The organism is Sediminibacterium sp. GW821-FHT12F12 (genome assembly GCF_058806635.1).
In genome coordinates, this window is sequence record NZ_JBXAPW010000002.1 from 1 (window position 1) to 230,686 (window position 230,686).

Here is a 230,686-nt window from a genome sequence, read left to right on the forward strand (position 1 = left end):
CAGTTGCAGGATACAGAAAACCCGCCGGGGCAACGCAGCATACTGTACTCGCAGCACCGTTACCTGCTGGCCAATTTTCCGCTGAACAAGCGGTATGGCTTAGATACGGTGTTGCGTTACCCCCTGCAGCCGGTATTTGATCGTGAACGGGGTGCTGCCAGGCTGGTATTTCCGGGTTTGCAGCCCGGCATACACCTGCATTTTCCCTGGTTACTGCCTTATTACAGGCTATTCGTAAAATTGTTTATGATCAGCGATCTGAGGCATGATGGCAGAAACTACGTATACCCGGATTGGGGTAACAGGCCCGCTGCCCCGCTGTATTCATCGAGCTGGTTACCGGTTACGGTTGCCCTGCCGGGAGAGGAACTTTTTCTGTCCTTACAGGTGATCAGGAACAACAGTATAAGCCCTGCGGCTATTGTACTGGCTGAACAGCATAGCCTGGTAATGGCTGCCGGCATACAGATGGGTAAACCGGGGCCCAACGATACGATTGAGGAAGTAAAATACTGCGGTGCGGGAAAAATGCTGGCCGCAGGTTAAGAAAACGCTGGAAATGTCTTTGAATAAAGAAATTAAAAATAACGGGTTGTGCTCCTAAAAATCAAACCCCATGTAATTCGAAAACCCATGTCGCTCGTGGCCGCTGCTTAAAAAGCTGTTGCGTCGTTTTAACTGCCTGTGTAACTGGCATCGCTGTTTTATTTTTTGGGAATGATACAGGTAGCTTCTATCTCTACCAATAAATCATCTCTGAATAATTTGCTGATTTTAACAAGAGTGCTGACAGGTGGATTTTTTGTATTAATAAATTTATCCCGTACATCTCTTATCGGTTGGATCTCTGTACCATCCACCAGGTAATAACCTAGTTTTACAATATTGTGCATAGTTCCGCCATTCTCAATAATAGCATTTTTTATGTTGGTAAAAACCTGTTCCGTCTGCCTGGTTATATCTCCCTTCCCAACCAGGTTGCCTTGCGCATCCAACGATACCTGCCCCGACAGGATCAGCATCTTACTGTTACCCAGGTCTATCACAGCCACATGAGAATATCCTTTGGGTGTACTGAGCGTTTGGGGGTTGTTGAATATAACAGGTGATTGATTTGATTGAGCCACACCCGATATACAAGCGAACAGGAATGAAATAAATAAAACTCGTTTCATTGTATGATTTTAGGATTCGTTGTTAGTTTTTTGAAAGTTTAAAACCTGTTTTCCTTCTTTCCAGATTTGCTCTCCCAATGCTTTTAATTTGACGAGGTCTTCGTCAATCACTTTGGCAAATATATTACAACAGTCAAGCCCTTTACCCTCGCCGTAATAAATACCCAGGCAACCCGCTGTTTTGGCTCTGCTGGCTTTGGATGGCCCTAATACCACTTCTCCCGTTTCAGTAAATACAGAAGCGTTCTCCTGGATAATATCAACATCGGGCATATCATCTATCCAGACCTCCTGGCCCGATACGCGTGCATGAAGAAAGATTCTCGCAAACGGTAGCATCGCATCAAATGCCTTTACCGTTACCGGAGCATCATTATAATAGTACCGGAACCTGATAACTCCATGGTCTTTAGTAATAACCTGGAAACCTTTCATAAGCTATAGATAAAGCAGGGATTTTATACCTGCCAATGTAAAATTACTTGTAAAAAATTTTAACCGGAGGGTGTGGATTTGTTCATCGGCAGGTATTCATGATCAATTTCTGGCTGACCGTATTATTTGCCTGTATTCGGCCACCCTTAATTTACTTCTTCGAACCATGTACGATAGCGGGCCATGCAACCGAACTGTGAGGATAAGCTGACTGAATGACCTTGCAAAAAAAGTGTTTGAGTTAATTCTTTTCCACTTATACTTACGGTTGTTTAATGTATTGTTTATAAATTCATCGTAACAGACGTTGCACGATAAATGCCGTTCTTCAATATCACATTTTCCTCGACCATCAAAATGTAAAATAATGTCAAGTTTCTCTACCCTGGGGTCGCGAACAAGAAAAGTTATTGTAGAATCGGTTTCTTCTGTAGTGGTTTGAAGTTGTTGCGCACCTGCATATTTTGCAAATGTATTTTTGGCAACTGCTCTGGTCAGGTTAACATAGTTTTGTGCCAAAACACAGTTGGTTAACCCAACTGCCAGGAAAAAGATGGCCATCTTGTGCATGATCTCTGTTTTAAGACAGTACGATTGGGTTTTCTCTATCCTTTCACGAATATCTAAAGATATACATCTTTTAAGTTTTTTGCAATATCCCGTGTACTTGATCCGGGTTCCTGTAAATTCATTACTGTCCCTATGCGGTACAATACCAAATTAAATAACCGGGGCACGAGTTACAGGCCATTTTTTCCATATTGCGTTGGGCATATGGCAAATGTTATGTTACCGGTAACTTTTTTTCAGCCATAACAATGCGTCAATAATCAGCCTGTTTTGGATTTGATTGCTGAACGAAAAAGACAATTCCCTGTTGGTGCCGTTTTCATACTCTATGTCATTATGGCCCATATTGAAGTATATCATTTTGTATTGTACGTTAGTCCACGCCACAGGATAATAGCCGCTATGCCATATTTCATGGGGCTTGGGACCTGTACCAACAGGGAAACTTTGCGGATCAATGGACAACAGTATTTTTATATCCGGATTTTTTTGCAGATCATTTTTCCACCGATACCATTCATTGGGGGCAGAAATAAATTTTTTAGGCAGGTGTTTTGTTACAGGATGTTTACCATCCGCAACCTTCAGTAAAGCGGCAGTTGGGCGCCAGGTATTGCTCATATACTCGCCCGATCCTAAAAATTCATTGTGATACCAATCCCAATTTTGCGGATAAGCTGAAGGTGTTAATGCGAAAGCTGAAAAATGAAATCCCATCCATGCACCGCCAGATTGCATAAACCGCTGGAAAGCCCTTCGCTGAAAAGCGGAATCGGGCCGGCTATCCAAAAATATTACTACCTGGTACCGGGATAAAAATGAATCATTAAGATTATCCCAGTTTTTGGTAGAATCGTAATGGAACTGATGAACAGAACTCATTCCGGAAAACCACCTGTTGGCTTCATGAACAAAACTGATATGCGCCAGGTCGTTTTTAGCAGTATAAAAGGCAACAACATTAAAACTCCCGGAATTATGTTGCGCTTTGCATATAAAAATAAAGCAACACATTAGTACAACCACTAAACCGGTTCTAACTAGGATAAACATGATAATATATGATTAGACTTACAATTATCGTTGGATTGTTACCGCATGGGTTTTCCACTCACCATCTGATTTCTCTATTACCAACATGCCTTCCCCATCATTTGCCAACTCACCGATTAAAGTTCCTTTTGCAGACCAAACAGAACTATATCCCCCACAATCATAACCACCGGTGGTGCCGCCATAATTGGCCATTACGGTAAGCATCCCATATTGACGGGCATAGTTTTGAAGCAGTGTTCTGTCGTGTGCAAGTCCTTTTTTGGATACCATTACAGCCGCAAGGTAAATATTTGATCCCTGTTCAAAAGCCTGTTTGGGCAGATCGGGATTGGAGATATCGGCACAAATGGCCATACTGAGTTTTTCGTCGCCCAGGGTAAACTGTAAATCGCTGGTTCCGGCAATAAAGTATTTGTCTTCGCCGGGATAAAGATTTTGTTTAGCGTAGTGTTTTGTTGTACCATCTGGCGAAACCAGCACAGAGCCTATCTGAACACCTTGAGCAGTACGAAGTGGCATACCTGCAATAATGATGAGTTGGTTTTCTTTGGCGCAGTTTTTCAGATCATCCCATAATCTATGATCCATTTCAACTGCCAGGCTTTGTGCCAGTTCCGGTTCATAGCCGGTTAAAGAGAGTTCCGGAAACACCACCAGATCCGCTTTTTCATCCGCAGCCAGCCCACAGAAAAAAAGATGTCTCGCCAGGTTATGCGGCAGATTACCTTTTTCAACCACGATCTGTGCTATCGCTACTTTCATGGAACTAAAGTACAAAAATCGAAAACCCGGCTATTACCGCTTATGTATCTGAATAGGTTCTAGGTTCTTTGTTGTTTTACTTCCTTCGACATTCGACATTCCCTGTTCGATATTCGCCTGTTCCTTGTTCATCTGTTCCTCTGTTCTTCTGTTCATCTGTTCATCTGTTCATCTGTTCCTCTATTCCCTCCCCGTCTTCTCATTGATGTTGCAACACATCATTATACTGCCAAAGCACATTAATGATCTTCCATTCTCCGTTCAGTTTTACAATGTGCATATAATCTATCCAGTCATCTGCCATTAATTTAACGGAGGCTGTTATCGCAGATACATCCAGCAGTTTCACTTCTTTACGCGGATTTTTTGGAAACTTATCTCCTTTACTGTTATAGGTTTCTGCAAGAATTACCATGTTCTCGGTAAAATATTCAGATACATACTCTTTGCCGGTGGCTTTATTCCGGAACACAGACCGCTTCACCAAGCGGGGATGTAATGCCCCTTCCATCAGTTTGGGATTGGGTGTATGCTGCGATTCGATATACGCCAACGCCACCCGTTTAATAGCCATGGTATCTTCTGCTGTTTGTGCCTGTAGCTGTGAAAGGCCAAAACATACACAAAAGCCTATCAGTATTGATTTTTTCATGCAGAATAAGAAATTTTTTATGTTAATGAATGACAATTTTATTGCATCACTAATGTTTTTGTTGTCCAGGTTTGCCCGGATTTTTCTACGAATAATATTCCCTCCCTATCATGCGCCAACTCTCCTATCAGTTCGCCGTTCGCTGACCAGACGGAGCTATACCCCCCACAGTCATAACCACCCGTTACGCCTCCATAATTGGCCATGATGGTGAGCATGCCGTACTGTTCTGCATAATTTTGCAACAGGGTTCTATCGTGTGTAAGTCCGTTTTTAGATACCATTACCGGTGCCAGGTAAATGGTAGCATTTTGCGCATGTGCCCTTGCCGGCAGTCTGGGGTCTGAGATATCCGCGCAGATGGCCATACTGATCTTTTCTCCCTTCAGGGTAAACTGATAGTCGTTAACACCCGGCACAAAAAACCTGTCTTCTCCGGTGTACAGGTTTTGTTTGGCATACCCCTGCAGCGTACCATCGGGCCACACCTGCACAGCGCCGATCTGGATGCCATTTGCTGTTTTAAGTGGTAAACCAACGCTGATCACCAGCTGGTTTTCGCGGGCACTGTGTTTCAACTCCTCCCACAAAGGATCGGCCAGATCTACCGCCAGCGCCTGGGCCAGTTCCGGTTCATAGCCGGTTAAAGAAAGTTCGGGAAAGACAACCAGATCCGCTTTCTCATCCGCAGCCAGTTGACAGCAATAAAGATGTTTTGCCAGGTTATGCGGCAGGTTCCCCTTTTCTACCACGATCTGTGCTATCGCTACTTTCATGAATCTAAAGTACAAAAAACGAAAACCCGGGTATTACCGTTTATGTATCTAAATAGGTTCTAGGTTCTGGTTCTAGGTTCTGTGTTCTTTGTTGTTTTACTTCCTTCAACATTCGACATTTCCCGCCCAGGCGGGATTCGGTGTTCGATATTCGATATTTCCCACCCCTGCGGGATTCGATATGCAACATCTTTATTCCTGAGACATTGTCAGATCCTGATACTAAGGGTAGCAGTCATATTCCTGCCTTCTGATGGCCATATACCCGGACCCGGGTAAAACATAGGGCGTTTGGTAAAATAAGAAAGGTTGGTAAGATTATTGATTGTCATCTTCAGACCCAGTGATCCGGAAAAACGGAATCCTGCACTCAGATCCCAGATTGCATAAGCTGGCACCAAACCTACGGCACCAGTGGCTGCCGGTGGTTCTGTTGTATTCAGCGCATCGGCATAGGTAGCAGCGGTATAACTGTACAGCAGCGCTACGCTGAATTTACGATAGTGCAGTGTGGCTCCATTTCGGCTCGTGAGTGCCGGTGCAGTTTCCACTTTGTTTCCTGCTATGTTAACATTGACATTTCCTTGCTTTACCATGGCTTCTGTGTAACGGGCATCTAACCAGGAAGTGGATGTAAAAACCGTCAGGTTTGTTCTTCTACCGAGTAACCAGTTACCCTGAATAAAAATTTCAGCTCCTTTACTGGTAGAGTTACCAATATTGGTGCGGTAGAGGTACAGTGTTCCGGTATTATCGGTTTGTGCCAATGTGCCAAAACGATTTTTATCACGTAGCAGAAACGCGGTAATATCCCATTTCAGGAAACGCCAGTTACCCCTTACACCCATTTCTGCATTATAACCGGAGGCATCGCGGATATTGGGATCTACTTTATCATACAAAGAGGCCGGTATCAGGTCTTTAAAAATCATGGGGCGGTAAGCCTGCGACCACCCACCATAGAATTGCAGGTTTTCCGAAAGTTTGTACACTGTAGTAATTGCATACAGGGGAAATTGATGGTGGATAGATACAGGTATCTGATGATCGGGGTAATAGTTAATGATTCCGCTGAGATCAGTATGCCCGCTTTCTATACGTGCACCCATGGTAACAGCCAGTTCGCTCGTAAGCTGCCATTTGTTTTCTGCGAACAGGGCAATATTTTTTGTTTTAAAATGCAGATCCCTGCCCCATCCGGGTGTAACCAATGTCAGGTCAAAATCATTGCCTGTACTGCCAACCCCCAATTGTGTTCTGTGCAGGTCATTATTCATGTACTGTACTCCTGCTACTAAAATGCTGGTCTGTTTTCCTGTTCGGTACTGATGCAATAAACGCAGCTCTGTGGTATAACTGTTAAAGCGGTCTATATCAACCTGCCGGTTATTGTACTGTAAAGTAGTGAGATTAAGTGTATCCTGTATATTGGTGGGTTTATCAAACATGACACTGTTGCGTTTGCCCAAAACTGCAGAGAAACTCCATCGCAGTTGTGTTTGCCGGTTTAGTTGCCAGTCTGCGGTAAGGGAGGGCACATGTATATCCGGATTAAAATAATTCCGGGTTCTGCTTGCCTGGCGGGGGTTTGTTTGAAATTGCTTGTCTGTTAATGCACCCGACATCCGGTATACATATCCCGACCTTGACCATTCTGCCCGCAGGCTAAAACGATGCGAAGCCTGGTAGGTGAGTACCATTGATTCTGCACCTGCATCGGTATGTTCATTTGCCCGGTAGCCATTTCTTGTTTTCCTGTTTACATATCCATAGTAAGAAAATTTACCTGCGCGTCCACCAGCAGCCACATATTGGTTTAACAGGCCATAGGATCCCACAGTTGTGATGGTTTCTACGCCGATTGTTCTGGCGGAGTCGCCTGTTTTGCTGATATAGTTCAGCATTCCGCCAAACTGCGCCCCGTATTGCAGGGAGCCTGTTCCTCTTACCAATTCAATTCTTTCAATACTTTCCAGTGGCATATTAAAATGACTGGCCGGGTACCCATACATATCTGAATTAGTAATGATCCCGTCTTTCCTGATATTGAATTCCCATCCGCGGTGTGGATCCAGTCCACGCAATGCTATATTGATCTGGTTGCCTGCTCCATCCATATCATACACAAATACGCCCGGTATTTTGGCAAATACCTGGCGGCCTACTTTATTGGTCATATCCGCATCTGCATGTATCAGGTTTAGTTTTTCTGTTTTTTTGCCCGCATAGAGATAGGTTCCCTGTACATCCGGCAGATAAGATTTCTGTGCAGAAGAAACATAGGCATTTACTACCACACTATCCAGCATGGAAACCGGGATGGTATCTTGTGCATTTTTTACCTGTGCAAAAACGATAGGAAAACAGGCCCATTGCAGCCCGATAAACAATACATATTTTTTCATACTCATTTGAATTAAAAAATAAGTTCCCCGGTAAACACCAGGGAACGTTTCAATAAACTGCCATTTATTGATCCTCTAACGAGATCTATATTTTTATTCTGCACCATCTGCTTTGGCTTTGGCAATCGCATAGGCGCCTACTTTCTGTCCGGTCAGTAAGCCTACTTCACAATCGCTCCTGTAGTGGATGCCCCCATACATTCTTGATACAGAAGCTTCTCTCGCCATTTCATTATACTGGTTCAATTTTTCTGGCAGGAGATGGCCAAGTATGGTTGCTGCGGCCCCGCTAAACGTGGAATGCCCGGAAATGTATGCCGGGAAATTAGGGATGCCCGTCAGCGTTTTGATGGCCGGATTCAGTTGTGTAGGCCGGGCATTGTAATAATAGTACTTGGTATCCCAGCATACAATGGCTGCATCCATCATCGCCATATTCAGCAGCGCCAGGTTCCTGGCCCATCTTACTTCACTCAGATTTTTTGTAATAAAGTCTTCCGCGGCAATCGCATTCCAGTGTCCGGGTGGTGTATACGTACCTACCCCATCCGCCCAAACATGCACAATACGGATACGCTCGCGTGTGGGATGATCAATCAGGTCTTTAATCTCTGCTGTTTCTTTTTTCATCTGATCACCGGTTGTGGCGGGTGGTGGTCCGGGACGTAATGCTACCGTGGTATTTACATCAAACAGAAAGGGCGTAACTTTTCCAAACAAGGGTAACATGGGTGGTCTTTTAGGGGCATCCAGACTAATCCAGGGTACTTCGCCACGGGCAGTAGTCGTAGTTTCCAATGCGGCCCAATCTGTAGGTGTACCAATAGCGGCACCTGCTTTATCGGTTCTGGCACGGGCCGTAAATTTCTGTGCTACTAATCTGCCCAATGCCTCACCTGCTTCAATATCACTGCGGGTGGCGGTTCCGGCGGCAATAGCGGCCAGTTCATGCTCTTCCAGTTTCTGCTGTATGGCAGCAATCTCACCCGGAAATAACAGCTTCATCATTTCTGCGGTTACTCCCGCCAGTACAGCAGCTTCTGAAGGATAGGATGGCAGGTCTGTCTGAGACCATTTTGCGGTTACCGCCGCATCTGTTTTATAGGGTGCAGCGCGGTTATACTGTTTCTTGTAATACCAGGCAGCTACCAATGCATCGTATTGCGCCGCACTGATATAGGCATAGGCCCGTGCCGCATAGGGCGGATTGGCAAAAGGAAACAAGGGATACGCGAAAGGATTGGCCGCACTGGGAGCAGGATAAGTACCATCGGCATTCTGGTAAGGGGGTAGGTTGTATTTGGCTACCAGCTCGCGCATGATCTCGTTCCAGCGAAGTACACCACCGGCTCCCCAGTAGGCTATTTTCTTTTCCTGTTCTGCAGAGAGATTTTTCTGCAATGCTTTGATCTCGTTTAACTCTGCCACATAAGCCGGCGTAGTAATAGCTGCAGGTGCCGCTACAGCAAATTCAGTTGGTGCAGTTAACAAAATGGGCTTCCAGTTGCCAGCATTGATATCTGTTTGTGCTGGTGCCAGTACCGCAATTTCATCTGTGCGGCCTGTAGCCATTTTTTTGCAGGAAACCTGCAGGCTAACCAATAGTATGGCACTGAAAAGTATCGTTAATAAGGTTATCTTTTTCATATCAATTTTGTTTTGAGGGTGAAGTGGTTTCCTTGGTTTTCTTTACTTTCTTCGAAAAATCGAGAATGTAAAAAATGCCCCCGTTAATACTGCTGGCCTGGCCCATGTTACGGCCGGCCAGGGTAATACTTCCTCCCCCGATCAATGAAAGGCCCTGCACTTTTTTTACTTCGTATTTGATATTCACCCCTGCGGTGGTGGCATTCATTTTATTGCTGGGAAAAGGCATATTGTTGCGCGTTATATCAAAACCGCCCAGTGTAGTAGACTGGTTAAGAATCAGCTCTGCTATCAACTTACTGCTGCGCCAGCCGGTTCTTAACTGGTAATTACTCATATCCGGCATCGATACTTCGTTGGTATTGTGCAACTCGGTTGTGTAATAAGAACTCCGGTCGATGGTGATATTATTCCTCACCACATACGTACCCGATGCCGTAGCAAAGAAGTTTCCGATCTGGTAATCCAGCATCGCGCGTAAGGAGAGGTTGGTGCTGTGCAGACCGATAGACAGGGGCAGGAAATCGGGCGTATAATTACTGGTGGGAAATGAAATGCCACCCAATCCATACACCGAGATCGTTCCCTTACCCCATTTGGTTTCAACGGGCATCCATTTAGCCCATAAAGAAAGATCCTGCAGGCCTTTTAACCCATGCAGGGTTCCGGCAGAAGCGTTGGTTTGTACATAAGGAAGACCGAATAACAGGTTCAGTTTATCTGATACACCATAGTTGCCCATTACCGCATACATATTGGCGGATACGGTTCCCAGGTTTTCATTGTTTCTTTTCAGGGTTCCTTCCCAGTAGTTGGTCCATTGACTGTGGCTGTACATCAACCCTGTACAGAAATTATTTTTCGACATCATGATGGCATCCATATCTGTTTGCGCAGACAGCTGCGAGCAAAACAATACGATACCTATAAAGAGCAGGCTGATATATCGATACCAGCCCTTTATTGTTTTTTTCATAAGAGCAGATTTAAGGGTATGGCACAACAGCGCATGGCTTTACCATACACCCATTGTACAAAATGTTTTAGTGGTTACTTAGAACCGTAGTGAGAGACCCAGGTTAAGTGCATAATCTGCAAAAGCAGCATCGCCCTTGGTATACTTTCCGGTATTGGCTGTGGTAATCTTATCAGCCATGCTCTGTGTACGGTTACGTGTAACAGCAATCGGTACAAAAGCGTATACATTGAATTTTTTGAAAGCATACGTAACACCGGGTTCCACCGAAATGATATAGCCGGGCCGTCTGAAACCCAGGCTACCACCGATCAGATCGTGCACAGGAATACACTCATTGCGTAAACCCAATGAAAAAGTATACCGGTTCACTACCATGTTGGCACCCCCACGCAGCATATACTGGTCGGGCACACTCATTACATCACTTCCGTTGGCGATAGCGGTGGCCGATGGCGTTCCGCCCCGGGCAGTAGAAACCCCGTTCTGCTCTCTCGGATTCATGAGATAATAGAAATTACCATATAAACTGATGGCATGGGTAAGACTGTAATAAGCATTGATCTCAGTGGTGATTCCGGTTCCGCCATCACCCAGCTGTATTGACTGGTCTACCGGACCTATCTGTGTTACCCCTGCCACTGCCGTATAAAAACGATCGGTGTAGCGGTATTCGCCGGTAGGTAATTTCAGACCCAGTCCGAGCTGTACATTACCCTTTGCATGTTTCATCGGGTTCAGCAGCCAGTAAGAAGCGGATACACGGATATCTCCCAAACCGAAAGAAGCAGTAGTATGTCTTTCTTTACCTCCGTGTTCATACAAAGAAGAACGGGTATTGGAAATAATGGGCACATCGGCCGAAACAGACCAGCGGCTATTGAGAATACGGGTAACTGCTACATCCATGGTATAGGCATGGTTGATTACCTGTGTACCGGCTTCTACCCGGTGTTTCTGTTCTACATCGCCCACAAAATGTTTATAGGAATTGAAATAGCGGTTATTGATATTGAGTAACCATTTTTTCTGGGAAGAATCGGCTCCGTTACCATGGTCCATGGTACCTAAGCCACCCACACTTCTGATAGCAACACAACCCTGGGCATTGGTCCGCGACGAAAGTGCAAGCAATAGTATAATTACAATGAAATATGATTTCATACAGTCTTTTTAAGCGATGAGTAATGGTTGTGAAAAAGAATTACTTCTTTTTCATCTTCAAACGGCTGGCCACCAGCTGGCCAACTTTGGCTCCTATATCGGTACTGATGATACAGGAATTGTGAAAATGCAAACCACCATAAAAGCGCGCCCAGTTATTTTCGAGAGCAGCATCACGGAAAGATTTGAAGGACCGGTTTTTGATACCGAATTCCAGTTCCGTAGAGTCTGTATAGGCAAAATTGTCGCCAAAAACACTGGTCAGTGCTTCAGCGGCAGCAGAAGAAATGGTTGAGTGCCCGCAGGTATATTCCGGGAACGCAGGGGTTTGCAGGTAAGGGCGCCAGTTGGGATCAAAATATTTATTGATCACCGTTTCGGGTCTTACCGTATTATACTTGTATTTCACATACCAGCATTGGATGAACGAATCAAACAAAGCAATACTGGTTTTAGCGAATGCATACACGGTTTCGGCGTAGCTGTATTTAGCCTGCTTGGCGGCTATTCCTATCACACTCATCCAGTGGCCGGATGGTGAGAATTTTTTGCTACCATACATCACGTGACCGGTAACATTCATTTTAAAAGGATTATCATCCCAGAATTCAGCAATATGTTTCTGTTCATCAGTCAGACTGTCAACCGCATTTTTTATGGCCATCACTTCCTGGTAATATTTGCTGTTTTTATCAGTGATATTATAATCCGGTGGCGGTGGTGGTGCAAAAATGGAGGCACTATCGAGTACCATGGTACGGATCTCCATCCAATGCGGTTCAGCTGCGGATGCGTATAAAGGTGGTGTAGGTACCCAGCGGCCCGGTTCATCTTTTACCGTATATTTTTCGGCCCCACGGGTTTGCAGGTAATTATCGCCCTTACTCCAGCGGATGATAGAAGCCGACACACTATCTGCCAATAGCTGTGATGCTTTTTCTACATCACCGGGCAGGCCCTTATTGCGGGCCAGTTGTAAGATGCTGTCTTTATAAGTTTGCAAACTTCCTTCCGGGAAAGTAACCGATTCGCCCACTTTCATATAGGCAAGTAAAGCAGCCAGTTCTATATCTGCTTTGGGATCTGCGGAAGGAAATGATACCTGGGTTAAACCTTTTACCTGGCCCGCCAATGACTGATATTCATCAGGATGGGCAAATGCCATTACTTCATAGGCAGCAACAGCTGCATATACATAATTACGTGCTGCCACCATGGGCGGGAAATTGTTTCCCATTACTACGGTGTTCAACTCATGAACTGTCTGACTGAATAATTCCGGATTGTGCAGGTAGGTTTTGTATTCATCGCTCTGGCGACATGCATACAGGCCTAACACAACACAAAGACCCATGATGAGTCTTTTCATATGCTAATTAGTTAAGGAAGATAAAATGAGATAATGCTTAATGAACCAACCTTACGCTTGTGGTGGCTTATCCAGACGGCTGAGGTACACAGACTTCAGATCGGCAAAAACCGTCGAGTTCCAGGTTCCAGACAGATCGGCGTTCCTAAACTGCCAAGAAAAGAATCCGTGATCATTCGTGAAATCCTGTACTGAGAATTTCGCCGCATGATGCTGGTGTGAAGGGGCCTTCTTGGATGTATTGTTGGTTACAAAATCGTTGGCTAAACTGGCGAACTGGTCGCGCGCATTTTTGATCCCTGTTTTTACCATATTGGGGATACAGAACAATTCCAGTGAATCCTGGTAAAAACGACGTTTTACATAGGTATACGTAACACCTTTGATCTCTACACTACCTTGTACTCTTTCAAATTTTTCGGAGCTGCTACCGTAGGGCAGACTGGCGGGTACTTTAATGTGTAAGAGATCGGCTTCGTTATACTGGTCAAGATCCAGTGCGGCCTGTAATTGCAGGTCGGCACGGTCTTCGAAATAATTGGTCAATAGCCGGTACCCTCCCCAGTTAAAGAGCAGGATCCCCAATAGTAGTATGGACGCAATCTTTTTCAAGCCGTGTGAAAATAACACATTATTTTTTAACCGAAAATATTTTCTTTTCCACGCCAACCCCTGTGATAGTAAGGCTCTTCCACTGTTTGGGCAAGGTAGATTTTACCTGGGTAATGCCCTGCGGGGTGATCTCTAATCCGCCAAAACCCATTAACACGCTCTGTATCAATCCTCCTGCACCGGTGGCAAAATAGGGATTCGTGCCTCCCTTGCCTTCTGCAATTACCCGGAAAGGCGGGTTCAGGTTGGGCAGGTAACCATCCTTGAAAAAATGCAGGGCTTTTTCTCCATCGCCCAAACGGGCATATAATAATGAAAAAATGGCCTGTGTCATAGAAGGTGTACCCTCGTTAGGTACCCGGGTTTCATAATATTCGAGGTCCTTGCGGATCTGTTGGGGATCGCTTACTTCTTTGAGGGGGTAAGACAGCAGGTTAACATCCGCCTGTTTAATACCCTCGCCGTTATAGGTGGCATGTTCTCTCGTTACTCCATTCTCCATTTTCAGGATGGGGATATTGTTGGCCACCTGCATCCAGTCGGGGTCGGCCGTTAGCCCCAGCAGTTTCGCCGCAGCCGTGGCATTTTGTAAAACAGCTTTGGCAGAAGCGTTGGTCCAGGCGTTGTTATCTACATTCTCGGCCCACTCATCGGCAGCTACTACATTTTTGATCTCATATTTTCCAGGGCCATTCCGCTCTACCCTACTACTCCAGAAATCGGCAGTTTCTTTCAGGATGGGCCAGCCTTTTTCTTTCAGCCATTCTTTATCCTGTGTAACACAGTAGTAGTTCCAGGCAGCAATACCCACACAGGCGGTGATATGATGCTCGAACGGCCCACTCAATGCCCATACCGGTGTTTCTTCTACACCCGTTGCGGCACTCTCCCAGGGAAACATGGCACCTTTGTATCCATGATTGAATGCATTTCTTTTGGCTGCCGCGAGGCGGTTAAACCGGTATTCTACCAGGCTTTTTGCCATTTCGGGATGTAACACCAGGATAGATGGATACATCCACAATTCGGTATCCCAGAACACATGGCCGTTATACCCGAGGCCGCTTAAACCCATGGGCGAGGGACTCATATCCGTTCCTTCGCGAACAAAAGAGTAGAGATGATAGAGCATGCTGTGAATATCCTGTTGCGACTGGTCATCGCCCTCTACGGTAATATCGCTCTCCCATAATTTATCCCAGGCTTTGTTATGAAAGTTGATCAGCCTTTCCCTGCCTTCCAGTTTCGCAAAAATAGTCATGCGTTCCGCTTCGTTCAGCGGATCATCGTGGTGTGCGGATGTAATAGAAGATCCTGCAATTGAGTATCGATAGGATTCTCCGGCTTTGATCTTACGGGTAAATTTCATCAGGTGCATATTGTTGTCCCACATTTCATGGATCACGCGTGGTTCCTGTCCGTGCGGCTCACTAAAGAGAAATGTATTGGAGGCACTCATCAGTAATTTACCGGTAGGACTTTTGGCGGAAGATGTCAGCAGACTGATCACCACATGTGGCCTGTCTATCTCGTTATAATAATTCTGTACGTCTTTCAACGCATCCGGTGCTTCCATAACACTGCCGCTGTTGATGGTAATATCTTTTTTAGCCGTGATGTTTACATCCATCAATACGGTGAAGGGAAGTTGGCGGAGAGAGTAGTACGTATAAGAAACTGTGGCTTTATCACCATAATCGAAAGAAGTCGTAAAACTGGCGTGTTTCATATCCAGTTCCTGCTTCATATTAGCAACATCGGCGCTGCCAATTCTTCTGCCATCAATATCGAGCTGCATATTCAGCAGGTTAAAACTGCGGAGAAAATTACTAACCCTTCCACGGCCGTAGAGGTCGTATGCGCCGGCCAATACCACATCTTTGATCTTAAAGGGCTCGGGCGAAGAAACGATACCGATCATTCCGTTTGCCACCGTGATGCCGTAGTAAGCTGAGGGATTGATCTGATCGGCAGTTATTTTCCAGGCATCTATTTTCTGTGCAGTGGCAGACAGGCTGATGATGGTGAGTAAGAGAAATGTCAGCTTTTTCATATCGAAGGATTTGTAGTAAAAATAAAGTTTATCCAAAAGTGTAACCCATGTTCTCTTCCGTATTGAATGAGGTATGCGCAGTTCTTTTATTACTTTTTGCGAAACAGGTATAACTTGTCATTGTTCATACCTACCAGCACATAACTACCGCCATTGGCCGCATTCACCACAACCGTTGCCCTGGCTTCGCCATTGATGAATAGACCGCTCTGTTTGGGTTTTATGTACGTAAACTGATGTTGTCCATTATTCAGTAGCGTGGTTCCATAACTGGCATCAAAACGGCCTGTCTGTGGTTTGAGTCCATAGAAATTACCTGCCAGGAACAGATCTTTTTTTCCATCGCCATTCAGATCTGTAACCGTGATGCCGAATACAGGCGATAATTGTGCCATTACGGGTAAAACCTGCATGGTGAATGTTCCTGCACCCGCATTCAGAAAAATAGCAGATTGCGACTGCTCTGCCGTTAGTACCGTAGCATGTGTAAGCTGTTCCTTACTCAGGATCTCTTCTATCGGTTTACCTGCATAGGCTTCGTAGCGTAGAAATTTCTTTTTCAATACCGGCAACTGCGATTCCAGTTCATCTTTCAGGTAATAGGGATAGGCTTTGCCATCGGGCTTATAATAAACGGGGATACATTCTGTTTGCCCGTTTTTATCAAAATCATCTACAAATAATTTAGCGGGATGTTGCGGGTCGGCTTTGATATTACTGTTCATGCCCATATTACCCGCCACAATATCCTGCGTGCCATTACCGTCTATATCTGCCACCGTTATACAATTCCACCAACCGGAAGAATGGGGGATGGTTGTTTTCTTTTTGAGTTGTTTATTCTCATAGGCATAGATGGTGAGTGGCATCCACTCGCCGGCCAGTATCAATTCTTTTTTCCCCTTGCCACTGAGATCTGCCCAAACAGCATCGGTTACCATACCTGCCTGCTGCAGTTCAGGTGCCATGGTTGCAGTAACATCGGTATAATTTCCGTTACCCTCGTTATGCAGCAATACACTCGCAGGTGATACGCCATAACTACCCGGTATACTTCTCGCACCTATGAACAGATCAGGTTTTCCATCTGCATCAAAATCGCCCACGCTTACACAGGATGCATTCATCGAAACAGCCGGCCATCCTTTGGCAGAAGAACTGAACTCACCTTTGCCGTTATTGAGGTACAAACGGGTATAGAGATATGGAGATCCAAGCTTGGCTTCGTTTCCGCCGGATGCGGCTACCAGGTCGGCGTCGCCATCTCCATCTGCATCAAAGAAAACGGCAGCCGTTGTTTCGTAATAACTATCGGCCGTGAATATTTTCTGTGTGCGGTTTTCAAACTTTCCGTCTTTGCGCTGGATAAACAGTTTATCCGCATCGCCCGCGGCCGAACCTGCAAAAAAATCTTCCAGTCCATCGCCATTCACATCTGCCACTGCTATACCCGGCCCTTCTGTTGACAGTAATTTTGGGATCAGTCTCTCCACATCAAAATCCACAAAATCGTTTTCCTTGTGCAAAGTGTTTCCCAACAGGTTGGTAGCCGAAATATTTTCGTAAAGTGCCGGTACTATGTTGGGCGATGGTGTTGATAGCAGGGCTTTTTGCTGATCGAGTACCAGCAGGGTATCTATGGTTGGCTCTCTGATCACCTGTATTTTGCGGTTGGGCCAGCTAACCAGCAGGCTATCGATTTTTGTAAACTTACCGAGACCAAATAACAATACCGGTTCTACACCGCTTTGAAAACCGCGGGTGGGTTGCTGCTCCAGCACCTGTTCCTGCCCACCGGCAAAAACAGTTACTCTTGCGCCATACCCCAATGTATTGGGTGCCGTACCGTTTAATTTGATTTTGAGGTAATGATTTTTTTGTTGATCGCCAGCATGGTTCCGGTAAACAGTTGCTTCATCATTGTGGTTATTGATCACGAGGTCCAAATCGCCATCTCCATCCAGATCGGCATAAGCGGCGCCGCTGCTGAAAGTTGGCTTCGTAAAACCCAACTGGGCCGATGCATCTTTGAACTGCAGGTTCTGCTGGTTCAGAAAAGCGAAATTGGGAATGGGAACCGAAGGCATCCTGTTCAGCAGGTCCAGAAAATCAAATCCACCCTGGCGGATGCGGTTCAGGTTTTCCTGGCTGTTAAAATAAGCGAGGAAATCCTGGTTGGTCAGGTCTCTGCGGATACCGTTGCAAACAAAAATATCTTTCCATCCATCATTGTCGAAATCAAAACTGAGGGTTCCCCAACTCCATCCTGTTGCATCTACCCCTGCCAGTTGTGCTATTTCACTGAAGGTTCCATCCTGGTTATTCAGTTGCAGGGTATTGGCAGTGAACTGGTGATGGAGATCCAGTTTATTCCTCGCATTCTGCACATCGTAGCCATCGAATTTAATAGTGGTCTTTAACCGGAAATCATTTTCGGGCAACATTTCTGCGGTAAACAGATCCAGGTAACCATCGTTGTTGATATCGGCCATATCGGTACCCATGGCGCCATTGCTCATATGCCCCATGGCTTTCGTACTCTCCTCTTTAAAAGTACCGTTCCGCTGGTTGATATAGAGATAATCATGCTCAAAAAAATCATTGGCCACATACAGGTCTTCCCAGCCATCATTGTTCAGATCACCAACGGTAACACCCAGTCCGAAGGCGATCTCTGAACCATATATCCCGGCCTGCTCACTAACATCGGTAAATTTGCCGCTATCATTTCTGTATAAATGATCTCCATCAACCGCATCGCGGATATATCGGATATCACTTTTGTATCCAAAGTTGTCAATCGATTTGGGGCTGTTATTCAGCACAAAACAATCCAGATCGCCATCATGATCATAATCAAAAAAGATAGCCTGGGTAGAAGCGCCTTTGTCATCCAGCCCGTAGGCTTTGGCTTCTTCTGTAAAGGTTCCGTTTTTCTGGTTGATGTATAATTCATTGGAACGGTCATCTCCCTGCAGGATACCGGCATTACATACATAAATATCCAGCCAGCCATCTGCATTGATATCTACCATGGATACACCGGTATGCCATTTGTGCTGACTGGTGATTTTCGCTTTAGCCGTAATATCCTCGAAAGAAAAGTTTCCTTTATTCAGGTATAAAGTATTCGCGCCCTGGTTGGAGGTGAAAAAAACATCGGGTTTCCCGTCGTTATTGATATCACCAATAGCTACCCCGCCCCCATTGTAAAAATTATGGTAGTTCAGGATATTCATTTCCTTGGTATCATTTACCATATTGGCAAAAGAAATCCCGGTTTGTGAAGCCGGCAGTAATTCAAACAGGCTGTTTTTGGCCGATGCCTGCTCTGAACGGGAGCAGGAAGCCAGCATACAGAGACAAACCCCGGTACAGATGAATACAGCAAAGGAACGATCGAACATAGGCTTTTGCATCATTAACAATCAGCTGAAATAACACAGCAAATTAGCCCTTTTATGATCGCAGTCAAAAAGAGAATATGACCGGCGGTATTGTTTAATTTTAGGAAATCGTTAATAGCAGGAAAGCTTACCAATCGGCGGTTTCTGGCGCAGATTCCCTTATTTTGCAGTGCTATAAATTATACTGCTGTATATGAAGAAACTGTTGCTTATTCTCTTAGTGGTTCTGGCCCTTTTTACTTCATCCCTTTACCTGTTTATTCCCGGCAAAATCATCATAGACTGTTCCGTAGCTGTTAAAACAACGGATGTGGGTACCGAGCGCTTTCTGATAGACGAGACCAAATGGCCGCTCTGGTGGAACTATGGCACAAACGGAGACCGCCAGGCTGGACCTGTTTTTACCCATAACGGCTATTCCTTTGAGCCAACGGGCCAATTTTATAAATCAGTGGATATTGTTATCAGTAAAGAAAAGCGGCGTCTGCTTTCCAAACTGATGATCATTTCCCTGGCGGTAGATTCTACCAGCCTGCAATGGAAAGCTGAATTCATCACCAGCCGAAACCCTTTTATCCGTATAACTGATTACCTGGAAGCCAAACAGATCAAAAAGGACATGAATGAGATCCTGGGTCGTATGAAAGATTTTCTGTCTGAACCCTATAATATTTACGGCATCCATATTGAGCGTAACCGTTTAAGGGATACCCTCTATGTCAGTTCCAAACAGATGCTGCCTGCAAACCCATCGGTAAAAGAAATTTATCAACTGATCGATAAGATCAAGACCTATATCAAACAGAATGGAACTGAACCCAGCGGAAGCCCCATCTATAATGCTACCCGTATGGACGAAGGCCGTTACCAGTTAATGGCGGCTGTACCTGTAAACAAACACCTTCCCGAAACCGCCGTCTTCTCTATGAAATATATGGTGAAAGGTAGTTTTATGATTACTGAAGTGGCGGGTGGAGACAGCACTATCAACCAGGCCTCTAAAAATATGCAGCAATATTTCCAGGACTACCGGAAAACATCCATGGCCATGAATTTTACCATGCTCGTTACCGACCGGATCCTGCAGCCTGATAGCAGTAAGTGGGTTACGAAATTGTGTATGCCGGTGTACTAGTGAATGGGCAATGGTGAATCGTCAGTCGTGAATCGTGAGTGGTGAGGGGTGAGTAGTGAGTAGTGAGTGATGGTTATTTTGATATGTAAGTTTCCAATATCGGTAACTTGCACAACGCAGACTACTTTTGACTTTTGACTTTTGACTTTTGACGACTGACGACTGACGATTGACGATTGACGCCCCTTCATTTTTCATCCGCAAACGCGATCACTACCGCAGCATCATTATTCCTGGCCACCACAAACGCCTCTTTCCCGTTGATCCGGATCTTTTTGATATGTCTTGCCTCTCCCTTTATCTGTAAGCCATTGATATTTTCGGCAGTGAAGTTTCCTTTGCCCTTATTTAACAGGATAGTGCCGAAATCGGCATCGTATCTGCCCATCTGGATATTGTTCTTGTAATAATTGCCAACGAGCAGAATATCCGGCAGGTTATCCTTATTGGCATCGATCACTACCGCATCGCGTAAGGAGCTCAGCTGTGCCTGCCAGGGTAAAGCCTGCGCCGTGAATTTCATTTTGCCATTGTTGATGAGTAGGGCATTGGAAAAATAATCGGCCTGTAATATTTCGGATGCGCTTAGCTTTTCTTTGGTGAAGATCTTTTCCAGATCCGCTTTGGCAAAATCTTCGGCGTACAGGAATTTCTTTTTCAGCATGGGAATCTGTTTCTGCAATTCATCCTTATTGGCAAAAGACAGTTCGCGGCCATTCAGAAAATAAGTAAGCACCTGCTCTTTGCGGCCATTGGCATCAAAATCGTTATAGTATAATTTTACCGGTTCTTTCTCCGTGGCCTGCAAACGGCTGTTGAGGCCGAGGTTACCCGCAATGAGATCTATATCACCATCGTTATCAATATCTACGGGCAATACAAAGTTCCACCAGCCTTTTTTTTCTGTGAGGGTTGATTTTGTAAAATTCCCCTTGTTGTTCATGAAAGCATAGATCCCATTCCATTCGGTAGTGATCAGCAGGTCCTGGTCTCCATCTTTATCTATATCAAACCAGCTGGCCTCTGTAATCATTCCCGGTTCCATCAGCTCTTTGGCACGTGTTGCTGTTACATCTGTGAAATGTCCTTTACCATCATTCTGCAATAAATAGGAACGGGGTATTTTGCCATACTCGCCCGGAACGGACCTTGCGGCGATAAACAGATCGGGTGCGCCATCTCCGTTAAAATCGCTGGCACTAACCGATGAGGCGTTCGCAAAAATATTGTCAAAAGCATGTTCCTGTTTACCCAATCCGCCTTTCCCGTTATTGAGGTAGAGCCTTGGCTGCTGATGTGGGTCGGGACCAAAAAATTCGTTACCACCACTCACTACCACCAGGTCTGCAAATCCGTCTTTGTTTACATCTGTCCACAAAGCATCTATATCTTCTGCTGCGCTATCTGCAACCAGGGCAGGTTGTATACTTCTGGTGAAGGTACCCGTTGCTGTTTGCAGAAAGAGGGCATTTTGTTTATCTCTGGCGGCACCGATGAATACATCTTCGCGTCCGTCCCGGTTCAGATCTCCTACGGCCAATGCCGGACCTTCGGTAGAAACCATATGCGGCATCAGTGGTTCGCGGTCAAACTCGGCAAATACATTCTCGTTATGTGTATAAGAAAGCGTTGTGGCTGCCGTAATATCTTTCATGGGCCTGGTTGGCTCAGGCCAATGCCCCCTGATTTTTTGATAATCAAATGCCGGTAATCCTTTCTGATACCGGAAACTTAGTTGGGATTGTTTACTGTTGAGCTGAACGGGTTGAAAGGTATTATCCGGCCAGATCAGAAAAGCAGAATCAATTGTTGTCTGGTCTATCCCGATATGCAGCGGCGTTTCCATACTGGATTGGAAACCGTGTACAGGATATTTCTCATACGTACGGATGCCTCCATTGGCAAACAGTACCAGTTTGGCACCAATGGCTTGTGTGTTTTTTTCAGGGCCCTTCAGCGTAACCGATACAAAGGCTTTCTCTTTTTTATCATTGCTCGTATTCTTATACAACATGGCCGCTTCGTCGATATTGTTGACCACAATATCCAGATCGCCATCATTGTCAAAGTCGGCATATACGGCGCCGTTGGAGAATGTGGGTTTATCGTTGCTGATCTGCTCTCCTATATCACTAAAGCGGAGGTTACCGGTATTCCTGTACAGTTTATTAGGAATCTTGATTTCGGGAAAGGTATTCACCAGCGCCATATCTTTCTCCTCCATTTTATTGCTGGAGATCTTACGCTGGATCTCATCGTTGGATACAAAGTTCACATAGTCCATGTCGTTCATCCTTTTGGGGATGCCGTTGGAAATGAAGAGGTCTTTTAAACCATCATTATCAAAATCCATCCACAAAGCGGCCCAGCTCCAGTCGGTGGCATAAATGCCGGCATACAGCCCTACTTCACTGAACATACCGTTGCGGCGGTTCAGCTGCAGGTTATTACGTGTGTACTGGTGCTGGTAACCGGCATTGATCTTATACTGGAAAATATCATACTCATCTTCTCCCAAGGAACGTTTTAAAATATAGGGATCTGAAGGAAGCATATCCATCGATACTACTTCCGGGTAACCATCGTTGTTTACATCTGCTATATCCACGCCCATCGAATACTGGCTGGTATGCATCATATGTTCCGTGATCTCTTCTTTGAAGGTTCCGTTTTTCTGGTTGATGTAGAAATAATCATTTTCATGAAAATCATTTCCCATATACAGATCGGGGTAACCATCCAGGTTCAGGTCTGCAACGGCGATACCCAGTCCATAACTGATGGCAGAACTATTGATCTGCGAAGCTTTGGTAATATCGGTAAAGATCATTCCATCATTACGAAAAAGCCTGTCGCCGGAAAGCGGATGATAGGTGCCGATAAAATCTTTTCTTGGCGAGAAGGACCCATTGCGATGCACGGAATGATTGAGCAGAAAACAATCCAGGTCTCCATCCAGGTCGTAATCTACAAATACGGCCTGTGTGGTAAAGCCGGAGAAATCAAGGCCATAACTTTTGGCTTCATCTTTGAAGGTAGGGATCCCATTTTTCCCGATGCCCTGGTTTACGAGCAACTGGTTGCGGCCATGCAGGGTTTCAAATTCGCCTACACGACAAACATAAATATCCAATAATCCATCATGATTGATATCTACTACAGATACACCGGTTGACCAGGCCCCATCCTGCGGAATAGTTGCGTCTGCGGTAACATCTGTAAATTGCAACCCCTTTTTATTCAGGTATAATTTATTATCGCCCTGGTTGGCGCTCAGGAAGAGATCTATCCATCCATCATTGTTAAAATCACCGGCAGCAGCACCTGCTCCGTTATAGAAATACATGTATTTGAACATGTTGAACTCCTGCGTAGGTTTCAGTTTATTGGCAAATAACAAACCTGTTTTACTGCTGTCCAGAATCTCAAACATAGGTGGTAACTGAACCTTCTGCTCTCGGCAGGAAGCCAGCACCACTAAAACCAATAACAGGGATTGTTTAACCCGATCCATCATACACATTTATTTCTTTGTTTTGGGTAAGACAGTGGCAGCATTTATTGATACAGCCGGTTTAAATAATACCGGGCTCATATTATTACGCAGGAATAAGAGTTGTTTACCAGCAGCCGTTCTGATCTCTTTGATATCGCGTACCTGTCCGTTCACTTCCACACCAGACTCCTGTGCATCGAGCAAACGGAAATTGCCCGCACCCAGGTTCATCATCACGGCACCGCGCCCGGCATCTAATCTTTCAAACTGCGGTAACAGGCCATATTCATTTCCACCCAAGACCAGGTCGGGCTGGCCATTGTTATCGAGGTCAGTGATCTGCACGGCATTCACAGAAGATAACTGCACCATAGCAGGCATTTTCTGAATCCTGAATTTTCCATCTCCTTCATTGATCGCTATTATCGAAGCACAGTAATTGAATTCTTTGATTTTGCAGGTTTTGATGATCTCGGCCGGGAAGAGTTCCTGTATGGGTTTATTGGCATAGTCGCGGTGTTTCAGGTTCTTTTTCTTGAGTGAGGGAACCTGGTCTTCCATTTCATGTTTCATAAATACCGGCATATCTTTTCCGTTGATCACACTCGTAAGTACCCGGTCTCTCGCCTGGTTCTGGTCAAAATCATTCAGCCATAATTTAACCGGGTGTTCCTTATCGGGATGGAGATAAAAATTCTCACCGATATTGCCTATTACCAGATCATTTTTGCCATCTCCATTCAGATCAGCCACCGAAACGGTTTGCCACCAGCCCAGCAGTTCCTGCAGATTGGTTTTGATCTCTTCAAAATGATCTTTGTTGAAACGGAAGATCCGGGTAGCCATCCATTCACCCGTAATGATGAGTTCTTTTTTGGCATCACCGGTGAGGTCTGCCCAAACAGCACCGGTAACCATTCCGATATTGGCAATATCCGGATTTTTTGCTGGCGCTATATCTGTAAAGTGCCCCTTACCATCATTTATAAAAAGATAACTGGAAGGATCTACTCCGTAATTGCGCGGATTGCTGCGGCCACCTACAAACAGATCGGGAAATCCATCCTGGTTAAAATCTTCCGCAATCGCTACACCGATATTCATCCCTGTATTGGGGAAGGCGGTTACATCAATACTGAAATTTCCTTTTCCGTCGTTCTTGTATAAACGCAACTGCATCTGCCTGCTATCGGGTTTATTGTTATTGCCACCCGGACAAACCAGCAGGTCGGCATCATTGTCTTTGTCTGCGTCAAAAAAATGCACGGCCACATCTTCAAAATCCTTGAACTGTTCAAAAACCGGCTGTAACGATTTTACAAAACCGCCATTTTTATTCTGGATGTATAGTTTACCCCAGTGTCCGGCTGTTCCACCGATATACAGATCTTCCAACCCATCTCCATTCACATCTGCCGTAGCCGCTTTCGGTCCTTCGCGCGAGATCATTTTAGGAAGGTTGCGCTCGTAATAAAAATCAATATTGTCGTCTTCTATATGTTGTTCAAATGCGGTACTGACAGAATCCAGCATCGCTTTTATCACAGGTTTCTGCGGCGCACGCGGCTGTGATTTCATGGCTGTCTGTTTCAGCAGATGTAATGTATCAACAGCCGGTTTATCCAAGCGTGAAACAGTCAGATCTGGCCAGGTAATGATCATCGAATCAATCAGGGCGTTGGTTCCCAGTCCGATCACCAGTTTATAATCCATGGATGATTGAAAACCTCTGCTGGGAACCTGTTCGCGGGTAATGATCTCATTACCCCTATACAGATCTATTTTGGTTCCGATCGCAAAGGTATTTTTTTCCTTACCCTGTAATTGTACACTGATATAATGGTGCTTGTTGATCTGCCGGCTGTTATTCCGGTACACAAAAGAGGGCTGATTTTCATTGTTAACTACCAGGTCAAGATCACCATCATTATCCAGGTCGCCATAAGCGGCGCCGTTGGAGAATGTAGGTTTTTCAAAACCCCATGCCAGCGCCATATCCTTGAAACGTAGATCTTTCTGGTTATGATACGCTTTGTTCACCAGCGGATTCTGCGGAATATGTTTCAGCACTTCGTCCACATCCTGTTTCTGTCCGGTGAGCACCATTTTCTGGATAACATCATTGGCAAAGAATTCAATAAAGTCAAGATCGGTTACATCCCGGTTCACGCCATTACAGACATAGATATCATTGTATCCATCATTATCCATATCAAACATCAATGCACCCCAGCTCCAGTCTGAAGCAGAAACACCGCTGTAATTACCCGACTCAATAAACTTTCCTTTTTTGTTATTGATCTGCAGACAGTTTTTTACATACTGGTAATAAAAGCCTGTTTTGAGTTTGGTATTAAAGAGATCGATATTATCGAATGCCCCGGTGGTTTTCAGGCGATAGTCATCATCGGGTAACATGTCTGTGTTAAAGATATCGGGCAAACCATCGTTATTGATATCTGCGAGGTCAGAACCCATCGAAGAAAAACTGGTATGATCAAAACGTTCTTCAAACTCATCCTTAAAGCTGCCGTTACGCTGGTTCACATACAGGTAATCGCGTTCATAAGAATCGTTCGAAACATAAATATCAGGATATCCATCGTTGTTAATATCTCCTACCGATACGCCTAAGCCAAAACTGATCAGGCTGCTGTGAATACCCGATACGCTGGTTACGTCTGTAAAGTGGTTATTATCGTTTCTGTACAGATGGTTACCACCTCCTTTTAAGAATTCGGCCACGTTCCATTTGTTATCGGGCAGGTCGCGGTTATTGTTATAACCCAGCTGGTTTACCGGTATCGGACTATTATCGATCATAAAACAATCCAGGTCACCATCCAGATCATAGTCGAAGAAAGATACCTGTGTAGAATATCCTTTGTGATTCAATCCATAGGCAGCAGCTGACTCGGTAAAGGTAAGATCGTGGTTATTGATGTATAATTTGTTCAAACGATGTCCGGTAGACATATGCCCCGAATTACATACATATATATCCAGCCAGCCATCGTTGTTGATATCTACAAACACCACACCGGTGCTCCACATACTGTCCTGTTTGAAGCCGGCTTTCTGTGTGATATCTTCGAAATGAAACTCACCTTTATTCAGGTACATTTTGTTCTCCCCCATATTAGATGTGAGGAAAACATCGGCCAGTCCGTCGTTATTGATATCTCCTAATGCAACGCCTCCCCCATTATAAAAATTACGGAAAAGAAAGCTGTTCTCCTTTTTACCATCAGCTACATCATTCCTGAAGTTGATCCCTGTATTATCCATCAATTCAAACAGTGTCTGTTCTTTCTTTTTGGCACAGGAAACCAGTATCAGCGTCAACAAAACAACCGGCAAAAAATGGGTATGCTTCATTAGAAAACAATTGAAAAAATGATTCTCAGATAAATGATAAAAATAAAGAAAAAGCGACTCAAGTTAATCCATAATCTCTTAACAGCAGGTTATAATGGAGCAATGGAAGATCCCTTGCAGACGGTGTTTGGTGTGCACAAGGTATCCAATAGAAAAAGGCCCCATAAGGAGCCTTTTTCTATTATCGTAAACTTATCAGAATTGATTAGTAACCAGGGTTCTGCTTCAGGTTTGGATTGGCAGCCAAGGCTGAATTCGGAATCGGGAAAATCAGGTTCTTCGCGTCATTAACAGTTTTATACTGCCATGGTTTCAGGTATAAACCGAAACGTTGAAGATCTGTTCTTCTTACACTCTCCCAATACAGTTCACGTCCTCTTTCTGCAATCAGGGTAAGTGGATCGTTCACCAGGTTAGGATTGGCCAAAGTCATGGTAGCGAGTGGCGCTGCACCTCTGGCGGCACGCAGTGTATTTACCAGTGTTAAACCGGCAGCAGCATTACCATTACGGATCTGTGCTTCGGCCACCATCAATACCACATCAGCATAACGGAAGATCATCAGGTCATTACCTGCTGGTCCACCATAATAAGCATAGTCAGGTACATATTTCACTACACGGATACCGGTAACTTCCAGGTTAGAACCTGTTTCGATCATGTTAGCTGCGATATCTTTCACGTAAGCCAATGGCGCACCTTTTCTGTCTTTAGAAGCTTCTCCTTTTTCGTTATACTGCTGGTTTACGAGGAAACCAGGATTGATACCGGAAATGGTTTTGGAATTGTTGTAGTTACGTCCACCAATCCTTCCGTCGAACAGTGTATCTGAAGGACCGTAAGCAGTTGGTGCTCCGGTGGTGTTGAAGGAAGCATAGAAATCACCAATGGTAGAGAATCCGTTCCAACCGGCATTAGGGTTGTTGGGAGTATATGAATTGTAGTGTAAGGTCATATTCCAACGGGCCTGTAAACCAGAGTTATTGGCACCAACACCAGAAGTGTTGTCATAACGGAAGATGGCTTCTTTGGAATTGTCGTTGGTAGGACTGAAGTTATCAAAATAGTTGGTAGCAAAACTGTATTTACCACTGTTGATGATAGCATTTCCCAATGTGATCACCTGGGCCAGATCTGCAGCTGCAAAAGTTGGTGCAGCCCTATTGGCCCATACACCTTTCTGCAGGTAACATTTCATCAGCAAGGTTCTGGCAGCATCAGGGTTAGCTTTCGCACTTCCGTTGCTGGCAGGTAAATTAGGCAAAGCAGCATTCAGTTCAGCAATGATAAAATCAGCTGCAGCTGCACCTGATAAAACGGTAGGCGCTAACAGCAGGTTATCACCCGGGTTCCTGATAGGGAACTGTCCGTACAGGTCAAGCAGGTAATACAGAGAAAGTGCTCTGATAAACTTAGCTTCAGCAGCCTGTGCAGCGCTTGGTCCGTAGCCCAATACGTTAGTGGCATCAAAGTTGATCTTGTTCAATGCATTGAATACGCTGGTAATCTGACCATGGTCTGCATTCCAGGTATGGCTGTGCAATACACGCCATACACCGTTATCATCCCAGTCGCCACCACGGGTAGGAACCAGTGATTCATCGGTTGTATTTTCCATCAGGGAGAATACGAGGTCCTGGCTGGTTAATGGACCACCCAGATCGGCATAAGCAGCAGAAAGCAGGAGACTTACGCCCTCACTTCCCAGTGCTGTAGATACCTGGCCACTGGTAAGCGTACTTCCCAGGTTTTCTTCCAGTTTGGTACAGCCGGCCATTGCAAGAACTGCAACGAAAGGAACTGTAATTTTTTTAATCATATTATATGGTTTCATACTTCTCATTTTTGTTGTTGTGTGGGATGATTATAAAGTAAAATTAAATCCGAAAGAAATGGCTCTTGGTGTTGGATAAGGCACATACTCGATAGACCTTGAAGGGTATGAGTTGTTACTCTTGTCGATGTTCACCTCTGGATCAAATCCTGTGAATTTAGTAATCACGAACAGGTTGCTTCCGGTAATGAATGCAGACAGGTTCTTGATGTATTTACCTTTATTACCAAAGTTGTAACGGGCAGTCAGGTTTCTCAGTTTCAGGTAATCACCTTTTTCGAGGAACCTGGTAGAAGCACCTACGCCACTGGCAATACCTTCAGGAGAGTTGTAAGCAGCCCTGTCAATATTTCTACCCTGTGCAATACCGGCGATATTGGTTACAGCTGTAGCGGTATTGTTGTAGATCAGGAATCCGCTGGCACCACCAAAGTTCACCGTAAAGGTCAATTGCTTGATGCGGACACTTGATCCCAGACCAAACAGGTTATGTGGGTTTGGATCGCCTGCCAGACCTGGATTAGCGCCGATCTGCTGGTTACCACTTGCATCATATCCATTGAATTGTTTCAGATAGAATACGTTGATGGGGTTATTGTTGGTGATCACCTGCGCCAGTGTACCGGATACACCCTGACCGCTGATGAAACCAGTCTGAACCTGCAGATCTAAACCAGTGTTAGGATCTTTAAAGTTCTTAACGTTGTTTTTGTTATAAGCATAGTTGAAGTTCACATCCCATGTAAAGTTGGGCTTATCAACCACGGTAGCACCTAATGCCAATTCAAAACCTGAGTTGATGATATTCGCATCTTTCAGATTTACGAAAGAGATAGAAGATGGAGCCGGCTGGATAGCAGTTGTCTGGAACAGGATATCAGAAGTTTTTCTGGTATAGTAATCCATTGAACCGTAAATCTTACCACCCGCCAGTGTAAATTCAGCACCGAAGTTTAAAGATTTGGTTTTTTCCCATTTCAGATCAGGGTTACCGTTTACTACCTGTGGTGCATTGTTATAAGAGTTCAAAGCGAACTGCTCTTTGGATGAACCGGCAGGATATTCCTGGTTACCAGTGATACCATAAGAAGCACGGAATGCCAGGTTAGCAAACACAGAATTGTTTTTCATGAACGCTTCGTTGCTGGCTACCCATTTCAGACCGGCTGAAGGGAAATAACCGTAACGGTTGTTAGCACCAAACTTACTGGAACCATCTGCTCTCATTGTAACAGTTAACAATAACTTGTCCTGATAGTTCAGTGTAGCCCTTCCGAAATATGACTGCAATTCAGCCTGTGGATTGGCATAAGAGAAGAAAGGGTTTTGTGTTTTGGCATTGGCCATGATCTTGGTGTAAGGAATATTGATCCTGGTTGCCTGATTCAGGTTAGTATTAAAACCGCTGGCAGTAACGCCATTTCCGGAGAAATTGGTTTTAAAATATTCGTAACCGGCCAAGGCATCAATAGAGAAACTCTTGCTGATGTCTGTACGGTAGTTCAAAGTATGTGTGATAGTCTGGCTATTCAGTTTTGCGTTGGCAATACCAGCAAAACCCTGTCCGGATACGCCTGGGATACCCTGTAACCATCCTTCAATGTTCATTTCCCTTGTACCGGTACCGCTATTGATACCAAATAACAGTTTGTAATCGAAATGTTCATTGATTTTGTAAGTAGCGGAGATATTACCCAGGATGGTAAATACGCTACTCAGGTCAGAATATGCATCCTGGAAAGCTCTTGGGTTACCGGAACCATTGGTTGGGAAATTAGCCAAACCAGCCGGATCAGATAAAGGTTGTGTGGGGTTCCAGCTAAGTGCTGAAGAAATAATATTACCTGTAGAACCGGCAGTATTAGATACGCTGGTCAGGGTTTCGGCATAGTTACCGGCAATCAGACCGAAATCGAGGGTCAGTCGTTTATCGAGGAACTTGTAGGTACCGCCGATAGTAGCGAGATATTTGTCGAGGGCTGATTTTTTCAAAAAGCCTTTGTTATTGGATGCGAGGATAGAAGCACGTACACGTCCCTGCTCATTTCCACCACTTAAGGCCAATGAGTAATTCTGAGAGAAGGTGCTCTGTGTCAGGTCTTTCATGGCATCAACCGATTGGCCGCCATCGTAAGAAGCCGGCTGGTTGTATTTTTTCAACGCGGCTCTGTATTCAGTTGCATCCAGAATTTCGAATTTCTTCATGAAACCGATGTTAGAACCATAGTTGATACCTACATCTACCTTCATGGCACCGGCAGTTGCTTTTTTGGTAGTGATCACGATCACACCATTAGCACCACGAGAACCGTAGATAGCTGCAGAAGACGCATCTTTTAATACATCGATCTGTGCGATACTGTTTGGATCAATGTACAACAGTGGGTTTGAGTTAGGGTTGCTACCAAAAGCATTACCCAGGTTTGGACGGGCAGTACCACCATCCAAAGGAACTCCGTCTACAACATATAACGGGTTGTTGTTGGAACGGATAGAAGAGGTACCCCTGATCTGGATAGTAGAAGCAGCACCAGGCTGACCATTGATGTTGGTAACTTCCAGACCGGCTACTTTATTCTGCAGCAATTGGTCAGGAGCGTTGATCACACCCTGGTTAAAGTTTTTTGCCTGCACCGATACAACAGAACCGGTCAGGTCTTTTTTCTTGGCAGTACCATAACCGATCACCACAACTTCGTTGAGCTGGTCGTTGGTAGCTGATAAGGTAACATCCACAGAGGTTCTGCTCTGGATATTCACTTCCTGGTTTCCAAAACCGATGGAAGAGATCACCAAAGTGGTGGCTGACGATGGAACTGTAATCTTAAAAGTACCGTCTGTACCTGTTTGGGTACCCGTTTTCGTTCCTTTTACAACTACAGAAGCACCTACCAAAGGAGATCCATCCTTTGCGTCAGTTACTTTACCTGAAATGGTTTTGTTTTGGGCTTGTGCGGAGATGACGAACAAGCAAGCAAATAAACCCATGAGTATGGGTCTGACAAGCTTCGAAAAATTCATAAATGGCAGTTTATTGGTTATTAAGCGTGTACAAAATACACATTTTTATTTCTAAAAAAATTATTTGTTAATTTTTTTTTGATTTTTTCCGGAAACCATTACAACAAACCGGAATAAATCTATTGGCTATGATAGACCGGGGTACCCGTATAAACGATGCATCAATGATAATATTATTCTAGGGGTAACCGGTTCAAAACCAGTCTAAATGTAGGGGGATCAGGGGATTACATCAGCGGAATTGATTTTCTTGCGAACCGCAAACGTTTGCGAAATCCTTTGATGTGGAAATTTTTTTACCTTGTTATCACGCAAGAATTAAAAATGACCAATCCAACCTTAAAAAAAATTGCAGAAACGCTGGGTATCAGTGTGTCTACGGTATCCCGGGCCCTGAAAAAGCACCCGGATATTTCGGCGGCAACCCGACAGAAAGTGATGGATCTGGCCCAAACACTTGATTATGAGCCCAATGCCAGTGCTGTACAGTTGCGTACCCGTAACAGTAAACTATTCGGCATCTTGGTTCCCTCCATCTCCAACTATTTTTACGAATCTTTTATAGCCGCCATTGAAGAAGACGGCCGGAAAAACGGATACTCTATTATTATACTGCAGAGCGGTAACGATCCGGAGATAGAGCAGGAGAACCTGAAACTCTTTCGCCAGAACCGGATCAGCGGACTATTTGCCTGTATTACACCTCAAACCAAAGACCTGGCCGGTTTCGACAAATTGCGGGAACTGGAAACCCAGGTGATTTTCTTCGATAAGATTCCACCGGACCAGCCCATACAGGCGGTATGCCTGGCCGATAGTGCCGCCGGCGAAATGGCCGCTGAAGCCATCCTCCACAAAAAGAAAAAAAAGGTGTTGGCATTGTTTGGCGACCGGCAATTACTCATCACCCAGAAAAGAATGCAGGCCTTTACCCAAACGCTGACAGAAAACAATAATACAATCACCCTGCAAACGGTTCATACCTGCAGCAGCGAAGAAGCCAGGGTTCAGACCAACCGTTTTCTGGCTGATAAAACCAACAGACCGGATACCATTTTCTGTATGAGTGATGAAATTCTGATTGGTGTAATGAAAGCCTTGCAGGAAAATAACCTGAGACCTCCTGCAGCTATTGCCGTGATCGCGATCAGTAACGGTTATATACCCAAACTCTTTTACCCTGAGATCACCTATGTAGAAACCAGCGGTAAACAGCTGGGAGAACTGGCTTTTGCACGTATGCTCCAATGTATGGAGAGACCGCTGCCACCCGAAGAAATCATTCTGGGCTCGAGACTGGTGGAAGGCGGTTCTTTATAGTTAAAGGATCTGTCTGTAAGATCTCTCTATTTTAGGGCTGCCATGTACCGGTAAATCATTTCCGATACCCTTGCCATGGCTTCTGTGGCTTTATCTGCATCTGCCAGTTTTCGTGACAGGATCACCAGTACATATTTCCTTCCATCCGGCAGAAAAATAATACCTGAATCATGATGTACACCTGTGATAGAGCCGGTTTTATGGGCCACTTTGAGATCTTTGGGCAGATAGGCGGGTATGATATCATTGTATCGCTGATCCAGTAAAATGCGGATCATGTCTTCGCAGGCTTTTGGATTTACAATTGTTCCCGCTGCCAAGGCCTGATACAGGATCATCAGATCATAAGCCGTAACGGAATTATTCAATCCCTTTTCAAAAGCTTTCCCATCTTCCACACCCCTTAACACCTGCATATCGTTAGCGCCCAGCTCACGCATGGTCTGTGTTACCTTTTTCCCATCCACGAGTTCAATCACCATATTGGTAGCAAGATTACTGCTGAGAATGATCATCTGATATACGAGATCATAGAGCGTAACTTTGGTTCCTAGCAGTTTGTATAATCCGAACTCACTATCATCTGCAGGATCCAACGTGTACAAAGATCCATCAACAATACTTTTGAATTCATTCTTTACCACCAGCGAATCCGTTAACGAAAGTTTTCCGGCTGCTACCTGTTTAAATACTTCTACCATTACCGGTGTCTTCATGGTACTGGCCGCATGAAAACTGCTGTGGTCGTTCCAGAGAATTTGTTCTTTTGTCTGCAGGTTCATGAAAGCCAGTGCAAACTCGCCGGTTTCAGCGGACAGTCTTGCCTGGATCTTTTTCAGCAATTCATTTCCTTCGGGAGTTGTTTGTGCATGACTATGGCTGATATGCATACAAAAGAGCATTAAACAAACAATGAATAAACGGGTAAACATGGGTTTAGTTTTCTTGCAGTGAAATAAATGCCTGTGGCAGATACCGGATCAAATCGCCGGCCAGCATCGACGTTTCGCCCAGATACTGTTTGGCCAGATCGCCGGCCTGTCCATGCAGGAATACTCCCAACAAACAGGTTTCTTTCTGCGAATACCCCTGTGCCAGCAGGCTGGTAAGCATTCCGGTTAACACATCTCCACTCCCACCCTTGGCCATACCAGGGTTACCGCTGGTATTAAAATAAGTTTCTCCCTCCGGTGTGGTGATGCAGGTATGCGCTCCCTTCAACACCAGGTATACCTTGTATTTTTGAGAGAAAGCCAATTGCTGTTCATGTCTGCTGAAATCATTGGCAGTTTCGCCAACTAATCTTGCAAACTCTTTCAGGTGTGGTGTTAGGATGGCATGGGCAGGAATGGTTTTCTCTCCTTCGTTCTGCCTGCTAATACTATTTAATGCATCTGCATCTATCACAATAGGTCGTTTACAGTTGGTAAGTAAATATCTTACTGCAAGTTGCGTGTCCGGATGTGTTCCCAAACCCGGACCAATACCTACCGCATTAAAAGCATCCGTTTGTATCTCATCTCTAACATACTGTTCTCCGCTATCTACAACTGCCATCGCTTCAGGATGCGTGGTCTGCAATATTTCATACCCGCAAACAGGTGTATGCACCGTTAACAAACCCACGCCACTGCGCAGGCAGGCATCGGTAGCCAGTATCGCCGCTCCCATTTTCCCATAACTACCTGTTACGAGTAATGCGTGGCCAAAACTTCCTTTATGCGAAAATTTTGGACGCGGATGTAACAGGGTTTTAATAAAGTCTTCGGTAATGAAAAAAGTGGAAGAAGGTTCCTCTTCGATAAAGTTTTTGCTAAGGCCGATATCGAGCACGACCCACTCGCCCACATACCCACCATTTTCAGGAAAGAAAAAAGCCAGTTTCGGAAACTGAAAACTGAGTGTATAGTTTGCCCGAATAATAGCTGAAGATAGATCGGAATGTTGATCGGCCAGTAAACCAGAGGGTATGTCGATAGCGATCACTGTTGTTGCCGCTGCATTGATATAGTGGATCAGATCGGCCAGCAGTCCTTCGGCTGCCCGGGATAAACCTGTTCCGAACAAAGCATCAATGAGAATGGTTCCGGCAGGTATTATAGGAAAATCATGCACAGAATGCAGTTGTCTGACCAGAGAAATGTCCTGTTCAGACAATCGCTTTTTATTTGTCAGGAAATCTTCGGTAGCATTTGTTTCAGCACCTGCCATATATGCCTGTACCCGGTAACCTGCTGTTAAGAGTAAGCGGGCAATAGCCAAACCATCACCGCCATTGTTTCCCGTTCCGCAGAAGATGATAAAAGAATCCTGAACAGTATAACGGTCCCTGATCCAGTTATAGCAGGCCGTTGCGGCCCGCTCCATCAGGTCAATAGACAAAACAGGTTGGTGCAGGATCGTATATTGATCTGCCCGTCGGATCTGTTGTACAGAAAATATTTTAGCAGGATGACTCATTACCATACAAAAATGATCGTGTGATCATCTTACAGCAAAAGTACAACTACTAATCAAAGCCCACACCGATCAGGCAAAATACCTGCGCAGGATCCAGGCATTGGTTTCATGCTGCTCCATCAGCCCGGTAAGAAAATCAGCTGTACCTGCATCTTTGAATGAATTACTGCAGTTATCGATTCCCTTTCTGAGCAGTTGTACAATGGTTTCATTGTCTTTCAGCAGCTCTTTCAGCATTTCTTTGGAAGAGGGGTATTTACCCGGCATTTCCTTAATGTTTGAATGTTTGCTGAATTCATTCATGGTGCCGATTGTTTTACTGCCGAGTTTGTTAATACGCTCTGCTACTGCATCAATCGTTGTTTCCAGCTCGCCATACTGGGTTTCAAAGAGTTTATGCAGTTCCATAAAACTGTCACCGGCAACATTCCAGTGAAACTTACGGGTTTTTACATACAACATCATTTCATCAGACAAGACAGTTGATAAGATAGCCACTGAATGTGCCAGGTTTTTTTCCGAGATCCCGATATCAGGTTTCATGATTTTTGATTTGTTTGTGAATGAGATGCAACCTGCTAAAGGTCTTCTCTTTACCAGGCAAACCATTATACGCGGAGGGAGAATTGTTGTATCATTCCCATATTCTCCCTGTTTTGGTTGACGGGTACCTGCAAACAGAGTATCATTGCCTGTGGAACACAACCATTTATCATTTCCTGAATCAGTCTTATGAAAAAAATAATAATCGTTTGCCTTTGCATCAGCTCCCTGGCACTGAGTGGCTGTAGCACTTTACAATCACTTGGTAATTATCTTTCCGAAGCTGATGCGGCCAATGCCATCAGAGAAGCATTGGTTATCGGCACCAATACCGGTACCACCAACTTAAGCCAGAAAGGTTCTTTTGGTAAAGATGTTTTACTGGCTGCCATATTACCCGGCGAAGTACAGAAAATTGTTCAGACACTAGACCGGCTCGGCCTGGCTTCGGAACTGAATCGTTTCACCAATACACTCGATAATGCCGCTACCGATGCGGTCATTAAATCAGGGCCTGTTTTTGTTGGGGGCATTAAACGAATGTCTATCAGGGATGCAATCGGGATTGTAAAAGGAGGAAACACATCAGCTACCGATTATTTACGACGCACCGTTGGTGATAGTTTACGCAGAACCGTTACACCGATTATGCATACTGCCCTGGGTGAATACAAGATTGTGCAGGAATGGGACAGGCTGGTGGCACCTGTGAAAATGGTTTTAGGTAACCGGGCCGGATTAAATATTGACCTCGACAATATACTCACGGTGATGCTCACGAATGAGTTATTTAAAAAAATTGAAGAGCAGGAAATTGCGATCCGTACCAATCCGCAGGCAAGAACCAGCGCCAGTTTACAAAGAGTATTTGGTAAAAACTGGAATATAGTTCCAGCTAGATAAAAGGATCTCGGTAACCGGATTTATTGTCCCCAGATACGATATAGGAGATACACTATTATTGTGCCGGCTGCCAGTAAGATCAGTCCGTTCACCCTTTTTCGTTTGATAAACAGAAGTAGGATGAGTCCGGTAAGCGAGATCAGTACCATGAGCCCCGCAGCAATATCAATAACCCAGGCCCATGTTTTACCGGTATCCCGTCCTTTATGGAGGTCGTTTATAAAACCTACAAATCCCGTTTGTGCAACAGTCAGTTCATATTCGCCGCTACTTCGGTTAATGAAAGCCACGGCTTCATAGCCCGGCCCTTTATAGGCGATACTAATCTGGGTTTCTTCTATCCGCAGATCGTTCACCGCCCCTTTTACCGCATGCTGGTTTCGGAAATATTCCGCGACCAATAATTTTTCTACTTTGTTGGTATCCGGCGACTGTACCCAGGCCACATTCAATTTTCCTTTGACCTGTGTTGTTTTTGTTTCGCCCTGCATGGTATCCGCATGGTTGAGCGTGATACCGGTAACAGAAAAGAACAATACGATGGCAAAACTTACCATCGAGAGATAGATGTGTAACCAACGGGAGATACCCGCCAGTTTTCTTTTAGATGCGGTTGACCGGGGAGTGGTTTTTTCTTGGGTACTACTATCCATGGTTAACTCAATTCACGGTTTTTTTCCTGTATTCCAATGAAGCGCCGGCCACTTCTGCATTACCGGTTAAGGAAACCTGTTGTGCTTTTTTGGCACAATTGATCTCTCCACTCATCAGCTGGTATGTACCATGTTCGCGAACCACTTCTATATTGATGGTGTATTTGCCGGGTTTTACATAATTGCCTTTGTCATCTTTTCCATCCCATTTCAATGCATATTTACCTGCCGAACGGGTAGCGCTGGAGATCGTGCTCATGCTGCCGGCGTCTCCTGTAAAATTAGCTTTGTTGGTACTGAACCAGGCCCGCAGCTCGTGCAGCCAGCGGTCTTTGTTGTACCATACGGCAATTGTTCTTACGGGTTTATTGTCTTCATCCACCACCCATACAGCCGCAAAGGGTCTGCGGGCAAAGCCGGGTAATTGCGCCAGTTCTATGTTAATGACTAATTCAAAATTATCGTCCCACTGGTTAGCGGCTGGCTTAGTACTGATGGGTATCACTTCCGGAACCGTTAAGGCATCCCATCCCTTGCTTTTGATCTGCTGACCCGCTTTCGTAACCAGCAAAAATTCGGTGCCCGGAACGGTAGCAGCGAGTGCAGCACTCTCATCGGGTGTAAGCACATTGAAAGCAGTAGCCAACGCACCTGCATCAGTTGCATTGGGCGAAACAACGGTGGCACTGATCACTTCGCCAACAGGCATACCGGTGCGGGGATCCACAATATGTGAATACCATTGGCCATTGATATACTCGCCCCGGCGGTAATTACCACTGGTGGCAACGGCCCGGTTGTTCACCAATAAAGTCTGTAAAGGAATATCGTTCTCTGCATCGGCTTTGGGATTACTGATGCGTATGGTCTCGGTGAGATCTCCTTCCACCACCATATCACCGCCGATATTTACCAGTACAGCTTCTACCTCTTTCACTCCTTGGGCGGCCTCTGTTGCACGATGGATGATATAACTCTTGGCAAAAGAATTCAGCATCAAAGGTGCGTTACTGGTATGGGTAGCTGTTTGATGGGCTGCATCCAGCTGCCAATGCGAAGTCTGTACCTCTTGTACTGCCTGGCGGATACGCTCATTTGAAGGAAGCGTTTGTTTAGCAGCCGCCTCTTTCCATAGTTTACTGATTACCTGTGCAGACGCATCGAGTGCGCCGCCGGTTTTGGAACGCCATTGGTCAAAGAGACTGAGTACTTCAAACAGTTCCTGCGAAACGGTTACCGGTTTTCCGGAAGTTTGCATCCAGCGGCTGAATTCACTTTGGGCATCATAGCCGCTCAGGATAGCCGACAATCTTGCTATCTCGTGTAAAGCCGCCGCTTCAGCAGCCGCTGCCTGCTTTTCAGATTGCGTTTTTACTTTTATCTGGAGGGAAGTGCCCAATACATTTTCGAAATGAGATGTATACAGCCCTGCTTTATTATCCCATACAGGTGTTGCTTTAGCGGTTATACTGCCAGCAACCATACAGAAGGCGAATACAAGAAATACCATTGTCCGTTTCATGATCTTTCATTTTATATACAAATGGAACTGCCATTTACTGACTGTTAAACCAGCCATGAATTTCCTACTGTTCCGGTTAACTGATTCATATTTTAGGTGATTACAGTATTTTTCCCGGTCATTTATTTGGCAAGGTCCGTTCCGGGCACCAGAAGGCAAGTATTCATCTTTTATTTGTATTTTCATTAACAATAGAATTTACTGCTATGAAAAAAAGAGCTTTCCTGAAAGGACTGGCTTTGGCCGGTGCCAGTGTTCCGTTTTCGGCCAGTGCTTTGGATAAGTGGTTACAGCTGGCTGAGAAAAAAACCAACAGTCAACTGGCTGCCGATGATGATTTCTGGCTGGGCATCCGTGGAAACTACCGGCTGAAACCCGATTATATTAACCTGGAAAATGGCTATTACAATATACTTCCGGGGGAGATCCTTGAAAGTTATATCAATCATATCCGCGAAGTAAATTACCAGGGATCGTATTACATGCGTACGGTTCAGTTTGATAACAAGAAAAAAATGGCCGCTAAAGTAGCCGCCGTAACAGGCTGCAGTACAGAGGAATTGATACTGACGAGAAACACCACAGAATCGCTGGACCTGGTTATCAGTGGTTTTCCCTGGCAGGCCGGCGATGAAGCCATTATGGCCGAGCAGGATTATGGCGCCATGCTGGACATGTTCAAACAGGTAGCCCAGCGCCATGGGGTGGTAAACAAAGTATTGTCACTTCCGCATCACCCGGCTTCTGACGAAGAGATTGTGAACCTGTATGCCAATGCCATCACCCCTAAAACCAAACTGCTCATGATCTGCCATATGGTAAATATTACCGGGCAGATCTTACCCGTTCGGAAGATCTGTGATATGGCACACAGCAAAGGCGTTCAGGTAATGGTAGACGGTGCCCATGCCATTGCCCATATCCGTTTCAATATACCTGACTTGCATTGCGATTATTATGGGGCCAGCTTACATAAATGGCTTTGTGTGCCATTAGGCGTGGGTATACTCTATATCAAGAAAGAGCATATCCCTTCTATCTGGCCGTTGTTGGCCGAGAGTGGCAGAAAACCGGATGATATTGGCAGGTTGAACCACCTGGGCACACACCCGGTGCATACCGACCTCGCTATCAGCGATGCAGTGGATTTTTACCAGAAACTGGGCCCGGAAAGAAAAGAAAGCCGGCTGCGTTACCTGCAGCAATACTGGAGCAGTAAAGTGCGCAACCTGCCTCATATAGTGATGCATACACCGGCAGATCCTGCCCGCTCCTGTGCTATCGCCAATGTGGGTATTAAAGGAATGAAACCCGCTGATATGGCGGTTACGCTCTTACAAAAATATAAAATTTATACCGTGGCAATTGATGGTGCTAATGTACATGGTTGCCGTATCACCCCTAATATATATACTACCACTGCAGAGCTGGATGTGCTGGTAAAAGCTTTAACGGAGATGGGATGAGGGAGTAATGTTCTGGGTTCTATGTTCATCCGTTCCTTGTTCATCTGTTCATCTGTTCGATAACTGTATACCGCTATACCTAGTTGCTGCTGTCGGCAAATGCAGCTTTATTGAATTCGATACGGTAACCGGCGCTTTCTTTTTTTACCAGCTTTCCGCCCCAGTTATTGTTCTTGAACATACCACTCTGCCATTCGATGGTGTTGGTATTTTCGTTAAAAGTGTATCTGCCTGATTCATCGTAATTATCTTCATCGCTATCAAAAGCTACTTTGTACCTGCCATCGGCCAGCAGTATCAGGTGACCAAGATACATACTGGGAATGCCTGAATACAATTCATATCTACCAAGATGCAGGTTGGAAGAAACCGGTTTTGTAACAGGCATTACGGGATTGTTTATAGTTGTGTTTTGTGGTAACCGCAGTTTGCTTTTGTCCAGGACAACAGTAGTAACCATTGATTTCCCGTTGATCGTCCGGTTAACCCTCACTTCGTAAGTATTGGATTTACCTGCCAAGGCCTTGATTACAGACACTTGTTTCCACGTATTGCCGATCAGGGCTTCCACTTTATCGCCAGTTTTGAAAGTCTGAGCAGAAGTAACTGAAGCGAAAAGCAAGAGGCTCCAAAAAGAAAACAAATATTTCTGAATTTTCATATCAAATGTTTTATTCAATGCTGTTACTGAAAAGTAGCCTGGATAGCAACCCGCCGGTTCATGGCCCTTCCCTCTTCTGTTGTATTATCCGCAATCGGTCTTTCCAAACCAAATCCCGCTGTTGTAAACCTATTTGCACTAAATCCTTTCTTCACAAAAAAGTCTTTTACGGTTTTGGCCCTGCGTTGCGACAGGTCTTTGTTATAAGCTGCAGGCGCCCTGTTATCCGTATGTCCTTCAATATATAATGTCAGGTTTGGATACTTAGAAAGATAGGCAGTAACCACATTCAAAGGTTTCAAGGCAGCAGTTGTGAGTTCTGCGCTGGCTGTTTTAAAGAAGATCATTTTGGCCAATGCATCAATTTCCGCCTGAATATCGGGGCAACCAAAATTACTTCGGGGGCCTTTTACATCGGGGCACTTATCTTTTGTATCGGGAATAGTATCCTTATCGCGATCAGTTTCTACAGGAGGTAATGCAGCAACAATAGGTATCAATAACATGGGTTGCAGACTGAGTCTGGTATCGGTTCCTGCATTTTTTACCTGCAATGAATCCTGTATATATCCATTCCTTGTAAAATGTAAAGTATACGCGCGCCCCGGTCTTACAGGAAACCGGTAATTGCCGGTAATATCTGTGATCAAAGAATCTGTTGTGGGCCGTTCATTGTCTGCTGAACGGATAATGACAGTTACACTGTCCAGGCGGCGCTGGGTTGTTTTGCTGAGTACCGTGCCTTCGAGTTGTACCTGAAATAACCGGTTTTCAAATACGTAAATATCATCCGAGCCCAGGCGGTTACTGGTAAAGAATCCTTTGTTATGAACATTATTATAGATGATACCGAAATCGTCGTAGGCAGAATTGACCGGGTAACCCAGATTAACCGGTTCTTTCCAGAAACCTCTTTGTGCATAGGTTTTGTAGATATCCAATCCACCCAGACCCGCCAAACCATCTGTACTGAAGAACAAAGTATCGCCCTGCATGGTAGGGAAAAGTTCATTACCGGCGGTATTAATCTTATTGTCCAGGCCGATTGCTATAGACATATCATACTCATTACCCAGGGGCACATAGTAGATATCGCTGCCGCCTTGTCCGCCGGGTTTATTACTGCAGAAATACAACCGGCTTTCATCATTACTGAGAGCAGGATGAAAAAAATCGAATTCTTTCTGCACAAATGGCATTACCCTGATCTTTCCCCAGGTACCGTTCTCGAGGGTGGCTACGCAAATCTCCAGATTATACCTGCCTTTATCTGATACAAGGTTATTACGTGTGAAATAAACTGTGTTACCTGCTTTGTTAAAACAGAGGGGGCCGTAATTGTATTTGCTATTGAGCTCACTGCTGAATTTATCCAGCCGGTGTATAGTGCCATTATAACCTGTACGGAGGCCGCTTACCACAATAATATCATTATCATTACTGGTTAACGAAGTATAATCGTCATTGGCTTTAATAGAGGCATTGTAGGTTCTGGAAGAGTACCCGCCTACCGTATCAACTACATACAGGTCAGTGGTATCTTTTACCCAATAGATGCTGGCAAAGGGAAGCCCGTCCCAGCCGAATTCTTTTTCTGCAGTTTTGGAAGAGTAACGGTTGGAAACAAAAACCATCCCACGCTGGTAGTATTGCGGACTGAAATCCTGCTGGGTGGTATTCAGTTTTAACAGCCGGATTGTATAATCCAATGAATCCCGGAGAAAAGATGTTGGATCTGCAAAGCCTTTTGTTCTTTCAGTTAACAGGTTGGTATTTCTGGCAGGCAACTCACGCAGTAATTGGCGGTAGATCTTTTCTGCTTCTTTGTATTGTTTTTGATTAGCCAATAACTCCGCTATCCGTTGGCGTGTGGAAAAAAGTGGCGCGAATTTATTTTCAAACGCCCGGTAATAGTACAGTGCAGAATCGTAATTGCGTACATACCAGTAAGATTCGGCTATATGCAGATGAGCAAGCGAATCGTTTTTACCCGGATTTTTCAGGCTGGTTTTGTAAAAAGGAATAGCGTACATGTACCGTTGATCATTAAATTCTTTTTCTGCATTACGAAAATAAATAACGGCTCTTCTGGTACTGGCAGATTGTGCCGTTACTGTTGATTGCAGTGCGGTTAGCAGAACAACGATATATAAAAGCGATTTTTTCATTACTGTTTTTTATCAGAAATACCTTGGTGAAGCAACTTTACCTTTAGTAGAACCAAATTCATACCGCAGCATCAATTCATGTGTACCGGTGTTCAGTGCATTAAGGCTGGAAAAGGTTTTATCATACGCATACCCCAATCGGAGTTGCCTGTTTAACTGCAATTCGGCCATACCCACTACAGCGTCTCCGGTTCGGTAGGAGAACCCTAATGCAATGGTATTCTGGATCCAGAGATTGGTATTCAGATCGTACTCAATGGGGGCACCACTCACTGCTTTTACCAGAACAGAAGGTTTCAACGCCAGATCCTGGTTCAGGCTTACCACAAACCCTGTTGCGAGATATACATGCAGATCGCGACCTGAAACAGAAGCGATTTCTGCAGTGTTATCATAACTGATTTTTGTTTTTAACAAGGCAGGCGTAGATAGTCCTATATAAAATCTATCCGAGTTGTAATAAATTCCCGCTGCTGCAGCCGGCAGAAAACCACTGAGGTTCTGGTTAAAAGCAGGATCATTCGGCTGAAAAGTTCTTACACGACTGAAGTTTGCCTGGTAATTCAGCAAACCGGCCTGCAATCCAAGACTTAAGGTACCGGATTCTGTTAATTGTATCCGAAAAGCATAAGAAACATTAAAACCGGTTGTGCGTTCTATACCCAGCTGGTCATCGTATAGTTGAAAACCCAGTCCGATTTTTTTCTCTTTGATGGGCATGTCAAAACCAACCGAAGTGGTTCTGGGGGCTCCATCAATACCTACCCATTGATTTCTGTATAAAGCAGTAGCGGTTCCTACCCCACGGCTACCGGCATACGCTGGATTAATATTCAGCATATTGAACATGTATTGCGAATACATGGGATGCTGTTGCGCTTTAGCCGTTCCGGAAACTGCCAACAAACAAATCACCCATCCCCATTTTATTTTCGTCAGCCTTTCGCGCATGTGACTCGGTTTCATTTTCATTACTAGGTTAGTTCCCTATCAGGGAGCTTATCGTTTCAATGTGACAAATCCTGCAAATTTTCTTACACTACCTGTTGAACGGTCTGTTGCCAGTACCATATAATAATAAGTGCCATCAGGCAAATCATCTCCCATGATACGGTTAGGCTGGTTACCTTTTCCGTCCCAGGTATTTTTATAGTCTGTGGATTTATAAACCTGGTTACCCCAACGGTTAAAAATATCCAGACTGATCGTGGTGTTAAAAGGTCTTGTAATTACAAACAGGTCGTTGGTTCCATCCTTATTGGGAGAGAACCCGGAAGGAATGAAGATATCGATCAGCGGTATATCAAATTTAGTAGCCATCCTGATCGCCGGGTTGCCGTTAGCAATCGGATCATTCGAACTCACAGAGAAAAGGCCATAAGGTGATCTCGCGGTTAATGTGGCTACGTTATTTAAACTGCCGGCAAATCCATTCGGGAAAAATTTAATAGTTATCTGGACCGAATCCGCTTTTAATCCATCCAGTTTACTTACGTCATTCAGCAAATCAATCTGCGCCTTTCCATCAAACCCACCATTGGCAATCAGTCTGCCACTGGCTTTGATATCTACTATACTGAAAGAAGAACTGGCAGGGAAAACCTTGGACAGGTCGTCTTTGATTTTAACTGTATCCAGCAACTCGCTTCTCAGGTTAGTTGCCACAATATTGAAAGAGAGCAGAAAACTGCCATCTTCCTGTACTACCGGCGCTTTGGAAAGTGTTTTTGTAATATCAGCTACTTTATACGGATTGAGTGCGGCTATGGTATAATTATCAGAAACAGCGGTACAACCGTTGGCATCGGTAATGGTTACTTTATAACTACCAGAATCCGTAACCAGTATATTCCGTGTTACAGCAGCGGTAGACCAGCTATACGCATCAGCAGGTGAAGAAGTAAGTGTAATATTCCCTTTTCCTACCACCTGTGTTCCCGTGCCGGTAATCACGGGTTTGACAGGTAATGCATAGATCTGTACATATACTGCATTACTGTATTTTACCTGACTGCCGGAAATAGTTCCCCTACGCAGGTAAACGCTGCCCGTAACTGTACCGGTGGTATAAATACTATCTTCTGCTCCGGGAATATCAGTAAAGCTCGTATTGTTGGAAGATCTTTGCCACTGGTACTGATAAGGATCCAGACCACCAGTATTCAGGCTGGTCGGAATAATCTCTACCCCGCTCGCAGAACCGCAATACCCTTTGGCCAATACGGTGGTAGCAGGCCCTGTTTTAATACCAATATTGCCAGGCACTAATGTTGGCAATGCCCTATTGATCAGAATTTCGGTGATGATCTTTTCTGTGGGCTGTGCATTTCCATCAGGATCAGGATCTAACCCGTCTGTTGACAGATCAGTAATGGTTGTATTCAACTCATTATTGAAGGCAGTCACCGTTGCCTGCAACTGATAAATGGCATTTAATTGATTAGGTGTGATATTGATGGTGAATTGTACGGTAGCTTCCTGTTTGTAACCCAACACACTGTTAGCAGCCAGCAGATTACTGTCTGTTTGGGCATTAAACCCGGGATTAGGCAATAAGGTTCCTGTAGTTACCACAGGAGAAACAATGGAAAAGACGGCCGGAGAACCAATCATTCGTCCCAGGTTCTGAAATAACTTCAGGTTATTCAGATTCAGATTACCATAGTTCTTTAATTTATACGACAATGTTACATGATAGGTTCCATTGCCTTGTGCCACTGGCGTTCCAGCGGCCAGTGATACACCAATTACCGCACTCGGGAAGAGGTTAATCACTGTAGCAAGCGGTTCTCCCTGTTTGGTTACTTCAGGGTGAGCTGACACATCTGTGTTGTCGTTAGACAAACTGGTAGCCAATGCTGTGCCCTCTGCTGTTTTACCTGTGCCCAATGCAATGGCCTGCATAACAAAAGGCTCGGCATAACCATTGGGTTTTACATGCAGCCACAGAATGATATCAGCGGATGCATTTACCGGTAATGTTGATAATGGACCAAACATATACACACTATGCCCATCATCGATGACCGTAATTTCTTCATTCGTAGCAGAAGCATACTCATTTTCCGGGGTTCGCCAGAATTCCATTCCTGCCGAACCATCCGGACTGGCTATAGTTGCTATCCCTGATATACCAGAAAGATCTGTATCTGCTCTTTGCAGCGGATAAACAATCTTCTTTGTATTGTTGCGTTTTGCAAAAAGATCCTGGCTGTTTACACCATCATAGTTCCTGTTGGGCACAACTGTGGCACCGGATACATGCACACTATCCAGTACATAGGTTACCGGACTGGGGAATACATCACGGAGGTTAAGCCGGGCTTGTGAATTAGTCAGGTCAAGATCACCGATATTTTTGGTATTCACCACAATACGGGTAGCCCAGCTGCTGTCTTTCTCCTGTCTGGCAGGATCAGCCTTCAGGGTAATAATCACTTTGGGGGCAAGAACAATGATAGTAGCAGTATCACGGTTAAAATTATTCACCCGTTTTTCGCCATTGGCATCTGTAATGGATACCAGCGTGTATAAAGTAGTACTGGGGATCAGGGCAACATTTGTTACTGTACCACTCACGTAATTGGTTAATGTATCGTTCTTACTACTTTTAGCAGATTTGTACACAACCGTAAATGGCGATCTTCCCTCCGTCATGGTGAATGTAAGCTTAGGTATTTCCGTAGCAAGGATCGGCCCGTTGCCTTTGATGCCCCCTTGCGGTCCTGTAAAAGTGAGCTTGAGAGTTTTCTGAATAGGTACACCGCCAATGGTACCACAAACATCTACGTTATTGGCATAAGCGGTTAACTTGGAAGAATAGGTCCCGTCATTATTATCAATTACTGTTGTAAAGGTGCCGCCGCTGGGGTTACACACCGATAGCGTTGCAGGTCCACCACTGCATGGAATAGCGACCCCATTGGCATCGAACAATTTGATGGTTACCGCAATGGGGCTGTTATTATTTCCGAGGGCAGTAACAGGTAAACCGGATATATCCACTTTCACAAAATCAATCACGTACACTGTAAAGTTGACTGTATTACCTGCACAGGATCCATTATAAGGTGTAACACTGATGGTTCCACCCAGTGTACCTACTTTAGCTGTAATACTGTTGGTAGTAGAAGTGCCTGTCCAGCCGTTGGGTAAGGTCCATACATAACCGGTAGCACCCGTTGCAGGCGTTACAGAATAGGTTCTCAAACTGTCTTTTGAAGCGGCGCAAACGCCATTGATTCCGCCACTGATTACCGGAGGTGTTAATGGCGTAACTTTTACTGAAGACGTATAGATGGCAGGATTAACCGTAGTACTGGCTGCCCTTCTGAAATAAGTTAGTGTTGATATGGCTCCGGAAGCATACGTAGCAGCGGTAGCTCCAGCGATATCTGTAAAGTTAGTATTATCTGTACTTTTCTGCCACTGATAACTGATGGTACCTGTACCACCACTTGCTGCTATTGTAGACGTAAAAGCAGCAGGTGTTGCACCCGCGCAAATAACCTGATCAGCGGCAATGGAACCAGCTACAAAAGTTCCGGGAGGAACAGTAACGGTAACTGTAACAGTAGCCGTATTAACGCAGCTGGTGATCGTATTTGTTCCTGTAACAGTATAAACGGTGGTAGTTACGGGCGAAGCTGTAACAGTAGCCAGGTTTGTTGAAGACAAGCCTGTTGCAGGAGACCATACATAATTGTTGGCTCCACTGGCTGTAAGTACCTGACTGGTGCCGGTAACAATCGTTGCTGAGGCCGGTGAAACAGACACTGTTGGGAGTGCAGATACGGTTACCGTTGCCACATTACTATACACCACAGCATCAGAAGATGTGCTAACACCCCTTCGGTAATAAGTAGTAACAGTATGTGCCGTACCTGGTGCATAGGTGGCAGTATTGGCACCGGTTATATTGGCAAACCCTGTTGTAGCAGATGTGGTAGATGATTGCCATTGATAAATATAAGTGCCTACACCTCCTGTAGCAGCTGCGGTTGAAGTGAAAGCAGCAGGGATGGTACCGCTACAGATAGCCTGGTCTGCAGCAATGGTTCCCGAACTGAGGGCTGGAACAACTGTAACAGTGATGGTGGCTGTATTTACACAACTGGTAGCGGCATTGGTTCCCGTAACCGTATAGGCAGTGGTAACTGTTGGTGATGCGCTGATAGTACCAATAGTTGTTGCCGAAAGGTTGGTGGAAGGTGTCCATACATAGGTATCAGCTCCGCTGGCTGTCAGCGTCTGACTATTCCCGTTAGAAATAGTAGCACTACTTGGAGAGATTTTAACGTTGGGCAGGCTTACCACTGTTACTGCAAGTACGTTACTATATACAACGGCATCGGTAGCTGTGCTTACAGCCCGTCTGTAATACGTTGTTACTGAAATAGAAGAAGATGGTGTATACGTAGCTGCATTAGCACCTGCTATATCAGTAAAGCCCGATACACTGGATGTAGCTGATGATTGCCATTGATAAATATAGGTGCCGGTACCGCCCGTTGCAGCTGTGGTGGAATTGAGTGCTCCCGGTATACCACTTCCACATATACTGGTAGTAACGGAATTGATAACACCCCCACTCAGAACAGGATTAATAGTAGCCACAGCACTTGCGGTAGCAGAAGTACAACCCGTGGTAATATTTCTTGCAACGGGGTAATAAGTAGTTGTTTGCGAAATACTCGGAGTAGTATAACTATTAGAGCCCGCTAACAATAATATGGTTGCTGTTGCATTGCTGTACCAATCATAGATTACTCCGGCAGGTACGGTACCTGTCAGCGTAACCGATCCCGCCCCTGTTCTGGCTCCGTTAAGCGAAACACCGGTTGCAACGGAGGGTATGGCATTAGAAATAATGGTTACAGTATTGCTGTTAAAAGAAGTTCCTGAAGTAGCCACCCTTCTGTAATAGGTAGTAGTAGCCACAGCACCCGGCGAATACGTTGCTGCTGTTGCTCCGGCTATGTTGGAAAAACCTGCTGTAGCTGATGTGGTAGATGACTGCCACTGATACGTAATGCCTGCTAAACCACTGGCATCATTCACAGAACTAAGTCCGGTAGGCGTAAATGTTCCGCAGCCACTCTGATCTGATCCGATCACCCCGGGATAGAGTGTACCGGATATGGTAGCAGATACAATTGTACGCGAAACAGCCACACAACCGGTATTCACATTTCTGGCTACAGCATAATAAGCTGTTGTGTTATTAAGGGTAGGTGTGGTATATACTGTAGTAAGACTACCCGAAACACCATTGATCAAAGCCGTTCCGCCGGTTGGTTCAGCATACCAATCTACAGTTTCATCGCCCGTAGCTCCATTGGCTGTAGCACTGATGGCCACGTTTGCTGCAACCAGACTTACAGCAGGCGATCCTGTTGGCGAAGCGGGTAAGGGATTGATGGTTACTGTTAACACATTACTGAAGAGGGCAGCATCACCCGAGGTGCTGGCTTTTCTCCTGAAATAAGTGGTGGCAGTGATGGCTGAAGAGGGCGTATAAGTGGCAGAAGTTGCGCCGGAAATATCCGTAAGTGTACCGAAGCCGACTACAGATGACATCTGCCATTGGTAGGCGATGGCAGCTTGTCCACCACTGGCATCTACAGTAGATGTGAAAGTGGATGGAATACCCGTTCCACAAAAACTGGCGTTCCCGGAAATAGTACCTGCCACCAGGGGAACATAAAACGGTACCTGGATGGTTGCCGCAGGTAAAACGGATTCGCTTCCTGAATTATCAATCACCCTGAAACTTAATACCGCCGTTACTGAACCCGCAGCTGGAAATATTTTAACAGCCGTATTAAGTGCTACACTAACACCATTAGTTGGCCAACTGGAGGACGTATAAGAAGTTCCACCAATCTCGATAGTAGAGATATTGGTTGGGAAGGAGGTGTAGTGAATACTAACTATTGTTCCATCTTCATCCGTACCGGTAATCTTGGTAGCATCAATGCTTACCAATGCACCTGGATTGAGTTGGGTGGTAAATGCGTAATTATTGGCTACGGGTAAAAGCCCTATACCAAAATCACTGTTAGCAATAGAGGTACTGCCCGTAGAGAAGGTCTTGATTGAAGGAGATGTTTTTACAAATCCACCAGGTAGTGAAGCTACAGATAAAGTATCCCCAACAACAAGTGCTGACTGAGCACTTAGAATAATCCGCAGATTATTCGTGTTTGCCGGTGCATTAACCAACAGGTATTTACCGGATGCATCTACAGATGTTTGATCAATAATCGTATTCGTACTGTCAACCAGGTAAATATATAATGCGCCATCCGCATTAGTACCCGACTCAGCACCATTCTTAATATTATTAAATGTGCCGGCGGCACTACCATCCGCATCGTCCCAAACATTACCTCCTACCAGTATTGGCAGTGGTGTTACTTTGATGGTAACAAGTGCTTTTGCCGTAAGGCTTGACGACCCTGCACAACCTGGGTGGTTATCTGTAATCTGATACTCATAGCTATCTGTACCGGTAAAATCCTTGTTAGGCACATACCTGATCATGTTATTTGCCAGTAAAGTGATAACACCGTTCGTAGGTTTTTGAAGTCCTGCCGCAGAGATACTAATAGTTAATGGGTCATTATTCGGGTCAGAATCATTCACCATTACATCTGTATTTACTTCCTGATTAATAAGGGTCTTATCTGTATCAGCCACAGCAAAAGGCGTTGCATTTGGGTTAGCAGCCGCGCTTACCGTGATAACAACGGTTGCTGTATTACTCACCAATGAATCAACTGATCCGTCTTTTACGCGATATGTAAACTGGTCTGTACCGGAAAAAGAGGTATTGGGCGTATACACGTATGAGCCAGCTGCATTTAGTGTAACCGTACCATTAGAAGGATTACTTACCAGCGATGGCGTTAATACTGTTCCTTCCGGATCAGTATCATTAGACCTGCTATTAATTGTAACAGGCACACAGCTATAGGTTGTAACTGTATCATTAGCGGCAGTAGGTGATTGATTGGTCATGGTAATTACAACCAAAGCCGTATCGCTTAGTACCGGAACGCAGACATTGTTACTTATATTGGATCGTTGATAAATAAGTGTATCATTACCTACATATTTTTTGGAAGGTGTATAAATGATATTATTCCCATTAACAATGGCCGTTCCGTTCTTAGGCATAGCAGTAATTACCGGCACATCCATAGTGCCCTGGGGATCCGCGTCATTGGCACCTACATTAATCGTCACCTGCGTACCGGATAAAGTTGAAGCATTATCTCTTATAATGGTAGGAGCAACCCTGGAAACATTGATACGGATGGTAGCTGTGGCCGTTTGGCTGTTGGTAGCGTCCGTAATCGTGTAAGTAAGTGTATCAGTACCTAGAAAACTTCCATTGGGTGTGTATACAACATTTCCAGCAGTAATTACAGCTGTTCCATTGGCCGGAGTGGTAACTGCGGTAACCGTTGTATTTCTTGCAGTTAAGGTTCCGTAATAGTTTGCGTCGTTATTTAAAGCGTTTATCGTAACCGAAGCATTGGATTTTGTGCTGGCAGTATCCGCATATGCAAAAGGTTTCCTGTTGGTGGGTATGGCGGCAGAACTATAGGTTACTCCCGGAGTGGATGGATACGAAACTGTAAGAGTAGGTTTGCCGGAACTGCTTTCTCTGGATAGAAATACCAGATCCACGTTACCAATTGTTCTGGTAAAGGGCATCAGCATCATTCCATAGTTATTAGCTGGAGTAGTTATCCAATTCTGTACAATATCAGTTACGCTTGTGGTCACTACTGTTCCAGCAGAAAGTGTACCCGTTAAAATGGAAGTTAACTGTGGGTTTGTGCCAGCACTTATATAGTCTGTTCCCAGACCTCTTGCAATGGGTGCATCCCAGTTAGATACACCATCATACTTGATTCCGGTTACACCCGCTTCTGTCCAAGATTTATTAAGTCTGTATAAAGTTGCGGGAAATGGGTTATTTAATGCTGTCAGACTTGCATTGGCTCCGACAGTTAGTGAAAATGTGGCTGAATTGATGGTCGTAGTTGAATTAATAGAAGAAAGGTCGAACTTAAAGAGGGCTGTTTTACCATTAGTATTAACAATCGGATTAATTATCACACTGGTTAGCGTACCAAAATTAGCAGAGCTGGTGGCAGTTGCCATATAACTGTCTGCAATAGCAGTTACTGTAAGTGAAGTTAATGCCCCGGGCGCTACATCTATACCCGGCTTATAATCACCCCCTGCAGAAACCTGTGTAATTGTATTCTGCGTGATAGTGGCAGTTACTGTTGCCTCAGCGCAATAGTTTACATCATTACAGGCCAGGTATTTAAAGGTATCTGTTCCTTTAGCAATACTGGTATCTTTACTGGAGAGATAAGAAAGGGTACCATCTGTATTTATATAAACATTCCCCTTCGATGGTTTCGAGGAAATAGATCGGACATATAATTTACTGCCATCAGTTGCTGCTGCATTGTTTTTATCATTACCCAACACGTTTACAACAGTAACATTATCACCGGCAACACTTACCGCATCATTCGTAAGAGCAGGTGCCAGACTGGCCGTTCCTATCGTTAACGCGATTGTGCCATTAGTGTTGGCAGAACCGTTGCTGATGGTATAAGTAGCATTATCTGTGCCCTTAAAATTTGCGTTGGATGTATACGTAACGGTTCCGGCTGAAGTAAAAGTGACAGTTCCATTGGCGAAACCTGATACGGCAGTTAAAGTACGGCTTCCAGCGTTAGCATCGATATTGCTATCAAATACATTAAAAGTAGTAGAATTCACAGGACAGTCGCCCGACACTTCTTTATTAATCGTATTAGCCGTTAAGGGAGGGGTACCAGGCAAAATAGTTATGGGTATAGAAGAGATACTCTTTCTGCCACATGCATCTGTGGCTATACAGGAAATCACACCTGTGGTAGCTTTTGTAATAGTATTATCCGGGGTGTAAGAAGTTGTAGCACTATTAGCAGCAGAAAAACTCCCTCCTATTGAAACCAGCCATTGATAGGTAAAAGGACCGCCCGTTCCGGTAGCAGTTCCATCAAACCCTGTATAAGTAGTACCAGCCTTCATTTCAGCAGGCACACCGCTAACGCTGTTGCTTACGCTGGCTTTGGCTTTTTCACGTAAGGAGAAAAAACTAAAATTAAGGAAGATTCTTTGTGCAGCTATGGCATTTGAAGTAGTACCATTGATATTGTGCGATGCCTGATACGCTACATACCCTCTGGTGGCATCATTAAAGGCACGCCCGTAAATATTAGTCACAGCCGGACCTGGTGAGATTCCAGGTATATCCGGATGATTGGGGGCGTAGGTAATTATTTTAGTACTGGCATTCCAGCCACCTCCTGTTTTAGGAAGATATACTGTTTCAGCACCATTTTGCTGCGCATTATCGGTAACACCTATATACTGTGAAACATTATTACTTGGATTAATATGTGCAAAAGGAGGAGTAGCCCGCTGGTGATCATAGTAAGGAAGCAATCCATTGTTAGATAAAAAATTCAACTGTATCCGTGTAGCTACGGAACTAATAGTAGTATCCTTGATAATGTTTTCCAATAAACTAACGGCATTACAACCTGCCCAGATATTTCCTTTATAATCCCTGTTCCAGAAAAAAAGATTCCTATGTACTTCCCAGCTGGGATCAGCATGAGGTAATACGAAAATATCATCACACGCATCCAATTCAGACGGATCTTTAAATGAAAAAGCAGAAGAGGGAATACCCGCTGCGTTTAAAAAGCCCACTGCTATCGATCCGTTTTTACGATCCATCACCCACTTAGGTCCGAAATTATAAGTGATAACATTATTCAAAGTAAAATCTTCCGCTACATAATCTACCAATACCCCTTGTGCCGCCCACGCATTGATCATTCTGGTTACCGATGCACGGAAAAATTCACTGGGGATAATAAATGTTCCTCCACTATAACTTTTACCATTATGTGAAAAATCAATTCCGTCTTTTGCTTTACTCTGACTAATTACCTGGTAAACAGGCACATCCCTATCGGTCAGCATCATATAAACCAGTCCATAAGGTTTGAGAGAATTGGCCACTGTTGGACTGGCAGATCCCATATCAATAATGGCAGAGCCTTTTTTTATGGTCTTGGTTTCAAACTGAGCCAGGGCAGCCTGATGAAGGTACAGGCAAACCAGAAAAGAAACGAAAAGTTTGATTCTATATGGGGTCATACGATTGCGTGCATATTGTTTTTGAAACGATGGTCAAAAAGATGAGCAGGACTGTTTGTCAAACAGCCCTGCTCATCTTCTATATAGATTATTATCCTCTTCCTTTGATCAGCTGTACCACTTTGCGCTGTGTACCCTGTATCATTTCCGCATAATAAGTCCCGCTGCTGTAGTTATGCCCGATCTGTAAGGTGCTGTTAGCTCCCAGTTTCGATCTGGCATCTACTACTCTTCCACTTCCATCCATTACACGGAGGTTAACCGGAGTTGTATACTTACTTTCCAGTTTTAATGTGAAATAAGTAGTACTTGGATTAGGCAGTACGGTTACTTTCAGTTCTTCCTCAGTGGTAGCTGTTTCAATACCGCTTTCTTTGGTAGCGGTAGCCGTATTGGCAACTACCGAGTTCTGAACAGTGGTATTACATGGCGACTGATCTGCGCTTCCTAACCTGTCCTGGCCATTACTGCCGCAAGAGCTACTATACAGATGTGAAGACACCTGGTTAATCGGCACTTCGATGGTTTGTGTTCTACCATATTTACCTGTAGTAGTATGCGTCATATACACTTTACTTCCACCACAACCAGGCACACGGATATCTGTTACACAGATATTGATACTGGCGATAGATTTACAACCATATTTATTGGTTACTGTAACGGTGAAGGTATAGTAGCCGAAAGTAGCTGGCGTAAATACAGGTGCTGCAGCACTGCTACTGCTTAAGCGATTTATATAACTTCCAGTCCACACATAAGTATAAGGCGCTCCGGCTGATGGCAAAGAACCTACCTGCAGTTTAGTGCTTTGTGCGCCATAGCCCAGATACAGATTGGTAGCTACACCACCGGTATAAGTACTGGAAGTTGGTACAGATGTGATACTGGTTGTAAATGGCGTACCAACAGTAATAAGCTGTATAGCTGTTTTGTAATTACCGGCCGCATCAGTTGCTTTCCAGGTACGGGTAATTATGTTACCATTAGTTGCATCAGTGTATGTAATTATTGTTGCACTGCAATTATCGGTAGCAGTAGCTGTACCTGTAGCAGCTGGCAATGTAGAAGCTCCACAGTTTACTGTAATATCCGCAGGATCTGTGATCACCGGTTGTACATTATCTACTATCGAGATAGTTTGTGTACCTGTACTGACATTACCAGTACCATCTGTTGCTTTCCAGGTACGGGTAATCAGATTTCCATTAATTACATCACTGTAAGTTACCGTTACCGTTCCTGAATTATCAGTGGCAGTAGCTTTTCCGGTTGCAGCAGGTAAAGTAGATGCACCGCAAGACACAACAATATTTTCAGGGCAATTTATAACAGGTTTCACATTATCTGTATATCCGGAACATGGTTGTTGATCACAACTGCCTAATCTATCACCTGGATGCAGGCTGAGGTGTGCCGCTACTGCATTGATACTGATAGATAGCGTGATGGTTTTACCTGGATTACCCGGTGGTACATGACAGAGGAATACCTTGTAATTGCCAGATGCATTACCATCATGCTCATCATCATCATCATCATCATCATCTCCATGAGAACAGTTAGATGAACTATGAGAAGTATGACTGCAGGAACCATGATGATGGCCTTCATGTGAACAATCGGAAGCACTATGCGACTGATGGTTACAAACTTTTTGGTTGCTGCCATGATTTCTTTCATGCTCACAATCAGAAGCTCTATGTGCTTTGTGGTTGCATGATGCATGGTTATGCCCTTTGTGTGAACAATCTTTATAAGAATGTGATTTATGATCACAGTCTTTTTGATCATCATCATCCCTGTCATTGGTTCCCCTGTGTGCACAGTTGTATTTACTATGTGATTTATGATCACAGGTATGATTATGTCCCTTATGCGAACAGTTAGATGAACTGTGTGCACTGTGGTTACACATTCTCTGATGATCATCGTCGTCATCGTCATCATGATCATCTCTGTCACCATGGTCATCATCATCATCCGATGACAGGTTTGATCCCGGAACCCTGATATCTGTAACACAGATGGTAATAGAAGCAGTTGTTGCACAACCGGCTGTATTGGTAACAGTAACCACAAATGTGTAACTGCCTCCGTTAGTTGGTGTAAATACAGGGTTAGCCGAAGTGGTACTGCTCAGCAGGTTGACGCTATTTCCACTCCATACGTAAGTGCTGCCTGCCGGTGCTGTTACCTGTAAAACAGTACTTTGTGCACCATATCCCAGGAATAGATTCGTAGGAATACCACCTGTAAATGTATTATTGACAGGAACAGATCTAACGCTGATTACCGGATTTACACAACCTACCGTTACGGTAAACGTACAGGTACTGGTATTTCCTTTTGCATCAACAGCTGTTACTGTTACCGGCGTAGAACCAGTTGGGAAGAAACTTCCCGGAGTTATACTGTAAGAAACAACAGGTGTACCACAGTTATCGCTGGCTGTTGCAGCATAAGTAACATAAGCACCGCCCTGACCACTTACAATTACACTGGCATTAACAGTAATATCAGCTGGGCAACTTACAACGGGAGGCGTCACATCTTTCACAATTACAGTCTGTGATTGTGTGCTCACATTACCATTGCCATCATTGAATGTCCATTCTATAAAGTAAGTTCCCTGTGCTGTATAGTGCAGCGCACTGGCTGTTGTTCCCAGTATAGTTCCACCGCAATTATCCATTGCTACGGGAACCGTTACGGTAGCAGCACATTCACCCGTTACAGTGGGCAACTGTGCTATAACAGGAACAGGAGCCTGCGTGTCCTTACCGGTATAAATAACCCTCGCTATGGTTGTATTACCACTGGCATCGGATATAGTGTAAGCATAAGTAACTGTCCATCCATTTGCATTATCACCGGTAGTACTAGTGTTTGATAAGACAGCTGTAACAGTACCTGAACAGTTATCCGTGAATTGTGAAGCAATAACAGCCGCGTCTGGGGCTCCTGGCACTTCAGCTATGCATTGAAGTCCTGCTGAACCCGGTATTACACCTGTTAATACTGGAGCTATAAGATCCTGCACTATAATCTGTTGTGTGCAGTTAGCTGTGTTACCGGAAGGATCTGTTGCTTTATATGTTCTGGTAATTGTGTATTTATTTAATCCCTGTTGGTTACTGATCACATCACCAGTCCAGCTAACAACCGCTGAACAGTTATCAGATACAACCACTGACCCGGGATTAGGAACAGGAACAGCTGAAGCACAGGTTACAGTAACCGGCGCAGGACAGCTGATCACCGGTGCAATATTGTCCATTACTGTAACAATAGCTACAGCAGTAGAAATATTACCATTTACGTCAGTAACTGTCATAGTTACATTATTGGCTCCAACATTTGCACAGGTAAAGTTAGATTGATCAATAGTGATACTGGCGATTCCATCAGGATCGTAAGAACCATCGTCTACCTGGCCAGGTGTAATGCTTACATTACCTGTGGCATCGAGGTAAACTGTAATGTCTTTCACCAGGATTATACCAGCATCATCCACCGAGTTAACGCTAATGGTTACCGTGGCAGTTGAACAATCGCCGTCTGCATCACATACCTGATAAGTGAACGTATCTGTTCCATGGAAATTCGGAGCAGGTGTATATGTATACGTTCCATCAGTGTTCAGGGTCAGTACACCATGAGTAGTGGTGGTTACCACGCTCCAGGCATTACCGCCATCACCACTTTCAGTATCGTTGCCTCTTACAGATCCGTTCAACACGGCATCTTCATTCACTGTAGCTGCATCATTCACGCCTATTGGCTGGTCGTTCACAGAATTAACAGTGATTGTTACTGTAGCACTTGAACAATCACCATCTGCGTCACATACCTGGTAAGTAAACACATCTGTTCCATGGAAATCCGGAGCAGGTGTATATGTATACGTTCCATCAGTGTTCAGCGTCAGTACACCATGAGTAGTGGTGGTTACCACGCTCCAGGCATTACCGCCATCACCACTTTCAGTATCGTTACCTCTTACAGATCCGTTCAACACGGCATCTTCATTCACTGTAGCTGCATCATTCACGCCTATTGGCTGGTCGTTCACAGAATTAACAGTGATTGTTACTGTAGCACTTGAACAATCGCCGTCTGCGTCACATACCTGATAAGTGAACGTATCTGTTCCATGGAAATCCGGAGCAGGTGTATATGTATACGTTCCATCAGTGTTCAGCGTCAGTACACCATGAGTAGTGGTGGTTACCACAGTCCAGGCATTACCGCCATCACCACTTTCAGTATCGTTACCTCTTACAGATCCGTTCAACACGGCATCTTCATTCACTGTAGCTGCATCATTCACGCCTATTGGCTGGTCGTTCACCGGAGTTACCTGTATTGACAGCGTAGAACTGGCTGTTGCTCCATTGATATCAACAATGCTATAATTAACAACCGGTACTGGTCCATGATAATTTGCTGCCGGTGTAAAGGTGAAGCTACCATCAGTATTAATTACCAGTTCACCTTCCACTAATGTGGCAGTAGATCCGGCAGTATAGGAAACACTGTTTACAGTATACCCAGTCACCGTTACTGCGTTACCATCAGCATCACTGTCGTTAGTCAGTACTGATCCACTTACCGGAGTATCCTCCTGTGTAGTAGCCACATCTGGTTGTGCAACAGGTGGATTATTGAGTACTGTTACAGTAAATGAACATGTTACCTGGTTGCCAGCGGCATCTGTTACAGTGATAGTAACCGGTGTTGTTCCCATCGGGAAGTAGCTACCGGAGGCAACTGATGTAGTTACAGAAGGTGTACCGCAATTATCGGCACTTACTATAGTATATGTTACAATGGCTCCATTCAGACCAGCATTTCCGCTAACGGTAATATCTGAAGGACATTGCACTGTTGGTTTTTCCGTATCGGCTACTACTACATCAAAGCTGCTGGTAGTAGTATGTCCGTGCGCATCTGTTGCTGTGTAATGAACGGTGGTAGTTCCAATAGGGAATACTTCACCAGACTGATGGTCTGCTACCAGCGTTACACCAGGGCAGTTATCAGCCGCTACAGGCTCGGTCCAGTTAACAACTGCACCGCAGGTTCCAGGAGCGTTAGCCACGGTTTGTGTACCTGGCGTTCCATTGATCACAGGAAACTCATCATCAGTGATAGTTACAGTTTGTATGCCACCTGCTGTATGACCGTGCGCATCGGTTACTGTCCACTGAATAGTAGTGATCCCTACAGGGAATGGTGCATTTAATGGCTGCGCATCACTTCTGATACCGGTTACCAGTGTGGTTCCACAGTTATCAGTAGCGGTGGCTGTTCCCAACAAAATACCGGAAGAACCTGAACCACCGCCAGAACCAGATCCGTTAGGAGACTGGCTGTTTCCGCCATTATTATCCGTACCAAATGTATACGAGCACTGTCCGGCGTCAGCAGAATGGGTAATATCAGCAGGGATGGTAATGATTGGATTTTCATTATCCGTTACCGTTACGTTGAATTGTGTAGTAACAATATGACCACTGGCATCGGTAGCTGTATAAGTAACAACAGTAGTTCCTACAGGGAATACAGTACCAGGCTGGTGACTGGACACTAAGGTTACGCCAGGGCAGTTATCTGTTGCTGTTGGTGCAGTCCAGTTAATAACTGCTCCGCACTGACCAGGATCATTTGACTGATTGATATTTGCCGGTGTATTCACAATAACCGGGGTCTCATTATCTACAACTTCAACAGTGAAGCTGCAGGTAACTGTACCACAAATATTAGTGGCACTGATAGTAACGGTGGTTACACCTTTATTAAAGATAGCACCGCTACCGGTTCCTGCTCCGGTGCCCGTTGTGGCACCGCTGAATGTATAACTCAGACTGGCAGCCGGTATACCATTAGCTGAAGCGGTATAGTTTACCACTGCAGTACATAGACCTGCATCAGTGTTTACTGTTTGGTTAGTAGCACACTGCGTGAACACAGGAGTTACACAGTTAACGGTTACATCAAATGAACAACTAACCGTATTACCTGCTGCATCGGTTACTGTATAGGTTTGTGTGGTTGTTCCGATCGGGAATATAGCTCCGCTCGGTAAACCTGCAACTTGTGAAGTGGTTGCACCTGCACAATTATCTGTTCCAACAGGTGCTGCAAATGTTACCACTGCTCCTGAAGGACTGGTTGCAGTTACAGTAATATTAGCAGGACATACAATTGATGGAGGTGTTACATCTAATATAGTCACCGTCTGGTTGGCAGTTGTGCTATTACCATTACCATCATTGAAAGTCCAATGGATCGTATAAGTACCCTGTGTTGTATATGTTAAAGGATCGCTGGTTGTTCCGGTTACTGTTCCGGCACAATTATCTATTGCCACAGGAACTGGTACCGTTGCTGAACACTCTGCAGTGATTGGTGCAAGTACCGGTGCTACAGGTGCTACAATATCCTGGACAGTTACTACTGTTGCAGCGGAACTGGCAGCACAGGCTCCATTAGAAACGGTTACACTATATGCACCGGTTTCGCTCACTACGATAGATTGTGTGGTAGCTCCGTTGCTCCATAAGTAGCTGCTGCCGGCAGAAGCTGTTAAGGTTACAGATCCACCTGGGCAGAAAGTAGTTGGTCCATCCGCACTGATAGTAGCCACAGGAGGCACACAGGTTACTGTTACCGTAAATGAACAACTAACCGTATTACCTGCTGCATCGGTTACTGTATAGGTTTGTGTGGTTGTTCCGATCGGGAATATAGCTCCGCTCGGTAAACCTGCAACTTGTGAAGTGGTTGCACCAGCACAATTATCTGTTCCAACAGGTGCTGCAAATGTTACCACTGCTCCCGAAGGACTGGTTGCTGATACACTGATATTAGCAGGACATACAATTGACGGAGGTGTTACATCTAATATAGTCACCGTCTGATTGGCAGTTGTGCTATTGCCATTACCATCATTGAAAGTCCAATGGATCGTATAAGTGCCCTGTGTTGTATATGTTAAAGGATCGCTGGTTGTTCCGGTTACGGTTCCGGCACAATTATCTATTGCCACAGGAACTGGTACCGTTGCTGAACACTCTGCAGTGATTGGTGCAAGTACCGGTGCTACAGGTGCTACAATATCCTGAACAGTAACAACAGTTGCAGCTGATGTGGCAGAACAATTAGAAGCATTTGTAACGGTTACTGTATAAGAACCGGAACTGCTAACTGTAATGGATTGCGTTGTTGCTCCATTGCTCCATAAATAACTACTGGCTGCAGAGGCTGATAATGTAACTGATCCGCCGGGACAGAAAGTGGTTGGACCGCCAGCTGTAATAGTAGCCAATGGTAAAGAATTCACTATCAAATTCTCCGCACCATTGCTTGAACAGCCATTTACATTGGTAACTACAACAGAATACAATCCAGCATTTGCTGCGGTTAGATTGCTTATGGTATTGATTTGTAAATTAGAAGTAAATCCATTAGGCCCCGTCCAGGCATAACTCTGACCGGCAAGGCTTACGCCAAATGTAAAGCTACCGCCTTCGCACTTCAATGAGCCATTACTGTTGATAGAAATGACTGGCAGCGGATTAACCACAACAGCAGTAGCTGCTGATGTTGCAGCACAGGCTCCGTTAGAAACAGTTACACTATATGAACCTGCAGTTGAAACTGAAATTGTTTGGGTAGTGGCCCCATTACTCCATAGGTAACTGTCACCTGCGGAAGCCGTTAATATTACGGATCCACCAGCACAGAAAGTAGTTGGTCCATCCGCACTGATAGTTACCACAGGAGGCACACAGGTTACTGTTACCGTAAAGGAACAACTAACCGTATTACCTGCTGCATCGGTTACTGTATAGGTTTGTGTGGTTGTTCCTATCGGAAATATAGCTCCGCTCGGTAAACCTGAAACTTGTGAAGTGGTTGCACCAGCACAATTATCTGTTCCAACAGGTGCTGCAAATGTTACCACTGCTCCTGAAGGACTGGTTGCTGATACACTGATATTAGCAGGACATACAATTGATGGGGGCGTTACATCTAAAATAGTCACCGTCTGGTTGGCAGTTGTGCTATTGCCATTACCATCATTAAATGTCCAATGTATGGTATAAGTACCCTGAGTATTGTAGGTTAAAGGATCACTGGTTGTACCAGTGATAGTACCAGCACAATTATCTGTTGTAGTTGCAACAGGAACTGTAGCTGAACACTCAGCTGTAATAGTTGCCAGCGTTGGTGTTACTGGTGCTACATTATCCTGAGCAGTTACAACAGTTGCAGCTGATGTGGCAGAACAATTAGAAGCATTTGTAACGGTTACTGTATAAGAACCAGATGTACTAACTGTTATAGATTGTGTGGTTGCTCCATTGCTCCATAAGTAGCTGCTGCCGGCAGAAGCTGTTAAGGTTACAGATCCACCTGGGCAGAAAGTAGTTGCACTTCCGGCAGTAATAGTAGCTGATGGTAAAGTATTTACCGTAATGGTCATCGTAGCAGTAGTCGCACACTGACCAGCATCCGGTGTAAATGTATAAGTAGTGGTCGCTGTATTATTTAATGCAGGTGACCATGTGCCAACAATACCATTATTTGAAGTAGTAGGCAATGCTGCTAAACTTGCGCCTGAGCAAATCGCAGCTACCTGTGTGAAGGTTGGTGTAACAGGAGAAGTCAGGTTGACTGTTGTTGACCCGCTCATAGTGCTACTACAGTTAGTAACTGTATTGGTTGCAACCACTGTAAATGTACCGGATACCTGTAATGGTCCAAGAACCAGTGGATTACCAGTGCCCATCAGTGTAATACCTGTAGCATTACCATTTTTCCATAGTTCATATCGTACACCTGCCTCAGAACCAGACAAATTAACTACCCAGCCCGGACCAGTTGTGCATATATCACCGCTGCTGGTTACATTGTAGATTACAGGTACAGGATTTACTGTAACGGTAACCGTGGTTTCACTATTACAACCATTGGCACCTGCACCTTTCACCGTATAGGTTCCGGCAGCAGCTAATGTAACATTTGCAATAGATGGGTTCTGTGTATTATTGGCAACAAATCCATTAGGTCCAGTCCAGAAATAATCAACACCTCCATTCGCATTAAGCGTTAAAGTAGCACCTTCGCAAACAGGGCTATTGCTCAAAGCTGTAATAACCGGTAAAGCCTTTACCGCAACTGTGGTAGAGGCACTGGCAGAACAACCCGAAGCATTGGTAACCGTAACCGTATAGGTACCGGCGTTGGCCAGGGTACTGTTTAGAATAACAGGATTCTGTTGATTGGACGTAAAGCCATTAGGGCCAGTCCAGGAATAGCTTGCACCCGGACTTGAGAATAATTCTATTTTATCATTTACACAACCGAAACCTGCATGATTGGCAGTTACAACTGGCAATGAGTTTACGGTAACTGAAACCTGAGAAACACCTCCACAAGTAGTAGTGAAAATAATATTGGCTGTACCCTGCGCCACACCGGTTACAACACCGGACGCATTTACCGAAGCAATCAGAGAGTTGCTACTACTCCAGGTTCCGCTATTCGCATTTGATAAGGTAGTTGTTGAACCGATACATACAGAAGTATTTCCGGTAACTGGAGCGGTTGGAGAATTAAAAACAGCACATGTACCTGCAACTGTACCGTCCGTCCAGTTAGAAGTAAGCCCGTTTAAGGTAAAGTTGTTTAGGGAACCAGTAAGTGTATTAACTCCTGCATCGGTGGCTGTATTAATGCCAGCGTTGTTTGCATTTACATTGCCCTGGTTAAGATGGTATAAAGCAACAAGGCCATTTTGACCGGCTGGATTCAGTTCGCAATTCATGTTGTTCTGAATTTCGGCCTGGCATAAAACACGGTTCCAAACCGATACTTCATCGATGGAGGCATTCAGGTAAGCGTTAGCGCCACCCGTATGTCTTTTTCCAATCAATATCCTTGAATTAGAAGGGAAAGATGTTAATCCGAACGTATTGGTTTGCAGAATAAGTACACCGTTTCTATATAGTCTGTAGTCATTAGCTGAATAGGTAGCCGCTAAATGAATCCAGGTATTGGTATTGGTTTCCAGTACACCAGACCAGGCAGTTCGGCTCCAGCCATCACTTCCAAAACCCCAACCCTGTCCTGATTCATTGTAAACAATAGCATCGAAAACGCTGCCTGTAGCAGTTTCCAAACTAACCACTGCACCACCACCCTGGGATACATTATTTAGTTTAACCCAGGCACTGAAGGTTTTGGTTGTGGTGGCGGTTGTTAAACCAGGCGAAGAAACATAATCATCTACACCATCAAAATTCAGGGCTTTAGCCGGTACAAGCGGTGCAGTAACAGTTACCACTGCAGTTGCAGTTTTACTACAACCATTATTATCCACGCCGGTTACTGTATAAGTAATCGTTGAAGTAGGATTAGCCACTACTACAGATCCTGTGGTAGCAGATAAAGCAGTAGCGGGAGACCAACTATAGGTATTGGCACCACCAGCAGTTAATGTAACATTATTACCCGATGTGATGCTGGTTGTTGACGGGGTAACCGTTACGTTAGGTAAGGCATTTACCTGCACTGTAACGGAAGAAGTATATTGTACCGGATCTGTTGCAGTAGAAGCCCCTCTCCGGTAATAAGTTGTAGTTGTTAATGCACCCGGCGCATAGGTAGCTGAAGTGGCGCCCGGGATATTGGTAAAGTTGCTGTTATCTGTACTGGATTGCCATTGATAAGTAATAGTACCGGTACCACCACTGGCTTCAGAGGCAGAACTAAGAGAACCAGCTACCAAACCACTACAGATCGTTTGAGGGCTACCTATTGTACCTGGTGTTAAAGGAGAAACTCCACTGTTTACAGTTACATCAGCCGTTACAGTTGTTGAACAGCCTGAACCATTGGTTACAATATAACTGATGGTAGCTGTTCCTATAGATATACCGGATACCAGGCCCGTAGAAGCATTTACAGTAGCTATAGCAGTATTATTACTACTCCATATCCCGCCGCCAGTTGTACTGGTGAGTGCAGAAGTAGCGCCAACAGCAAGAGAGGTAGCACCGGAAATAGCAGCTACCACCGGTGTTGCATTAACCGTAATGTTTACACTGGAAAAACTTCCATAATTATCTGTGAGGGTAATTGTAGTAGTTCCTGCTGCAATTGCTGTAACAGTACCTGTATTACTTACTGTAGCAACTCCAGGATTACTACTGTACCATGTATATGTAATCCCAGGTACAGCACAGCCGTTAGAATAAGTACTTGTTTCGCCAGCACAGAAAATCGTTTTACCTCCAGTTACAATCGGGGCTACATAAGTATATTCTATGATTACATAACCGTTTTCTGTACCTACTCCTGGGGTGTTTTCCTGAGTTCCGTCCAAACCTCCATTATATGAACCACCGCCGCCACCGTTTAATCCTGCAGAAACACCGGCAGCACCATTTAGCTCTGCAATGAAATCCCCTTTTACACCACCGCCGCCACCGCCGGAAAAGCCACCACCACCGCCGCCGCCTACGGCAGAGCTTCCACCACCACCAATTCCACCTTGTCCGCCAAATGCATATTCTCCGCTGTTTCCGCCAAACCGAGGTGCTATTCCTCCAGTATTCACTTGATAACCATATAGAATCATCGATGCAGAAACATCATTATCTCCACTCAATAACCAACCCGCACCGCCACCGGCAGCATCTCCACCAGAACCGGCACTTCCCGCTACACCGCCATCTCCACTGGCTGGCCATAGGTCTAAGGGATTATCTGATTGTATCCCATTGTTGGCATAATTCACTAATGCACCAAATACATTCGGGATATTAGCATTTTTCAGACTTTGATCGCCAATAGCGGGTGTACCTGCTCCCCCACCTCCACCAGCTGCCAACAAAGGCAAAGCAGCGGTAAAATTATCTTTCGCAACAAAAGTACCACCACCTCCGCCACCAGCTACTGTTACAGGTGCATAATTAAAATCTGTATTATCATTACCCTTCCCTCCTACTAACACAACAATATTATCACCGGCAGTAACAGCAAACGACCCTTTTACTTTTGCACCCAAACCACCCGCGTTGGTAACAGTTGTACCGCCATCCTCACTATAATTACCTCCGGCTGCACCTACAGCAGTTATCGTTACTTTAGTTACACCTGCAGGTACAGTAAAAGCCGAAAATCCCGGAGTAGTAAAAGAAACAGTATTAACTCCGCAAACCGGATTAAATGGCACTTGAGGTTCTGCTACCTTCTTAAAGCTGGCTTTATTGGCAGCTACAATCCTTCCGGTATTAGAAACCGGTTTTCTGAATGTGGCATCTTTTATAGCCGTAAGAGGCAGATGAGCGATCGGAAGATCTCCGGTTAGAGGCGTTGCCGTGGTAGATATCGCGCTTAATAATACAGCAACAACACTAAGGAAGCAGATCGTTCTGAGTAGAACTTTTCTCATAAGTAGCGGTTTTGGCGTAAAATTTTCTTCAAAAAAAGGCAGCAAGAACACATGAAATCCAATACACACAAGGCTTATAGCAGAAAACCTGTAACAAAATCAATCTGAAACAAATCAGTTTGAGTACAGGCAATAAGCACCCGGAAACACAGTCATATGACCCTCTTTGTACACAGTTTTCGTCGAAAACTGTTAAATACAGTTAACAATGATATAGAATTTGTAGTTATTATTCTACACTTTAATCATTATTTAATCTATGTTTAATGAAACGATTATGTAGTCGACGAACTACAAAAAGCTAATTATAGGCCGATTTTGGCAGTCTGAGAGAAGGAATGTGCAGGAATATTTCCCTATTATATTCATTTACAATCAATATTAAATAAGCAAAAGTTAAAATTTATTAGTAATTATTAATCAATATCTATTTTTCCTATCCCCATCGCCGACCTGTTTTCCTCACCATAAGAAGTTACGGAAATCAACCCCGTAGAAAAGCCATGGTTAAAAGGGCAGGCCTGGAATATGCTTTCTGAACCACATCAAAAACCAGTTCTCCCATTTAACAAAAAATTGCTTTTTGTTTTTGCAACCGCCGGCACGGATTTATCCGCCATTCCAACTGCTTCAGCAGGCCGTTTACATGCTTCGGGGAACGGGTACAGAAACAGCCCTGTTTAACTGTTTGCGAACAGTACCACAGGTATAGTTTCAGTTGACTTGCCTCGCCGATCAGCCTATGTTTGGTGTATCATTTACGTTTCATTTAAAACAACACCATTATGAAAAAACTATCTTTCCTGCTGGGCTTACTGGCACTGACCATAAGCAGTTTTGCAGCAGATGTAAACGAAACTGTTCTGAAAGTATTCAGCAAAACCTACCCCGATGCGCAAAGCATCTCCTGGTCGGTACAAACCAACGGCTACCTTGTGTATTTCACTAAAAAAGACGTGAGTTACCGGGTTATGTACGACCAGGAAGGAAGTGTGACGCTATCATTTAAGTATTATGGAGAAGAGAATCTTTCGCCGCTGGTACTGAACCGGGTGAAGAAAAGTTATCCCGATTATAAGATACACAGCGTAATAGAAAAATCAAGCGACAGCAACGTTGAATACCATGTTATCCTGGAAGGAACCAAAAAGCTGATCACCCTTAAATCCGACCCTACCGGTAATCTGGAAGTGGTGAGCAAATACGACAGGGGAGAATAAGCCATCCTCTAACAATGATAACAGCCGGTTCAACTTTCGTTGCTCCGGCTGTTATATTATATATAACGTATTGTGCTCCTATTAAAAATCACCCTGATAGTCAGGATTTTTGTCGCTCACGGCCGCTGGGCCCCGTCCCTGTTATCCCGCCGGTGGCGGGACTGCTTTTTCTTCTGCTCCCGCTTTGCAGCGGGATGCTACGCATCATTTTGTCTGCCCTCGCCTTCGCTCGGCACCGAACAAAAAGAGGCCCGTCCGCCAAAGGCGGACTGATTAGAAATTTTTCATCCAACACCCTGAAGTAGCAGCTTTTATTTTATTAACCAAACAAATTTTGAATTATCCAATAGCACAAGACGTTATACATAGTCACTTCTTAGATACTACTTCAATAAACCCGCTCTTCTATACCAGCCAATAGTGTCTGCCAATCCCTTCTCCAGATCAAAATCAGGCTGGTAACCCAATTGCTCCAGTTCAGAACAGGCCGCAGCCCAGTTGCTGGCCCTGAATTCTTTTAACCGCTCCCTGTTCAGCAAAGGTACTTTACCACGCAGGTTACCCACCGCTTCCGACATCACTGCTGCCGTAACCGCAATCCAGCCGGGTACTGTAAGTGCAAACGTAGAAACCCCCAGCTGCTGTTTGATGATCCTGTTCATTTCAGCGGTAGAATAATTAGCCAGGTCCGATACCAGGAAATTCTGCTGTACCAGGGGCGATTCTGTTGCGAGAAAAATCGCTTTCACCAGATCCATCACATGCACAAAGCTGAGCAACTGTTCCCGGCTACCTACATATAGTTCGAGCTTTTGCTGCACGGTTTGCAATACAAACAGGAAATCCTTGTCCCTCGGGCCATACACCGCCGTGGGATTGATGATCAGGAATGGAAGATCTGTTTGTTTGTATAACAGATCTTCGGCTTCCCGTTTACTGCGGCCATAGGCTGTTATCGGGTTGGGCGTTGACAGAGCCGTAATAGGGTTTTTGCCTGTACCCGGCCCATACGAAGCCAGGCTACTCACAAAAACAAATTTCTCCTTCAACAGTTTTGCCTGCTGCAGAACGGTTACCAGTCTTTCGGTACTGGCTACATTCACTTCATAATATTCAGAGAGATGTAAAGACTTGGTAATCCCAGCCGCATGCACCACATAATCAAATGCACCATGGGTGTTGGCTGCATCGGTTAATATTTGGGTCATAGATGCTGTATCAGACATGTCCAGCTCCAGAAAATGAATAGCTGGATCAGTCAGGTATTTACGGCTGCTGGATGAACGGATGCCTGCAAATACGCGGTACCCTCTCCGGATGGCTTCTTCTACCAGGAAACTACCAATAAACCCACTGGCACCTGTGATCAGTATATTTTTTTGCATCCGGAAAATTCAGGGATTATAAATGTTTGATGAAAGCACGTCTTCTTTTATGCTGTTCCGCATCAAAATGCTCCCAGATAGATTGCACTTTGGTATTCAGCTCCAGTTCCGGATTGGTTTCTGCGTAACGGATGCCGTTCTTGATATAGGCTTTGTTGAGCTCATGCATCAGCAATGCATTTACCCCCTTACCCTGCAGGTCTTTGCGGATCGCTACCAGGTACAGATCGGCCAGATCATTTTTCTTCAACGCTTTGAGGATATGCACAAACCCGAAAGGCAGCAGGCTGCCCTTCGCTTTCTTCAATGCAGCAGATAAAGACGGCATGGTAACGCCAAAAGCCACCAGTTTACCTTCCTTATCAAGAATCAGCGGCACAAAATCCGGACGGATAAAAGAGAAATACTGTTTGGTATAATACCGGATCTGTTTTTCGGTAAGCGGTACCACCCCATACAACTCAGCATAGGCTTCGTTGATCAGTTCAAAAATAGCTGGGGCGTATGGCAGGATCTCTTTGGCACTTTTGGCTTTCAATACCTGTAATCCCAGGCGCCGCTCTACCACCCCGGCCATCTTCTCCATTTTATCCGATATGGTTTCGGGTACTTTTACCAGGTACTCTATCCAATCCGCATCTTTGGTATAACCCAGCTGCTCCATGAAAACCGGATAATACGGATGGTTATAAATGGTAGCCAATGTACCCAGACGGTCAAACCCTTCTACCAGCATCCCTTCATGGTCCAGGTCGGTGAAACCCATCGGGCCATGCACCGCTTTCATATCTTTTTCCTTAGCCCATTTTTCAACCTCACCTATCAATGCTGCAGCAATAGCAGGATCTTCTTCAAAATCGATCCAGCCAAAACGCATATAGCGGTTCTTCCATTTCTCTATATAAGCATGGTTAATGATACCTGCAATCCTGCCTACAATTTTTCCATCCTTGTATGCCAGCCAGTAACGGGCTTCGCAGTAATCAAAAGCCGGGTTCTTGTCCTTGCGCAGTGTTGCCTTCTCATCAAAATGCAGCGGCGGTACAAAAAAAGGATTGCCTTTGTACAAACGTAGAGGGAATGCAATAAAATCGTTTAACTCTTTTTTAGTAGCTACCTCTTTTACAGTGATTTGCATGAATGTGTTTTAAGCATGATAAAGGGTAAAAATCCCGGCTTCATACTCCACACATCAGGAATGTTTCATTTCAAGTACGTGGAGTTCATTGGCTACTTTCTCGATTTTTTCAAGGGCCTCATCCAGCTGACTGCGGGTATGGGTTGCCATGATCGACAAACGTATCAGTGATGCATCACTTTTTACGGCCGGAGATACCACCGGATTTACAAATATACCTTCTTCGTACAAACGCTGGTTAAAGCGGAAGGTAAGTTCATTATCACGGATATAAACAGGGATGATGGGTGTTTTAGAGGTATTGATATCAAAGCCCAGGTCCTGGAGGGCAGAAGCCATGTAGTTGGTATTGTCCCAGAGCGCTTCCTGCCTTTCCGGTTCTGCCTTGATGATATCAAGGGCTGCCATGGCGGCGGCTACGGCAGAAGGCGGTACACTGGCACTGAAGATCATCGGTCTTGCGTGGTGCTTGAGGTAATTGATCGCTTCTTTGGTAGTAGCGATAAAACCACCCACCGATGCCAGCGATTTACTGAAAGTTCCCATGATCATATCCACATCACTGGTTAAACCAAAATGATTGGCAGTACCTCTTCCCCTGTCGCCGATCACACCAATGGCGTGTGCATCATCTACCATCACCATGGCTTCGTACTGGTTGGCCAGGCGGGTAATTTCGGGCAGGTTACAGATATCTCCTTCCATACTGAAAATACCATCTACCACAATCAGTTTTATTTTCTCAGACTGGATACTTTGCAGTACCCTTTCCAGATCGTTCATATCGTTGTGCGCAAATTTCAGCACACGCGAAAAAGACAAACGGCTGCCTTCAATAATTGAAGCATGATCCAGTTCATCCATGATGATTACACCCGTTCTGCCGGTAAAAGTAGCCACCGCACCCAGATTGGCCTGGAAACCGGTGGTAAACATCAAAGCCGCTTCCTTGCCTACAAAATCAGCCAGTTTTTCTTCCAGTTCTATATGCAGATTAGAGGTTCCGTTCAGAAAACGGGAACCTGAACAACAGCTACCATAAATATCAATCGCTTTTTTAGCCGCTTCTGTTACTTTGGGATGATTGGTTAAACCCATATAACTATTCGAACCAAACATCAAGATCCTTCTTCCGTCAATCACCACTTCTGTATCGTGATTCTCCTCAATAGGTCTGAAATAAGGGTACATTCCCGCTTTTTTCAACTCAGTGGGTATGGTAAAACCCTGTAACTTTTCCTGTAAACTTTGTTGTATCATAGTTCAGTGTCTGGGGGTGTTAGTTTATCCGGTGATCTCATCAGGATCCTACGGATTCCGGTTTATTATGCTGGCCTGTGCTGACTCGGCTGGCCTGTTTTTAGTACCTGCATTTTCAAAAGACTGATGTAAAATGTACATCGCCAGATCGTACAGGATTGCAATATAAAGAGAAAACGTTGTAACACCTTAGCCGAAAGCCATCGGGAATAAATCAGTGATGGCCGGAATCGCCTCCGGAAGCCAGCTGCATTTCTCTCCATAAATCGAAATTTATGGCGCAAATATAATAATAAAGGATAGTTTTGCCCTTATTTATTTACCAGGAACTGCCATTTAGGCACCCGCTAATGGTTTTTCATGATCCAGCTTACCAAAATCTTCCATTTCGAGATGGCCCATGCCATTCATGGGTATGAGGGTCCCTGCAAACATGTACATGGTCATTCTTATGAATTACACCTGGCCATTACAGGTGCCCATACCGGTACCGAATACATACCAGCACCTGGATTTGAAGTGGATTTTAAGGATATCAAACAGTTGGTAGTGTCGGAAGTGATCAACCAGCTGGATCACAAACTGGTTTTATCCCATGATTTTCTGGCAGTGCATCCTTCCTTTGCGGGCCAGGAGAACCTGGTTAGCTGGGAAGTAGAGCCATCGGCTGAAAACCTGTTGATTTTTATCGCCAAAAAACTCAAAAACAGGGTACCCGTCCACAGCTGTTTATCGTATATGAAATTGTACGAGACCAATAATTCTTATGCAGAATGGTTCAATCCTGATCACTTTAAACACAGTTCCAGCCTGTAAAAAGATGGCCAACATATAATCCTATGTTTACAAAAGCAACAGAATACGCCTTAAGAGCCACTATCTACATCGCACAGAAAGGTTCCGAAGTAGCTAAACTGGGCATTGATGAGATCGCAGTTGCTATCGATTCGCCCCGTTCATTTACGGCAAAAATTCTGCAGTTACTGAGCAGAGATAACCATATCATCAGTTCGGTGCGCGGACCCAACGGTGGATTTTACCTAACCGAAAAAGCAAAAAGCCTGCCCATCAGTTGCATCATACAGGCCATGGGTGAAGAAGAAATGCTGGAGAAATGCGTACTCGGACTGAAACAATGTTCCGAAACGCAGCCCTGTCCCATGCACCTGCAGTTCAAACCTATCCGCAAACAGCTCAAAGACATGTTCAGCAATAAAACGATCCGCGAGTTTGCGGCTGAGATAAAAGACGGGGTGATCTTTATTTGCAACAGGTAAGACTATAGGATAGCGAGTGACGGTTTTCCCGATAAGTTGGAGTTCAACATATCAGATAGACGAAAAAGATCTACATCGGGCTGTATTAACCAACAAGATAAGCCAACCCCTCATTTACGGTTTCACAAAGGTCGCTGATTTTTTTACGCTGACACATTGTTTTAAATCCGTCACGGATCACTTTATAGTCATTGTGTATCGGACAGGGATGGGTGGCCGAACATTGGCTCAATCCCAGACCACACTGGTCAAACACTTCTTTTCCATCTATGGCATCAATAATATTGATCACAGGCTGGTTCTTTTGCTTCGCCGTTATATAAAAGCCGCCGGTAGGTCCTTTGGCACTATTGATCACTTTTTCTTTTACCAGCACCTGCAGCATTTTTCCAACGGTATGTTCACTGGCCTCAATGTACGAGGCAATCTCTTTGATGCTGCTCTTTTCATCCCGTTCAAAACGGGATGCGAGATAGATAACCGCTTTAATGGCTGTTTTGCAGGTAAGACTCAGCATTTATTTTTCATTTAAAAATTCTTTTCCTTCCGGTGAGATCATGGCATGGCTCCAGGGCGGATCAAAGGTTAATTCGCAGGTTACCTCATAACCGGGAAAAGCCAGTTTCAGGCGTTCTTTCACAGCGCCAGTGATTGAATCGCCCATGGGACAAAATTGTGTGGTTAATGTCATGCTACAATAGAGCTTACCGGCATGCTCATCAAAATCGAGTTGATAGATGAGGCCCAAATCCACTACATTCAAACCGATCTCCGGGTCCACCACATCTTGCAAGGTTGCCAGCGCAACCGTGCTTTTCAGTGTATTATTGGTGATCACATTCATACAATAGTGGCTTTATGTAACAGTAATTTCATCACGTTCCAGTTATATAAAACGGCTGTGATGAGCAGCAATACGGATCCGGTTTGTAAAATCCCTACCTGCTGCAAAAATAGGCCGACCGTAAATACAACAAACCCGGCAACATAAGACATACCCATCCAGTTAAACACCGTCTGTGTAAAAAGATCCTTCGGGTTAGGTGTTTTCCCTTTGCCGGCCAGATCATGGTACACCCTGTTCCAGACAATAAAAGGCAGGGTTTTAAAGGTCATGCCCAGTATAATGGCCGTTATCCAACCGAAAAATACAATAAACCCGTACGCGATCACCAGCCGGCTGTTAACAGCAGGAGAAAGCATCAACCATATAACAATCAGTATCAGCAACAGGATAGGTAATAGAATTAACAGAACGGATAACAAAGAGAGCTGCATGGGCTCATCCACTTTTTTCCGGATCCGTTCCTGGTAAGCCCTGAAACAGAAATGAGCAAACAGTACAATAGCCGCAGCAATGGCCAGTAATGGCCACACAAATAGCCACCGGCTGTTTGTGTACAGAAAAAGAAAAACAAAAGCCAGTAAGCCCGTATTGATCAGCATAAAGATCCGCCACAATGTTTTGGCATGTGTGTATTTGGAGATCAGGAACATGGGTATCAGGCGTGAGCCTACTCCCGTTACCAGCAGCAGGAACCAGCCCACGATGCCCATATGCGCATGCAACGAGAGATAACTCAGTGAACCGGCCGGTAAAAGAGGTTGAGAAAAATTACATAACAATAACAAGCCAACCACCGCTGTGGCCAATAACCAGAGACTGGCCGTAAAGACTGATAAAGCATGTATGTTTTCTTTTTTGCTCTGCACCATACTGGTGCCGAGGTTGATCAGAAAGGAAATGATAGCGCCTATCAGCAACAATGCCCCTGTTTGTATGAGCCAGCCTACATCAAACACATAAAAACCATATACCAGTAAGGGAATGCCGGTAGCCGCTAACAGAAAAGAAACATAGGCCAGCCAGTTACTGTACAAAGGACCTTCTATCAGAACGGGTACCAGTTGGTGGCTCGCTCCCAATATAATCATGGTACCCCAGCCCAGTGCCATGGTATGCGTGATGGCTAATGTATGGGGATGAAAATAATGACCCTGCAAATCTCCTGTTGACAGAAACAGCAATACGGTAGCTACCAGAAAAGCGATGGCTGCATAAAAATAAAACGGTAACACCACCCGGTAAGAAGTGGTAGTGGCAGTTCCGCTATTGTTATGGTTGGCAAACATGTCAGTCTTTGTATATAAGGAGGTGAACCTCTGTTTCACTGATCTCTTTTACCCGGTAGCTGAGGTTTCTTTCCTGGAGTTCGGGTAGTAAAAATACAGGAATGCGTTTGTGATAAACAAACAGCGCTTTTTCTACCGGCAGGGTTTCCAATGCTTCCAGAATAGTATGCATGGGTAATGGCATTTGAAGTTGCCGTACATCAACCGTAACCAGTTTGCCGGAAAAGCGTTGCAGGATCTCATTCCATCCGGCGCTGGTGGATGGTTTTACTGTTTCTGCAACAAATGCTTGTTGTGTTGCTTTATAAAAATAAGTATTCACCAGTTCGGCATTCACAATTTCAGTAAATGATTCAAATCCTTTCTTGCCGAGTAAATTTTTCAAGGGAGTAGGATCAAAACTGTTAACCAGTTTTAATACCTGCTGCTCTTTCAGCCCACTCACTTTGTCGATGATGATAGTCAATGGGTCCTTTCCACTCTCTAACACCGGCCGCACATCCAGTTCTACCAGACGGGAGGTTTCCAGGTTTTTTAGAAAGTCAGGAATTTCAGTTTCAGGTGCTGCCTCAGCAGCTGTTAACCGGTCTATTGTGAACCCCAGTGGCGCCAATTGTGTGAAAAAGTCCTCTACTGTACAACCACCCAAACCGGATGCCATTGCTATACTCGTTCGGCCAGCCATCACTTTACGCAGAACCGGATTCCGCAGTTTGGTGAATCTGGGTGAAAGTGCAATGATTGCTTCCAGTGCACCTGGATGGGCTTTAATCAGTGCGGCTATTTTGGTATTGGCGTTTATCTGCATATCAGGCAAAGTATTGATCAAAGAGATGAATCTGTGTTTCTATTTCGCGCAGCAGTACAGCCGCATTTTCACCGGAAGCTTTTTTGAATGCATTCACTTTTTGTACCAATGGCAGCAACCATTGATGAAGTGCATCATGTTCAGGACCTTTCATACTACATTCAGCAACCATCTTATCAAGTCCTTTCTGCAAGGCTGCAGCGGTCAGACTGTAATCAACAGGATTTTGCTTTACAGCATCTGCTACAGCCGTCTTTAGCAAAGTAACATTAGCCAGTGTTTTGGCATCTGCCTTCCATTTAACACCTTTATTTAATGACAAACCGGTTACAGCAGTTGCTGGTAAATTCTGTGTGCTATCTATTATAGAAGCCGTACCGGAAGAAACAGTATTTTCGCCGGTATTACAGGCCAGTAAGAGGCTTAGTACCAACAGGAACGGGATTCGTTTCATTGTCATTATTTTTAATTTTGCGTGCGGGTTTGATGATGAGTCGTAAAGACTGATCATACGTTATATATTGCCAGACCCAATTGATCAGTATGAACAAACGGTTTTTGATCCCGATGATAGACATAAGATGCACCAGCATCCATACCAACCAGGCAATAAAACCTTTGAGTTTGATTTTTCCGATTTCCACCAGTGCCAGGTTTCTTCCTACCGTTGCCATACTTCCCTGATCCTGATAGTTAAAAGGGATTATCGTTTTCCCTGTTACTAGATGTTCCAGGTTCTTAGCCAATAGTGCCGCCTGCTGAATGGCTACCGGTGCCACCTGCGGATGGCCCCTGGGTAAATCATCCAGTTGCATCAGGGCTATATCACCCAATGCATATACATCCGTTAATCCATTTACCTGGTTGAAACTATTCACCAACAGTCTGTCATTGGCTGTTACAGCTTCCTTAGGTATACCTGGTATCGGTTTTCCTTTTACACCAGCGGCCCAGATCAGGCAACGACTATGGATGGTGTTACCATTACTCAACGATACCGTTTCTCCATCATAATCCGTTACCGATACGTTTGCCTGCACTTCTACACCCAGGCCTGTAAGATATTCCAGAACCGTATTGCCAGAAACCACACTCATCCCGTTTAATAAGCGGGGTGCCGCTTCCAGCAGGTAGATATGCATATTCCGGAAATTGAGTTCGGGATAATCTTTCGGAAGAATTTTCCATTTCATTTCAGCAATAGCACCTGCCAGTTCAACACCTGTAGGACCTCCTCCCACGATCACTACGTTTAACAATGCCAGCCGCTCTTCCATTACTACAGCACTGAGTGCCTGTTCGTAGTTTTGCAATAATGTGTTCCGTAACAGCAAAGCTTCCGAAACCGATTTCATGGAGTAGGCATGCAATTCCAGGCGTTCATTATTGAAGTAATTTGTAACGGCTCCCTGCGCCATTACCAGGTAATCATAGACAATGTCACCTACTCCCGTATGTACCGTTTTGGTTTCAGCAGAAACCGATAATACATCCGTAACCCTGATGACGATATGTTGCTTTCGTTGAAATATTTTCCGGAGAGGGAAGCTGATACTGCTGGGCTCCAATCCACAACTGGCTACCTGGTACAAAAGCGGCTGAAACTGATGATAATTGTTTTTATCCAGCAATACCACCTGGAAGTTTTTTCCGGAAAGTTTTTTGGCCAATGTTAACCCGGCAAAACCTGCCCCTACGATCACTACTCTTTTCTGCCTGCTATTTGCCTGAGGGATAGCCATTGTTATCAGTTTTAGATCCAGAACACATCATCCCATTTCTCATCTATCTCTTTACTATCGTTACCGATTCTTTTTTCGATAAGGGCCAGTTCATCGGTTCCGATCACTGACTGGAGATGATTAAACAACTCCCGCTCTTCAAAACGGATATGTTTCTCCAACCTGTCTGCCAGTTGCGTAAGCAAACCGGCATCTTCCGTATGTTTCCGGATATCTTTGATCAATTGATAGATGACAGCATGATCCTCTTCGGCCTGTATGCGCAACAGATCATCGGCCCGCAGGCGGGAGAAAAGCAATTTTTCTTCATCTTCAAAATGTTTCAGCAGGTCTTCTGAAAAAAAATACAAAACATATTTGCCGATTCTACCGGCTTCGATTGATTTTGTCAATCCCTGCCTGATTTTCCATACCAGCAACAATCCAAAATGATGGTCTTTGGAAAAGGAAACCATTGCGGGATGACGTTTGATAGGTGTTGTGTCTTTCATCAGTTTAACTGTTTTTCAAGGTCAAGTGCTTTCGGAAAAAGGATATTGTTTTCGAGGTGAATATGCAGGTGCAGGTCTTCTTCAAACTCGTCCAGCATTCTGTAAAGTAAGCTATAACTGGCACAGGCATCTTCCGGCAGGACATAATTATTGGATAATCTACGAATCTCTTCCAGGTTCTCTCCCACCACTTCATGTTCCATCTCCATCATATTGATCGGATTCTGCACCGACCCCAGATGGGCCGCCTGCAATAACTGCGACCTGTTTTTGGCTACAACCAGTTCCTTTACATAAGGGAATAATACTTTTTCTTCTTTTACCAGGTGTGCAGACAATTCTGCATAAATCTCTTCCACCAGCTCATGTATCCGAACCAGCTCGGGATGTTGTTTGCCATGCACTTTCATCACTTTCTCGGCATATGCCCTGATATCGGGTAAGGTTTTACGTACATAGGTATGGTGTGTATTCACAATATAATCCGAGAGAAAATCAAGACTCCAGTCACCATAAGGAACCGGGCGCGAAGAAGGAAGGGTATCTGCCTGCTGCAATTCTTTTTCTACTTTGGTTACATCCAGGCCTTTTTCTGCACAGGCTTCTTTCACCGTCTTTTTTCCACCACAGCAGAAATCCAGTCCATATTTTTTAAATACCTGCGCCTTACGAAGGTCTTTGGCAGCGATCTGTCCGAGTGTTTCATCCTGCTCGCCCGACTGTTTTTTGGATATTCTCACTTTCCACCATTCAGGCCCTTCTTCCAGGTACTCCCAGGTAAAAATATTCCCCCGCTCTCCCAGCAACTGGTAGTATAGAGGCTTGGGGTCATGGTCATTGTGCAGGGTCAGACTTTCGCCTTCTTCCAGTGCATCAAAGCGTACAAAAATGGTAGGATGTTTTTGTTTGGGTTCGAGTAAGGTAACATTCAGAATGTTCTCTGTTATGGTGGTTGGCATAAAGATGATTTTAAAAGTGATTTGATCCTGCAAAGATATAGGGCGATTCTAATAAAAGTAATTAAATACTTTTATTTATATTAAATTTACGCTTCCGTGACAAAGTTTTCTGTTTACCAGCTGTATATCATACACTTAGCACTATTGCAGATTTGTCTATCCGATACATGAACAATTCTATTTACTGATGCTTGTCATTTTTTCCCTTTTCAGAACCAAGTAATTTCGAAGAAAGACCCATTATGAAAAGTCTCGAAAATAAAGTAGCCATCATAACCGGTGCAGGAGCTGGTTTGGGTAAAGCCATTGCGATCCTGTTTGCACAGGCAGGTGCAAAAGTTGTTGCTGCTGATATCAATGAAAAAACACTGGGAGAACTCAGTACTGCTTTAACCGCACAGCAGGCAACCTATACTACTGTGGTAACCGATATGGCCAAAGCCGGGGATGTTGAAACGATGGTTCAGACGGCTGTTTCTACCTACGGCTCCGTAGATATCCTCGTAAACAATGCCGGTGTGATGGATAATTTTGATCTCACAGCCGATGTAACGGATCAGGTTTGGGATCGGGTGATGCGCATCAACCTCGATGGCCCGTTCAAAGCCATGCGGTCAGTACTACAGTTCATGCTCGCCAAAAAATCAGGAGTGATTATTAATATTGCTTCGATAGGTGGTTTGCAGGGAGCCAGAGCGGGTGCCGCCTACACTACCAGTAAACATGCCCTGATCGGATTAACCAAAAACACAGGGTATGTGTATGCGAAATCAGGGATCCGTTGTAATGCCATTGCACCCGGTGCCATGAACACCAGCATTGGTGCTACCATTGATATGAGTCATCTTTCGCCATTGGTAACAGAGCGGATTTTGCCCGGTATGGCGCTGAATCCCAGAGCCGCTGATCCGTTGGAAGTAGCGAAGACCGCTTTGTTTCTTGCATCGGATGAGGCCAGTTTCATTAATGGAGCTGTACTAGTGGCTGATGGTGGATGGACCGCCTACTGATAACAGTATGCCCCACCCCCTACACTAATACAGAATTGCAGAAACTGAATTATATTGCTGCAGAGAATAGTATCCGGCTTCGTGTATCGTATAAACCCATCCATTGTATGAGCAGGTTATACCGATCTTTTTTATTCACAGGACTGTTATTAACAACAGGAACCTTTGTATGGTCACAGGGTATTGAATATCCTACACCGCCACATAACCCCAAACAATTATTTTACCTGCAACGTCCGCCCAATACCAATACGATTATTTATGAACTGAATATGGAAAATGGAGTACTTGATAAAAAACAACCGATTCATGCTTACTGGATCAGTTATGCCAAAAAAGGGCAGACAGAAGAGCTAACGGATATACAGCGGAAATATGCGTATGGGATCAAAACAACAGCACTGGATGATAACAGTTATGAATGCCACCTGGCTGCTTACAGGAAATTGAAATTATATCTGAAAGAAGGAGAAGACAAACAATATCATGTATATACCACAGTGAATGATAAACAGATCATTATTAACCGTATTTTTATTGCTGTTAACGGAGGATCCTTGTTCAAACCACATATAGACTATGTGCAACTGAATGGGATTGATGCCGCTACCGGTGCTGCTACAGAAGAACGGATCAAACTATGACATTTCAGCTGATCCCCGTCTAGAATATACTACATAAAAAACGCCGGTCTGTTAAACCGGCGTTTTTACGATTATAGGTTATTCTTAATAACCCTGGTTCTGAACCAGGTTCTTGTTTACATCAACTTCTCTTCTTGGAATAGGAAGAATCAACTTAGGATCATTCCAGGCAAGTGTGCCAACAGGTGTCTGCAGTCTTTTGGCCTCGATCAGTTTTTGTCCTTCAAAAGCCAGCTCCAGTGCTCTTTCTTTGGTGATATCAGCCAGTGTTGCTACGAGGAGCGAAGGAAGTCCAGCTCTGTTACGGATCCTGTTCAGATCTGCCAAAGGCGTGGCACCAACGATTGTTCCCAGTCGCTGGTTGGCTTCTGCACGGGTCAGGTACATTTCGGCCAGCCTGATAACGGCTACGTCTCCAAAACGATCCAGGTGTTTTTGTGTATAATAGTTACCGCCATTCAATACAAAAAAGCCTTTACGTACATCTCCGTTTTCATACTGAGCAATATGAGCAGCTTTGATCTTACAATCACTTCTTCCGGCTGTACCGGGAATAGTACCGATGGTTCTTCCGAAATAAGTATTCTGCGAGTTGGTACCATCCTGAGAAGTTACTTTCATAGAAAATAAATATTCAGCAGGTGTAGCGCCTCCGTTATTGATGAAAGTGAACCATAATTTGGTAAAATCAGGATTCAGGGTTTTACCACTGCTCGCAATTACCCGGTCAGCTGCATCTCTTGCTGCAGCATAATCCTTCAGCATCAGGTACACGCGGGAAAGCTGAGCCGCAGCGGCCCATTTGGTTGCATAGTTACCGTTGGTGGTTGGCAATAAAGATTCCGCTTTCACCAGATCAGCGATCACTTTATCATATACGGCTTTCACCGTAGCCCTGGCCGGATAATCTGCATCCGTTACGTTACCGGTTGGTGTAAGAATCAAAGGCACGCCGGGATTGGCACTGTAATCACCATCTCCCACCGCTTTTGCATATAACTTAACCAACTCAAAAAACATAGAAGCGCGTAAGAAAAGCGCTTGCCCCTCTACAGAGTTCTTCTTGGCTGTGGAAGAAGTTACTTTGTCTACCGCTGATAATACATTGTTACAACGGTTAATGGTATTATAAGCTGCAATCCAGGTATCGCGGGCAAATGAATTGTCGGCAGTCATCTGGGTTTGATACGCATCCGATAAACCTGCAAAGGTTCCGGTAAAGTTGATATCTGCCGAGTTACCGATCAGATCATTCAGTACCAGGATATCACCGCCATAGGCAGCTGCACTCTGTATACCATCATAACAACCTACCAGTGTAACCTGTACATCGCTTTCATTTAATAAAGCTTTGTCATCTGCAATACTCTGGTAAGGAGAAATATCCAGTTTCTTTTCGCAACCTGCCAGTGTAATAATACTCATCAGCAGAAATGCCTTATAGTAATTACTTATGTTATGGATTAATATTTTCATAATAGTTATTATTGATTAATTAAAAACTTACGTTCACACCCACCAGGAAAGTTCTTGGTTGTGGTGGCGTATAAAAGTCGTTTCCTTTCGCAATGTTTGAGTCAAATGAATCGGCATTAACCTCAGGATCCCAGTAAGGATACTTGGTAATGGTTAAGAGGTTCTGTCCGGAAACATAGATACGCATCCGCTCGATCTTAAACTTGCTCAGTTGTTTGGAACCGAAAGTATAACCAATAGAGGCGCTTCTTAAACGGATATAAGATCCATCCACAATATAACGGCTGCTGGCCTGTGATCCATTCACCCTGTACAAACGTACCTGCGGGATATTGGTTACATCACCTGGTTTCTGCCATCTTCCCAGCTGGTCTGCGGTATTATTATCTTCATACAGCATGCTGGCAGAAGAGTAACGTCCCATACCATAAATATTGTTCTGGTTACCGGAAACACCATTAAAGAATACACTTGCATCAAATCCTTTATAAGAGAATGTATTGGTGAAGCCAAAAATGTATTTTGGATTGGGATCACCTGCTACGATTCTCTGTGCAAGGTTGTAGTTGCTGGTGGTAGCCCTGTCGAGACTGCCATCTGCTTTTTTGGTATTCAGGTAGAACAATGCATTACCATTGGCAGGATCTACGCCGGCAAACTCAGGCGTGAAGAAAACACCCACACCATATCCTTCCTGTACGCGGTTCATGCTGCTCACACCTCCTTCAATGATCTGACCCTGGATATCTTTTACCTTACCGATATTGCGGGCAATGTTAAAAGTGGTGCTCCATTTGAAGGCACCTACCAGGTTTTGTGTGTTAAGTACCAATTCAAAACCTTTGTTCTCCAGTTTACCTACGTTTCTAACCATGCTGGTAAAACCAGTGGTAGCCGGGATATTTACGTTCAGCAACAAACCATCCGTTTGTTTATTGTAATAATCGATTTCACCGGTAATACGGTTTTTCAGGAATCCGAAATCAAGACCGATATCGAACTGTTTAGTGGTTTCCCATTTCAGGTTATCATTTCTCAACTGAGAAGGACGCTGACCGGCAGCACCGGCATAACCTGCATCACCCGAGAATAAACCCAGTTGCGGGAAGTTTCCGATCTCAGCATTACCAACCACTCCATAACTGGCGCGCAGTTTCAGGAAACTAACGGCTTTGCTGTTCTCGAGGAATCTTTCGTTGGTCAGGATCCATCCGGCAGAAGCTGCTGGGAAGAAACCTGATCTGGAGTTTTTACCGAAGCGGGAAGACTGGTCGATACGGCTGCTTAAAGCCAGAATGTATTTTTCGTTGTAGGTATAATTTGCTCTTACAAAATAAGAGAGGAACCTGAAATCTGACTGAGAAGTACTACCGTCTGATTTGGTAGCGGCACTCGCAATTTTCTGGTAAGAGTTGGAGGGGAAGGAAGTACCCTCGATATAGTTATACTTAGCCTGCGATTGCTGGTATTGCATACCCAGCGTGGCAGAAATATTATGTTTCTGCTTGATCACTGTGTTATAACTGAAATATGACTGTGTATTGTAGTTGGTTACAAATGCACCCCTGTTACTACCCAAACCGGAGGAAGCACGTGATTGGTTACGCACGGTTTGCGACTGGAAATAACCTTCTTCATTCTGACTCAGGTAATCTACACCAAATTCAGTCTGGAAGTTCAGGCCTTTCATCAGGTTGGCTTTCAGGTAAGCGTTACCGAAAGTTCTGTACACATCCTGCGCATAAGAAGCATAGTTTACTGTAATAACAGGATTGTAGTAAATCGGAATATTCACATCTCCGGGAGGTGTACCTGCAGGCAGACCTGTATTAGGATCTGTAAAAGGAGTCATCGGCATTAATGCGATCGCCTGTAAAGGATTGGAGAAGGCATTATCATCCGGCAGACGCTGGTTAAAGGTTCTGGATAAACTCAGCGAAACACCCAGATCTAACCAGTCATTCGCTTTCTGGTCAATGTTCAGACGGCCAGTGGTTCTTGAGATCTTATTACCGATCATGGTACCTGTCTGATCTAACTGCTGGAAGGAAGAGAAGAATTTTGTTCTCTCTGATCCGCCTTTGATCTGCAGATCGGCCTGTCTGTAAGGTCCTTTCTGAAATACCTGGTCCTGCCAGTCGTATGTTTTGGTAGGATCTTTACTCCAGCCACCATAGCTGTAGTAATCCATTACGTCATTTTTAACATAAGTGGTCCAGCTACTTGGGTCATTTAAGGGAGTACCATCTAAATCATCACGGTATTTAGCGCCTTCGAGAATCAGCGTAGCATATTCCTGTGAGTTCAGCATTTTAATACGCTTAGAAGCTTCTGAAGAACCAGTCTGGTAGTTAAATGTTACAGAAGTTTTTCCGGCTTTACCTCTTTTGGTAGTAATCAGTACCACCCCATTGGCTGCTCTGGAACCGAAGATGGCACCGGCAGAAGCATCTTTCAATACTTCGATCGACTCAATATCATTCGGGTTCAGATCGGTTAAGGGGTTAGTAGCACCACCATAAGAACTCTGGCTGTTAGCAGTCATTGGAATACCATCCAATACATATAAAGGCTGGCTGTTGGCACTGATAGAAGAGTTACCTCTCACACGTACTGTTACTGCCTGACCTAGTTTTCCGGATTGGCTGTTTACAAACACACCGGCTGCTTTACCCTGCAACGCAGCATCTACACTGGGTGTGGGCAGGTACTCAATATCCTTACCTCTCACGCGGGCAATGTTACCGGTCAATTCTCTCTTGATCTGAGAACCACCAAAACCGGTAACAATTACTTCTGTCAGGTTGGAAACCGCATTGGTAAGCGATACATCCAGGTTACCTGCTCTTACAGCAGCTTCAAAATCGGTGTAGCCTACAAATGAAAAAATCAGTGTTCTAACGCTTGTGGCCAGCTTAATGCTGTACTTACCATCTGCATCCGAAACGGATGCAACAGCAGTGCCTTTCCCTTTTACGGTTACGCCTGCCAACGGAATGCCGGTTGCGGCATCGGTAATTTTACCCGATACGGTTGTTTGTGAATAGCCCACAACAACAATGGCGCACATACATAGTACTGCCAGTAGTTTTTTTCTCATAGCTAGTGTTTTGGTTACTATAACCTTATGGTTATTGATTGTATCTAAATTAGGAAAAAAGCCATACTGTTATCATTTTGTTAAGCGTTTCTTTAATTTTTTCTTAATAATATTCAATAACTGTGCTAATCAGCGAATAATTATATATATTATAATTACATTATACATATTTGCCTGTGAAATGAAAGATCTTGATGATCTACTTATCGGATCTATTTCCAGATCCCCGAAACTGCCCTATCTCACCGGGAAATACCAATCGCTCTCCGCCACAGCACTGCAGGACTGTTACACTGAGCCATAGCTCACTGAAATAGAGCAACAGCTCACTCAAAGTGAAAAACAGCTCACTGAAACAGCGCTATTTCTTCCTTAAACAGAACTATGGCCTCGTATAAACCAGCTGCAGGCCACTTTGCCTGGGCTGGAGTGATGTTTAGATGAAACAAAAGGCCCCTCAGTCAGGATAACAGCGATAAGCGTAACTACTGCGCTTTGGCGGTAAATAGGCTCGCAGAGGCGCGAAGGCGCGGTTGGGTTGGTGGGTGGCAGGTGTTTGGGGGTAACGTTAGAGAGTGGTAATACTAAGCGAAGAGTCCCCTTTCGGGAGATTCTTGGGAGAAGGAAAAAAGGAAGTCACAGGTTCCGGCAGAATAATAGCAACAGCTCTTATAACTGCGCCTTTGCGCCTTGGCATGAAAATTTACTCGCAGAGGCGCGGTTAGGTTTGTGGGGGGCAGGTGTTTGGGGTTAACGTGCGAGAGTGGTAATACTAAGCGAAGAGCCCCCGTTTGGGAGACTCTTCGGAGAAGGAAAACATCTTATTCTTACTTAAAAATCTATCAAAAAAGGCTGTGAATAAGATTTTCAAGAGAGAGTTCATAAAATCAACCTGTAATTAATTCTTGAATTTCTTTAGACACTTTCTCATTAATCATTTTTGGGGTGAACTTCCATTCATAGATGTCAATTGCAACTATTGCCATACATATTAGTATAATCTCTCTAATCAAGAATAAAAGCGGAAATACTATAGCCAAAATCAATAGAATCACTATTAAATCGTATGAGTGTGGCAGAACTCTCGCAAAATGGTAACCTCTCGAATGTAAATAAGACAATACAAATGAAAAAACAAAAAGACCTGTTGAAGTAAGGCAGAACTTAGCAAACATGTTAGAAGTTTGTTTTGTAACCTCTAACAGTTTATACATTGATCCAGAGAATAGAGACGTTACTTTATATTTCTGCAAACAACTTGAAAAACTAGTCGATGCAGCCTATGAACTTAATCAGCATAGATGAACCATATAAACCGATATTAATAATAACTACGATTTTTTAAATCTGTCAATCCATCTTTTATTTTCATAAAGAGTTGATCTATTAATCTTACTGCTTGGGTCACCTCGAAGGTCTTTTAAATAACTTTTAATTGTCTTGTATATCGGTTCTGGCATTTGTTGGCTTATTGTTATTTTTGTAATAATATCTAGAGGGATATCAATCTCAAAAAAAGTATCGTTATTGTCATTTTCAACAATTATACGATACTCTTCCTCGCAGCGATAAGGCCATCTTTTAGTAAATGGAATTTCATCTACACTCATTACTAAGGCTTTATCTTCAATTTCCGATAGCCTCTTGTAAGTAACCTTATTGTGTTTTAAGTTCGGAACTTGATCTATTATTTTAATAAGTTTTTGCGCATCAAACTCAATAACGCATCCACTTGTTCCATTGGAAAATGTTTTCCAATGATGCACTGTTTCATCACCATAAGACAGGCAAACAGCAAATAAATTTTTAATTTTCTTGCGTTTTTTATATTCCAAAATTATTTCAGAATCATTTTTATCGTCCCATAGTTTGGGATCCAATAAGGTCAGCTTCTTTCTTTGCAATAAATCTAGCAAAACAGGCAACGTTGTAAATCTATTTAGCTTCTTCAAGTTCGGTGATTTCATTATTCATTATCTAAGTAATAACTTTTGAAAAAAGTATAGTTCATGATTTAACAGGAAATTCAGGAGCATCTCATATAATTTAATTAAATGATTCTATGCAATAAGTAATTTTTTATTTAAGCTTAGTTGTGATGGATTTAAGCAATGTATCGTCTATTTCTGATTCCGCTGAAATATTCTGTAGAAGTACTTTTACATATTTTTGTCTCTTCAGTTCGTTGAATGATTTATACCTCTTATAACTCATTTCAGTATTTTTAAAATGTTTTGCAATTGTTTCTAGAAAAAAACGTTCGACGTCTAAGTTTAATAGCACATAATTATCTACTTCACCAACAAAGTCTTGAGTTGCTTTTATTAATGAAGCAGTTTCCTTAAAAGTAAAGTCTCCTCCACTTTCCCAAGTGCTTTTAAGCTGAGTTATTTCAAGTCCGGAAAATCTAGCCTTTACATTTTCATTACTAGCAATAAGACAATTCATGCTGGATTCTCTAATTTCATTGTCGATGTCATAGTGAAATGTATAGTTTCTCCAAGTAATCAATACTTCCATTAGCCCTATTAAAATAGGATCAACTTTAATCTCGTCTGCTATTAATATCGTTTTCTGATAAATTGATTGGCCTGCTTTCGAAAACAAACTGGTAAAAGTTTCAGATTCCAATAGTTTCGGCTTTCGGTTCAGTTCTGTTAAATACATTTCTAACGATTCAACAGCCCAACCCAAAAAGGATTTCAACAAAAATACCCTTGTTCTATCTGCAGATTTTTTTGAATCCTTTGGGTTCCATGATGTATGAAACGATTCAGGCTTTTCCCTAATTATGCCTGATTGTATTCCGTCAATACCAACCAAAGCAGTAATTAAAAAATGATTTGCTTGTCCTAATCTCTCTTTAAACTCCTTTTTTGCTGGACTTGCTTTCATTCGTTCAATTTTGTGCATCTGGTAGGAGTCGAACCTACACTCTTCCTTTTAAAGAACCTTTCGGTTTTGAAGGGAAGCGTCCCCTGACTTCAGATACTTGTCCTCAAAAAGAATTAAAAAACTGATTCCTTTCAATACCATGGTAGTCTAAAAAAAGTGAAACCAATCCGCGTAATTCAACATCAATTGAACTTGGTGGAGTATAGGTTTTTGAATAAGCTAATCCATCTAATTGAATCGACTGGCTAAATAATTTATCCCCATTACTTTGTCTCGAAAAAAACTCTGCTAGAATATCTACAGATAAAGATTCATATAATTTTAGAAAACTAGACCTGACATTCATTGATTGCTTTGAAATTTTTATCGCTACATCTAGAGTTCTTTCTATTCCGGCGCGACCGAGATTTCCGAATTTTAAACCTTCGCTTATTCTTACTTTTTTGTCAACATCGTCAAGGGTCAATAAATCTTTTAATAGAAAATCAAGCGATATCAAAATATAAGATATGCAGGAATAGATTAAACGTGTTACTCCCTCCTTTCTAATTGGATTTACAATGCTTTGCTCAAATAATTCTTTAAGATCATTTAATAATCGATTCAAATTACTAAAATCAATTGCTAGCAAATTAATTTTATAATTTTCATATCTTTTAACCCATTGAACAGCAAGCGGATCTGTTTCGCTTGTATATAATAGTTGTACTAATTCTTCATCGGTCAATCTTTCTAGTGTTACTGGAAGATTATTTAAAAAATTTCCATCTAGCACCGTCACGCCATTTTGCTTTCCAAAATTCCTAATACTTTCTCTTTTTTCTGTCGTTGCAACAATACAAGCATTTACTCTCAATGCAGTTAAAAGTCCACGAGTCCAAAAAATACGCTCAATAGCTTGAGGTGTTTTTTTATTTTTAATATCCACAATTATCCTTTCGCGGGTGATATCTGATGTTTTATTATATAACCATAGATCTACATCTGTTATATCAAAAGAATCATAAACAAACTTTATACCTCTGACAACATAAAAACCTTTACTTATAAAATATTGCTTTACTCGTTCTTCCATTATTTCCCCTTTCATATATTATGATTTTATGATCTCAATGTTCTTAATGCTTCAATTATTTGAATCTTACTTTCACGATTTTGCTTCTTCTTTCGAGTTTCCTCTCGCTTTATTTCTGGCCCTTTAAATGTTGTAACAACAGAAGTTGGAAATGTTATTAGATTATTCTCACTCGCACTCTCACCCGTTTCTAAAACATTCAGAGCCAACATCCCAATATCTTTCTTTAAAAGACGCATATAACACATACCCCGCTCCGCAGGTATTATTTTTACGACTCCTTTCATTTCAAGTATTCGATAGTCCTGACCAATTGCAGTTGCGGGTCCTACTGAGTAACCATCAATTAACTTGTTCATTAAAAGTTTTAAAGCTGATATTCTTCCTCTACTATTTTGACTATATATCATGCCATAACTCAATGATGCAACGAATGCTTTTGCTAAATCTAATGCATCATCTTCAAAAGGGTTACCGAATTTTCCAAAGGCGGTAGCTTTTGTGACAAAGACTTTACTTTCAGTATTATTGGCTACTTCATTGCATTCATACATTCCTATACTTTGTAGCTTTTGCATTAATTTTTCACCACATATTCTTGTAGCTTCATCTAACGAAATACACCCTCTGGCATTTAAGTAATTATCTAATTCTGCAACCTTGTTGCTTTCTTCTGATGAAAAAGAACTGAGAACAGCATTTGCTTTCTTTAAATTATCACGCTTAAATAGATTGCCATTAAAATATATTTTTTCATCCGCCTCATTTGCAGATTCGTAATCTATAAAGCCAATTTCTTCAACCTGCAGAAAAAAATCTCCAAGAGATGTATTATCTACTTTATATGTATCTGCAATAAACTCTTTAAGACTATTTCCATCTTTCGGGGCTTGTGATACTGTTTCTGCAATTTCAAGAGAAATTTGTTCAAATTTATTTGTAGTTTGATTGTCAAACATATCGGCTGTATGTTTCAATACTGCTGAAGAAGTCAAACCCAAGACCGATACATTTCCTTTAGAATCATTGTCTACAAGATTGTTGGCTTTCAATCTTTGTATTATTGATGGCAACTCTAACGGGTTAATATTCGCCGCTTTAGCGATGACTTTGACCTTCGCATTTTCAATTGTACTATTATTTTCACTTTCTGCAAGTGCAGATAACAAAATACCGCTTTTTCCGGTTGCATGTATTTCGTCAAATACGCCCGTGTTTTCTACCTTTTGTAGCTTTTTACTATGATGTATTATCCAAGCCCCCTTTGTGTTTTGCTTCATATATTAGAAATCAGTCTTCCAAATTATAAAAAATAATATACTTTACTCGAATATTTCTTTAAAGTGGATATTCGTAGTAATAATAGCCGTCACACAACCATTTTGTATCACTTTGCGTATCGTACTGTATCATTGTTACCCATAATCTGTCCCCTACTTCCCAAATCTGTTACAATTCACAGTAGTAACCGAAATAGTCACAAGTAAATGGCCACTAAAGGCAGGAAAAGGCAAAGAAAGGCAACTATAATTCCTTGATTTATAAGGTAAACTGCACAGAACGTGAATTAATAATGAAGGGCTATCCCGCCATTGGCGGGATGACTCGCTAGCGCTCGTCACTTCCCGATACAAAATATGAAGTAATATTGAATATCAGTTAGTTATATAATTTTGGTAACAAATAGGTAACAAATTTTGCTCAAAACGAATCAAAAAGAGTAAAAAAGAGCAACTGCTTGAACACCTTGTCTCATTATTTAAAAAATTGTAATTTCTCAATTTCATGCCTGTAACAATGTATTAGATAGCTATAATTTTCAAAGTCTTGGAATCACTTCCCACCCTTAGATTTTTCAAGCAAATGTTTTGAGTTCAACTTTGACAGACTATCTTGAATGACTTTTAAACGTTGATTTTCATTATACAGCTCCAGTTTTTCCTTGTCAAAGTGATTGTTTCCTAAATAATAACCCAATGCAAACGTTCCTCCAATGACAGCAATTGCAACTGTAACAAATATACTTAGGTCAATCATTTTCCATAGTCTATGTTTGCCTACTAGTCTTGAAACTTGTCCTTCAAGCTCTTTGACTCTCTCTTTTGGAATTGAATTGGTGTGCTCAATATTCAACTTTGCTTCCTCTATTCTTGTATCTAAATAATTTATCAGTTCTTGTTTGCCATTTTCCCATGCATCTGTATATACTTTTGAACCCATGCCATCAACCCAAAATGAAGGATAAAAATTAATTGTATCAACTTCTGTTTTGTATGTAGGCTTCAGGGGGAACAAATGCTCGACACACATTTTTGATTTCCTTTGCAAATCATCAAGCTCCTTCTTGTCATTGTAGTTTAGTTGTTCAGCACGCTTCTTTAGCTCCAGTATTTTTTCAAAGTACACGCTCATATTTTAATGATATTAAGGTTTTAATTACCTATAAATAAGCTTTAAATGCTTGTGTAAACTTCTCTACTGTACTGACACACCACACATAGTATTCATCCCATTGCTTTCTGTCTTTAGGGTTACCTTTCTTGGTAAGTAATATCCTAGAAGCAGTTGCATCTGGTAGTTCCATCCATTCAAGCTCTGAGCCAATTACAGATTCTATTTGATCTTTGTTCTTGTAGAAAGTATCAAATAAAGCTTTGTCATTTCTTATGTATACTTCACAGCCTACATAGCCTTTCTGTGTATTAATCGTTAAAGCAATGTGACAGCGACTAGTGCCTATTGAAATATTGAACCAATGTTTTGGTTGTGGTGTGTGGTTAAAGCTAACTCTTGTTCCTTTTTCAGATGCATATGACTTAAGCCCTTCCCAAAATTCCATCTGAAGTAACTTAGTTGCGCTCACTGCATCACCTGTTCCTGAACTTTTTACAGTCTTACCCCAATTGTTAGGTTCACAAATAATGTTGAACTTGGGAGCAGGGTCAGAATCACCAATCTTGTACACTTCAATTTGTACTAGGAAGAAAGATATGTTTTCACTGATGTTTCTATTGAACCAGTCAATTGCTTGCCTATGTTCTTCTGTGTAATCAGTTACAACCCAAATAATCACGCTTGCATCATAAGCAGATGCATACGTTAGTATTTGCCCTAAATGCTTGTGGTCAGTGGGCTCTAATTGATTTTCAATAATAACCTTACGCTTGGTATCAATATCATCTGCTACAATATCAACATTATATCTACCTGCAGCTGCTTCAGGTTTTATGTTCTCAAGATTGATTTCAAGCTCATCGCACAATACAGCTATATTCTCTTCCTTTGCTAACCATTGTGTGAAATCTAGAGCTTCATGCCTCCAAACTTCACGTGGATTTACTTTTGTAATTCTAGATAGTTTTATTCCCATGCGATACTTATTTTTTAAAAGCTTTATAGATTGCGTAGATGCCAATAGCAGCAAATAATAACAACAATTGTTCCCACAAGCTACTTCCTTCCATTCTTGCTATTCTGTCATTTTCAATAATGATATAACCTATGTAGGCAATTACTAGTATAGGAAATAGAATTGCACCTAAAGACTTTTCAAACTTTCCTGTTTTTCTAGCTTTTAAGTTATCATCATTACTTTTTACTCTAATTTTTGGGGTTGTGTTTATTGGTTGACCTTTTTCAATGTCAACTTTTTTAGTTGAACTATTCAATTTTTGATCTAAAATGTCTTCTTTATTCTCTTTAATAGAAGATTTGTCTTTGATATTTGTTGCTTGAATTGTATCCAGAGTTATTGGTGTAAATTTTGGTAATTCTATTTTATCTAACTTTAAAATTATGTCTTGTTCTTCTCCAGTGAAGTCATAGTCAATAAAACGTATGATTCTTTGACCTTGATTTTTAGGATAATTTTTAAAAGTTTCTGGGAAGGTACTTGAGTTTAAAGATTCAAGCCCAACAAAATCAAAATCTTTGATATATGGTTTCAATGAATCCTCATACACCATTTTCTTATTTAGCCTTTCTTGATACTTTTTAGGAATTTCTTTTTCTCTAAACTCTTTTACAACAAGCCTTCCAGGTACAATATTATCTTCAACATTTTTAGATATAAGGTCTTGAAGTGACTCCAAACTGTCATTTAAAACTAACTTACGTTGTTTATAAAGAGAATTGAACCTATCCTCATTTGCAACTTCATTGGAAACAAGAGTAACATATCCAAACCCCTTGTAGTCAATATACTCATGAATTAAATCTCCTTTGTGATTTGGTATTATTCTTACTGCTGTGTCCATTAACTATTACTTTAACCCCAACATTATCTCCTTAAAACTCTCAATGCCTGACTGAAGATTCTCAATGATCTCTTCTGCCAACACATCTGGATCAGGTAGGTTGTCCAAATCAGTTAAACTCTTGTCTTTTATCCAAGTGATGTCCAAGCTTGTTTTATCACGCTCAATGATTTCATCATAAGTGAATTTTCTCCATCGTCCTTCAGGATTGGTTTCAGGATGATAGGTCTCTTTTCTCTTGTTGATGTTTTCAGGATTGTAGCAAGAGATAAAGTCTTGTAAATCCTCTAGCTTCAAAGGATTCTTCTTTAATGTAAAATGGATGTTTGTTCTAAAGTCATAAAACCAAACCTCTTTAGTCCATGGCTCCTTTGATGCAGGCTTACTATCATAGAACAATACGTTAGCCTTAACACCTTGCTTGTAAAAGATTCCTGTTGGTAAACGTAATATGGTATGTAGGTTTGAACCTTCAAGCAGTTTCTTTCTTACTGTTTCTCCAACACCGCCTTCAAACAAAACATTGTCTGGCAATACTACAGCCGCTTTACCATCAGTCTTCAGCATCGTTCTGATGTGTTGCATGAAGTTCAGCTGCTTGTTGCTTGTAGTAACGTAGAAGTCTTGTCTGTTGTAAGTTAGCTCTTCTGAATCTTGCTCACCCTCTTCATTGGTAAAGGTCATGCTACTCTTCTTACCAAAAGGTGGATTAGCTAGCACGTAGTCTACTCTATAGCCAGGATCTGAAATCAAGGCATCAGCAGGCGAAATGTGGCTGTCTGAATCAAAGTCACCAATGTTGTGCAAGAACAAATTCATAAGTGCCATTCTCCTTGTACTTGCTACAATTTCATTCCCATAAAATGTTTTCATTTTTAGGAATTGCTTCTGCTCTTTGTCTAGTGAGTAGTTAGCAGGGTTAGCAATGAAATCATAAGCAGCTAAGAAGAAGCCTCCTGTACCACAAGCAGGGTCTGCAATGGTTTTCATGGGTTCAGGGCGAATACACTCTACCATAGCTCTAATTAATGCTCTAGGAGTAAAGTATTGACCTGCGCCACTCTTGGTATCTTCTGCATTCTTCTCTAGAAGCCCCTCGTAGATCTTTCCTTTAATGTCCGCACCCATTGTACTCCATTGCTCTTTGTCAATCATATCAATGAGCTTAAAGAGTTTTGCAGGGTCTTGAATCTTATTCTGACTCTTAGTGAATATCTGACCAAGGAATCCCTTTGAATTCGCTAATTCTCTGAGCGTGTTGGTGTAGTGGATTTCTAGTTCCGCACCTCTTTTGTCTGTTAATGCTTGCCAGTCATAGCCTGCAGGAACGTTTAACGGTCTATTGTATGGAGGCTTACTGAACTCATCTGCCATCTTTAAAAAGAGTAGGTAAGTCAGTTGCTCAAGGTAATCGCCATATCCTACCCCATCATCTCTAAGTACAGTTGAGAAACTCCATACTTTACTTATAATACTTGATGTGTTATTTGCTTCTGTACTCATGTTATGCTTTTACTTTCTTAGTTTTTGTTTTCTTCACTGGTTGTGCTGCTGCACGCTCTGCTTTAATGCGTTCTAATAAAACACTGGTTGGCTCATCATTAGGGTCTTGAGGAACTAACTTGCCTTCAAACGCTTTCTTTAAAATACTTTGTCTAAGCGCTTCTGCTTGTTGCAATCCTTGAACAATTCTTTCTTCTATTTTATCACACACTGAAAGACGTAATTCTATTTCTTGGACTATCTTATTTTGCTCTTCCCATGATAAAGGCATTGGAAATTTTGTGTTTTTTATTATTCCAAGATTCAAATTAGGTTGAACTCCTCCTGCTGCTAACTTTCTTACATCATTATAATTCTTGAGTAAAAAATATTTTAGGTAAGGTTTTATTCTTATGTCATGTCTTTCAAAATAGATAGCTGCAACAGCTTGGTTTGTGCATGCCTCAATCAATAATTCAGAACATTTACCTCTTGTTTTGCCTTCGCCATACATAGCAACAAGTAGAGTTTGTATAGGGTAAACACTTAAATTAGTCTCTTTGATTGCTTTTTCAGTAACAAGGTCAGAGGCTTTTCTTACAAACTCATCATTTAAAGCACCACTTGTCACCCATGGTATTTTACCTCCAGAATAATACTCTTTATTTCCTTTAAGAGGTGTTGCTCCTGTACCAACAGATGCAACCTCATCTATTTTTTTTTCCACCCAACCCTCAGGCAATTCACCTTCTTTAACATCAGGATTGGTGAGTTTCCCTTCAAACGCATATTTCAACACTGCTTGTCTGTAAACTTTCAGTTGTTGCTGTGCTGTTTTCAGCGTTTCAATACCTTTGTCTAACTCACTAAAAAGCTCTTCTATTTTATCAACAATGCGCTTTTGTTCTGAAAATGGAGGGAGTGGAAAATCAATTGAAGTATAATCATCGAATTTTAGATTTCTCAAATTATTACTTCCTCCTTGGTATTTAACTACTTCACCTGTGTGATAAAAGAATTTAAGATAAAACTGAATGTAGTGTGATGAAATGTGTTTTGTGGGTCTTGCTAATCTTAAAAAATTAGTGCAGATTTTTGGTACTTCAGGTTGATGAAAAATTACTTGTTGATCAATTAAAACTGTTCTTCCTACAGGTTGCTCAGGTCCGCCTCCTGAAATTTCTATCAGAATATCTCCTTCTTGTAACTTCCTAGAACGTATATTATTTAGTTTAACACTTCTTAAACTTGCTGTTTTTCCTTTATCTGATTGCCAATTTTTGAATTCAGACCCCCTAATGCACAAAGCATGTCCAAACTCAGGTAAATTTAAATTAGGGTCTTTTCCCCAATCTCCACCAATGACATAATCAAATACATCTATTAGTCTTATAATTTCAAAATGTTTTGCAAAATTTATATTGATGCTCATGCTACTAATGCTTCATTTAATTCTTCAATAATTTTTTCCATCTCTACACCAAATAGCTGATTCAATTTTCCTCTACCACCTAATGAATCAAAAGGCGTATAATCTAAATCATCCACTTCCAAATGCACGCTTGTAGCAATGTGGTCTTTCATTAGATAAAGCCATTCCATTTGTTCTTTGGTAAACTTAATGGTTGCACCTTGTTGTTTCTTCCATACCCAGTCAGCAAAGTTCTTATCTACAGTTTTGTCGAAAGTGGTAAGTGCACTATCTATTCCTGCAACTCTCCTGATCAAAGAAACTAATGCAATTAGTTCATTCTTTGGTTGTCCTGTCACTGTTTCTAACTGTTCATAAGCCTTCCAAATGCGCAATGGTGCAAGTGTAGGTTTGGTTCTTATAATTTGCTCGCTCAACTCTTTCAACATTTTAAAAGTCAGATCTCTTCTTCTAAAAGGTTGATCATAGAAAATCTGTAATGCTGTGATTTCATCTTTGTTTTCTTCAATCCAAAGTTTGAAATCTGCAATGAGTTTTTCTGCTTCTGCTTGCTGATCTTTTACCCAGGCACTATTGACAACCGTGTCTATGTTAAGCGTATCAATTATCTGATCATACTTCTTGCGCACGTCAACAATAAAATCCCTTAAATCAGGATTGTGAAACACGCTAATAGCATGTTCAAGAATAGCCTGATGCTTATGTTTAACTTGATCTTCTAATTCTTTTGGTGCAATTCCAGGTTGTTCAGATCTTATTATCTGCTCAATACTTTCCTTTGTATCAGGATCATGTGCGTAAAGTAGTTGTCTAACTACCTCTGAAATTCCTTTTCCTTGTGCTTTCTCTTCAAAAGTCTGTTTTTCAAATTCATTGATTTGCTTATCCAAGCGCAATAACCTGTTGGCAAGGGTAGACATCATTTCCTCACTTCTGTCACCAACTGCAATGCGCTGGAGGATCTCCTTTAAAGAAACAGATGGTGCTTTCTCAAGAGGTCTACTATCTGTTTTCTGAGACTGTTCAACCCCAATAGCATCAATGATTACAAAATGATCTTTAGCATATTTTGCGGAGGGTGTTCCTTTTGATTTTAATTCTTCTAATGAACAAGTTCTGGTTCCTCTACCTTTCATTTGCTCATAGTAACTTCTACTTTTCACATCACGCATAAATAGCAGCACCTCAAGTGGTCTAATATCTGTACCTGTTGCAATCATGTCAACCGTAACTGCTATACGTGGGTAGTAGTCATTTCTGAATTGAGAGAGAATAGTTTTAGGATCTTCCTTACTCTGATAGGTAATCTTTTTACAGAAGTCACTGCGCTCATCAAACTCTTCTCTAACAATATCAATGATATCTTCTGCATGACTATCTGTCTTTGCAAAAATCAGCATCTTAGGCACTTCAAAGTTTCCATTGGTATCAACTCTGTCTGGAAACATGGTAGGGAGTTGCTGTTTAACCTCTTTGATGATAGTTCTTATAGTGCTTGGATTGACTATATCTTTATCCAGTTGTTTACCTGTATATTCAACATCCTCATCAACTGACTCCCAAAACTTTTTACGCGTCAACCTTTCACGTTTATCTACCATTTCACCCATTTTAATAGCAGCGCCATCCTTGGTGATTTGAGTTTCAATGCTGTAAACATTGTAGGGTACTAATACGCCATCTACAACTGCTTTCTCATAACCGTAATCAGAAACGATGTTCTGGTTGAAGTAACCAAAGGTTCTGTTATCAGGTGTTGCAGTTAACCCAACTTGAAAGGCATCAAAGTAATCTAGCACTTGCTTCCATAAATTGTAGATGCTTCTATGGCATTCATCAATTACGATGTAATCAAAAAACTCAATAGGCAACTTCTCACTGTACACAACAGGTAAAGCTTCTTTTGCATAGGAGCGTTGTTCATTAGGATTCTCTTCTTCAGCACTTTCATCCAGTTCTACACCTTTCAAAATACTATATAACCTTTGAATCGTGCTTATGTATACTTGACTGTCTTCAGGTATGAATGAACTTGTCAACCTGCTCACTCCATATAGTTCAGGGAAAAGTCTATTATCATCTTGAGGTATGTACTTTCTAAATTCTCCTTCTGCCTGCTCACCAAGGTTTTTGGTGTCTACTAGAAATAAAATACGTTCAGCTTTTACATGCTTCAAAAGTCTGTACACAGATGTGATAGCAGTAAATGTTTTACCTGAACCAGTCGCCATTTGTACAAGAGCCTTTGGTCTATTCTTTTTGAAAGAAGTTTCTAAATTGGTGATTGCATCAATTTGACATTCTCTTAAACCAGTAGGATCTAATTCAGGAAAATTGTCTGACATTCTAGCTCTAAGTGATGATTCTTTTCTAATCCACTTAGCCAAAGTTTCAGGTCTATGAAAAGTAAACACTTCTCTGTAACGAGGATTTGGATCTCTTGTATCTGTAAACTTTGTAATTGCACCAGTACTCAGATATAAAAATGGTAATGGTAAATTATCAATCAACTTCAGTTTTGCATTTGCATATTCTTCTACTTGACTTTCATGTACAGAGAATTTTACACCTTCTTCCTCTCTTTTAGCTTCAATAACTCCAACAGGTTTTTGATTGACAAAAAGCACATAGTCTGCAGGTCCAACTTCTGTTGAATATTCTCTTACAGCAACTCCAATACCTTGAGCTAGGTTGAGTCTTTTCTTATCTTGAATGATCCATCCACAAGCATTTAATTGCCTGTCAATATTATCACGCGCTATTTGTTCAGGATTCTGATTGATCATGCGTACTTTGTATTAGAAAGGACAATATTCAAGTTCTCTGCTGCTTTCTTTGCAGTTTTCCTATCAGGTACTGCTTCACGTAATTTATCAGCTAACCAAAGGGAAAGCAATTCAGCGTAATCTGCATCTAGGACTTTTGAAAGCTTCAAAATATGATCCACAGAAATTCGCTTTTCCTCATTTTCTATCTTACTAATAAATGCTGTATCTACATCCAAAGCTGCTGCTAATTGGCGTTGATAAAGACCTTTAGTTTTTCTTAATTCCTTCAATTTAGTTCCTAGCATATTTCAGAAAATGACTTGTCCAATTTGGTCAAAAATATTCTTTTTTATTCAATTGCGCAAGGAATCCCTCCCTTAATTGCCCCCCTAACTAACTCCAACACCTTACCCCCCCCTATGAAAGAATTAAACATTTAAAATTTAAACATCATGGAGTTAAGAAAATCAAACAGATCGCAAGCACGCATCAGAATGGCGTTGCAAGGTCCCTCAGGGTCAGGAAAGACCTACTCAGCTTTGCTACTTGCTTATGGATTGTGCAAAGACTGGAACAAGATTGCAGTAATTGATACTGAAAATCACTCTGCAGATTTGTATTCGCATCTTGGAAATTACAACGTGCTAACATTGAGTGCGCCATTTACACCAGAACGCTACATAGAAGCAATTGATGAGTGCGAACGTGCGGGCATGGATGTGATTATAATTGATTCACTTTCGCATGAATGGGAAGGTGATGGAGGCATCTTGGATATTCACTCACAGATGGTGGGTAATAGCTTCACTAACTGGAGTAAGTTGACACCACGCCACAACGCGCTTGTACAGAAGATCTTGAATTCTGGAAAGCATGTCATTGCAACAGTACGCAGCAAACAAGATTATATACTTTCAGAAAAGAATGGGAAAAATATTCCTGAGAAAGTTGGAATGAAAGGGGTTCAACGTGATGGATTAGAGTATGACTTTACGCTTGTGTTTGAGTTAGACATTAATCATAACGTCAACTGCACAAAAGATAGAACGCAACTATTCAGTAATAAAGTGACATTCAAAATAGATCAATCAATTGGTGATGTAATTGCTAAATGGTGTAAAGAAGGTGAAGGATATTCTCAGGAGGAAATCTATAAAATGATACGTGCCTGTAAATCTCTTGAAGAGCTCAATCATTTGTACAAACACCAGCCATCTGTTAGATCATATTCTACTGAATTAAATCATAGAGCTGCAGTAATTAAAGGACAGATACCTGAATATAAAATTCTTCAAGAACAACTCAATGGTCAACATGAAGAACAACATAACTAACCTTGGAGAAGTGGATGTTATTTACAGATATACAGACACGTTAAATGACAGACCTGTTATCAAATCCGCTGATGAAGCAATTACAATTTTCAAGCAGTTATTCATCTCTGAGAAGTTGGGACTTCAGGAGCAATTCGTTGTAATCTACTTGAATCGGTGCAACAAAGTAATAGGAACTTCAAACCTGTTTGTAGGCGGAGTCTCTGGAACTGTTGTAGACATGAAAATCCTACTAAGTGTAGGAATTAAGCTCATGGCGACAGGTATTCTGGTATCACATAACCATCCTTCAGGAAACTTACAACCATCTGATGCTGATATTAAATTGACAAAAAAAATAGTGCAAGCGTTAGAGTGCTTGGACATGACTCTACTAGATCATCTCATTATTAGTCCAGAGTTTAAGTACTTATCTTTTGCTAATGAGGGCTTATTGAGCTAAAACAATCAAAGGAGTACAGAAACACTGTGCTCCTTTTTCATTTTTAACTATTAAATCATGGAATTACAAATTTATCATCCCACAGAAACTGTTGAAATATTACCTTTTTCAACGTACACAAGTTCACCACTTAGGCTGAACAGGACGCCAATTATTGAAGCCAATACTATAGATGTAAAGCTTCAGCATTTAAAATCAGATTGTACAATACCAGTATTTGCCAAAGACAATGAGAGAACTATTTCTCATCAGGAATTCATTGAATCTGCAATGGAAGCAATTGAGTGTGTATTTGGCAGGAATACCTTCTTACAGCTTGAAATTAGGGTTTCGCACACAATCAAGGGAAGAACACCTGATGCAATTCACAAATCTGCTAATGAGCTTATGGATCATGAAAAAACCATCTATTATGAGCGAATGGCTTTTGCTATAGAGCTTCAGGGTTTTACTAAGGATATTGGAGGGAATGAGCTCTGTCTTACTATAGGTGGAGTTAGAGCTTACAACCAAGAGAACTTATATAATAAGAAGTCACTTGAGCACTTCAAATTCTTCATTGGTTTCAAAAACATGGTGTGTTGCAACATGTGCGTCTCTTCAGATGGCTTTGTTGATGATTTGCGTGTTGGCACTGTAAATGACTTGAAAAACAGAATGATTCAAATCATTAGGAATTACAAAATGGAGGAGCATATTGACGCAATGGATCGCTTAACCCATCTTTCCATTAATGAACAGCAATTTGCTCAAATCCTTGGTAAGTGCAGGTTGTATCAGTTTCTCCCAAAAGAGAAAAAACGCAATATTCCTGCTCTGATATTTAATGACACTCAGGTTAACACGGTTGCTAAAGATTATTTTCTAGATGAGAGTTTTGCAAGAAATGCCAATGGGGAAATTGACCTTTGGAAAATGTACAACCTATTTACAGGCGCTAACAAAAGCAGTTACATTGACTTGTTTCTTCAAAGAGGGTTAAATGCTTTTGAACTAGCTGAAGGTATAGGCGAAGCATTGGTAGATGATCACTCAGATTTTAGATGGTTCATAGAATAAAAAAGGGGGTGAAAAGCCCCCTTTATTTTTCCTTCTGCTTGGCAGAATGGCAATTTGTCAATTTGTCAATTTGCCACGTTAGCACGTACAGCAAGATCTGTCTTTTTATATTTTCCGTGACCATTTTTAATTAATAAGCCAGCACTTACAAGTTGTTCTAAGGCTCTGTCTAAGGTTCTCTCTGAAATTTTCTCCGCTGCTGCAATACTCAAGGCTTCATACCTAGAAAACTCAGTTGGTAGTTTTGATATTAGTAGTGTATTGCTTTTAGCTAGTGGTGTTTTCTTGCCTGTGTTGAATTGCTCAAAAAATTCAATTGAACAGTACAAACTCTGCCATATTAAAATCATTGCTGCCACAAATGCTTCTTTGTCACAATACAGTTTATTGGAAGTGTTGTTGGTTTCAAAAGCTTTTAAAACAGTAATCACCATGGCAAGTTTCACAATCATTAAAGAATGCCGTTTGACCACTGACCCAAGGTATTCACTTTGTAGAGTGGCGTAAATACCAAGCTTTTCCTCGCCAAAACTATTGATTAGATCCCATTGCCATTGAGTAAACTCAACTTCAATTGGTGCTCTATTAAGATATGAAAACAACTGTAAACAACCTCTCCCAATCCTATTAAAAGTGTCTTCTCTATTAGGGCATGTAGGACAAGGAGCTACAGAGTTCCATGTAATTGAATCATCAGTCAATAGAATTGTAAATCTGCTGTACAAACCATTCTCTACATTATCAATAAAGCCTAACATTTGAGATGGAGTACCAGCAATACACAAGGCAACTTTAGGTTCTTCAATGTCATAGTGCTGATTATCACTTTTCAACTGCTGACTAATGGGGTCATGGTGATAGGCAGATCTGAGCATAGCAGATATTCCTGTACCGTACTGACTTCTTGCAGCACCAACAAGTGTGTCAATTTCATCCGTAATAATGAAAGTAGGAAGTCCAACATTGTCTGCAATTTGTTGAATCAATTTTGACTTGGTAATATCTGCAGAAACAATTGGAATACTGTAAGGTGGTCTTTGAGGTTCTGGTATGCCAGCATGTTCTTTAACTGCTTTTAACCAGTGTCTGTGTTCAGCTTTATATTTTTTAAAGGCCTCTTCAGATTGCTGTTTAATTTCCTGATGAATGGGTCTTAGCATTTTTGAAGCATATTTCACAATTCCTTTATTACTACCCGCTGGTCCTACCAAAGCAAAGTATAGCATAGGATAAATTGGCTTATCCGCATAGCGTGTTTGTACATCAGTCATAAGTGAACTCAAAGCAGCCATACTTGAGTATATAAAAGGCATGCGTTCACTGAGGTTATTGAACGTCTCAACACCAGAATTAATTAACTGTGGCATTAGATCAAAGAGTAAAGACTCTAATTGAGTTGGATCCTTTTTAAGAATCTGCTCAAATTCTGCAAATGACTTAGCATTAATCAAGTCAGATACAATTGGATTGGTAAATAATGTTGTTTCCATAATATTTGGTTTTATTATAAATTCCCTTGTGGGAACAGCACATCAAATGATTTACTGTAGAATTGTCAAAAGTGAAAAGTGAAATGAGATTAACGCTGGTTAACTAGATAATTGAGTGCACGTTTCTCAATCTCTTCATGGGTAGATTCTCTGTGTCTAAAAACCCACTCATCAAGGTCTGATTTCTTAAAGAACACCTTGTGACCAGGTTTGTAAAATGGAATCTTGTTGCCAGATGTTAATCTATAGAGATAACTCACTTTGAAGCCCAAGTAAATTGATGCTTCTTCTATTGTCATAAGCTCCTTTTGCGTGGAGGTAACGCTTCTTTCTAAGAGCATTTCAATACGCTCTAATCTTTCTGAAATTTCAACTTCTGCCATATAAAAAACTTATTTGCAGTGTCAAAATTGCAATGTTTTATGGCGGTATAAAAACAAAAAAGTTATGACGCCATAACGCCATAACTTCCTACAGTACAGAATATGTGTTTCGCTTATTGTGACTTATGGCGAATGTTTTCAAATGCAATTAGCACTTTACTGTTCTTGTTTTGATTTTTATTCTTTCTGAGAGATTCCGCATCACAATTACCATTGAATAATTCACATGCATCATTAGCCAAGTACGTCCAATAGTGCTTTTTAGTAGATAACACAGATAGACCTCTTAGTGCGTTGATAAATGTTGTCAATGAAGAGTTTTGTTTGAATTGGATTTTCTCTGTTGGAATTGCTCCCTTACAAACCACTTGAAAATCTTCAAATTTACCTTTCATCTCTCCTGAGTCTATTAGAGCATTATACAGGTCTAATCCAAATTCTCGCATGAACACTTTGTCTACAATAAATTCAGTTTTGTTAAGCTCTGTTGAAAATTCACGCATCAATTCCTTTGATCTATTAGGAAAGTTGCTGATTACTTTTTCTACAGCAGAATTGAAAGCTGTCAATAGAGCAGGAGTAGCAACACCTTCCTTTACAGCGCTCTTCCATACTAAATAATCTTGCGAATTCATTTGTGATTGCATATCACTAAAAGAAATTGAATCCAATAAAACAGATTTCGTATTCCTTTTCTTAAAGATGGTACTTAGTTCACCTGCCATATACGTCATAGTGCTGGATAACTTTTGTACACCATCTTCTTTTAGAATACGTTTTGCTTGTTGTTTAAAGTTGGTAAAGCCACGTTGAAATAAGCAATCAACTACCACTTCAATAGCATCTTCCGTATGCAATCCATTCAATGCGGCTGTCACAAACTTGTTTGATCCTGATGTTTCATCATCAATGAATTGACGTTCTTCTATTTCTAACTTTTCAATGAAAGCTGAGAATTCCTTGAATATTTGCTCTGTATTAATCATGAAGACCTAGTTTAATGATAGTTGATGCCGCCAACTTGTTTTTATCTAAAATCTTAGAATATACTAAGGTGGTTTTTATGTCTTTATGTCCAAGTAGTTTGCTTAACGTGTAGATATCTGTTCCTCCGTCTAATTGCAAAACAGCAAACGTATGTCTTGCACAGTGAAACGTAATTGTTTTAGTAACACCAGCCCTCATCATCCATTGAGCAAGTTTTTGATTGTTCCAACTACTATACTTTAATCCCTTGAATACCAAATCATTTGGCATACCTCTTTCTCCAACCAAATCAACTGCCTCTGAACTTAAAAATTGAGTCTCTGTACCTTTTGTTTTCTGTTGCCGAAACCTGATGTAAAAGCCATTGGATTCATCATGAAATACTTCAGACCATTTCAATTTCATGACATCACTCCAACGAAGACCAGTCAAACATGAAAATAAAAAAGCACTTTTTACAATTGGTATTTCACATTCTGCTTTGGCTACATTCTTCAATTCTTCAGCAGTTAAAAATTGACGTTGCACATCTTCTGACTTGAATCCCACAGTATACATGGCAGGACTTTTTCTGATAATATCTTCTCTTACTGCTTGTTTTAATGCTGCACGTAGTTTGTTGTAATAGGCAACCTTAGAATTTGATGAAAGTGGCTTACCCGTGTTTTGTACAACTTTATCTAGATACAATTTAAAGTCATTCAAAAGTTTCACATCAACTTCTTCAAAAGTGATATCCCGCTGAAGAAACTTCTTCAAATGCTTAATCATGCTATACCAGTTGCCTTCATTGCCCTTAGAAGTGTTACGTTCTTGCGCAACTCTTTCTACAAATGCTAAAAAGCTAGAACGTTGTTTTTGAATTGTTTCAATTCCAAATTTCCCTTGTCGAACTTTCTCATTCTCTACAGCACAGATCATCTCTGCCTCAAGAAGCTTTTCTCTGTTATGCCGCTTTTGTTCATTGGTTAATTTTTGAAATTCAGGGTCAAATAGAATTATACCAAGACTCTTAAACCTGCGTACTCCTTTTTCATAGTAGCTCAGGTTTAGTTCAATTTTTCCTGTCTCTTTACGCTTTTTCTTAATGATGCTTACTTTCATACTATAGGTTATCTAAGGTTTGCTTTGTTATCAATACACGTCTAAGCAGCTTCACCACTTTTATTTGACCACTAGATATAAGACGTTCAATAGTTCTCTTGCTAACACCAAGATAGGAGGCAGCTTCTGTTGTGCTCATGTAAGGTTTATTTGGGATGTCACCCAAATTCAGCTGATCTTGGACAACCTGAATTGGACTCTTCTTGAGTGTTGCAACAGCAATTCTGTTTTCACGTATCTTATTCTTGTAGTCTCTACTATTACAAGTTTTTGAGCAGTAGCGCGTATATAGCGTCCTTGCCTCAAAGGGAGACTTACAATACTCGCACTTCCTTGTAATGGTGATGTTACTACTCATTTGACATACTCAATGGTCGTCAGGAAACGTCCACAGATGTCAGCAAATGACTAGAGATGTCAGGAACCGCCATCAAGTCACCAAATTTGTTACCAAAGAGGGTGTTTTTGTTACCATTAACCAATTATGGTAACAAATATATGCAAAAAAGAATCAAATGGTAACAAATAGAGTCAAAACAATTCTACTTAAAGTGTTGATTTATAGTGTTAAAATCAAGTAAAGTCAAATACGTCACTTTCCGATACAAAACTTCGAAAAAATATAATCCAGTTGATCCTCATTCGTGATCTGGCCGGTAATGGTACCAAGATAATGCAGGCACTGGCGGATATCGATGGCCAGCAGATCGCCGGGCACTTTGTCTTCCAGTCCGCGTTGTACATCGGCCAGGGCCTGTCCCAGTTTCTGCAGGGCTTCATAATGGCGGGCATTGGTTACAATGGTAGACTCTGCATAAATATCTCCATCAATGGCTTTGTGTACCAGCGCTTCTTTTAATTCGCTGATATGCGTTTGCGCTTTGGCCGAGATAAAAACGATATCGGGGAAAGCCGCAAACTGTTCCATCACCTGCTGTTCCCTGCCATCTACTTTATTGCCTACCAGCAGGTACTGGATATTTTCTTTTTCAAAAGCCGTTACTGTTTCCTGCAGGGTAGCAGCGTTGATCTCGTTCACATCAAACAGGTACACCACGATATTGGCGGCACGCATTTTCTCGTAGCTCTTCTCTACGCCAATACTTTCAATTACATCCTGTGTATGCTCGCGTATCCCTGCCGTGTCTATCAAACGGAAAAGAATGCCTTTGATATTGAGTATTTCTTCAATGGTATCCCGCGTGGTACCTGCTATCTCACTTACAATGGCCCGGTTCTCGTTCAACAAGGTATTCAGCAAGGTAGATTTACCGGCATTGGGTTTTCCGATAATAGCTACCTGCACCCCGTTTTTGATCACATTACCGAGCTGAAAAGAACTGATGAGCTGATGGGTAGATACAGCCAGCTGATTAACCAGTTGCTCCAAAGCACTACGGTCGGCAAACTCCACATCTTCCTGCGAAAAATCCAGTTCCAGTTCTATCATGGCCGAAAAACGGATCAGCTGTTCGCGCAACTGCTGCAGGTCGGAAGAAAAACCACCCCGCATAGTATGCAAAGCGGCCCGGCGGCTCGCTTCTGTATTACTAGCAATCAGATCGGCCACGGCTTCGGCCTGGGTAAGATCCAGTTTGCCGTTCAAGAAAGCACGCTGGGTAAATTCGCCCGGTTTGGCCATCCGCACCCCTTTGCCGGTAATGGCCCTGATAATATTTTCCTGTATAAACGGAGAACCATGACAACTGATCTCAATCACATCTTCGCCCGTATACGATCTGGGGCCTCTGAACAACGACAATACCACTTCATCCAGCAATACCCCGTCTTTTTTCAGCAAACCCACCTGAATGGTATGACTGGCCTGCCGGGTCAGGTCTTTGGAGGGGAACAAGGCATTCATCACCGGAAAAGTATCTTTCCCGCTTACCCGTATCACCCCAATAGCGCCAATACCCGGCGGTGTAGCCAGGGCCACGATCGTATCATCCCATCCCCTCAATTGTCCGCTCATAGTATTTGCTTTCAGGGCAAAAATAGAACAATGGGGGGAATCGTGAGGCGTGAATCGTGAGGCGTGAATCGTCAGTAGTGAATGGTCAATTGTCAATGAAATTATATGTTGCCCTATTCGCCATTGCCCATTCACAAAACTCCCTACTCACTACTCACCACTCACAATTTCATTCACTCATTCACTCATCCACTCATTCACTCATTGCTGACCCTGAACGTGATCTTCTGTTTCTGCCGGTAAATCACATTACGTCCATTCTGGATAGCGGGGATCCAGCGGGTACTTTTCTGGATAACGCGGATGGCTTCTGCTTTGGTGCCATAACCGGGATCATTTTCGGCACGCACATCACTGATAATGCCGTCTTTGTTCACAATAAAAGATACGATCACCGAATAATCCGCCGCGGGGGCGCCATTGTCAGCCGCTATGTCTCTGTTCAGGTTTCTTTCCAGGAACCGTCTCCAGCCCTCTATACCACCCGGAAACTGGGCTTCTATCTGTACGGTGGTAAATGGTTCATCAATGTCCTTTTCCTTTTTAGGGGCCTCCACACCAATGCCCGTCTTCTCTACCGGTGGCGCTACTACATCGTCTTCTTTAGCCCCTTCCTGGTTAATGGTTCCGATGCGGGTATTCTCCAGGTCGTCAACAGGTTTTACTTCATCGTCTTCTTTTACCTGGTCGTCTGCCACAATTTTCGGTGGCGTTACTTTGGCCATTTCTACTTTCGGCGGTTCTTGTTTGGGAATGGGTTTGGGTAATTCGGGCTTGGGTTCGTCTTTCTTAAAATTCTCCAGCTCAATAGTAGTTACCAACTCCACCGTTGAAGGCGGTTTCTTTGCATTAGCCAGCAGTGAGCCAACCACAAACAGCAGTGATACAAAAACAGTTCCCGACAAGGCATATAAGATCCGCCTGTCGTAGGTTTTGCGCAATTCATACGCGCCATAACTTTTATTCCTTCCATCAAAGAGGATGTCCAGTAAATCTGCGGAGAGAATCTGTAACTTTTCCATAGTAGTAGGTTTCTACTATGATTCCCGGCCGAACAAAAATCCACATGCGAAAATGGCGAGAAAATTATGAGGGAATTCCATAAAAGATGAGAAAGCTTTTTCAATGCGTAAATGATAGAATATGAAACAGAATCAAAACATTCACTCATTCACTCATTCTATCATTCACTCATTGAAAAAAGCCCCGCAAAACTTGCAGGGCTTTCTCATTTACGTTAACGTGTAACAGCTTATTCTTCTGATACAACGAAAGTGATACTTTGTTTGTGACGGTAGATAACGTTACGTCCGTTCTGCACCGCTGGTTTCCATTTAGGACCTTTGGTGATTACGCGCATTGCTTCGGCTTTGGTGCCGTAACCGGGATCATTCTCCGCAGCTACATCACTGATGCTTCCGTCTTTAGATACGATAAAGGATACGATTACAGTGTATTTTCCCGGAGGGGCACCATTCTCAACAGGCAGATCCCTGTTCAGGTTACGCTCCAGGTATTTGGTCCACTGTGGCAAACCACCGGGGAATTCCGCGGGGATCTGTACAACGGTAAATACTTTATCGTAGTCTTCTTCTACTTTAGGGGCTTCTACCACACCGGTTCCTTTTTCAACAGGAGGGGCTACCACACCTTCATCTTTGGCACCTTCCTGGTTAATGGTACCGATCTTGGTATCTTCCAGTTTTTCCACTTCCTTGATTTCCTCATCAGGCTTCACTTCTTCATCCTTCACAATTTTGGGAGGGGTGAATTTGGTGATCTCCACTTTGGGAGGCTCCTGCTTTGGCGGAGGTGGCGGAGGGGGTGGCTCCGGCTTTTTCTCTTCCTTGTTAACATTCTCCAGCGACATATCGGCAACAATGATCTGGGCTTCTTTTTTCTTGGTTGAATTCGCTATCAGCGATCCTCCCAGTAAAAGCAGACAGATCACTACCATGCCGCCCATAGAGAATTTGATACGCTTGTTATACGTTTTACGGAGTTCATAAGCACCATAGTCCTTATTCCTTCCGTCAAAAAGGATATCAAGAATATCAGCGGATAAAATTTTGTTTATCTCCATGATAAGATTCTTTTGTAATTAGGTTCTGTTGATGAAATTTTCTGATTAATTAGCCGGTGCTGCCGCTGCCATTGCTTCTGATTTCGTCACCAACTGCGACTCAATGTCGGTGATATCAACCAGTGCATACCGCGTACACACATTAATCGTCATTTCATCTAAAATATCCACCACGTTTTTGTAAGTACACTCATCAGAAGGTTTCAGTATCACTACAAAATCCTTGAGGTCTCTTACGCTGTTCTTTTTATTGATCAGCACTTCACGGATATCATGAAAATTAGATGACTTAAAGTTAGATGCAGAATTATCCAGTTCTCCTTCATAGTAGAAGACGTTATTGTCTTTTCCGAGGAGGATGGTAATTACACCCGACTGTTTAGCCTTATTCTGATCTTCCGGTTTATCTGCGTCCTTGGGCAGGATCAGCTTCATCGCTGTAGCCTGGCTCATGGTTGTGGTGAAGATAAAAAAGGTGATGAGCAGGAAGCCCAGGTCCACCATGGGCGTCAGGTCAACCCGGGTCGACAGCTTCTTCCCTTTCTTGACCCCGGGGCCTTTTTTATGGCCACCGCCACTCGAGGTATCCATTTCTGCCATGTCGGTAGAATTTAGTTTTCGTTTGAAATTAATTTACTCTTCTCTCTTCTCTCCCGCCTGGGCTTTTTTCCAGAGTTCGGTTCCTACAGGAACACCTTCCGGACTGGTAACCATCTGGAATTTCAGGAAGTCATTCTTTTTGAAAGCGGTAATCACGCTTTTAAAAGCAGGGAACTTGGCCAGGTTATCTCCTTTCAAGAGAAGGTTAGGCTTTTTACCCTGGTAGGCATCCCGAACCAGTGTCATCCATTCTGTCAGCTCGTTGTTGGCGCTATCCTTTACTGGAATACCCGGCAGCAGGTTACCCTTACGCTGGTCTTCCGGCAGGGCCAGGAAAGATTTGAGGTTGCCGAATGGCGCACCGAAGAAAGGCGACTTTTTGAATGCTTTCACATCCAATCCCATATTCTTGGTGGTATTCAGCGTATTGGCGATGGTTTCCTTTACTTCTTCGTCATCCATTTCCAGAAACACTTTTCCGTCCTTGTCAATAATTACCTGAACAATATCCTTGGTCGGGGCCACTTTGGCAGCCACTGATTTGGGAATCGTAACAGCGATGGCCTCGGAAGGCTTGAACTTCGTTGTTAAGATAAAGAATGACAACAACAGAAAGGCCACGTCACACATCGCCGTCATATCGATGCTGGTACTCTTACGAGGTAATTTGGCTCTACCCATTGTTTATTATTTAATATTTCACATTAATGATTCAAAACTTTGTCAATTCCACAAAAAATCTACCAGATTATTTGTAGTTGGCAGCAAAGCTCTGTGTTAAAGTGAAACCGGATTCGTCAATACCATACGTGATACCGTCGATACGGGTAGTAAACACGTTGTACATGATGATCGCTACTGCGGAAGTACCGATACCCAGGGCTGTGTTAAACAGGGCCTCAGAGATACCTTTTGACAGTTCACGTGCCGCATCACCACCACCTTCATCACCGAGGGCAGAGAATGATTTGATCATACCCATTACCGTACCCAACAGACCCAACAGGGTAGCTACAGATGCGATAGTAGACAAGAACACCAGGTTTTTCTCCAGCATAGGCAGTTCCAAAGCGGTTGCTTCTTCTACTTCCTTCTGGATATTCAATACTTTCTGCTCTGTAGTCAGTTCAGTATTGGTGATCATTTCTTTGTATTTGTGCAGACCAGACTTCATTACATTACCTACAGAACCTTTCTGTTTGTCGCAGGCAGCAATCGCTTTGTCCACTTCTTTGTTAGCAAGGTGGAACTGTACGGTACGAACGAATTCTGCAATACTTCCGGAACCAGCTGCTTTAGAAACAGTCAGGAACCTTTCGATCACGAAAGTCAGTACGGTTAAGAAACAGGCGATCAGGATCGGTACGATGATACCACCCTCATACATCTTAGGCCATGTGCCCTTAGGTCCTTTGTGATTAGGCCAAAAACCACCAGCGGGATCTGGATTTGTAAAGTTACTCGGAGAACCCAACACAAAGCGCCAGATAATGAAACCGATGATCACACATAACAATGGCGCCAGCCATGAAATTGAGTTACTGCTCTTCTTAGTTTGTGCAGAAGATGGGCTTTTTACAGCAGCACCTGCAGTTGGTTTTGTTTCAGCCATGATTCAATTGATTTTTGGTTTTTTAAAAATTACAGTTGATTTAAAAAAAATGTTTCCGCAATTCTACTGAAAATTGTTTTGAATTAACAAAACATTCTTTGAATCAGTATAAAAAGGGAGTACAAATTAGGTATTTTATCGAAAGCCGCAAATAAAGATTTCGTCAATTAAATGCCTTTTCAGGTGGTTTTTCAAGGAGCCGTAAGATACTGCTTAAACTCATTGAAAAACAAGATTTTTACCGACAAAAAACCGGGTTTCACCATTCATATATGAGTGGTTCTAATTTGTACTGGATTTCGCAGAGACTCCTATCTTTAAGGATTATTCTAAAACTATTTCTTACTGCTTATGAAACAACAACTGTTAGTTGTGGCATTGCTGGCCGGAACCCTGGTCACTGCCCAACAGAGAGATTCCGTCTTCAATGGGGGCGGAGCCAGAACCGCGCAGGGCGCAGGTTTCGGTCAGGGTGCCGTTAGACCGGGCCCCCGTCCTTACCGTGATGTGATCACAGATAAAGCTGTGTCTAAAAAAGGCATGTTTACCGTACACAAGGTAGATGACCGCTATTATTTCGAGATCACCAATGCCATGCTGGGCCGCGAGATCCTGGCCGTTACCCGTTATATCAAAGTACCTGCCAATGGAGGCGGACGTGGTGTTTACGGTGGTGAAGTAGCTAACCAGCAATCACTGGTATTTGAAAAAGGGCCCAGCAACAATGTATTCCTCCGTGTTATCACACTGGTTAATGCCGCTGACCCTAAAGACGATATCTACAAAGCTGTCAACAATTCTAACCTGAATGCCATCACAGCGGCATTTCCGATTGCCGCATTCTCCCGAGACAGTGCCGGCGTGGTGATCGAAGTAACTGATTTTTTCAAAGGTGATAACCAGGTGGTAAGCATCAACAGCGGTGTAAAAAGAAGCCTCGGTCTGGCACAACTTGCCGCAGACAGGTCTTTTATCCAGAAAATAGGCGCTTACCCGATCAACATCGAGATCCGCACCACCAAAACCTACACAGCCAACCCGGCCGGTGGTGGCTTTGGTGCCGTTAGTGTTCCCGGTGCTACCAGCGTTCCTGCTGCCAATGCAGCCGGCGCCGTAACCATGGAACTGAACACTTCTATGCTTTTACTGCCCGAAAAACCCATGACACCCCGTATCGCCGATAAACGTGTAGGTTTTTTCACAGATGATTATGTGTTATTCAGCGATGACCAGCAGAAAGTAGCGAACAAAGAATTTGCGGTTCGCTGGAGACTGGAGCCCAAAGACGAAGATGTAGAAAAATGGAAAAGAGGTGAACTGGTAGAACCCAAAAAACCAATTATTTACTACATCGATCCCGCCACCCCCAAACAATGGAGAAAACACCTGATCCTGGGTGTGAACGACTGGCAGAAAGCCTTTGAGAAAGCCGGTTTCAAAAATGCCATCATGGGTAAAGAATGGCCCGAGAACGATACTACCATGAGCATGGAAGATGCCCGTTATTCGGTGATCCGTTACTTCGCTTCCAGCACAGAGAATGCCTACGGACCGAATGTACACGATCCCAGAAGCGGTGAGATCCTCGAAAGCCATATCGGATGGTACCACAACGTAATGAAACTGGTACACGACTGGTACATGGTACAAACCGCTGCGGTAGATCCAAGGGCACGCAGCATGAAATTTGATGATGACCTGATGGGCGATCTGATCCGTTTTGTTTCTTCTCATGAAGTAGGCCATACACTGGGCCTGCGTCATAACATGGGCAGCAGCAGCAAAACACCGGTAGCCAAACTGCGCGATAAAGCATGGGTAGAAGCCAATGGCCATACCGCTTCTATCATGGACTATGCCCGTTTCAACTACGTGGCACAGCCGGAAGATAATATCAGCAAAGCCGGTCTTTATCCACGTATCGGCGAATACGATCAGTGGGCCATGCAGTGGGGTTACGGGTATATTGCCGGTAACAACGAAGAAGAACTGAAGAAGAACAGCAACAAGCTGATCACTGAAACACTGAAAGCCAATCCTCGTACCTGGTTCGGCACCTACGAATCAGGTAACCAGGCCGATCCAAGAAGCCAGAGCGAAGACCTGAGTGATAATGCAGTAGTTGCCAGCGACTATGGTGTTAAAAACCTGCAGCGTATCCTCGTTAAACTGCCTGAGTGGACCAAAGAAGAAGGCGATCTGAATGAGAATATCGAAACCATGTATGGGCAGTTACTCGGCCAGTTCCGCAGGTACGTAGGACATGTATCCCGCAATATCGGCGGTGTATACGAAACCTTCAAAACTGCCGAGCAGGATGAACCCGTATATGAAGTAACGCCTAAATCCATGCAGCGCGATGCATTGGGCTTCCTGAACAGGCAACTGTTCCAGACACCCAAATGGCTGATCGACAAAAAAATCTGGGATAAAATCAACCCTCCCGGAAGTGTTGACCCGATCGCATCTGCACAGGAAGCGGCTTTAGCCGGACTGCTTTCGGGCGACAGGATGAACCGCATGCAGTATTCTGTGGAACGTTTTGGTGCTGATAAGGCCTACAGCGCGCTTGAAATGATCTCTGAACTGCAGAACGACCTGTTCAGCGAACTGAAATCCAATAAAGCCATTGATGGTTACCGCAGAATGCTACAGAAAAGTTATGTAGACAAACTGGATAACCTGCTCAATCCTCCTGCGATCTCTATAACAGCTACCATCACTTTCCCTGGTGGTAGTGGCAGGGTTAATCCGTATGCTACCGGCTTTAACAACCGCAGCGATGTGTACAGCATTGCCAGAGCGCAACTGGTTCAGTTACGTTCACAGGTAGCTGCTGCTGCAGGTACCGCCAGCGACCGGATGAGCAAGATTCATTTACAGGACCTGTCTGAAAAAATCAAAAAAGCACTGGATCCTAAATAAATCCGCTTTTATCAGCTAAAAAAGTCCCGCCGGTTGGCGGGACTTTTTTATGTGCGCTATTCAGCAATACCGATGCTGTACCTTTGTACAAATGTTGTTTTATGAAACGTTATATATGGATCCTGTTTCTCTTAAGCGGAATAGCAGCCCAGGCACAGAAAAAGAATGAACGCTGGGGTTACCTGAGAGACAGTATCACCCGCGAACCCATTGTATTAGCGAGTATTACCAACCTGAATACCCAAACCACCGTAATGACCAGTGCCAGCGGTCGTTTTAAGATCGAATTACAGGAAAACCAGGTGCTCTCTTTTGCGGCAGTAGGATATTATTTTGATACCATTCACTACAACAAACAGTTTCTGTTGCAGGATACCCTGTCTTTATTCCTCTCACCACTGGCCCATAGTCTGGGTAATGTAACTGTAACCGCAAGGGGTTTAAGCCGCTATCAGCTTGACAGTATAGAAAGAAGAAAAGAATTTTTACAGGACATCGTAGACTATACCATTCCAACGGTTTCCAAAGCCAATTCAGGCGCCGGTATTGCATTGAACCTGGATCGTTTTTCCAGGCATGAGAAGAACAAACGAAAGGCTTTTGCCTTTTTTGAATCCAATGAAAAGGAAGCCTATATCAACTACCGGTTCCCTGCCTCCGTAGTTACACAATACAGTGGTTTAAAAGACGCCGAACTACAACAGTTCATGCAGCAATACAGACCTACCAGCGAATGGTTACGCAGAAACAGGTCGGAAGAAGATATCAAGTATTATATCAATGAGAAGCTGAAGTTGTTTTTTAAGCGGGGATGAGGGGGGATGGCAATCATGAGTTGTGAATGGGCAATGGTGAATTGTCAGTGGTGAGTATTGATAATATTGATGATAGATAAGTTCAGAGCGACTACCTACTCACGTCTCACAGTTCACGCGAATCAAATTAGAATTCAGTATCCGTTTAATGAGTGAAAATCACGAAGTCATAAACAATCCTACACCAACTCTCTACTGACTACTCACCGCTCACGTCTCACGATCTGGTGAATTGTCAATTGTGAATGGTGAATGTTAATGACGATAATGATAGTGGTGGAGAAGCTGACCCCCAACTCCCCACTGACTACTCACCACTCACGTCTCACGATGATTACTCGTAACGCAGTGCTACAATCGGATTCAGTTTGGCTGCTTTCATGGCGGGATAGATGCCGGCGGCGAGGCCTACTACGGAGCAGATGACAATGCCGATAATGACCCACATCCAGGGGATCACAAAACCGGTCTTTAATACGATAGAAAAGAGATTCCCTACCAGTACACCGAGGATAATACCGAAGAGTGCCCCCAACAGGCTGATGATCAGACTTTCGAAAAGAAATTGCTGGCGTACATTTTTGCTTTTACCACCAATGGCTTTGATCAGTCCCACTTCTTTGGTTCGCTCATTTACAGCAACCAGCATAATATTCATCAGACCAATGGCCGCACCGATCAGGGTAATCAATCCAATGGCTCCTGCAGAACCGGTGATACTGCTGAGGAATCCGATGAACATTTCGGCAAACTTATCGCTGCGCTCGATCACAAAATTAATATCTTCTGCCGGCTCCAGGCGGCGTACATTACGGAATACGGAAGTTGCTTCATCTGAGGCCACTTCCAGCTCATTCACATTGCCCACCATCACACCTACGAGATAAGAAGGATTGGCATTTTCGAAACGGCGGATATTGGTGTAAGACGTAAGTACCACATCATCCTGGCGCATCATAGCGCTGGAACCTTTGCTTTTTAAAAGACCAATAACCCGGTAAGGCAGGCTGCCTACACGGATGATTTTATCGATGCATTTCTCGGGTCTATCGCCGAATAATTTTGTAGCTACATTGCTTCCCAGCAAACAAACACTTCGACCGCTCTCTACATCGAGGCTGTTCAGATTACGCCCCAACTCAATCGAATAGCCGTTTACCGGAAGATAGTTTTCATCACCACCCATCAGTGTGATCTGCGGATTGGTTTTTTTATCGCCATAATGCACTTCCTGCGCTCCCGGACCCCGACGGTAAATACTTACCTGCGCTCCCGGATAAACAAAGTTCTTTTTGAAATATTCGGCTTCCTCTTTCCGGATAGGTTTATCGAGTTTCGATTTTTTTTCGCGGAGGCCTCTCTTGGTTTTGGTAACACCATTGTTCCTGCCACCGCCCATTCTTACCCTTGAATCTTTGTAACGGATACTGAAGGCATTGGCTCCCATGGAAGAGAAGCTCTCTTTCAGACTCTGGTTCATAGCTTCAATAGCGGTAATGATACCGATCAACGCCATGATCCCGAAGGCAATAATAGCCACGGTAATACCCGTACGCAGTTTATTACTGCGAACAGTGCGCCAGGCCAGTGTAAAGGAATCCAGGGTAGTCATGCAGTTCAGGTTACGTCAACAATACAACCTCATAAAGATAATTGAGATTGGCGAACCGCCCCCTACCCGATGAAGAAATGTGAGGAACGGTTAAAAATAGAACCAGTTAAGCACCAGTGAAGGGAAAATCCCGAAAAGGATCACCAGTACTGCCACCAGGAGCAGCCCCAGTTTGAAACCACCGGTTATCTCTTCTGTTTCCGGTTCGCCGTCTTTAAAGTACATAGACTGGATCACACGGAAATAGTAGTAAGCACTTACCGCGGCAAATAATACCGCTACAATCACCAGCCATAAAGCCCCTCCGGCTTTTACCACCGATGCCAGCATATAGTATTTGGCAAAAAAGCCCGCGGTTAAAGGAATACCTGCCAGCGACAGCAGACAGATAGCCGTGGAGAATGCCAGTACCGGTTGGGTCCGGGCCAGTCCGTTAAAGCCTTCAAACGTATAATCTTTCATTTTGATCAGCACGGCAAAGATCCCGATGGTAGCCAGGCTATAGGCAACGGCATACAGCAGGATTCCTTCTCTCGCAAGATCATTGGCGCTGTACAGAGCAAACAACATGAAACCGGCCTGTGCAATACTGGAATAAGACAGCATCCGTTTTACGCTCTGCTGAAACACAGCGGTGATATTACCCACCAGTAAGGTTGCGATAATCACAAAAGCCAGTAATAATTTCCAGGTAGGGCCTAAGAGTTCAGTATGCTGATCGAACAAGCGGATAAACGCGATAAAACCAGCGGCTTTCACAATGGTGGCCATAAAGGAAGTGAATACGCTGGGGGCTCCATCGTATACATCGGGTGTCCAGAAATGGAAAGGGGCAGCAGAAACCTTAAAACACATCGACACAAATAACAGGATCATACCTGCAATTTCGAGAAAAGAGGTTTTGGGGATCAGTGCGCTGGAAGCAAGTGATTTACTTTCTCCCATAATAAAACTTCCAGTAGCGCCATAGATCAGGGTAATACCCATGAGCATGATACCGGTAGAGAAACAACCCATCAGGAAATATTTGAGGGAGGCTTCATTGCTTTTGAGGTTACGCTTATCGGCACCGGTTAAAATATACAGCGGAATAGTAAGGATTTCAATTCCCAGGAACAGCATTAGCAGGCTGTTGAAGCCGGAAAGAATAGATACACCACACAAAACAAAAAAGATCAACGCATAATATTCTGCCGAATACTGGCTCGTTTTTTCGATGGCTTTCCCACTCAGCAAAACATACACGAGCGTAGCGGCAATGGCAATAGAAGTGAAGTACATCCCGAACTGCTCAAAGTTGAAGAGCTGGAAAGTATCAAAACGGATGACCCAGATCCCATAACTGTTCAGCAGGTTAGCCGTCAGTAATACCAACAGACCTACCACAGCGATAGCCGAATGAACAGCACGGTTCTTGAAAATGATGCCACTGAACATCATCACCACACCCAGTAAAGCAGAAACTATGATTGCATTCATAAAACTTATCTTGAACCCGCAGTATCAGCTGCAGATTGATTTCATTATTAACGATTAGCCAGTATGGCCTGAACAGTATCTTTTGTAAGATCGATCAAAGGCTGCGGGTAAACACCCAGCGCTATAATCATAACAGCCAGTACCACCAGCATCCATTGCACATTACCACTGATCTCAGTTGCGTTTTCTGTAATAACGGTTGTATTACCATACAATACTTTCTGTACCATATTCAACGTGTACACAGCTGCCAGAATGATACTGATACCTGCCACCGCCATGATCCATACATTATGCTGGAACAAGCCGTTGAACATGAGGAACTCTCCGATAAAAGCGTTGGTAAGCGGCAGTGCAATATTGGCAAATGCCATTACCACCAGCAGAATGGCCAGTACCGGTGCTTTTTGTGCCAGTCCACCCAGATCACTGAACTTACGGGTACCGAGCTGTTGTTCAATGGCATCTGCTACGATCCACAAACCGATCACATTGATACCATGGTTGAACATCTGTACCATTACCCCTTCCATGCCCGTTGCATTGTGCGCAAACACAGCGGCACACATGAGTCCGATATGCGCAATTGAGGAGTAAGCGATCAATCGTTTGATATCATCCTGCCTGATAGCGATCAGTGATGCATACAGCATGCCCATCACAGAAAAAATAATAATGAGATGCGCAAACTGCTGGGAAGCGTGCGGAAACACGGGTAATAACCAGCGGATCAACGCAAAGATTCCCATTTTTACCATGATGCCACTCATGATCATCGTAACTGCTGTAGGCGATTGCTCATAGGCATCCGGCTGCCAGGTATGGAAGGGAAATACCGGCATCTTGATCGCGAAAGCGATAAAGAATAACCAGAAGATCACATTCTCCTGCGTGGCTGTTAACTTGATATGATAAAAAGACTGTAAAGCAAACGACTGATCGGCTGATTGGAAATAGAGGTACAGGATACCTGCCAGCATCAATAAAGATCCGATAAACGTATACACAAAGAACTTGAATGTAACCGCGATCCTTTTTTCCCCTCCCCAGAAAGAACAGAGGAAGTAAACAGGGATCAATGCCAGCTCCCAGAAGAAATAAAATACCAATGCATCAGCAGCCAGGAAAACACCGAGTAATCCGGTTTGCGATAACAGCAGCAGGGCATAAAAGCTGGCAGGTTGCTTATACTCATTCTTAGCCGTAGCGATCAGGATGACCGGGAAACTAACCGTGGTCAGCAATACCAGCATCTTACCCATGCCATCGGTAACCAGGCTGAACCGGCTGCCCAGGGCTGGTAACCAGGCTGCATCATAGGAAAGATGCTGCGCAGGCAGGAAAAAAATACCGGCAACCGCAACGGCCAGCGTAACCAAAGAAGACAGCAGTGCCCAGTTTTTGGCAGCGTTCGTTCCTTTCAGAAAGAACGCAAGCAGGCCGGTAATCAATGGGATCAATATGAGTGAAACAGGGATCATATACTTTCTTTATCGCAACAAGCTGTTTAAAATATCTTACTGAAAAAACGGATAATCGTAGCATCATTAAACCAGACGAGGAAGAATACCACCATGGCCAATACCATGATCAGTATATAATTTCCTACCTGACCACTCTGCACCAGGCGCAACTGGCGCGAGCCATAGCCCACCAGTTTACCTACGCCGTTCACCAGACCATCAATTCCGCTTTTTTCAATGATGTTCTTGAAAAAACCGGCCAATACATGTAATGGATTTACCACTACTGCATCATATAATTCATCGATATACCATTTGTTCTCGAGAACTTTACTTATACCCGCAGATTCTTCAGTGGTGGATGCCTTGTATTTTTTATAACTGTTCACGGCAAACAGGATCACGATAATAATGGCTGCCGTAGAAGCACCCATCATCAGGTATTCCTGTGAAGCTTCGAGGTGATGGTGTTCGGCCAGCTTCGCTGATTCGGCAAAGATGGGTGCCAGAAAATGTTCCAGGCTATGCGCATGGGCTGCAAATACTTCAGGTATTCCGATCCATCCGCCTATCACCGACAATACCGCCAGTGTAATCAGCGGGAAGGTCATCTGCCAGGGACTTTCATGCAGATGATGTTCCTGTTCCTGTGTACCCCTGAACTGTCCGAGGAAGGTTAAGGTATACAAGCGGAACATATAGAAAGCAGTTAGTAAAGCACCGCCCACACCTACAAAATAGTACAGCGGATTATGTGCGAACGCTGCAGTCAGAATTTCATCTTTTGAGAAGAAGCCTGAGAAAGGCGGGATGCCGGCAATGGCCAGGCAGCCCAGTAAAAAGGTAATATGCGTGATCGGCAAATGTTTTTTCAAACCGCCCATTTTGCGGATATCCTGCTCATGATGCATGGCATGTATCACAGATCCTGCGGCAAGGAACAAAAGGGCTTTAAAAAAAGCATGTGTCATTACGTGAAATACTGCACCGGTATAAGCACCTACTCCCAATCCAAGGAACATATAACCCAACTGGCTAACGGTGGAATAAGCCAGTACTTTTTTAATGTCGTTTTGTTTTAAAGCAATCGTAGCCGCAAAAATGGCTGTGGCCAGACCAATTACTGCCACTACGGTTTGGGTAGCAGGGGCCATGGTGTATAAGATATTACTCCGGGCAATCATGTAAATACCGGCAGTAACCATGGTAGCGGCATGGATCAGGGCAGATACAGGCGTAGGACCCGCCATCGCATCCGGCAACCAGGTGTACAAAGGAATCTGTGCACTTTTACCCATCGCTCCTACAAATAAGAGCATGGTGATCGCTGTAATATCAAAAGAGCTGAGTTTGGATACGTTGGCAAACACATCGCCGTAAGAAGCCGTACCCAGTTTTACCAGGATCCAGAAAACTGCCAGCAGGAATCCCAGATCACCGATCCGGTTCATCACAAACGCTTTTTTAGCGGCGTAGTTATAATTGTTGTTTTTAAACCAGAAACCAATCAGCAAATAAGAGCAAAGACCTACTCCTTCCCAACCAATGAACATGATCACATAATTGGCGCCGAGCACCAGCAGTAACATGGAGAACACAAACAGGTTCAGGTACGCAAAATAACGGCCGAAATGCTGCGGCTCTTCCTCGTGCATATAAGCAGAAGAATACAGATGTATCAGAAAACCGATACCGGTAATGATCAGCAGGAATAAAGCAGAAAGCTGGTCTACCTGAAAAGCAAAGGGAATGGTAAAACTTTCTACGCTAATGAAGTTGAACAAGGTAACCACGCTTCCGCCATTGGCTTTTACATCAAAAAAGATCAGCAGGCTTACCACAAAGGATGCCAGTATGGATCCGCTGCCAACAATACTGATCAGGGATTTTGACATCGACTTCCTGCCCAGTCCGTTAACCAGGAAACCCAGCAGGGGAAACAATGGTACTAAATAAACAAGTTTGCTCATATACTCAGGCTGAACGTTCCATACTTAGCGCTGCACACAGTAAGCGTTTTGCCTTCTGCATTATGCGTTCTGCGTATTCCGTTCTTTAGTTTTTCAATCTGTTCAAAAAATTAATATCCACCGAATGCGTATTCCGGTACATCATTACAATAATTGCCAGTCCCACACTTACCTCGGCCGCTGCCACTACCATAATAAAGAATACAAATAACTGTCCTTCTATGCCCACTGTTGTATTGGCATCACCCGCTACTGCCGCTGCATGGTGCATTTTGGAAAACGCTACCAGCAACAGGTTCACTGCATTTAACATAAGCTCTACACACATAAATACAATGATGGCATTCCGTCTTGTCAGCACACCAATGATCCCGATGCTGAACAAGGTTAAACAGAGATAGATATAATACTGTATCGGCATTTTTTTCGCTTGATGTACAACGCTTGCGACGTTATACAATGTTTACAATTGATATATACAGCTTCTTCGTCAGGCCTTATGCCTTACGTGTTAGCCTTACTAATTTTTCTTACCTATTACCACCGCCCCTACCATGGCACTCAGGAACAACACACTGGTGATTTCAAAGGGCACCACATAATCGGTGAACAGGGCCTTACCAAGGTTCTTGATCAATCCGATATTTCCGTCAGCCATCATCACTTTACGTCCATTCATCTCAATAGCCTGACGTACCAGCGAGATCAGCATCAGCAACAAGCAACCGCCCGAGATTACACCGGCCAGTTTCATCCAGATATGTTTCTGCGGTTCCGTTTCTGCATTCAGGTTCATCAGCATGATCACAAACAGGAACAATACCATAATGGCTCCCGCATACACAATCAGGTTCACAATAGCGAGGAACTGCGCATTCATTAATACGTAATGTCCGGAGATGGCAAAAAACACAGCAATCAGCCACAGCACACTATGTACCGGGTTCTTGCTCACCAGCACCATAATGGCACTGAATACGGCAAGCGCGCTGAGGAAAAAGAATAATATTTCGGTCGTACTCATATGTTTAATTAACAATTAAAAATTAACAATTAATAATTATTGATGAATTTTCCATCTCTAACTATTCATTATTAATCACTAATTCGATGAAGCTGCTCCCGCTGTTGTGGGTTCGTTCTTACCTCTCGCTTTTTCATATCCAACCGGATCTGTTTTCGGATCCGGGATCAGCAGATCGTTTTTGCCGTAGATAAATCCTTTACGCGTAAAATTGGCCGGCGCAAAAGTTTCACTCAGGTAAATCGCATCCTTCGGACAGGCTTCTTCACATAAACCACAGAAAATACAACGCAGCATATTGATCTCGTAACGGGCTGCGTATTTTTCTTCGCGGTATTTATTCTCTTCGCCGGGTAAACGTTCTGCGCCTTCCATGGTAATGGCTTCTGCCGGACAGGCTACAGCACACAAACCACAGGCAGTACATCTTTCGCGGCCTTCCTCATCACGGTTCAGCACATGCAGTCCACGGAAAACAGGACTGAACGGACGCTTTTGTTCCGGGTAACGTATTGTGGGCTGTTTTTTAAACATATGGCTGAAAGTGATCGCCATTCCCTTAAAAATAGCCGGCAGGTACAACCGCTCCATCAAACTCATGGGCTTGCGGCTTACCTCTTTGGATCTGTTGGTTAATGCTTGCATGTGTATCTTTCTTTTCTACCGGAATGGACCGGCAAAAATATTTTTACGTTTTACGCCTACGGCGATTAGCGAATTAACGGATATCGGATGGCGGATTGATTAACGGATGGTAAATCCGCAAATCCGTCATCCACTAATCCGGAATCATTTCCCCTGCAACCACAATATCACGGCACCTGTGATCAACATGTTGATCAATGCCAATGGTATCATTTTCTTCCAACCCAAATTCATCAGCTGGTCATAACGGAAACGTGGGATGGTCCAGCGGATCCACATGAACAGGAAGATGAATAACACGATCTTGGCCAGTAACGCTACCACACCCAGTATGGCGGCCAGATTCGGTGCCAGCGTACTCTCGTCGAGGAACGGAATATCATATCCGCCAAAGTACAGAGAAGCCATCACCGCACTGCTCATAATCATATTCACATATTCAGAAAACAGGTAAAACCCAAGTTTCATAGATGAGTATTCCTGGTGATAACCAAAGTTCAGTTCATTCTCCGCTTCCGGCAGGTCAAAAGGTGTGCGGTTACACTCTGCCAATGCACAGATAAAAAAGATCAGGAACCCCAGCGGCTGGTAAGCAATATTCCATAACTGGCCGGCATCCATCTGCTGTTCTACAATTGTTTTCAGGCTTAAGGAGCCAGAGAGCATCAGTACCGCAATCAGCGCCAGACCCATCGCCAGCTCATAACTGATAGCCTGCGATGCACCGCGCAAAGCGGCCATCAACGAAAATTTATTATTCGATGCCCAACCACCGATCATGATCCCATACACACCCATACTCACTACACCAAACACATACAGGATCCCGATATTGATATCGGCTATCTGCAGATCGATCTTCCTGTCAAACAGTTCTACATGACCACTCCAGGGAATCACCGCACAGGTCATCAGTGCAGCCGTCATAGCCAGACCCGGTCCGAGTACAAACAAAAATTTATTAGCTGTATTCGGAATGATCTCTTCTTTCATGATCAGTTTCAATCCATCAGCAAAGGGTTGCAATAAGCCAAACGGACCCGCACGGTTCGGGCCGGGCCTGTCCTGCAGTATCGCTGCCACTTTCCGTTCTGCGAATGTGGTATATAAGGCAATGCCCAGACTCGCAAACACGATGATTGCGATCAGGATCAGTTTTTCGATCAGTAATAACCAGTCAATAGCAAGTAGTGTCATGAGATATATAGCTATTAGTCTTTCTTCTTATTAAAATCTGTAGAATGCGCCGGACCATCGATCAAACTCAGTTCAATGTTCGGTTTGTTCACTTCACTCACAGTATGTATATCCATCAATAGTTTTGGTTGTCTGCCGCCATGCACCGCACTGAATGTCTCGTTTGGTTTTGTCATACCCACTTTTCCGGCATAATGCCCTTGTGAGATCACAGAATGGCGGTTGATATTCCTCGGCCCTTCAATCACCCAGTCACTGGTTTTCTTTTTATCAAAGCGGCAGGTATTGCAGATCCACGCAGTTTTACCGTCTTCTGTATTTTCTACTTCACCCCACTCGTCTTTGCGGGCAGTAACACGGAACACTTCATCGCCACGGTTCCATAAAGTTACTTTTCCGGAACAGGTGGGGCAATCACGATGTGCATCCATCGGTTTCAGGAACCAGACACGATTTTTGAAACGGAAAGTTTTATCGGTTAACGCACCTACCGGACATACATCAATCACATTACCAATGAAATCGTTCTGCAGGTTTTTCTCAATAAACGTAGCAATTTCTGCATGATCTCCCCTGTCCAATACACCATGTTCCCTTTTTTTGGTAAGCTGATCAGCAACAAACACACAACGGTAGCAGAGAATGCAACGTGTCATGTGCAGCTGTATATAAGGACCCAGGTCATGTTTCTTGAATACGCGTTTCTGGAACTCGAAGCGGGTTCCTTCTGCGCCATGCTCATAGCTCAGATCCTGCAGGTGACATTCACCGGCCTGGTCGCATATGGGGCAGTCGAGTGGGTGATTGATGAGCAGAAACTCCACCACACCGGCACGGGCGTCCAGTACTTTCGGACTGGTAATATTTTTTACCTCCATCCCGTCCATCACCGTGGTACGGCAGGATGCTACCAGTTTGGGCATGGGGCGGGGATCTTTTTCAGAACCTTTACTCACTTCTACCAGACAGGTACGGCATTTACCACCGCTGCCCTGCAGTTTGCTGTAATAGCACATCGCAGGCGGCGCCACTTCTCCACCAATCTTACGTGCCGCATTCAGGATGGTGGTCCCGGCCGGCACTTCGATGGTGATGTTGTCGATGGTTACTTTAAATAAGGGTTGCTCCGACATAAGTCAAAATTCAAAAGTCAAAATTCAAAAGCCAAAATCACTACCTGGCTTTTACTATTATAGAAGCGATGATTTTTGCTATTTCATCTGCTTCTTTTACCAATTCACGAATCTTCTCTTTATCTACACTCATTGTATCCCTGATAAGACACAACCAGTATTTGGTTTCATTAGCCGACTTTAATGCAATTACGAGGTAGTTCTTCCAATCTTTCGCAGAACTGCCAGCTTTGGCCTCTACAACATTTGCACCGATTGAAGTACCGCTTCTCAATAATTGATCAAATAAAGAGCTATATATTCTATCATACTTACAAACTCCGACAAACGAGATGATTTCTTTCGAAAAAAAAACATCTATGCCGGATATTGTAAGGTTTTACATCCTCATTCAATTCAAAATTGTCAAATTCACTATCCATATTTTTGAATTTTGACTTTTAAATTTTGAATTAATTAGCCAACCGGCACGTGGATCGGGTCCGCATAATGCGCCAATCCATAATTCCTTTTCTGCGCTTCTTCCGGATGTGTAACATGCCACTCAAACTCATCCCTGAAATGCCTGATGGCTGCTGCAACGGGCCAGGCCGCTGCATCGCCCAACGGACAAATCGTATTCCCTTCTATCTTGCGCTGTATATCCCACAACAGATCAATATCACTTGATTTGCCTTGTCCTTTTTCCAGACGCAGTAATAATTTTTCCATCCAGCCGGTTCCTTCGCGGCAGGGAGAACACTGTCCGCAACTTTCATGACGATAGAAACGGGCAAATGTATAGGTATTCTTCACTACACACTGGTCTTCATCCAACACAATAAAACCACCCGATCCCATCATGGTACCGGTAGCAAAACCACCATCACTCAAACTTTCGTAGTTCATGTAACGGGTTTCGCCCTTGGCTGTTTTCAGTAACAGGTTAGCAGGCAAAATAGGTACAGATGAACCACCCGGTATACAGGCTTTCAATCTTTTGCCATTGGCAATACCACCACAATATTCATCGCTGTAAATAAATTCTTCTACAGAGATGGTCATATCAATTTCGTAGACGCCAGGTTTGTTGATATTACCACAGGCAGAGATCAGTTTGGTGCCGGTTGATTTACCTACGCCAATCTTCGCATATTCTTCTCCACCCATATTGATGATGGGAACAACAGCTGCCAGTGTTTCTACATTGTTTACCACTGTGGGCCTCATCCACACACCCTGTATGGCAGGGAAGGGAGGTTTGATACGCGGATTACCGCGCTTCCCTTCGAGTGATTCGATGAGAGCAGTTTCTTCTCCACAGATATAGGCACCCGCACCACGCTGCACATGGATCTCACAGTCAAAACCGGTTCCTAAAATATTTTTTCCTAAAAAGCCGTTGGCTTTGGCTTCGCCGATAGCCTGTTCCAGGATATCAACGATCCAGGCATATTCACCACGGATATAGATATAGGTATCATTACTGCCCAATGCATAAGAAGAAACAATCAACCCTTCGATAAGCAGGTGTGGAATAAATTCCATTAAATACCTGTCTTTAAAAGTACCCGGCTCACTCTCATCGGCATTACATACCAGGTGACGCGGCACGCCTTCGGGTTTGGCAATAAAACTCCACTTCATACCGGCCGGGAAACCGGCACCACCCCTGCCACGCAAACCGCTCTTCTTCACTTCTTCCACAATGGCTTCAGGACCCATGGTCTTGAGTGCTTTCTCTACACTCCGGTACCCTCCTTCGCGGCGGTATACTTCGTAAGAGCGGATGCCCTGCACATGTGCTTTTTCCAGTAATAATTTTACACCCATATTGAAAAGTCAAAAGTCAAAAGTTAAAAGTTAAAAAGCAACTCTTAATTTTACTTTTTAATTTTTACTTTTTAATTAATTATTCTTAGCTGCTGTTTCTCTGCATTCTGCAATGATCGCATCCACTTTTTCTTTTGTTAAATGCTCGCGGTAATGTTTACCCAGTTGCATCATCGGCGCATAACCACAGGCACCGAGGCACTCTACGGTTTTTAAAGTGAACATCCCATCTGCTGTTGTCTCGCCCGGTTTAATACCCAGTTTCTCACCGATATAGGCTACTATATCATCGCTGCCACGCAGCATACAAGGACCCGTTTGGCAAACCTCGAACATATATTTACCCACCGGTTTCAGGTTGTACATGCTGTAGAAAGTAGCTACTTCATATACTTCAATAGGCGTAATGTTCAGCAGTTCGGCCACATAATCCATCGTTTCGCTGCTTAACCAGCCGCCAAAGCTATCCTGTGCCAGATGTAATACCGGCAACAGGGCACTCTTCTGCTTCCCTTCCGGATAACGTGCCACGAGGCGCTGTACTTCGGCCAGTTGTGTTTCATTAAACTTAACCATATACTTCAAAGGCAAAAGTCAAAATTCAAAAGTCAAAACACTGTTTCCGCTTTTAATTTTTACTTTTTAATTTTTAATTATTAATTCCTACGCGTCCATCTCTCCTGCAATCAGGTTCAAACTACTCATCGTCACAATCGCATCACTCAGCATACCCCCGGTTACCAGTTCCGGATAAGCCTGGTAATAAATGAAACAGGGTCTGCGGAAATGCAGGCGGAATGGTGTACGACCGCCATCGCTGATCAGATAAAAACCTAATTCGCCATTACCCCCTTCTACTGCATGGTACACTTCTCCTTTCGGCATTTCTACCTCACCCATGATGATTTTGAAATGCCAGATCAATGCTTCCATACTGGTATACACATCTTCTTTTTTAGGGAGATAATATTCCGGCACATTCGCATGGAACACTTCTGCTTCTGCACCCTTGAACTCCTGTATTTTCTGGTAAGCCTGCTGTATAATGCTTAAGCTCTGCCACATTTCTTCGTTACGCACCAGGAAACGGTCGTAGTTATCGCCTGTTTTACCAACAGGTATGCTGAAATCAAAATCTTCATAACTGCTGTACGGTGCATGCACACGCACATCATAGTCAACCCCAGCTGCCCGCAGATTAGGCCCGGTAAACCCGTAATTCAACGCACGTTCTGCACTGATGGCTCCTGTACCAATGGTACGCTCCATGAATATGCGGTTGCGACTGAACAGGTTTTCGAGTTCTTTTAGCACCGCAGGATATTCCTTTAAGAATTTCTCGAGTTTCGTAAACGCTGTATTTGAGAAATTCCTTTCAAAACCGCCAATACGCCCAATATTAGTAGTAAGGCGGGACCCGCATACTTCTTCATATATCTCATAAATTAATTCACGATACTGCATCACATACAGGAAGCCGGTATAGGCACCGGTATCCACACCTACAATCGAATTACAGATCAGGTGATCCGCAATACGCGCCAGCTCCATGATGATCACCCGGAGATAATCCACCCTTTTTGGTGTTTTCACATCCAGCAGTTTCTCGCAGGTAAGATGCCAGCCCATATTGTTAATGGGACTGCTGCAATAATTTAACCGGTCTGTAAGAGGAGTGATCTGGTACAAAGGCCTGCGCTCGGCAATCTTTTCAAAAGCACGGTGGATATACCCCACGGTAGATTCGGTAGACACGATCCGCTCTCCATCCAGCTCCATAATATTCTGGAACACACCGTGTGTAGCAGGGTGCGTAGGCCCCACATTCAATGTGGTGGTCTGCTTTTCTATCGAGCCTTCCGGCAGTTTGATATGGTGATGATGCTCTGTCATTATATAATCAGCTATATATCTTTAATCAACTTCGTTGTGCCTGTCCCGACTTTGGCGGGGTCACTCACTTGTACGGTAGGTTCGCTTTGCAGCTTTCGTGAGTCGTCAATCGTCAGACGTGAGCGAAAGGAGTACTCACGATTCACGTCTCACCACTCACGATCCCTACCCCCGTCCAAACATTTCATCATCCTTATCCACCCTGGTCTGGTCTTCCAGCGGAAACTCTTTCCGCATAGGGAAGTAATCCATCTCTTCCACGTTCAGGATCCTTTTCAGGTTCGGATGTCCTACAAAATTCACCCCATAGAAATCAAAGGTTTCCCGCTCCATCCAGTTGGCACTGTTAAAGAGTTTGGAAGCCGTGAAAACATCGGGGGTATTGATATCAGTAAATACTTTGAAACGTACACGTACATTCTCAGTCAGGTTATGCAGGTGGTACACCACCGCCAGTTCGCGGCCGGGCTGGTCGGGATAATTCACTGCACAGAGGTCTGTCAGAAAGCGGAAACCCAGCTCTTCATCATCATTCATGAACTGGAGCACTTTCAGGTTATTCTCCTTGGCAGCTTCAAAACTGAGCATGCCATACGACTCTTCGAAATGGAAAACGGTGTCTCCAAATTTCTCCGTTAGTCGTTGTTGAATTCTTTCGTTGGTTAAGGCCATTTCTATCTGATTCAGCTGCAGATTTTGGGCTTGCAGCCATGATTTATTTTTACAGACAACTGCTTTCTATCAACAGTTATCCAGTTTTGTTATTCGATACCATATCCGTTCATCAGCGCCTTATACTGCTCGCTGTTTCTTCTGCGGATACTTTCCTGCCCTACCAGCTCCTGTATTTTCATAAAACCATCCAGGATGGCTTCGGGGCGGGGTGGGCAACCAGGAACATATACATCCACCGGAATAATCTGGTCGATGCCCTGTAACACACTATAGCTGTCAAAAATACCACCACTCGAAGCGCAGGCACCCACGGCAATTACCCAGCGGGGTTCGGCCATTTGCAGGTATACCTGGCGTAATACAGGACCCATTTTTTTGGCAATAGTGCCCATCACCATCAGCAGATCGCACTGGCGGGGGGAGAACCCTACCCTTTCAGAACCAAAACGGGCCAGATCGTAATGAGAGCCCATGGTAGCCATAAATTCGATACCACAGCAGGAAGTAGCAAAAGGCAGGGGCCACATGGAGTTTTTCCGGGCCAATCCTACCACATCGCTCAGCTTGGTGGTAAAAAAACCTTCCCCTGAATAACCCTGGGGTGCTTCTGCCACCGCAACCGCCTCACTGATCAGGGCCTCTTTCGGATGAATATTAAAACGTACCGGACGCATATCAAAAATTATGAATTAGCAATTAACAATTAATAATCAACTCCTATCAATTATAACCTTCCGGCCTTTACTTATGTTCGGGCCATCCAATTTTTAATTTTTAATTGTCAAGTATTAATTACCCTAGTCTTCCCAGGTCAGCGCGCCTTTTTTGATGATATAAATGAATCCTATCATGAAAAAAGCGACAAACATGAGTACAGCACTGAAACCGGCCCATCCCAGTTCGCGGAAATTGACCGCGTAGGGATAGAAAAAGATCACTTCCACATCAAACAGCACAAACAGGATAGCCACCAGGAAATACTTGATAGCCATGGGCTGGCGGGCATTTCCATGGGTTTCGATACCGCTGGCAAAGTTCTCCAGTTTGTCGGCGGTTTTACGCTTGGGCCCCACCCAGGCCGATACACCGATCATCGTGGCCACAAAACCGGCCGCAAAGATCAACTGAACGCCGATAGGGAAATAGTTAGCCGCAGAATTGGATGCACTTGCATCCAGTAACAAAGAAAGCCAGCTCATGTGAAAAAATTAAAGTGGTGCAAAAATACACTTGTGTGGCATATAAAAGAAAAACTCCCCGATTATGGGGAGTTTTTCTTCAATTTTTCTTAGCCTTTACCAGCGGTTGCGGCTCCGCCTGAGCCTTTTTTACCCTGAACAGGGGGATTTGAGTAATATTCTATTCTTTTCATAATATCCGCTTTAATCGGTGCGGCATATTTGTTATTATCATCAGCTGGATCAGGATACAAAGCCATCATCTGGTCTAAAACACCCACCACTTTTTGTGCAACACCCAGGTATTCGTCTACCTTAGCTGTTTTTTTACCATCACTGGTTATTTTGAAATCAGGGTCATTTTTAAGTGACACCATCTCTTTGGTGGTAGAAAAAAGGATATAATACAGGTTACGGAAAATATCTATCTTATACTTTTCCTTATCAATCGTTGTATAAATAGAATCCAGATACATCAGGTGTTTCGCCGCTACCCCGGTTGTATCAGGATCAGAAGCAATCGCCGCCAACTTGAAGAAACGGTACGGCTGGGGTTTTCCCGGATAATCATTCATGTATTTCTTGGACAATTCTATGGTAAGGGGATAGTTCTTCGCAGTAAAAGCGGTATTGGTTAATCTGTAATAATCAAACTCACTCATGGTACCACCCTTCATGGCAGCCTGTCTTTGTAACCAATCGATCTGCTTATCGTACATTTTAGCCTTCCCAAACAGGTCAGCCGCTTGACCCATATAAGCCAGTTTATTCACTTTTGAGGTATCAACACTCATCGCTCTTTCCAGGTACCCTACCGCCTGTGTTTCACTGCCGGGGAATTTAGAGAAGACCTTTACCGCCAGTTCATAATCGCCTGGAGCAATCTTTTGAACCGGTGCATTGGCGAAATACTTGGTCAAAGCTTCTTTCGCCTGTACAGAATCACCGGTTCTGTCAAAGTTCAGGGCATACAGGATATCCAGTTTAGGCAATACTTTAGACCCAACGGCCGCTTCCAGTTCTTTCACCTTCGCCAAAGACTCAGCATTTTTTCCTGAACGGAAAAGGTAATCTGCCATCACCAGGTCTAGTACCGGATCTTTATCCGCATTGGCAATGTATTTATCGAGGTATTCTTTGGCACGGTTTACATCGCGGGTAGCGTAGTAATCATAATAGGTGAAATAAACAGGAGGAAAGGTCGGATCTGCTTCGATAGCACTGTTAAAATTCTGCTCGAACAGTTCTTTGTTATTCTGGCTCTGGTAGATCTTACCGATACGGAAAAAAGCACGTGCATTTTTCGGATCTCTTGTTAAGGCTTCCTGGTAGGCCTTTACGGCATCTCCACCATTTTCTCCACCCAGTTTCAGGTAATTGATCCCCATATTAATCAGGATATCCGGATCGGTCAGATCAATCGCAGCAGCCTGTTTCAGTTTCTCAATGGCATAACTATGGTCTCCTTTGTCGCTGCTCACTTCCGCGTTGGCACGGCCAATAGCATTCAGAATAGCAGGGTTGGGTTTGCCTTTGTTTTTACCTTTTGTTTCAGTAGTAGCTGTAATAGCCTGCTCAAATTTCTGCTTTACAGCATTGATGTCTTCTTTTTCCAGGATCCCGATATGTCCCATTCCCACCAGCAACCAGGCATCGCTGCCTACTTCCTGTAATCCCTTTTGGTACAGTGCCTTAGTAGCCTGTATCTGCTCCGGGGTTGGATCACCGCCATCTGTTGCCAGCATCGCCTGTCCTAACCAATAAATAGCCTGGGGGTCTTTCGGATTGGCATCATAAGCTTTCTGAAATGCTTCTTTGGCACTCTTGTTCTTTTCATAATTCAGGAACTTGATGCCAGCTGGAATCTGCGCCATCAAACACTGTGCAGCAAGCATTGCTGTAAACATCAGAGAAACGGTCTTCTTCATTTTGCTTTTTTTATAATTATAGTGTCAATCTGCATCTTTGATTTTTCCTAACCGCTGGTTAAACCCCATCTTAGCCGGTACAAGGAATGATCTCCGGAAAATCAGCTGTCCTCTTTCCAGACTCATGAAATTCATGAAGCCCGTTCCCAGTCCGGCAGAATTTTCCTTCAGTATATAATACAAGGGGCGTGCCAGCGGGTACTGACCATATGCCAATGATGCCTGCGAAGGCTTGGCAAACAGGTCTTTCTCTTCACATTTAACACATTCTACCAGCGCCGTCCTGATTTTCCTCAGCTGTGCCAGTTGTTTGGGATCGTAACTATCGCCCACCCAACTCAGCCCTACAAAACCTATTACATTCGGATTATTGGATACCACTTCTATCACTTCCTCACTGTTTTTTGCCGCTACCACATTTTTACCCAATGGCTCACCCCGCAGTACACTGTCCTGCAGGTAACGGATGGTACTCGTCGCATTTTTCCCATCCATCACTGCGGTGATATTGTTCCTGCCGCTGAGAATATCTTTCAACTGTGCAATGGTGAACACACTGTCTTTCGCAGCCCTGTTCACGATCGCGGTCACAGCATCGTAAGCGAGAATCCCGTATTGGGGTTTGTACGAAAGACTGTTCTCGAAGATCTCTGCCTCCGCATCGCTCAGTCCTTTGGCAACAATGATCATCCGCGTACTATCAGACTGCAGGTCCCGGAAACAGGCTGCTTCTGATTTATACGAAACTTCGATCCGGGTATCAGGGAAAGAGGAATGATGCACTTTCAGCTGTTCTTCTATAACAGGCTTAAAGCTTTCATCCACACTGATCCTGATCATACCCTTCGTAGGTGTATCCCGCGGATCCGCTTTTTTACCCGATCTGTTACAAGAAACAAAGAACAAAGACAGACCCACTAAAACACCGTATAACACACTGTTTCTCATCTTATTAATTACGCTTGATCCCTCTGTATAAACGAAAACCACCATATAAAAGACAAAGACTCCCAAAAAAGTACCTGAAAAATTCGTTGTCTTTATCCAGCAATTGTTCAATATTCAGCTTATCTGCAAACAACATCATCACCGCCATTCCGAGCAATAAAATGGCGATGGTGAGGTCATATGACATCCGCATTAAATTATAACTTTTCTTCTGTTTAGCTCTGAAATCATTCTCCATTTAACAATCAATTAAAACAGGGATGGGCAATTTAGGCAATAATTTTATTTGTGTCCAACAATTGTGGCCGACAATTTGAAACAATTCACCGGTTACTGCTTATGGGATGCGGGTTCCGCAGCAATTCCATAAACACCTGTATTTGATGCTAATGAATGTTAGCCGCTTTAGCCCTTTCACCAGGTAGCTGAATGGCAGCGGAACACTATCTTTGCGCTCATGAGAATTTTGATGGTTTGCCTGGGAAATATCTGCAGGAGTCCATTGGCAGAAGGCATCTTACAACAAAAAGCCCGGGAAGCGGGTTATGATTGGACAGTAGACAGCGCGGGCACCAACGGATATCATATTGGAGAACAACCTCATGTGTTATCGCAGAAAGTGGCCCGGGAACATGGGATCGATATCAGCGGACAATGCTGCAGAAAACTGGTGAAAGAAGATCTGCTTGTTTACGATCGCCTGTTTGTAATGGATCAGGAAAATTATGCGGCGGTAAAAAGGATCTGTGCAGACTATTGGCAGATAGAAAAAAATGACAGGAAAGTGACAATGATCCTCGATCTGCTTTATCCCGGCGAGAACCGCGAAGTACCCGACCCCTGGTATGGCACCGAAAAAGATTACCGGCTGGTATTTGATCTGCTGAGCCGGGCCTGCGACAAACTGATCGATCAATACAGCGCACAGCCAACAGCAGGATAAAAAAAGTATTTCTCAGTTATTTACCACTTTACAGAACTTCATTAACGAATACCTACCCATGAGCAAACCCGGCTTACCACAAGGAACCAGAGATTTCAGCGCAGCTATTGTACACAAACGCAATTATATTTTCCAGACCATCCGCCATGTATTTGAGTGTTATGGCTTTCAACCGCTGGAAACACCTGCCATGGAGAATCTGGATACACTGATGGGTAAATATGGCGAAGAAGGTGATAAACTCATTTTCAAGATCCTCAACAACGGTTTGGATAACCCCGATAAACACCGGCAGGCTAAAGAAGATTTTGAAAAAGTATTAGCAGGAAAAAATACCAAGGGAATTACAGAAAGGGCCTTACGCTATGATCTCACGATCCCTTTTGCGAGGTATGTGGCCATGAACTACGGACAACTCACCCTTCCGTTTAAACGCTACCAGGTGCAGCCCGTATGGCGTGCCGACAGACCGCAGAAAGGCCGCTACCGCGAGTTTTACCAGTGCGATGCAGATGTGGTGGGCAGTAAATCGCTATTAAATGAAGTTGAACTGGCGGGCATTTATGCCACTGTTTTTGAAAAACTGGGCATTGCGGTAGAGATCAAGATCAACAGCCGGAAAATATTGGCAGCACTGGCAGAACGCTGCGGTGGTGCCGATAAAATGGTAGATATCACCGTGGCCATTGATAAGCTGGATAAGATCGGATTAGAAAAAGTAAAAGCAGAACTGGCAACCAAAAATTTAACCGACGCTCAGATCAACACCATTGAACAATACCTTTCAATAACGGGTGGCAATGCAGAAAAAATAACCGCTCTCAAACAACTCATCGGCAACAACGAAACCGGTTTGAAAGGTATCGAAGAGATCGAGTACGTATTAAACTACCCGCTCACCACTCACCTCTCACCTCTCACCACTGATTTCACCCTCGCCCGTGGATTGAATTACTACACCGGTATCATTTTCGAAGTAAAAGCCCTGAATGTGCAGATGGGCAGTATTGGCGGTGGGGGAAGGTATGATGACCTTACCGGTTTATTCGGCGTACCCAATGTGCCCGGTGTGGGCATCAGTTTTGGCGTAGACAGGATTTACGATGTGATGGAAGAACTGAAATGTTTCCCCGAAGAAGTACAGGCCGGCACACGCGTACTGTTTTTTAACCTCGGCGAGGCAGAAAGCAAACAGGCATTTGGCCTGATGCAGCAATTGCGCAGCAAAGGCATCGCCAGCGAGCTGTTTCATGAGAATACCAAATTTGACAAACAGTTCAAATACGCAGAAAAAAAACAAATTCCCTTTGTAGTCATCCTCGGCAGCGAGGAACTGGCCAATGGCACCTGCCTGGTAAAAGACCTGCGCAAAAGCGAACAGCAAAGCATGACACAGACCGCATTGGCAGATTTTGCGTTCCTGTAACAACAGCTTTGTCAGGGTTGGCAGGTAAGTGGCTCTCTGCCGACAAACCCCCGTTTCCGCATCTTTGGCACAGTATTTTCATTACCCAGGTAAACGGGTAGTATGAAAAGAATTTTGTGTTTTTCACTTCTCTTGGCCGTGGTGTTGGTTTCCTGCAGCAGGAAAATGCAAACACCGGCGTCCAAAACGCCTGTAATACAGGGGTCAAAGAATAATAAACCGGATCAGCCTGTTACTGTGATCATACCGGAGGAGCCCAAACCTGTAGCGCCGGTTCCGGCACCGCGTGAGGTAACCGCTTTTTCTGAACCTTTGACGGTGATCGATGCTTCGGGTAATATCATTACCTCCCGCAGTAAGCTTCCCCCCGAGATCGGTGCTAAGATTGATTACCGCAGGATAGCACGCTCGTTTACACCCGGCCAGAAAAAAAACCTGATCTACCGCTTTCAGCTTTTACCACCCCGGGTGTTATATGTGCCCGAAAACCTGGCAAGCACGTCGGTAAGAGGTACCTATGTGATCTTCAAAAAGAAATTCTGGTACTGGAAGCAGGCAGACGGGCTATTTCATCTCGACAAAACCTACTACCAATAAAAAGGCCAGGATACTATCCCAGCCTCTTTGTATATACCGCAAGCAATCGGTGCGTTTATCGAACCAGCAGTGGTGAAATCCGTTGGTTCAGGTAGTTTTTTCTGTTAAAAGCGATCGCATCTGATTTGGTTCCCTCTAACTGGTAACCCATGGCATTAATGCTTACGCCAATTACTTTTTTGTTGGTATCTCTTACAAATTTGGCCGTGCCCTGGAACTGTACAATCGTGTACAGGTCTTCTCCTTCTTGTTTTTCAAGTGCAGAAGTTCCTGCAGAGGAAGACATCTCCAGCGCTCCATCTACCAGAGCAACTGTAACTTCGGCTACAACACTTCCATCAGGAAATTTATACTTACCTACATAATGCTGCAATGTGGAATCTTTAGCAGCCGGTGCCTGTTGCGCCTGCGCCATTACTACCATACCCACAGAAAAGAAGAAAAACAACAACATTTTTTTCATACAGTCATTTTTAGTGCATCCAAAATAATAATATTTAGGCAACAAACCATTTACCACACCTTAAAATATGCTTACAAGTGTAAAATAAAACAACCGGCTATACGCCTTCATAAATAACAGCCGCTCCCTGCCCTACGCCTACACACATGGTGGCCAGTCCGTATTTTGTGTGCTGCCGGCTCATCTCATGCAATAAAGTAGTAGATATACGTACCCCGCTGCAACCCAGCGGATGACCGATAGCGATGGCTCCCCCATTCACATTCACTTTTGCGGTATCGAGACCTAATTCTTTGATACAGGCCAGGCTCTGCGAAGCAAACGCCTCGTTCAGTTCTACCAGTCCCAGATCAGCAGCGGCCAACCCTGCACGCTGCAAAGCTTTCTGCGAAGCGGGCACAGGTCCCATACCCATAATGGCGGGATCAACCCCTGCCACTGCCATACTCACTACCCGGGCCATGGGTTGCAGGTTAAATAATTTCACGGCTTCTTCACTTGCCAGTAACAGGGCGGCGGCTCCATCATTGATACCGGAAGAATTGCCGGCCGTTACGCTGCCGTCTTTGGCAAAAGCGGGTTTTAGTCCGGCCAGTTTTTCCAGAGAGGTTTGGCGCGGATGTTCGTCTTCATTAAACCAGGTAATCAGCCGGTCGTTAATCATTTCAATGGCCGCTATTTCCGCATCCCATTTACCGGCTTCTTTGGCCGCAAAATATTTCTGTTGCGAAGAGAGGGCGAACAGGTCCTGCTCCTCCCGGCTGATATTCCATTCACGCGCCACATTCTCTGCCGTTTCGCCCATACTGTAAGGATGGTACATCTCCGCCAGTTTTTTATTGGTAAAACGCCAGCCGATGGTGGTATCGTAAGTTTCTACTTTCCGGTTCCAGGCCCCATCGCTTTTAGCAGTTACAAAGGGGGCACGGGTCATGCTTTCTACGCCGCAGGCGATATAAAACATTCCTTCATTACACATGATGGCGCGGGCGGCATCCATAACTGCCTGTAAACCACTGGCACACAACCTGTTCACGGTATTGCCCCCCACATTCACCGGTAAGCCGGCCAGTAAAGCGGCCATCCGGGCCACATCGCGGTTATCTTCTCCGGCCTGGTTGGCTGCGCCGGCAATTACATCTTCGATTTTAGAGGGATCGATATCCGGGTTACGCTGCAAAAGGGCTGTGATGGCATGGGCCAGCAGGTCATCCGGACGGATCGAACTCAGTTTACCGCCATACCTGCCCACAGGTGTTCTTACGGCATCAATTACATAACATGTTTTCATATATCGTATCGTTACTATTAGACTGAATCAGTAAAACAGGCGCAATATAGAGTTTGTAGTACAAAAATTACCCCTTCAGGGGCGCAGGCGGTATCTTTGCCGGATGAACAGTGAATTACCCAATATACGTCACCAGAGCCTGTCTGACCTTGAAAACTATTTTACCAGCATTGGTGATAAGAAGTTCCGGGTAAAACAGGTATGGGAATGGTTATGGCAGAAGCATGCGTTTAGCTTTGATGAGATGACGAACCTGAGCAAGGAACTGCGCAGCAAACTGGCTGCTGATTTTACCCTGCCCGCCCTGAAAGTGGATGCCACCCAGTTCAGCGATGATGGTACTGTTAAAAGTCGTTTTAAAACATTTGATAAACACCTGATAGAAGGGGTATTGATTCCCACAGAAGAGCGTAAAACCGCCTGCGTATCTTCCCAGATCGGTTGCAGCCTGAGCTGTAAGTTCTGTGCTACCGGTTATATGAACCGCAAACGGAACCTTACCTACGACGAGATCTACGACCAGGTAGTACTCATCAACAAACAAAGCGAAGCCACATTTGGCAAAAAGCTGACCAATATCGTGTTCATGGGCATGGGCGAGCCGCTGATGAACTATAGCAACGTGCTCAAAGCCATTGAAAGGATCTCGGCAGAAGATGGTTTGTTCATGAGTCCGAAAAGGATCACCGTTTCCACCGCCGGAGTAGCCAAACAGATCCGGATGCTGGGCGATGACCAGGTACGTTTCAAACTGGCGCTATCGCTGCATGCAGCCAACGATGCCAAGCGCAATGAGATCATGCCCATTAATGAGAGCAACAATATCAAAGTGCTGATAGAAGCCTTGAATTATTTCTACAAACAAACCGGCAACGAGATCACGCTCGAATATATCCTCTTCAAGAACCTGAACGATTCTGATAAAGATGCCGAAGAGCTGACCAGGATTTACAGACAGGTACCGGCCGATCTGGTGAACATCATCGAATACAACCCCATTGACGCTTTCCGTTTCACCAAACCCGATGAAGAAGGGATCCAGAACTTCATGGGTATCCTGGAAGCCAACAAAGTAAATGCCCGCTTACGCCGCAGCAGAGGGAAAGACATTGATGCCGCATGTGGTCAGTTGGCGAATAAAGGAAAATAGGGAACATCGAACAGACGAACAGATGAACAGACGAACAGATGAACAGACGAACAGATGAACAGATGAACAAGGAATATTGACCGGAAAGTGTATTCTATGACCTACTATTTTATAGTTCGTCTGTTCCTTGTTCTTCTGTTCATCTGTTCATTTATTCCCAATACGCTACCTTTGCCATTCCTGTTGAAAAACAGCATAAATACCACTACATGAAAAAAAGAACAGACAACTTCGACAAGTTTGCCAATAAAACCAGGGGCAGCGCCATTAAAGAAGCTTTCCGCCAGGAAAAGAAAAAAATCAAACAGGCCGCCCGCGCCGCAGGTGAAGAAATGCGGAAAAAGAAGATCGAGAAAATGCGGGGTGTGGTGAAAGAAGAAGAACCCCAACCGGCAAAAGCCAAATTCAGACCGCAGGATAAAGGCAAACCCGGTGCCCCTACCAAAAAATACGAAGTACGCGCACCCAAAAAACAACCTAACAGAAGAGATACCTCTGCTGCTCCTGCAGATGCAGCTGCCAAAAAAAGCACCCGCAAAAAGAAACCCGATAACAGGGCTCTCAATGCAGATTTTCCGAAACCGGAAAACAAACCCTTGACCGAATCCATGCCCCTGAATAAATTCATTGCCCATTCAGGCGTTTGCGGCAGAAGGGAAGCGGCTGAACTGGTGAAAGAAGGTAAAGTAACCGTAAACGGAGACAAGGTATTTGAACCCGGCTATAAAGTAAACGGTACTGAAAAGATCGTAGTAAAAGGGAAGCAGGTTTTTCTGCAGCGAAATTCTGTTTACATACTGCTGAACAAACCCAAAGACTTTATCACCACGGCCAATGATCCGGAAGGAAGAAAAACGGTGATGGACCTGGTCAAAAATGCGACGGAAGAAAGAGTGTACCCTGTAGGTAGATTAGACAGAAACACTACTGGTGTACTACTATTAACCAACGATGGCGAACTGGCCCAGAAACTGACACATCCTTCTTTCGAGATCAAAAAAATCTATGAAGTAACGCTTGATAAACCCGTTACCAAAAAAGACCTCGAATCCATCCTGGAAGGAGTTACGCTGGAGGATGGTTTTGTAAAAGCAGATGCAGCGGGTTATACTGATCCCAAAGACAAACACGTGATCGGCATAGAGATCCACAGCGGCCGGAACCGTATTGTACGCCGCATATTCGAACACCTGGGTTATGATGTGAAAGGCCTCGACCGTGTGATGTTCGCCAACCTCACCAAGAAAAATGTAGAACGCGGCAAATTCCGTTTTCTGCAGGAGAAAGAAGTGCGGTTACTGAAATTCATGAACCAGTCTTTCCTGCGAAAAAACAAAGAAACCAAATAACCGCTCCCTCCCCGTCTGGATAAGGAATAATCGTATTACCATGCACCTCGATATTATATTTGAGAACGAACAGTTCATCGCTATCAACAAACCTTCGGGTTTATTGAGCATACCGGATAGATTAGGACAGGAAATTTCTGTAAAGGATCTCCTGAAACAGAAACTGGGATCGATCTACACCGTACACCGCCTCGACCGCGATACCAGCGGCGTTATCGTGTTTGCCAAAAACGAAGAAGCACACAAGGAACTCTCCCAATTGTTTGAGGGCAGAGAGATGGAAAAATATTATGTGGGATTGGTGTATGGGCAGATGATGAATACGTCAGGCAGTATTGATGCACCCATTATGGAGCATCCGGGCAAGACCACGAAGATGATGACACATGCCAAGGGGAAAGTTTCCCTCACGGATTATGAAGTGCTCGAATCTTTCCGTTTGTATTCCTGGGTACAGTTCCGGATCCATACAGGCCGCACTCACCAGATCCGTGTACATATGCAGCATATCGGTCATTCCATCGTTTGTGATGAGATCTATGGCGATGCCAAACCTGTATTATTATCCTCGCTCAAAAAGAATTTTAAACTGGCCAAAATAGCCGAAGAAGAAAAACCCATCCTTTCCCGTCTGGCCCTGCATTCTTACCGACTGAAGTTTACCTTAGGCAGGGAAACCTTCGAGCTCGAAGCACCCCTCCCCAAAGATCTCCGTGCCGTTTTGCAGCAGTTGAGGAAGTGGAAGGGCTGATGAATCAATGAGTGAATGAGTGGATGAGTGGATGAGTGGATGAGTGAATGAGCGAATATGAAAGCCATTCAGTCATTCACTCATCCACTCATTCACTCATTCGTTCTTATACACCGTCCCGTTCTTCATCACAAACTTCACCCTGCCCATGGCTTTCACATCTTTCACCGGATCACCATCTATGGCGATGATATCGGCGAATTTGTCTTTTTCGATGGAGCCGATCCGGTCATCACCCAATAGATCGGCAGCATTTACGGTGGCAGCACGGATGGCTTCGAGTATGGGCATACCGGCTTCGGTCATGTAGGCAAATTCCATCCAGTTTTTTCCATGTGCGTATACGCCTGCATCGGTTCCGAAAGCGATCTTAACGCCGGCTTTATAGGCTTTGGCAAATGTGGCCTGTATATAGTTACCTACTACCAATGCCTTGGCGCGAACGATATCGGGATAATAACCGGGTTTCCTGGCAGAGTCGGCTGATGATTTACCGGCAATGATGGTAGGCACGAGATAAGTACCTTTCTGTTTCATCAGTTCCATCACTTCTTCGCTCATATAAGTACCGTGTTCGATGGAGTTTACCCCACCCAAAACCGCACGTTTCATTCCTTCTGCTCCGTGTGCATGTGCGGCCACTTTAAACCCATAGTCTTTGGCGGTAGATACAATCGCTCTTACTTCTTCCTCTGTAAACTGGGCACCACTGCCATCTTTGGCCATACTTAATACACCACCGGTAGCAGTTATTTTGATCAGGTCCGATCCTTCTTTGTATCGCTGCCTTACTGCTTTGGCGCAGTCGTCAACGCCATTCACCACACCTTCTCTCGGACCAGGATCGCCCATCAGGTCTTTGCGGTAATTATTGGTGGGGTCTGCATGCCCGCCCGTGGTGGCAATCGACTTACCGGCGGTGTAGATCCGCGGGCCTTTTACCCATTCTTTATTGATGGCATTCCGCAATGAAATATTGGCGCCGCTGCCACCCAGATCGCGAACAGCGGTGAAACCGGCCATCAATGTTCGCTCGGCAAATACCACCGACTGAAAAGCATAATCAGGCCCATTCCAGGTAAACCCGTTCAGGTAGTTGCCGGGGTTGGTTTCGCTTTCCATGTGTACATGCATATCAATCAGACCGGGCATCACGGTTTTATTTTTCAGGTCAACCAGTTTATCTCCCGCAGCGCCGGTGACATATCCCTTCTGCACATCAGTGATCTTATTGGCTTCAATGATCACCGACATTTCTTTCAATACCTGTAAATTTTTCACATCAATGAGTTGCCCGCAATGTAATATGGTTCGCTGGGCATAGAGGAGGTTCATCACCAGCATAGACAGAACCAGGAAAGATATTCTTCTCATAGCAGTTATTTCACAGAAAGATAGTAAGAACCCTTGAAATTCCTACTACTCCTAATAGGTCTATTGTTTTTATGCCACTACATGAGCTTGTTCTATGTTCTGCGCTCATCTGTTCGTCTGTTCATCTGTCCTCCCGCTAGTCTGTTCACAAAAAAGCCCCGATAGACATCGGGGCCGGAACAAGTACAAAAAATAAATAAACGATTGCCTGCTTATTTATTGGGCTGCGGCGTGTACCGCAGGTAAGGTTTAATCACATCCACTCCTTTCGGAAATTTTTTAATCGCATCATCCGTACTCACAGTCAGTGCCACAATCACGTCTTCTCCCTCTTTCCAGTCGGCAGGTGTGGCCACGCTGTAACCAGCGGTTAACTGCAGGGAATCAATGACACGCAATACTTCCACGAAATTTCTTCCGGTAGACGCCGGGTAAGTAATGATCAGTTTCACTTTTTTATCCGGACCAATGATGAACAGGGAGCGTACCGTAAAAGTTTCTGACGCATTGGGATGGATCATATCATAAGCATGGGCGATGCTTTTATCTTCATCGGCAATAATGGGAAAACCGACATATACATGCTGGGTTTCATTGATGTCTTTGATCCAGTTTTTATGACTGTCTACCGAATCCACACTCAGCGCCAGTACTTTTACATTCCGTTTTTCAAACTCAGTCTGCAGCGAAGCGGTTCTGCCCAGTTCGGTGGTACAAACCGGTGTATAGTCGGCCGGATGCGAGAACAATACACCCCAACCGGTACCTAAATACTCATAGAAATCGATATTACCTGCACTGGTTTGTGCCTGAAAATTGGGAGCAATATCCCCTAAACGTAAACCCATAGTATTTGATTTTATAAAACGAAAATAGTGATTTCCTATTAAAATAGTAGACTATTTTTAAACTGGTTTTCTGATCGGGCCATAGGCCTCCATTAATTACCGGGTTTTTTACCGGCAGATATCGTTCTTGCTTTTTTGAGGGAGGCTTTGCCAAACGTGTTTTTTACATCATCGATGGCCTTATAGAGCTTATTTTTCTTTTCTGCATCATCAAATAAACTGGCCTGAACCGGGTGGTTAGTGAGTTCACTAAGACGCACACCCAGCAGCCGAACCGGCTGTCCTTTACGATAGAGTTTATGAAAAAGGTCGATGGCTACCGGTATCAATTCATCATCGCGCAGCGTATAATCGATACTGGTCTGGCGGGAAGTGGTTTCAAAATCGGGATAGCGGATCTTCACCGCAATACAGCCGGTCAGTTTCTCATCCTGCCGAAGTTCGTAAGCCACTTTTTCGGTCATGCGAACCAATTCGCTCAGCAATACAGCTACATCTGAAATATTTTCTTCAAAAGTATTTTCTGTGGAGATGGACTTGGCTTCATGATAGCCATGTACTTCCCCATCATGCAAACCCTGCGATTTGCGCCAGAGATCGGCCCCATATTTACCCAGTTTCTTCTCCAGTACTGCGATCGGTGTTTCGCTCAGATCACGGATCGTGTATATCCCCATCGATTTTAACGTTAAAAATGTTTGCTCACCTACCCCGGAGAATTTATTCACCGGCAAAGGCGCCAGAAATTCTTTTTCCATACCGGGCTGTACAAAAAGATATCCATTGGGTTTGGCTTCATCCGTAGCTATTTTGGCAACCATTTTATTGGTGGCCAGTCCGAAAGAGATGGGCAGTTGCGTTTCTTCTATAATGGCTGCCCGCAGGTCTATCGTCCATTGGTAGGGATCGAAGAATTTATCCATGCCAGTCAGATCAATATAAAACTCATCAATCGACGCTTTCTCATACAAGGGAGCCCGGGCCGCAATAATATCGGTGACCCAGCGGGAATAACGGCTGTACTCACCCCTTGTGCCCCGAACAATAATGGCATGTGGACAAAGTTTCATTGCTGTTTTCATTGGCATGGCGCTGTGCACACCAAACTTACGTGCTTCGTAACTGCAGGTGGTAACCACGCCCCTGTCTCTGGAGCCGCCCACGATCACCGCTTTACCTTTCAGCGAAGGATCATGCAACATCTCCACACTCACAAAAAAAGAGTCGAGATCTAAGTGGGCAATATAACGTTGGGGACCGCTCATCCGTTGCGAAAGTTACCAAAGATCAGCGTTTTCTCCTCTTATAAATCACCCTTTTATGTGAAAGGCAAATCCTGCAAAACCGCCTATTTTAGCGGCTTCAACTGATACAAATGAGAACAATTGTACTGGTCATCGGCCTCCTGTTTTTTTATACCGCCCAATCACAGCAAGGCATCGTTTACGCCAAAGCACCTATTCCCGGTTTTGCCTTTCAAAAAATTGCCAAAGAACAATTGGCAGATGATATCCGCTTCTGGCAGAAAGTGATGGAAGAATCGCATGTGAATCTGTATCACGCCATCAGCAAAGAAGCGCTCGAAAAAAAAGAGAACCAGTTATTATCTGCTCTTGGCGACAGTATCTCTCAAACAGAAGCCGTTTTACTTTTCGGCAAACTGGCTGCGCTTTTGGATGAGGGGCATATTGGTATGCCTTCCAGCACCATAACGGATAGCATGTATACGAATTCTCTTCGTTTCCCTTTTCTTTTACAAAAAGCGACAGATACCAGTTGGATCGTAGACCGCGATCTGAGCAGTGAGCAACAACTGGGCGTAAATGCAGCGATTCTGGAAGTGAATGGGAAACCGGTTAGTGAACTTAACCAGCAATTCAGGAAGTATTATGGTGGACTGGAAACCTGGCGCAAACAACAGATCGCTACCTATGTACGTAAATTATTGTTCCTGCATGGGATGACAAGTCCTTACCGGATCAAAGCCAGAACGGAAGCCGGACAGATCATTGATTTCAGCACACCGGGATATTCCAAAAAGCAGGCCGATAGTCTGACCAAACTGCTGGCAGCCAATGTAAACCAGCCTGCGGAACCCTATACATTTACGATGCTGCCCGGCAATATCGCTTATATCAATTACCGGCAAATGGTGAACAGCAGAACTAACCCATTTTCGGATTTCCTCAAAAACAGTTTCACAAAAATCAAAGAAGCGGATGCGGCAGGGCTGATCATTGACCTGCGTGGTAATGGAGGAGGCAACTCTGCACTGGGCGATTCGCTCATCAGCTATTTTTCTACGAAACCCTATGTGTTGTCCGGCGGCATGAAATGGAAAAGCAGTACTCATTATAAAGCATTTCTGAAGCTGATGGAGAATACAGGTAATCCATCAGAAAACCGGTTTTACAATTCCCTCAAGGAGGGTGAAATGTATACATACCTAAATAAGGATTTACGCAAGCCTTTACGCAGGGACCTGACATTTACCGGTAAAACCGCTGTTCTCATTGGTCCCAATACCTTCTCCAGTGCCAATATGTTATCCGATGGAATCAAAAGTTTTCAGCTCGCCACCTTGTTTGGAGAACCTACCGGTGAGCCGGGAAATGATTTTGGAGAGATGTATAATTTCATGCTTCCCAACACACATATCATTGCCCGGGCCTCTACCAAAATGTTTACCCGCGCTGATGGGGATGAAAAAAACTTTGACCCGATACAACCGGATGTGCCGGTTAAGCCAAGCCCCAGAGACCTGAAAGAAAAAAGAGATCTGGTTTTGGAAACTGCCGTAAATTGGATAAAGAAACAATGAGTGAATGAGTGAATGAGTGAATGAGTGAATGATAGAATGTTTGGTCCATTGAGTAATCCGTTAATCCGCCAATCCGTGAATCCATCTGCCATCGAAGAACTGAGAAAATTCATTACGCCTATTCATACATTACAGGAAGAGGAGTGGAATGCGTTTGCTTCGATCTGGCAGCCGTTTTCGGCTAAAAGAAAAGAACTGCTGACTGCAGCGGGCGAAACAGAGAAGTACCTGTATTTTGTAACCGAGGGCGTTCAACGGGCGTTTTATCTCGGAGAAGATGATAAAGAAGCTACCATTGTTTTTACCTACCCTTATTCCTTCTCAGGTGTAGCCGATTCCTTTTTGTTGCAGCAGCCCTCCCGATATCATTTAGAGACCCTGACAAAAAGCGAATTCATCCGTACTACTTACCACCAGCTTCAGGAGTTGCTGGACCGTTACCACAATTTTGAAAAGCTGATCCGCAAAGCCACGAATTATACCCTGGCCGGCGTACTGGAAAGACAGATAGAACTGCAATGTTTCTCGGCCGAGCAGAAATTCAGAACCTTGCTGAAACGGAGTCCGCATGTACTTACTCTCATCCCGCATAAATACCTGGCTTCTTACCTGGGCATTGATGCAACCACTTTCAGCAAGTTATTGGGAACGGTGAGGGTGTGACGGAGTTTGGAGTTGGAAGAAAATGTACTCCAGACTCCCAACTCCTAACTCCAGACTTCTAAAAATCTTGGTCTACGCCAAGATTTATTATTCTCATCCGAGCCAGCTTTGTGGTAACAAAAACAAAAAACAATGCCAGTTTATTTATCACAAACCTTAACCGACTCGCTGATAGACCAGACAGATGCTTTTCTGAACAAAGCCGTTAGTGAATGGCAGATGCTGCCGCACCATCAGTTTGGTTATAAACCTTCGCCCGAAAAATGGAGCGCCAACCAGTGCCTGATGCACCTGAACAGTTATGGCCGTTATTATCTGCCGCTGATGGAGCAGGCCATCAACAAAGCCATCCGCGAAAAACAACAATCCGCCGTACGTTTTACCGCAGGCTGGCTGGGAAATTATTTTACCCAGATGATGCTGCCCAAAGCAGATGGAATTCCCGCTAAAAAAATGGCCGCTCCCAAAGACCATACGCCACAAACCAATAACGACAGCTATACAGTGATCGCTGAATTTATTGAACAGCAGGAGAAGTTATTACAGTTATTACGGAGATCCAAACAGGTAGACCTGAACAAGGTCCGGATCCCGATCTCGATTGCCAAATTCATCAAACTGAAACTGGGAGACACTTTCCTCTTCCTCATCGCCCATAACTACCGGCATATCTTACAGGCAGAACGTGCCTTACAGCATGCGGGGGTGCAATTGAAAAAAGTGGATGCGTTTGAGTTGAGCGGGCTGAAATAATTTGCGAATGACGGATTAGCGGATTGATTTTCTAATAGTAAGCTGTTATACAGTTCTAAAAATCCGCTAATCCGTCATCCGCTAATCCGCTAATTGAAATAACCGGAGACTATGAGAATCGTTTCAACAACGATTCCTCGATTCGTCTCGGCCGGCCGGTGGTTTTATCGAGAAGTACCCAGACACTTTTTGCAGTAATGATTTTTTTCTGGTCTGATGGGCGAATGATCTCGTAGTGCCTGTCCCAGCTAACCGTGGTATGTTCACCTGTCCAGGTCCGGATCAGCAGCTCATCGCCCAGTACGGCCTGGTGCAGGTAATCGATCTCATGCCTGCGCACCACCCATATAACTTGTTTTTCCAACTCATTCAATGCAACACTATGCCAATGTTTATCCGCCACATCCTGCATGAACTGTACGTAAACCACATTGTTGACGTGCTGAAGATCATCGATATGTTCTTCTGTTACCTGGAGGAGGTATTCAAAAACGGGGCTTTGTATCATGGTTTAGTTTGCTGAGTGCAATACTGCTGTACCCGATATTACCGGTAGATGTCCAATAATCCGTCCGGCAGTATCACATGCACTTCTTTCTTTTTGTGATCGATCTTATCCAGCGATTCAGCGTGCAAAGGTATCAGCGCTTCTTTACCATCCAGGCTGATGCGTAATAACACCTGGTGCGGTTGCTCTATCACTTCTTCTATCGGGCCCAGGTTTTCATCTTCATCCGTGATCACCTGAAAGCCGAGTAGAGAAATAGGGGCGGTTTTACCCGCCAGTTTACGAAAATCCTCATCCAGTAACCAAACAGGTTTGGTATTCAAACGGCTGGCGGCTTCGCGGGTATTGATCCCTTCCAGTTTTACATAGGTTTCTTCCGTGTCTTTGGCTTTGGATGATTCTACAAAATAAGGCAGGTAAGACCCCTTGTGTTCTTCTACAAACACTGCTTCAATATCTTTCAGGATCGTTTTTTTGCCCAGCGCATGTTTCAGTATCACTTCTCCCTGCAAACCAAAAGCAGCTACAATACGGCCTATGTTAATGTAATCTTTCATTGACATGCAATTTAGCTCAATACTCCGCGCCTTTGCGCCTTTGCGAGCAAATTTTCCCGCAAAGGCGCAAAGGCGCGGTATTAGACACACAAAAGCCCGAAACTTTCGTAACGGGCTTTTGCTGTAATATGGTAAGTCGTACTTACTAAGCTTCAGCGGGTGCTTCTGCTTCCGGAGTGCTGTCAGCAGGAGCTGCTTCTTCCTGTTTAACTTCCACTTTTTTAACAACAGGAACATACACTTTCTTAGCGCGTTGTGTGTTCTTGTGTTCGCTTGAACGACGGGTTACGTTAGCTTCGTGCTCTTCATGCCATGCCTGGAATTTAGTCATAGCTGCGGCCTGATCAAACAGTCCCAGGTTCACACCTCTTAACAGGTGTTTTAAATACAATACTCCCTTGAAAGAGAGGATTCGGCGTACAGTATCGGTGGGTTGAGCACCTTTGTTCAGCCACTCCAGTGCCTTCTGACGGTCTAACTGGATAGTTGCTGGTACTGTAAGCGGGTTGTAAGTTCCTACTTTCTGAATGAACTTACCATCTCTTGGTGCACGTGCATCGGCCACTACTATAAAGTAGAAAGGGCGTTTTTTGCTACCGTGACGCTGTAGTCTAATTTTTACTGCCATGTTAAATAGAAATTTAACGTTAGGAATTTGGTTAATCCGACTAAGAATAATCGGACAGCAAATGTAAGGGTTAAGGGCAATTATTCCAAGACCGTCTGTAAAGGAATTGCTATTATATTGTTTCTCAGGCTTTTGGGGGGCTATTTGGCTTCCCTTGCGTCGCACACTTGTACCCCGGGATCATTATTCGGCAGGGCTGATTTACGGATTGGCGGATTTGAAGGCCTTTATACAACAGAATCGGGATAAATAGGAAAAGCTAAGCACATAAAAAGAATCAACAGACTGATCTTTCAATCCGTAAATCGGCCCTACCGCTTCATACCCGGGAAACGTCCGCCCATCGGCATATTGTTCATCATCTTCATCATCTGCTTCATCTGCTCAAACTGTTTCATAAAAGCATTCACTTCGGCCATATCCTTGCCGCTTCCTCTGGCAATTCTTTGTCTGCGCGATGGGGTGAGTGAATCAGGGTTGGCCCTCTCAAAGGGTGTCATAGAACTGATCATGGCTTCAATGCCTTTAAAAGCATCATCCTTGATATCAATATCTTTCATGGCTTTACCTACACCCGGTATCATGCCCATCAGGTCTTTCAGGTTACCCATTTTTTTGATCTGCTGTAACTGGTCCATAAAATCCTGAAAATCGAACTGATTTTTACGGATTTTTTTCTCCAGTTTTTTGGCTTCTACTTCATCATACTGTGCCTGTGCTTTTTCTACCAGACTGGTAATATCGCCCATGCCCAGGATCCGCTGGGCCATACGATCGGGATAAAATACATCCAGTGTATCCATCTTCTCCCCACTGCTCACGAACTTGATCGGTTTGTTTACGGTGTATTTGATCGATAAAGCAGCACCACCTCTGGTATCGCCATCCAGTTTGGTCAGCACCACTCCGGTAAAATCGAGTCGGTCGTTAAAGGCTTTGGCGGTATTCACCGCATCCTGTCCGGTCATTGAATCCACTACAAACAGGATCTCAGCAGGATTCACGGCCGATTTAATATTGGCTACTTCGGTCATCATCGCCTCATCAATGGCCAAACGGCCAGCCGTATCGATGATGATCACATTTTTATTCTTTGCCTTTGCCTCTTTGATGGCATTCAACGCAATGGCAACAGCATCTTTGTTTTCCCGCTCACTGTACACATCCACACCTACCTGTTCTGCCAGAACCGTTAACTGGTCTATCGCCGCAGGACGGTAAATATCCGCTGCCACCAGCAATACCGATTTGCCTTTTTTGGTCTTTAAGTAATTGGCCAGCTTACCCGTAAAAGTGGTTTTACCGCTACCCTGCAAACCCGCTACCAGAATGATGGCAGGGTTACCGCTGATGTTGAACTGTGCTTCGGTACCACCCATCAGTTCGGTCAGTTCATCCTGCACAATTTTTACCATCAACTGGCCCGGACTGATGGCATTGATCACTTTCTCGCCGGTAGCTTTGTCTTTTACCTTATCTGTAAATTCCTTGGCTATCTTAAAATTCACATCCGCATCTATCAACGCACGGCGGATATCTTTTACCGTATTGGCAATATTGAGGTCATTGATCCGCGCTTCGCCTTTGAGGTTCTTAAAGGCCGATTCGAGCTTTTCACTAAGAGAGTTAAACATAATTCACAGGTTTCTGATAGTCACAAATAAAAATGAATATAACCGAAGTCATATTCAGTAAGGATTGCAAATATAAATTGTAGCTACGAAATGCAGGATTTTCTATTTAACCCCAGCCTTCAGGCTGGGGATCAAACCCAGAACCATCAAACGGGCTTTAGCCCAAATAGAACGCGAACTATGGCTGGAAAGCCATCTGGGCTGAAGCCCGGTGCATAGGGCACATAAAAATCCCCAGCCTGAAGGCTGGGGTTACGGTATGATTTTATGAAAAATACGGTTATCCTAAATAGAACCTGAGGTGTTTTGACCTATTGGTACTTCTGAGCTTTGTGATGGCTTTGTCTTTGATCTGCCTAACCCTTTCGCGGGTAAGGTGGAACCGTTCGCCGATATCTTCCAGGCTCAGTGGATGGTCTACACCTATTCCGAAGAAATAACAGACCACATCTTTCTGCCTTTCGGTGAGGGTACGCAGGCTGCGCTCTATCTCCATACGCAGCGATTCGTGGTGTACCAGGTTTTCATCGGTTTTTTCGGCATTGGGGTTCTCCATCAGATCCAGCAGGGTGCCGTCTTCGCCATCAGACAAAGGTGTATCCATACTTACATGACGGAAACCCACACTCATAGTGGCGGTTACTTCATCAATGCCTATCTCCAGCAAATCGGCCAGTTCTTCGGGCGTGGGCTCACGTTCAAACTCCTGCTCCAGTTGCTGGTAGGCTTTGCTGATGCGGTTGGTAAGGCCCACTTTATTCAATGGAAGCCTTACAATACGGCTCTGCTCGGCCAGTGACTGCAGGATACTCTGTCGGATCCACCATACAGCATAAGAAATGAATTTGAAACCACGTGTTTCATCAAAACGCAGCGCAGCTTTGATCAGTCCCAGATTGCCTTCATTGATCAGATCGGGCAGGGTAAGTCCCTGATTCTGGTACTGTTTGGCTACCGATACTACAAAACGGAGATTGGCTTTTACCAGCCTGTCTAAAGCCGCCTGGTCGCCCTCGCGGATGCGCATGGCCAGGGTTACTTCTTCTTCCGGACTGATCAGGTCCACTTTGCCGATCTCCTGGAGGTATTTCTCGAGACTCTGAGACTCACGGTTGGTAATAGACTTCGTTATTTTGAGTTGGCGCATACTCATAATAAACTGGTTTTAGTAGTAGGTTGTATTGGTATAGAAAACCGGGTTACAAGGTTAAGCGAACGAAACACTACGCCACATAGTCTGTTGTAGAGCAATTTAACAAAATTCTAAAACTTATCAAAAAATATATTTTTCACAACACATTGAAAAACAAACACTTACGAGAAAAGTTTCTATCGGCCCCGGTTTTAGACACCCGAACAGTGTCTTCGTGCTAAAAAAACATTTGGAAGCGAGGGATTATTTAATATTATTGCACACCTACGATTGGTTGTAGGATAAAGAGATTGTAATGAGTAAGAAGCAATTATTTACGTTGGAGTTTCCGGTCAGATGTTCACCAACAATTTTATTCGAATTTTTAGCTACGCCTGCCGGTTTGCAGGAATGGTTTGCAGATAAAGTGGATGAGTGGGAGAATGTGTACAGTTTTTCCTGGAGTGGTGGCGTACCGGATAAGGCGGATGTGTTAGACAAGGAGGAAGACAAATTCATCCGTTTTCACTGGCATCACAGCGATAAGAACGAATATTTTGAGTTCCGGATCGAAAAAACAGAGATCTCTAACCAGACCATTCTGGTGATCAAGGATTTTGCTGAGAAGAACGAGATCAAGGACCAGAGCCAGTTATGGGGCTACCAGATCAAAGACCTGTTTCACCGTTTAGGCGGGGCTTAGGCAGTTTGCGGATCCAGCATCTGCAGGATCGCGTGGAAGTTCCCTTCAAAAAAATCAGTTATCCCATCCCATTCCTGTAGTGGGATTTTTTTTGCCAGTTTCAGAAAGGGCAACGCATTCCAATCCTTCTCCAGTTCATTTGCCAGCAGCCCGTAATTGTCTTCTTCAAAATGATGATCCCAGGGGTCGGCACTTACTCCTATGTACCAGCCGGCAAGAGCTGCAGGGTTTTCCCGAAAATATTGCCTGATGGCAGGTCCGTATTGCTGCTGGTAGCTGCCCGCTAATTGTAAAGTGATGCTGCAGAAATGTCCCCACCAGAAAAAACTGCGGATGGCAAAACTATCGGTACCGGTAAAATAACGGGGATGATCCAGTATTACCCAGGGTAAGCCCCGGTATTGTTCACCCTTCGAGATCTTGGGCGAGTAGAAGCCGGGATCGGCTACTGCCAGAGCCGGGTGTGCGTCCCATTGTTGGCGGTAATTCTCACTCAGGTTGCCAAAAAGCGTGTACACTTTGCCAATGACCTGATTCTTTGTTAAAATCCAACCGGCATCTGTTACCAGTTCCCGTTCCTTTTGTGAAAGCATTACTTTTGCAGGGCTCATAAAACAATATTAAGCAAGGACCCGTGATTAAAAAACTCGATATACTCGTTATCCGCTCTTTTATCGGTCCTTTTATCGCAGCTTTTGCCATTTCCCTCTTTGTATTAACCATGCAGTTCTTCTGGTTATATATTGATGACCTGGTGGGAAAGGGGTTGGATCTTTTCACCATCTTAAAACTGGTAGGACTGGTAACCCTGTTCTGGGTACCAACGGCTTTACCCCTTGCTCTGCTGTTCTCTTCCATCATGACATTCGGCAACCTAGGAGAAACTTTTGAGCTGGTGGCCATCAAAGCCGCCGGTATTCCTCTGCTGCGTTTTATGCGGCCGCTGCTCATCATCACGATTTTTATCAGTGGACTTGCTTTTCTGTTTGCCAATAATATCATTCCGGTAACACAATTAAAACTATCTACTTTAAAATATGATATCATCGTATCCAAACCGGCTTTTGATATCAAAGAAGGTATTTTTTATGATAAGATCGAAGGGTATGTGATTAAACTGGGCAGGAAAGAAAAAAACGACAGCATCATCCACAACGTAGTCATTTTTGAAAAAAAGAATGGGCTGCAGGATAATATGCTGATCGCAGAAAGCGGTGTGATGCGCATCACAAAGGACAAACGTTTCCTGGAATTCGTGCTCAAAAAAGGATGGCGCTACGAAGAAAAAGGACAACGCTCAACCACTAATACAGAGTTTACCCGGATGGGATTTCAGGAATATAAAAAAGTGTTTGACCTGAAGAGTTTCCAGATGAACAAATCCGGCGACAGTGCTTTTTACGATCCCAAAATGCTGAGTCTGCGGCAGCTGAACGGTGCCATCGATTCTTTACAGAGCCTGGATAGTTTTTATTTACGGAAAACAGACAGGGAAGTGTCGCCTTATATGCGGTTTACCCGTTACCAGGATACAGGCTGGGCAAAGATCAAACCGGATGCCATTAAAAAAGCAAGGAAGTTTGATGAGTTCATTCCTGATTCTGTGAAGCAGAGCATTACCGATGCCGCCATCAGCCAGTTGCAGAGCGTGAAGGGCAATATTGCTGTACTGGATGCTGATTATAAAGAGCGGCAAAAATCGCTTCGCCTGCACGAGATTGAGTGGCACAGGAAACTGACTTTATCGGCAGCCTGTATTGTTTTATTCCTGATCGGCGCACCCCTGGGATCCATTATCCGCAAAGGAGGCCTGGGCACACCACTGGTTTTTGCCATCATTTTCTTTGTCATCTTTCACCTGTTCAACACGTTTGGCGAGAAATTTGTGAAATCTGAACAGACCAGTCCATTGATGGGGATGTGGCTCTCCACTTTTGTATTGATCCCGATCGGCGCTTTTCTCACCTATAAAGCCATGCGCGATTCGCAGTTATTCAACCAGGAATTCTACTATCGCTCTTTTAAGCAGTTGCGGAGATTTTTGGTTAATTTTAGTTTCTTCAAAAAATCCTAAACCTATATTTTATGTCAACCCATAACAAAAGCCGTCGTTCTTTTATCAAAACCACGGGTATAGCAGGTATTGGCCTCACCGTGCTGCCCTCTTTGGTACAGGCAAACGGGGCTCCTGTTGCCGGTAATGCTTTTACCCAGCAACCTTTGCCCTACGACTACAAAGCACTGGAGCCTGTCATTGATGCCATGACCATGGAGATCCATTACAGTAAACATGCTTCAGCCTATGCCAAGAACCTGGCAGATGCCTGTGTAGCCGAGAAAGTGGATACCAACAGCACCCGACTCGAAGAGCTAATGCGCAACATTTCGAAGTACTCCGCCAAAATGCGTAATAACGGAGGTGGTCATTATAACCACGAACTTTTCTGGCAATGCATGAAACCCGGAGTAGCCGGCAAACCTGAAGGCAAACTGGCAGCCGCCATTGACCAGGGATTTGGTTCGTTCGAAGCTTTTAAAACGCAGTTTACTGATGCCGGCAAAAACCGTTTTGGCAGTGGCTGGGCCTGGCTGGTACTAACGGCTGATAAAAAATTAGTAGCGGGCTCTACCGCTAATCAGGATAATCCTTTAATGGACATCAGCGAGTTGAAGGGCACCCCCCTGCTCGGATTGGATGTATGGGAACATGCGTACTACCTCAAATACCAGAACAAACGGCCCGATTATATCAATAACTGGTGGAATGTGGTGAACTGGGATTTTGTGCAGAAGCGGTATGAACAGGGATAATATTTAATTAAAAATTCAAAAGTAAAAAGTCAAAAAAACATTCTTTTGAATTTTGACTTTATAAAAGAAAGAATCATGAAGACGAGCACCAAATGGGTAGAAGGCATGGCTTTTGATGCCACTGCAGATACCGGACAAACTGTAAGAATTGATACCACTGTAGAAGGAGGAGGATCGGGTAGCGGTATGAACCCGAAGAAAATGTTACTGGGTGCCTTAAACGGCTGCAGCGGAATGGACGTAGTGGATATCCTAAAAAAAATGAAAGTGTCTTTCAGTAAATTTGAGATTGATGCGGAGGCGGAACAAACCGAAGAGCATCCCAAAACATTTACGTTCATCAAGATGACCTATCGTATAGATGCCAAACCGGAAGACCTCGATAAAGTAAAAAGAGCGGTTGATCTATCGCAGGAAAAGTATTGTGGCATTTCTGCCATGCTGGCCAAACATTGCGATATCAGCTATACTATTGAATTAATCTAAACCGGCTCGAAACTGTCTGCTTACACCATGCTGAAAAAATCACCGTTGTTTGTTTTGCTGTTGCTATTGCACTGCTTAGCCTATGCGCAGGATCAACCGGTGAAGGTGAAAAAGAACAACCCGGTTTTTCCGGGATGGTACGCCGATCCGGAAGGAACCATATTCGGGAAGCGTTACTGGATCTATCCAACTTTTTCTGCACCTTATAACCAGCAGGTGTTTCTGGATGCTTTCTCTTCACCTGATCTTGTTAATTGGACCAAACACAGCCGGATACTCGATACCACCGCCATCAAATGGGCCATAAGGGCTATGTGGGCACCTTCCATCATCCATAAAAAAAATCAATACTTCCTGTTCTTCGGGGCCAATGATATTCAAAACAACCAGGAGAAAGGAGGCATCGGTGTGGCTGTGGCAGATAATCCGGCCGGACCATTCCGGGATTACCTGGGCAAACCGCTGGTTGACCAGTTTTACAACGGTGCCCAACCCATTGACCAGTTTGTGTTTCAGGACAAAGATGGGCAGGACTACCTGATCTATGGAGGATGGCGGCATTGTAATATCGGTAAACTGAATGCAAACCTTACGGGCTTTCTGCCTTTTGCAGATGGCAGTACGTTTAAAGAGATCACTCCCGAAGGATATGTGGAAGGGCCCTTCATGTTTATCCGCAACGGCAAATATTATTTCATGTGGTCGGAAGGTGGCTGGACCGGCCCTAACTATAGCGTGGCTTATGCCATGGCAGATTCGCCATTGGGCCCGTTTAAACGTATCGGAAAAATTTTGCAGCAGGACCCGGCCATTGCCACAGGTGCCGGACACCATTCTGTGATACAGGTACCCGGTACAGACAAATGGTATATGGTTTACCATCGCCGTCCGCTGGGCGAAAAAGATGCCAATGCACGTGTTACCTGCATCGATGAACTTCATTTTGATGAACAGGGTGCCATCAAACCTGTCATCATCACCCATGAAGGTGTCAAGAGCCATCCCTTGCGATAAGCGATCCGGTTCCCGTATTAAAACAATACTTTTGTAGAAACATTTTTTCTGCAATCAGCCAAACAAAATTTCAGGATACAGCGCTGGATCACGATCCTGAGTGTAGTGCTGTTCCTTACCAAAATCATCGCGTATCAATACACGCACTCGCTGGCCATTCTTTCGGATGCGCTGGAGAGTATTGTGAATGTGATTGCCGGATTTGTTGGTTTGTACAGTTTGTATGTGGCCGCCAAACCCCGCGATCTGGATCATCCCTACGGACATGGTAAAGCAGAATTTGTTTCGGCCGCGGTAGAAGGCGGACTGATTGTAGCAGCCGGTATCATGATCATCTATGAGACCGTGATGAATTTTCTGCAGGAGAGTCCTTTACAGAAACTGGATACAGGTCTGATCCTCGTGGGGGCCACCGCCGTCATTAATTATGTAGCAGGCGCTGTTTGTATCCGCATCGGCAAAAAAAATACCTCACTGGCCTTGCAGGCCAGTGGCAAACACCTGCAGGTAGATACTTACTCTACCATCGGTATCATTGCCGGATTAGCCATTATGCTGGTTACCCGCCTGTACTGGCTGGATAAAGTAATTGCCCTCGGTATGAGTGTGCTGGTAATCTACAACGGTTACCGCATCATCCGAACTTCATTGGCAGGTATTATGGACGAAGCCGATATGCAACTGCTGAAACGGTTTATCAACGTATTGAACGATAACCGCCGTGCCAACTGGGTGGATCTGCATAACCTGCGCGTAATCAAGTATGGCCCTTTACTGCATATTGATTGCCACCTGACCGTTCCCTGGTACCTGAATGTACATGAAGCGCACCTGGAAATTGATGCGTTAGCAGCGCTGATTAAACAGCAGTTCGGAGATGCCATTGAATTGTTTGTGCATACAGATGGCTGCCTGCCATTCAGTTGTACCATCTGCACCAAAACAGATTGTTCCGTTCGCCAGCAAGCGATGAAAGAGCGGCTGGACTGGACACTGGAGAATATCATTTCTAACCAGAAACACCAGGTGTGAATGGGCAATGGTGAATGGTCAATCAGGGCTGATCTGCAGGTTTCCGATTCCCAAAAGCTGCTTACCTTTGCCATCCGCTAACCCTTTTGAAAAAACAACGCATTCATCATACTTAAATCAACGATCATGAAGGTTTGGAAAGATTATCAGGAACAGCACAAAGACCGTTTCCTGAACGAATTACTGGAATTATTACGCATACCCAGCATCAGTGCCCGCAGCGAGTACAAAGACGATATGATCCGTTGCGCTGAAGCGGTAAAACAACGTTTACTGGAAGCCGGAGCAGATACGGTTACTATTTACCCAACCGATGGGCATCCGGTGGTATATGGAGAAAAGATCATTGATCCTTCCAAACCCACTGTTTTGGTATACGGGCACTACGATGTACAGCCCGCCGATCCGCTGGAACTGTGGAACAGCGGTCCGTTTGAGCCGGTGATCAGAGACGGAAAAATATTTGCCCGTGGTTCCTGCGATGACAAGGGACAGTTTTACATGCATGTAAAAGCATTGGAAACGATGACGAAGACCCATACTTTACCCGGCAATGTAAAATTCATTATTGAAGGGGAAGAAGAAGTGGGAAGTCCGAACCTGGCCACGTTTGTAAAAGCCAATAAAGAATTATTAAAGGCCGATGTGATCCTGATCAGCGATACTTCTATGCTGAGTATGGATACGCCTTCGATCGATATCGGGGTACGGGGACTGAGTTATATTGAAGTAGAAGTAACCGGGCCCAACCGTGATCTGCACAGCGGTGTATATGGTGGTGCGGTAGCCAATCCGATCACGATGCTGGCTAAAATGATCGCTTCCTGTCATGATGAGAACAACCATATCACCATCCCCGGTTTTTATGATGATGTGATTGAATCTACCCCTGCAGAAAGAGAAAAAATGGCGCAGGCTCCCTTTAATGAAGAAGCATACAAAGCAGATCTGGGTTTACAGCATCTCTGGGGTGAAAAAGGTTATACCACCAATGAGCGAACCGGTATCCGCCCTACACTGGAAGTAAATGGCATCTGGGGTGGTTATACCGGCGAAGGAGCCAAGACCGTTCTTCCTTCCAAAGCTTTTGCCAAGATCTCCTGCCGGTTGATCCCTAACCAGTCATCGGTTAAGATCACTGAAAAGATCCTGCACTATTTTAAAAGTATTGCGCCTGCCGGTGTTACCGTAAAAGCAGAAGAACATCATGGCGGAGAGCCGTATATGACCCCGATTGATTCGGATGCGTATAAAGCAGCCTCCAAAGCTATTCACGCCACATTTGGCAAAGAGCCCATCCCGGTTCGTGGTGGTGGCAGTATCCCTATCTGTGCCTTGTTTGAAAAAGAATTAGGATTAAAGATTGTATTCATGGGTTTTGGATTAGATAGTGATAACCTGCACAGTCCGAATGAAAAATATGATGTGTTCAATTTCTACAAAGGCATTGAAACCATTCCGTATTTCCACCAGTTTTATGCTGAGATGAAATAAAGACAACTAGAGCTTTTGGAAAGTTTTAGAACTTTCCAAAAGCTTTTATCATTACTATGGCAGAAGTAAAAGACAAACTCCGCATCGATAAATACCTCTGGGCCATCCGTTTGTTCAAAACACGGAGCCAGGCGGGCGATGCCTGCGATAAAGGAAAAGTAAAACTGAATGGTGTTTCTGTAAAAGCCTCCCGCATAGTGGCCCTGGGCGATGAATATGAGGTAAAAAACGAAACCCGTAAATGGGTAGTAAAAGTAACCGGCCTGCTGCACAGCCGTGTGCAATATGCAGAAGCCATTAAATACTATACAGACCTGACGCCTGCGGAAGAGCTGGACCGGATCAAATTTGAAGCGGCTACTTTTCAAACAGGTAAACGCCTCAGCAAGATTGGCCGCCCCACCAAACGCGAAAGACGTGATCTGGGTGGATTCATGGATCTCTGATCCTTCCTGTACTTTCATTTCCCCTATACATTGCAGCCTCTACAGGTATTCTGTATGTTTGCAGTATGAAGATCGATATTTTGACAGTGGTGCCGGATCTGCTGGAAAGCCCTTTCAGTCACAGCATTATGAAACGTGCCAACGACAAAGGTTTGCTTACAGTAAACGTGTACAATCTCCGCAAATGGGCCATCAACAAACATATGCAGGTAGATGATTACCAGTTTGGCGGTGGTGCCGGTATGGTAATTATGCCCGAGCCCCTGGCCAATGCCATTGATGAACTGCAGCAGGATGGAAAATATGACGAGATCATCTTCATGACGCCGGACGGTAAAAACTTCAACCAGAAAACGGCGAATAGTTTATCTATGAAAGAAAATATCCTGATCATCTGCGGACATTATAAAGGTATTGATGAACGCATCCGTCAACGATATGTAACCATGGAGATCTCTATCGGCGATTATGTACTCAGTGGCGGAGAACTGGCCGCAGCAGTAGTGGTTGATGCCGTAGGAAGATTGATCCCCGGTGTGTTGAATGATGAGACTTCTGCTTTATTTGATTCTTTCCAGGATAATTTACTAGCTCCGCCTGTTTATACCCGCCCGGCAGATTTTCGCGGCGATAAAGTACCCGAGATCCTGACGCAGGGCGATCCTAAGAAAGTAGAGGAATGGCGGCATGAGCAGTCATTGATTCGTACCAAAGAAAGAAGACCGGATCTGCTGGAGGATTAACTGATTAGCGGATGACGGATTAGTGGATTATGCTTATCTACATTCAATTACTTTTAAAAAAAATCGATAGTATCAAAAAAATTGGCGAATCAGTTGATGGTGAAATCCATCCGCTAATCCGCCAATTCGCAATCCGTTAATCGATCCTAGTTCTTCACGCCGATCACCGGCAACTGTTTATCGTTGATCATTTTATTAAACGCTTTCAGATCGGTGTCCATGATCTTTTTGAGCTTCGCGAGTTGTACGTCAGATTGACCGCCTAGTTCTTCAAAAGCTTCGCGTGCTTGTTTGCTGGGCGGGTTTTGTCCGCTGGAAGCTACCCCATACAAACCAGCCAGTTTATCATTCAAACGGATCGGGAAGTTCAGTACGTCCTGACCACTTTTTGATTTGGTCTGGTACAGTGCTTCTTCTACAGCCGTCATTTGTTTATTGATGCTGTCGCCCATTTTTTTGATATCCTTTATACCATCCCCTGCTTCCAGTTTAGCAGTAAAGTCATTGATCTGGCTGCGCAGCGAACGGATCTGTTTAATGGCACGCTGTACTTCGCTGAATTTATCTCTTACCTGCAACAGGAATCCTACCTGTGCATCGTAATCAGCTTCCGTCATTTTGTAATTCGGATCTGCTTTGATCACAAAGGGCAGGTCTACTGAATCCTTACCATACCTGAAACGTGCATGGTATGTACCCGGTGCCGCTTTAACGTTGCCAATTCTTCCATTCCACAGAATCAGTCCTTCTACTGTTTCGGCAGGCGGATAATTCATATCCCATACAAACTGGTTCATACCGCTGTTGTAATCGATTTTGTCGGTATTCTCTTTTGCAGATTTGCTGAAAGTTTTGATGGGTTTGTTTTGTTTATCAAACACGGTGATGGACACTTTAGAGGAGTCCGTTACATTTTTCAGGTAGTAATTGAAAATCACACCTGTAGCAGGATTCTCACCCATATTCTGCGGCATACCTGTCTGGCCACGGCCTCTTCTGCCACCACCTTCTGTGCGGTATGCATCATTGGCAGCAAATACATGCAGGTTTCTGTTCAGCACCTCTGCGTCTTTCTGCTGTACCACCGTCAGATCATCCAATACCCAGAAAGAACGTCCCTGTGTGGCAACGATCAGGTCGTTTTCTTTGATGGTAAGATCAGTGATCGGAACGATGGGCAGGTTCAGCTGGAATTTTTTCCAGTTGGCACCATCATCGTAACTGATGTACATGCCATATTCCGTTCCTGCATACAACAGTCCCGGACGTTTTTTATCAGCGCGCATAGCCCTCGTAAAATGCATATTATCGATACCATTGGTGATGCGTTTCCAGGTTTTGCCATAATCTGCTGTTTTAAAGATATACGGCGCAAAATCATCCAGCTTATATTTAGTTCCCACAAAATAGGCCGTTCCTTTCTGGAAAGGATCTGTTTCAATACAGTTCCACATCATCCATTTACCTGCTTCGGGCGGGGTTACATTTTCCCAGTTTTTACCGCCATCTTTACTTACATGCACCAATCCATCATCGCTGCCTGTCCACAAAAGATCTTTTTCCAGTACAGACTCTGCTGCAGTAAAAATGGTACAGTAGTATTCTACAGAAGTATTGTCCTTGGTAATCGGTCCACCGCTGGAAGCCTGGCGCGATTTATCGTTGGTGGTCAGATCCGGACTGATGGTTTCCCAGCTCTGTCCTTCATTCTCTGTAACAAATAAATGGTTACCGCCTGCATACAAACGTTTGGGATTATGCGGAGAGAAGAAGAAGGGAAAGTTCCATTGAAAGCGGTATTTCAACACATCGGCACCGGCGCCCATGGGATTATCGGGCCATACATTGATTGCCCGGTTTTCGCCGGTTCTGTGATCGAGCCTTGATAAATAACCTCCATAGTTGCCGCCGTATACGATATCCGGGTTGGTAGGGTCGGCCTGTACATAACCGCTTTCTGAACCAGCGGTAACATCCCAGTCTCTTTCCGTGATACCTGCACCGGAAGTACGGCTCTTGATGCGAACGGTGGAGTTATCCTGTTGTGCGCCCAGAATGCGGTAGGGAAATGAATTATCGGTAGATACGCGGTAGAACTGAGCTGTAGGCTGGTTATTCATAGTGCTCCAGTTATTGGATCCATCAAAACTTACCTGTGCACCGCCATCGTCTGCCACGATCATGCGGTTACCATCTTCCGGATCAATCCACAGATCATGGTGATCGCCATGCGGCGTATTCACACTCTGGAATGTTCTGCCTCCATCGCGGCTACGCATAAACTCTACATTGGGGCAATAAACGAGGTTTTCGTTTTTAGGGTCTACAAACACTTTACTGTAATACCAGGCTCGCTGGCGGATATTATTGTCATTGCAGGTCAATGTCCAGCTTTCGCCACCATCGGCACTCATGAACAGGCCACCATTGGCGTTTTCTATGATCGTATAAATTTTATCTGTATTGGATGGGGCCACTGCTACCCCCACAATACCCCAGGTACCTTTGGGTAATCCTTTTTTAGCCGTAATGCTGGTCCAGGTTTCGCCACCATCCACACTTTTATACAAACCGCTGCCTTCTCCGCCACTTTCCATACTATGCGGGGTGCGTATTACACGCCACATACCTGCATAAAACACAGCAGGGTTACCGGGTTCCATTACCAGGTCTGAACAACCGGTCTGGTTATTAACAAATAATGTTTTCTTCCAGGTTTTGCCGCCATCGGTGGTTTTGAATACCCCTCGCTCTTCATTGGGCCCGAACAGGTGTCCCATCACCGCCACCCAAACTGTATTGGGATCTTTGGGGTGCACCACAATGCGGATGATATGTCGACCATCTTTGAGCCCCAGGTTACGCCAGTTTTTACCCCCATCATCGCTGCGCCAGATACCACCCAGACCTTCGGCCACATTTCCGCGCATCGTGTTTTCGCCTTCGCCTACATATACCACTGTTTCATCGCTGGGGGCAATGGCTACAGCGCCAATGGTTCCACCAAAATATTTATCCGTGATGTTTTTCCAGTTACTGCCACCATCATTGGTTTTCCATACACCACCACCGGTATTACCAAAGTAGAAAGTGTTCCTGTTTTTGTAACTCCCGGCAACGGCACCACTGCGTCCGCCACGGAATGGGCCTACCAAACGGTAACGTTGTCTGGAGAACAGAACAGAATCGGTATTATCCTGTTTCACAGCAACGGGGATGGTAGTTTTTGTTTTGTCTTTTTTCTGGGAAAAGAGGGGGAGAGACAGTAATAGCACTGCCTGTACCAGCAAGATTAATTTTCTCATATACAGTAAAATTGGACAGGTAAGTTACTTTACTATTCCCTGACAAAAAAATTGGTTTCAGTAATGTAAAAAGCCTTTGCGGCTTAGTGCGTAAATCTCACACAAAGCCACAAAGGCACGCTTAGGTAACTGACCAGACTATTCTACTTTACATGGTACCACTTCTCTTCCAATCCTTCATTGATGTTCACTGTCAGGTTTTCCACTTCTGTTTCTACCGGGCCAAAACTGAGCAGGGTTTTAACGGGATACTGGATCCCTTTGAAATCCTTGTACTCTTTTACCAGCAGGGTTGCTTTGGTATCTTTTCCGATACGGCTGCCGAACGCTTTCATCATCGGACCAAAACCTGTCAGGTTGAGGGCCATATCACCAGTGGCTTCTACTTTTTTAACCAACGAGGTTTGCACATCAATAAAGTAGGTAACTGTTTGCCCTGTTTTCAAAGTCATTTTTACTTTGTAGCAGGGTAGTTTGTTAACTTTTTCTGTTCCCTGTAATTCGGCCGTATGTCCTTTGGCAGCATAGTTCACCAGTTCGCCAAAAGCACCTGCACAATCCAGTTCGTATTGCTGGGCAGTTACTTCTGCAGGTTGCATCCGGGTAATGGTGGGTTCATTGCCTTGTGGCATTCCATCAAAACCGCCACCTCCCCTGCCACCAAAGCCACGCATGGCGGGTACATAGATCACGCCCGAGGTATCCGTAACCATCGTAAAACTATCGCCCATGCCCATCACACCTCCTACCTGGCGGCGAAACAGTTTTCCCTTTTCGCGTACCAGTGTCAGCGGCAGTTCGATATTCTGACCCATCACACCCATTTTCACGTTGCTCAGCACTTCGAGGTAACGGATGCCTTCCAGTTTTTCGCGGCCGCCCGCAGCTTCTACATATTTCCCGAGTACTTCTTCTACGGTTTGTGCCTGCACCTGTAAGGCCAGCATCATCAAAAACAAACCGGCGAATAATTTTTTCATATAGTAATTTTGTTTAGCGTTTCTAAAGATACCGGCTGAAACCGGTGAAGGAACAGATGCTTCAGATTTTATATTTCATTTAAGATAACCCCAGGTTATGCAGAAAAGTTCATTCACGGTTACGGGTAAACTGGTAGATGTCTGGAAAAAAGCCATCTATCCCGCAGAGATAAAAGTAGAGAACGGACTGATCAGTTCCATTACCCCAATCGGCGAAGAGGGATTGACAGTCGGTACATTCCTCTTACCGGGTTTTGTAGATAGTCATGTACACATTGAAAGCAGTATGCTGATCCCCAGCGAATTTGCCAGATTGGCCGTGGTGCACGGATCGGTGGGTACTGTCAGTGATCCGCACGAGATTGCCAATGTATGTGGTATGGAGGGTGTTGCATTCATGATCGATAATGGCAAACAGGTTCCTTTCAAATTCAATTTTGGTGCACCCAGCTGTGTGCCGGCCACCATTTTTGAAACAGCCGGTGCGGCATTGAACAGCGATGATGTAAAAACACTACTGGCCAAAGATGAGATCAAATACCTGAGTGAGATGATGAACTTCCCCGGTGTTTTATACAAAGACCCGGAAGTGATGAAAAAGATCGCAGCCGCCCACGCAGCCGGTAAACCGGTAGATGGTCATGCGCCCGGATTGAGAGGGGAACAGGCCAAAAAATATATTGAAGCTGGTATTTCTACCGACCATGAATGTTTTATGAAAGAAGAGGCGGTTGACAAACTTTCGCACGGCATGCAGATCCTGATAAGGGAAGGAAGTGCGGCGAAAAATTTTGAGGCCCTGATAGAATTGCTGGAAGATCATCCCGGTATGATCATGTTCTGCAGCGATGATAAACACCCCGATAGCCTGGTAGACGGCCACCTGAACCAACTCTGTGCCCGTGCTATTGCCAAGGGGCATGATATTTTTAATGTAGTCCGTGCCGCCTGTGTAAACCCGGTACTACATTATAAACTGGATATTGGTCTGCTAAGGGTAGGTGATCCGGCAGATTTTATTGTGGCAGAAGACCTGGTGCATTTCAAAATCAAACAGACTTATATCGATGGTAAACTGGTAGCGGAGAACGGACAGTCTTTTATTCGTTCTGTACCCAGTACCCCCATTAACCAGTTCGATTGTTTGCCGGTAACGGCAGAACAGTTGGTGGTTTCGAAAGCAGCCTATCCATCCGCTAAGGGAAATATTCCGGTGATGGAAGCACTGGATGGACAACTGATCACCAACCGACTGGAACTTCCCGGTAAAGAAAATAACGGCACCTGGGTAAGCGATACGGAAAACGATATTTTAAAAATGGTGGTCATCAACCGATACCATTCGGCTCCCATAGCTAAATGTTTTATCAGGAATTTTGGATTTACAGAAGGGGCTATTGCTTCGTCTGTGGCGCACGACAGCCATAATATTGTGGCAGTAGGGGTAGATGATGAAAGCCTGGCCAAAGCGATTAACCTGGTTATTGTAGAACGTGGCGGTGTAAGTTGTGTGAACAACAGGCAGGAAAAAGTATTGGGTTTACCCGTAGCCGGGTTAATGAGTGCCAACGACGGTTACCAGGTAGCCGCTGCTTATACAGAGATAGATGCCATGGCAAAATCGCTGGGCTCATCGCTGGGTGCTCCCTTTATGACACTGAGTTTTATGGCTTTATTGGTGATTCCACACCTGAAACTGAGCGATAAGGGTTTGTTTGATGGTGATACCTTTTCGTTCGTAGAATAAACTCATCCTTATTTGGCCATAGAGATATCACCTACGGCTTTGGTAACCAATACCGCAACACTGTCCGTACCCTTGGGTGCAAAATAGCGTGTTTTGAATTTGATGGTTTTACCGGGGCCGATATTTTCGTAAACCGTTTCCAGGCCCTCATCCAGCTTTACACCGGTTTTGCTGAAGAAAGAGAGTTTCAGTTCCACATCTTTGTACCAGCAAACGGTAGCCTGGTTGGTGAGTGTGCCAATGACCACTGTCTGGCCAATCAGGTTTTTCCGGTCGCGGTTATTCACCACCAGAAAACGGGCGGGGTTATTTTTTTCCTTTTCGGCCAGTGTTTCTTTTACTTTTTCATAAGATTCGGCATCAAATTTTTTCTCTTTTTTGGTGTCTTTGCATGAAAAAAGAAAAATGACCAGGGTAACTACCAGTAAAACTCTTTTCATCGGTTATGTTTTCAGCCATCAAAATAATCAATAAATCCCGCACTGGATTGTTAAGAAAACCCGGCTGGTTGGGCCTAAAACTTAAATTTCCCATTCCCGCTGATAGAATTTAGTTTTGGGGCATCAATTACCCCGTAATTCCCTGGTACCATGATAGTTAATTTAAGCGATCAACACAGTCTCGTAAGTAACTGGGTTTCTGAACTCAGAGATGTTAATGTACAGGGAGACCGTATGCGTTTCCGCCGCAACCTGGAGCGTATCGGCGAAGTGGCCGCTTATGAAATCAGTAAAAAACTGGCTTTCAAAACCGTTGAAATTCCTACTCCATTAGGCACGCACGATAGTAAAGTACTGGAAGCGCAGCCTGTATTGGCTACCATTTTGCGGGCAGGTTTGCCGATGCATAACGGGATGCTGAACTATTTTGACAAAGCAGACAATGCCTTTATTTCAGCATACCGCAAACACCACCGCGATGGTAGTTTTGAGATCAGTCTGGAATATATGAGTTGCCCTTCGCTGGATAACCGTACCATTATCATCTGCGACCCGATGCTGGCTACCGGTGCTTCTATTGTAAAAACCATACAGTACATGAAGGATGAGGGTACTCCAAAAGAAATTCATGTAGTGGTGGCCATAGCCTGTACCATGGGTATTGAATATATTCAGCGGGAATGTGGGAATGATATCATGATCTGGTGTGGGGATATTGATGATGAATTGACAGCCAAAGGTTATATTGTACCGGGGCTGGGTGATGCCGGTGACCTCGCTTTTGGTACTAAAAAGCAATCCTGACCCTCTAAACTGCGTTAGATTCTGCCAACAAATCGTTAACACAGCTATAATATTGCTGATAAAATCCCCGCCAAATCAACCGATTCGTTAAATTCGATGCGCTGTGATGGGTATACGTACATGTTTTCTTTTTAGCTGTTTCTGCTTTTTGCTGGGTAATGTCTCGGCACAGGATCCGCATTTCTCACAGTTCTTCAGCTCTCCACTTACATTGAATCCGGCCCATACCGGTAAATTTTTCGGGTCTTACAGGGTAGCGGGCAACTACCGTAACCAATGGCCTACTATTAATAACGCTTTTACAACAGCTACCGTTTCTGCAGATTTTCATATCATGCAGAATAAGATCGCCAGTAATGATACCTGGGGGTTGGGTATGGTAGGCTATAATGATAACAGTGCCAACGGAGCAGTGAAATTTAATTATGCCGCCTTATCAACTGCCTATCATAAGGGACTGGATGAGGAAGGTATTCATTCGCTGGGTGCTGGTTTTCAGGTTACCTATGCCAATATGCTCATCAATACGGCTGACCTCAAATTTGAGGACCAGCTTACCAGTTCAGGATTTACCGGTGTTTCCTCAGAAGTATTCAATGGAGCTACACTGAAGTCTGGTTATATAGATGTTAATGCGGGGGTATTGTATAATGGAAGTACATCAGACCGTAATAATTTTTATTTCGGAGTGAGTATGTATCATATAAACCGGCCCAAACAAACTTTTACGGGTGCACAATATGTACTGAATCCCAGAACCACTTTTCATGGAGGGGGATATTTCCCGATAGGAGAAACCACTACTTTACATGTAAGTGCACAACAAATGTTTCAGGGAGGCGCCTCCACTACCATGTTGGGGGGGGCCATTCAGTTATCTGCAACACCCGATGCACCCAAACCTACCAGTTTTTATTTCGGAAGCTGGGTTCGTTTTAACGATGCCATCATCCCTTATCTGGGTCTGGAATTTGACGATTTCCGTTTAGGGCTTACCTACGATTATAACTCTTCTTCTTTAAAAACCGCTTCGCAGAACAGGGGTGGAATTGAGTTATCACTGATTTATATACATAGACCGTCTACAGACAGGCCGGTAAATTGCCCTAAATTTTAACTACTTTTTTTTACGGATTTGCGTGTGATTATGATAAAGGGGTATCACAGATTGTGATACCCCTTTATCATAATTTATCTTTGAGAAATCCAATTCGCTCGCGGGGTTGTTGTTTTTGATGGATCAGTGTTTTGATGGCATCAAATACCATTTTAAACTGACCATCATATTTTTTTTCAAGTTCTCCGATCTTTTTTGCCAGTTCTTTATTCCCTTCTATTAATTGACGCATTTGTACAAAGGCACGCATGATGGTAATATTCACTTTAATAGCTCTTTTACTCTGTAAAACGGTAGAAAGCATCGATACACCCTGTTCGGTAAAAGCCATTGGTTTTGCACCACCCAATATACTGCGGGATGGTATCACATTTTGTGATACCATGTTTTTGATTTCGACCTGGTTAAGCAGAAACATGAAATCTTTCGGGAATCGATCCAGGTTACGTTTTACCGCTTGTTTTAAAGCCCTCGTTTCTACACCATACATCTGTGCAAGATCAAAATCAAGCATGATTTTCTGCGCCCGTACATAAAAGATCCGTTCTACTACTTCTACTGGGTAAGTCTGGGTTGTTTTACGCATATAACAGATTTAATGCGTTAAACTAACAGAAATGATTGGCCTATGGTAGCGTATTTATACTATTTCTCAGCAGGTATATGCCGCAAAAATCTTTCCCAGTTTCGGTTATGGGTAATCACTTCGTTGTGCTTTTTACTACTGTAAATAAAGAGTTTATGATGTTTCTTTAATTCGGCATCACTCACATTTTCTTCATCACCCGAGAAAAAAGGGATGTGCAGCGAATCTGTTAGTGTGCGCATGATCAGCCGGCTGTTATCAAACGTGCCGCCATCTTTGGTATAAATATGAATGAAACGATGTTCCGGAACAGATAGCCACTGGAGATATTGCTCGTTACCACCATACATCGCGTCAAAAAGGATCACTTCCTGCACGGGCGATTGATTAAGGATCCGGCTGATGACCCGGTAAGCCCCGCTATGTCCGGCCAATGTAATCGAATAACGATCGATATTGAATGTCTTCTTCTTTTCAATGATCCTGTTCTCTTTCAGTTTGTCTTCGATTTCTTTTACCAATGCCTGAAATACAGCTGGCTGTTCCAGTTTACCACCATAACTGTCTGGTGCATTTTTAGGCCCTTCCGGAAAAACAAAAATGGCATTTCTACCAGACGCCTCCAGTTGTTCCAGCACATCATACTGTTTTAATGCAGAGTCAATATTATTACCCCAGCCATGAAACCAGAAAATCAGGTTGGTTATTTTCTGTGGTGAAAAATGAGTGGGTATATACACGAGAATACTGCTATCACTGTAATGGGTGGCTGCATCATAGTATTTCCCGTTATAAGTATGGCCATTGGCCCGGGCCGTATCCGGAAACATGGCATTAGCCGAGCTGAACCGGATCAGTTTGCCCGGCGGTTGTGCAAAAGAAACAGTTGCCAGCATTAATGTTACCAAACAGATACAACAATACTTTATCATAGAATTTACATTTATACAGTGAAAAATCGTTGCCTTTTCAGGAACGTTTGCCACTAACCCAGTTACTGTCTTTTATAATAAACCGATATGGCAAAGCTGCATCTTCACCCGCATAATCTACGCCAATTCTCGGTGTTGCCATTATCTGCGATGGCTTAGGTATAAATTCATCAGCAGCGATAAACAGTTCCTTTTCCTGCAGACTAACACCACTATGTTCCGTTCGGATACCCATAGCTTTGGTCAAATTCCCCGGGCCACGGGTTAAAGAAAAATCAAGTTTCATTTTCCGGGTACGTTCTAACATATATTCCACTCCCGCCAAAGGCTCCAACGCCCTGATCAGCACCGCATGGGGTATGTCTGCCTCGTTGGTAACCACATTGAATAAATGATGGATCCCATAACACAGATATACATAAGATACACCACCCGGTGCATACATGATCTCCGTGCGGTCTGTACGGCGTCCATTCCATGCATGTGAGGCTTTATCAACGATCCCGTTATATGCTTCGGTCTCTACAATACGTCCAGCCGTGATCCTTCCCTCATTGGCAGTAACCAATACCTTACCCAGTAAGGTTTTGGCCACCGTACACACATTTTTCTGCCGGTAGAATGATATGGGCAATTTATCATCAAGCCAGGTCGTTATAGCATTCATACCCATAAAACTAAGGATTGTGTTAACTTTACCACACTAAACCTATCCGCTTTGCTGAAAGAAATGATCATTGGCATACAGGCATTTTTCCGGGCTCACCGGTTCATACAGCAGCATAAACTGTGGAAATGGATCCTGATTCCCGGTATCATCTATGCTACCCTGTTTGCCATTGGCATGTACTTTTTCAGCTCAACTTCCACTGAATTCTTTGAGTGGATGAGTTACCGTACCGGGCTGTCAAGCTGGTTAAACCGGTTAAACAACAGTTTTCTGGGTTTCCTTTTTATCATGGGCAACCTGCTTTTATGGCTTATCCTGATGCTGTTCTATTTCTCCCTCTTCAAATATGTATTTCTGATCGTGGGCTCCCCGCTTTTCGCTTACCTGAGCGAGAAAACAGAAGCAATCATCGAGGGCAAGGACTTCCCGTTCAGCTTTACACAATTATTGAAGGATATCAAAAGAGGGATTGTAATAGCTGCGAGGAACAGTCTCTGGCAAACGGTATATACCCTTTCTATTTTATTGTTGAGTCTAATCCCCTTGATAGGCTGGTTAACGCCCATACTTGCCGTACTGGTAGAATGTTATTATTATGGTTTTTCCATGCTGGACTACAGTATGGAAAGACATAAACGCACACCGGCAGAAAGCATTTTCTTTATAGGTAACCACAAAGGACTGGCCGTAGGTAACGGACTGATTTTTTACATGATGCACCTGGTACCCGTTGTGGGTTGGGTATTGGCGCCGGCCTATTCAGTGATTGCGGCTACCTTAAGCATCTATCCTTTAAAGCAGGCGGAGAAATAATACCTCTAAACGTTAAGCATATCTTATGAGTTCCGGCAAAGTATACCTGATTCCTACCGTATTACATGAAGACGCGCTGGAAACCATTCCCGCTTATCTGCTGGACGCCGTGAAAGATTGTTCCGTATTTTTTGTGGAGAACGAAAAAACAGCGCGCCGTTTTTTAAAAAAACTCTGGCGCGAAATGGTGATCGATGATTACCAGTGGTTCGCCATTCACAAAGCGGAAGATGCCGTTAAAGCACAGTTTCTGCAGGCATTAAAAGCCGGTAAACATATCGGGATCATCAGTGAAGCTGGTTGCCCGGGTGTAGCCGATCCAGGACAAATTTTAGTAGAAACTGCCCAGCAGTCCGGCGCAATGGTAAAACCCCTGGTAGGACCCAGCTCCATCCTGCTCGCATTAATGGCCAGTGGTATGAACGGACAGTGTTTCCAGTTTCATGGATACCTGCCGATAGATTCGCTGGAAAGGAAAAAGAAAATACGGGAACTGGAAGCCGATTCGCAGAAAAGGAACTGTACCCAGTTATTTATTGAAACCCCTTACCGGAATAATCCCCTTATTAAAGACATCCTCGACAGCTGCCGCGAAGAAACGCGCTTATGCATTGCCGTTGATATTACCGCCCCATCTGAAACCATCCGCACCCGTTCTATAAAACAGTGGAAACAACAGGTACCGGATATTCATAAAAGACTGGCGATATTTTTATTGCATGGGTGATTGCGAGTAGTCAGTAGTGAGTGGTCAGTGTTTTACTTCCTATTGACTACTCACCACTCACTACTTCGGTTTCACCACCGATTCTCCCGGCAATCCCCTCACTTCATAAATACTGTCAACAATAAATTTCTGCATGCCCCGCCAGGGCAGGGAGCCGAAATACTGGTGGTAATGAACATTCACTTCCCTGCCTGAAACCTGGAGTAATTGCTGTGCTACATTTTCTTTGGTTACACTGAACGAGAATTCATTGCTCTGTACATTGGCTTTAAAGCCGCTCAGGATAATTTTGCCTTCATAGGTTTTGAAAAGGATCCCTTTTTTCTGAAAGATGTTCAGCGTACCCGCCTGCGTACCTTCTGCCAGTACAAAATAAAACCGCCAGTAACAGAAGATGATCAATACTACCAGTACGATAGCACTTACAGACCAAAGAATCTTTCTCATTATAAACCGTATTTGTCTACAAGGTAGATTAATCCCGCCATGTTAACGGCTCCCAGCATTAATTCGCGCTTGTTTACATTTTCAAATACATCGCTGCGGGCATGGTGTATATCGAAATAACGCTGCGGATCAGGGAGCAGTTCTCCTACAGGTATGCCGAATGTGCGGTTCAGCGGGCCAATATCTGCCCCACCCCCATCTGCTGTTATCTCAAAAGATCCATAAGGAGAAAGCAGTGGAATCCAGCTACGCAGTTTCTCCATTTGTTCTTTGCTGGCCTGGATAGAGAACCCTCTTGGCGTAAAACCGCCGGCATCACTTTCCAGTGCAAACACATGTTTTTCGCCCTTCGCTTTTGCCTCGGCCGCATATTTGCTTCCACCGCGCAGCCCGTTTTCTTCATTGGCAAACAAAACAAAGCGGATAGTATGTTTGGGTTTATAGCCGATGGCTTTCATGGCGCGCATCACTTCTATGGTATGTACTATGCCGGTGCCATCGTCGTGTGCTCCTTCATTTACATCCCAGCTATCCAGGTGACCACCAACCGTAATGATCTGGTCTGGAAATTCAGTGCCGGTTAATTCACCAATCACATTATGACCGATGGTATCGGGTAGAAAATGCCCGTTGGTGGTCATCGACAGTTTCATAGAACCGGTTTTACTCATGGCCCATACCTCATCCGCATCTCTCGGTCCCACGGCAATAGCCGGGATCTTGGGAAAAGAATCGATATATGCCATACCACCTGTATGCGGATCATTGGCGGTAGATTCGGTTAATGAGCGGATCATCACCCCCACCGCTCCATATTTGGCGGCTCGGCTGGCACCCCAGCGGCGGTAAATTCCTGCTTCGCCATACGAAACAAAGGGTTTGATATTGGTGGGATTGAAGCCGTTGTTATAGTAAACGATTTTGCCTTTTACCTCATCCTTTCTTTTCTCCAGCTCATCAAAATTGGCAACCGCCAGTAATTCGCCCGTAACGGTTCCACTGCCGAGCGAATTGCCCAGCGCCAGTACATCCAGTTTACGGTTGGCTTTCTTTTTGTTGATCTCTATCAGGCTGGCCTGATCCTGTCCGCCCCGAACCCAATGCGGGATCATACACTCCTGCAGGTACACTTTATCCGCTCCCTGCTGTTCCATGGTAACCTTACCCCACTGCACCGCTTTGGCAAACTGGGGCGAGCCGGATAACCTGCCGCCAATGTCTTTGGTAAGCTGGCGAAGCAGGTCGTAAGCGGTACCGTTACGTAATATCTCGTCTGAGAGCTGTTTGATCGTGGCCTCATCGCCCGATTGGGCCATACTTACCAGTGGTAAGAAGAGTAAGGCTATGGAGAGTTTTTTCATAACGCTAAAGTTAACCATTTGTGGTATTTGAACAAGAGGGATAAACGGAAAGCTGTTATGGAGAAAAAATGGTTACTTGCAATACAATTGGCTGGCCGGGGGGCAGTTTCTGCGGCTATCCTGAAATTTATTTTTGTATGCGTATAGGCATTGTTTGTTACCCCACTTTTGGTGGTAGTGGCGTTTTGGCCACAGAGCTGGGCAAGGCTTTGGCCGATGAGGGACACGAAGTGCACTTCATCACTTATCAACAGCCAGTTCGTTTAAATGTGTTTAATGCGAATATTTTTTACCATGAAGTAAGGGTACCCACTTACCCGTTGTTTGATTATCCGCCTTACGAAGTGGCACTGGCCAGTACCATGGTGGATGTAATCATGAACCATGATCTAGACCTGCTGCATGTACACTATGCCATCCCACACGCATCTGCCGCCTATATGGCCAAGCAGATCGTAAAAACCAAGAATGGACGTAATGTACCGGTGATCACCACCCTGCATGGTACTGATATTACACTGGTTGGTAAAGACAAAACCTATGAACCCGTAGTCACTTTCTCCATCAACGAGAGCGATGCTATCACGGCTGTATCGCAGAACCTGAAAGACGAAACCTACAAATCATTCGCCATTCATAAAGAGATAGAAGTGATCCACAATTTTGTAGATGTGGCACGTTTTAATAAAAAACCGATCGATGCTTTTCGTAAAGTGATCGCGCCTGCCGGCGAAAAAATACTGATACACGCTTCCAACTTCCGGAAAGTAAAAAGAGTGGATGATGTAATTCATGTTTTTGCAGCCGTTCGCAAAGAAATGCCAGCCAAACTATTGATGGTGGGCGACGGTCCGGAAAGACATACCGCCGAAGAAATGGGCCGCGCGCTCGGTCTGGAAGAAGATATCCGTTTTCTGGGCAAACAGGAGCAGATGGAAGATATCCTGGCTGTAAGCGATGTGTTTGTGCTGCCTTCTGAATATGAAAGTTTCGGTCTGGCAGCGCTCGAAGCCATGGCAGCCAGAGCCGTAGTGATCAGTACCAACGCAGGCGGTTTATCTGAAATCAATATTCAGGGACAAACCGGTTTCATGGCCGATGTAGGAGATGTGGCCGGTATGAGCCGTTATGCTATAGACCTTTTGAAAGATGACGCTAAACTGGCTGAAATGAAAGAAGCCGCTTATAAACAGGCTTGCCGTTTTGATATCAAGAACATCATTCCTCTGTATGAAAAATTATATAGCAGGTTTTGCAGGATGGATACCTGTAAGGTTAATTAGTAATTGAAGGGCGAGGCTTGTTAGAATACCTGATTTCAATGTTCATTTTTGATTATCTCATCAATACTTCTCAGGATGGTAGCGCAAACTTCTGTTAGTTCTGCTTCTGTGATGATCAGGGGTGGGGCAATACGTAAACGGTCGGGGGCAAATACAAACCAGTCTGTGATCAATCCATTTCGTACACACTGATGAACCACAGACTGCGCCAGTTTTTCGGAAGCAAATTGCAATGATATCCACAACCCACAGTGCTGCCGGGAGATGATCGCGGGATGAACGAGCTGTTTCAGCAGTACTGTTTCTTTTTCACTCACGGATTTGATATAATTCCCATCCAGCAATACTTCCAGTGCCGCTTTACCGGCAGCACAAGAAACCGGGTGACCACCAAATGTGGTGATATGCCCCAATACAGGATCGTAAGTAAGGGTATGCATCATACGCTGGCTGGCTATAAAAGCACCCAGTGGCATGCCTCCACCCAGGGCCTTGCCCAGCAAGAGAATATCCGGCACAATGCCCATTTGTTCAAAAGCCCAGAGCGAACCCGTACGGCCAAAACCGGCCTGGATCTCATCCAGAATCAATAACACACAATGCGCATCACATTTTTGACGGATAGCCTGCAACCATTCTTTGGAAGGAGCGGTAATACCACTTTCTGCCTGCACCGTTTCTACCATCACACAGGCGGTGCGTGAGTCGATCTCAGACAGCACTGCATCATCATTGTAATCATAATGATATACATCCGGCAACAATGGACGAAAAGCATTACGCCAGTACTCATCTCCCATCACACTTAACGCACCTTGTGTACTGCCATGGTAAGCTTTGTTAAAAGCGATGATCTTTGACCGGCCCGTAACCCTTTTGGCCAGTTTCATAGCTCCCTCGGTGGCTTCGGCCCCGCTGTTCGTGAAGTAAACACAGTTTAATGAGGGCGGTAACAGATCTGTCAGCAGTTTGGCATAAGTGATCTGCGGCGATTCAATAAACTCACCATACACAATCAGGTGCATATACTGTGCCGCCTGCTCCTGCACCGCTTTGACCACTTTGGGATGAGAGTGACCGATATTACATACACTGAAACCCGCAATCAGGTCCACATACTTTTTCCCATCCTTATCCCACAGATAGATCCCCTCCGCTTTTACCATTTCAATACCGATGGGTGCGGGAGATGTTTGTGCGATATGACTGAGAAATAATTGTTTGTTATTCATTTGGGTGGGCTGCTGACCGATTTTAAAAAGGGTAATTGCTTAATTCTTGTAATAAAGTTACCTTCATTTCACAAAACTGTCAACTTAGTACTGCATTAAACTTCTACCCTTATGGCACTGATACTTTCTGTTCTCGGTAAACACCCTCAATTCGGCGAAAATTGTTTTGTGGCACCCAATGCTACAATTGTTGGCGATGTGGTCATGGGTGAAGATTGTAGTGTATGGTTCAATGCCGTGATCCGGGGCGATGTAAACTCGATCAGAATGGGCAATAAAGTAAATGTGCAGGATGGTGCCATTATCCATTGTACCTACCAGAAAAATGCTACCGTCATCGGTAATAATGTATCCATCGGTCATAACGCCATGGTACACGGCTGTACCATCCAGGATGATGTATTGATTGGCATGGGTGCTATCGTCATGGACCGCTGTATTGTGCACAAAAACTCCATCATTGCGGCAGGTGCCGTGGTACTGGAAGATACGGTGGTAGAAGCGGGCAGCATTTATGCCGGGGTGCCCGCCAGAAAAGTAAAAGATATTTCGCAGGAGCTGGTACATGGCGAAATAGACCGCATCGCCAATAACTATGTGAAATACGCCTCCTGGTTCAGCGAAAACAATGATGCCCCCGGAGCAAAATAATCACTCATCATTCAACCACTGTTTTGCATGAAATGGATCGCTGCGCTGCTGGTTCTGTTACACATGGGTATGCCGGTATCTTCCGATCATCTGAAAGATACTACCCATCCCCTGCCTTCATTTCTGCAGCCGGAATCGAAGAAAATTATACTGGGTTATTTTGACGACGCCGTTATACCCGGACAGCTAAAATATGACTGCGCAGAGCGGTACGCATTTGATACCCTCGCTTTCCGCCAGCATAAGATGGTACTTTTTACAAATCTGAATGATACAACGATTTTAAAGATCAACGGACAAACCCTGTTCTTTCACAAAATGCAAACCGAAACAAAGGGCAAACAGACCACCATGCTTTTTTCGGGACATGGTTATACGATCCGCTTTCAATCAACAGAAATCAGGAGGATAGATCTCGAATATTTCATCAAAACAGCTACACTGGAGATCAGGAGAGGAAAGGAGAAAAAGACTTACCAGTTACTGGGCTATTACGACTGTTGAAGCGATTTAATACAAATACTCTTCAATGGTATCGAGAATGGTTAAATAACTCGCGTACCTGTCTACCGAAACCGTCCCCGCATTTACCGCCGCTTTTACCGCACAACCAGGTTCATTAATGTGCATGCAGTTATTAAACTGGCAATCATTGATCAATACCCTCATTTCGGGGAAAAAATGAGAAAGTTCCTGTTTGGGAATATCTACCAGCCCAAACTCACGTACACCGGGTGTATCAATGATCTGTCCGCCACCATCCAGATCAAACATTTCTGCAAAAGTGGTGGTATGCAGGCCTTTCCCACTCCAGCCGCTCACTTCCTGCGTGCGCAGGTTAAACCGGGGAAATACGGCATTGATGAAAGTAGATTTACCCACGCCGCTATGGCCACTGAGCAAAGTGGTCTTATCTTTTAATAAAGATTTTACTTCATTTACGCCCTGCCCGGTTTGTACACTGGCCAACACAACTTTATAGCCAATTGTTTCATAGATCTCTTTCAACAGCTCAAACTTCTCCATTTCTTTTTTCTTATAGAGATCCGCTTTATTGAATACGATAATGGCGGGGATATGATAGGATTCGCAGGAGATCAGGAAGCGGTCTATAAAACCCTGTGAGGTTTTGGGTTCTTTTAAAGTGGCAAACAGGATGCTTTGGTCAAGATTGGAAGCAATGATATGATGTTGGCGCTTGTTGTGCGGCGATACCCGGGCCACATAGTTCTTACGGTCGTAGATCCGGTCGATCATGGCCGATTCTTCCTGCACGTCTTCGATCACCATTTCTACCTCATCGCCCACGGCAATGGGATTGGTGGAAGTGATCTCATCGATCTTGAAAATTCCCTTGATACGGGCATTATACAGTTTCCCGTCTGCCGCTTTGGCCACATACCAGGAACCGGTTGATTTATAAATGCGCGCTCTCATAGAACTACGAAGATAATGAGGCCAAAATCATCTACAGCGGAAAAGAAACCCGCTTCCGGGTCAAATTTTGCGAAATATTAACCCGCTGGCGGGCCCAAACCCCTGAACACAAAGGTGCAGGCAGCAGAAATTCAATATCTTCGCTCTCTATGGCGAAATTTGCGCACGATGAGGTAGTTCCTTACCAACACAGCCAGCAGGAGAAGAAAGAGCAGGTAGCGGATATGTTTAACAGCATTGCTTACCGCTATGATTTTATGAACCGTTTCCTGAGTGTGGGTATTGATGTGTGGTGGCGGAAAAAAGCGATCAGCCAGCTCAAAAGCCTGGCACCCAAACAGATCCTGGATGTAGCCACCGGAACCGGAGATGTAGCCATACTTACCTGGAGTATGCTGCACCCCGAAAAGATCACCGGCATTGATATTTCGGAAGGGATGCTGGAACTGGGAAGGAAGAAGATTGAAAAACTGGGGCTGTCCGGTAAAATAGAACTGCAGAAAGGCGATAGTGAAGTGATCCGTTTTGAAGACAATCGTTTTGATGCCATCACCGTAGCTTTCGGCGTCCGTAATTTCCAGAACCTCGAAAAAGGGTTACAGGAAATGCACCGTGTATTAAGGCCCGGCGGTAAACTGGTGGTACTGGAATTCTCGAAAGCAGATGCAGGTATTTTATCGGTATTGTTCAATTTTTACATGAACAAAGTAACCCCCGCCATCGGAAAATTATTTGCAAAGAACAAAGACGCATACCAATACCTGAACGATAGTGTTCAAGCCTTTCCCGAAGGACAAACTTTTTTAAACATCATGAATGAAGCAGGATTTACCCAAACTTATTTGAAAAAACTCAGTTTCGGAATATGCACTATTTACTGCGGAAGCAAGTAATCCTGTCATTCATTGTTATTCTTCTCTGTGCCTCTCAAGTGTCTGCACAAAAGGAGATTTATCGTCGTAACCACGACGATCTGGTCTATTATTTCGGGCTTACCCTCGGTTATAATTACTCCTTTCTGCATATCAACAAAGCACCTAATTTTCTGCAGAACGATACCATTATGTCTGCCGAACCCGGCTCCAGTGGCGGTATTGCCATGGGATTGATGGCCACGGCGCGGTTAAGCGATCACTGGCAGATACGCGCTAATCCGCAGCTGATCATTGGCGGATCCAAATACATTGCCTACACTCTCAGCAAAACCAAACCGGGCGAAGCTTCTTTTCAGAACCAGACACTACCCTCCACACTGGTCAGTTTCCCGTTTCAGCTAAAATTCAACTCCGATCGTATCGGCAATTTCAGAACTTACCTGCTGGGAGGGATCAAATTCGATTCAGACCTTTCCAGTAACTCTACTGCCCGTAACGTGGATGATATCATCAAGATCAAAAAAAATGATATTGGTTTTGAGCTGGGCGTGGGTTTTAATTTTTACCTGCCTTTTGTTACTATCTCGCCCGAGATCAAGATCAGCAATGGGTTAACCAATATTCACCAGGTAGATCCCAACCTAAAATATTCCCGCGTCCTCGACCAGATCCTCTCGCGCATGATCGTTTTTTCGATCCATTTTGAGGATTGAGGGGGGAGCCGTGAGTCGTGAGTGGTCAGTCGTGAGTATTAACCCTGACCACTGCACTGTCCATCTTATATCCCTCAACACTCCCTACTCCCTACTCCCTACTCACTACTGACGATTCACGATTGACCATTGACAATTCACGATTTCTTCCCCTTATTTAATAAATTGCAACTATGAGAACATATATCCTGAAAGATGCCTGCATCGTGAATGAGGGAAAACAGGTTCACACGGACCTGCTGATCAAGAACGGTAGAATCGAAAAGATGGCAGACAGCATCAGCCTCAAAGAGAACAGTAGTGAGATCATTGCTACCGGTCAGTACCTGTTACCGGGGGTGATAGATGACCAGGTGCATTTCCGGGAACCGGGACTTACACACAAAGCCACCATCTACACCGAAGCCAAAGCGGCTGTTGCCGGTGGTGTTACAGCTTTTATGGAAATGCCGAATACCAGTCCGCCCGCTTTTACCCATGCGTTACTGGAAGATAAATATGAGATCGCACGCAATACCTCACTGGCCAACTACTCTTTTTTCATGGGCACTTCGAACGATAACCTGGAAGAGGTACTCAGAACCAATGAAAAGAAACAGCAGATCTGTGGCGTAAAAATATTCATGGGTTCATCCACTGGTAATTTACTGGTGGATAATCCCCTGGTACTGGAAAAGATCTTTGCGGGAACCGAACTGCTGATTGCTACACATTGTGAGGATGAAGCCATCATCAAAGCCAACCTGCAGGCACTGAAAAGCCGCAAGGCCAAACTGGAACCATCCGATCATCCCATCATCCGTAATGAGGAAGGATGTTTTGAATCTTCGTTCCGCGCCATCCAGTATGCCAAGAAATTCGACAGCCGCTTGCACATACTGCACATCAGCACAGAAAAAGAATTACAGCTGTTCAGTAATATGCGTCCACTGGCAGAGAAAAGAATTACAGCCGAAGTGTGTGTGCATCACCTGCATTTTACCAGCGATGATTATGCAACACTGGGTAACCAGATCAAATGTAACCCTGCCATCAAAGCCCCGCATAACCGCAAAGCTTTGTGGGAAGGATTGCTGGATGACAGGCTGGATATCATTGCCACCGATCATGCCCCGCATACCTGGGCAGAGAAACAGGAAGACTATGAACATGCACATGCCGGTCTGCCGCTGGTACAACATTCGCTGCAACTGATGCTGCATTATGTAAAAGAAGGAAAGATCAGTATTGAGAAAGTAGTGGAAAAAATGAGCCATGCCGTAGCCACCTGCTTCCAGATCAAAGAACGCGGTTATATCCGCGAAGGTTACCATGCCGATCTGGTACTCGTAAACATGCACCAGCCCAATACGGTAACCAAGGAAAATATTCTCTACAAATGCGGCTGGAGCCCCCTCGAAGGTTTTCATTTCCCTGCATCTGTTACGCATACCTTTGTAAACGGACACCTTGTTTATGGAAACGGGGTGTTTGATGAATCACAACAAGGAATGCGGATGCAGTTTGAGAGATAATAGGGTTTGGAGTTAGAAGTCTGGAGTCGGCTGCTTTCTCAACAATCCCTAACTTCAGGCTCCTAACTCCAGACTCCAAACTTACAATCATATGCAGGTAGACAAAACCACCCTCGCCGATCTCTCGATCTTTCACAGTGAAGAGGAGCAATCTGTTTTTCACCACCTGAACCATACGCAGACCAATGGCGGACGGGAATACCTGCGCTATATACTGGCGCATCCCCTGCATACTATTTCAGATATACTGGATACCCAGCAAACCATTCAGCAGTTAGGAAAAGTGTCGGAAGAATGGCCCATTAAGGTAACCAATGGTAACATTATGGTGATCGAGCGGTTCTATGAAACGCAACTGAATGCTTTTGCCCGGCACCCGAATAGAGTCAATAGTCTGCTGTATAAAATATTTAATGCCCCAGACTATTCATTGATCAGATACACTGTGGAACATGCCATTGACTTCATCCAGGGCATGCAGAAGATTGTAGATTTATTGCAGGAACAAATCCTGAGCCGTCAATTATCCATCTGGGTAACCCGGATGAAGATGCTGCTGAACAAAGCGGCATTGCAGGAATTGATGCAGGAAGACAAAAAAGCACTTGCCCCGGAGCAGATATTGTATTATGGCGGTTTTATCCGCGATCATTTCAAAAACCAGAGCGCCGAACTGGTAGAGATCTACAGCCGGTTAGATGCCTATATGAGTCTGGCCCGGGCCTGCCAGGAATACCAATACAGTTTTCCGGAAATCACAGAAAGCAAAGAGCCCTTCATTAAAGCCATCGGCCTGCACCATATGTTATTGCAGACGCCGGTTTCGTATGATATTGAACTGACAAAAGACAGAAACTTTCTGTTTCTCACCGGTGCAAATATGGCCGGTAAAAGTACTTTCATCAAAGCCGTGGGCGTTGCTGTGTACCTTGCACACCTGGGACTGGCAGTGCCTGCACAGCAGATGCAGCTGAGTTTATTTGATGGGTTACTGAGTAATATACAGGTGGTAGATAATATCATTAAAGGTGAAAGTTTCTTCTTTAATGAAGTACAACGCATCAAAAATACCATCGAAAAAATCAGCGATGGCAAAAACTGGCTGATCCTGATAGATGAACTCTTCAAGGGTACCAACCAGCAGGATGCTGTTAAATGCAGCATAACCGTGATCGAAGGCCTGCGTAAAATGCAGAATGCACTGTTTGTGCTCTCTACCCATTTATACGAGATAGGCGATGACCTGCGCAAATACGGCAATATCCAGTTTCATTATTTTGAAACGGCTGTAGAAGATGACCAGCTGGTATTCAGTTACCAGTTAAAGCAGGGCATCAGTAACGACAGGCTGGGATACCTGATCCTGAAAAAAGAAGGCGTGGTGGCCCTGTTGGAGAAATTATAAGTATCTTACCGGTAAACCAGTGCCCGCGTATGAAAAAGTCTGTCTGGCTTATTCTTGGCCTTTTCTTTCTCATTGCCATAGAAATCCTGAAGGTTTATTTTATCATGCCCTTCCCCGGCAGCCAGCAAACCCAATCCATTTCATTCGCTTATTTTCTGCATAATAATATCTGGTGGTTACGTATTGCAGGCCTTGTCATCATCGTTGGCCCCTTATTGAACTCTTTATCCAAAGGCCGCGTTTGGCAGAAGACCTTGTTGGTTCTGATCATCCTGTTATACGGATTTGTTTATTATCTCTTTAATTTCCGGTTTCTGGCAGATAAGATGTTTAAACAGCCCCAGCAGAAATTATTTGTACCCGCAGTGTCAGATACTACCCAAAAAGACAAACTTATCTTGGGCGTAGTCATTAACAACCAGGCACGGGCTTATCCGATCGATATTATCGGTTACCATCATCATATAAAAGATACACTCTCGCAACAGACCATCCTGGTTACATATTGTACCGTCTGCAGAACAGGGCGTGTATTCAGTCCGTTTGTAAATGGAAAAGAAGAAACCTTCCGCCTGGTAGGAATGGATCATTTCAACGCCATGCTGGAAGATGCCACTACCCAAAGCTGGTGGCAGCAGGCTACCGGGCAGGCCATATCCGGCAAACGGAAGGGGCAGCAGCTAACAGAACTGCCATCTGCACAAATGAGCCTTCGCGATTGGCTTGCTCTCTATCCACAATCAGAGATCTTACAGCCAGACACCTTATTCAACAGGCAATACGCTGAACTGAAAGGTTATGACGAAGGAACCATCAAAGGCAAACTGGAACACAGAGACTCTGCTTCCTGGCAATTCAAATCATGGGTAATCGGTATCAGTTACAATAAACAGGACAAAGCATACGACTGGAATACACTGGTCAAACAAAAACTAATCGAAGATTCTATTCCCGGAGCATCGCTTTTGATCACCATCGAAGACAACTACAAAACATTTTATGCTTTGAACAGAAAACTGAACAACCGGAATTTCAATTTTATCAAAAGCAGCACAGCCGGGCAATTAGAAGACCTGCAAACACATTCTATCTGGAAACCCAACGGCACCTGCCTATCCGGGCCCATGGCCGGACAGCGCCTGCAGCCTGTACAGGCTTACCAGGAATTCTGGCATTCGTGGAAACAATTCCATCCCAATACCATCGTGTATAAAAATTGATCTTTTATGAAGTTATTTTCTGTTTTACTATTACTGGTTACCAGCACGAATGCCTGGTCGCAGCCCTTACCTTCTACAGTTTTTTATTGGAATAAGGCAGCTGTTCAGTCTACAGCCAATGGCACAACCCGAACTATTTTCTCCGGCGCCGGTGCTATACTTGCCAAACACCAGGTAACAGGCATCAGTATCCATCCCAGAAAAACCATCAGTTATCCATCCAACACTAATGGCGATGAACTTTTTTTCATCGTCAAAAACGGTCCGGTAACTGTTCACCTCAACAACCAGCATACCCAACTGGATCGGGGATCGGTGGTGGTGGTGCTACCCGGCGATGAAGTAAGCATTGAAAACAATAGTGACAAAGAAGCAGAAGTTTACGAAATGCGCTACCGTTCTGTGGCTGCACCCGATGCAGCGAGAGGCAAAAAAGCCGGTGCTTCATTTGTGATGAACTGGAAAGACATGGTATTCAAACCCCACGACAAAGGTGGTGTTCGCCAGTTATTCGACAGGCAGACAGTAATGTTCAACCGGTTCGACATTCATGTTACTCAATTAAATCAGGGCTTAAAAAGCCACGATCCGCATACCCATAAAAACGAAGAGATCATTTTAATGCTCGAGGGCAATGCGGAAATGCAGATCGGCACCGATCACCAGAAAGCCAACCCGGCCGATGTGGTATTACTGGGTTCAAATGTGCTACATAACCTGAGTAATATCGGTAATACACCCTGCCTGTATTTTGCTATTCAATGGAACTAGGGCAATAGAGACAGAGGTAGTTCCGCGTCTGAATTCATAGAGAATCAGGTATAAATACGCTATTACAGCTCGGTCAACCGGCTTATCTTGCCGGTTAAAGAAAGCCCACACATGCTGGTAAAAACCTTTGGTAGTGCCGTATACGGTGTAGAAGCCATCAATATCACCATTGAAGTAAATGTTAGCATGGGGCAACACTATACCATTGTGGGGCTACCCGATAATGCCGTGCGCGAAAGTCTGCAACGAACCGAAAGTGCCATCAAAACCAATCACTATTTTATGCCACGCACCAAGATCGTGGTAAACCTGGCACCGGCCGATATCCGTAAAAGCGGCTCCGCATTTGATTTGCCCATTGCGCTGGGTATATTGGGTGCCAGCGAACAACTGGCCCAACCCCAACGCCTGAAGAACTATGTGATCATGGGCGAGTTGAGTCTTGATGGAACCGTGCAACCTATCAAAGGAGCCCTACCCATTGCCATTCAGGCCCGCAAAGAAGGTTTTACCGGTCTGATCGTTCCCAAAGCCAACGAAAGGGAGGCGGGTATGGTAAACAACCTCGAAGTTTACGGCGTAGAACACCTCACCGATGTGGTTCGTTTTTTTGAAGATGAAAACAGCCTGCAACCGGTAATCGTAAACACACGCGAAGAATTTTTCAGCAACCAATATGATTTCGATATTGATTTCAGCGAAGTAAAGGGACAGGAAAATATCAAACGCGCCATGGAAATTGCTGCGGCGGGTGGACATAATGCGATATTGATCGGTCCGCCCGGTGCCGGAAAAACCATGCTGGCCAAACGATTACCCACCATACTGCCGCCACTGAGTTTACAGGAAGCACTGGAAACCACCAAGATCCACAGTGTGGCGGGTAAACTGCCCGAGAACAGTGCACTCATCAACAAACGCCCCTTTCGTTCGCCGCACCATACTATTTCTGATGTGGCATTGGTGGGTGGTGGTGGTACCCCACAGCCCGGCGAAATTTCGCTGGCGCATAATGGTGTGTTATTTCTGGACGAGTTACCCGAATTTAAACGCACGGTGCTGGAAGTAATGCGCCAACCGATGGAAGAAAGAAGGGTCACTATTTCGCGCGCCAAAATGGCCCTCGATTTTCCGGCCAATTTTATGCTGATCGCTTCTATGAATCCATGCGCCTGCGGGTTTTATAATCATCCTGAAAAAGATTGTACCTGCCCGCCGGGGGCCGTACAGAAATACCTCAACAAAGTTTCCGGTCCCTTACTTGATCGGATTGATCTGCATGTAGAAGTAACCCCCGTTGCCTTCAGTGAACTGAGCAGCCAGCAGCCAACAGAACCTTCTGCTGCCATCCGGGAGCGGGTAATCAAAGCGAGAGACATCCAGGCGGAAAGGTACCAGGCGCATCCGGGTATCTATGCCAATGCCCAAATGAGCAGTAAACAGCTCCGCGAGATCTGTGTGATCAGTACCGTGGGTGAGAATTTATTGAAGAAAGCGATGGAACGCCTAAACCTTAGTGCGCGGGCCTATGACCGCATCTTAAAAGTAAGCCGCACTATTGCAGACCTGGCTGGCAGTGCAGATATTAAACCCGAACATCTGGCGGAAGCGATACAGTTCAGGAGTTTGGATAGGGAGGGGTGGGCGGGGTAATAAGGAGATATGTTAGTCAGGCGACCAACAACAGCGGAGAAAAAGTGTTGAACAATTAAGATATCGAATCACTGTTGATAATACATCTTAATTACCCGGAATACAATCCCTGAATTGATTCAGAGTTGCCTCAATATGCATCTGCAAACCCATGGCAGCCCTGGTTTCCTGGCCACTTACTTCACGCAGTTGCCTGATACGCTGGTAACTAAGCCACCAGTCGGTCGCATTATAGATCATATCAGTAGCAAACTGGCCATACGTAACATAAGGGATCTTATTGGTAAACCCTTTCAGATTTTTCAGAAAATGGGAAGCGAGTATTTTTTCAATAGCTTTTCCTGCCGCAAACTGACCCGCGTCTATTTCTGCAAAACCCCCGTCGTTCAGCATTTGTGTTACAGTACTATCCTGCAGTATCTGCTGGTAAACTGTATCTGTTTCTGCAATCTTTGACACCCCTGCCTGAACCGCATCCCTGAAAAAAGCATCATATTCCACTGCATCTTTGAACTCAGCTACCTCTTTTGCCAGGTGATTGGCAGTAAAGACCCGCTGATTCAGTACCCCCATATACTTATCAAAATCTACTCCCTTCGCTCGCAGCGCCTCTTCGTTCTTCAGCAGCCTGATCCTGATATTTTCGGCCTGTACCCCCTTGAGAGAAATATTGCTCAGAAACTTACTGAACAGTAATTCAAAACCGGAAGTAGCTGCATTCCATAACGCATCGGTATTTTTTTGCTTCCACTCCATCAGCTCTTTTTGCGTAGTGAGTATGGTCTTGTGAAATTTATCCCGTTGGGTCAGGTAATTATTCAACCTTGCCTGCAGTTTATCACAGGGCAGATTTTTAGGCAGCGGGGCTTTAACAGTATTTTTCGCAATCGAATCCGTCAGCCTGGCTATTCTCACACTATCTGCTTTAGCATTCTCCCTGATAAACAGCTCAGCATTGTTGATATCTGCAATAACAGAATCATTGTCTGGATCTATCAGGGTCTTGATCTGCACCGAGTCCATTTTTGTTCCAAAAAAACCGGTACCGGCAGAAACAGTAAGTGTATCATTTACCTGTATACCTCCATCAAACTGGCTACCGGCTCCGGCCCGAAGGGCTTCCATATCTCCATCCAGTTTCTTAATATTCAACCCTGCTGATCCCCCCTGCAATAACTTGTAAGATGACATCAGTTTAAAATAATTAAGATGATCAATCGAGTCTTTGATCTTCTTTTGTAACGCCGCCTCTGCCATTGCCTTTAATTTCTGTTGCTCTGCCAGCAGTTTCTGTTGCTGCTCTTTTTGTTGCTGCTGCTGGTTAGAACTGAATAAGCCGGAAAAAATGCCCTGCAGCAAAGTGCTGGTAACCATCATCTGCATGCTGTTTGAATAACTGGGTGTTATTTTGGAGGGTGTTTTTTTGGGAGCAATATAATACGGACAATTACTGGCATGACCCGAAGCTGCCAGCTGAGCTTCCGTTCTGTTACAATAGGCACAAACCGGCTTGATCTGTTGGGCCAGCACAGATGCAGGCAATAACAGCCAAAACCATACAAGATACACCACAACCTTATGCATAAAAGAACTGTTTGCAGCCGGACTGAACCGGATAGTTGATCAATTTTTCACCTTCAGCTCCCATTCATAGATCTTGTCCTGTGCAGCCCGGATATCCGGCGCATCAGGTGCAAAGCGCATATAACTGTTCATCTGGCTGATCGCGCTTCTGAAATCGCGTATGGTAGCATATAACATGGCCAGGTTAAAACGTGCCAGCGGATAGTACGGGCAAACCGTTAACGCCCGTTGATAGTATTCTATGGCCAGAGGATAATTCTTGTCTTCCACAAAACTGGTAGCCTGTACAGTTAGTTTTCTGATAAACTCAGGAACCGGAGGTTTTACCTTTAATTTAGGATACACAAAATAGTAGCGGCTCATCACTGAATCGAGTAATACCTTACTCTCTTTGTCAAGGCTGGCAGCATAACCCCACGCCACCTGTAGTTTTTCAAACGCTGTATTCAGGTTGATGTCTGCGAGTGATTTCGAGGTAGTGTTAAGTCCTTCCAGGTTTACGGCAATTTCATCCAGTTCTTTTTGCACCCGTTTTCTGCGAAGATCAAGATCAAAATAGTCGAGTTGTTGTTCCCCTTTAAAATAAGTACCGATAGAAAGATCATTTTCTGCCAGCTTATTCAGGATACCGGTTGCTTTGGCCTTCTCTCCCATTTTGGTATAAGAAGCACCCAGGTAAAACTGTTCACGGTAACTCCGGGGATTTTTTTCGAGAAAGGTCTCGTAGTCCTTTGCGGCATCAGCATAACGTCCCAGATCGTAATAACAGCCGGCGCGCCAGGTATATAAGTTAAGATCGGTGGAATTAAACTTTATAGACTGCGAAAAATCTTCTGCAGCTTGTAACTGGTTACCTGCATACAGGTTACACTTGCCCCGGCCCCAGTAACCCATGTAATAGTCGGCAGCTTTTTTATCTGTTTTATCAATAAAAATGGTATAGTCGCCGATAGCCTGGTTATACAAAGACTGCCGCTCTAGAATCACAGCCCGGGTATAATAATATTTCCAGGTTTTTTTTGAGAGACCGATCGCTGTTTCAATATCCGCTCCGGCTTCTATCAGTTTGCCCATTTTGTTATAAACGAGGGACCGCTTTTGATAAATGTCGCCATTCTTAGGCTCGGTTTTCAACGCCTGGGTATAAAAATAAACGGCACTGTCTAATTTACCCTGGTTTTCGGCTACAGAAGCATAATAAGCATTGTTAAAGTAATTGGTATACTTAACAGGTACGCAGGCGGTTTGCAAGAGTGTCAGCAGGATAAATGTGACAACCAGATTAACGCTTTTCATACGGAAAGATTTAAAAGTGAAAGCGATTAATATGTGTACACGATGGCAAAGAACCTTTGCTAAGGGTATATATATTTTCTATACAAAGTTTACTGAAAATCAGCAACTTTACCAAAGACATTGGTCATTGTTTGGCGGGATTTTTTCAACTATTTCTTATTGTTGATTATACCTGAAAGGGCTGTTTTTGTTAGTTTTTAAGATGCGAATTCTTAATTCGGAAACGCACTTGATTAGTTCACCATTATTGGTTGCCTGACTACAGGTGTTCGCCCGAACAACAACGGCGGAGAACTTTGCAAAAAGTTTCAATTCGCAAACAGTTTCAAGATTTTTTGCATCGTCTGCTGATCGCCCAACTGGCGGGTAAGAGTTTCATAATAACCCGGTTTTAGCGGGATATAATATTCCGCCTGTTTGGCCTCGCTCCAGCCATTTTTGACCGATTCCAGCGTAGCGGGTTCTGTGGTATGCAAGGCAAGTAAGAGACGATTGATAGTTGCTTTGGTTGCTGTAGAAAGCCGGTTATGCAGCAACACCGGCCCCAACGGAATCTCAGGCGAATACCAGAGCAATTTTACCTTGGCAGCTCTGACCGGATCTTTCAGTAATGCCAGGTATTCAGTACTGCCCATGGCAGCTACAATATTTGGGGTAGTGGAAGCCAGCACAGAATCCATCGTAGACTTATGATTGCCACCATACACCACAGCAGCAAAGTCTTTTTCCGGATCTTTTAATCCCACAGCACTTAGGGCCAGTCTGGGCACCAGGTTACCGGAAGTAGAACCTATCGCTACCAGCATCAGCTTGGTTGTACCAGCTACAGTGGATATGTGAGCTAAAGTATCAACCGGAAAACCTGTCGGTGCTACAATCGCAGTTTTATAATTATCCTGCGCGCCGTCTTTTACTTTCAGCACCACACTGGGTTGCATGGCATAAGCGCTTGTGGCAGACTCGAGCAGCAGGTAACCAAATGTATTGATCAGTGCAATATCCACTTCATTGTTGCGGATACCATCAATAAAAGCATGAACGGTGGGATAACTTTTTACGGCTACGGGCACGCCCAGCTCTTTACTCAGGTGGGTTGCCAGCGGTTGTATATTGGCGAGGCGATTATTGGTGGCATATTGGTAAGTAGCGAGTACCAGGGTTTGCGCCTGCATAGACACGACAACAAACAGGCCTATCAGCAATAAAAATTTTTTCATAAGAGAATAAAAGATAAATAGAAACGTCAAAACTAATTTTTACCATCGCTCCCATTCATTCAATTTGTATAAACGGTCATAAACACTTTTTGAAAGTTTTAAAACTTTCAAAAAGTGTTTAATCTGCTTGTTTTGTAACCAATACACCTGCTTCATTCAGTTTTTCCCTTCTCTCCTTACCCTGGTAGATCCAGTTCACCATTGTGCCGGGCTTGCCTTTCACTTCCAGGCGGGTTAATTTTCCATCTGCCCATTTCATCGCTATTTCCCATCCACCCCTGGCTTTTAATCCTTTGATCTCACCTGTGGGCCAGGCAGCAGGTAAAGCAGGTAGTATTTCTATTTTGTTTGGAGTGGATTGCAGTAACATTTCTGCCACGGCTGCCGCCCCCCCAAAATTTCCATCGATCTGAAACGGTGGATGCGCATCAAATAAATTGGGATACGTACCGCCACCCCGCTGGTAATTCACTTTTACATTATCGGGCTCTACATATTTCAATAACTCGCGGTACATTTTGTACGCATGGTTACCATCTTTCAGCCTTGCCCATAAATTAATGCGCCAGCCTTTCGACCAACCGGTGGTTTCATCGCCCTTGATCTCGAGTGTGCGTTTAGCGGCATTGGCAAATTTGGGTGTCAGATCAGTGGTGATATGTGTACCGGGATATAATCCAAACAAATGACTCTGGTGCCGGTGTTTCGGATCCGCATCCTCCCAATCGTGGTACCACTCCTGCAGGTTGCCGTTTTTACCTACCTGGTAAGGATATAGTTTCACCAGGGCTTTTTCTAGTTGTTGCTGAAAAGCGGGATCTGTATGTAATATGTTTTGTGCAGCTACCAGGTCAAGAAACAATTCCCTGATCATACTTAGATCTGCCGTACCCCCATATAAAGTGGCCCCTCTGAAACCGGAAGGCGTTTTGTAATAATTCTCGGGTGAAGTAGACGGTGATGTGATATAGTTTCCCTTATCGTCTTCTACCAGCATGGCCAGACAGAACTCTGCAGCCCCCTTCATTAACGGATAGGCTTTCTCTGCCAGAAATTTTTTATCCTGCGTAAAAACATAATGCTCCCACAAATGGGTAGAAGCCCATACGCCACCCATATTCCAGTTGGCCCATTCCGGATTGCCGTTGCCAAAATCTCCTACGGGATTGGTCATGGCCCAGATATCAGAATTGTGGTGACAGGCCCAACCCGGAGCATTGTAAAAAGTTTTGGCCGTGATGCGTCCTGTTTTTTCGAGGTTCTCAATAAAGCTGAGAAACGACTGGTGCATTTCAGACAGGTTGGTATTCTCTGCCAGCCAGTAATTTTCTTCTGCATTAATATTCATGGTATAGTTACTGCTCCATGGCGGTTGTATATGCGGGTTCCACAATCCCTGCAGGTTGGCCGGAACACCTTTTGTACGCGAGCTGCTGATGAGCAGGTAACGGCCAAACTGGAAATACAGGGTTTCGAGATAGGGATCCGCTTCACCTTTGCTGTATCTGCGTAAACGTTCATCAGTGGGCAGGTTCACCAGATCCTTTTCACTCAGCTTCAGCGATACCCTTTTGAAAAAAAGCTGGTAATCTGTCAGGTGTTTCGAGAATAACTGCGTATAATTCTGGCTACTGGCCGCCAGCAGTTGCGCCACAGCTATCTCGCCATCAGGCAAACCCTGTGTAACCGGGTTTTTATCAAACCCATTAAAACTGGTAGCCAGTGAAACATACACGGTGGCTTCGGTTGCGGCGGTAATGGTTAAAGTAGAGTCTGTCTGCGTTATCTTTCCATCCGCTGTTTTAGCCATAATCGTAGATGAGAAGCGGGTACCCCTGTTCTCCACAAACAAGATGGGATTACCAGGCTTACGTACATAATTAGGCTCAGCCCTCACCGGCGCACTGCCACGGAAATGCAGATAGGGTTTGCCCGGAACAGCTTTGTATTGCAGTTTGGAATCGAAGCGGACCGTGAATGACAAAGCCTTGGCCTTTGTTCCTGTAATACGGATCACCATTACTTTATCGGGATACGATACAAAATATTCCCGCTTGATTTTATTTCCATCTGTTTCATACTGAACCGAAGCAAGGGCTTTATCCAGATCGAGGTCGCGGTAATAATGAGAAACATTGTTTGTAGGAAAATCGAGGTAGAGATTACCCAGTGGCGCATAGGATTCTGAAAATTTTCCCTGTATTTTTTTAACCAGTGTATCAGCAGCTGCATAATCATTCCGCTTCAACGCTTCGCGTACCGCGGGTAAATGTTTGTATGCTTCCTTGTTCATATAAGGATCTACCGGCTCGCCAGACCAAAGCGTAATATCATTCAGGTGAATCAGATCTGTTTCTGCACCACCATATACGGTTGCCCCCATCTTACCATTACCGAGCACCAATGCTTCTTCAAAAGCGTTAGCCGCTTTGTTATACCAGAGTTTCATTGGCTGCTGGATAGACTTTGTATTTTTTTGTTGGGCGATAACAGTCGTAACAGCCGCCAGAAAAGTCAGGCTGAAGCATAGCAGAATCGTTTTTCTCATATACAGGCAACGCTGTTGTAAGACAGCGCAACGGAAGTTACTGATTAATGAGAATACAGCCGTTCAGCTTTACGCAAAAATTCTTCATCATCGCAAAGCAGATCATATAGCTATTCCATTAGATTGAATAGCTATCAAAATATCAGGCTGCTAATACTGCCCGGTTCCCAGCAACACCAGCGTACAGGCTTCCAGCGGGGTGATGCCATTTTCTTTGGCGAGATCATACAATTCCCGGTTCTCAGTACCTGGATTGAACACGATACGTTTGGGATGTAACGATACTATATAATCGTAATACTGTTTCTGTAATTCGGGATTCAGATACAGCGTTACCGTATCCACCTCCTTCTCATCCGGATGTGCCGTTATGATACTGGTGTCGCCGATCTTTCCTTCTTTCCGGCCAATAGCCACTACCGGATGCCCATATTTTTTCAGTTTCTCCACGGCGAGGTAACTATATCTTTCTGGATTATCTGACGCTCCCAGTACAATTGTTTTCTTATTAGACATGATTTGTTTTTTTAGATAAATAAAAGGAATGATACCAGGATAAACAACAATAGCCCATACCCAATACAGCAGAAAGTATCAGCAGTATGTATTGCATGTATTCAAAATTAGCAGAACTTATAATGCATATCACAAATAAAACAATCAACACACCCAACCAATAGAAGTACAACAGTTTTCTTATTCGAACAGGAGCATAGTTGAATATACGAACCACCGCACTGAGTAATTGTATGATGCCTAAAGCAATAGGCAAATACATGGCATATATCAACCGGGGGTCTTTGGTGAACATACTTAACAACATAGCTATGCAGAATAGCAGAATTACGATTGACTGAAGGATACTATCTGCAAAAGAAAAGATGATGCGATCCGGAAGTGGTTTACTTCTTTGCATGATGATCTAAAGGTACCTGTATTTCACAGAAAAATTCCTCTGTGTAGCTCCCCATCTCCCAATCTCTGTGTTAAAAATAAACTCGGGCAATTACCGGGTATCGCTTTTCTTCCGCTTGCCATTACAACACTACCCAGAACACATCTGCCAATCCGCAATTCCTTCTTATCTTTCTCCCATGAAAAGAACCCTCCTTTTTACCTGTTTCCTACTTCTGATCCAGGTGTCTTTCTCCCAATGGAAACCCTTCCGTTTTGCCTTTATTTCTGATACCCATATCGGTTCTCCCAACGGTGGAGCAGAGGAAGACCTCCGCAGAACCGTAGCGGATATCAATGCCATGACAGATATCGCCTTTGTAGTCATCACCGGCGATATTACTGAACTGGGTACCAATGCCGAGATCAAACTGGCGAAAGAGATCTTCGACGGATTAAAAGTTCCCTACTATATCATTCCCGGCAACCACGACAGCGGCTGGAGCGAAAGCGGCGGCGTTAGTTTCGGGCAGGTATTTGGTTACGATAAATTCATCTTCGATTACAATGGCATTAGTTTTATTGGTTGTCCTTCCGGACCCTATGTGCGGATGAGTGATGGACATATCCCCCGCGATGCGGTAAACTGGATGGACAAGGAACTGAAAAAACTGGATCCCGAAAAACCGGTGATCTTCCTCAACCACTACCCACTGGATAAGGACCTCGACAACTGGTACGAAGCCATCGACCGCTTAAAACAACACAATACGCTGGCTGCACTCTGTGGCCATGGCCATAGCAACCGCAAACTGAATTTTGAAGGGATCCCTGCTGTTATGGGCCGCTCTAACCTGCGTGCCAAAGCAGCCTATGGCGGATATAACCTGGTAGATGTAAAAACCGATTCAATGATTTTTGCTGAAAGAACACCGGGAATTGCTACCAAAACTGCCTGGGCCGCTGTAAAACTGGAAAAGCACACATACAGTTCCTCCAATGCTTATTATCGCCCATCTTACATGGTAAATGATAGCTTCCCGAATGTAAAAGCCCGCTGGACATTCTCTTCCGAAGCTAATGTGATCTCTACCCCCGCTGTTGCAGGTAAACAAGTGGTTTTTGGTAATAGCCTTGGCAGCGTACAGGCCCTGCGTTTGTCGGATGGAAAAAAGCAATGGTCGTACCAGACCGGTGGTGCCATCTATTCCTCTCCGGCCGTTAACGGCAACCGGGTGGTGCTGGGCTCGGGTGATGGAAGCGTGTATTGCTTTTCTGCGGATAAGGGCAAACTACTCTGGCAGTTCAAAACCGATGCTGCTGTATTGGGATGCCCGCTTATTCACGAGAACAAAGTATATATCGGCGGCAGCGATCATCATTTTCGCTCGCTTGATCTGGAAACAGGTAAAGAAGTATGGTCGTTCAACGGATTGGACGGACCAGTGGTAAGCACCCCTGTTTTTCATAAAGGCCGGATCATTTTTGGTGCCTGGGACAGGAATCTCTACGCACTGGATGCGCTTACCGGAAAACCTGCCTGGCAGTGGAACAATGGCTCGGCTGTTCGTAATTTCTCACCCGCTGCCTGTATACCGGTGATTCATGAAGATGTGGTGTATGTAGTGGCTCCCGACCGCTACCTTACCGCCATCGACTTTTTTACCGGCACCACCCTCTGGCGCAGCAATGAAGCCACCGTGCGGGAATCGATCGGGATCTCAGCGGACGGGAAATATGTATATGGCAAAACCATGAACGATTGGGTGGTGGCCTTCCCTACCGCCCGCGAAAAACAATCCGTAGCCTGGAAAATAGATTGCGGTTTTGGATACGAACATGTACCTTCTATGCTGGTAGAAAAAGAGGGGCTCGTATTTTTCGGGACTAAAAGTGGTAAAGTATATGCCATCGATCCTGTTACCCGTACCCGTGTATGGACCAACAGGATCGATAACTCGATGGTAAATACGGTAAACCCGATCAGCGGTAAACAACTGATCGCTTCTACCATGGATGGAAAAGTAACTTTGCTCGATACCAAATAAGATCAGCATGTCCAAACTATGCATCGCCCTATTGCTTATGTGCGCCCATTTATCTGCCCAATCGCAGCAACGAATTTTCCTCTACCCGTCTGCCGCTGAAGTAACTATCAAAGGATTCGATACCACCGCCCCTTATCTGGATTATTATCCCGCTAAAAATACCAGTAGCGGCAGAACAGCGGTATTGATCTGTCCGGGAGGTGGTTACCAGAACCTTGCCTGGGAGAAAGAAGGCACTTTGCCTGCCCGTTTTTTCAACGAGAATGGGATAGATGCTTTTGTGTTAAAATACCGCCTCAACAATCCCAAACAGGAAGGACACCGTTACCCCGACCAATACAACGACGTTACCACTGCCATGCGCATTATCCGTTCCAGGGCAGCTGATTGGGGTATCGATGCTGCCAAAACCGGTGTGATGGGTTTTTCGGCCGGCGGTCACCTTGCCTCCATGGCCACAACCATTCACCAACAGGGAGATCCCGCTGCTGCCGATCCTTTGTTGCGCTTTGATACCCGGCCTTCTTTTGCCATCCTGGTATATCCTGTTATCAGCATGGATACCGCTTTTGGCCACCGCGGCAGCCGTAATAACCTGCTGGGACTTACACCTGATACGGCACTGGTAACCGCATTATCAACAGAGAAAAGGGTAAATGCAGCCACACCCCCCGTTTTCCTGGTACATGCAGATGATGATAAAGGCGTGCCTCCACAGAACAGTATTGTATTTTACGAAGCCCTGAAAAAACATACAATAAAAGCATCGATGTTCATTTACGACCATGGCGGACATGGGTTCGGGATGGCACCGAAAGATCCTTTGCTGAGTCAATGGCCCACGCAAGTGGTGCAATGGCTGCAAAGGCAGGGGTTCCGCTAAAATTTATCTTATCAGGAATGATGCGTTTTACAGAAATATTTTTTTAACTTCCCTGTCTCATCATTAACAAAACACAAATCCATACCATCATGGCAAAAGCAAGTAAAAAAAAGGCCGTTAAGAAACCCGCCAAAAAAACCGCCCCTAAAAAAGCAGTGAAAAAAGCAGCGAAGAAAGTTGCTCCCAAAAAAGCAGCCAAAAAAGCACCCGCTAAGAAAAAAGCAGCTGCCAAAAAAACTGTGAAAAAAGCAGCCAAGAAAGCGCCTGCTAAAAAGGCACCTGCCAAGAAAAAAGCAGCTGTGAAAAAAGCAGTAAAAAAAGCCGCTGCTAAAAAAACAGCCAAGAAAGCTGCCCCGAAAAAAGTAGCCAAAAAAGCACCAGCCAAAAAAGCGCCCGCCAAAAAAACGGCACCCAAGAAAAAACCAGTTGCTAAAAAACCAGTGCCTGCACCGGTTGCTGCACCCGTAGTAGCGCCCGCACCTGTAGAAACGCCTGCTGCACCTGCAACAGAAACACCTTCTTCAGACGGTACCCTGTTTGGATAAATTCATCCACAGACAAAAAACTGAACTCCCGTTATTTCCTGACGGGAGTTTTTTATTTCACCGGCATTCCGGTTGGTTTTTCAAATATCTTTATCACAAAGCTTCCTTACCTCATCAAACTATTTTACGATGCGCTCTTTTTTACTCGCACTGGTTTGTATCTGCAGTATCGCTGCCACTGCACAAACCCCTTCTAAGATTGCCGAGAAAACAAAAAACATGAAACGTTACGATGGTTATTTCACTTTCTGGTGGGATGCCGGTAGCGGTAAGATCTGGTTACTGGTGGATAAGTTCAACCAGGAATTCCTGTACGTGAACTCATTACCCGGTGGATTGGGCTCCAACGATATCGGCCTTGACCGTGGATTGATCGGCGGCACCAAAATTGTTGCCTTTCATAAAGTAGGCAAAAAACTCCTGCTGGTACAACCCAATTACAACTACCGCGCCGGCGCTGCTGATAAAAATGAACAACGTGCCGTAAAAGAATCCTTCGCACAGTCTACTATTGCTGCTTTTACAGTGGATGAAGAAGAAGGAGATAAAGTACTGGTAGATGCCACTGCCTTTTTTGTACGCGATGCCCAGAATGTGGCCGACCGTATCCGGCTCATGCGCCAGGGAACCTATACTTTCAGCGAGCCACGCTCCGCCATCTACATCGCCAATACCCGGAACTTCCCGCTCAACAGTGAATTTGAAGCCACTATTACTTTCACCGGTGGCAGCGATGCGGGCCGTTATGTAACTACGGTTACCCCTTCGGCAGAAGCGATCACGGTAAGAATGCACCATTCTTTTGTGCAGTTACCCGACAACAAATACAAACCCCGCCGCTACGATATCCGCAGTGGTTATTTCGGTATCTCTTATTTTGATTACAGCAGTCCGTTCACCGATAATATCGAACAGCAATTCATCTCCCGCCACCGGCTGGAGAAAAAAGATCCAACAGCAGCCGTAAGCGAACCCGTAAAACCGATCGTTTACTATTTAGACAACGGTACCCCGGAACCCATCCGTTCTGCTTTGCTCGATGGTGCCCGCTGGTGGAACCAGGCCTATGAAGCTGCCGGTTTTAAAAATGCCTTCATCGTAAAAGTATTGCCCGATACTGCCGATGCGATGGATATCCGGTACAATATGATCAACTGGGTACACCGCTCTACCCGCGGCTGGAGTTATGGCGCCACCGTTACTGATCCCCGTACCGGTGAGATCATCAAAGGACAGGTATCACTCGGCTCACTGCGGGTACGGCAGGACTATCTCATTTTTACCGGACTACTCTCACCCTATGAAACCGGCAAACCCGTTCCCGAAACCATGAAAGAAGCTGCTCTGCAGCGTTTGCGTCAGTTATCGGCACACGAGATCGGCCATACACTGGGTTTACAGCATAACTATGCTTCCAGTTTTAACAACCGCGCGTCGGTGATGGATTACCCGCATCCGAATGTGGTGTTGAACAGCAAGGGAGAGATCGATTTCAGCCAGGTGTATACGAATGAGATCGGCGAGTGGGACAAACGTGCCATCACTTACGGATACGCAGATTTTGCACCCGGTACAGATGAGAACAAGGCGCTGAATACTTTGCTGGAAGAAAATACACAGAAAGGCCTGCTCTTTATTGCCGATGCGGATGCCCGTGCTGCCAGTGGTTTTCATCCCAAAGCACATTTATGGGACAATGGCAATGATGCTGTAACAGAACTGAAAAATGTATTACAGGTCCGGCAGAAAGCCCTCACTCAATTCTCCGAACAGGCCATACGGATGAATACGCCTTTAACCCGCCTGGAAGATGTGCTGGTGCCCGTATACAACTACCACCGCTACCAGCTCGAAGCCATCTGTAAACTGATTGGTGGTATGAATTACAGCTACAGTGTTCGCGGCGATCAACAACCTACCCCGCAGATCCTGTCCAAAGCCACCCAGGAAAAAGCTTTACAGGCGGCAGTAGACTGTTTATCTCCCGATTTGCTGACCATGCCCGATAAAATCATGCAGTTGATTCCTCCACGTCCGCCCATGTTGTACAATGTAGGCGAACTGTTTGCAAAAAGAACGGGAATGAGTTTTGACCCCGTAGCGGCTGCAGAAGCACTGACCGATTTTGAACTGGCTTTTCTTTTCAACGCAGAAAGGGCCAACCGGCTGGTTCAATTCAAAGCGCAGGCTGGCACACCGGGCTGGGATGATGTGCTGGATGCCATCATAACCAAAACATGGAAAGCACCTTTGCAGAAAGGATTAAAAGGAGAAATTCAGTTACAAACCCAACAAATGGTACTAACCTGGATACTCGGATTAAGCCAGAGCAGCAGTGCAACCTACCAGGTAAAAGCCATCTGTTACGACCGGCTACAATCGCTGAAACAGTATGCAACACAAATGAAAAATACTTCCGGACTGAAAGCGCATTACAGCTACGCTGTGGAGCGTATCAGTAATCCGAAAGATATTGTATTGCCGCAACCCAAAGAGATCGCTCCAGGCGCACCGATTGGTTGTGATTTTGATGATAACTGATGATCGTGAGTGGTGAGTAGTGAGTGGGAAGAGAGGGTGAATGGTCAATAGTCAGTGAATGGGCTCATTGCCAATTGACCATTGCCCATTCACAATTGCCTACTCACCACTCACAACTGATAATTCACTGCTGACCTTCAATAGAAAAGCCCTTCTTCATAGAAAGGCTTTTCTATTATAAATAACTGCTTACTATTTCTTCGAGGGATAATGTCTCATTGCTTCAGACAAAGCAACAATTTTTCCATTTACCATTTTAAAGTCATTGATCATGGCTACAGAATCTGTTTTGCCTGTGTTATCCGTCATGATCTGTTTGTACCATAAAGTAACATACTCGTCTTTTTTATCTTTGGAGATCACCGATTCAAAATCTTCCATCTTAATAGTCATGGCCTGGTTTTGTTTCCAGAAACCTTCGAACATCACTTTGAGGCTGTCTTTGGGATACTTGGCATCAATGTAATCTGCTTTCCAGGCTACGGTATCTGCAAAATAGCCCAGGCTTTCGTCCAGGTTTTTATTTTCAAATGCTTTCAAGGATTTCAAAGCCAGCGCCACATTTTCTGAACTACCAATATCCCAGTTGTCTGGTTTTTCGATAGTATAGGCATAAGCGGTTTTCGCAGCAGCACCGGAATCTGTGGCACCGGTTTTATCGGTAGCGTTGTTACAGCCAGTGCTGATGAATACCAGCAGGCAAAGAGCAAGCAATGTTGTTTTCATGAGAGGTTGTTTTGGTTGCAAAAAATGCAGTATCAAACAAAATACTCTTTATAACCGGTAAATGCAATAAAAAAGCTTCTGCGGTAAGGCAGAAGCTTTAGTCAATACAATATATTCAATATCATTAAACCAACATACGCAACGGCTCTTCCAGCAGACTTTTCAGTGTTTGCAGGAAGGCGGCTCCGGTTGCACCATCCACCGAACGGTGATCGCAGCTCATGGTCACTTTCATGATATTGCCCGGCACTACCTGTCCGTTCTTCACCACCGGCACCTGTGAAATTCCGCCAACGGCAAGAATACAGGAATCTGGTGGGTTGATGATGGCCGTGAACTGGTCAATACCAAACATACCCAGGTTAGAAATGGTGAACGTACTTCCCTCCCAATCGGCTGGCTGTAATTTTTTATCTTTTGCTTTCTGTGCGAAGGTTTTTACTTCGGCACCGATCTGGCTCAGTGATTTGGTATCGGCAAAACGTACCACCGGAACCAGCAATCCATCTTCTACCGCTACCGCCACACCGATGTTGATATGATGATTGTAACGGATCTTATCGCCCAGCCAGCTGCTGTTTACTTTCGGATGTTGTTTCAGCGCCAATGCCGTTGCTTTCAGCACCATATCATTAAAGCTCACTTTAACAGGAGCCACTTCATTGATCCTGGTACGGGCCGCTACGGCAGCATCCATATCAATGCTCATGGTGAGGTAAAAATGCGGCGCCGTGAACAGGCTTTCACTCAAACGACGGGCAATGGTTTTGCGCATCTGCGATACCGGCACTTCCTCAAAACTTTCTACCCCGGCAGGAGCAGCAGTTGTAACAGCAGCGGCCTTAGCTGCAGAAGCCGGAGCGGCATTGGCTGCAGCAGGTGTATACGCATCTACATCTGTTTTGGTAATTCTTCCGTTATCGCCACTGCCTTTTACATAGCGCAGATCGATCCCTTTTTCAGAAGCCACTTTTTTAGCGAGTGGTGAGGCAAAAATTCTTCCATCATTCACAACGGCCGGAGCGGCGGCTGCAGGGGCCGGTACTGCCTGAGCGACTGGCGCCGGGGCTGCTGTTGCGGCGGCAGGAGCAGCTGCACCACCCGCTTTTACAGCTGTTACAATCGCATTCACATCCAGACCGGGTTGGCCAATGATGCAGAGCAGATCGTTCACCAGTATTTTCTCACCGGCCTTGGCTCCCTGGTATAATAAAATACCATCCTTATAACTTTCCAGTTCCATGGTGGCTTTATCGGTTTCGATATCAGCCAGCACTTCCCCTTTTTTAACAGTATCTCCTACATTTTTCTGCCAGCCAGCGATAACTCCTTCTGTCATGGTATCACTCAAACGTGGCATCAACACTACTTCTTCCATGGCAGAAACATCCAATGTAGTTGCAGCAGTGGCAGAAGCAGCGGCGGGTGTTTCTGTTTTGGCTGCAGCAGCAGGAGCTGCAGCTGTAGGGGCTCCACCGGCATGTTGGGCCAGTAAAGCAGAAATATCTTCCCCGGCTTTACCAAAAATGGCTAACAGATCATTCACTTGTAACTTACCACCGGTAGGTGTGCCAATATGTAACAAAACACCATCCTGGTAGCTTTCCAGCTCCATGGTGGCTTTATCTGTTTCTACTTCTGCCAACAGGTCGCCCTTCTTCACCGTATCTCCAATATTTTTATGCCAGGCGGCAATAACACCTTCGGTCATGGTGTCGCTCAGGCGGGGCATTAAGATCGCTTCAGCCATAGTTCGATTGCTCTTTTAAAATGAGCCGTGAAATTACCAAAAAAAGGACTACGAAGGGCAGGATTAAAAAAACTAGGACCAACCACCGGTAAAACCGGTTAAACTGCTTTAAAAATAGCAGCTACGGAGCCTTGCGGACATAAAAAAGGGATTGACAGCTGTTCCCCGTCAATCCCCAACTTCATTTTCCAGTGGATTATTGCCCCTGAGCCAGACTGTAGGCTTTTTTATCGCCCCACATATTCAGCAATTCGGTTGAACATATTTTGAAATCCTGCATCAATCGTTTGTACAGCTCCAGGATATCTACCTGTGTTACCGGCACATCGGCCAGGCTCTCAAAACGGCAGGCATATTGGTTTACCAGGTTGGTATACGAAGAACCCTTGGGCCATACCTGTGTGCCCCTGTTACTGATGGTTACCAGTTTAAACAGATCGGCGGTATGGTTCAGACATTTTTCGGCTACGGCTAAGGGTTGCAGGTTGCTTTCTATGAACATATCCACCCCAATAATCACTTCCTCGCGCAGCTCTTCACTCTCCAGCATCGGGTTTTTGGTGAGTTTGAACTGGGTAGGTGTAGGCGGTTGGTTGGCAATAGCCGGTTTGGGATTATGGGCGGGCAGTTTGCCAAAATTGCCAATGATGGCATCGGCAAATTCGGTGGTGCTTAATGATTTGGTGGACCGATCTCCAAAATCACCCGTATGTACACCACTTTCCAGGGTATATAACAGGGCGTTTTCCATCATAATGGCAGCTTCCATCAAACCCAGGTGGTGTAACATACCAAATCCACTCAGCAAGAGGGCCGTGGGGTTGGCAATATTCTTACCGGCAATATCCGGTGCCGTTCCGTGTACCGCTTCAAAAATAGAAATATGGTCGCCGATATTGGCCGAAGGGGCAAAACCCAGGCCGCCTACCAGTCCGGCACAAAGATCACTTACAATATCTCCCTGCAGGTTGGTGAGCACCACCACATCAAACAGATCGGGGCGACTAACGAGTTTCATACAGAGATCATCTACAATCACATCATCGGCTTTTAATTCCGGGTATTCTTTGGCTACTTCATAAAACACTTCGAGAAACAGGCCATCGGTCAGTTTCATGATATTGGCCTTGTGACCACAGGTAATCCGGCGGGCACCTTTTTTCTTGGCCATTTCAAAAGCGTATTTGATCACCTGCAAACTACCGGGCCGGGTAATAAAGCGACGGCTGAGGGCCACATCGTGGGTAAGCAGGTGCTCAACACCACCATATGTATCTTCAATATTCTCTCTCACAATCGTGATATCAATCGGGATCCCGGCTTTGCTGAACACCGTATCTACCCCGTGCAGGGTCTGAAAAGTTCTTTTATTGGCATAGGTATTCCATGTTTTACGGGCGGTTACATTTACGCTTTTCACACCCTTCCCCTTGGGGGTTTCCATTGGACCTTTGAAGAGGATGCCGAGCGATTCGATGGTTTGCTGTGCCTCGGGAGTCATTCCGTTACTGTAGCCCTTGTCAAACACCCATTTACCCATATCTACAAATTCATATTCGAGGGGTAGTTTGGCGGCTTTGAAAACAGACAATACAGCGTCCATGATCTCCGGACCGATCCCATCTCCATTGGCAACAGCGATTTTAGTCATAACTCGTTTTTTTCGTGCTGCAAAATTACGGTCAAACGCTACACGAACGTGTTAAATCAGGAGGAATTTCATAGCTGAACCATTTGCCTGGAAACCCGGAAGGTTCTCCCTACCGTTACTGTAATTTTAGCAGAGAATCTTACCCTCAATTCCTTATTTTTACTGAAAGCAATCCATCCCCCATGATCTCCAAAATTTCAGAAGGTGTTGAAATAACCGTAGAGACCTTTTACCAGGCCGATTACAGCAATCCGCTGAATGGGGAATTTATGTTTGCCTACCGCATCACCATCGAAAACCACAACCCTTTTACCATTAAACTGCTGCGCAGACAATGGTATATTTTCGACAGCAATGGCGAACACCGGGAAGTAGAAGGAGAAGGCGTTGTGGGTGTACAGCCCGTATTAAAACCCGGCGAAAATTACCAGTACGTAAGTGGCTGTAACCTCCGTACCGAAATGGGTAAAATGCATGGTACTTACCAAATGGAGAACGAGAACAGCAAACAATTGTTCTCGGTAAATATTCCTTCTTTTGATATGATCGTACCCACGAAAATGAATTAATCTTTTTCTTTTATTTCTATTGTTGCTATGCCCGCTTCTGCGGTAGTTGTTTGGCGGTAAAAACTAAGGTATTTTCCTGCTTTTACTCTGAAAGGTTTACTGAAGAGATGTTCTTTGGTTACCTGCGGAGAAAGACTACTGATCAGGCTTCCCGCAGCGCCGATCCTAATAAATGAAACATCCTTGGAATTCTTCTGTACCGGATCAGGAGAAATAGGAGCTATTTCTGCAGACTGGTTTTTATGAATAAACGAAAGCCTGCCATTTTCTGCCATGGGATAATCCCATAACCAGGGCTGGTAACTGGCCGTATTGATGGGGAAATCAGCGGGCAAAATCCGGAACCACATACTGTCCTGCCTGGCATCGAGTGAGAAAAAAGCAAATTTCTGGGGCTTTACCCATCTGATTTTCAGATCTACCGGGGGTAGCCCCGCTATACCCGGTCTGCCGGCCTGGGGATTTTGTACAATCTGTTGCGGCGGTGCTGATAGAAACTGGTTGCCTCCGGGCTGAAGACTATACACTTCACGCATATTGCTGACGGATGTGGCTGTAGTGGAACGGGTGATAACGCGGCTTGGATACAAACCCTGTACACGGGATTCAAATGTGCCTTCCTTACCGGGCCTCATCCATTTGGCGATGTCTGTATTGGTAGCGTCTTCCCGTTCATTATCTTTTACAAGCATGTAATTGGGAACATCCAGGATCCAGGTACTCAGAAATACCTGTCCATCTTCTTCAATGATGTCTTTCAGTTTTACAAAATCCATTACATCGTTTTTCCTGCGCACATGTTGCATCTGTTGCTGCAACTCGTTACGCTGCTCCTTCGTTAGCGGGAAAATTTTTTGCGTAACAGGCAGCTTGCGTTCATACGGCAGGCCAATGGCAGCCAGGCCTTCTTTGATTTTGGTAGCCCCGTTATAGTAAAACCCGGCGAGTTGCACCTGTTCCGCAGCAGGATTATCAAAAAAGATCAGATCGTAAAACTTTACTTTATCAAAGCGGTAGGTTTCTGTTACAAAATTTTCGCTGCCATAAGGAATGGTATATACCTGAATACCGGCAGATAACCGGTAATTGGTGAGTTTATCATATATCACCAGATGCAGATTTCCTTTGGGATCCAGCAGCACCTGAGTGAGGCGTTGCATATTAGCATCATACGCAAATGACTGGTCAATTTTTTTGACCCGCTGCAGACTACTGTCGTATAAAATTCCTTTGATCACTAACTGTTGCGGACCGGCAAAAAAAGTATAAAAAAAACTATAGCGGTTCTTTTTGTCCGAGGCCATCTGCTGAAATACATGTTTGCTGCCCGGTGCTGTTTCCATTCTTTCTGTACTATATACCTCTCCCTCTTCCTTTACCTGCCACAAACGGATGCTGGCAGAATCACCTGACCGCTGTTGCCAGATAAAATGCACCTCATTGCCTTTGGTAAAGGCATTTGCTTCGTAAACCGCTGCCGGAAGCATATGTGTTTTGATCGGCCGCAGATTCGTATCCATAAAATACAGAACGGAACTATCAGCAGAAACAATATCGATGATGGCAAAACCCTTATTTGTTTTACCAATACATACCGGACTACGGAAAGAGATACCGGGAATAGACTGATAAGTAACGGTTAGCTGTTGTGCAAAGCCGTATCCTGCAAAAAACAGGAGTAAAAAAAAGACTAATAGTAACGGCTTGCGGCTAACAGTATGCATGCTGGATTATTTAGGTTTATACTTTGACTCCGTAAAGATTTTATTTGCCGGGGTTTTCATCAGTGCGTCCAGCGACAGGTTTTTATTTTTTTCCATCCACTTAACCACAATTTGCATGCCAACAAACTGACCAATATTACCCGGAGATCCTTCTCCCAACGCCTGTGTATTCGGCCCATCATTCAGGTAATCCCTCGCCATATTCGGATCGGTGCTGTAAAGCAGATCGTTTACCACAAAAAGGCTCCAGATATTTTTCTCACTCACATAACAGTCCTTCAGCTGTTGCGCCGTGTAGCCGGTTTTCAGTGTATCGGCCAGTTCCGGCAGCAATTGATCCAGCAGGTACTGGCGTTTGCCCGCTTCCACCATTTGTTCTACCAGCGGTTGTCCTGCGCTGTTACCGGGGTACATATCATCAATGATATTCTTCATGCAGTTCACAGGGATATAGGCCGGCTCAAACCTTCTCGAAACAAACAGTGGATACATTTGCTGCCCCTGTGCGCTCAGGTACAGCGGGTAATCCTTACCCATATACACCTGTAATCCTACAGCCAGTGCATTGGGGGTGATGATATTGCCGTAACTGTTCAGCGGACCAATAAAAGTGATCAGCCTTTCCGGTGTTTTGTATTGCGGAAAATAATACCGCACAAACTGCAATCCTCTTTTGACCTGTTTTTCGATCGTAGCAAAATCTTTGAGTTTTTCCTGCGAAGCCTGGTACAGGGAGCGGTAACTCCGGATAAAGAGTCTGGTATCGTTTACGGCACTATCCGGTGAGGCACCCAGGATATTGAACAAAAAATCCTGGGCAAAGCCGGGATGCAGTTGGTTTAACCGCTGCAGCGAAACATTTACCTGTAAAGTGTCGATCGAAAAAAAAGCCTGTTCAAATCTTTCTGTTTTCAGGTTAATTTTAATACCTGACACATCCGGTATGGACTTTTTGGAAGTACACGCCACCAGTAAAATGATCAACCCGATGATCCCGCATTTTTGCATCATATAATTCCTGTTAGGGCAACAAATGTAATGGCCTGCTGCAAACAAACCCTACGCTTTGCCTATATACTGTGTTAAAGAAGTTATTCCGGGGTATGCACCAGCAACAAACCTGCTTCCGCTGTTTCAGTGTTCTGAAAAAGAGAGGCATACTGACCCGGTGCGATCAGCTGCAGGGGCGAAAAGCGCAGCTGTTTGGATGGAAATTTCCGTACAGTCTGTTCCCCTTTCGTGATAGTGATCAAAACCGGATATGGCTCTTCCTGCTCGTCGGCCTGGTATAATAAAAACTGTATTTCCTGGTATCCATTGCTTCCCAGCAACTGGCCTTTTAAAGATTCATCCGCTATATTAAAAATATCCAGCGGGCGGGCCGCATACCAGGCAAAACCCTGTTCTTTCGCAAGTTTGATAAAAATCAGTTTGGGCGCATTTCTTCCTGTTGCTTTGGAGGCAAGTGCCGAAAGCCTGGGTGGCAAACCTCCCCCCATCGGTGCTGCATTGGCAAATCTATCCGACACGGAATTGAGCCGCATCCTGGGTGCCGTAGCAGTAGACGAAGCAGCAGACACCACAATATCCGAAGCCCTTGCTGCAGCCAGGGTATTTCCCAATGCTCTCACAGAGGGATCATCTTCCGGCCTGAACTTTTGCACCGGCGATGGTATGCCGGCTGCCAGCTTCAATACCGCCACACTACCGTTATCGGTGTACAATATATCCTGCAACTGCAGATTGGCCTGTATGGTTTCGTATGTAGCTGAAAATCCTTTCCTGAAATTCCGGATCATCTCTTTGTGAAAAGGAATAAACCTCGGCACCAGTTCATTTTTTCTACCCGTAGGAAAAGCAATGCTGTAAATACCTTTGTTGTTTTTAGACATCCCATCTACATACAAACCCTCTGCCTGTAAACAGTTACACTCATTGTTCTGAAATACCCGAAAATTTTTCAGTTTCACTTTTTCAAACGTAAAGGTTTCACTAACGATCTGTTCTTCATCCAGTGAAATACTGTTTATTGCCAGATCCGACGACATCCGGTAATTGGTATATTTATCATACACCATCACATGCGTGTTTCCCTCGTTATCCAGAAAAGTTTCCGGTTCTGCATCCTGTTCTACATTACGGTGGAAACTATAGAGCAGCTGTTTGCGCTGTTTCCAATCTGCATCCAGCAGTACCCCCCTGATCAGGGATGAATCGGTGGTTTTTCTGATCAGCTGGTAAAATAACAGGAATTGCCGGTTACTGCTGATCAGCAACCGCGGCGGCATTTTTACACCGGGCAAAACCATTTCCTGTTGACGGATCAGTTTCCCTTTTATATCCAGCTCCAGCAAATGTGCGTTTATTTGATCCTGGTTATGCGAGGTAGAGATAAAACTAATGGAGTTTTCTCCCGTTTGCACCTCCACTACGGGTTTGGGGAAGTCGAAATCGTGAATCGCACCCGAACGGGTAACCGTATCATAAATATATACCCGCAGGCCCGGCGCCTTTTCGGGACTTATCAGAAAAAAATGACTGCCCAGTTTACCGGCCAGCTGCATTTGCCATACCCCCGGCTCCTTTACAGGAAAGAATTGAAACTGATGCGTTTGTGAGAACAGGCGCGAGCCCGTGAGCAGACAAAAAAACCATAACAGGATCTTTCCGGTAATTGTAAAGCGGTACATGCAGGTCAGGTTTTGTAATCTGAAAAATCAGAAACTATCCAAAAGTTACGGAACTTTACAGGATGAAGGTATTTTTAGCACAGCAGAATTATCATATCGGGAATTTCGAAAGCAATACGGCCAAGATCATCGAAGCCATCAGAATGGCCAAGGCCCAGGGTGGCGACCTGATCCTGTTCAGCGAAATGTGTGTGAGCGGTTATCCGGCCAGGGACTTTGTAGAGTTCGATGATTTTATCAATAAATGTTATGCCGCTGTTGACCAGATCAGGCAGGAAGCCGATACCATTGGCGTGCTGATTGGCAGTCCGGCGCGGAATACCCAGCAGAAAGGAAAAAGCCTTTTCAATGCCGCTTTCTTTCTCTACGAAAAAGAGATCAAGGCCGAGATTCACAAAACCTTGTTGCCTACGTATGATGTGTTTGATGAGTACCGTTATTTTGAACCGGCTTTCGACTGGCAGGTAGTTCCTTTCAAAGGCAAAAAATTAGCCATCACCATTTGTGAAGATATCTGGAACCTGGGCGATAATCCTTTGTACAGGATCTGCCCCATGGATAAACTGATGGAGCAGCAGCCCGATCTGATGCTGAACATCAGCGCATCTCCGTTTGATTATACCCATGATGAAGACCGCAAATCAGTGATCAAGGCCAATGTACTCAAGTACAAGTTGCCGATGTTTTACTGCAATGCCATTGGCAGCCAGACAGAAGTAGTATTTGATGGTGCTTCGCTGATCTTTGATAAAGATGCCAATCTCTGCAAAGCCTTCCCCATGTTTGCAGAAGCGGTGGAAGCCGTAACGTTAAACGATGATGGCACCATCGATGCCCCCATACTGGAGCCCGCCAGCCGTGTACCCGATAAAGAACTGAACCCCGCCACACTGGAACCCGAACTGAATATTGCACAGGTATATGATGCCCTGCTGCTCGGCATCCGCGACTATTTTGGCAAAATGGGTTTTACCAAAGCCATTCTCGGTTCTTCGGGCGGGATTGATTCGGCCGTAACACTGGCCATTGCCTGCGATGCGTTAGGGAAAGAAAATGTACGCGCCATTTTAATGCCCTCTCCTTATTCAACTGAACATTCGGTAGACGATGCCGTTCAGCTGAGCAAAAACCTGGGTAACCCTTACGATATCATCCGCATCAATGATGTGTATGAAGCTTTTCTGCATACACTGAAACCGGTTTTTGGTGAGCTGCCTTTTTCGCTGGCCGAAGAAAATATACAAAGCCGCAGCAGGGGCAACCTGTTAATGGGTATCTCCAATAAATTCGGTTACATCTTACTCAACACTTCCAACAAAAGCGAACTGGCCACGGGTTATGGTACGCTGTACGGCGATATGGCCGGCGGATTGGGTGTACTGGGCGATTGCTATAAATTACAAGTGTATGCACTGGCCCGTTATATCAATCGTAACAGAGAAATCATTCCGGAAAATATTATTACCAAAGCGCCCAGTGCCGAGTTAAGACCCAACCAGAAAGACAGCGACAGTTTACCCGATTATGCCCTGCTCGACCAGATCCTTTACCAATACATCGAAAAACGGATCGGTCCGGCAGAGATCAAGGCGCAGGGATTTGATGCGGCGCTGGTAGACCGCACCCTGAAAATGGTGAACACCAACGAATACAAACGAAACCAGTTCTGCCCCATCATCCGCGTATCGCCCAAAGCATTTGGTGTGGGAAGGAGGGTGCCGATTGTTGGGAAATATCTATCGTAAAATGCAGGTAACACTCCTTTACAAGGCCTCTTTCTCAATTCTGCAAAGAGCCCCTACCGGGAGAATCTTAGTGTAAGAAAACTGAACTGATTTTTTCAGTCAGGTCTACCGATTTCTTACCGGGCAGGTTTACTGTTCCTGAAAAAAAGTAGTGGTGCATCATTTCTGGCGATAACAAGTATTTTACTGCCACCAGCACTTTTCAGCCACTGTGTGTTTCTTACCTCTCCTGTTACTTCCGGTAAGGAAAATCCTGGCTTGAATCCACCTGAAGCTATATCGAATAACATAACCGCAGGATTCATTGCGTCATATCTCCCCTCATAGGGAATCACGCCAAACATGTTTCCTGCAGTCAGAAAACCATGTGTGGGACGCTCCCGATCTAAAGGCAGAAAACTGAAAAGCGGGGCTGTCTGCATTTCTCTGGGTAATGTCTTTACCGTAAATCCTCCTTTCCCGTCATTGAGGAAACAGGTAGATGCCAGCGTTTCTGCTTTCAGCATAATAAAATCCCTGAACAGGTCATCAAACATAAAGTCTACCGTTTTGCCAGCCACTTCGCTATACGTTACATATGCCTTTTTCAAAAGCGGTAAAGGCCTTTCCAGTTCATCCTTTGCCAGAAAAGTGTAATCTTTTCCATCCACAGAATAGGTCATAATCTGTTCCAGTGTTCCGTTGCGATCAAAGTCTTTGACAAACAGTTTCAGCGCACCATTTTTTCCTGCGTGTAATTTGGAGTTATAGCCCCAGTTACCCGCCAGAATATCGGTATACCCATCTCCATTCACATCTTCCGTAAACACGGTTTGCCATAAGCCGGTAGATCCGGGAAGAGCTGATGCTTTGAATATTCCTTTCTCGTTTATAAAAACCTGTATGGGTGTCCACTCTCCTGCTATTACCAGGTCAGGCCAGCCATCCCGGTTCAGGTCCGTAAATGAAGCAGATAGGATCATACCTGTTTTATCCAGTGCGATCTGTTCAGCAGCTGCTCTGGCAAATACCCCCTTCCCGTCATTCAATAACAAATAAGAAGGTTGTGCTACTCCGTAATGAGAAGCATCTGCCATGCCTCCGATGAAAAGATCATTGTCGCCATCTTTATCTATATCCGCTGCTGCAACACAGGTTTTGTTAACCAGTAGTTGTGGTAAAGCTTTTTCCGCTTCTGAAAAATGGCCTTTCCCGTCGTTCAGAAAAAGATGATCGGCCAGATCAGGATTTCCATCATCTGCTTCATTACCACCACTCACCACATAGAGATCAGGTTGCTTATCTCCATTGGCATCAAAAAATAAAGCGGCAACTCCTTCCGTATTTTTATACCGGCTGAACAATGCTGTATCGGATGCCTGAAATTTTCCGTCAGTGGTCTGAAGCAACAATGTTCCGGGCTGGCCTTTACCACCGCTGGCATAGATGTCGTCCAGTCCATCTGCATTTACATCGGCAACCGCCATGGCAGGACCGCGTGTAGACATTTCGTGGGGGATCAGGTATTGTTTGTTAAAATCAATGAAATCATTCTCCTTATGTTTCCAGTTTAACCCGATTTCCCGTGTTATATCCTTTAATACCGCGGGTTGGGTGGGGAAAAATTTGCTGTAATCAAACTGGCCGGCAGCAGTTGACTGTTTCATCAATACATGGTTACCGGGTACAACATTCCGCATGATTTCGTACCGTTGGTCGGGCCATACCACCAGCATGCTATCGATAATATTGGCTCCTCCCAACCCGAATGATAAAACAGGAGGAACCGAAGACGCGAAACCCCTCGTTAACATCAACTGCTGGTACTGCATGCCTGTTTTCTGGAACAGATATACTTTACAACCTATCCCGAAAGTGTTTTGCCCCTCCCCTTTAAAAGAAATGGAGAGCTGATTCTGCTGAGGGGCATTGTTCTTCAGTATCACTGCTTTACTGTCTATACAGTTCATCACCATATCCAGGTCGCCATCATTATCAAGATCTGCATAAGAAGCACCTGTAAAGTATCCCTTCATTCCTACAGTGCCCCAGTGTTTGCTAACATCAGAGAATCCCTTTTCCAGATCACCTTTAAAGAAAAAAGGGTGAGAAGCCCCATCCGGCATTTTATCAATGGCTTCCTGGTCATAGATATCGGTATTATCTGCTGCGTGTTTCACATAGAGTGAGGAAACAAACCGTACATAATCCAGGTCAACAGGTCTTTTCACTATTCCACTGGAAACAAAAAGATCTTTTACACCATCATTATCAAAATCTGCAAACAAGGGTGCCCAACTCCAGTCGGTAGCATACACATTATTCATCATACCCACTTCACTGAAGCTGACTCCGCTGCCGTTATTATGCTGCAGGCTGTTATGTGAGAATTGGTGTTGGTAACCATTTTGTTCGATTTTTACTTTGTATATATCAAGATTCTCGTCACTGCCATAAGTCTTTAGTACTTTTTCATCGTAGGGAAGCATATCTACAGTGATCACATCCGGCTGACCGTCGTTATCATAATCGGCCACATCGTTACCCATACTGAACCGGCTGTAGTGCCTGAAATGAGCCGCACCACTTTCTGTAAAACTGCCGTTACCGTTATTGATATAATAATAATCGTTCTCATGAAAATCATTACCGATATAGATATCTTCCCAGCCGTCATTATTGAGATCACTGGTATTAATACCCAGCCCGTATCCCTGGCTGCTTTGAAAAATTCCTGCGGCCGCCGATACATCGGTAAACTTTCCGGTAGTGGTTATATCATTCCGTAATAACCGGTCGCCGGCATCTTTGCTGTAGATGCGGCGGGCACTGGTATCTGCAATATTCTGATGAGGTTTTTGCGAATGATTGAGAATGTAACAGTCAAGATCTCCATCATGGTCATAATCGAAAAAAGCGGCCTGTGTGGCAAAACTGGCATTATCCAGCCCATATTCCGCCGCAGCTTCTTTAAATGTACCATCTCCTTTATTGATGAACAATTCATTCCTTCCCTGTAATCCACGGATACCATTTACTGCTGAAACGTAAATATCCAGAAACCCATCTGCATTTACATCCGCCATGGTAGCGCCGGTGCACCAGTCTGAACTGCCGGCCACCCCGGCTTTTTCCGTGATATCTTCAAATTCAAAACTGCCACCATCTGCCGTATTCTTTCCTTTATTAAGATATAGTTTATTAATGCCTTTGTTATTCCCCGTGAAATAAACATCTATGTATCCGTCGTTATTGATATCGCCTGTTGCCACACCACCTCCGTTGTAATAGTAGAGATAGTAAAGGATATTGAAAGTGTCTTTCCGCAGAGGAGTATTCCTGAAATCAATATTGCTTTTAGAAGCAGGCACTATTTCAAAAAGTCGCTCCTGCCGTTTGCAGGAAAATAGAAGAACGGATAAACAGATGGCCAGAACAAATACGGGGTAACTACGCATAAAAAATCAATAAGGTAAAAAGGGGTGTACATCTGCTGATGATACACCCCCTGATCAAAACAACCAATTGCCAATTACAATTTACTATTATACAAAGCGGTAACTTCTGCTGCAGTCAGTGTTTTGCCATATAACCTGAACTGGTCCAGTGTACCGGAATAGGATTTGATCCAGTCATCGGTAGGACCTGCGGCATTGGCATGTTTGTTCCAGCCGCCCACAATCCACTGACTTGCTTTCGAAAAATCTACTGCGCCACGGGCTGCACCGTTATTCTTTACATCCGTTTGCGTAGCCGTTAATCCTGTTACAACAACCCCATCAAAATAATAAGTCATTTTAGAAGTGGCCTGATCATATGCGTATACGATATGGTGCCAGTTACCATCGAAAACCGGCTTCTGGAAATCACCTTCCAGCCACTGGTCCATCAGCCCCAGTTTCATCGTGGCTTTGGTAGCTGTCTGGTTTTCCATCAGCAGAAATAAAGCACTGTTATGCCATCCGTAAGATGGATCAACCAGCGAAAACAGGAATTCTGTTCTGCCTGCCTGAGCCGTATTTTTGATCCAGAAAGAAACAGAGAAACTGGTAACATTTTTGAAATCATTGGCCGAAGGATATACGATCGCTTTCCCGTCAACCGCTTTCACTGCTTTTCCGGTAACACCTGCAACGAATGAATAAGGGTTATCCGTTGCAAAATTGGCGCGGATACTATCTACATCGCTGCCATCATACGCCGTATAAAATTTCAGCGGACCACCCGGGGGATTGGCATCTTTGAGATAATTACTTAATGCTGGTTTGTCCATTTTCTGACAACCGGTTACCGCCAGTGTTGCCAGCACAGCAAACAATAAATATGATATATTTTTCATTTTGTCTGATTTGAATTTAAAGATGTTGGAACGATTGATTATGGCCACTCAGGATTCTGTACCAATATGCCCCCCGCAAAATCAATGGCAGGTTGCGGAATCGGATAGTACCTGTGTTTATTCTGATAACCCTGTCCACCCAATACAGCCTGTGCCAGTCCCCATCTTACCAGGTCATAAAACCGTTCTCCTTCCATCGCCAGTTCAAACCTTCTTTCATTCTGAATGGCGGTGCGCATCTGCGCCTTATCAACAAAAGCGATCGGAGGCAATACCCCGGCAGCTCCTTTTCTGGCCCTGGCTCTGATCTGCTCCAGGTAATTGGCAGCCAGTGCAGCATTGGCGGCACCTCCTACTTCGTTGGCCGCTTCTGCTGCCATCAGTAATACATCCGCATAACGGATTTCGCGCTGATTGATCCATCCTGCCTGGCGTGTGCCTGTTACTACCTGCATGGCAGGATCCGGATATACTTTCTTGTTCCAGTATTTACGTGGGATACCGGGGAAACTTGGTAACACTTTTCCATATACACCATCGGCTTGTCCGGAGAACAGCACTGTTGCATTTTTTCTTGGGTCATTGGCATCAAAAGCTGTTACCAGTTCTTCTGTTGGGGTATTCCATCCCCAACCCAGGTCCCATTCACCGGCTCCGCGAACACCCTGTGCCACCGCATATGGAGAACCATAGTTGTCGGCACCATTGGCTCCGATATGTGCCTGGATCTCCCAAACAGATTCTGAACTGTTCTCACCGGCATCTGTAAATATTTTAGCGTAATCAGACTGCAAAGAATACAAACCTGAATTAATCACTTGTTGGGTAAGTGCTAAAGCACCGGCCCAATTTTGCCTGTACAACATGCTTTTGGCATGCAGGCTCCTGGCTGCACCATTGGTTAAACGGCCAATGTTTTTAGCAGGCCATGTGGCAGGCAGGTTAGCAATTGCATAGGTAAGGTCTGCATCTATCAGCGCATAAATCTCCGCTACAGAGGCTTTGGGTTTTTTACCATCTGCCGGGTTGTATACACGGAAATCAATTTTGGGAACTTCTCCAAATGCCCTTACCAGATCGAAGTAAGCAAACGCACGAAAGAACCTGGCTTCTGCAATATTTACCATAGAAGATGCGTCTGTTAACTTGAGCGAATCGGCCAGCTGTAACGCTGTATTTGCCTGGCCAATGAGCACATAGTGGTGATCCCAGTAAGTGTTGGATGACCAGTGGTCTTTCACATACTTGAACTCATCGTAGATAACACCCCAGTCGGCACCATCAGATGGACTGCTTCCTTTTTCAGAGTCATCAGAACGGAAGTTGTTCATCGCCAGCCAGGGAATTCCTCCAAAACCCTGGCCTGCTACGTCGCCATTACGGATGGCTCCATACAAACCATAGATCTGGCCTTCCAGGCCACCCTGGTTCAGATCGTCCAGTGTAGCTGAAAGCGGTTTCCTATCAAGGAATTTTGAACAGCCGGGTACGATCGCCGCCAACAACACTGCGAACAAAACGCCGGTTACTATTTTTTTCAAATTATTCATGGTATAATCTTTTAAGTTTTTTAGAAGGTTACATTGATACCACCGGTAAATACAAGCGGAACCGGTCCATTACCATTGTCAATACCAAATGAGGTGGCTGTTCCGCCAAACTCAGGTGTATAACCGGAATTGCGTTTGAAAGTTTTCAGGTTCTGAACATTGGCAAAAATGCGAATGTTTTTGATGTATACTTTCTTCAGCAATTCGGGATTAAAATTATAACCCAGCTGAATATTTCTGATCCTGAAATAACTTCCATCTTCAATACCATAGGTAGAAGGAAGACGGTTGATGGTATGGTTCGCTCCTAAGATCGGATCCCAGTTAGAGGTACCTTCTCCTGTCCAGCGGTTCATTTTAAATGCAGGATAGTTGAACGTGGTGAACGGCAGTTCTGAACTACCCCAGTAGCGGTAGATCTCGTTGCCATACACTCCATTAAAATCCATGCCAAAATCAAAACCCTTGTAGCTGGCCTGTAATGATATACCATACATAAAGTCTGGTGTAGGATTACCGATCATGGTTCTGTCTTTTGTATCAATTACATTATCACCATTGATGTCTTTATATTTGAAATCACCGGGACCATAATCATAACCGATCACTTTGGGTGAAGCCAGTTTATCGGCATAAGACTGATAAAGACCTTCTACTACATAACCATAGAAATAACCGATAGGATAACCGGCTTCTGTTTGGTTAGGACGTTCTTCGCTGGCTGGTAAACGGTTGCCGCCCAAGTCGCCCACTTTGTTGCTGAATGTAGTGATGTTGGCATTTACAGAGAATGACCAGTCTTTGGTAAGTTTCTGGTTCCATCCCGCAGATAACTCAAAACCTTTGTTTCTGAGATCGCCTACGTTATCCAGCCTGTAACGGCCAGAACCGGTTGGAACGATGGTCATGATATCTCTGGTGGTTTTATCATAGTATGCAGCTTCTGCATGCAGGCGGTTGTTCAGAGCGTAGAATTCGAAACCTATTTCCTTGGCATTTACTGTTTCCCAGGTCAGATCGCGTTGTGGTTCATACGACAGTGAATAAGCAGGCACGATGTTATTGCCGAATACCGCTGTATTTCCAGACTGTAAGGCAGGATAAAACGGATAATCATATCCGTAGGTATTCTGCACACCCAGGATACCCCAAGATGCTTTCAGTTTGAAGAAGTTGAATAACTCCTGTTTTGCCATAAACTTCTCTTTGGTCAGTTCCCATGCGGCACCTACAGAATAGAAGTTTTTGTAACGGTTGAACGGAGAGATCTGCGAAGATCCGTCACGACGGAATGAACCGTTCAGCAGGTATTTTCCTTTATAGTTATACAATACACGGAACAGGCTTGAAACGGTTGCTCTCTCCCACTGTGCAGAAGAAGATCGTTTGGTGGTAGGATCCCCAAAGCCATTATCGATATACCAGAAACGTTTGTCGTTAGGAATTGCATCACCGGTTACACGCTGGCTAACACTTCCAAACAATCCGTTGTAACTGTTGAAATAAGTAGTGAAACCGGCAATAGCCGTCAGACCATGGTCTCCAAAACTCTTCCTGAAAGTAAGGATATGATCCTGCTGGAATTTTTTCCAGCTGCCCTGGCCCTGGCTTACAGAAGTGGTTCTGTTATTAGGCTCTATAAATACAGACCCCGAAGCACCCACAGTTGGGTTAAATACATTGATTATTGGACTGTATCTTCTTTCACTCAGGTTAGAAACATCAGCAAAGAATGTAGAACGCAGGGTAAAGTTGCGCAGAAAATTAATTTCTGCATATACACTTCCTACCGTACGGAATTCGGTACGGATTTCTTTATCCCACTTGTTCTCCAGGTTCATCAGCGGGTTACCGATCTGTGCCGCCTGAATAGCCAACTGCGTATATACTCCATTGGCTGCGTTAAATGGTTCTGTAATCGGTAATACGCGACGTGCATCATACAAGAGCCCGTCAGCCTGGCTGAATGGTAATTTCTGGCGGAAAGCATTCAGGTTAAACCCGAATTTGATACCCTTGCTTACACGCAGTTCATCGTTTACATTAATGATGATCTTATCCAGTTTCTCATGTTTTACCACACCTTCGTCAGTGAGGTAACCTAAACCCATATAAAACCTGTTCTTTTCAGTACTGGAGGTAAGACTGATATTGTTACTGTTAAACAGGGCCGTACGTGTCATGGCTTTTACCCAGTCTGTATTGCCTGTCCATTTGCTGTAATCAAAACGCTGTGCAACAGGAACACCGATATTGGTCTGCTCTTCATCAAACAGCAGTTTAAAACCGGCGGCATCAACCATGGCAATTTTATCAACCAGTTGTTTGGTACCAAAACTGCTGTTGAAGTTTACGATTAGCTGCCCGGCTTTTGCCTTTTTGGTAGTAAGTGAAATCACACCCGAAGCACCACGTACCCCGAAGATAGCCAGTGAAGAAGGATCTTTTAAAACCTCTATCGATTCGATATCGTTGGGATTGATATAATCAATGTTATCATTAAAAATACCATCTACCACATACAGTGGTTTTACCGCACCGATACTTACCGTACCGCGGATACGGATATCCGGTTCGGCACCAGGTGTGCCCGATGGAACTACAGACAGACCGGCCACTTTACCCTGGAGGGAAGATACCGGGTTAACGTTAGGTTTATCGGCGATATCCTTACCATCTATTTTTACGATAGAACCGGTAAGGTCTCTTTTACTGGCAGTACCATAACCAATCACCACTACTTCGTTCAGGTTATTGGCAATGGATTGTAAAGTAAGGTTGATCTCAGTTTTTCCGTTTACAGATACTTCCTGCGTAACATAACCGATGGCAGAAACCACTAATATGGCATCATTGGCAACGGTTAATGTAAAACGACCATCAGCATCGGCCGCGGTTCCGTTTTTACTGCCTTTTACCACAACACTGGCTCCCGCCAGCGGGGTACCATCGGCACCTGTTACCCTTCCGGATACTTTAACCGGAGGTGGCGCAGGTTTACCAGAAGCTGTTTGAGAATTTAACACAACAAGGTCATTTCCAAGTAGTTGGTAATTAATACCGGTTCCCTCCAATAACTTAACCATTGTTTCGGCTAAACTGGCATTGGTTAGCTGAAGTGAAATTTTACCTGCATTTTTTAGGGTTTCCTGGTTATACAGAAACCGGAACTGGCTCTTCTTCTCAATCTGCTTCAGTGCATCTTTCAGAAAAGACGACTGCAGGGTAAGGGTAATTTTGGTTTGAGAAAACCCGTTACCATACACGTGCATGCTAACAAACAAAAGAAGAGCAATCGTTAGTTTCATAATTCTAAAAATTATTGGTGAAACGGGATTTCTTCGTGGTTTCAGAAGTCTTTTTTGTACATTCATCTTGAAAAATTAAGGGTTTAGTGTAATGGCGGTATCCTAAGCGGAATCGCTGATTACGGCTTTACTATCTGAGATTTTTCCATCTTACAGGGGGGTCAGGTGTGAGAGCCACCCCCCTAACTTTTTATCCGGAGTCTTCGCGTTGATTCTTTCTCATGTGCAGTTGGTTATTTGGTATCGGGTTTAGAAATAAATACTGTATTTCCCTGTACCACAAAGCGGAATTCGGTTGACACACGCAATGCAGTAAGTGCTTCCGTAAGATTCTCATTTTTAAAACTTCCGGTGAAACGCCAGTTCTCCATATCCGATTGCATAAAACGGATAGTAACACCATACCATTTTTCCATTTTATTGGCTACCTGCCGGAAAGATTCATCTGAGAAAGACAAGAGGCTGTATACCCAGGCTGTTTCTATAATCTGGTTATCGGCCAATGGCCTGGCAAGACTCTGCAGACTGGCGGTATATACCGGAACGGTTTTGGCGGGTATAAATGATTTTCCTTTTGATACCGAAACATTATCGGCAATGATGCCATTATCGTCTACCACCAGTTTCTGGCGGGGGCGCAGGTGGTACTTCCATTCCTTTTCACCCGGTAACGCTACTTCTACGGCTCCTTCAATGAGGGCCGTTTCTGAAGTGGCTTCCTGCGGATAAGCACGTACATTAAAAACAGTTCCCGTTACCCGGATATTCATACGTGAAGTATGAATAATAAAGGGAAGCGATTTATTCTTATAAACTTCAAAAAAACCTTCTCCATCCAGCCATACATTGCGGTTATCCTCTCCAAATCCATTACTGTAAGAAAGTTTGCTGCTGGCATTCAGCCATACTTTACTGCCATCAGGTAAGGTAAGTTGCGAGCGGGATGCTGGCCGGGTAACCACTTCGTTCCGGTTCTTGCCGGCCAACAACATCTGTTCTGAAGAACCATTCCAGGCTGATTGATATAGCGCCAACCATCCCACACCCAAACTGATCACGAGTACAGCGGCTGCGGCCATCCACCACCGGGTAAACCTGCGTATACGCAGGGCACCTGTAACAGGCTCGGATTCCGGAACAATCTCCACTTCGGAGAAACCCGGTTCATTCCATTCAATTCCGGATGCTTTCAGCCTTTCAATGTGTTTTAACCAGCTGGATGTGGAAGTAAAAGTTGAGGGAACTTTTGGTTGGAGCCAATAACGGGTAATCTGCTGAACAGCTTCTTCCCATTCGGGTTGCTCTTCCAGTAATATATGAAATTCATCCAGCTCAGCCTGCGTGGCTTCTCCGGACAACTTAACGCTTAATAAATACCATATCCTGTCTGGCATAACAATCGGTTCAGACACAAGGACAAGATTTCAGGGCCAATCCCCCAAAGCAACTCAATCTTTTTTCAGAAATTTTCTTCCTGTTACCAACCGGATGGTTTCAGCCAGCTTCCGTAAAGCAATAGCTAATTGATTTTCAACTGTTTTGGGGCTTAATTGGAGTAGTTCGGCCACTTCTTTCTGCTGCAGGCCGTCCTCTTTTACCAGCTTAAAGATCATTTTGCAACGACCGGGGAGATCGTTAACCGCCCGATACAGTTCTCTCCGGATCTCTGCCATCACGGCCTGCTCATGCGGGTCGTCTGAAAAACAGGGAAGATCTACCGAAAGCTCTTCAACCTGAAGGGAAAGACGGTGATTTTTACTTCTGAGTTTATTGACAGCAAAATTCCGGGCAGATACATAGAGATACATTCTCAGATTCTGTATGTGATCCAGTGTTTTCCGCTTTTCCCATATACGGATAAACACATCCGATACAATCTCTTCTGCCTCCTCATTCCTGTGAACGATGGCTAAAGTGAAGCGCTGTAAAGCCGGACTGAAACGTGCAAACAACTCTGCATAAGCTGCCTGGTCGTCATTGGTGGCGATCGCATGCTGCAATTCAGGTAAGTGCATACGTTTATATGGCATAGCAAGGATTACTGGAATAAATGTAGAAATTTTCTTTCTATTTTTTTCCTGACAGTTTTACAAAATATTCCTGACCGGTTCGGAAAAAAATCAGCTTCATCGGTTACAATATAGACTGGCAAAGGATTTCAGGATAGCTGATCAAAGTTCGGGTTCAATAAAAAAATCTGTTCCGGCCGCTACTTATGATACAAATTTTTAATGAGGTTGCTGCTGAACGGCATTGAAAAATTCCGGGCAGGAAGAAATCTACCTATCAGGTACCCGCTTCAAGTCATTTTCGGGTAATATGGTATGGAATTACCGTGCTGCAATTAAGGCATCGGGCTCGTCTGGCCAATCGTTATGATTTGGAAATCAGTCATAATAAGGTTTGACAAGTGAGAGGCTTCGCTTGTCAGCGCAATTCAGTCAGCGTTTTAAACAGTTGTAGAATATATTTCCCTCCAGCCTGGCTTCAGCCGCTTAATACTTAATACATGTAAAAAGCTTAATTACACTTTGCCCTCTTTGAAGAGAGGAAATATAATGTGGTTTATTCCATTTTGATTCGTAATGCTAAACGAAGAGTCCCGCTGGGAGACTCTTCGAAGAAGAAAGATACAAAATAGGTTTTATTCAATCGGGATTTGTAATACTAATCGATGAGTCCCCTGCTGGTAGACTTTTCAGGGAAGAAAAGCATTTTTTTCAGAAAAACCAATGTCAAAATCTGTTGTTGTATTAATCAGTGATCTTCACAAACATTTCAATATAGCCATCAGAAGCTATGGCACCATAGTAAAGTCTTAACGTATCATTCCTTAATTCAAACGATTCAGCTGGCACATTATTAAAAATAAATTGGTCTGTTTTTTGACCGGTATTCAGATTAGTGCCAGTACCCCGACTAATAGCATAGGTTCCATTCCTGTACACCGAATCCTTATAAATCTTTTCAAAAATTGCTTCTTTAAATACCCATAAACTACCGTTTTCCGGCTTATAATTATTGGGATCATATGCCACCATGCCACCCATCACAGCACGTAATTCCCATACGCCTTGTAATATTTTTCCATTGGTCTGTGCAGGCAATTGAACGTCTCTATTACATGAAATGAATAAGACGGTGCCTAATAAAAACAAAAACAGATAGAATGCTTTCATGATTAAGTTTTATGAAAATGACCCTTCCCTCATCGCATTCGTTGCACGTATAGAAACTTATTTTATAGTGGTTTGAAAATAAAAACGAAAAGGCGCAACAGATCTGGCGTAAAGGTCCCTTAGCATTACTGCTAATTCATAACAATAGAATACTTAGTTCTTTAAACATCATAGTAATCAAAGAGTTACATCCGGTTTAGGAATCTTCACACACAAAGCAGCATTTCCTTCTATGCGAAGAGCCACTGTTGGTAGAAAAGATAAAATCAACATACAACCCTATCTCATCTCCACCCTCCTGCAAATAAGAAAGCCTGAACAAATTATTCAGGCTTTCCGTTGGACCTTTGATTGCTTAATAACCAACTATTATCCATGTATCACCATTAACGGTACATGGGTATGAAAGGCCAGTTGTGTGGTATGACTCGTGCTGAACAGGCTTTCAAAGAAACTGTGCTTTTTCGGGATCGTAATGATCAGGTCGACCTGGTATTCCAGGGCGAAATTGTTCACGGCTTCTACATAGTTCTTGTTCGGCGAGAAATGATAATCCGGGTGCAGGTCCTGTAGCAGTGTATGAACTGCATAACTTTCACCCATCATTTTGGAGGGATACATAAATGCGTCTTCAGTGGGAGGTTCTTCCATGTTAAACACCAGCAGTTTTGCCTTGGTTTCTTCAATGATCCTCTTCACCGGTTTAATCGGAATGGTTTTATCCGCCTTATCAAAATCACTCAGCAGCATCACATTTTTGATCGGCGCAAAACGGGTATTATGCGGCACAATAATCACCGGTGTATGCGAATGCTTGGCCACTGAAACGGTATTACTGCCAATCAGTTTTTCTTCCAGCACACCGCCACCGGTAATACCCATCACAATCAAACCGGCATCGTTGCTAACACAGGCAGGATCGAGGCCATTGTTCAGCAAAGCATATTCGCAGAAAGTGCCCAACTCGCAACCTGCAGGACAAAAAGGCTGCAGCAATAGTTTAAATTTATCCAGGCTCTCCTGGCTGCTGTTACGAAGCTGTTCTTCATCCAGCAACTGCACCGCCGGAACCATAGGATCGATCATGAGCGGTGCCTGGTATGCGTTATACAGAATTACCTTGGGAGCTCCCAGTTGACCGGCCAGCTGCAATGCGTAACGCGCGGCATTTTGGGCAGTGGCAGAGAAATCTGTTGGAACCAAAATGTTTTTCATGGCTGTTATTTATGACTTAAAGTTACACCACAGTTCCGCTTCAGGAAATGATATTCATCATGATTTGTGGTGATATTTTCTTTTGGTTTGGAGTTTGGAGTTTGGGGTTGGGGGTTGGTTTCGACGTTTTTTTGTTCTGTGTTCATCTGTTCCTTGTTCATCTGTTCATCTGTTCCTTGCTCATCTGTTCATCTGTTCCCATGTTCATCTGTTCCTTGTTCCTGTGTGTTCACAAAAAAGCCCCGCTATCCGCAGGGCCCCTTTCTCATGTTGTTGACTACGTGACGGTTATAGATTCTCTATGATACCGGCAATGCCCTGTCCGCCACCTACACAGGCAGAAACCATTCCATATTTCTTATTCAGTCTTTTCATATCATTCAGCAGCTGAACGGTGAGTTTGCAACCGGTACAACCCAGCGGATGCCCCAGCGCAATAGCGCCGCCATTGATATTCACGATCTCGGGGTTCAGCCCCAGTTCGCGGATCACCGCCAGCGATTGGGAGGCGAATGCTTCGTTCAGTTCTATCAGGTCAATATCATTCAGGCTCATATTGGCCTGTTTCAATACTTTCGGAATAGCGGCTACCGGACCAATACCCATGATGCGCGGATGTACACCGGCCGAAGCGCAGTTTACCAAACGGCCAATCGGTTTTAATCCCAGCTCAACCACCATACGCTCACTCATTACCAGCGCAAAAGCAGCACCATCGCTGGTTTGGGAAGAGTTACCCGCCGTAACACTGCCACCCATGCTGAAAGCAGGTTTCAGTTTGGCCAATGCTTCTACCGTTGTATCGGCACGAACGCCTTCATCGGTATCTACGATATAGGAACGGGTTGCTTTTTTGCCTTTCTCGTTCACATAAGTTTCTTCTACAGTAATGGGCAGGATGCCGCTTTTGAAATAGCCATTTTCGATAGCTGCTTTCGCTTTCTGGTGCGATTGAAAAGCAAACAGGTCCTGGTCTTCGCGATTAACCTTGTATTCATTGGCCACTGCTTCGGCAGTTAAACCCATGCTGAGGTAATAATCCGGTTCATCTTTGGCAATGGCATAAGAGGGCACGGTTTTCCAGCCGGTAGTAGGTACCAGGCTCATACTTTCGGTACCGCCGGCAATGATACATTCTGCCATACCGGTGCGGATCTTGGCCGTAGCCATGGCAATACTTTCCAATCCGCTGGCGCAGTAACGGTTGATGGTGATACCAGCCGCATCCAGTCCTAATGCACGGGCCGAAATAATGCGGCCGAACTGCAAACCCTGTTCCGCTTCCGGAACAGCGTTGCCTACGATCACATCATCTACGCGTTTGGCATCCAGCTGGGGAACCGAAGCCATCAGGCCCCTGATCACTTCCACCGCCAGATCATCCGGCCGAAAGAAACGGAACCCACCCCTTTTACTCTTGGCCACCGCCGTACGGTAACCGGCAACAATGTATGCTTCCTGCATATAGAAAGTTTTTACAAACCAAATGTAGGGAAAAAACAAATAAAAGGTTGTTTATGCAACCAAATTTAGCAAAACACTGCCCGATGGGCGTGAATGGTCAATAGTGAATGGTGAATAGTTGCGGTAAAGCACCCACTCGCTCCCTATTGACCATTGACTATTCACTATTGACTATTGACAACTCACCACTCACGCCCCACGAACCCTCTCCGTCACTTATCTTTGCCTCATGATCTACCCCCTCATCCGGCAATTACTCTTCTGTTTCCCTCCCGAAGAAGTACATTATTTCTCCATGAACCTGCTGAAAGCGGGTTGTTCACTGGAACCCGTCAGATCCCTGCTGCAGAACTGTTTCTCTTTTAAAGGAGATGGATTGCAGAAACAGGTATTCGGTTTGCCTTTCCAGAACCCGGTTGGCCTGGGTGCCGGCTTTGATAAAAATGCCCTGTACCTGCGCGAGCTGGAAGCATTGGGTTTTGGTTTTGTAGAGATCGGAACCGTTACCCCCAAAGCGCAGCCCGGCAACGACAAACCCCGCCTGTTCCGTTTACCTGCAGACAAGGCACTGATTAACCGCATGGGTTTTAACAACGAGGGCCTCGCTACCATTCAGCAAAGGCTACATAAATGGAACAACTCCCAACATCAAACCCCAAACTCCAAACTAATTGTTGGCGGCAATATTGGCAAGAACAAGCTTACCCCCAATGAAGATGCCTGGAAAGATTACAGCATTTGTTTTGACGGACTGTTTGAGCAGGTGGATTATTTTGTGGTGAACGTTAGCTCGCCCAATACACCCGGCTTGCGGGAACTGCAGGAGAAGGATTCGCTGAAGAAGATCCTTTCGCAACTGCAAAACCAGAACCAGGCCAAGGCCCAGCCCAAACCGCTGTTACTGAAAATAGCCCCCGATCTTACCCGTGAACAACTGGATGATATTGTGTCCCTTTCTTTTGAGGTAGAACTAAGCGGACTGGTAGCCACCAACACCACCATCAGCCGCTCCCAACTCCAAACCCCAAACCCCAAACTCCAAACTATCGGCCCCGGCGGCCTCAGCGGTTTACCCGTAAAAGCACGGGCTACCGAAGTGGTGCAATACCTCTCGCAGCAAACCGGGCAAAAAATTCCCATTATTGCCAGCGGCGGTATTTTTACCGGGGCAGATGCCAAGGAGAAACTGGATGCAGGTGCTTCGCTGGTGCAGGTATGGACCGGGTTTGTGTACGAGGGTCCGTCGATCGTTAAAAATATTTGTCAGTATCTTGCCCATCAATCCTAAC

General features: G+C 44.4%; 179 protein-coding genes and 1 tRNA gene. 55 read left to right on the plus strand and 125 right to left on the minus strand.

The window, feature by feature from the left end; genetic code table 11:
- The coding region (locus AC1RNB_RS02635) for a hypothetical protein (protein ID WP_493080461.1) at window positions 1–546 on the plus strand (546 nt) is incomplete at its 5' end.
- A gap of 158 nt (window positions 547–704) precedes the next feature.
- Here AC1RNB_RS02635 and AC1RNB_RS02640 read toward each other — a convergent pair.
- The 15 genes from AC1RNB_RS02640 to AC1RNB_RS02710 all read right to left on the minus strand — a co-directional run bounded on the left by AC1RNB_RS02640 (window position 705) and on the right by AC1RNB_RS02710 (window position 19,059).
- Complete coding sequence (locus AC1RNB_RS02640; protein WP_493080463.1) at window positions 705–1,175, minus strand: RidA family protein; 471 nt, start codon at window positions 1,173–1,175, stop codon at window positions 705–707.
- A gap of 9 nt (window positions 1,176–1,184) precedes the next feature.
- Window positions 1,185–1,610: a DUF3830 family protein gene (locus tag AC1RNB_RS02645; RefSeq protein ID WP_493080465.1), complete on the minus strand. Its 426-nt coding sequence runs from the start codon at window positions 1,608–1,610 to the stop codon at window positions 1,185–1,187.
- A 102-nt stretch (window positions 1,611–1,712) separates the two neighbouring features.
- On the minus strand, window positions 1,713–2,180 hold the full coding sequence (locus AC1RNB_RS02650; RefSeq protein ID WP_493080467.1) for a hypothetical protein: 468 nt from the start codon (window positions 2,178–2,180) through the stop codon (window positions 1,713–1,715).
- 219 nt (window positions 2,181–2,399) lie between these two features.
- On the minus strand, window positions 2,400–3,233 hold the full coding sequence (locus tag AC1RNB_RS02655) for a ThuA domain-containing protein (RefSeq protein WP_493080469.1): 834 nt from the start codon (window positions 3,231–3,233) through the stop codon (window positions 2,400–2,402).
- A gap of 24 nt (window positions 3,234–3,257) precedes the next feature.
- Window positions 3,258–3,998 carry a carbon-nitrogen hydrolase family protein gene (locus tag AC1RNB_RS02660; protein ID WP_493080471.1) on the minus strand — a complete coding sequence of 247 codons (741 nt, stop codon included), beginning with the start codon at window positions 3,996–3,998 and terminating at the stop codon, window positions 3,258–3,260.
- Window positions 3,999–4,197: 199 nt separating this feature from the next.
- Entirely contained in the window at window positions 4,198–4,650 is a 453-nt protein-coding gene (locus tag AC1RNB_RS02665; RefSeq protein ID WP_493080472.1) for a nuclear transport factor 2 family protein, read from the minus strand.
- A 38-nt stretch (window positions 4,651–4,688) separates the two neighbouring features.
- Window positions 4,689–5,426, minus strand: a complete 738-nt coding sequence (locus AC1RNB_RS02670; protein WP_493080474.1) for a carbon-nitrogen hydrolase family protein — start codon at window positions 5,424–5,426, stop codon at window positions 4,689–4,691.
- Between the two features lie 209 nt (window positions 5,427–5,635).
- Window positions 5,636–7,831: a TonB-dependent receptor family protein gene (locus AC1RNB_RS02675; RefSeq protein ID WP_493080476.1), complete on the minus strand. Its 2,196-nt coding sequence runs from the start codon at window positions 7,829–7,831 to the stop codon at window positions 5,636–5,638.
- Window positions 7,832–7,924: 93 nt separating this feature from the next.
- The gene (locus AC1RNB_RS02680) at window positions 7,925–9,478 is read right to left on the minus strand and encodes a vanadium-dependent haloperoxidase (RefSeq protein WP_493080478.1); all 1,554 of its coding nucleotides are present in this window, start codon (window positions 9,476–9,478) and stop codon (window positions 7,925–7,927) included.
- Between the two features lies 1 nt (window position 9,479).
- Window positions 9,480–10,454, minus strand: coding sequence for a hypothetical protein (locus AC1RNB_RS02685; protein ID WP_493080480.1), 975 nt, complete (start codon window positions 10,452–10,454; stop codon window positions 9,480–9,482).
- Between the two features lie 78 nt (window positions 10,455–10,532).
- The gene (locus AC1RNB_RS02690; protein ID WP_493080482.1) at window positions 10,533–11,618 is read right to left on the minus strand and encodes a hypothetical protein; all 1,086 of its coding nucleotides are present in this window, start codon (window positions 11,616–11,618) and stop codon (window positions 10,533–10,535) included.
- A gap of 40 nt (window positions 11,619–11,658) precedes the next feature.
- Window positions 11,659–12,987, minus strand: a complete 1,329-nt coding sequence (locus AC1RNB_RS02695) for a vanadium-dependent haloperoxidase (RefSeq protein ID WP_493080483.1) — start codon at window positions 12,985–12,987, stop codon at window positions 11,659–11,661.
- 51 nt (window positions 12,988–13,038) lie between these two features.
- Complete coding sequence (locus AC1RNB_RS02700) at window positions 13,039–13,599, minus strand: hypothetical protein (RefSeq protein WP_493080485.1); 561 nt, start codon at window positions 13,597–13,599, stop codon at window positions 13,039–13,041.
- A 19-nt stretch (window positions 13,600–13,618) separates the two neighbouring features.
- Window positions 13,619–15,652 carry a kojibiose hydrolase gene (locus AC1RNB_RS02705; protein WP_493080487.1) on the minus strand — a complete coding sequence of 678 codons (2,034 nt, stop codon included), beginning with the start codon at window positions 15,650–15,652 and terminating at the stop codon, window positions 13,619–13,621.
- Between the two features lie 89 nt (window positions 15,653–15,741).
- Window positions 15,742–19,059: a VCBS repeat-containing protein gene (locus tag AC1RNB_RS02710; protein ID WP_493080489.1), complete on the minus strand. Its 3,318-nt coding sequence runs from the start codon at window positions 19,057–19,059 to the stop codon at window positions 15,742–15,744.
- Window positions 19,060–19,252: 193 nt separating this feature from the next.
- Between AC1RNB_RS02710 and AC1RNB_RS02715 the strand changes: the two genes are divergently transcribed.
- Entirely contained in the window at window positions 19,253–20,194 is a 942-nt protein-coding gene (locus AC1RNB_RS02715; RefSeq protein WP_493080491.1) for a GyrI-like domain-containing protein, read from the plus strand.
- 187 nt (window positions 20,195–20,381) lie between these two features.
- Here AC1RNB_RS02715 and AC1RNB_RS02720 read toward each other — a convergent pair whose 3' ends face one another.
- The 4 genes from AC1RNB_RS02720 to AC1RNB_RS02735 all read right to left on the minus strand — a co-directional run bounded on the left by AC1RNB_RS02720 (window position 20,382) and on the right by AC1RNB_RS02735 (window position 31,923).
- Window positions 20,382–23,711, minus strand: coding sequence for a VCBS repeat-containing protein (locus tag AC1RNB_RS02720; RefSeq protein ID WP_493080493.1), 3,330 nt, complete (start codon window positions 23,709–23,711; stop codon window positions 20,382–20,384).
- Window positions 23,712–23,717: 6 nt separating this feature from the next.
- Window positions 23,718–27,068 carry a VCBS repeat-containing protein gene (locus tag AC1RNB_RS02725; RefSeq protein WP_493080494.1) on the minus strand — a complete coding sequence of 1,117 codons (3,351 nt, stop codon included), beginning with the start codon at window positions 27,066–27,068 and terminating at the stop codon, window positions 23,718–23,720.
- A 205-nt stretch (window positions 27,069–27,273) separates the two neighbouring features.
- The gene (locus AC1RNB_RS02730; RefSeq protein WP_493080495.1) at window positions 27,274–28,902 is read right to left on the minus strand and encodes a RagB/SusD family nutrient uptake outer membrane protein; all 1,629 of its coding nucleotides are present in this window, start codon (window positions 28,900–28,902) and stop codon (window positions 27,274–27,276) included.
- Between the two features lie 30 nt (window positions 28,903–28,932).
- Window positions 28,933–31,923, minus strand: coding sequence for a SusC/RagA family TonB-linked outer membrane protein (locus tag AC1RNB_RS02735; RefSeq protein WP_493080496.1), 2,991 nt, complete (start codon window positions 31,921–31,923; stop codon window positions 28,933–28,935).
- 324 nt (window positions 31,924–32,247) lie between these two features.
- Between AC1RNB_RS02735 and AC1RNB_RS02740 the strand changes: the two genes are divergently transcribed.
- Window positions 32,248–33,243 carry a LacI family DNA-binding transcriptional regulator gene (locus tag AC1RNB_RS02740; RefSeq protein WP_493080497.1) on the plus strand — a complete coding sequence of 332 codons (996 nt, stop codon included), beginning with the start codon at window positions 32,248–32,250 and terminating at the stop codon, window positions 33,241–33,243.
- 26 nt (window positions 33,244–33,269) lie between these two features.
- On the opposite strand, the gene AC1RNB_RS02745 is transcribed toward AC1RNB_RS02740, so the two are convergent.
- The 3 genes from AC1RNB_RS02745 to AC1RNB_RS02755 all read right to left on the minus strand — a co-directional run bounded on the left by AC1RNB_RS02745 (window position 33,270) and on the right by AC1RNB_RS02755 (window position 36,246).
- Window positions 33,270–34,175, minus strand: a complete 906-nt coding sequence (locus AC1RNB_RS02745) for a serine hydrolase (RefSeq protein WP_493080499.1) — start codon at window positions 34,173–34,175, stop codon at window positions 33,270–33,272.
- Window positions 34,176–34,179: 4 nt separating this feature from the next.
- Window positions 34,180–35,703: an NAD(P)H-hydrate dehydratase gene (locus AC1RNB_RS02750; protein ID WP_493080501.1), complete on the minus strand. Its 1,524-nt coding sequence runs from the start codon at window positions 35,701–35,703 to the stop codon at window positions 34,180–34,182.
- A gap of 69 nt (window positions 35,704–35,772) precedes the next feature.
- Complete coding sequence (locus AC1RNB_RS02755; RefSeq protein ID WP_493080502.1) at window positions 35,773–36,246, minus strand: Dps family protein; 474 nt, start codon at window positions 36,244–36,246, stop codon at window positions 35,773–35,775.
- Window positions 36,247–36,435: 189 nt separating this feature from the next.
- Between AC1RNB_RS02755 and AC1RNB_RS02760 the strand changes: the two genes are divergently transcribed.
- Window positions 36,436–37,149 (plus strand): DUF4197 domain-containing protein, encoded by a 714-nt coding sequence (locus AC1RNB_RS02760; protein WP_493080503.1) that lies wholly within the window; start codon window positions 36,436–36,438, stop codon window positions 37,147–37,149.
- 20 nt (window positions 37,150–37,169) lie between these two features.
- On the opposite strand, the gene AC1RNB_RS02765 is transcribed toward AC1RNB_RS02760, so the two are convergent.
- Both AC1RNB_RS02765 and AC1RNB_RS02770 read right to left on the minus strand, forming a co-directional pair.
- Window positions 37,170–37,802 (minus strand): PepSY-associated TM helix domain-containing protein, encoded by a 633-nt coding sequence (locus AC1RNB_RS02765; RefSeq protein WP_493080504.1) that lies wholly within the window; start codon window positions 37,800–37,802, stop codon window positions 37,170–37,172.
- 7 nt (window positions 37,803–37,809) lie between these two features.
- Window positions 37,810–39,324, minus strand: a complete 1,515-nt coding sequence (locus AC1RNB_RS02770) for a DUF2271 domain-containing protein (RefSeq protein WP_493080506.1) — start codon at window positions 39,322–39,324, stop codon at window positions 37,810–37,812.
- Between the two features lie 206 nt (window positions 39,325–39,530).
- On the opposite strand from AC1RNB_RS02770, the gene AC1RNB_RS02775 reads away from it, so the two are divergent.
- Entirely contained in the window at window positions 39,531–40,790 is a 1,260-nt protein-coding gene (locus AC1RNB_RS02775; protein ID WP_493080508.1) for an aminotransferase class V-fold PLP-dependent enzyme, read from the plus strand.
- Between the two features lie 79 nt (window positions 40,791–40,869).
- Here AC1RNB_RS02775 and AC1RNB_RS02780 read toward each other — a convergent pair whose 3' ends face one another.
- From AC1RNB_RS02780 to AC1RNB_RS02800, 5 genes are all read right to left on the minus strand, one after another.
- A complete protein-coding gene (locus tag AC1RNB_RS02780) occupies window positions 40,870–41,451 on the minus strand; it encodes a hypothetical protein (RefSeq protein ID WP_493080510.1) in 582 nt (193 codons plus the stop codon).
- Window positions 41,452–41,474: 23 nt separating this feature from the next.
- Window positions 41,475–43,619: an OmpA family protein gene (locus tag AC1RNB_RS02785; protein WP_493080512.1), complete on the minus strand. Its 2,145-nt coding sequence runs from the start codon at window positions 43,617–43,619 to the stop codon at window positions 41,475–41,477.
- A 12-nt stretch (window positions 43,620–43,631) separates the two neighbouring features.
- Window positions 43,632–44,570, minus strand: coding sequence for a PorP/SprF family type IX secretion system membrane protein (locus AC1RNB_RS02790; protein ID WP_493080514.1), 939 nt, complete (start codon window positions 44,568–44,570; stop codon window positions 43,632–43,634).
- Window positions 44,571–44,618: 48 nt separating this feature from the next.
- Window positions 44,619–54,866, minus strand: a complete 10,248-nt coding sequence (locus AC1RNB_RS02795; protein WP_493080516.1) for a DUF8696 domain-containing protein — start codon at window positions 54,864–54,866, stop codon at window positions 44,619–44,621.
- A gap of 91 nt (window positions 54,867–54,957) precedes the next feature.
- A complete protein-coding gene (locus AC1RNB_RS02800; protein ID WP_493080518.1) occupies window positions 54,958–67,335 on the minus strand; it encodes an HYR domain-containing protein in 12,378 nt (4,125 codons plus the stop codon).
- Window positions 67,336–68,120: 785 nt separating this feature from the next.
- Here AC1RNB_RS02800 and AC1RNB_RS02805 point away from each other — a divergent pair.
- Entirely contained in the window at window positions 68,121–68,555 is a 435-nt protein-coding gene (locus AC1RNB_RS02805; RefSeq protein WP_493080519.1) for a hypothetical protein, read from the plus strand.
- A gap of 383 nt (window positions 68,556–68,938) precedes the next feature.
- Here the strand turns inward: AC1RNB_RS02805 and AC1RNB_RS02810 are convergent, their stop codons facing one another.
- The 3 genes from AC1RNB_RS02810 to spt are packed head-to-tail and all read right to left on the minus strand — an operon-like array spanning window position 68,939 to window position 72,338.
- The gene (locus tag AC1RNB_RS02810; protein WP_493080521.1) at window positions 68,939–69,940 is read right to left on the minus strand and encodes an NAD-dependent epimerase/dehydratase family protein; all 1,002 of its coding nucleotides are present in this window, start codon (window positions 69,938–69,940) and stop codon (window positions 68,939–68,941) included.
- A gap of 16 nt (window positions 69,941–69,956) precedes the next feature.
- Window positions 69,957–71,078: a hypothetical protein gene (locus AC1RNB_RS02815; protein WP_493080523.1), complete on the minus strand. Its 1,122-nt coding sequence runs from the start codon at window positions 71,076–71,078 to the stop codon at window positions 69,957–69,959.
- Window positions 71,079–71,132: 54 nt separating this feature from the next.
- Window positions 71,133–72,338, minus strand: a complete 1,206-nt coding sequence (gene spt, locus AC1RNB_RS02820; protein WP_493080525.1) for a serine palmitoyltransferase — start codon at window positions 72,336–72,338, stop codon at window positions 71,133–71,135.
- Window positions 72,339–72,698: 360 nt separating this feature from the next.
- On the opposite strand from spt, the gene AC1RNB_RS02825 reads away from it, so the two are divergent.
- Complete coding sequence (locus AC1RNB_RS02825; protein WP_493080527.1) at window positions 72,699–73,154, plus strand: 6-pyruvoyl trahydropterin synthase family protein; 456 nt, start codon at window positions 72,699–72,701, stop codon at window positions 73,152–73,154.
- A 23-nt stretch (window positions 73,155–73,177) separates the two neighbouring features.
- Window positions 73,178–73,615: an RrF2 family transcriptional regulator gene (locus AC1RNB_RS02830; RefSeq protein WP_493080529.1), complete on the plus strand. Its 438-nt coding sequence runs from the start codon at window positions 73,178–73,180 to the stop codon at window positions 73,613–73,615.
- A gap of 85 nt (window positions 73,616–73,700) precedes the next feature.
- On the opposite strand, the gene AC1RNB_RS02835 is transcribed toward AC1RNB_RS02830, so the two are convergent.
- From AC1RNB_RS02835 to ric, 8 genes are read right to left on the minus strand one after another with little or no spacing between them, the layout of a single operon-like run.
- Complete coding sequence (locus tag AC1RNB_RS02835; protein ID WP_493080531.1) at window positions 73,701–74,132, minus strand: RrF2 family transcriptional regulator; 432 nt, start codon at window positions 74,130–74,132, stop codon at window positions 73,701–73,703.
- Window positions 74,133–74,459, minus strand: a complete 327-nt coding sequence (locus AC1RNB_RS02840) for a metal-sulfur cluster assembly factor (protein WP_493080533.1) — start codon at window positions 74,457–74,459, stop codon at window positions 74,133–74,135.
- On the minus strand, window positions 74,456–75,748 hold the full coding sequence (locus AC1RNB_RS02845) for a cytochrome C oxidase subunit I (RefSeq protein WP_493080535.1): 1,293 nt from the start codon (window positions 75,746–75,748) through the stop codon (window positions 74,456–74,458). Before AC1RNB_RS02845 ends, AC1RNB_RS02840 begins: the two co-directional genes overlap by 4 nt.
- 1 nt (window position 75,749) lies before the next feature.
- Complete coding sequence (locus AC1RNB_RS02850; protein ID WP_493080536.1) at window positions 75,750–76,556, minus strand: DUF2249 domain-containing protein; 807 nt, start codon at window positions 76,554–76,556, stop codon at window positions 75,750–75,752.
- 1 nt (window position 76,557) lies between these two features.
- Window positions 76,558–77,010, minus strand: coding sequence for a hypothetical protein (locus AC1RNB_RS02855; protein WP_493080537.1), 453 nt, complete (start codon window positions 77,008–77,010; stop codon window positions 76,558–76,560).
- A complete protein-coding gene (locus tag AC1RNB_RS02860) occupies window positions 76,961–78,298 on the minus strand; it encodes an NAD(P)/FAD-dependent oxidoreductase (protein ID WP_493080539.1) in 1,338 nt (445 codons plus the stop codon). Before AC1RNB_RS02860 ends, AC1RNB_RS02855 begins: the two co-directional genes overlap by 50 nt.
- Window positions 78,299–78,309: 11 nt before the next feature.
- Window positions 78,310–78,789 (minus strand): hemerythrin domain-containing protein, encoded by a 480-nt coding sequence (locus tag AC1RNB_RS02865; protein WP_493080541.1) that lies wholly within the window; start codon window positions 78,787–78,789, stop codon window positions 78,310–78,312.
- Window positions 78,789–79,748 carry an iron-sulfur cluster repair di-iron protein gene (gene ric, locus AC1RNB_RS02870; RefSeq protein ID WP_493080543.1) on the minus strand — a complete coding sequence of 320 codons (960 nt, stop codon included), beginning with the start codon at window positions 79,746–79,748 and terminating at the stop codon, window positions 78,789–78,791. Before ric ends, AC1RNB_RS02865 begins: the two co-directional genes overlap by 1 nt.
- Before the next feature lie 242 nt (window positions 79,749–79,990).
- Between ric and AC1RNB_RS02875 the strand changes: the two genes are divergently transcribed.
- Both AC1RNB_RS02875 and AC1RNB_RS02880 read left to right on the plus strand, forming a co-directional pair.
- On the plus strand, window positions 79,991–80,758 hold the full coding sequence (locus tag AC1RNB_RS02875) for an SDR family oxidoreductase (protein ID WP_493080545.1): 768 nt from the start codon (window positions 79,991–79,993) through the stop codon (window positions 80,756–80,758).
- A gap of 107 nt (window positions 80,759–80,865) precedes the next feature.
- A complete protein-coding gene (locus tag AC1RNB_RS02880) occupies window positions 80,866–81,402 on the plus strand; it encodes a DUF4833 domain-containing protein (protein WP_493080547.1) in 537 nt (178 codons plus the stop codon).
- A gap of 84 nt (window positions 81,403–81,486) precedes the next feature.
- On the opposite strand, the gene AC1RNB_RS02885 is transcribed toward AC1RNB_RS02880, so the two are convergent.
- The 14 genes from AC1RNB_RS02885 to AC1RNB_RS02950 form a co-directional block, all read right to left on the minus strand.
- On the minus strand, window positions 81,487–82,878 hold the full coding sequence (locus AC1RNB_RS02885) for a RagB/SusD family nutrient uptake outer membrane protein (protein WP_493080549.1): 1,392 nt from the start codon (window positions 82,876–82,878) through the stop codon (window positions 81,487–81,489).
- A 19-nt stretch (window positions 82,879–82,897) separates the two neighbouring features.
- Window positions 82,898–85,978, minus strand: a complete 3,081-nt coding sequence (locus AC1RNB_RS02890; RefSeq protein ID WP_493080551.1) for a SusC/RagA family TonB-linked outer membrane protein — start codon at window positions 85,976–85,978, stop codon at window positions 82,898–82,900.
- 1,331 nt (window positions 85,979–87,309) lie between these two features.
- Window positions 87,310–87,930 carry a DUF2971 domain-containing protein gene (locus tag AC1RNB_RS02895; RefSeq protein WP_493080553.1) on the minus strand — a complete coding sequence of 207 codons (621 nt, stop codon included), beginning with the start codon at window positions 87,928–87,930 and terminating at the stop codon, window positions 87,310–87,312.
- A 127-nt stretch (window positions 87,931–88,057) separates the two neighbouring features.
- A complete protein-coding gene (locus AC1RNB_RS02900) occupies window positions 88,058–88,873 on the minus strand; it encodes a hypothetical protein (RefSeq protein WP_493080555.1) in 816 nt (271 codons plus the stop codon).
- Between the two features lie 13 nt (window positions 88,874–88,886).
- A tRNA-OTHER gene (locus tag AC1RNB_RS02905) sits at window positions 88,887–88,970 on the minus strand.
- Window positions 88,971–88,976: 6 nt separating this feature from the next.
- Complete coding sequence (locus AC1RNB_RS02910; protein ID WP_493080557.1) at window positions 88,977–89,963, minus strand: hypothetical protein; 987 nt, start codon at window positions 89,961–89,963, stop codon at window positions 88,977–88,979.
- Window positions 89,964–89,974: 11 nt separating this feature from the next.
- The gene (locus AC1RNB_RS02915; RefSeq protein WP_493080558.1) at window positions 89,975–91,228 is read right to left on the minus strand and encodes a hypothetical protein; all 1,254 of its coding nucleotides are present in this window, start codon (window positions 91,226–91,228) and stop codon (window positions 89,975–89,977) included.
- Between the two features lie 553 nt (window positions 91,229–91,781).
- On the minus strand, window positions 91,782–92,360 hold the full coding sequence (locus AC1RNB_RS02920; protein WP_493080560.1) for a hypothetical protein: 579 nt from the start codon (window positions 92,358–92,360) through the stop codon (window positions 91,782–91,784).
- A 28-nt stretch (window positions 92,361–92,388) separates the two neighbouring features.
- A complete protein-coding gene (locus AC1RNB_RS02925; protein ID WP_493080561.1) occupies window positions 92,389–93,318 on the minus strand; it encodes a DUF4268 domain-containing protein in 930 nt (309 codons plus the stop codon).
- A 7-nt stretch (window positions 93,319–93,325) separates the two neighbouring features.
- On the minus strand, window positions 93,326–94,204 hold the full coding sequence (locus AC1RNB_RS02930) for a hypothetical protein (protein ID WP_493080563.1): 879 nt from the start codon (window positions 94,202–94,204) through the stop codon (window positions 93,326–93,328).
- Between the two features lie 6 nt (window positions 94,205–94,210).
- Window positions 94,211–95,707, minus strand: coding sequence for a class I SAM-dependent DNA methyltransferase (locus AC1RNB_RS02935; RefSeq protein WP_493080565.1), 1,497 nt, complete (start codon window positions 95,705–95,707; stop codon window positions 94,211–94,213).
- A gap of 1 nt (window position 95,708) precedes the next feature.
- The gene (locus AC1RNB_RS02940) at window positions 95,709–97,118 is read right to left on the minus strand and encodes a restriction endonuclease subunit S (RefSeq protein ID WP_493080567.1); all 1,410 of its coding nucleotides are present in this window, start codon (window positions 97,116–97,118) and stop codon (window positions 95,709–95,711) included.
- On the minus strand, window positions 97,115–99,904 hold the full coding sequence (locus AC1RNB_RS02945) for a type I restriction endonuclease subunit R (protein ID WP_493080569.1): 2,790 nt from the start codon (window positions 99,902–99,904) through the stop codon (window positions 97,115–97,117). Before AC1RNB_RS02945 ends, AC1RNB_RS02940 begins: the two co-directional genes overlap by 4 nt.
- Window positions 99,901–100,191 carry a helix-turn-helix domain-containing protein gene (locus tag AC1RNB_RS02950; RefSeq protein ID WP_493080570.1) on the minus strand — a complete coding sequence of 97 codons (291 nt, stop codon included), beginning with the start codon at window positions 100,189–100,191 and terminating at the stop codon, window positions 99,901–99,903. Before AC1RNB_RS02950 ends, AC1RNB_RS02945 begins: the two co-directional genes overlap by 4 nt.
- 147 nt (window positions 100,192–100,338) lie before the next feature.
- Here AC1RNB_RS02950 and AC1RNB_RS02955 point away from each other — a divergent pair, with 147 nt between their 5' ends.
- The 3 genes from AC1RNB_RS02955 to AC1RNB_RS02965 are packed head-to-tail and all read left to right on the plus strand — an operon-like array spanning window position 100,339 to window position 102,721.
- A complete protein-coding gene (locus AC1RNB_RS02955) occupies window positions 100,339–101,220 on the plus strand; it encodes an AAA family ATPase (RefSeq protein WP_493080571.1) in 882 nt (293 codons plus the stop codon).
- Entirely contained in the window at window positions 101,201–101,662 is a 462-nt protein-coding gene (locus tag AC1RNB_RS02960; RefSeq protein ID WP_493080572.1) for a JAB domain-containing protein, read from the plus strand. Before AC1RNB_RS02955 ends, AC1RNB_RS02960 begins: the two co-directional genes overlap by 20 nt.
- A 57-nt stretch (window positions 101,663–101,719) precedes the next feature.
- The gene (locus tag AC1RNB_RS02965) at window positions 101,720–102,721 is read left to right on the plus strand and encodes a DUF3871 family protein (RefSeq protein WP_493080574.1); all 1,002 of its coding nucleotides are present in this window, start codon (window positions 101,720–101,722) and stop codon (window positions 102,719–102,721) included.
- Between the two features lie 65 nt (window positions 102,722–102,786).
- On the opposite strand, the gene AC1RNB_RS02970 is transcribed toward AC1RNB_RS02965, so the two are convergent.
- The 11 genes from AC1RNB_RS02970 to AC1RNB_RS03020 form a co-directional block, all read right to left on the minus strand.
- Window positions 102,787–104,211 carry a DUF3987 domain-containing protein gene (locus AC1RNB_RS02970; protein WP_493080576.1) on the minus strand — a complete coding sequence of 475 codons (1,425 nt, stop codon included), beginning with the start codon at window positions 104,209–104,211 and terminating at the stop codon, window positions 102,787–102,789.
- A gap of 89 nt (window positions 104,212–104,300) precedes the next feature.
- Window positions 104,301–104,594 (minus strand): excisionase family DNA-binding protein, encoded by a 294-nt coding sequence (locus AC1RNB_RS02975; protein WP_493080578.1) that lies wholly within the window; start codon window positions 104,592–104,594, stop codon window positions 104,301–104,303.
- A 113-nt stretch (window positions 104,595–104,707) separates the two neighbouring features.
- Window positions 104,708–105,580 (minus strand): hypothetical protein, encoded by an 873-nt coding sequence (locus AC1RNB_RS02980; RefSeq protein WP_493080579.1) that lies wholly within the window; start codon window positions 105,578–105,580, stop codon window positions 104,708–104,710.
- A complete protein-coding gene (locus tag AC1RNB_RS02985; protein WP_493080581.1) occupies window positions 105,573–106,685 on the minus strand; it encodes a site-specific integrase in 1,113 nt (370 codons plus the stop codon). Before AC1RNB_RS02985 ends, AC1RNB_RS02980 begins: the two co-directional genes overlap by 8 nt.
- 1 nt (window position 106,686) lies before the next feature.
- Window positions 106,687–107,043 (minus strand): excisionase family DNA-binding protein, encoded by a 357-nt coding sequence (locus tag AC1RNB_RS02990; protein WP_493080583.1) that lies wholly within the window; start codon window positions 107,041–107,043, stop codon window positions 106,687–106,689.
- A gap of 234 nt (window positions 107,044–107,277) precedes the next feature.
- Window positions 107,278–108,660, minus strand: coding sequence for a tRNA uridine-5-carboxymethylaminomethyl(34) synthesis GTPase MnmE (mnmE, locus tag AC1RNB_RS02995; RefSeq protein ID WP_493080584.1), 1,383 nt, complete (start codon window positions 108,658–108,660; stop codon window positions 107,278–107,280).
- 197 nt (window positions 108,661–108,857) lie between these two features.
- Entirely contained in the window at window positions 108,858–109,682 is an 825-nt protein-coding gene (locus AC1RNB_RS03000) for an energy transducer TonB (protein ID WP_493080586.1), read from the minus strand.
- A 230-nt stretch (window positions 109,683–109,912) separates the two neighbouring features.
- Complete coding sequence (locus AC1RNB_RS03005; protein ID WP_493080588.1) at window positions 109,913–110,743, minus strand: energy transducer TonB; 831 nt, start codon at window positions 110,741–110,743, stop codon at window positions 109,913–109,915.
- A 45-nt stretch (window positions 110,744–110,788) separates the two neighbouring features.
- Window positions 110,789–111,343 (minus strand): ExbD/TolR family protein, encoded by a 555-nt coding sequence (locus AC1RNB_RS03010; RefSeq protein ID WP_493080590.1) that lies wholly within the window; start codon window positions 111,341–111,343, stop codon window positions 110,789–110,791.
- Between the two features lie 33 nt (window positions 111,344–111,376).
- Complete coding sequence (locus AC1RNB_RS03015) at window positions 111,377–112,024, minus strand: ExbD/TolR family protein (protein ID WP_493080591.1); 648 nt, start codon at window positions 112,022–112,024, stop codon at window positions 111,377–111,379.
- A gap of 67 nt (window positions 112,025–112,091) precedes the next feature.
- Window positions 112,092–112,955 (minus strand): MotA/TolQ/ExbB proton channel family protein, encoded by an 864-nt coding sequence (locus tag AC1RNB_RS03020; protein ID WP_493080593.1) that lies wholly within the window; start codon window positions 112,953–112,955, stop codon window positions 112,092–112,094.
- Window positions 112,956–113,306: 351 nt separating this feature from the next.
- Here AC1RNB_RS03020 and AC1RNB_RS03025 point away from each other — a divergent pair, with 351 nt between their 5' ends.
- Both AC1RNB_RS03025 and AC1RNB_RS03030 read left to right on the plus strand, forming a co-directional pair.
- Complete coding sequence (locus tag AC1RNB_RS03025; protein WP_493080595.1) at window positions 113,307–115,880, plus strand: zinc-dependent metalloprotease; 2,574 nt, start codon at window positions 113,307–113,309, stop codon at window positions 115,878–115,880.
- Window positions 115,881–115,981: 101 nt separating this feature from the next.
- On the plus strand, window positions 115,982–116,695 hold the full coding sequence (locus AC1RNB_RS03030; protein ID WP_493080597.1) for a peptidase associated/transthyretin-like domain-containing protein: 714 nt from the start codon (window positions 115,982–115,984) through the stop codon (window positions 116,693–116,695).
- Window positions 116,696–117,029: 334 nt separating this feature from the next.
- On the opposite strand, the gene AC1RNB_RS03035 is transcribed toward AC1RNB_RS03030, so the two are convergent.
- The 19 genes from AC1RNB_RS03035 to AC1RNB_RS03125 all read right to left on the minus strand — a co-directional run bounded on the left by AC1RNB_RS03035 (window position 117,030) and on the right by AC1RNB_RS03125 (window position 135,839).
- Complete coding sequence (locus tag AC1RNB_RS03035; protein WP_493080599.1) at window positions 117,030–118,307, minus strand: ABC transporter permease; 1,278 nt, start codon at window positions 118,305–118,307, stop codon at window positions 117,030–117,032.
- 90 nt (window positions 118,308–118,397) lie between these two features.
- Window positions 118,398–119,786 carry an NADH-quinone oxidoreductase subunit N gene (locus tag AC1RNB_RS03040; RefSeq protein WP_493080601.1) on the minus strand — a complete coding sequence of 463 codons (1,389 nt, stop codon included), beginning with the start codon at window positions 119,784–119,786 and terminating at the stop codon, window positions 118,398–118,400.
- Between the two features lie 47 nt (window positions 119,787–119,833).
- Complete coding sequence (locus AC1RNB_RS03045) at window positions 119,834–121,267, minus strand: complex I subunit 4 family protein (RefSeq protein WP_493080602.1); 1,434 nt, start codon at window positions 121,265–121,267, stop codon at window positions 119,834–119,836.
- Window positions 121,268–121,293: 26 nt separating this feature from the next.
- Window positions 121,294–123,219, minus strand: a complete 1,926-nt coding sequence (nuoL, locus tag AC1RNB_RS03050; RefSeq protein ID WP_493080604.1) for an NADH-quinone oxidoreductase subunit L — start codon at window positions 123,217–123,219, stop codon at window positions 121,294–121,296.
- 85 nt (window positions 123,220–123,304) lie between these two features.
- Window positions 123,305–123,640 (minus strand): NADH-quinone oxidoreductase subunit NuoK, encoded by a 336-nt coding sequence (nuoK, locus tag AC1RNB_RS03055; protein ID WP_493080606.1) that lies wholly within the window; start codon window positions 123,638–123,640, stop codon window positions 123,305–123,307.
- 99 nt (window positions 123,641–123,739) lie between these two features.
- Window positions 123,740–124,243, minus strand: a complete 504-nt coding sequence (locus tag AC1RNB_RS03060; protein WP_493080607.1) for an NADH-quinone oxidoreductase subunit J family protein — start codon at window positions 124,241–124,243, stop codon at window positions 123,740–123,742.
- 78 nt (window positions 124,244–124,321) lie between these two features.
- Window positions 124,322–124,888 (minus strand): NADH-quinone oxidoreductase subunit NuoI, encoded by a 567-nt coding sequence (nuoI, locus tag AC1RNB_RS03065; RefSeq protein WP_493080608.1) that lies wholly within the window; start codon window positions 124,886–124,888, stop codon window positions 124,322–124,324.
- Between the two features lie 144 nt (window positions 124,889–125,032).
- Entirely contained in the window at window positions 125,033–126,085 is a 1,053-nt protein-coding gene (gene nuoH / locus AC1RNB_RS03070) for an NADH-quinone oxidoreductase subunit NuoH (RefSeq protein WP_493080609.1), read from the minus strand.
- A 14-nt stretch (window positions 126,086–126,099) separates the two neighbouring features.
- A complete protein-coding gene (locus tag AC1RNB_RS03075) occupies window positions 126,100–127,218 on the minus strand; it encodes an NADH-quinone oxidoreductase subunit G (protein ID WP_493080611.1) in 1,119 nt (372 codons plus the stop codon).
- Between the two features lie 40 nt (window positions 127,219–127,258).
- Window positions 127,259–127,588 (minus strand): four helix bundle protein, encoded by a 330-nt coding sequence (locus AC1RNB_RS03080; protein ID WP_493081280.1) that lies wholly within the window; start codon window positions 127,586–127,588, stop codon window positions 127,259–127,261.
- An 86-nt stretch (window positions 127,589–127,674) separates the two neighbouring features.
- Entirely contained in the window at window positions 127,675–129,030 is a 1,356-nt protein-coding gene (nuoF, locus tag AC1RNB_RS03085; RefSeq protein ID WP_493080613.1) for an NADH-quinone oxidoreductase subunit NuoF, read from the minus strand.
- A 75-nt stretch (window positions 129,031–129,105) separates the two neighbouring features.
- The gene (locus AC1RNB_RS03090) at window positions 129,106–129,606 is read right to left on the minus strand and encodes an NADH-quinone oxidoreductase subunit NuoE family protein (RefSeq protein ID WP_493080615.1); all 501 of its coding nucleotides are present in this window, start codon (window positions 129,604–129,606) and stop codon (window positions 129,106–129,108) included.
- Between the two features lie 87 nt (window positions 129,607–129,693).
- Complete coding sequence (locus tag AC1RNB_RS03095; RefSeq protein WP_493080617.1) at window positions 129,694–130,923, minus strand: NADH-quinone oxidoreductase subunit D; 1,230 nt, start codon at window positions 130,921–130,923, stop codon at window positions 129,694–129,696.
- Between the two features lie 165 nt (window positions 130,924–131,088).
- Window positions 131,089–131,595 (minus strand): NADH-quinone oxidoreductase subunit C, encoded by a 507-nt coding sequence (locus tag AC1RNB_RS03100; protein WP_493080619.1) that lies wholly within the window; start codon window positions 131,593–131,595, stop codon window positions 131,089–131,091.
- Between the two features lie 89 nt (window positions 131,596–131,684).
- On the minus strand, window positions 131,685–132,272 hold the full coding sequence (locus AC1RNB_RS03105; protein WP_493080621.1) for an NADH-quinone oxidoreductase subunit B: 588 nt from the start codon (window positions 132,270–132,272) through the stop codon (window positions 131,685–131,687).
- 123 nt (window positions 132,273–132,395) lie between these two features.
- Window positions 132,396–132,797, minus strand: coding sequence for an NADH-quinone oxidoreductase subunit A (locus tag AC1RNB_RS03110; RefSeq protein WP_493080623.1), 402 nt, complete (start codon window positions 132,795–132,797; stop codon window positions 132,396–132,398).
- Between the two features lie 89 nt (window positions 132,798–132,886).
- Entirely contained in the window at window positions 132,887–134,704 is a 1,818-nt protein-coding gene (locus tag AC1RNB_RS03115) for a tetratricopeptide repeat protein (RefSeq protein ID WP_493080625.1), read from the minus strand.
- A 24-nt stretch (window positions 134,705–134,728) separates the two neighbouring features.
- Window positions 134,729–135,652, minus strand: coding sequence for a PstS family phosphate ABC transporter substrate-binding protein (locus AC1RNB_RS03120; protein WP_493080626.1), 924 nt, complete (start codon window positions 135,650–135,652; stop codon window positions 134,729–134,731).
- A gap of 4 nt (window positions 135,653–135,656) precedes the next feature.
- The gene (locus AC1RNB_RS03125) at window positions 135,657–135,839 is read right to left on the minus strand and encodes a hypothetical protein (RefSeq protein ID WP_493080628.1); all 183 of its coding nucleotides are present in this window, start codon (window positions 135,837–135,839) and stop codon (window positions 135,657–135,659) included.
- A gap of 270 nt (window positions 135,840–136,109) precedes the next feature.
- Here AC1RNB_RS03125 and AC1RNB_RS03130 point away from each other — a divergent pair, with 270 nt between their 5' ends.
- The 3 genes from AC1RNB_RS03130 to AC1RNB_RS03140 all read left to right on the plus strand — a co-directional run bounded on the left by AC1RNB_RS03130 (window position 136,110) and on the right by AC1RNB_RS03140 (window position 138,618).
- Window positions 136,110–136,595, plus strand: a complete 486-nt coding sequence (locus AC1RNB_RS03130) for a low molecular weight protein-tyrosine-phosphatase (protein WP_493080630.1) — start codon at window positions 136,110–136,112, stop codon at window positions 136,593–136,595.
- 58 nt (window positions 136,596–136,653) lie between these two features.
- Window positions 136,654–138,021, plus strand: a complete 1,368-nt coding sequence (gene hisS, locus AC1RNB_RS03135) for a histidine--tRNA ligase (RefSeq protein WP_493080632.1) — start codon at window positions 136,654–136,656, stop codon at window positions 138,019–138,021.
- Between the two features lie 102 nt (window positions 138,022–138,123).
- Window positions 138,124–138,618, plus strand: coding sequence for a hypothetical protein (locus AC1RNB_RS03140; protein ID WP_493080634.1), 495 nt, complete (start codon window positions 138,124–138,126; stop codon window positions 138,616–138,618).
- A 55-nt stretch (window positions 138,619–138,673) separates the two neighbouring features.
- Here AC1RNB_RS03140 and AC1RNB_RS03145 read toward each other — a convergent pair whose 3' ends face one another.
- The gene (locus AC1RNB_RS03145; RefSeq protein WP_493080636.1) at window positions 138,674–139,081 is read right to left on the minus strand and encodes a hypothetical protein; all 408 of its coding nucleotides are present in this window, start codon (window positions 139,079–139,081) and stop codon (window positions 138,674–138,676) included.
- A 97-nt stretch (window positions 139,082–139,178) separates the two neighbouring features.
- On the minus strand, window positions 139,179–140,372 hold the full coding sequence (locus tag AC1RNB_RS03150; RefSeq protein WP_493080638.1) for a thiolase family protein: 1,194 nt from the start codon (window positions 140,370–140,372) through the stop codon (window positions 139,179–139,181).
- Between the two features lie 103 nt (window positions 140,373–140,475).
- On the opposite strand from AC1RNB_RS03150, the gene rlmN reads away from it, so the two are divergent.
- The 3 genes from rlmN (at window position 140,476) to AC1RNB_RS03165 (ending at window position 143,622) form a co-directional block, all read left to right on the plus strand.
- A complete protein-coding gene (rlmN, locus tag AC1RNB_RS03155; RefSeq protein ID WP_493080640.1) occupies window positions 140,476–141,522 on the plus strand; it encodes a dual-specificity RNA methyltransferase RlmN in 1,047 nt (348 codons plus the stop codon).
- 209 nt (window positions 141,523–141,731) lie between these two features.
- On the plus strand, window positions 141,732–142,871 hold the full coding sequence (locus tag AC1RNB_RS03160) for a pseudouridine synthase (RefSeq protein WP_493080642.1): 1,140 nt from the start codon (window positions 141,732–141,734) through the stop codon (window positions 142,869–142,871).
- A 40-nt stretch (window positions 142,872–142,911) separates the two neighbouring features.
- On the plus strand, window positions 142,912–143,622 hold the full coding sequence (locus AC1RNB_RS03165) for an RluA family pseudouridine synthase (protein ID WP_493080644.1): 711 nt from the start codon (window positions 142,912–142,914) through the stop codon (window positions 143,620–143,622).
- A 96-nt stretch (window positions 143,623–143,718) separates the two neighbouring features.
- Here the strand turns inward: AC1RNB_RS03165 and AC1RNB_RS03170 are convergent, their stop codons facing one another.
- The 3 genes from AC1RNB_RS03170 to dinB all read right to left on the minus strand — a co-directional run bounded on the left by AC1RNB_RS03170 (window position 143,719) and on the right by dinB (window position 147,109).
- Window positions 143,719–144,996 (minus strand): metal-dependent hydrolase family protein, encoded by a 1,278-nt coding sequence (locus AC1RNB_RS03170; protein WP_493080645.1) that lies wholly within the window; start codon window positions 144,994–144,996, stop codon window positions 143,719–143,721.
- A 212-nt stretch (window positions 144,997–145,208) separates the two neighbouring features.
- Complete coding sequence (locus tag AC1RNB_RS03175) at window positions 145,209–145,844, minus strand: peroxiredoxin (protein ID WP_493080646.1); 636 nt, start codon at window positions 145,842–145,844, stop codon at window positions 145,209–145,211.
- A gap of 92 nt (window positions 145,845–145,936) precedes the next feature.
- Entirely contained in the window at window positions 145,937–147,109 is a 1,173-nt protein-coding gene (gene dinB, locus AC1RNB_RS03180) for a DNA polymerase IV (protein WP_493080647.1), read from the minus strand.
- 110 nt (window positions 147,110–147,219) lie between these two features.
- On the opposite strand from dinB, the gene AC1RNB_RS03185 reads away from it, so the two are divergent.
- The 3 genes from AC1RNB_RS03185 to AC1RNB_RS03195 all read left to right on the plus strand — a co-directional run bounded on the left by AC1RNB_RS03185 (window position 147,220) and on the right by AC1RNB_RS03195 (window position 150,081).
- On the plus strand, window positions 147,220–148,665 hold the full coding sequence (locus AC1RNB_RS03185) for a S41 family peptidase (protein ID WP_493080648.1): 1,446 nt from the start codon (window positions 147,220–147,222) through the stop codon (window positions 148,663–148,665).
- 75 nt (window positions 148,666–148,740) lie between these two features.
- Complete coding sequence (locus AC1RNB_RS03190) at window positions 148,741–149,328, plus strand: Crp/Fnr family transcriptional regulator (protein ID WP_493080649.1); 588 nt, start codon at window positions 148,741–148,743, stop codon at window positions 149,326–149,328.
- A gap of 132 nt (window positions 149,329–149,460) precedes the next feature.
- Window positions 149,461–150,081 (plus strand): DinB family protein, encoded by a 621-nt coding sequence (locus AC1RNB_RS03195; protein WP_493080651.1) that lies wholly within the window; start codon window positions 149,461–149,463, stop codon window positions 150,079–150,081.
- A gap of 109 nt (window positions 150,082–150,190) precedes the next feature.
- Here the strand turns inward: AC1RNB_RS03195 and AC1RNB_RS03200 are convergent, their stop codons facing one another.
- The 5 genes from AC1RNB_RS03200 to AC1RNB_RS03220 all read right to left on the minus strand — a co-directional run bounded on the left by AC1RNB_RS03200 (window position 150,191) and on the right by AC1RNB_RS03220 (window position 154,561).
- Window positions 150,191–150,589, minus strand: coding sequence for an acyl-CoA thioesterase (locus AC1RNB_RS03200; RefSeq protein ID WP_493080653.1), 399 nt, complete (start codon window positions 150,587–150,589; stop codon window positions 150,191–150,193).
- Between the two features lie 38 nt (window positions 150,590–150,627).
- Window positions 150,628–151,146 carry a ribosome maturation factor RimM gene (rimM, locus tag AC1RNB_RS03205; RefSeq protein ID WP_493080654.1) on the minus strand — a complete coding sequence of 173 codons (519 nt, stop codon included), beginning with the start codon at window positions 151,144–151,146 and terminating at the stop codon, window positions 150,628–150,630.
- Between the two features lie 145 nt (window positions 151,147–151,291).
- Window positions 151,292–151,774, minus strand: a complete 483-nt coding sequence (gene rpsP / locus AC1RNB_RS03210) for a 30S ribosomal protein S16 (RefSeq protein ID WP_493080655.1) — start codon at window positions 151,772–151,774, stop codon at window positions 151,292–151,294.
- Window positions 151,775–152,085: 311 nt separating this feature from the next.
- Window positions 152,086–153,408 carry a signal recognition particle protein gene (gene ffh / locus AC1RNB_RS03215; RefSeq protein WP_493080656.1) on the minus strand — a complete coding sequence of 441 codons (1,323 nt, stop codon included), beginning with the start codon at window positions 153,406–153,408 and terminating at the stop codon, window positions 152,086–152,088.
- Window positions 153,409–153,688: 280 nt separating this feature from the next.
- Window positions 153,689–154,561 (minus strand): sigma-70 family RNA polymerase sigma factor, encoded by an 873-nt coding sequence (locus AC1RNB_RS03220; RefSeq protein ID WP_493080657.1) that lies wholly within the window; start codon window positions 154,559–154,561, stop codon window positions 153,689–153,691.
- A gap of 295 nt (window positions 154,562–154,856) precedes the next feature.
- Here AC1RNB_RS03220 and AC1RNB_RS03225 point away from each other — a divergent pair, with 295 nt between their 5' ends.
- The gene (locus AC1RNB_RS03225; RefSeq protein ID WP_493080659.1) at window positions 154,857–155,243 is read left to right on the plus strand and encodes an START-like domain-containing protein; all 387 of its coding nucleotides are present in this window, start codon (window positions 154,857–154,859) and stop codon (window positions 155,241–155,243) included.
- Here AC1RNB_RS03225 and AC1RNB_RS03230 read toward each other — a convergent pair.
- Window positions 155,240–155,854, minus strand: a complete 615-nt coding sequence (locus AC1RNB_RS03230; protein ID WP_493080660.1) for a hypothetical protein — start codon at window positions 155,852–155,854, stop codon at window positions 155,240–155,242. The genes AC1RNB_RS03225 and AC1RNB_RS03230 overlap by 4 nt on opposite strands.
- A 23-nt stretch (window positions 155,855–155,877) precedes the next feature.
- Between AC1RNB_RS03230 and AC1RNB_RS03235 the strand changes: the two genes are divergently transcribed.
- The 8 genes from AC1RNB_RS03235 (at window position 155,878) to trmD (ending at window position 163,269) form a co-directional block, all read left to right on the plus strand.
- Entirely contained in the window at window positions 155,878–157,317 is a 1,440-nt protein-coding gene (locus AC1RNB_RS03235) for an LptF/LptG family permease (RefSeq protein WP_493080661.1), read from the plus strand.
- A gap of 11 nt (window positions 157,318–157,328) precedes the next feature.
- The gene (locus tag AC1RNB_RS03240) at window positions 157,329–158,054 is read left to right on the plus strand and encodes a superoxide dismutase (RefSeq protein WP_493080662.1); all 726 of its coding nucleotides are present in this window, start codon (window positions 157,329–157,331) and stop codon (window positions 158,052–158,054) included.
- 75 nt (window positions 158,055–158,129) lie between these two features.
- Window positions 158,130–158,540 carry an OsmC family protein gene (locus tag AC1RNB_RS03245; protein ID WP_493080663.1) on the plus strand — a complete coding sequence of 137 codons (411 nt, stop codon included), beginning with the start codon at window positions 158,130–158,132 and terminating at the stop codon, window positions 158,538–158,540.
- Between the two features lie 105 nt (window positions 158,541–158,645).
- Window positions 158,646–159,554: a glycoside hydrolase family 43 protein gene (locus AC1RNB_RS03250; RefSeq protein ID WP_493080665.1), complete on the plus strand. Its 909-nt coding sequence runs from the start codon at window positions 158,646–158,648 to the stop codon at window positions 159,552–159,554.
- A 93-nt stretch (window positions 159,555–159,647) separates the two neighbouring features.
- Window positions 159,648–160,586 carry a cation diffusion facilitator family transporter gene (locus tag AC1RNB_RS03255; RefSeq protein ID WP_493081282.1) on the plus strand — a complete coding sequence of 313 codons (939 nt, stop codon included), beginning with the start codon at window positions 159,648–159,650 and terminating at the stop codon, window positions 160,584–160,586.
- 126 nt (window positions 160,587–160,712) lie between these two features.
- Window positions 160,713–162,080 carry a dipeptidase gene (locus AC1RNB_RS03260; RefSeq protein WP_493080667.1) on the plus strand — a complete coding sequence of 456 codons (1,368 nt, stop codon included), beginning with the start codon at window positions 160,713–160,715 and terminating at the stop codon, window positions 162,078–162,080.
- Window positions 162,081–162,136: 56 nt separating this feature from the next.
- Entirely contained in the window at window positions 162,137–162,526 is a 390-nt protein-coding gene (locus AC1RNB_RS03265; protein WP_493080669.1) for an RNA-binding S4 domain-containing protein, read from the plus strand.
- Between the two features lie 65 nt (window positions 162,527–162,591).
- A complete protein-coding gene (gene trmD, locus AC1RNB_RS03270) occupies window positions 162,592–163,269 on the plus strand; it encodes a tRNA (guanosine(37)-N1)-methyltransferase TrmD (RefSeq protein ID WP_493080670.1) in 678 nt (225 codons plus the stop codon).
- Window positions 163,270–163,415: 146 nt separating this feature from the next.
- Here the strand turns inward: trmD and AC1RNB_RS03275 are convergent, their stop codons facing one another.
- Window positions 163,416–166,574 carry a VPS10 domain-containing protein gene (locus AC1RNB_RS03275; protein ID WP_493080672.1) on the minus strand — a complete coding sequence of 1,053 codons (3,159 nt, stop codon included), beginning with the start codon at window positions 166,572–166,574 and terminating at the stop codon, window positions 163,416–163,418.
- 143 nt (window positions 166,575–166,717) lie between these two features.
- Window positions 166,718–167,554 carry a LolA-like protein gene (locus tag AC1RNB_RS03280; protein ID WP_493080674.1) on the minus strand — a complete coding sequence of 279 codons (837 nt, stop codon included), beginning with the start codon at window positions 167,552–167,554 and terminating at the stop codon, window positions 166,718–166,720.
- 97 nt (window positions 167,555–167,651) lie between these two features.
- Here AC1RNB_RS03280 and ade point away from each other — a divergent pair, with 97 nt between their 5' ends.
- Window positions 167,652–169,301, plus strand: coding sequence for an adenine deaminase (gene ade, locus AC1RNB_RS03285; RefSeq protein WP_493080675.1), 1,650 nt, complete (start codon window positions 167,652–167,654; stop codon window positions 169,299–169,301).
- Between the two features lie 8 nt (window positions 169,302–169,309).
- Here the strand turns inward: ade and AC1RNB_RS03290 are convergent, their stop codons facing one another.
- Complete coding sequence (locus tag AC1RNB_RS03290) at window positions 169,310–169,741, minus strand: hypothetical protein (RefSeq protein ID WP_493080676.1); 432 nt, start codon at window positions 169,739–169,741, stop codon at window positions 169,310–169,312.
- A gap of 150 nt (window positions 169,742–169,891) precedes the next feature.
- Here AC1RNB_RS03290 and upp point away from each other — a divergent pair, with 150 nt between their 5' ends.
- The gene (gene upp, locus AC1RNB_RS03295) at window positions 169,892–170,545 is read left to right on the plus strand and encodes a uracil phosphoribosyltransferase (RefSeq protein WP_493080678.1); all 654 of its coding nucleotides are present in this window, start codon (window positions 169,892–169,894) and stop codon (window positions 170,543–170,545) included.
- Between the two features lie 106 nt (window positions 170,546–170,651).
- Complete coding sequence (locus AC1RNB_RS03300) at window positions 170,652–171,662, plus strand: PorP/SprF family type IX secretion system membrane protein (protein ID WP_493080680.1); 1,011 nt, start codon at window positions 170,652–170,654, stop codon at window positions 171,660–171,662.
- A gap of 67 nt (window positions 171,663–171,729) precedes the next feature.
- Here the strand turns inward: AC1RNB_RS03300 and AC1RNB_RS03305 are convergent, their stop codons facing one another.
- The 3 genes from AC1RNB_RS03305 to AC1RNB_RS03315 are packed head-to-tail and all read right to left on the minus strand — an operon-like array spanning window position 171,730 to window position 173,847.
- Entirely contained in the window at window positions 171,730–172,248 is a 519-nt protein-coding gene (locus AC1RNB_RS03305) for an ORF6N domain-containing protein (RefSeq protein WP_493080681.1), read from the minus strand.
- 59 nt (window positions 172,249–172,307) lie between these two features.
- Window positions 172,308–173,180, minus strand: a complete 873-nt coding sequence (locus tag AC1RNB_RS03310) for a hypothetical protein (RefSeq protein ID WP_493080682.1) — start codon at window positions 173,178–173,180, stop codon at window positions 172,308–172,310.
- 37 nt (window positions 173,181–173,217) lie between these two features.
- Entirely contained in the window at window positions 173,218–173,847 is a 630-nt protein-coding gene (locus tag AC1RNB_RS03315; RefSeq protein WP_493080684.1) for a DNA-3-methyladenine glycosylase, read from the minus strand.
- A gap of 51 nt (window positions 173,848–173,898) precedes the next feature.
- Here AC1RNB_RS03315 and AC1RNB_RS03320 point away from each other — a divergent pair, with 51 nt between their 5' ends.
- Entirely contained in the window at window positions 173,899–174,663 is a 765-nt protein-coding gene (locus tag AC1RNB_RS03320) for an EI24 domain-containing protein (protein ID WP_493080686.1), read from the plus strand.
- A 25-nt stretch (window positions 174,664–174,688) separates the two neighbouring features.
- Window positions 174,689–175,390: an SAM-dependent methyltransferase gene (locus tag AC1RNB_RS03325; protein ID WP_493080688.1), complete on the plus strand. Its 702-nt coding sequence runs from the start codon at window positions 174,689–174,691 to the stop codon at window positions 175,388–175,390.
- A 60-nt stretch (window positions 175,391–175,450) separates the two neighbouring features.
- Here AC1RNB_RS03325 and AC1RNB_RS03330 read toward each other — a convergent pair whose 3' ends face one another.
- Together AC1RNB_RS03330 and AC1RNB_RS03335 are read right to left on the minus strand one after the other, a co-directional pair.
- Window positions 175,451–175,837, minus strand: coding sequence for a DUF8785 domain-containing protein (locus AC1RNB_RS03330; protein ID WP_493080689.1), 387 nt, complete (start codon window positions 175,835–175,837; stop codon window positions 175,451–175,453).
- Complete coding sequence (locus AC1RNB_RS03335; RefSeq protein ID WP_493080690.1) at window positions 175,837–177,198, minus strand: M20/M25/M40 family metallo-hydrolase; 1,362 nt, start codon at window positions 177,196–177,198, stop codon at window positions 175,837–175,839. The genes AC1RNB_RS03330 and AC1RNB_RS03335 overlap by 1 nt, the downstream gene beginning before the upstream one ends.
- Window positions 177,199–177,335: 137 nt before the next feature.
- Between AC1RNB_RS03335 and bshA the strand changes: the two genes are divergently transcribed.
- Window positions 177,336–178,481 carry an N-acetyl-alpha-D-glucosaminyl L-malate synthase BshA gene (gene bshA, locus AC1RNB_RS03340; RefSeq protein WP_493080692.1) on the plus strand — a complete coding sequence of 382 codons (1,146 nt, stop codon included), beginning with the start codon at window positions 177,336–177,338 and terminating at the stop codon, window positions 178,479–178,481.
- Window positions 178,482–178,516: 35 nt separating this feature from the next.
- On the opposite strand, the gene AC1RNB_RS03345 is transcribed toward bshA, so the two are convergent.
- Window positions 178,517–179,713, minus strand: coding sequence for an aspartate aminotransferase family protein (locus AC1RNB_RS03345; RefSeq protein WP_493080694.1), 1,197 nt, complete (start codon window positions 179,711–179,713; stop codon window positions 178,517–178,519).
- Window positions 179,714–179,824: 111 nt separating this feature from the next.
- Here AC1RNB_RS03345 and AC1RNB_RS03350 point away from each other — a divergent pair, with 111 nt between their 5' ends.
- Together AC1RNB_RS03350 and AC1RNB_RS03355 are read left to right on the plus strand one after the other, a co-directional pair.
- Complete coding sequence (locus AC1RNB_RS03350) at window positions 179,825–180,364, plus strand: gamma carbonic anhydrase family protein (RefSeq protein ID WP_493080696.1); 540 nt, start codon at window positions 179,825–179,827, stop codon at window positions 180,362–180,364.
- Between the two features lie 27 nt (window positions 180,365–180,391).
- Window positions 180,392–180,868, plus strand: a complete 477-nt coding sequence (locus tag AC1RNB_RS03355) for a hypothetical protein (RefSeq protein ID WP_493080698.1) — start codon at window positions 180,392–180,394, stop codon at window positions 180,866–180,868.
- A 6-nt stretch (window positions 180,869–180,874) separates the two neighbouring features.
- Here the strand turns inward: AC1RNB_RS03355 and rsgA are convergent, their stop codons facing one another.
- A complete protein-coding gene (gene rsgA, locus AC1RNB_RS03360; RefSeq protein WP_493080700.1) occupies window positions 180,875–181,801 on the minus strand; it encodes a ribosome small subunit-dependent GTPase A in 927 nt (308 codons plus the stop codon).
- Window positions 181,802–181,950: 149 nt separating this feature from the next.
- Between rsgA and ubiE the strand changes: the two genes are divergently transcribed.
- The 7 genes from ubiE (at window position 181,951) to AC1RNB_RS03395 (ending at window position 189,952) form a co-directional block, all read left to right on the plus strand.
- On the plus strand, window positions 181,951–182,694 hold the full coding sequence (ubiE, locus tag AC1RNB_RS03365) for a bifunctional demethylmenaquinone methyltransferase/2-methoxy-6-polyprenyl-1,4-benzoquinol methylase UbiE (RefSeq protein ID WP_493080702.1): 744 nt from the start codon (window positions 181,951–181,953) through the stop codon (window positions 182,692–182,694).
- On the plus strand, window positions 182,667–183,389 hold the full coding sequence (gene porT, locus AC1RNB_RS03370; RefSeq protein ID WP_493080704.1) for a type IX secretion/gliding motility protein PorT/SprT: 723 nt from the start codon (window positions 182,667–182,669) through the stop codon (window positions 183,387–183,389). The genes ubiE and porT overlap by 28 nt, the downstream gene beginning before the upstream one ends.
- 173 nt (window positions 183,390–183,562) lie before the next feature.
- Complete coding sequence (locus AC1RNB_RS03375) at window positions 183,563–184,903, plus strand: dihydroorotase (protein WP_493080706.1); 1,341 nt, start codon at window positions 183,563–183,565, stop codon at window positions 184,901–184,903.
- Window positions 184,904–184,994: 91 nt separating this feature from the next.
- Window positions 184,995–186,308 (plus strand): MutS-related protein, encoded by a 1,314-nt coding sequence (locus AC1RNB_RS03380; RefSeq protein ID WP_493080708.1) that lies wholly within the window; start codon window positions 184,995–184,997, stop codon window positions 186,306–186,308.
- A 29-nt stretch (window positions 186,309–186,337) separates the two neighbouring features.
- Window positions 186,338–187,528 (plus strand): DUF3179 domain-containing (seleno)protein, encoded by a 1,191-nt coding sequence (locus AC1RNB_RS03385; RefSeq protein WP_493080709.1) that lies wholly within the window; start codon window positions 186,338–186,340, stop codon window positions 187,526–187,528.
- A gap of 6 nt (window positions 187,529–187,534) precedes the next feature.
- Window positions 187,535–188,299, plus strand: coding sequence for a cupin domain-containing protein (locus AC1RNB_RS03390; RefSeq protein WP_493080711.1), 765 nt, complete (start codon window positions 187,535–187,537; stop codon window positions 188,297–188,299).
- 111 nt (window positions 188,300–188,410) lie between these two features.
- Window positions 188,411–189,952, plus strand: coding sequence for a YifB family Mg chelatase-like AAA ATPase (locus AC1RNB_RS03395; RefSeq protein WP_493080713.1), 1,542 nt, complete (start codon window positions 188,411–188,413; stop codon window positions 189,950–189,952).
- Between the two features lie 87 nt (window positions 189,953–190,039).
- On the opposite strand, the gene AC1RNB_RS03400 is transcribed toward AC1RNB_RS03395, so the two are convergent.
- The 5 genes from AC1RNB_RS03400 to AC1RNB_RS03420 all read right to left on the minus strand — a co-directional run bounded on the left by AC1RNB_RS03400 (window position 190,040) and on the right by AC1RNB_RS03420 (window position 197,113).
- Window positions 190,040–191,536, minus strand: a complete 1,497-nt coding sequence (locus AC1RNB_RS03400; protein ID WP_493080715.1) for a hypothetical protein — start codon at window positions 191,534–191,536, stop codon at window positions 190,040–190,042.
- A gap of 39 nt (window positions 191,537–191,575) precedes the next feature.
- Window positions 191,576–192,832 (minus strand): tetratricopeptide repeat protein, encoded by a 1,257-nt coding sequence (locus AC1RNB_RS03405; protein WP_493080716.1) that lies wholly within the window; start codon window positions 192,830–192,832, stop codon window positions 191,576–191,578.
- 308 nt (window positions 192,833–193,140) lie between these two features.
- Window positions 193,141–194,049, minus strand: coding sequence for a phosphate/phosphite/phosphonate ABC transporter substrate-binding protein (locus AC1RNB_RS03410; RefSeq protein WP_493080718.1), 909 nt, complete (start codon window positions 194,047–194,049; stop codon window positions 193,141–193,143).
- Window positions 194,050–194,167: 118 nt separating this feature from the next.
- Complete coding sequence (locus AC1RNB_RS03415; protein WP_493080720.1) at window positions 194,168–196,597, minus strand: glycoside hydrolase family 95 protein; 2,430 nt, start codon at window positions 196,595–196,597, stop codon at window positions 194,168–194,170.
- Window positions 196,598–196,747: 150 nt separating this feature from the next.
- Window positions 196,748–197,113, minus strand: a complete 366-nt coding sequence (locus tag AC1RNB_RS03420) for a CoA-binding protein (protein ID WP_493080722.1) — start codon at window positions 197,111–197,113, stop codon at window positions 196,748–196,750.
- 578 nt (window positions 197,114–197,691) lie between these two features.
- On the opposite strand from AC1RNB_RS03420, the gene AC1RNB_RS03425 reads away from it, so the two are divergent.
- The 4 genes from AC1RNB_RS03425 (at window position 197,692) to AC1RNB_RS03440 (ending at window position 203,508) form a co-directional block, all read left to right on the plus strand.
- Complete coding sequence (locus AC1RNB_RS03425) at window positions 197,692–199,539, plus strand: outer membrane protein assembly factor BamB family protein (RefSeq protein WP_493080724.1); 1,848 nt, start codon at window positions 197,692–197,694, stop codon at window positions 199,537–199,539.
- A 7-nt stretch (window positions 199,540–199,546) separates the two neighbouring features.
- On the plus strand, window positions 199,547–200,422 hold the full coding sequence (locus tag AC1RNB_RS03430) for an alpha/beta hydrolase (protein ID WP_493080726.1): 876 nt from the start codon (window positions 199,547–199,549) through the stop codon (window positions 200,420–200,422).
- A gap of 89 nt (window positions 200,423–200,511) precedes the next feature.
- Window positions 200,512–200,967: a hypothetical protein gene (locus AC1RNB_RS03435; RefSeq protein ID WP_493080727.1), complete on the plus strand. Its 456-nt coding sequence runs from the start codon at window positions 200,512–200,514 to the stop codon at window positions 200,965–200,967.
- A 129-nt stretch (window positions 200,968–201,096) separates the two neighbouring features.
- Window positions 201,097–203,508: a zinc-dependent metalloprotease gene (locus AC1RNB_RS03440; RefSeq protein ID WP_493080728.1), complete on the plus strand. Its 2,412-nt coding sequence runs from the start codon at window positions 201,097–201,099 to the stop codon at window positions 203,506–203,508.
- A gap of 192 nt (window positions 203,509–203,700) precedes the next feature.
- Here the strand turns inward: AC1RNB_RS03440 and AC1RNB_RS03445 are convergent, their stop codons facing one another.
- The 3 genes from AC1RNB_RS03445 to AC1RNB_RS03455 all read right to left on the minus strand — a co-directional run bounded on the left by AC1RNB_RS03445 (window position 203,701) and on the right by AC1RNB_RS03455 (window position 207,635).
- Complete coding sequence (locus AC1RNB_RS03445) at window positions 203,701–204,234, minus strand: hypothetical protein (RefSeq protein ID WP_493080730.1); 534 nt, start codon at window positions 204,232–204,234, stop codon at window positions 203,701–203,703.
- A 124-nt stretch (window positions 204,235–204,358) separates the two neighbouring features.
- Complete coding sequence (locus AC1RNB_RS03450) at window positions 204,359–205,984, minus strand: pyruvate dehydrogenase complex dihydrolipoamide acetyltransferase (protein WP_493080732.1); 1,626 nt, start codon at window positions 205,982–205,984, stop codon at window positions 204,359–204,361.
- Between the two features lie 196 nt (window positions 205,985–206,180).
- Complete coding sequence (locus AC1RNB_RS03455) at window positions 206,181–207,635, minus strand: NADP-dependent isocitrate dehydrogenase (RefSeq protein WP_493080734.1); 1,455 nt, start codon at window positions 207,633–207,635, stop codon at window positions 206,181–206,183.
- A 182-nt stretch (window positions 207,636–207,817) separates the two neighbouring features.
- Here AC1RNB_RS03455 and apaG point away from each other — a divergent pair, with 182 nt between their 5' ends.
- Entirely contained in the window at window positions 207,818–208,204 is a 387-nt protein-coding gene (gene apaG, locus AC1RNB_RS03460) for a Co2+/Mg2+ efflux protein ApaG (protein WP_493080735.1), read from the plus strand.
- On the opposite strand, the gene AC1RNB_RS03465 is transcribed toward apaG, so the two are convergent.
- The 3 genes from AC1RNB_RS03465 to AC1RNB_RS03475 form a co-directional block, all read right to left on the minus strand.
- Window positions 208,201–209,928 carry a hypothetical protein gene (locus tag AC1RNB_RS03465; protein WP_493080737.1) on the minus strand — a complete coding sequence of 576 codons (1,728 nt, stop codon included), beginning with the start codon at window positions 209,926–209,928 and terminating at the stop codon, window positions 208,201–208,203. The two genes, apaG and AC1RNB_RS03465, sit on opposite strands and share 4 nt — an antisense overlap.
- A 6-nt stretch (window positions 209,929–209,934) precedes the next feature.
- Window positions 209,935–210,939, minus strand: a complete 1,005-nt coding sequence (gldB, locus tag AC1RNB_RS03470; RefSeq protein ID WP_493080738.1) for a gliding motility lipoprotein GldB — start codon at window positions 210,937–210,939, stop codon at window positions 209,935–209,937.
- 80 nt (window positions 210,940–211,019) lie between these two features.
- Complete coding sequence (locus AC1RNB_RS03475; RefSeq protein WP_493080739.1) at window positions 211,020–212,618, minus strand: hypothetical protein; 1,599 nt, start codon at window positions 212,616–212,618, stop codon at window positions 211,020–211,022.
- Window positions 212,619–212,680: 62 nt separating this feature from the next.
- Between AC1RNB_RS03475 and AC1RNB_RS03480 the strand changes: the two genes are divergently transcribed.
- Complete coding sequence (locus AC1RNB_RS03480; protein WP_493080741.1) at window positions 212,681–214,363, plus strand: NAD+ synthase; 1,683 nt, start codon at window positions 212,681–212,683, stop codon at window positions 214,361–214,363.
- A 116-nt stretch (window positions 214,364–214,479) separates the two neighbouring features.
- Here AC1RNB_RS03480 and AC1RNB_RS03485 read toward each other — a convergent pair whose 3' ends face one another.
- The 9 genes from AC1RNB_RS03485 to AC1RNB_RS03525 all read right to left on the minus strand — a co-directional run bounded on the left by AC1RNB_RS03485 (window position 214,480) and on the right by AC1RNB_RS03525 (window position 229,397).
- Window positions 214,480–217,800, minus strand: a complete 3,321-nt coding sequence (locus AC1RNB_RS03485) for a VCBS repeat-containing protein (protein ID WP_493080742.1) — start codon at window positions 217,798–217,800, stop codon at window positions 214,480–214,482.
- A gap of 74 nt (window positions 217,801–217,874) precedes the next feature.
- The gene (locus tag AC1RNB_RS03490; RefSeq protein WP_493080744.1) at window positions 217,875–218,681 is read right to left on the minus strand and encodes a LamG-like jellyroll fold domain-containing protein; all 807 of its coding nucleotides are present in this window, start codon (window positions 218,679–218,681) and stop codon (window positions 217,875–217,877) included.
- A gap of 38 nt (window positions 218,682–218,719) precedes the next feature.
- A complete protein-coding gene (locus AC1RNB_RS03495) occupies window positions 218,720–220,231 on the minus strand; it encodes a RagB/SusD family nutrient uptake outer membrane protein (RefSeq protein ID WP_493080746.1) in 1,512 nt (503 codons plus the stop codon).
- Window positions 220,232–220,251: 20 nt separating this feature from the next.
- Complete coding sequence (locus tag AC1RNB_RS03500; RefSeq protein ID WP_493080748.1) at window positions 220,252–223,539, minus strand: TonB-dependent receptor; 3,288 nt, start codon at window positions 223,537–223,539, stop codon at window positions 220,252–220,254.
- Between the two features lie 233 nt (window positions 223,540–223,772).
- Complete coding sequence (locus AC1RNB_RS03505; RefSeq protein ID WP_493080749.1) at window positions 223,773–224,933, minus strand: FecR family protein; 1,161 nt, start codon at window positions 224,931–224,933, stop codon at window positions 223,773–223,775.
- Between the two features lie 54 nt (window positions 224,934–224,987).
- On the minus strand, window positions 224,988–225,569 hold the full coding sequence (locus tag AC1RNB_RS03510) for an RNA polymerase sigma factor (protein ID WP_493080751.1): 582 nt from the start codon (window positions 225,567–225,569) through the stop codon (window positions 224,988–224,990).
- Between the two features lie 723 nt (window positions 225,570–226,292).
- Complete coding sequence (locus AC1RNB_RS03515; RefSeq protein WP_493080753.1) at window positions 226,293–226,718, minus strand: hypothetical protein; 426 nt, start codon at window positions 226,716–226,718, stop codon at window positions 226,293–226,295.
- A gap of 369 nt (window positions 226,719–227,087) precedes the next feature.
- On the minus strand, window positions 227,088–227,933 hold the full coding sequence (locus AC1RNB_RS03520; RefSeq protein WP_493080754.1) for a universal stress protein: 846 nt from the start codon (window positions 227,931–227,933) through the stop codon (window positions 227,088–227,090).
- 288 nt (window positions 227,934–228,221) lie between these two features.
- Window positions 228,222–229,397, minus strand: a complete 1,176-nt coding sequence (locus tag AC1RNB_RS03525) for an acetyl-CoA C-acyltransferase (RefSeq protein WP_493080756.1) — start codon at window positions 229,395–229,397, stop codon at window positions 228,222–228,224.
- A 229-nt stretch (window positions 229,398–229,626) separates the two neighbouring features.
- Between AC1RNB_RS03525 and AC1RNB_RS03530 the strand changes: the two genes are divergently transcribed.
- Window positions 229,627–230,685: a quinone-dependent dihydroorotate dehydrogenase gene (locus tag AC1RNB_RS03530; protein ID WP_493080758.1), complete on the plus strand. Its 1,059-nt coding sequence runs from the start codon at window positions 229,627–229,629 to the stop codon at window positions 230,683–230,685.
- Window position 230,686: the final 1 nt, after the last annotated feature.

Coding starts and splice junctions, on each gene's coding strand:
- ade (WP_493080675.1), top strand. CDS start 167,652: ATGCAGAAAAGTTCATTCACGGTTACGGGTAAACTGGTAGATGTCTGG.
- AC1RNB_RS03420 (WP_493080722.1), bottom strand. CDS start 197,113: ATGTCTAATAAGAAAACAATTGTACTGGGAGCGTCAGATAATCCAGAA.
- AC1RNB_RS02955 (WP_493080571.1), top strand. CDS start 100,339: ATGGAGTTAAGAAAATCAAACAGATCGCAAGCACGCATCAGAATGGCG.
- AC1RNB_RS03145 (WP_493080636.1), bottom strand. CDS start 139,081: ATGAAAAAAATGTTGTTGTTTTTCTTCTTTTCTGTGGGTATGGTAGTA.
- AC1RNB_RS02945 (WP_493080569.1), bottom strand. CDS start 99,904: ATGATCAATCAGAATCCTGAACAAATAGCGCGTGATAATATTGACAGG.
- AC1RNB_RS02925 (WP_493080561.1), bottom strand. CDS start 93,318: ATGGGAATAAAACTATCTAGAATTACAAAAGTAAATCCACGTGAAGTT.
- AC1RNB_RS03455 (WP_493080734.1), bottom strand. CDS start 207,635: ATGACTAAAATCGCTGTTGCCAATGGAGATGGGATCGGTCCGGAGATC.
- AC1RNB_RS03090 (WP_493080615.1), bottom strand. CDS start 129,606: ATGGTTAAGTTTAATGAAACACAACTGGCCGAAGTACAGCGCCTCGTG.
- AC1RNB_RS03465 (WP_493080737.1), bottom strand. CDS start 209,928: ATGCATACTGTTAGCCGCAAGCCGTTACTATTAGTCTTTTTTTTACTC.
- AC1RNB_RS02730 (WP_493080495.1), bottom strand. CDS start 28,902: ATGAAACCATATAATATGATTAAAAAAATTACAGTTCCTTTCGTTGCA.
- ric (WP_493080543.1), bottom strand. CDS start 79,748: ATGCCAACCACCATAACAGAGAACATTCTGAATGTTACCTTACTCGAA.
- nuoI (WP_493080608.1), bottom strand. CDS start 124,888: ATGCAAGCATTAACCAACAGATCCAAAGAGGTAAGCCGCAAGCCCATG.
- AC1RNB_RS03345 (WP_493080694.1), bottom strand. CDS start 179,713: ATGAATAACAAACAATTATTTCTCAGTCATATCGCACAAACATCTCCC.
- AC1RNB_RS02745 (WP_493080499.1), bottom strand. CDS start 34,175: ATGTTTACCCGTTTATTCATTGTTTGTTTAATGCTCTTTTGTATGCAT.
- AC1RNB_RS02670 (WP_493080474.1), bottom strand. CDS start 5,426: ATGAAAGTAGCGATAGCACAGATCGTGGTAGAAAAGGGGAACCTGCCG.
- hisS (WP_493080632.1), top strand. CDS start 136,654: ATGAGCAAACCCGGCTTACCACAAGGAACCAGAGATTTCAGCGCAGCT.
- AC1RNB_RS02990 (WP_493080583.1), bottom strand. CDS start 107,043: ATGAGTAGTAACATCACCATTACAAGGAAGTGCGAGTATTGTAAGTCT.
- AC1RNB_RS02775 (WP_493080508.1), top strand. CDS start 39,531: ATGAAAAAAAGAGCTTTCCTGAAAGGACTGGCTTTGGCCGGTGCCAGT.
- AC1RNB_RS02910 (WP_493080557.1), bottom strand. CDS start 89,963: ATGAAAGGGGAAATAATGGAAGAACGAGTAAAGCAATATTTTATAAGT.
- AC1RNB_RS02695 (WP_493080483.1), bottom strand. CDS start 12,987: ATGAAAAGACTCATCATGGGTCTTTGTGTTGTGTTAGGCCTGTATGCA.
- AC1RNB_RS03355 (WP_493080698.1), top strand. CDS start 180,392: ATGAAATGGATCGCTGCGCTGCTGGTTCTGTTACACATGGGTATGCCG.
- AC1RNB_RS02735 (WP_493080496.1), bottom strand. CDS start 31,923: ATGAATTTTTCGAAGCTTGTCAGACCCATACTCATGGGTTTATTTGCT.
- AC1RNB_RS02980 (WP_493080579.1), bottom strand. CDS start 105,580: ATGATTAATACAGAGCAAATATTCAAGGAATTCTCAGCTTTCATTGAA.
- AC1RNB_RS02760 (WP_493080503.1), top strand. CDS start 36,436: ATGAAAAAAATAATAATCGTTTGCCTTTGCATCAGCTCCCTGGCACTG.
- AC1RNB_RS03425 (WP_493080724.1), top strand. CDS start 197,692: ATGAAAAGAACCCTCCTTTTTACCTGTTTCCTACTTCTGATCCAGGTG.
- AC1RNB_RS02810 (WP_493080521.1), bottom strand. CDS start 69,940: ATGCAAAAAAATATACTGATCACAGGTGCCAGTGGGTTTATTGGTAGT.
- AC1RNB_RS02685 (WP_493080480.1), bottom strand. CDS start 10,454: ATGAAAAAAACAATAAAGGGCTGGTATCGATATATCAGCCTGCTCTTT.
- AC1RNB_RS03440 (WP_493080728.1), top strand. CDS start 201,097: ATGCGCTCTTTTTTACTCGCACTGGTTTGTATCTGCAGTATCGCTGCC.
- AC1RNB_RS02780 (WP_493080510.1), bottom strand. CDS start 41,451: ATGAAAATTCAGAAATATTTGTTTTCTTTTTGGAGCCTCTTGCTTTTC.
- AC1RNB_RS03315 (WP_493080684.1), bottom strand. CDS start 173,847: ATGAATGCTATAACGACCTGGCTTGATGATAAATTGCCCATATCATTC.
- AC1RNB_RS03060 (WP_493080607.1), bottom strand. CDS start 124,243: ATGAGTACGACCGAAATATTATTCTTTTTCCTCAGCGCGCTTGCCGTA.
- AC1RNB_RS02715 (WP_493080491.1), top strand. CDS start 19,253: ATGAAGAAACTGTTGCTTATTCTCTTAGTGGTTCTGGCCCTTTTTACT.
- AC1RNB_RS02900 (WP_493080555.1), bottom strand. CDS start 88,873: ATGAAAGCAAGTCCAGCAAAAAAGGAGTTTAAAGAGAGATTAGGACAA.
- AC1RNB_RS03290 (WP_493080676.1), bottom strand. CDS start 169,741: ATGAAAAGAGTTTTACTGGTAGTTACCCTGGTCATTTTTCTTTTTTCA.
- AC1RNB_RS03265 (WP_493080669.1), top strand. CDS start 162,137: ATGGCAGAAGTAAAAGACAAACTCCGCATCGATAAATACCTCTGGGCC.
- AC1RNB_RS03495 (WP_493080746.1), bottom strand. CDS start 220,231: ATGAATAATTTGAAAAAAATAGTAACCGGCGTTTTGTTCGCAGTGTTG.
- AC1RNB_RS02720 (WP_493080493.1), bottom strand. CDS start 23,711: ATGATGGATCGGGTTAAACAATCCCTGTTATTGGTTTTAGTGGTGCTG.
- AC1RNB_RS02970 (WP_493080576.1), bottom strand. CDS start 104,211: ATGGAAACAACATTATTTACCAATCCAATTGTATCTGACTTGATTAAT.
- AC1RNB_RS02985 (WP_493080581.1), bottom strand. CDS start 106,685: ATGAAAGTAAGCATCATTAAGAAAAAGCGTAAAGAGACAGGAAAAATT.
- gldB (WP_493080738.1), bottom strand. CDS start 210,939: ATGATGCAAAAATGCGGGATCATCGGGTTGATCATTTTACTGGTGGCG.
- rlmN (WP_493080640.1), top strand. CDS start 140,476: ATGAACAGTGAATTACCCAATATACGTCACCAGAGCCTGTCTGACCTT.
- AC1RNB_RS03175 (WP_493080646.1), bottom strand. CDS start 145,844: ATGGGTTTACGTTTAGGGGATATTGCTCCCAATTTTCAGGCACAAACC.
- AC1RNB_RS03120 (WP_493080626.1), bottom strand. CDS start 135,652: ATGAGAAACAGTGTGTTATACGGTGTTTTAGTGGGTCTGTCTTTGTTC.
- trmD (WP_493080670.1), top strand. CDS start 162,592: ATGAAGATCGATATTTTGACAGTGGTGCCGGATCTGCTGGAAAGCCCT.
- nuoF (WP_493080613.1), bottom strand. CDS start 129,030: ATGGGTGTAAAATTATTACTGGAAAAAGCACATGTGCAGGGCATCCGC.
- AC1RNB_RS03100 (WP_493080619.1), bottom strand. CDS start 131,595: ATGGCCTTAACCAACGAAAGAATTCAACAACGACTAACGGAGAAATTT.
- ubiE (WP_493080702.1), top strand. CDS start 181,951: ATGGCGAAATTTGCGCACGATGAGGTAGTTCCTTACCAACACAGCCAG.
- AC1RNB_RS03450 (WP_493080732.1), bottom strand. CDS start 205,984: ATGGCTGAAGCGATCTTAATGCCCCGCCTGAGCGACACCATGACCGAA.
- AC1RNB_RS02680 (WP_493080478.1), bottom strand. CDS start 9,478: ATGAAAAAGATAACCTTATTAACGATACTTTTCAGTGCCATACTATTG.
- AC1RNB_RS03500 (WP_493080748.1), bottom strand. CDS start 223,539: ATGAAACTAACGATTGCTCTTCTTTTGTTTGTTAGCATGCACGTGTAT.
- AC1RNB_RS03415 (WP_493080720.1), bottom strand. CDS start 196,597: ATGAGAAAAACGATTCTGCTATGCTTCAGCCTGACTTTTCTGGCGGCT.
- AC1RNB_RS03520 (WP_493080754.1), bottom strand. CDS start 227,933: ATGAAAAACATTTTGGTTCCAACAGATTTCTCTGCCACTGCCCAAAAT.
- AC1RNB_RS02865 (WP_493080541.1), bottom strand. CDS start 78,789: ATGAAAGACACAACACCTATCAAACGTCATCCCGCAATGGTTTCCTTT.
- AC1RNB_RS03165 (WP_493080644.1), top strand. CDS start 142,912: ATGCACCTCGATATTATATTTGAGAACGAACAGTTCATCGCTATCAAC.
- AC1RNB_RS02755 (WP_493080502.1), bottom strand. CDS start 36,246: ATGAAACCTGATATCGGGATCTCGGAAAAAAACCTGGCACATTCAGTG.
- AC1RNB_RS03185 (WP_493080648.1), top strand. CDS start 147,220: ATGAGAACAATTGTACTGGTCATCGGCCTCCTGTTTTTTTATACCGCC.
- AC1RNB_RS03110 (WP_493080623.1), bottom strand. CDS start 132,797: ATGAGCTGGCTTTCTTTGTTACTGGATGCAAGTGCATCCAATTCTGCG.
- AC1RNB_RS03310 (WP_493080682.1), bottom strand. CDS start 173,180: ATGATAAAGTATTGTTGTATCTGTTTGGTAACATTAATGCTGGCAACT.
- AC1RNB_RS03390 (WP_493080711.1), top strand. CDS start 187,535: ATGAAGTTATTTTCTGTTTTACTATTACTGGTTACCAGCACGAATGCC.
- AC1RNB_RS03045 (WP_493080602.1), bottom strand. CDS start 121,267: ATGATCCCTGTTTCACTCATATTGATCCCATTGATTACCGGCCTGCTT.
- AC1RNB_RS02765 (WP_493080504.1), bottom strand. CDS start 37,802: ATGGATAGTAGTACCCAAGAAAAAACCACTCCCCGGTCAACCGCATCT.
- AC1RNB_RS02675 (WP_493080476.1), bottom strand. CDS start 7,831: ATGAAAAAATATGTATTGTTTATCGGGCTGCAATGGGCCTGTTTTCCT.
- AC1RNB_RS02800 (WP_493080518.1), bottom strand. CDS start 67,335: ATGAGAAAAGTTCTACTCAGAACGATCTGCTTCCTTAGTGTTGTTGCT.
- AC1RNB_RS03130 (WP_493080630.1), top strand. CDS start 136,110: ATGAGAATTTTGATGGTTTGCCTGGGAAATATCTGCAGGAGTCCATTG.
- AC1RNB_RS02770 (WP_493080506.1), bottom strand. CDS start 39,324: ATGAAACGGACAATGGTATTTCTTGTATTCGCCTTCTGTATGGTTGCT.
- AC1RNB_RS03245 (WP_493080663.1), top strand. CDS start 158,130: ATGAAGACGAGCACCAAATGGGTAGAAGGCATGGCTTTTGATGCCACT.
- AC1RNB_RS02660 (WP_493080471.1), bottom strand. CDS start 3,998: ATGAAAGTAGCGATAGCACAGATCGTGGTTGAAAAAGGTAATCTGCCG.
- spt (WP_493080525.1), bottom strand. CDS start 72,338: ATGATACAACAAAGTTTACAGGAAAAGTTACAGGGTTTTACCATACCC.
- AC1RNB_RS03105 (WP_493080621.1), bottom strand. CDS start 132,272: ATGCGTCCGGTACGTTTTAATATTCATCCGAAAGAGGCCCTGATCAGT.
- AC1RNB_RS02960 (WP_493080572.1), top strand. CDS start 101,201: ATGAAGAACAACATAACTAACCTTGGAGAAGTGGATGTTATTTACAGA.
- AC1RNB_RS02705 (WP_493080487.1), bottom strand. CDS start 15,652: ATGAAAAAGCTGACATTTCTCTTACTCACCATCATCAGCCTGTCTGCC.
- AC1RNB_RS02845 (WP_493080535.1), bottom strand. CDS start 75,748: ATGTTTGCCAACCATAACAATAGCGGAACTGCCACTACCACTTCTTAC.
- AC1RNB_RS03325 (WP_493080688.1), top strand. CDS start 174,689: ATGAGTTCCGGCAAAGTATACCTGATTCCTACCGTATTACATGAAGAC.
- AC1RNB_RS02655 (WP_493080469.1), bottom strand. CDS start 3,233: ATGTTTATCCTAGTTAGAACCGGTTTAGTGGTTGTACTAATGTGTTGC.
- mnmE (WP_493080584.1), bottom strand. CDS start 108,660: ATGAGCGGACAATTGAGGGGATGGGATGATACGATCGTGGCCCTGGCT.
- AC1RNB_RS03385 (WP_493080709.1), top strand. CDS start 186,338: ATGAAAAAGTCTGTCTGGCTTATTCTTGGCCTTTTCTTTCTCATTGCC.
- AC1RNB_RS03510 (WP_493080751.1), bottom strand. CDS start 225,569: ATGCCATATAAACGTATGCACTTACCTGAATTGCAGCATGCGATCGCC.
- AC1RNB_RS03260 (WP_493080667.1), top strand. CDS start 160,713: ATGAAGGTTTGGAAAGATTATCAGGAACAGCACAAAGACCGTTTCCTG.
- AC1RNB_RS02665 (WP_493080472.1), bottom strand. CDS start 4,650: ATGAAAAAATCAATACTGATAGGCTTTTGTGTATGTTTTGGCCTTTCA.
- AC1RNB_RS02650 (WP_493080467.1), bottom strand. CDS start 2,180: ATGCACAAGATGGCCATCTTTTTCCTGGCAGTTGGGTTAACCAACTGT.
- AC1RNB_RS02930 (WP_493080563.1), bottom strand. CDS start 94,204: ATGGACACAGCAGTAAGAATAATACCAAATCACAAAGGAGATTTAATT.
- AC1RNB_RS02750 (WP_493080501.1), bottom strand. CDS start 35,703: ATGAGTCATCCTGCTAAAATATTTTCTGTACAACAGATCCGACGGGCA.
- AC1RNB_RS03375 (WP_493080706.1), top strand. CDS start 183,563: ATGAGAACATATATCCTGAAAGATGCCTGCATCGTGAATGAGGGAAAA.
- AC1RNB_RS02835 (WP_493080531.1), bottom strand. CDS start 74,132: ATGCTGAGTCTTACCTGCAAAACAGCCATTAAAGCGGTTATCTATCTC.
- AC1RNB_RS02855 (WP_493080537.1), bottom strand. CDS start 77,010: ATGAAACGAATCCCGTTCCTGTTGGTACTAAGCCTCTTACTGGCCTGT.
- AC1RNB_RS03475 (WP_493080739.1), bottom strand. CDS start 212,618: ATGTACCGCTTTACAATTACCGGAAAGATCCTGTTATGGTTTTTTTGT.
- AC1RNB_RS02920 (WP_493080560.1), bottom strand. CDS start 92,360: ATGAGCGTGTACTTTGAAAAAATACTGGAGCTAAAGAAGCGTGCTGAA.
- AC1RNB_RS03150 (WP_493080638.1), bottom strand. CDS start 140,372: ATGAAAACATGTTATGTAATTGATGCCGTAAGAACACCTGTGGGCAGG.
- AC1RNB_RS03335 (WP_493080690.1), bottom strand. CDS start 177,198: ATGAAAAAACTCTCCATAGCCTTACTCTTCTTACCACTGGTAAGTATG.
- AC1RNB_RS03225 (WP_493080659.1), top strand. CDS start 154,857: ATGAGTAAGAAGCAATTATTTACGTTGGAGTTTCCGGTCAGATGTTCA.
- AC1RNB_RS03515 (WP_493080753.1), bottom strand. CDS start 226,718: ATGAAAGCATTCTATCTGTTTTTGTTTTTATTAGGCACCGTCTTATTC.
- AC1RNB_RS03525 (WP_493080756.1), bottom strand. CDS start 229,397: ATGCAGGAAGCATACATTGTTGCCGGTTACCGTACGGCGGTGGCCAAG.
- AC1RNB_RS03035 (WP_493080599.1), bottom strand. CDS start 118,307: ATGACTACCCTGGATTCCTTTACACTGGCCTGGCGCACTGTTCGCAGT.
- AC1RNB_RS02645 (WP_493080465.1), bottom strand. CDS start 1,610: ATGAAAGGTTTCCAGGTTATTACTAAAGACCATGGAGTTATCAGGTTC.
- AC1RNB_RS02875 (WP_493080545.1), top strand. CDS start 79,991: ATGAAAAGTCTCGAAAATAAAGTAGCCATCATAACCGGTGCAGGAGCT.
- AC1RNB_RS03395 (WP_493080713.1), top strand. CDS start 188,411: ATGCTGGTAAAAACCTTTGGTAGTGCCGTATACGGTGTAGAAGCCATC.
- AC1RNB_RS03015 (WP_493080591.1), bottom strand. CDS start 112,024: ATGGGTAGAGCCAAATTACCTCGTAAGAGTACCAGCATCGATATGACG.
- AC1RNB_RS02815 (WP_493080523.1), bottom strand. CDS start 71,078: ATGCAAATCACTGTAAAAGAGGTAGCTACTAAAAAAGAGTTAAACGAT.
- AC1RNB_RS03075 (WP_493080611.1), bottom strand. CDS start 127,218: ATGTCGGAGCAACCCTTATTTAAAGTAACCATCGACAACATCACCATC.
- AC1RNB_RS02860 (WP_493080539.1), bottom strand. CDS start 78,298: ATGGCTATCCCTCAGGCAAATAGCAGGCAGAAAAGAGTAGTGATCGTA.
- AC1RNB_RS03025 (WP_493080595.1), top strand. CDS start 113,307: ATGAAACAACAACTGTTAGTTGTGGCATTGCTGGCCGGAACCCTGGTC.
- AC1RNB_RS02640 (WP_493080463.1), bottom strand. CDS start 1,175: ATGAAACGAGTTTTATTTATTTCATTCCTGTTCGCTTGTATATCGGGT.
- AC1RNB_RS03200 (WP_493080653.1), bottom strand. CDS start 150,589: ATGATACAAAGCCCCGTTTTTGAATACCTCCTCCAGGTAACAGAAGAA.
- AC1RNB_RS03160 (WP_493080642.1), top strand. CDS start 141,732: ATGAAAAAAAGAACAGACAACTTCGACAAGTTTGCCAATAAAACCAGG.
- AC1RNB_RS03020 (WP_493080593.1), bottom strand. CDS start 112,955: ATGGCTGAAACAAAACCAACTGCAGGTGCTGCTGTAAAAAGCCCATCT.
- AC1RNB_RS02740 (WP_493080497.1), top strand. CDS start 32,248: ATGACCAATCCAACCTTAAAAAAAATTGCAGAAACGCTGGGTATCAGT.
- AC1RNB_RS03240 (WP_493080662.1), top strand. CDS start 157,329: ATGTCAACCCATAACAAAAGCCGTCGTTCTTTTATCAAAACCACGGGT.
- dinB (WP_493080647.1), bottom strand. CDS start 147,109: ATGAGCGGTCCCCAACGTTATATTGCCCACTTAGATCTCGACTCTTTT.
- AC1RNB_RS03410 (WP_493080718.1), bottom strand. CDS start 194,049: ATGAAAAAATTTTTATTGCTGATAGGCCTGTTTGTTGTCGTGTCTATG.
- AC1RNB_RS03530 (WP_493080758.1), top strand. CDS start 229,627: ATGATCTACCCCCTCATCCGGCAATTACTCTTCTGTTTCCCTCCCGAA.
- rpsP (WP_493080655.1), bottom strand. CDS start 151,774: ATGGCAGTAAAAATTAGACTACAGCGTCACGGTAGCAAAAAACGCCCT.
- nuoH (WP_493080609.1), bottom strand. CDS start 126,085: ATGACACTACTTGCTATTGACTGGTTATTACTGATCGAAAAACTGATC.
- AC1RNB_RS03435 (WP_493080727.1), top strand. CDS start 200,512: ATGGCAAAAGCAAGTAAAAAAAAGGCCGTTAAGAAACCCGCCAAAAAA.
- AC1RNB_RS02915 (WP_493080558.1), bottom strand. CDS start 91,228: ATGAAGCAAAACACAAAGGGGGCTTGGATAATACATCATAGTAAAAAG.
- AC1RNB_RS03430 (WP_493080726.1), top strand. CDS start 199,547: ATGTCCAAACTATGCATCGCCCTATTGCTTATGTGCGCCCATTTATCT.
- AC1RNB_RS03275 (WP_493080672.1), bottom strand. CDS start 166,574: ATGAGAAAATTAATCTTGCTGGTACAGGCAGTGCTATTACTGTCTCTC.
- AC1RNB_RS03005 (WP_493080588.1), bottom strand. CDS start 110,743: ATGGAGATAAACAAAATTTTATCCGCTGATATTCTTGATATCCTTTTT.
- AC1RNB_RS02830 (WP_493080529.1), top strand. CDS start 73,178: ATGTTTACAAAAGCAACAGAATACGCCTTAAGAGCCACTATCTACATC.
- AC1RNB_RS02710 (WP_493080489.1), bottom strand. CDS start 19,059: ATGTTCGATCGTTCCTTTGCTGTATTCATCTGTACCGGGGTTTGTCTC.
- AC1RNB_RS02885 (WP_493080549.1), bottom strand. CDS start 82,878: ATGAAAATATTAATCCATAACATAAGTAATTACTATAAGGCATTTCTG.
- rimM (WP_493080654.1), bottom strand. CDS start 151,146: ATGAAAGATTACATTAACATAGGCCGTATTGTAGCTGCTTTTGGTTTG.
- AC1RNB_RS03010 (WP_493080590.1), bottom strand. CDS start 111,343: ATGGCAGAAATGGATACCTCGAGTGGCGGTGGCCATAAAAAAGGCCCC.
- AC1RNB_RS03030 (WP_493080597.1), top strand. CDS start 115,982: ATGAAACGTTATATATGGATCCTGTTTCTCTTAAGCGGAATAGCAGCC.
- AC1RNB_RS02890 (WP_493080551.1), bottom strand. CDS start 85,978: ATGAGAAAAAAACTACTGGCAGTACTATGTATGTGCGCCATTGTTGTT.
- AC1RNB_RS03220 (WP_493080657.1), bottom strand. CDS start 154,561: ATGAGTATGCGCCAACTCAAAATAACGAAGTCTATTACCAACCGTGAG.
- AC1RNB_RS02790 (WP_493080514.1), bottom strand. CDS start 44,570: ATGCGCGAAAGGCTGACGAAAATAAAATGGGGATGGGTGATTTGTTTG.
- AC1RNB_RS03195 (WP_493080651.1), top strand. CDS start 149,461: ATGCCAGTTTATTTATCACAAACCTTAACCGACTCGCTGATAGACCAG.
- AC1RNB_RS03305 (WP_493080681.1), bottom strand. CDS start 172,248: ATGCGTAAAACAACCCAGACTTACCCAGTAGAAGTAGTAGAACGGATC.
- AC1RNB_RS02950 (WP_493080570.1), bottom strand. CDS start 100,191: ATGCTAGGAACTAAATTGAAGGAATTAAGAAAAACTAAAGGTCTTTAT.
- AC1RNB_RS03115 (WP_493080625.1), bottom strand. CDS start 134,704: ATGAAGAAGACCGTTTCTCTGATGTTTACAGCAATGCTTGCTGCACAG.
- AC1RNB_RS03405 (WP_493080716.1), bottom strand. CDS start 192,832: ATGAAAAGCGTTAATCTGGTTGTCACATTTATCCTGCTGACACTCTTG.
- AC1RNB_RS02880 (WP_493080547.1), top strand. CDS start 80,866: ATGAGCAGGTTATACCGATCTTTTTTATTCACAGGACTGTTATTAACA.
- AC1RNB_RS03490 (WP_493080744.1), bottom strand. CDS start 218,681: ATGAAAAATATATCATATTTATTGTTTGCTGTGCTGGCAACACTGGCG.
- AC1RNB_RS02795 (WP_493080516.1), bottom strand. CDS start 54,866: ATGACCCCATATAGAATCAAACTTTTCGTTTCTTTTCTGGTTTGCCTG.
- upp (WP_493080678.1), top strand. CDS start 169,892: ATGATAGTTAATTTAAGCGATCAACACAGTCTCGTAAGTAACTGGGTT.
- AC1RNB_RS03300 (WP_493080680.1), top strand. CDS start 170,652: ATGGGTATACGTACATGTTTTCTTTTTAGCTGTTTCTGCTTTTTGCTG.
- AC1RNB_RS03480 (WP_493080741.1), top strand. CDS start 212,681: ATGAAGGTATTTTTAGCACAGCAGAATTATCATATCGGGAATTTCGAA.
- AC1RNB_RS03485 (WP_493080742.1), bottom strand. CDS start 217,800: ATGCGTAGTTACCCCGTATTTGTTCTGGCCATCTGTTTATCCGTTCTT.
- AC1RNB_RS02840 (WP_493080533.1), bottom strand. CDS start 74,459: ATGAATGTGATCACCAATAATACACTGAAAAGCACGGTTGCGCTGGCA.
- AC1RNB_RS02725 (WP_493080494.1), bottom strand. CDS start 27,068: ATGAAGCATACCCATTTTTTGCCGGTTGTTTTGTTGACGCTGATACTG.
- AC1RNB_RS02785 (WP_493080512.1), bottom strand. CDS start 43,619: ATGAAAAAATCGCTTTTATATATCGTTGTTCTGCTAACCGCACTGCAA.
- AC1RNB_RS03505 (WP_493080749.1), bottom strand. CDS start 224,933: ATGCCAGACAGGATATGGTATTTATTAAGCGTTAAGTTGTCCGGAGAA.
- AC1RNB_RS03445 (WP_493080730.1), bottom strand. CDS start 204,234: ATGAAAACAACATTGCTTGCTCTTTGCCTGCTGGTATTCATCAGCACT.
- porT (WP_493080704.1), top strand. CDS start 182,667: ATGCACTATTTACTGCGGAAGCAAGTAATCCTGTCATTCATTGTTATT.
- AC1RNB_RS02825 (WP_493080527.1), top strand. CDS start 72,699: ATGATCCAGCTTACCAAAATCTTCCATTTCGAGATGGCCCATGCCATT.
- nuoK (WP_493080606.1), bottom strand. CDS start 123,640: ATGCCGATACAGTATTATATCTATCTCTGTTTAACCTTGTTCAGCATC.
- AC1RNB_RS02940 (WP_493080567.1), bottom strand. CDS start 97,118: ATGAGCATCAATATAAATTTTGCAAAACATTTTGAAATTATAAGACTA.
- AC1RNB_RS03330 (WP_493080689.1), bottom strand. CDS start 175,837: ATGAGAAAGATTCTTTGGTCTGTAAGTGCTATCGTACTGGTAGTATTG.
- AC1RNB_RS03230 (WP_493080660.1), bottom strand. CDS start 155,854: ATGAGCCCTGCAAAAGTAATGCTTTCACAAAAGGAACGGGAACTGGTA.
- bshA (WP_493080692.1), top strand. CDS start 177,336: ATGCGTATAGGCATTGTTTGTTACCCCACTTTTGGTGGTAGTGGCGTT.
- AC1RNB_RS02805 (WP_493080519.1), top strand. CDS start 68,121: ATGAAAAAACTATCTTTCCTGCTGGGCTTACTGGCACTGACCATAAGC.
- AC1RNB_RS03170 (WP_493080645.1), bottom strand. CDS start 144,996: ATGAGAAGAATATCTTTCCTGGTTCTGTCTATGCTGGTGATGAACCTC.
- AC1RNB_RS03350 (WP_493080696.1), top strand. CDS start 179,825: ATGGCACTGATACTTTCTGTTCTCGGTAAACACCCTCAATTCGGCGAA.
- rsgA (WP_493080700.1), bottom strand. CDS start 181,801: ATGAGAGCGCGCATTTATAAATCAACCGGTTCCTGGTATGTGGCCAAA.
- AC1RNB_RS02690 (WP_493080482.1), bottom strand. CDS start 11,618: ATGAAATCATATTTCATTGTAATTATACTATTGCTTGCACTTTCGTCG.
- nuoL (WP_493080604.1), bottom strand. CDS start 123,219: ATGAGCAAACTTGTTTATTTAGTACCATTGTTTCCCCTGCTGGGTTTC.
- AC1RNB_RS03125 (WP_493080628.1), bottom strand. CDS start 135,839: ATGTCATATGACCTCACCATCGCCATTTTATTGCTCGGAATGGCGGTG.
- AC1RNB_RS02850 (WP_493080536.1), bottom strand. CDS start 76,556: ATGCAGATAAACGCCAATACCAAAATAGCCGCACTGATTAAAGCCCAT.
- AC1RNB_RS03040 (WP_493080601.1), bottom strand. CDS start 119,786: ATGAATGCAATCATAGTTTCTGCTTTACTGGGTGTGGTGATGATGTTC.
- AC1RNB_RS02975 (WP_493080578.1), bottom strand. CDS start 104,594: ATGGCAGAAGTTGAAATTTCAGAAAGATTAGAGCGTATTGAAATGCTC.
- AC1RNB_RS03280 (WP_493080674.1), bottom strand. CDS start 167,554: ATGAAAAAATTATTCGCCGGTTTGTTTTTGATGATGCTGGCCTTACAG.
- AC1RNB_RS03400 (WP_493080715.1), bottom strand. CDS start 191,536: ATGCATAAGGTTGTGGTGTATCTTGTATGGTTTTGGCTGTTATTGCCT.
- AC1RNB_RS03140 (WP_493080634.1), top strand. CDS start 138,124: ATGAAAAGAATTTTGTGTTTTTCACTTCTCTTGGCCGTGGTGTTGGTT.
- AC1RNB_RS03000 (WP_493080586.1), bottom strand. CDS start 109,682: ATGGAAAAGTTACAGATTCTCTCCGCAGATTTACTGGACATCCTCTTT.
- AC1RNB_RS03380 (WP_493080708.1), top strand. CDS start 184,995: ATGCAGGTAGACAAAACCACCCTCGCCGATCTCTCGATCTTTCACAGT.
- AC1RNB_RS02935 (WP_493080565.1), bottom strand. CDS start 95,707: ATGAGTACAGAAGCAAATAACACATCAAGTATTATAAGTAAAGTATGG.
- AC1RNB_RS03095 (WP_493080617.1), bottom strand. CDS start 130,923: ATGACAGAGCATCATCACCATATCAAACTGCCGGAAGGCTCGATAGAA.
- ffh (WP_493080656.1), bottom strand. CDS start 153,408: ATGTTTAACTCTCTTAGTGAAAAGCTCGAATCGGCCTTTAAGAACCTC.
- apaG (WP_493080735.1), top strand. CDS start 207,818: ATGATCTCCAAAATTTCAGAAGGTGTTGAAATAACCGTAGAGACCTTT.
- AC1RNB_RS02965 (WP_493080574.1), top strand. CDS start 101,720: ATGGAATTACAAATTTATCATCCCACAGAAACTGTTGAAATATTACCT.